The sequence below is a fragment of the Xanthomonas sp. WHRI 7064 genome (genome assembly GCF_040202355.2).
GTDB lineage: Bacteria > Pseudomonadota > Gammaproteobacteria > Xanthomonadales > Xanthomonadaceae > Xanthomonas > Xanthomonas arboricola.
The window spans coordinates 3,090,598-3,320,131 of record NZ_CP167821.1; the positions used below are offsets into that span (position 1 = coordinate 3,090,598).

Annotated in this window: 200 protein-coding genes, 4 other RNA genes and 3 pseudogenes (2 of these 207 running past the window's edge); 107 read left to right on the plus strand and 100 right to left on the minus strand. The window is 66.5% G+C overall.

From position 1 onward, the window contains the following. Positions 1 to 909: the start of a leucine--tRNA ligase gene (gene leuS / locus ABQY74_RS13280; protein WP_349791775.1), read on the minus strand. The gene continues 1,734 nt to the left of window position 1, outside the view; the window shows 909 of its 2,643 coding nt (coding positions 1-909); it begins with the start codon at positions 907 to 909; its stop codon lies beyond the left edge, outside the window. A 72-nt stretch (positions 910 to 981) separates the two neighbouring features. Further along, positions 982 to 1,593 carry a DUF998 domain-containing protein gene (locus ABQY74_RS13285; protein WP_102251685.1) on the minus strand — a complete coding sequence of 204 codons (612 nt, stop codon included), beginning with the start codon at positions 1,591 to 1,593 and terminating at the stop codon, positions 982 to 984. Between the two features lie 189 nt (positions 1,594 to 1,782). Here ABQY74_RS13285 and trxA point away from each other — a divergent pair, with 189 nt between their 5' ends. The 4 genes from trxA (at position 1,783) to ABQY74_RS13305 (ending at position 4,681) form a co-directional block, all read left to right on the plus strand. Then, positions 1,783 to 2,640, plus strand: a complete 858-nt coding sequence (gene trxA / locus ABQY74_RS13290; protein ID WP_349791778.1) for a thioredoxin — start codon at positions 1,783 to 1,785, stop codon at positions 2,638 to 2,640. A 120-nt stretch (positions 2,641 to 2,760) separates the two neighbouring features. Beyond that, positions 2,761 to 3,210, plus strand: a complete 450-nt coding sequence (locus tag ABQY74_RS13295; protein ID WP_349791780.1) for a DUF4442 domain-containing protein — start codon at positions 2,761 to 2,763, stop codon at positions 3,208 to 3,210. Positions 3,211 to 3,381: 171 nt separating this feature from the next. Then, on the plus strand, positions 3,382 to 3,624 hold the full coding sequence (locus ABQY74_RS13300) for a DUF378 domain-containing protein (protein ID WP_024939739.1): 243 nt from the start codon (positions 3,382 to 3,384) through the stop codon (positions 3,622 to 3,624). A 151-nt stretch (positions 3,625 to 3,775) separates the two neighbouring features. Then, positions 3,776 to 4,681: a peptidylprolyl isomerase gene (locus tag ABQY74_RS13305; protein ID WP_349791782.1), complete on the plus strand. Its 906-nt coding sequence runs from the start codon at positions 3,776 to 3,778 to the stop codon at positions 4,679 to 4,681. 45 nt (positions 4,682 to 4,726) lie between these two features. On the opposite strand, the gene ABQY74_RS13310 is transcribed toward ABQY74_RS13305, so the two are convergent. Beyond that, complete coding sequence (locus tag ABQY74_RS13310) at positions 4,727 to 5,614, minus strand: DMT family transporter (protein WP_039522286.1); 888 nt, start codon at positions 5,612 to 5,614, stop codon at positions 4,727 to 4,729. Positions 5,615 to 5,784: 170 nt separating this feature from the next. Here ABQY74_RS13310 and ABQY74_RS13315 point away from each other — a divergent pair, with 170 nt between their 5' ends. Beyond that, positions 5,785 to 6,777, plus strand: a complete 993-nt coding sequence (locus ABQY74_RS13315; RefSeq protein WP_039526364.1) for a LysR substrate-binding domain-containing protein — start codon at positions 5,785 to 5,787, stop codon at positions 6,775 to 6,777. Positions 6,778 to 7,227: 450 nt separating this feature from the next. Continuing rightward, positions 7,228 to 7,521, plus strand: a complete 294-nt coding sequence (locus ABQY74_RS13320) for a hypothetical protein (RefSeq protein ID WP_046964921.1) — start codon at positions 7,228 to 7,230, stop codon at positions 7,519 to 7,521. Between the two features lie 205 nt (positions 7,522 to 7,726). Here ABQY74_RS13320 and ABQY74_RS13325 read toward each other — a convergent pair whose 3' ends face one another. Together ABQY74_RS13325 and ABQY74_RS13330 are read right to left on the minus strand one after the other, a co-directional pair. After that, positions 7,727 to 8,530: a DUF4349 domain-containing protein gene (locus tag ABQY74_RS13325; RefSeq protein WP_104569789.1), complete on the minus strand. Its 804-nt coding sequence runs from the start codon at positions 8,528 to 8,530 to the stop codon at positions 7,727 to 7,729. Beyond that, entirely contained in the window at positions 8,527 to 8,883 is a 357-nt protein-coding gene (locus ABQY74_RS13330; protein WP_104554013.1) for an aldehyde-activating protein, read from the minus strand. Before ABQY74_RS13330 ends, ABQY74_RS13325 begins: the two co-directional genes overlap by 4 nt. A gap of 97 nt (positions 8,884 to 8,980) precedes the next feature. On the opposite strand from ABQY74_RS13330, the gene ABQY74_RS13335 reads away from it, so the two are divergent. After that, positions 8,981 to 10,786 (plus strand): DUF885 domain-containing protein, encoded by a 1,806-nt coding sequence (locus tag ABQY74_RS13335; RefSeq protein ID WP_349791785.1) that lies wholly within the window; start codon positions 8,981 to 8,983, stop codon positions 10,784 to 10,786. A 284-nt stretch (positions 10,787 to 11,070) separates the two neighbouring features. Here the strand turns inward: ABQY74_RS13335 and ABQY74_RS13340 are convergent, their stop codons facing one another. The 6 genes from ABQY74_RS13340 to ABQY74_RS13365 form a co-directional block, all read right to left on the minus strand. Then, the gene (locus tag ABQY74_RS13340; RefSeq protein WP_349792254.1) at positions 11,071 to 12,903 is read right to left on the minus strand and encodes an ABC transporter ATP-binding protein; all 1,833 of its coding nucleotides are present in this window, start codon (positions 12,901 to 12,903) and stop codon (positions 11,071 to 11,073) included. Positions 12,904 to 13,081: 178 nt separating this feature from the next. Continuing rightward, positions 13,082 to 13,678, minus strand: coding sequence for a plasmid pRiA4b ORF-3 family protein (locus ABQY74_RS13345; protein WP_349791787.1), 597 nt, complete (start codon positions 13,676 to 13,678; stop codon positions 13,082 to 13,084). 181 nt (positions 13,679 to 13,859) lie between these two features. Beyond that, a complete protein-coding gene (locus tag ABQY74_RS13350) occupies positions 13,860 to 16,931 on the minus strand; it encodes an efflux RND transporter permease subunit (protein ID WP_349791789.1) in 3,072 nt (1,023 codons plus the stop codon). Then, positions 16,928 to 18,043, minus strand: a complete 1,116-nt coding sequence (locus ABQY74_RS13355; RefSeq protein WP_372469881.1) for an efflux RND transporter periplasmic adaptor subunit — start codon at positions 18,041 to 18,043, stop codon at positions 16,928 to 16,930. The genes ABQY74_RS13350 and ABQY74_RS13355 overlap by 4 nt, the downstream gene beginning before the upstream one ends. 25 nt (positions 18,044 to 18,068) lie before the next feature. Further along, the gene (locus tag ABQY74_RS13360; RefSeq protein ID WP_349792255.1) at positions 18,069 to 18,887 is read right to left on the minus strand and encodes a MipA/OmpV family protein; all 819 of its coding nucleotides are present in this window, start codon (positions 18,885 to 18,887) and stop codon (positions 18,069 to 18,071) included. A 36-nt stretch (positions 18,888 to 18,923) separates the two neighbouring features. Further along, a complete protein-coding gene (locus tag ABQY74_RS13365; protein ID WP_372469883.1) occupies positions 18,924 to 20,378 on the minus strand; it encodes an efflux transporter outer membrane subunit in 1,455 nt (484 codons plus the stop codon). A gap of 106 nt (positions 20,379 to 20,484) precedes the next feature. Here ABQY74_RS13365 and ABQY74_RS13370 point away from each other — a divergent pair, with 106 nt between their 5' ends. Next, on the plus strand, positions 20,485 to 21,174 hold the full coding sequence (locus ABQY74_RS13370) for a response regulator (RefSeq protein WP_047128993.1): 690 nt from the start codon (positions 20,485 to 20,487) through the stop codon (positions 21,172 to 21,174). Then, complete coding sequence (locus ABQY74_RS13375; RefSeq protein ID WP_102584945.1) at positions 21,171 to 22,364, plus strand: cell wall metabolism sensor histidine kinase WalK; 1,194 nt, start codon at positions 21,171 to 21,173, stop codon at positions 22,362 to 22,364. The genes ABQY74_RS13370 and ABQY74_RS13375 overlap by 4 nt, the downstream gene beginning before the upstream one ends. Before the next feature lie 62 nt (positions 22,365 to 22,426). Here ABQY74_RS13375 and ABQY74_RS13380 read toward each other — a convergent pair whose 3' ends face one another. The 3 genes from ABQY74_RS13380 to rraA form a co-directional block, all read right to left on the minus strand. Next, positions 22,427 to 23,692, minus strand: coding sequence for a cation:proton antiporter (locus ABQY74_RS13380; protein WP_065049823.1), 1,266 nt, complete (start codon positions 23,690 to 23,692; stop codon positions 22,427 to 22,429). A 331-nt stretch (positions 23,693 to 24,023) separates the two neighbouring features. Next, positions 24,024 to 25,637, minus strand: coding sequence for a serine hydrolase (locus tag ABQY74_RS13385; protein WP_349791795.1), 1,614 nt, complete (start codon positions 25,635 to 25,637; stop codon positions 24,024 to 24,026). A 4-nt stretch (positions 25,638 to 25,641) separates the two neighbouring features. Next, complete coding sequence (gene rraA, locus ABQY74_RS13390) at positions 25,642 to 26,142, minus strand: ribonuclease E activity regulator RraA (protein WP_166769727.1); 501 nt, start codon at positions 26,140 to 26,142, stop codon at positions 25,642 to 25,644. Positions 26,143 to 26,421: 279 nt separating this feature from the next. On the opposite strand from rraA, the gene ABQY74_RS13395 reads away from it, so the two are divergent. Both ABQY74_RS13395 and ABQY74_RS13400 read left to right on the plus strand, forming a co-directional pair. After that, positions 26,422 to 27,255: a DUF72 domain-containing protein gene (locus ABQY74_RS13395; RefSeq protein ID WP_166769726.1), complete on the plus strand. Its 834-nt coding sequence runs from the start codon at positions 26,422 to 26,424 to the stop codon at positions 27,253 to 27,255. A gap of 37 nt (positions 27,256 to 27,292) precedes the next feature. Then, a complete protein-coding gene (locus tag ABQY74_RS13400; protein WP_349791798.1) occupies positions 27,293 to 28,240 on the plus strand; it encodes a DMT family transporter in 948 nt (315 codons plus the stop codon). 87 nt (positions 28,241 to 28,327) lie between these two features. Here the strand turns inward: ABQY74_RS13400 and ABQY74_RS13405 are convergent, their stop codons facing one another. The 4 genes from ABQY74_RS13405 to ABQY74_RS13420 form a co-directional block, all read right to left on the minus strand. Then, on the minus strand, positions 28,328 to 29,452 hold the full coding sequence (locus ABQY74_RS13405; RefSeq protein ID WP_372469884.1) for a diguanylate cyclase: 1,125 nt from the start codon (positions 29,450 to 29,452) through the stop codon (positions 28,328 to 28,330). A 74-nt stretch (positions 29,453 to 29,526) separates the two neighbouring features. Then, positions 29,527 to 30,249, minus strand: coding sequence for a pseudouridine synthase (locus ABQY74_RS13410; protein WP_016903964.1), 723 nt, complete (start codon positions 30,247 to 30,249; stop codon positions 29,527 to 29,529). A 48-nt stretch (positions 30,250 to 30,297) separates the two neighbouring features. Then, positions 30,298 to 32,703, minus strand: a complete 2,406-nt coding sequence (locus ABQY74_RS13415; protein ID WP_349791802.1) for an EAL domain-containing protein — start codon at positions 32,701 to 32,703, stop codon at positions 30,298 to 30,300. A gap of 272 nt (positions 32,704 to 32,975) precedes the next feature. Next, positions 32,976 to 34,910 (minus strand): DEAD/DEAH box helicase, encoded by a 1,935-nt coding sequence (locus tag ABQY74_RS13420; protein WP_349791804.1) that lies wholly within the window; start codon positions 34,908 to 34,910, stop codon positions 32,976 to 32,978. Between the two features lie 172 nt (positions 34,911 to 35,082). Between ABQY74_RS13420 and ABQY74_RS13425 the strand changes: the two genes are divergently transcribed. From ABQY74_RS13425 to ABQY74_RS13440, 4 genes are all read left to right on the plus strand, one after another. Beyond that, on the plus strand, positions 35,083 to 35,583 hold the full coding sequence (locus tag ABQY74_RS13425) for a sigma-70 family RNA polymerase sigma factor (RefSeq protein WP_349791806.1): 501 nt from the start codon (positions 35,083 to 35,085) through the stop codon (positions 35,581 to 35,583). A gap of 27 nt (positions 35,584 to 35,610) precedes the next feature. Next, positions 35,611 to 36,258, plus strand: a complete 648-nt coding sequence (locus tag ABQY74_RS13430) for a hypothetical protein (protein ID WP_349791808.1) — start codon at positions 35,611 to 35,613, stop codon at positions 36,256 to 36,258. 160 nt (positions 36,259 to 36,418) lie between these two features. Then, a complete protein-coding gene (locus ABQY74_RS13435; protein ID WP_042598248.1) occupies positions 36,419 to 36,661 on the plus strand; it encodes an RNA-binding S4 domain-containing protein in 243 nt (80 codons plus the stop codon). Beyond that, the gene (locus ABQY74_RS13440) at positions 36,658 to 36,978 is read left to right on the plus strand and encodes a hypothetical protein (RefSeq protein ID WP_349791810.1); all 321 of its coding nucleotides are present in this window, start codon (positions 36,658 to 36,660) and stop codon (positions 36,976 to 36,978) included. The genes ABQY74_RS13435 and ABQY74_RS13440 overlap by 4 nt, the downstream gene beginning before the upstream one ends. Before the next feature lie 211 nt (positions 36,979 to 37,189). Here ABQY74_RS13440 and ubiM read toward each other — a convergent pair whose 3' ends face one another. The 6 genes from ubiM to ABQY74_RS13470 form a co-directional block, all read right to left on the minus strand. Continuing rightward, complete coding sequence (gene ubiM / locus ABQY74_RS13445; RefSeq protein ID WP_349791812.1) at positions 37,190 to 38,368, minus strand: 5-demethoxyubiquinol-8 5-hydroxylase UbiM; 1,179 nt, start codon at positions 38,366 to 38,368, stop codon at positions 37,190 to 37,192. A gap of 31 nt (positions 38,369 to 38,399) precedes the next feature. Continuing rightward, a non-coding RNA gene (locus ABQY74_RS13450) (sX9 sRNA) lies at positions 38,400 to 38,475 on the minus strand. Between the two features lie 198 nt (positions 38,476 to 38,673). Beyond that, positions 38,674 to 39,075 carry an MAPEG family protein gene (locus ABQY74_RS13455; protein WP_039522329.1) on the minus strand — a complete coding sequence of 134 codons (402 nt, stop codon included), beginning with the start codon at positions 39,073 to 39,075 and terminating at the stop codon, positions 38,674 to 38,676. A 25-nt stretch (positions 39,076 to 39,100) separates the two neighbouring features. Then, entirely contained in the window at positions 39,101 to 39,610 is a 510-nt protein-coding gene (locus tag ABQY74_RS13460; RefSeq protein WP_047126840.1) for a DUF4019 domain-containing protein, read from the minus strand. A gap of 150 nt (positions 39,611 to 39,760) precedes the next feature. Then, the gene (locus ABQY74_RS13465; RefSeq protein ID WP_039526321.1) at positions 39,761 to 40,009 is read right to left on the minus strand and encodes a hypothetical protein; all 249 of its coding nucleotides are present in this window, start codon (positions 40,007 to 40,009) and stop codon (positions 39,761 to 39,763) included. A 64-nt stretch (positions 40,010 to 40,073) separates the two neighbouring features. Next, a complete protein-coding gene (locus tag ABQY74_RS13470; protein ID WP_372469888.1) occupies positions 40,074 to 41,258 on the minus strand; it encodes a hypothetical protein in 1,185 nt (394 codons plus the stop codon). 148 nt (positions 41,259 to 41,406) lie between these two features. Between ABQY74_RS13470 and ABQY74_RS13475 the strand changes: the two genes are divergently transcribed. The 4 genes from ABQY74_RS13475 to ABQY74_RS13490 are packed head-to-tail and all read left to right on the plus strand — an operon-like array spanning position 41,407 to position 46,107. Beyond that, positions 41,407 to 42,870 (plus strand): AlkA N-terminal domain-containing protein, encoded by a 1,464-nt coding sequence (locus ABQY74_RS13475; protein WP_349791814.1) that lies wholly within the window; start codon positions 41,407 to 41,409, stop codon positions 42,868 to 42,870. Further along, on the plus strand, positions 42,867 to 43,409 hold the full coding sequence (locus tag ABQY74_RS13480) for a methylated-DNA--[protein]-cysteine S-methyltransferase (protein ID WP_349791816.1): 543 nt from the start codon (positions 42,867 to 42,869) through the stop codon (positions 43,407 to 43,409). The genes ABQY74_RS13475 and ABQY74_RS13480 overlap by 4 nt, the downstream gene beginning before the upstream one ends. A gap of 36 nt (positions 43,410 to 43,445) precedes the next feature. Then, positions 43,446 to 44,726, plus strand: a complete 1,281-nt coding sequence (locus tag ABQY74_RS13485) for an ectonucleotide pyrophosphatase/phosphodiesterase (protein WP_349791818.1) — start codon at positions 43,446 to 43,448, stop codon at positions 44,724 to 44,726. 43 nt (positions 44,727 to 44,769) lie between these two features. After that, positions 44,770 to 46,107 (plus strand): chloride channel protein, encoded by a 1,338-nt coding sequence (locus ABQY74_RS13490; RefSeq protein ID WP_349791820.1) that lies wholly within the window; start codon positions 44,770 to 44,772, stop codon positions 46,105 to 46,107. Between the two features lie 256 nt (positions 46,108 to 46,363). Here the strand turns inward: ABQY74_RS13490 and ABQY74_RS13495 are convergent, their stop codons facing one another. Continuing rightward, entirely contained in the window at positions 46,364 to 46,546 is a 183-nt protein-coding gene (locus ABQY74_RS13495; RefSeq protein WP_016904806.1) for a 30S ribosomal protein THX, read from the minus strand. Between the two features lie 135 nt (positions 46,547 to 46,681). Next, the gene (locus tag ABQY74_RS13500; RefSeq protein ID WP_039522354.1) at positions 46,682 to 47,098 is read right to left on the minus strand and encodes a MerC domain-containing protein; all 417 of its coding nucleotides are present in this window, start codon (positions 47,096 to 47,098) and stop codon (positions 46,682 to 46,684) included. A 163-nt stretch (positions 47,099 to 47,261) separates the two neighbouring features. Between ABQY74_RS13500 and ABQY74_RS13505 the strand changes: the two genes are divergently transcribed. From ABQY74_RS13505 to ABQY74_RS13545, 9 genes are all read left to right on the plus strand, one after another. Continuing rightward, the gene (locus ABQY74_RS13505; protein ID WP_016904808.1) at positions 47,262 to 49,328 is read left to right on the plus strand and encodes a TonB-dependent receptor; all 2,067 of its coding nucleotides are present in this window, start codon (positions 47,262 to 47,264) and stop codon (positions 49,326 to 49,328) included. A gap of 410 nt (positions 49,329 to 49,738) precedes the next feature. Continuing rightward, entirely contained in the window at positions 49,739 to 50,167 is a 429-nt protein-coding gene (locus ABQY74_RS13510) for a MarR family winged helix-turn-helix transcriptional regulator (protein WP_039522359.1), read from the plus strand. Further along, on the plus strand, positions 50,164 to 51,387 hold the full coding sequence (locus ABQY74_RS13515; protein WP_349791823.1) for an MFS transporter: 1,224 nt from the start codon (positions 50,164 to 50,166) through the stop codon (positions 51,385 to 51,387). Before ABQY74_RS13510 ends, ABQY74_RS13515 begins: the two co-directional genes overlap by 4 nt. Before the next feature lie 412 nt (positions 51,388 to 51,799). Continuing rightward, positions 51,800 to 54,175: a TonB-dependent receptor domain-containing protein gene (locus tag ABQY74_RS13520; RefSeq protein WP_349791825.1), complete on the plus strand. Its 2,376-nt coding sequence runs from the start codon at positions 51,800 to 51,802 to the stop codon at positions 54,173 to 54,175. Between the two features lie 917 nt (positions 54,176 to 55,092). Beyond that, on the plus strand, positions 55,093 to 56,862 hold the full coding sequence (locus ABQY74_RS13525; RefSeq protein WP_349791827.1) for a S8 family peptidase: 1,770 nt from the start codon (positions 55,093 to 55,095) through the stop codon (positions 56,860 to 56,862). A 1-nt stretch (position 56,863) separates the two neighbouring features. Beyond that, entirely contained in the window at positions 56,864 to 57,490 is a 627-nt protein-coding gene (locus ABQY74_RS13530; RefSeq protein WP_349791829.1) for a hypothetical protein, read from the plus strand. A 177-nt stretch (positions 57,491 to 57,667) separates the two neighbouring features. Further along, on the plus strand, positions 57,668 to 59,416 hold the full coding sequence (locus tag ABQY74_RS13535; protein WP_349792257.1) for a S8 family peptidase: 1,749 nt from the start codon (positions 57,668 to 57,670) through the stop codon (positions 59,414 to 59,416). Position 59,417: 1 nt separating this feature from the next. Beyond that, positions 59,418 to 61,229 (plus strand): S8 family serine peptidase, encoded by a 1,812-nt coding sequence (locus tag ABQY74_RS13540; RefSeq protein ID WP_323808558.1) that lies wholly within the window; start codon positions 59,418 to 59,420, stop codon positions 61,227 to 61,229. Between the two features lies 1 nt (position 61,230). Next, the gene (locus ABQY74_RS13545; RefSeq protein WP_349791831.1) at positions 61,231 to 61,824 is read left to right on the plus strand and encodes a hypothetical protein; all 594 of its coding nucleotides are present in this window, start codon (positions 61,231 to 61,233) and stop codon (positions 61,822 to 61,824) included. Between the two features lie 69 nt (positions 61,825 to 61,893). Here the strand turns inward: ABQY74_RS13545 and ABQY74_RS13550 are convergent, their stop codons facing one another. Together ABQY74_RS13550 and ABQY74_RS13555 are read right to left on the minus strand one after the other, a co-directional pair. Continuing rightward, entirely contained in the window at positions 61,894 to 62,925 is a 1,032-nt protein-coding gene (locus ABQY74_RS13550) for an aldo/keto reductase (RefSeq protein WP_349791833.1), read from the minus strand. A 153-nt stretch (positions 62,926 to 63,078) separates the two neighbouring features. After that, positions 63,079 to 64,290 (minus strand): MFS transporter, encoded by a 1,212-nt coding sequence (locus ABQY74_RS13555; RefSeq protein WP_211914070.1) that lies wholly within the window; start codon positions 64,288 to 64,290, stop codon positions 63,079 to 63,081. A gap of 100 nt (positions 64,291 to 64,390) precedes the next feature. Here ABQY74_RS13555 and ABQY74_RS13560 point away from each other — a divergent pair, with 100 nt between their 5' ends. After that, entirely contained in the window at positions 64,391 to 65,305 is a 915-nt protein-coding gene (locus ABQY74_RS13560) for a LysR family transcriptional regulator (protein WP_349791836.1), read from the plus strand. Positions 65,306 to 66,108: 803 nt separating this feature from the next. Here the strand turns inward: ABQY74_RS13560 and ABQY74_RS13565 are convergent. Next, positions 66,109 to 66,312: a hypothetical protein gene (locus ABQY74_RS13565; RefSeq protein WP_039522385.1), complete on the minus strand. Its 204-nt coding sequence runs from the start codon at positions 66,310 to 66,312 to the stop codon at positions 66,109 to 66,111. A 234-nt stretch (positions 66,313 to 66,546) separates the two neighbouring features. Here ABQY74_RS13565 and ABQY74_RS13570 point away from each other — a divergent pair, with 234 nt between their 5' ends. After that, the gene (locus ABQY74_RS13570; RefSeq protein WP_126967339.1) at positions 66,547 to 67,455 is read left to right on the plus strand and encodes an AraC family transcriptional regulator; all 909 of its coding nucleotides are present in this window, start codon (positions 66,547 to 66,549) and stop codon (positions 67,453 to 67,455) included. A 113-nt stretch (positions 67,456 to 67,568) separates the two neighbouring features. Here the strand turns inward: ABQY74_RS13570 and ABQY74_RS13575 are convergent, their stop codons facing one another. Beyond that, complete coding sequence (locus ABQY74_RS13575) at positions 67,569 to 68,042, minus strand: cupin domain-containing protein (RefSeq protein ID WP_349791839.1); 474 nt, start codon at positions 68,040 to 68,042, stop codon at positions 67,569 to 67,571. Positions 68,043 to 68,234: 192 nt separating this feature from the next. On the opposite strand from ABQY74_RS13575, the gene ABQY74_RS13580 reads away from it, so the two are divergent. Beyond that, positions 68,235 to 69,134, plus strand: coding sequence for a LysR family transcriptional regulator (locus tag ABQY74_RS13580; RefSeq protein WP_349791841.1), 900 nt, complete (start codon positions 68,235 to 68,237; stop codon positions 69,132 to 69,134). Between the two features lie 362 nt (positions 69,135 to 69,496). Here the strand turns inward: ABQY74_RS13580 and ABQY74_RS13585 are convergent, their stop codons facing one another. Genes ABQY74_RS13585 through ABQY74_RS13600 form a run of 4 tightly spaced genes read right to left on the minus strand, consistent with a single transcriptional unit; the run spans position 69,497 to position 76,057 of the window. Next, positions 69,497 to 70,180 (minus strand): TetR/AcrR family transcriptional regulator, encoded by a 684-nt coding sequence (locus ABQY74_RS13585; protein ID WP_349791843.1) that lies wholly within the window; start codon positions 70,178 to 70,180, stop codon positions 69,497 to 69,499. After that, positions 70,173 to 71,669, minus strand: coding sequence for an efflux transporter outer membrane subunit (locus tag ABQY74_RS13590; RefSeq protein ID WP_349791845.1), 1,497 nt, complete (start codon positions 71,667 to 71,669; stop codon positions 70,173 to 70,175). The genes ABQY74_RS13585 and ABQY74_RS13590 overlap by 8 nt, the downstream gene beginning before the upstream one ends. 1 nt (position 71,670) lies before the next feature. Then, complete coding sequence (locus ABQY74_RS13595) at positions 71,671 to 74,814, minus strand: efflux RND transporter permease subunit (RefSeq protein WP_104553986.1); 3,144 nt, start codon at positions 74,812 to 74,814, stop codon at positions 71,671 to 71,673. A 16-nt stretch (positions 74,815 to 74,830) separates the two neighbouring features. Next, positions 74,831 to 76,057, minus strand: a complete 1,227-nt coding sequence (locus ABQY74_RS13600) for an efflux RND transporter periplasmic adaptor subunit (RefSeq protein ID WP_104553985.1) — start codon at positions 76,055 to 76,057, stop codon at positions 74,831 to 74,833. Between the two features lie 130 nt (positions 76,058 to 76,187). Between ABQY74_RS13600 and ABQY74_RS13605 the strand changes: the two genes are divergently transcribed. Further along, entirely contained in the window at positions 76,188 to 76,808 is a 621-nt protein-coding gene (locus tag ABQY74_RS13605; protein ID WP_104553984.1) for a TetR/AcrR family transcriptional regulator, read from the plus strand. A gap of 360 nt (positions 76,809 to 77,168) precedes the next feature. Here the strand turns inward: ABQY74_RS13605 and ABQY74_RS13610 are convergent, their stop codons facing one another. The 7 genes from ABQY74_RS13610 to creD all read right to left on the minus strand — a co-directional run bounded on the left by ABQY74_RS13610 (position 77,169) and on the right by creD (position 83,701). Further along, positions 77,169 to 77,663, minus strand: a complete 495-nt coding sequence (locus tag ABQY74_RS13610; protein WP_024939899.1) for a transcriptional repressor — start codon at positions 77,661 to 77,663, stop codon at positions 77,169 to 77,171. Between the two features lie 15 nt (positions 77,664 to 77,678). Continuing rightward, positions 77,679 to 79,082 (minus strand): glutamate--tRNA ligase, encoded by a 1,404-nt coding sequence (gene gltX / locus ABQY74_RS13615; RefSeq protein ID WP_349791848.1) that lies wholly within the window; start codon positions 79,080 to 79,082, stop codon positions 77,679 to 77,681. A 67-nt stretch (positions 79,083 to 79,149) separates the two neighbouring features. Then, complete coding sequence (locus ABQY74_RS13620; RefSeq protein WP_104553983.1) at positions 79,150 to 80,241, minus strand: DUF3616 domain-containing protein; 1,092 nt, start codon at positions 80,239 to 80,241, stop codon at positions 79,150 to 79,152. 132 nt (positions 80,242 to 80,373) lie between these two features. After that, the gene (locus ABQY74_RS13625; protein ID WP_104553982.1) at positions 80,374 to 81,258 is read right to left on the minus strand and encodes a carbon-nitrogen hydrolase family protein; all 885 of its coding nucleotides are present in this window, start codon (positions 81,256 to 81,258) and stop codon (positions 80,374 to 80,376) included. Between the two features lie 46 nt (positions 81,259 to 81,304). Continuing rightward, positions 81,305 to 81,955 carry a GNAT family N-acetyltransferase gene (locus tag ABQY74_RS13630; RefSeq protein WP_349792259.1) on the minus strand — a complete coding sequence of 217 codons (651 nt, stop codon included), beginning with the start codon at positions 81,953 to 81,955 and terminating at the stop codon, positions 81,305 to 81,307. Continuing rightward, entirely contained in the window at positions 81,952 to 82,374 is a 423-nt protein-coding gene (locus ABQY74_RS13635; protein ID WP_349791851.1) for a hypothetical protein, read from the minus strand. Before ABQY74_RS13635 ends, ABQY74_RS13630 begins: the two co-directional genes overlap by 4 nt. Positions 82,375 to 82,381: 7 nt before the next feature. Continuing rightward, a complete protein-coding gene (creD, locus tag ABQY74_RS13640; RefSeq protein ID WP_349791852.1) occupies positions 82,382 to 83,701 on the minus strand; it encodes a cell envelope integrity protein CreD in 1,320 nt (439 codons plus the stop codon). Positions 83,702 to 84,133: 432 nt separating this feature from the next. On the opposite strand from creD, the pseudogene ABQY74_RS13645 reads away from it, so the two are divergent. Next, positions 84,134 to 84,944 (plus strand): annotated as a pseudogene (locus tag ABQY74_RS13645) (C1 family peptidase). 196 nt (positions 84,945 to 85,140) lie between these two features. Then, a non-coding RNA gene (locus ABQY74_RS13650) (sX9 sRNA) lies at positions 85,141 to 85,216 on the plus strand. A gap of 4 nt (positions 85,217 to 85,220) precedes the next feature. Here ABQY74_RS13650 and creC read toward each other — a convergent pair. Beyond that, entirely contained in the window at positions 85,221 to 86,669 is a 1,449-nt protein-coding gene (creC, locus tag ABQY74_RS13655; protein WP_349791854.1) for a two-component system sensor histidine kinase CreC, read from the minus strand. Positions 86,670 to 86,717: 48 nt separating this feature from the next. Then, complete coding sequence (creB, locus tag ABQY74_RS13660) at positions 86,718 to 87,422, minus strand: two-component system response regulator CreB (protein WP_349791856.1); 705 nt, start codon at positions 87,420 to 87,422, stop codon at positions 86,718 to 86,720. 34 nt (positions 87,423 to 87,456) lie between these two features. Here creB and ABQY74_RS13665 point away from each other — a divergent pair, with 34 nt between their 5' ends. The 10 genes from ABQY74_RS13665 to ABQY74_RS13710 all read left to right on the plus strand — a co-directional run bounded on the left by ABQY74_RS13665 (position 87,457) and on the right by ABQY74_RS13710 (position 102,404). Continuing rightward, positions 87,457 to 88,365 (plus strand): 23S rRNA (adenine(2030)-N(6))-methyltransferase RlmJ, encoded by a 909-nt coding sequence (locus tag ABQY74_RS13665; RefSeq protein WP_349792260.1) that lies wholly within the window; start codon positions 87,457 to 87,459, stop codon positions 88,363 to 88,365. Between the two features lie 191 nt (positions 88,366 to 88,556). Beyond that, positions 88,557 to 89,099, plus strand: a complete 543-nt coding sequence (locus ABQY74_RS13670; RefSeq protein ID WP_024939889.1) for a GNAT family N-acetyltransferase — start codon at positions 88,557 to 88,559, stop codon at positions 89,097 to 89,099. Between the two features lie 969 nt (positions 89,100 to 90,068). Further along, positions 90,069 to 93,539 (plus strand): transcription-repair coupling factor, encoded by a 3,471-nt coding sequence (mfd, locus tag ABQY74_RS13675; protein WP_349791858.1) that lies wholly within the window; start codon positions 90,069 to 90,071, stop codon positions 93,537 to 93,539. A 505-nt stretch (positions 93,540 to 94,044) separates the two neighbouring features. Beyond that, positions 94,045 to 94,374: a lipid asymmetry maintenance protein MlaB gene (locus tag ABQY74_RS13680; RefSeq protein ID WP_016905011.1), complete on the plus strand. Its 330-nt coding sequence runs from the start codon at positions 94,045 to 94,047 to the stop codon at positions 94,372 to 94,374. Between the two features lie 16 nt (positions 94,375 to 94,390). Beyond that, on the plus strand, positions 94,391 to 96,397 hold the full coding sequence (locus ABQY74_RS13685) for a chemotaxis protein CheA (protein WP_104553976.1): 2,007 nt from the start codon (positions 94,391 to 94,393) through the stop codon (positions 96,395 to 96,397). Positions 96,398 to 96,465: 68 nt separating this feature from the next. After that, complete coding sequence (locus ABQY74_RS13690; RefSeq protein WP_104553975.1) at positions 96,466 to 98,622, plus strand: methyl-accepting chemotaxis protein; 2,157 nt, start codon at positions 96,466 to 96,468, stop codon at positions 98,620 to 98,622. A gap of 10 nt (positions 98,623 to 98,632) precedes the next feature. Next, the gene (locus ABQY74_RS13695; RefSeq protein WP_047124811.1) at positions 98,633 to 99,160 is read left to right on the plus strand and encodes a chemotaxis protein CheW; all 528 of its coding nucleotides are present in this window, start codon (positions 98,633 to 98,635) and stop codon (positions 99,158 to 99,160) included. A gap of 28 nt (positions 99,161 to 99,188) precedes the next feature. Further along, positions 99,189 to 100,472 (plus strand): EAL domain-containing protein, encoded by a 1,284-nt coding sequence (locus ABQY74_RS13700; RefSeq protein WP_039519918.1) that lies wholly within the window; start codon positions 99,189 to 99,191, stop codon positions 100,470 to 100,472. Between the two features lies 1 nt (position 100,473). Next, positions 100,474 to 101,280, plus strand: a complete 807-nt coding sequence (locus ABQY74_RS13705) for a protein-glutamate O-methyltransferase CheR (protein WP_024939356.1) — start codon at positions 100,474 to 100,476, stop codon at positions 101,278 to 101,280. Then, the gene (locus tag ABQY74_RS13710; RefSeq protein WP_026064711.1) at positions 101,277 to 102,404 is read left to right on the plus strand and encodes a chemotaxis response regulator protein-glutamate methylesterase; all 1,128 of its coding nucleotides are present in this window, start codon (positions 101,277 to 101,279) and stop codon (positions 102,402 to 102,404) included. Before ABQY74_RS13705 ends, ABQY74_RS13710 begins: the two co-directional genes overlap by 4 nt. Positions 102,405 to 102,429: 25 nt before the next feature. Here the strand turns inward: ABQY74_RS13710 and ABQY74_RS13715 are convergent, their stop codons facing one another. The 4 genes from ABQY74_RS13715 to gpmA form a co-directional block, all read right to left on the minus strand. Next, entirely contained in the window at positions 102,430 to 103,992 is a 1,563-nt protein-coding gene (locus ABQY74_RS13715) for a phospholipase D family protein (protein ID WP_349791861.1), read from the minus strand. 152 nt (positions 103,993 to 104,144) lie between these two features. Continuing rightward, positions 104,145 to 106,244, minus strand: coding sequence for a M13-type metalloendopeptidase (locus ABQY74_RS13720; RefSeq protein ID WP_349791862.1), 2,100 nt, complete (start codon positions 106,242 to 106,244; stop codon positions 104,145 to 104,147). Positions 106,245 to 106,493: 249 nt separating this feature from the next. Then, positions 106,494 to 106,811, minus strand: coding sequence for a hypothetical protein (locus ABQY74_RS13725; protein WP_167705662.1), 318 nt, complete (start codon positions 106,809 to 106,811; stop codon positions 106,494 to 106,496). Between the two features lie 165 nt (positions 106,812 to 106,976). Continuing rightward, positions 106,977 to 107,726 (minus strand): 2,3-diphosphoglycerate-dependent phosphoglycerate mutase, encoded by a 750-nt coding sequence (gpmA, locus tag ABQY74_RS13730; RefSeq protein ID WP_016904068.1) that lies wholly within the window; start codon positions 107,724 to 107,726, stop codon positions 106,977 to 106,979. A 103-nt stretch (positions 107,727 to 107,829) separates the two neighbouring features. Here gpmA and nfi point away from each other — a divergent pair, with 103 nt between their 5' ends. The 3 genes from nfi (at position 107,830) to ABQY74_RS13745 (ending at position 110,573) form a co-directional block, all read left to right on the plus strand. Beyond that, on the plus strand, positions 107,830 to 108,543 hold the full coding sequence (nfi, locus tag ABQY74_RS13735) for a deoxyribonuclease V (RefSeq protein WP_211914088.1): 714 nt from the start codon (positions 107,830 to 107,832) through the stop codon (positions 108,541 to 108,543). A gap of 424 nt (positions 108,544 to 108,967) precedes the next feature. Continuing rightward, entirely contained in the window at positions 108,968 to 109,858 is an 891-nt protein-coding gene (locus tag ABQY74_RS13740; protein WP_349791864.1) for a pirin family protein, read from the plus strand. A 253-nt stretch (positions 109,859 to 110,111) separates the two neighbouring features. Further along, positions 110,112 to 110,573, plus strand: a complete 462-nt coding sequence (locus ABQY74_RS13745; RefSeq protein WP_047129036.1) for a hypothetical protein — start codon at positions 110,112 to 110,114, stop codon at positions 110,571 to 110,573. 91 nt (positions 110,574 to 110,664) lie between these two features. Here the strand turns inward: ABQY74_RS13745 and ABQY74_RS13750 are convergent, their stop codons facing one another. Together ABQY74_RS13750 and ABQY74_RS13755 are read right to left on the minus strand one after the other, a co-directional pair. After that, entirely contained in the window at positions 110,665 to 111,096 is a 432-nt protein-coding gene (locus tag ABQY74_RS13750) for an OsmC family protein (protein ID WP_349791866.1), read from the minus strand. 34 nt (positions 111,097 to 111,130) lie between these two features. After that, positions 111,131 to 111,988: a pirin family protein gene (locus ABQY74_RS13755; protein WP_016905027.1), complete on the minus strand. Its 858-nt coding sequence runs from the start codon at positions 111,986 to 111,988 to the stop codon at positions 111,131 to 111,133. Between the two features lie 229 nt (positions 111,989 to 112,217). Here ABQY74_RS13755 and ABQY74_RS13760 point away from each other — a divergent pair, with 229 nt between their 5' ends. Together ABQY74_RS13760 and ABQY74_RS13765 are read left to right on the plus strand one after the other, a co-directional pair. Next, positions 112,218 to 114,290, plus strand: coding sequence for a carbon starvation CstA family protein (locus ABQY74_RS13760; RefSeq protein ID WP_349791868.1), 2,073 nt, complete (start codon positions 112,218 to 112,220; stop codon positions 114,288 to 114,290). Then, positions 114,290 to 114,514, plus strand: a complete 225-nt coding sequence (locus ABQY74_RS13765; protein ID WP_016904074.1) for a YbdD/YjiX family protein — start codon at positions 114,290 to 114,292, stop codon at positions 114,512 to 114,514. Before ABQY74_RS13760 ends, ABQY74_RS13765 begins: the two co-directional genes overlap by 1 nt. Positions 114,515 to 115,388: 874 nt before the next feature. Here ABQY74_RS13765 and ABQY74_RS13770 read toward each other — a convergent pair. After that, complete coding sequence (locus ABQY74_RS13770) at positions 115,389 to 116,093, minus strand: HAD family hydrolase (RefSeq protein WP_349792262.1); 705 nt, start codon at positions 116,091 to 116,093, stop codon at positions 115,389 to 115,391. A gap of 241 nt (positions 116,094 to 116,334) precedes the next feature. On the opposite strand from ABQY74_RS13770, the gene ABQY74_RS13775 reads away from it, so the two are divergent. After that, complete coding sequence (locus ABQY74_RS13775; RefSeq protein WP_349791870.1) at positions 116,335 to 117,099, plus strand: ankyrin repeat domain-containing protein; 765 nt, start codon at positions 116,335 to 116,337, stop codon at positions 117,097 to 117,099. A 36-nt stretch (positions 117,100 to 117,135) separates the two neighbouring features. After that, positions 117,136 to 118,296 (plus strand): XVIPCD domain-containing protein, encoded by a 1,161-nt coding sequence (locus ABQY74_RS13780; protein WP_349791872.1) that lies wholly within the window; start codon positions 117,136 to 117,138, stop codon positions 118,294 to 118,296. A gap of 185 nt (positions 118,297 to 118,481) precedes the next feature. Here the strand turns inward: ABQY74_RS13780 and ABQY74_RS13785 are convergent, their stop codons facing one another. The 9 genes from ABQY74_RS13785 to ABQY74_RS13825 form a co-directional block, all read right to left on the minus strand. Next, positions 118,482 to 119,732: a DUF819 family protein gene (locus ABQY74_RS13785; protein WP_349792264.1), complete on the minus strand. Its 1,251-nt coding sequence runs from the start codon at positions 119,730 to 119,732 to the stop codon at positions 118,482 to 118,484. Between the two features lie 220 nt (positions 119,733 to 119,952). After that, the gene (locus ABQY74_RS13790) at positions 119,953 to 120,168 is read right to left on the minus strand and encodes a hypothetical protein (protein WP_039813188.1); all 216 of its coding nucleotides are present in this window, start codon (positions 120,166 to 120,168) and stop codon (positions 119,953 to 119,955) included. A gap of 512 nt (positions 120,169 to 120,680) precedes the next feature. Further along, complete coding sequence (locus tag ABQY74_RS13795) at positions 120,681 to 121,289, minus strand: nucleotidyltransferase family protein (RefSeq protein ID WP_349791874.1); 609 nt, start codon at positions 121,287 to 121,289, stop codon at positions 120,681 to 120,683. A 607-nt stretch (positions 121,290 to 121,896) separates the two neighbouring features. Beyond that, positions 121,897 to 121,972, minus strand: a non-coding RNA gene (locus tag ABQY74_RS13800) — sX9 sRNA. Between the two features lie 55 nt (positions 121,973 to 122,027). Beyond that, complete coding sequence (locus ABQY74_RS13805) at positions 122,028 to 123,044, minus strand: XdhC family protein (RefSeq protein ID WP_349791875.1); 1,017 nt, start codon at positions 123,042 to 123,044, stop codon at positions 122,028 to 122,030. Continuing rightward, complete coding sequence (paoC, locus tag ABQY74_RS13810; protein ID WP_349791876.1) at positions 123,041 to 125,248, minus strand: aldehyde oxidoreductase molybdenum-binding subunit PaoC; 2,208 nt, start codon at positions 125,246 to 125,248, stop codon at positions 123,041 to 123,043. Before paoC ends, ABQY74_RS13805 begins: the two co-directional genes overlap by 4 nt. Before the next feature lies 1 nt (position 125,249). Further along, positions 125,250 to 126,200 (minus strand): xanthine dehydrogenase family protein subunit M, encoded by a 951-nt coding sequence (locus ABQY74_RS13815; RefSeq protein WP_349791878.1) that lies wholly within the window; start codon positions 126,198 to 126,200, stop codon positions 125,250 to 125,252. After that, complete coding sequence (gene paoA / locus ABQY74_RS13820; protein ID WP_167705666.1) at positions 126,197 to 126,847, minus strand: aldehyde dehydrogenase iron-sulfur subunit PaoA; 651 nt, start codon at positions 126,845 to 126,847, stop codon at positions 126,197 to 126,199. Before paoA ends, ABQY74_RS13815 begins: the two co-directional genes overlap by 4 nt. Before the next feature lie 550 nt (positions 126,848 to 127,397). Continuing rightward, positions 127,398 to 128,405: an NAD(P)-dependent alcohol dehydrogenase gene (locus tag ABQY74_RS13825; RefSeq protein WP_102596839.1), complete on the minus strand. Its 1,008-nt coding sequence runs from the start codon at positions 128,403 to 128,405 to the stop codon at positions 127,398 to 127,400. Positions 128,406 to 128,677: 272 nt separating this feature from the next. Here ABQY74_RS13825 and ABQY74_RS13830 point away from each other — a divergent pair, with 272 nt between their 5' ends. Beyond that, a complete protein-coding gene (locus ABQY74_RS13830) occupies positions 128,678 to 130,183 on the plus strand; it encodes a sensor domain-containing diguanylate cyclase (protein WP_349791881.1) in 1,506 nt (501 codons plus the stop codon). Between the two features lie 297 nt (positions 130,184 to 130,480). Here ABQY74_RS13830 and ABQY74_RS13835 read toward each other — a convergent pair whose 3' ends face one another. Further along, positions 130,481 to 131,002, minus strand: coding sequence for a single-stranded DNA-binding protein (locus tag ABQY74_RS13835; protein ID WP_024939378.1), 522 nt, complete (start codon positions 131,000 to 131,002; stop codon positions 130,481 to 130,483). A gap of 273 nt (positions 131,003 to 131,275) precedes the next feature. On the opposite strand from ABQY74_RS13835, the gene ABQY74_RS13840 reads away from it, so the two are divergent. Then, positions 131,276 to 132,274, plus strand: coding sequence for a polyprenyl synthetase family protein (locus ABQY74_RS13840; RefSeq protein ID WP_016902370.1), 999 nt, complete (start codon positions 131,276 to 131,278; stop codon positions 132,272 to 132,274). A gap of 267 nt (positions 132,275 to 132,541) precedes the next feature. On the opposite strand, the gene ABQY74_RS13845 is transcribed toward ABQY74_RS13840, so the two are convergent. From ABQY74_RS13845 to ABQY74_RS13865, 5 genes are all read right to left on the minus strand, one after another. Then, a complete protein-coding gene (locus ABQY74_RS13845; protein ID WP_047129048.1) occupies positions 132,542 to 133,342 on the minus strand; it encodes a dienelactone hydrolase family protein in 801 nt (266 codons plus the stop codon). Positions 133,343 to 133,501: 159 nt separating this feature from the next. Next, the gene (gene murD / locus ABQY74_RS13850; protein ID WP_349791884.1) at positions 133,502 to 134,911 is read right to left on the minus strand and encodes a UDP-N-acetylmuramoyl-L-alanine--D-glutamate ligase; all 1,410 of its coding nucleotides are present in this window, start codon (positions 134,909 to 134,911) and stop codon (positions 133,502 to 133,504) included. Continuing rightward, a complete protein-coding gene (gene murL, locus ABQY74_RS13855) occupies positions 134,892 to 136,247 on the minus strand; it encodes a UDP-N-acetyl-alpha-D-muramoyl-L-alanyl-L-glutamate epimerase (protein WP_047129050.1) in 1,356 nt (451 codons plus the stop codon). The genes murD and murL overlap by 20 nt, the downstream gene beginning before the upstream one ends. Further along, positions 136,244 to 136,702 carry a hypothetical protein gene (locus ABQY74_RS13860; RefSeq protein ID WP_102584986.1) on the minus strand — a complete coding sequence of 153 codons (459 nt, stop codon included), beginning with the start codon at positions 136,700 to 136,702 and terminating at the stop codon, positions 136,244 to 136,246. Before ABQY74_RS13860 ends, murL begins: the two co-directional genes overlap by 4 nt. Next, the gene (locus ABQY74_RS13865) at positions 136,686 to 139,295 is read right to left on the minus strand and encodes a bifunctional aspartate kinase/diaminopimelate decarboxylase (RefSeq protein ID WP_016902365.1); all 2,610 of its coding nucleotides are present in this window, start codon (positions 139,293 to 139,295) and stop codon (positions 136,686 to 136,688) included. Before ABQY74_RS13865 ends, ABQY74_RS13860 begins: the two co-directional genes overlap by 17 nt. 184 nt (positions 139,296 to 139,479) lie before the next feature. Here ABQY74_RS13865 and ABQY74_RS13870 point away from each other — a divergent pair, with 184 nt between their 5' ends. Beyond that, positions 139,480 to 140,358, plus strand: coding sequence for a PhzF family phenazine biosynthesis protein (locus ABQY74_RS13870; RefSeq protein ID WP_104573637.1), 879 nt, complete (start codon positions 139,480 to 139,482; stop codon positions 140,356 to 140,358). A 31-nt stretch (positions 140,359 to 140,389) separates the two neighbouring features. Further along, positions 140,390 to 141,271, plus strand: coding sequence for a PhzF family phenazine biosynthesis protein (locus ABQY74_RS13875; RefSeq protein WP_039513838.1), 882 nt, complete (start codon positions 140,390 to 140,392; stop codon positions 141,269 to 141,271). 128 nt (positions 141,272 to 141,399) lie between these two features. Here the strand turns inward: ABQY74_RS13875 and ABQY74_RS13880 are convergent, their stop codons facing one another. The 5 genes from ABQY74_RS13880 to ABQY74_RS13900 form a co-directional block, all read right to left on the minus strand. Then, on the minus strand, positions 141,400 to 141,996 hold the full coding sequence (locus ABQY74_RS13880) for a glycine zipper 2TM domain-containing protein (RefSeq protein WP_026064289.1): 597 nt from the start codon (positions 141,994 to 141,996) through the stop codon (positions 141,400 to 141,402). Positions 141,997 to 142,141: 145 nt separating this feature from the next. Further along, a complete protein-coding gene (locus ABQY74_RS13885; protein ID WP_016902361.1) occupies positions 142,142 to 142,582 on the minus strand; it encodes an OsmC family protein in 441 nt (146 codons plus the stop codon). Between the two features lie 273 nt (positions 142,583 to 142,855). Further along, a complete protein-coding gene (locus tag ABQY74_RS13890; protein WP_039526216.1) occupies positions 142,856 to 143,803 on the minus strand; it encodes an aspartate carbamoyltransferase catalytic subunit in 948 nt (315 codons plus the stop codon). Positions 143,804 to 143,818: 15 nt separating this feature from the next. Beyond that, complete coding sequence (gene ruvX, locus ABQY74_RS13895; protein ID WP_349791888.1) at positions 143,819 to 144,286, minus strand: Holliday junction resolvase RuvX; 468 nt, start codon at positions 144,284 to 144,286, stop codon at positions 143,819 to 143,821. Then, a complete protein-coding gene (locus tag ABQY74_RS13900; RefSeq protein ID WP_011051924.1) occupies positions 144,279 to 144,845 on the minus strand; it encodes a YqgE/AlgH family protein in 567 nt (188 codons plus the stop codon). The genes ruvX and ABQY74_RS13900 overlap by 8 nt, the downstream gene beginning before the upstream one ends. Positions 144,846 to 145,179: 334 nt before the next feature. Here ABQY74_RS13900 and ABQY74_RS13905 point away from each other — a divergent pair, with 334 nt between their 5' ends. Next, entirely contained in the window at positions 145,180 to 145,725 is a 546-nt protein-coding gene (locus ABQY74_RS13905) for a DNA-3-methyladenine glycosylase I (protein ID WP_104553954.1), read from the plus strand. Positions 145,726 to 145,851: 126 nt separating this feature from the next. Here ABQY74_RS13905 and ABQY74_RS13910 read toward each other — a convergent pair whose 3' ends face one another. The 3 genes from ABQY74_RS13910 to ABQY74_RS13920 form a co-directional block, all read right to left on the minus strand. Continuing rightward, positions 145,852 to 146,526: a YitT family protein gene (locus ABQY74_RS13910; RefSeq protein WP_164741848.1), complete on the minus strand. Its 675-nt coding sequence runs from the start codon at positions 146,524 to 146,526 to the stop codon at positions 145,852 to 145,854. A gap of 281 nt (positions 146,527 to 146,807) precedes the next feature. Further along, a complete protein-coding gene (locus ABQY74_RS13915; protein ID WP_016902355.1) occupies positions 146,808 to 147,938 on the minus strand; it encodes a PilT/PilU family type 4a pilus ATPase in 1,131 nt (376 codons plus the stop codon). A gap of 122 nt (positions 147,939 to 148,060) precedes the next feature. After that, positions 148,061 to 149,098 (minus strand): type IV pilus twitching motility protein PilT, encoded by a 1,038-nt coding sequence (locus ABQY74_RS13920; protein WP_003489919.1) that lies wholly within the window; start codon positions 149,096 to 149,098, stop codon positions 148,061 to 148,063. 322 nt (positions 149,099 to 149,420) lie between these two features. Here ABQY74_RS13920 and ABQY74_RS13925 point away from each other — a divergent pair, with 322 nt between their 5' ends. The 7 genes from ABQY74_RS13925 (at position 149,421) to ABQY74_RS13955 (ending at position 154,456) form a co-directional block, all read left to right on the plus strand. Then, the gene (locus ABQY74_RS13925) at positions 149,421 to 150,113 is read left to right on the plus strand and encodes a YggS family pyridoxal phosphate-dependent enzyme (protein WP_016902354.1); all 693 of its coding nucleotides are present in this window, start codon (positions 149,421 to 149,423) and stop codon (positions 150,111 to 150,113) included. Positions 150,114 to 150,174: 61 nt separating this feature from the next. Continuing rightward, positions 150,175 to 151,020, plus strand: a complete 846-nt coding sequence (gene proC, locus ABQY74_RS13930; protein WP_104553953.1) for a pyrroline-5-carboxylate reductase — start codon at positions 150,175 to 150,177, stop codon at positions 151,018 to 151,020. 600 nt (positions 151,021 to 151,620) lie between these two features. Next, positions 151,621 to 152,046 carry an HU family DNA-binding protein gene (locus ABQY74_RS13935; RefSeq protein ID WP_026064288.1) on the plus strand — a complete coding sequence of 142 codons (426 nt, stop codon included), beginning with the start codon at positions 151,621 to 151,623 and terminating at the stop codon, positions 152,044 to 152,046. Between the two features lie 135 nt (positions 152,047 to 152,181). Continuing rightward, positions 152,182 to 152,802: a M23 family metallopeptidase gene (locus tag ABQY74_RS13940; RefSeq protein ID WP_127159715.1), complete on the plus strand. Its 621-nt coding sequence runs from the start codon at positions 152,182 to 152,184 to the stop codon at positions 152,800 to 152,802. 93 nt (positions 152,803 to 152,895) lie between these two features. Then, the gene (locus tag ABQY74_RS13945; RefSeq protein WP_024940752.1) at positions 152,896 to 153,204 is read left to right on the plus strand and encodes a DUF3861 family protein; all 309 of its coding nucleotides are present in this window, start codon (positions 152,896 to 152,898) and stop codon (positions 153,202 to 153,204) included. Positions 153,205 to 153,258: 54 nt separating this feature from the next. Next, positions 153,259 to 153,804 (plus strand): hypothetical protein, encoded by a 546-nt coding sequence (locus ABQY74_RS13950; RefSeq protein ID WP_164741839.1) that lies wholly within the window; start codon positions 153,259 to 153,261, stop codon positions 153,802 to 153,804. A gap of 55 nt (positions 153,805 to 153,859) precedes the next feature. Then, positions 153,860 to 154,456, plus strand: a complete 597-nt coding sequence (locus ABQY74_RS13955; RefSeq protein WP_016902348.1) for a DUF1439 domain-containing protein — start codon at positions 153,860 to 153,862, stop codon at positions 154,454 to 154,456. 143 nt (positions 154,457 to 154,599) lie between these two features. On the opposite strand, the gene ABQY74_RS13960 is transcribed toward ABQY74_RS13955, so the two are convergent. Next, positions 154,600 to 155,142, minus strand: coding sequence for a type 1 glutamine amidotransferase domain-containing protein (locus ABQY74_RS13960; RefSeq protein WP_046343621.1), 543 nt, complete (start codon positions 155,140 to 155,142; stop codon positions 154,600 to 154,602). A 106-nt stretch (positions 155,143 to 155,248) separates the two neighbouring features. Then, the gene (locus ABQY74_RS13965; protein WP_016902346.1) at positions 155,249 to 155,716 is read right to left on the minus strand and encodes an SET domain-containing protein; all 468 of its coding nucleotides are present in this window, start codon (positions 155,714 to 155,716) and stop codon (positions 155,249 to 155,251) included. A 187-nt stretch (positions 155,717 to 155,903) separates the two neighbouring features. Here ABQY74_RS13965 and ABQY74_RS13970 point away from each other — a divergent pair, with 187 nt between their 5' ends. The 15 genes from ABQY74_RS13970 to ABQY74_RS14040 all read left to right on the plus strand — a co-directional run bounded on the left by ABQY74_RS13970 (position 155,904) and on the right by ABQY74_RS14040 (position 171,642). After that, complete coding sequence (locus tag ABQY74_RS13970; protein ID WP_016902345.1) at positions 155,904 to 156,362, plus strand: SUF system Fe-S cluster assembly regulator; 459 nt, start codon at positions 155,904 to 155,906, stop codon at positions 156,360 to 156,362. Positions 156,363 to 156,378: 16 nt separating this feature from the next. Beyond that, complete coding sequence (gene sufB, locus ABQY74_RS13975; protein ID WP_349791892.1) at positions 156,379 to 157,836, plus strand: Fe-S cluster assembly protein SufB; 1,458 nt, start codon at positions 156,379 to 156,381, stop codon at positions 157,834 to 157,836. A 119-nt stretch (positions 157,837 to 157,955) separates the two neighbouring features. Continuing rightward, the gene (gene sufC, locus ABQY74_RS13980; protein WP_039519836.1) at positions 157,956 to 158,720 is read left to right on the plus strand and encodes a Fe-S cluster assembly ATPase SufC; all 765 of its coding nucleotides are present in this window, start codon (positions 157,956 to 157,958) and stop codon (positions 158,718 to 158,720) included. After that, positions 158,720 to 159,982, plus strand: coding sequence for a Fe-S cluster assembly protein SufD (sufD, locus tag ABQY74_RS13985; RefSeq protein ID WP_102584995.1), 1,263 nt, complete (start codon positions 158,720 to 158,722; stop codon positions 159,980 to 159,982). The genes sufC and sufD overlap by 1 nt, the downstream gene beginning before the upstream one ends. Then, entirely contained in the window at positions 159,979 to 161,223 is a 1,245-nt protein-coding gene (locus tag ABQY74_RS13990; protein WP_024938768.1) for a cysteine desulfurase, read from the plus strand. The genes sufD and ABQY74_RS13990 overlap by 4 nt, the downstream gene beginning before the upstream one ends. 232 nt (positions 161,224 to 161,455) lie before the next feature. Further along, positions 161,456 to 161,995 (plus strand): GNAT family N-acetyltransferase, encoded by a 540-nt coding sequence (locus ABQY74_RS13995; RefSeq protein WP_126962988.1) that lies wholly within the window; start codon positions 161,456 to 161,458, stop codon positions 161,993 to 161,995. Then, positions 161,992 to 162,321, plus strand: coding sequence for a non-heme iron oxygenase ferredoxin subunit (locus ABQY74_RS14000; protein ID WP_126962990.1), 330 nt, complete (start codon positions 161,992 to 161,994; stop codon positions 162,319 to 162,321). The genes ABQY74_RS13995 and ABQY74_RS14000 overlap by 4 nt, the downstream gene beginning before the upstream one ends. A 569-nt stretch (positions 162,322 to 162,890) precedes the next feature. After that, positions 162,891 to 165,209 carry a TonB-dependent siderophore receptor gene (locus ABQY74_RS14005; RefSeq protein ID WP_065049132.1) on the plus strand — a complete coding sequence of 773 codons (2,319 nt, stop codon included), beginning with the start codon at positions 162,891 to 162,893 and terminating at the stop codon, positions 165,207 to 165,209. Positions 165,210 to 165,257: 48 nt separating this feature from the next. Beyond that, positions 165,258 to 165,944 carry a Fe2+-dependent dioxygenase gene (locus ABQY74_RS14010; protein WP_104559349.1) on the plus strand — a complete coding sequence of 229 codons (687 nt, stop codon included), beginning with the start codon at positions 165,258 to 165,260 and terminating at the stop codon, positions 165,942 to 165,944. Then, the gene (locus tag ABQY74_RS14015; protein ID WP_349791895.1) at positions 165,937 to 166,695 is read left to right on the plus strand and encodes a tetratricopeptide repeat protein; all 759 of its coding nucleotides are present in this window, start codon (positions 165,937 to 165,939) and stop codon (positions 166,693 to 166,695) included. Before ABQY74_RS14010 ends, ABQY74_RS14015 begins: the two co-directional genes overlap by 8 nt. 7 nt (positions 166,696 to 166,702) lie before the next feature. After that, positions 166,703 to 167,341: a PepSY-associated TM helix domain-containing protein gene (locus tag ABQY74_RS14020; RefSeq protein ID WP_349791897.1), complete on the plus strand. Its 639-nt coding sequence runs from the start codon at positions 166,703 to 166,705 to the stop codon at positions 167,339 to 167,341. A 22-nt stretch (positions 167,342 to 167,363) separates the two neighbouring features. Further along, positions 167,364 to 167,879, plus strand: coding sequence for a DUF2271 domain-containing protein (locus tag ABQY74_RS14025; protein WP_039519819.1), 516 nt, complete (start codon positions 167,364 to 167,366; stop codon positions 167,877 to 167,879). A 172-nt stretch (positions 167,880 to 168,051) separates the two neighbouring features. Then, positions 168,052 to 168,855: a DUF4198 domain-containing protein gene (locus ABQY74_RS14030; protein ID WP_349791899.1), complete on the plus strand. Its 804-nt coding sequence runs from the start codon at positions 168,052 to 168,054 to the stop codon at positions 168,853 to 168,855. A gap of 67 nt (positions 168,856 to 168,922) precedes the next feature. Next, the gene (locus ABQY74_RS14035; protein WP_349791900.1) at positions 168,923 to 169,897 is read left to right on the plus strand and encodes an FAD:protein FMN transferase; all 975 of its coding nucleotides are present in this window, start codon (positions 168,923 to 168,925) and stop codon (positions 169,895 to 169,897) included. Then, positions 169,894 to 171,642: a flavodoxin domain-containing protein gene (locus ABQY74_RS14040; protein ID WP_349791901.1), complete on the plus strand. Its 1,749-nt coding sequence runs from the start codon at positions 169,894 to 169,896 to the stop codon at positions 171,640 to 171,642. The genes ABQY74_RS14035 and ABQY74_RS14040 overlap by 4 nt, the downstream gene beginning before the upstream one ends. 492 nt (positions 171,643 to 172,134) lie before the next feature. On the opposite strand, the gene xopAW is transcribed toward ABQY74_RS14040, so the two are convergent. From xopAW to ABQY74_RS14055, 3 genes are all read right to left on the minus strand, one after another. Then, on the minus strand, positions 172,135 to 172,800 hold the full coding sequence (gene xopAW / locus ABQY74_RS14045; protein ID WP_104553939.1) for an EF-hand domain-containing protein: 666 nt from the start codon (positions 172,798 to 172,800) through the stop codon (positions 172,135 to 172,137). A gap of 153 nt (positions 172,801 to 172,953) precedes the next feature. Continuing rightward, a complete protein-coding gene (locus ABQY74_RS14050; RefSeq protein ID WP_349791902.1) occupies positions 172,954 to 173,802 on the minus strand; it encodes a HutD family protein in 849 nt (282 codons plus the stop codon). A 358-nt stretch (positions 173,803 to 174,160) separates the two neighbouring features. Continuing rightward, complete coding sequence (locus ABQY74_RS14055; protein WP_349792267.1) at positions 174,161 to 174,535, minus strand: helix-hairpin-helix domain-containing protein; 375 nt, start codon at positions 174,533 to 174,535, stop codon at positions 174,161 to 174,163. Positions 174,536 to 174,692: 157 nt separating this feature from the next. Here ABQY74_RS14055 and ABQY74_RS14060 point away from each other — a divergent pair, with 157 nt between their 5' ends. The 4 genes from ABQY74_RS14060 to murU all read left to right on the plus strand — a co-directional run bounded on the left by ABQY74_RS14060 (position 174,693) and on the right by murU (position 178,416). Beyond that, the gene (locus tag ABQY74_RS14060; protein WP_349791903.1) at positions 174,693 to 176,186 is read left to right on the plus strand and encodes a M20 family metallopeptidase; all 1,494 of its coding nucleotides are present in this window, start codon (positions 174,693 to 174,695) and stop codon (positions 176,184 to 176,186) included. 169 nt (positions 176,187 to 176,355) lie between these two features. Beyond that, the gene (locus tag ABQY74_RS14065) at positions 176,356 to 176,628 is read left to right on the plus strand and encodes a GlsB/YeaQ/YmgE family stress response membrane protein (protein ID WP_006452367.1); all 273 of its coding nucleotides are present in this window, start codon (positions 176,356 to 176,358) and stop codon (positions 176,626 to 176,628) included. A gap of 58 nt (positions 176,629 to 176,686) precedes the next feature. Beyond that, positions 176,687 to 177,709 (plus strand): aminoglycoside phosphotransferase family protein, encoded by a 1,023-nt coding sequence (locus ABQY74_RS14070; protein ID WP_104573645.1) that lies wholly within the window; start codon positions 176,687 to 176,689, stop codon positions 177,707 to 177,709. Then, positions 177,706 to 178,416 carry an N-acetylmuramate alpha-1-phosphate uridylyltransferase MurU gene (gene murU / locus ABQY74_RS14075; RefSeq protein WP_104553934.1) on the plus strand — a complete coding sequence of 237 codons (711 nt, stop codon included), beginning with the start codon at positions 177,706 to 177,708 and terminating at the stop codon, positions 178,414 to 178,416. The genes ABQY74_RS14070 and murU overlap by 4 nt, the downstream gene beginning before the upstream one ends. Before the next feature lie 371 nt (positions 178,417 to 178,787). Here the strand turns inward: murU and hda are convergent, their stop codons facing one another. From hda to ABQY74_RS14090, 3 genes are read right to left on the minus strand one after another with little or no spacing between them, the layout of a single operon-like run. Continuing rightward, complete coding sequence (gene hda, locus ABQY74_RS14080) at positions 178,788 to 179,498, minus strand: DnaA regulatory inactivator Hda (RefSeq protein WP_039515168.1); 711 nt, start codon at positions 179,496 to 179,498, stop codon at positions 178,788 to 178,790. Beyond that, a complete protein-coding gene (locus ABQY74_RS14085; protein ID WP_016904627.1) occupies positions 179,495 to 180,661 on the minus strand; it encodes an AI-2E family transporter in 1,167 nt (388 codons plus the stop codon). Before ABQY74_RS14085 ends, hda begins: the two co-directional genes overlap by 4 nt. After that, the gene (locus ABQY74_RS14090; RefSeq protein ID WP_181098275.1) at positions 180,658 to 181,770 is read right to left on the minus strand and encodes a DUF2066 domain-containing protein; all 1,113 of its coding nucleotides are present in this window, start codon (positions 181,768 to 181,770) and stop codon (positions 180,658 to 180,660) included. Before ABQY74_RS14090 ends, ABQY74_RS14085 begins: the two co-directional genes overlap by 4 nt. 22 nt (positions 181,771 to 181,792) lie before the next feature. On the opposite strand from ABQY74_RS14090, the gene purM reads away from it, so the two are divergent. The 5 genes from purM (at position 181,793) to ABQY74_RS14115 (ending at position 185,669) form a co-directional block, all read left to right on the plus strand. Continuing rightward, positions 181,793 to 182,926, plus strand: a complete 1,134-nt coding sequence (gene purM / locus ABQY74_RS14095) for a phosphoribosylformylglycinamidine cyclo-ligase (protein ID WP_181098276.1) — start codon at positions 181,793 to 181,795, stop codon at positions 182,924 to 182,926. Between the two features lie 14 nt (positions 182,927 to 182,940). Continuing rightward, complete coding sequence (locus ABQY74_RS14100; RefSeq protein ID WP_046346014.1) at positions 182,941 to 183,399, plus strand: hypothetical protein; 459 nt, start codon at positions 182,941 to 182,943, stop codon at positions 183,397 to 183,399. A 36-nt stretch (positions 183,400 to 183,435) separates the two neighbouring features. Next, complete coding sequence (gene purN, locus ABQY74_RS14105; RefSeq protein ID WP_104553931.1) at positions 183,436 to 184,089, plus strand: phosphoribosylglycinamide formyltransferase; 654 nt, start codon at positions 183,436 to 183,438, stop codon at positions 184,087 to 184,089. A gap of 65 nt (positions 184,090 to 184,154) precedes the next feature. Continuing rightward, a complete protein-coding gene (locus ABQY74_RS14110) occupies positions 184,155 to 184,982 on the plus strand; it encodes a DUF3108 domain-containing protein (RefSeq protein WP_104553930.1) in 828 nt (275 codons plus the stop codon). A gap of 3 nt (positions 184,983 to 184,985) precedes the next feature. Beyond that, entirely contained in the window at positions 184,986 to 185,669 is a 684-nt protein-coding gene (locus ABQY74_RS14115) for a DUF3108 domain-containing protein (protein WP_016904621.1), read from the plus strand. 212 nt (positions 185,670 to 185,881) lie between these two features. On the opposite strand, the gene ABQY74_RS14120 is transcribed toward ABQY74_RS14115, so the two are convergent. The 3 genes from ABQY74_RS14120 to ABQY74_RS14130 all read right to left on the minus strand — a co-directional run bounded on the left by ABQY74_RS14120 (position 185,882) and on the right by ABQY74_RS14130 (position 187,823). After that, positions 185,882 to 186,205, minus strand: a complete 324-nt coding sequence (locus ABQY74_RS14120) for an EF-hand domain-containing protein (RefSeq protein ID WP_349791905.1) — start codon at positions 186,203 to 186,205, stop codon at positions 185,882 to 185,884. Beyond that, a complete protein-coding gene (murA, locus tag ABQY74_RS14125; protein ID WP_039526178.1) occupies positions 186,202 to 187,476 on the minus strand; it encodes a UDP-N-acetylglucosamine 1-carboxyvinyltransferase in 1,275 nt (424 codons plus the stop codon). Before murA ends, ABQY74_RS14120 begins: the two co-directional genes overlap by 4 nt. A gap of 119 nt (positions 187,477 to 187,595) precedes the next feature. Continuing rightward, positions 187,596 to 187,823, minus strand: a complete 228-nt coding sequence (locus ABQY74_RS14130; RefSeq protein WP_016905061.1) for a BolA family protein — start codon at positions 187,821 to 187,823, stop codon at positions 187,596 to 187,598. Positions 187,824 to 187,876: 53 nt separating this feature from the next. On the opposite strand from ABQY74_RS14130, the gene ABQY74_RS14135 reads away from it, so the two are divergent. The 10 genes from ABQY74_RS14135 (at position 187,877) to rapZ (ending at position 195,486) form a co-directional block, all read left to right on the plus strand. Further along, the gene (locus ABQY74_RS14135) at positions 187,877 to 188,878 is read left to right on the plus strand and encodes a KpsF/GutQ family sugar-phosphate isomerase (protein ID WP_349791907.1); all 1,002 of its coding nucleotides are present in this window, start codon (positions 187,877 to 187,879) and stop codon (positions 188,876 to 188,878) included. 49 nt (positions 188,879 to 188,927) lie between these two features. Further along, positions 188,928 to 189,476, plus strand: a complete 549-nt coding sequence (locus ABQY74_RS14140) for an HAD family hydrolase (protein WP_104569713.1) — start codon at positions 188,928 to 188,930, stop codon at positions 189,474 to 189,476. Then, a complete protein-coding gene (gene lptC / locus ABQY74_RS14145) occupies positions 189,473 to 190,048 on the plus strand; it encodes an LPS export ABC transporter periplasmic protein LptC (RefSeq protein WP_039526175.1) in 576 nt (191 codons plus the stop codon). Before ABQY74_RS14140 ends, lptC begins: the two co-directional genes overlap by 4 nt. Next, positions 190,026 to 190,586, plus strand: a complete 561-nt coding sequence (gene lptA / locus ABQY74_RS14150; RefSeq protein ID WP_102251576.1) for a lipopolysaccharide transport periplasmic protein LptA — start codon at positions 190,026 to 190,028, stop codon at positions 190,584 to 190,586. Before lptC ends, lptA begins: the two co-directional genes overlap by 23 nt. Beyond that, on the plus strand, positions 190,586 to 191,305 hold the full coding sequence (gene lptB / locus ABQY74_RS14155) for an LPS export ABC transporter ATP-binding protein (protein WP_016904606.1): 720 nt from the start codon (positions 190,586 to 190,588) through the stop codon (positions 191,303 to 191,305). The genes lptA and lptB overlap by 1 nt, the downstream gene beginning before the upstream one ends. Before the next feature lie 82 nt (positions 191,306 to 191,387). Beyond that, on the plus strand, positions 191,388 to 192,785 hold the full coding sequence (locus ABQY74_RS14160; RefSeq protein ID WP_024938738.1) for an RNA polymerase factor sigma-54: 1,398 nt from the start codon (positions 191,388 to 191,390) through the stop codon (positions 192,783 to 192,785). 87 nt (positions 192,786 to 192,872) lie between these two features. Then, entirely contained in the window at positions 192,873 to 193,190 is a 318-nt protein-coding gene (gene hpf / locus ABQY74_RS14165; RefSeq protein WP_016904608.1) for a ribosome hibernation-promoting factor, HPF/YfiA family, read from the plus strand. Positions 193,191 to 193,211: 21 nt separating this feature from the next. After that, the gene (locus ABQY74_RS14170) at positions 193,212 to 193,670 is read left to right on the plus strand and encodes a PTS sugar transporter subunit IIA (protein ID WP_026064839.1); all 459 of its coding nucleotides are present in this window, start codon (positions 193,212 to 193,214) and stop codon (positions 193,668 to 193,670) included. Next, positions 193,667 to 194,617 carry an HPr(Ser) kinase/phosphatase gene (gene hprK, locus ABQY74_RS14175; protein ID WP_127159722.1) on the plus strand — a complete coding sequence of 317 codons (951 nt, stop codon included), beginning with the start codon at positions 193,667 to 193,669 and terminating at the stop codon, positions 194,615 to 194,617. Before ABQY74_RS14170 ends, hprK begins: the two co-directional genes overlap by 4 nt. Then, positions 194,614 to 195,486: an RNase adapter RapZ gene (gene rapZ, locus ABQY74_RS14180; protein WP_039526172.1), complete on the plus strand. Its 873-nt coding sequence runs from the start codon at positions 194,614 to 194,616 to the stop codon at positions 195,484 to 195,486. The genes hprK and rapZ overlap by 4 nt, the downstream gene beginning before the upstream one ends. A 473-nt stretch (positions 195,487 to 195,959) precedes the next feature. On the opposite strand, the pseudogene ABQY74_RS14185 reads toward rapZ, so the two are convergent. Continuing rightward, positions 195,960 to 196,211: pseudogene (locus tag ABQY74_RS14185) on the minus strand (GNAT family N-acetyltransferase); the annotation flags it as partial. On the opposite strand from ABQY74_RS14185, the gene ABQY74_RS14190 reads away from it, so the two are divergent. From ABQY74_RS14190 to ABQY74_RS14210, 5 genes are all read left to right on the plus strand, one after another. After that, complete coding sequence (locus ABQY74_RS14190) at positions 196,101 to 196,424, plus strand: PTS sugar transporter subunit IIA (protein WP_369920304.1); 324 nt, start codon at positions 196,101 to 196,103, stop codon at positions 196,422 to 196,424. The pseudogene ABQY74_RS14185 and the gene ABQY74_RS14190 overlap by 111 nt on opposite strands. Next, on the plus strand, positions 196,417 to 196,686 hold the full coding sequence (locus tag ABQY74_RS14195; protein ID WP_016904613.1) for an HPr family phosphocarrier protein: 270 nt from the start codon (positions 196,417 to 196,419) through the stop codon (positions 196,684 to 196,686). The genes ABQY74_RS14190 and ABQY74_RS14195 overlap by 8 nt, the downstream gene beginning before the upstream one ends. 58 nt (positions 196,687 to 196,744) lie before the next feature. Further along, a complete protein-coding gene (gene ptsP, locus ABQY74_RS14200) occupies positions 196,745 to 198,475 on the plus strand; it encodes a phosphoenolpyruvate--protein phosphotransferase (RefSeq protein WP_039519774.1) in 1,731 nt (576 codons plus the stop codon). A 143-nt stretch (positions 198,476 to 198,618) separates the two neighbouring features. Next, a complete protein-coding gene (gene mgtE / locus ABQY74_RS14205; RefSeq protein WP_016904202.1) occupies positions 198,619 to 199,980 on the plus strand; it encodes a magnesium transporter in 1,362 nt (453 codons plus the stop codon). A gap of 107 nt (positions 199,981 to 200,087) precedes the next feature. Then, positions 200,088 to 200,927 (plus strand): prolyl oligopeptidase family serine peptidase, encoded by an 840-nt coding sequence (locus ABQY74_RS14210; RefSeq protein ID WP_051747449.1) that lies wholly within the window; start codon positions 200,088 to 200,090, stop codon positions 200,925 to 200,927. Between the two features lie 37 nt (positions 200,928 to 200,964). On the opposite strand, the gene cydB is transcribed toward ABQY74_RS14210, so the two are convergent. The 8 genes from cydB to ABQY74_RS14250 form a co-directional block, all read right to left on the minus strand. Next, positions 200,965 to 201,981, minus strand: coding sequence for a cytochrome d ubiquinol oxidase subunit II (cydB, locus tag ABQY74_RS14215; RefSeq protein WP_039515200.1), 1,017 nt, complete (start codon positions 201,979 to 201,981; stop codon positions 200,965 to 200,967). Beyond that, a complete protein-coding gene (locus ABQY74_RS14220) occupies positions 201,981 to 203,378 on the minus strand; it encodes a cytochrome ubiquinol oxidase subunit I (RefSeq protein WP_039813363.1) in 1,398 nt (465 codons plus the stop codon). The genes cydB and ABQY74_RS14220 overlap by 1 nt, the downstream gene beginning before the upstream one ends. Positions 203,379 to 203,563: 185 nt before the next feature. Further along, a non-coding RNA gene (locus ABQY74_RS14225) (sX9 sRNA) lies at positions 203,564 to 203,640 on the minus strand. Between the two features lie 223 nt (positions 203,641 to 203,863). After that, positions 203,864 to 205,093, minus strand: coding sequence for a dipeptidase (locus ABQY74_RS14230; protein ID WP_104553923.1), 1,230 nt, complete (start codon positions 205,091 to 205,093; stop codon positions 203,864 to 203,866). A gap of 285 nt (positions 205,094 to 205,378) precedes the next feature. Then, positions 205,379 to 206,767, minus strand: coding sequence for an amino acid permease (locus ABQY74_RS14235; protein ID WP_104553922.1), 1,389 nt, complete (start codon positions 206,765 to 206,767; stop codon positions 205,379 to 205,381). Positions 206,768 to 207,025: 258 nt separating this feature from the next. Continuing rightward, the gene (locus tag ABQY74_RS14240; RefSeq protein ID WP_039526156.1) at positions 207,026 to 208,087 is read right to left on the minus strand and encodes a polysaccharide lyase family 1 protein; all 1,062 of its coding nucleotides are present in this window, start codon (positions 208,085 to 208,087) and stop codon (positions 207,026 to 207,028) included. 821 nt (positions 208,088 to 208,908) lie between these two features. Further along, positions 208,909 to 209,850: a proline iminopeptidase-family hydrolase gene (locus ABQY74_RS14245; RefSeq protein ID WP_104594498.1), complete on the minus strand. Its 942-nt coding sequence runs from the start codon at positions 209,848 to 209,850 to the stop codon at positions 208,909 to 208,911. Between the two features lie 249 nt (positions 209,851 to 210,099). Next, positions 210,100 to 210,864, minus strand: coding sequence for a LuxR family transcriptional regulator (locus ABQY74_RS14250; protein ID WP_039515206.1), 765 nt, complete (start codon positions 210,862 to 210,864; stop codon positions 210,100 to 210,102). A 195-nt stretch (positions 210,865 to 211,059) separates the two neighbouring features. On the opposite strand from ABQY74_RS14250, the gene ABQY74_RS14255 reads away from it, so the two are divergent. The 4 genes from ABQY74_RS14255 to ABQY74_RS14270 all read left to right on the plus strand — a co-directional run bounded on the left by ABQY74_RS14255 (position 211,060) and on the right by ABQY74_RS14270 (position 216,197). Further along, complete coding sequence (locus tag ABQY74_RS14255) at positions 211,060 to 212,445, plus strand: APC family permease (RefSeq protein ID WP_349791913.1); 1,386 nt, start codon at positions 211,060 to 211,062, stop codon at positions 212,443 to 212,445. A 466-nt stretch (positions 212,446 to 212,911) separates the two neighbouring features. Next, positions 212,912 to 214,309 carry a serine protease gene (locus tag ABQY74_RS14260; RefSeq protein ID WP_102585022.1) on the plus strand — a complete coding sequence of 466 codons (1,398 nt, stop codon included), beginning with the start codon at positions 212,912 to 212,914 and terminating at the stop codon, positions 214,307 to 214,309. 227 nt (positions 214,310 to 214,536) lie between these two features. Continuing rightward, positions 214,537 to 214,941, plus strand: a complete 405-nt coding sequence (locus ABQY74_RS14265; RefSeq protein WP_349791915.1) for a hypothetical protein — start codon at positions 214,537 to 214,539, stop codon at positions 214,939 to 214,941. A gap of 248 nt (positions 214,942 to 215,189) precedes the next feature. Next, entirely contained in the window at positions 215,190 to 216,197 is a 1,008-nt protein-coding gene (locus ABQY74_RS14270) for an MBL fold metallo-hydrolase (RefSeq protein WP_349791917.1), read from the plus strand. A 472-nt stretch (positions 216,198 to 216,669) separates the two neighbouring features. Here ABQY74_RS14270 and ABQY74_RS14275 read toward each other — a convergent pair whose 3' ends face one another. From ABQY74_RS14275 to soxR, 6 genes and pseudogenes are all read right to left on the minus strand, one after another. Beyond that, positions 216,670 to 218,187: a tryptophan halogenase family protein gene (locus ABQY74_RS14275; protein WP_349791919.1), complete on the minus strand. Its 1,518-nt coding sequence runs from the start codon at positions 218,185 to 218,187 to the stop codon at positions 216,670 to 216,672. A gap of 175 nt (positions 218,188 to 218,362) precedes the next feature. Then, positions 218,363 to 219,400 carry a cupin-like domain-containing protein gene (locus tag ABQY74_RS14280; protein ID WP_104559797.1) on the minus strand — a complete coding sequence of 346 codons (1,038 nt, stop codon included), beginning with the start codon at positions 219,398 to 219,400 and terminating at the stop codon, positions 218,363 to 218,365. A 4-nt stretch (positions 219,401 to 219,404) separates the two neighbouring features. Further along, positions 219,405 to 220,166: pseudogene (locus ABQY74_RS14285) on the minus strand (SapC family protein). A gap of 455 nt (positions 220,167 to 220,621) precedes the next feature. Next, positions 220,622 to 223,780: a TonB-dependent receptor gene (locus ABQY74_RS14290; RefSeq protein ID WP_164736967.1), complete on the minus strand. Its 3,159-nt coding sequence runs from the start codon at positions 223,778 to 223,780 to the stop codon at positions 220,622 to 220,624. A gap of 794 nt (positions 223,781 to 224,574) precedes the next feature. Beyond that, positions 224,575 to 226,566 carry a M1 family metallopeptidase gene (locus ABQY74_RS14295; protein WP_164736968.1) on the minus strand — a complete coding sequence of 664 codons (1,992 nt, stop codon included), beginning with the start codon at positions 226,564 to 226,566 and terminating at the stop codon, positions 224,575 to 224,577. 204 nt (positions 226,567 to 226,770) lie between these two features. Next, entirely contained in the window at positions 226,771 to 227,217 is a 447-nt protein-coding gene (soxR, locus tag ABQY74_RS14300) for a redox-sensitive transcriptional activator SoxR (protein WP_054591491.1), read from the minus strand. Between the two features lie 100 nt (positions 227,218 to 227,317). On the opposite strand from soxR, the gene ABQY74_RS14305 reads away from it, so the two are divergent. Then, positions 227,318 to 228,688: an MFS transporter gene (locus tag ABQY74_RS14305; protein ID WP_039526130.1), complete on the plus strand. Its 1,371-nt coding sequence runs from the start codon at positions 227,318 to 227,320 to the stop codon at positions 228,686 to 228,688. Positions 228,689 to 229,241: 553 nt separating this feature from the next. On the opposite strand, the gene ABQY74_RS14310 is transcribed toward ABQY74_RS14305, so the two are convergent. Beyond that, positions 229,242 to 229,534 carry the 3' end of a glutathionylspermidine synthase family protein gene (locus ABQY74_RS14310; RefSeq protein WP_349791923.1) on the minus strand. 874 nt of this gene lie beyond the right edge of the window, so 293 of the gene's 1,167 nt are visible here — the last part of the coding sequence; its start codon lies beyond the right edge, outside the window; it ends in the stop codon at positions 229,242 to 229,244.

The following is a 229,534-nucleotide window of genomic DNA, read 5'->3' on the forward strand; positions in this document are numbered from 1 at the left end:
CAGCTCGGCTTCGGAGACGCCGCCGTGCTTGAGCGTTTCCAGCAGCGCGGCCAGCTCCGGATTGGATTTGGCCGCATGCAGCGCCAGCGGATGCTCGGCGGCGATCGACACGAAGGTCACACCCATCAGCGTGTCCGGGCGGGTGGTGAACACGCGCAGCGGGTCCAGCGGTGCACCGTCGGTGTCGCGCACGTCGAACTGGATCTCCAGCCCTTCCGAGCGGCCGATCCAGTTGCGCTGCATGGTCTTGACCGAATCCGGCCAGCCGTCCAGCTGGTCCAGGCCGTCGAGCAGTTCCTGCGCGTAGTCGGTGATGCGCAGGAACCACTGCGGGATCTCGCGTTTTTCCACCAGCGCGCCGGAGCGCCAGCCGCGGCCGTCGATGACCTGCTCGTTGGCCAGCACGGTCTGATCGATCGGGTCCCAGTTCACCACCGCGTTGCGGCGATAGGCCAGGCCCTTGCGCATCAGCCGGGTGAACATGCGCTGCTCGTGCACGTAGTACTCGGGCGTGCAGGTGGCGAACTCACGCGACCAGTCGATCGCATAGCCCAGCGATTTGAGCTGGCCGCGCATGTGGTCGATGTTGGCGTAGGTCCACTTGGCCGGCGCGGTCTTGTTCTTGATCGCCGCGTTTTCCGCAGGCAATCCGAACGCGTCCCAGCCCATCGGCTGCATCACGTTGTGGCCGGTCATGCGCTTGTAGCGGCTGACCACATCGGAGATGGTGTAGTTGCGCACATGGCCCATGTGCAGCGCACCGGACGGGTACGGCAGCATCGACAGGCAATAGAACTTCGGCTTGTCCGAAGTTTCGTCGACCTGGAAGGCGTGGGTGGCATCCCAGAACTGCTGGGCGGAGGTTTCGACCTGCTGCGGGTCGTAGGCGTTCGGTTCGACGGTGGACATTGGGAGCGGATGCTCGGGCGGTGCAAAGCGGCACAGGGTACCGCAGTGCAGCAGGTGCTCCAAACGCTTGCCTCAGGTGGCAGGTCTGGCCGGCCAGCGCCAGGCCGCCACCGCGAGCCAGCCGACCCAGGCCAGGAACGCCAGGCGCTGGGCGATCGCCTGCCGCAGCAGGCCCGGCGGGCCGAACGCCAGCACCGCCACCAGCAGCCCCGCGCCCAGGCTCAGCCATGCCAGTGCGCGGGTGCCGGGCTGGTTGAGCAGCGCGGCGGCGAGCAGCAACATGCCCGGTACGAACGCCACCGCCCACAGCAGCCAGGCGGTGGCATGGGCCTGGCTGGCGCGCCCGTCCAGATCGGTGGGGTCCAGGGGCAAGGCGCCCATGCCGAGAAAGGCCAGCCCGGCCAGCACGATCAACTGCCCGCCCACGCGCAGGCTCCAGCTGGATCTGGCCGGCATGCGCGCCAGCAGGCTGACTCCGGTGGCCATGCCGAGCGCACCGACCAGCACGAACGCCAGCAGGTTGAAGCCCAGCGCATGCGGCACCCCGTTGGCACCGAGCAGCGCAACCGGGTGGCTGGCCTGCAGGTAACCGGGCAGCGCCACGCCGAAGCCGGCCACCGCCAGCACGAATACGGTTGCGGCGATCAGGCCCAGGTAGCGCTGGGTGCCATCGATGCGTGTCATTGCCTTGCTCCAACGCGGGGCGCAGGCTGCGCCACCAGGACGCGGCATTGTCGTGCCGGGCGCGCGTGGCGTGAACCCCTGCCGGCGTGACGGCCGGCCACGCGCCATGCACCCGGGCCGGCCAGCCTTGTGTCGGCCCGGTTTGCCACCATTACCTCCCACTGTTGCCGCAATCACTTCTGGAAGCCCATGTCCGACAAGCCGCACGTATTCGATGCCACCACCGACACCTTCGAGACCGAGGTCCTGCAGAAATCGTTGACGACACCGGTGCTGGTGGACTTCTGGGCCACCTGGTGCGGCCCCTGCAAGTCGTTGACGCCGATCCTGGAAAAGCTCGCCGCCGACTACAACGGTGCCTTCGAGCTGGCCAAGGTCGATGTGGACAAGGAGCAGCAGATCGCCGCCGCGTTCCAGATCCGCTCGGTGCCGACGGTGTTCCTGGTCAAGGGCGGCGAGCTGGTCGACGGCTTCCCGGGCGCGATGCCGGAAGGCCAGGTGCGCGAATTCCTGACCCAGCACGGCGTGCTGCCGGCCGAGCCGCAGGTCGCCGAAGCACTGCCGCCGGCCCCGCTCGATCCGCAGGATCAGATCGCCGCGCTGCGTGAGGCGATCGCCGCCGAGCCGGACAAGGACGAACTCAAGCTGGACCTGGCGCTGGCGCTGCTCAAGACCGGCGACACCGCCGAGGCCGAGCAGTTGATCGACGCCCTGCCCGCCAACCTGGCCACCGACGACCGTGCGGTGCGCGCCAAGGCCCGGCTGAGCTTTGCCAATGTGCTCAAGGACGCGCCGGACGCCGACGCGCTGCAGGCCGCCGTTGCCGCCAACGGCGCCGACCTGCGCGCGCGCCATCTGCTTGGCGTGCGCCACCTGCTCGACGGCCACGACGAGGCCGCGCTGGAGCAGTTCCTGGAAATGCTGCGGCAGGACCGCGCCTTCGACGACAACCTGCCGCGGCGTAGCCTGATCGATGCGTTCCGGGTGATCGAGGACGAAGACCTGGTCGGCCGCTACCGCCGCAAGATGTCGTCGCTGGTGTTCTAAGCACCGCCGGCACCACGGCGCCCGGTCTGCAAGCCGGCCGGGCGCTGCCGTCACCGCCACAGCTTCCATACGCATGCGAATGGTATGCTACGGGCCCGCCCCGCCATGGACCCTGGCCGCATGCGTGCTTCACTGTTCAAGCTCGGTATCAACCTGTGGCCGCCGTACCTGTTCGCCGGGATCCATGTCACCGCGTTGTCAGCCGACTACTGCTACGCACGCGTGGAACTGCGCCAGCGGCCGTGGAATCGCAATTACGTTGGCACCCATTTCGGCGGCAGCCTGTTCGCGATGACCGACCCGTTCTGGATGCTGCTGACCATGCAGAACCTGGGGCGCGACTACTACGTGTGGGACAAGGCCGGCAGCATCGAGTTCGTCAAACCCGGGCGCGGCACGGTGAGCGCGGAGTTCGTCATCGACGACAGCGTGCTGGCCGAGTTGCGCGCCGCCACCGCCAGTGGCGAAAAACATCTGCGCTGGTTCGAAAACGTGGTGCACAACCGCCAGGGCGAGGTGGTGGCACGGGTGCGCAAGCAGTTGTACGTCAGGCGCAAACCGGCACGCTGACACTGGGCGTTCGGCGTGCTGCCGGATGTTCAACACGCTGCATGGGTTTCACGCGCGTCGGCTGGACGTGATCGTGGCGTGCGCAAGCCCGTCATGCCCTCGCGTACGCTCACGAGGTGTTGCGCGCGGCATGCGGACTCTGGGGTCTCCCAACCCACACGGTCTGTCTTCATGAAAACGCTCAACGTCATCACCCTGGTGCTTCTTATCGTCGGCGGCTTGAACTGGGGCCTGGTCGGCCTGTTCCAGTTCGATCTGGTCGCCACGCTGTTCGGCGGCCAGGATGCCCTGCTGTCGCGTGTGGTCTACACGCTGGTCGGCATCTCTGCGTTGTGGCAGCTGGTCCCGCTGTTCCGCAACGACCATGGCGCCAACGTTCACCACACTAGCCCGCACGTGCGCAACAACCCGTAAGCGCACAGCTGCAGCAGGCATGCGCGTGACAGCACGACGCCGGCGCATTCCGCCGGCGTCGTGCTATGCGTACATGCACTTTGCGTCCAGACGCTTTGCGTCCGGGCGCGCGGTCGGCAAGAATCGGGCATCCCTCCCGCTGGCTGCCTTCATGCTTCTGCGCACTGTTGCTTCCGCCTGCCTGCTTGCCCTGGTATTACCCGCTGCCGCCAACGCGGCCTATCGCAGCCCGCAGCAGATCCTGGATGCCTCGCCGGCCAGCGCGTGGCGCGTGCTCGACCCCGAGCGCACGCTGTACCTGGAACTGGATGGCGGACGGGTGATCATCGAGCTGGCGCCGCAGTTTGCGCCCGCGCACGTGGGCAACATCCGCACCCTGGCGCACGAGCGCTTCTGGGACGGGCTCAGCATCTATCGTTCGCAGGACAACTTTGTGGTGCAGTTCGGCGACCCGAATGGCGAGACGCCGGCCAAGGCCAAGTCGCTGGGCTCGGCGAAGACGCACCTGCCGGCCGAATTCGAACGCCCGTCGCAGGGCCTGGATTTCCAGCGCCTGCCCGACAGCGATGGCTGGGCGGCGCAGGTGGGCTTTGTCGACGGCTTCCCGGTCGGGCGCGACAGCGCCAGCGGCAAGACCTGGCTGGCGCATTGCTACGGCACCCTGGGCGCCGGCCGCAACAACGACGAAGACAGCAGCATCGGCGCCGAGCTGTATGTGGTCACCGGGCAATCGCCGCGCCAGCTGGACCGCAACATCACCGTGGTCGGCCGCGTGGTCAAGGGCATGGAGTTGCTCAGCGTGATCCCGCGCGGCCCGGACCCGATGGGTTTCTACGAAGACCCCGCGCAGCGCTCGCCGATCCGCGCCATTCGCCTGGCCAGCGAGGTGCCCATGCCCGAACGCACGCAACTGCAATTGCTGCGCACCGACAGCCAGACCTTCCGCGATGTGGCCGAGGCGCGCCGCAATCGCAAGGACGATTTCTACAAGCGCCCGGCCGGGCATATCGATCTGTGCAATGTGCCGTTGCCGGTGCGGACGCCGCCGGCTGGCTGAGTCGGGAATCGGGAATCGGGAATCGTAAAAGCGGGGCGCGCGTGCTTAGCGGGCGCGCTGGCTGAAAGCGACGCTGCCCAGGATCAGCACTGCGGCCACCAGCATGGTCCAGGTCAGCGGCTCGCCCAGCAGCGACCATGCCAGCAGGGCGCCGAACACCGGCACCAGATAGGTCACCGTGGAGGCGCGTGCCGGGCCGATGCGCTGGATCAGGCGGTAATACATCAGGAACGCCAACCCGGTGCACACCACGCCCAGCGCGGTGGCGCAGGCCCACGCCACTGCCGGCACCGGCGTGGTTGGCCACTGCAACCAGGCCAGCGGTGCCAGCAGCAACGCGCTGCAACCCAGCGTGGACGCCGCCGATGCAGCCGGCGGCAAATCGCCCATGTGGCGCTTCACCAAGTTGTAGCCGATGCCGTACAGCAGCGACGCGGTGGCGCCCGCCAGTGCCGCCGGCCCCACGCTCAACCCGGCCGACTTGCCAGTTGCCAGCACCAGCACGCCGATAAAACCGATCAGCAAGGCCAGCGCGCGACGCGTGCCGATCTTCTCGCCGAAAAACAGGAAGGCGATCAATGCGGTGAACAACACCGTCATCGCATTGCAGATCGCACCGATCGCGGCCGGCGCGTGTTGCGCGCCCCAGGCGAACAGCAGGAACGGCAACGCGGAGTTGAGCACGCCGATCGCCGCCAGCATCGGCCAGCGACGCAGCGGGAAGCGTTCGCGCGCCAGCCACAGGAACGGCAACAGCACCAATGCACCGAGCGCCAGCCGGATTTCCACCAGCGCCACGGTGCCGAACCTGGGTGCGGCCACACGCATGAACAGGAACGAGCAGCCCCAGACGATGCCGAGAAACCCCAGCTCCAGCGGGGTGCGCCATTCGCGTGCCGCAACCGCCGGCTGCGTCGCCGGCTGCGCGCTCATGGCCGCACCTGCGCACGCTGCCGTGATGTGCTGAAACCGCAAGAGACAACATCAGGCAGGCAGACGGGCATGGCACGATCATCGCGATGGGGTACTGCAGCATCGGTTGCAACCGCAGGCGCGACAAGCGCGTAGTATCGAGGCGAGCCACAAATCTCACTCATGCCTCGATGAACCTGCGCCCCACCCTGCTGCCCGCGCTGGGCGTGTTCGCCGCCGCCGCGCGCCACCAGAACTTCGCGCATGCCGCCGAAGAACTGCATCTGACCGCCAGTGCGGTCAGCCACCATGTGCGCAAGCTCGAAGCGCTGCTTGGCGTGACCCTGTTCCAGCGCTTGCCGCGCGGGGTCAAGCTCACCGCCGAGGGCCGCCAGCTGGCCGACGCCGCCACCGCTGCGTTGGCCGAGATCGCCTCGGTGGCCGGCAACCTGCATCCGCGCGAAGACGCCATCCCGCTGCGCGTGACCACCTTGCGCTCGCTTTCGTACTGCTGGCTATTGCCGCGGCTGCCGCGCTTCTGTCGCGCGCATCCGCATATCCGCATGGATCTGCAATCGGACGCGGCGTTTTCTCGCTTCGAAGAAGGCGGCCCGGATCTCGGCATCCGCTATGGCCAGGGCGCCTGGCCCGGATTGACCTCGCATCATCTGATGGACGACGAACTGTTTCCGGTGGCCTCGCCGTCACTGCCGGAGGTCGCTGCGCTACGCACGCCGGCGCAGATCGCGCAATTGCCGCTGCTCACCGACATGTCGCCGCAGGGCTGGCGCGACTGGTTCCGTGCCGCCCAGGTGCGCGGCACCACGCTGCCGCCGATGCACACTTTCAACGACAGCACCGACGCGATGCGCGCTGCGGTCTATGGCCTGGGCGCGGTGCTGGCGCGCAAACACATCGCGCAACCGTACCTGCAGCGTTACGAGCTGGTGCGCCTGCCCGGCCCCACCCTCAAGGCACGCTACGCCTACTACATCGTGCACCCCAGCCACCGCGTCCCCGGCCCTGCGGCAATGGCGTTTATCGATTGGCTCAAGCGTGAGGCACTGGACGAGCGCACACCGATGCCGGCACTGCCGGCGGAGCTGGTGGCGTTGCCGGCAAGCGAGACGTCGAGTACGCCGCGCACGCAGCGACGACCGCGCAAAACGTCGGCAACTGAATGAGGTTGCGCAGCAATCGTCCTTGCCCGCCTACGCGCGCATTACCTCTGCGTTTCTGCCTCCGGGACATCGCCCATTCGCGGAGAGACGAAGAGGTAGCAGCGAAGCCTGGTGCGGCTGTTGTTGCTTCCTCCGGGAGAAGTGCCCCGATGCGGCGAATGAGGGTACGAGCGAAGCCTGGCGCAGTTTGAGTGCAAGTGGCTTCGCCTCGTACCCTCACCCCAATCCCTCTCCCGCAGGAGAGGGGTTTTTGGGGGCGCCGGGGGATTTTGAAGACGCGCGCGTCAGTGGCGCGCAAGCGTTGCCTTAGTCACCCCACAGGAAAGGGGTTTATCGCGGGCGGCAAGAGCGCTCGACGGCTTACCTACGCGATGGAGCAGCCAACGCGCACCATCACCTCGTTTTGTCCTATCGGTGCCTAGGCTTTAACTCCCCAATCCCCAGGACACACCCATGCCTACCCTTCGCATGCGTATCACCGGCACCGACGACGACGCGCGTGCCATCGCCAACCTGCTGCAGAGCATCGAAGGCATCGAGCACGTGGAAGAAGTCGACGACCTGATGCCGCACCTTGACGACGACGATTCCAGCTCGGCCGGCCTGTCCGACGACGAAGGTCCGGGCAGCCACGAGTTCGAAGTGGAAGCCGGCAATGAAGCCACTGCGCAAAAGGTGCGCGACGCCGTGCAGGAACTGGCCCTGCAGCTGGACGTGTTTGTCGAGTACGAATTCGACGAAGGCTGAGCCGGCTGCGTACCGACTGCGCTGCGCTTGCGCGCAGTCGGTGTCTGGAGATATTGCACACCACGCGCTGTACCGCGATCGCGTGCAAGCAGCGCAACCAGGATCGACGTGTTACCACGCAACGCGTCGAGTAACTGCCTGACATAAGCGCCCTTTCTAAAACATGCGCAGCTAATACGGCATCGCCGACCAGCTACGCAGTGGATCAGGACATCCGGCGCCGCCGCGCACGCCAGCGCCATGCCTTCAGCAGCAGCCAGGCGACGCCCCCCCCCAGCACAACCACCGGCAGCAACGCTGCCACTGCGCGGATCACGAAGGCCACGCTGGATGCGAAGACCTGGCCGAACTCGGCTGCCGCCTCGGCAATCTCGCCCCTGCCCTGCTCGCCACCGGTGCCGCGGAAATTGAGCGTCAGCAACTGCGTGCGCACGCGCCGTTGCTGCTGCGCGGCGTCCTGCTGGGTCTGCTGCGCTTCGGCCTCGATCTCGGCAAGCCGCTTGGACAGGGCCAGCAGATCGGTCACGGCCAAGTCGCGGCGCTGCTGCAGTTCGAGCAGGCGCGCATGTTCTTTCTGCAGGCGCGCCTGTGCCAGCCCGGTATCGGCGATCTGCTGCGCCAGATCCTCGGCACGCGTGCTGCGCGCGGCGACATCGCCATGCTGGCCGGCCAGTTGCACCATCGGCTCGATGCCGTCCGGAGCTAACCGCACGCTGACGCTGCCGCTGGGGTCGCGCCCACCGGTTTGTTCCACCGCCAGCAGCGCGCAGTCGCCGAACTGCGCCGACTGGCAGGCAGTGCGTACCGCGGCGATACGTTGATCGATCTGATCGGCCGGCAGTTCGATGCGTACATCGTGCTCATACGCCAGCGCATTGCCTTGCGCGGCGGACGGTGCCGGCGCCGGCGCGCCGCCGTCTGCCGCCATCTCGCCCGACGGCCTCGCACACCCGCTCAGCGCCCAGCCCAGCAACAGGCCGACCGCGTACCACTGCATCCGGCGCCTCATCGGCTGGCTCCATCGGCCGCGTGCATGCTCTGCACGGCCAGACCCGGCGCGGACACGCCGCGCAGCTTGACCGCCACACCGGGCTCGCCGGCCCTGCAACGCACGCCCGCGCTGAAGCGCGCACCGCCGCGCTGGGGGCCGCGGTGGTGATCGACATGCTGCCGGTTGAAGCGATGGCTTCCCGGCGCATCGGGCGCCGCCTGCAGGCGCAATGGCGCGCGCATGCCGGGCCGCAGCAGGCCGCCATGGCGACGGCATGACGCACAACTGCGCTCGTACGCCTCGGTGATCGGCGCATCGGTGTGCGGGTCGAACGCGATGCGTCCGCAATGACAGCTGTCGGCGTCGTGCATGGTGATCCTCCTTGAAAGCGGCCACTCTAAACCAATGGCGGATGCGGACAAGCGCGCACATGCCTATGCTGGCGGATTGCTTCCATCGGAATCCACCATGCGTCAACGTCTGCTTGTCCTCGCCCTGCTCGCCGGCCTCAGCGCCTGCCAGCAGCAGCCCGAATCGCCGCGCGCCGGCACCCCCGATGCCGCGACGCAGGCTGCGCAGACGCCGGATGCGCGCTTTACAGCGCTGTCCAAGCGCGCGCTCGACACCTGGATGCAGCTGTCGCCGGTCACCGCCACTCAGACCGGCGATCACCGTTTCGATACGCAGATCGACGATCTGAGCAGCGCCGGCCGCCAGCGCAGCCTGGATGCGGGCAAGGCCTTGCTGGCCGAACTGGATGCCATCGAGGTGGCCAAGCTGTCGCGCGAGAACCAGGTCGATGCGGCCATTTTGCGCAACCAGCTGCAATCGGAAATCTGGAACACCGAGGTGCTGCAGAGCTGGGCCTGGGACCCGCAGGTCTACAACGGCCTGGCCGGCAGCGCACTGTATGGCCTGATGGCGCGCGACTTCGCGCCGCTGTCCGAGCGCCTGAGCTCCGCCACGCAGCGCATGGAGAAGATTCCCGGCATCTTTGCGCAGGCGCGCGAAAACCTGGACCCGGCCCGCGTGCCGAAGATCCATGCCGAAACGGTGGCCAAGCAGAACAAGGGCATCCTCAGCATCGTCGATACCTTCATCGCGCCCAACATCGGCCAGCTCGGCCCGATCGAAGCAGCCCGCGCGCAGGCCGCCATCGACGATCTGCGCAAGGCCGTGGCCGAGCAGCAGACCTGGCTGGATACCGTGCTAGTGCCCAATGCCAAGGGCGATTTCCGCGTCGGTGCGCAGATCTACGACCAGAAGCTGAAATTCGCGCTGCTGTCGTCGTTGTCGCGCGCCGAGATCAAGCAGCGCGCCGAGTCCGAGCTCAAGCGCGTCCGTAGCGAGATGTACGGCATTGCCCGCACGGTGCTCAAGGACAAGCCCGGCGCACCCAAACTGCCCGAGACGCCCAACGACGACCAGCAGCAGGCCGCGATCGAGGCGGCGCTGGAACTGGCCTATGCCGACAAGCCGGCACGCGACAAGGTGGTGGACGATGCCAAGGCCGCACTGGCGCAGTCCACCGAGTTCGTGCGCCAGAAGGATTTGATGACGCTGCCTGATTCGCCGGTGGACATCATCCTGATGCCGGAATTCCAGCGCGGCGTGGCGGTGGCGTATTGCGATTCGCCCGGCCCGCTCGACAAGAACCTCAAGACCTTCTATGCGGTCTCGCCGATTCCCGACGACTGGAACGACCAGCAGGTCGATTCGTTCCTGCGCGAATACAACAGCCGCATGATCCACCTGCTCAGCATCCACGAAGGCACCCCGGGCCATTACCTGGAAGGCTGGCATTCGGCCAAGTTCCCCTCCACGCTGCGCGCGGTGCTGCGCTCGGGCATGTTCGCCGAAGGCTGGGCGGTGTACACCGAACGCATGATGCAGGAACAGGGCTATCTGGATAACGACCCGCTGTTCCACCTGGTGCAGCTCAAGTTCTACCTGCGCACCATTGCCAACGCCATCCTCGATCAAGGCGTGCATGTGGATGGCTGGGAACGCGACAAGGCGATGCACCTGATGACCCACGACACCTTCCAGCAGGAAAGCGAAGCGGCGGGCAAGTGGGTGCGTGCGCAGCTGTCGTCCGCGCAGCTGCCGACCTACTTCGTCGGCGTGCAGGAACATCTGGACACGCGCAAGGCCGTGCAGGACAAGCTGGGCAAGGACTTCAACCTGAAGGCGTACCACGACCAGATGCTGTCCTACGGCGCTCCACCGGTGCGCTTTGTACGCGAGTTGATGCTGGACCAGCCGATCGAGTGATTGATCCTTCTCCTGTCGGGAGAACAAGCACTCTTCGCCCCTCGGGAGAAGGTGCCCCGCAGGGGCGGATGAGGGGGCGGGCGAAGCCTGATGTGGCCGGAACTAGCAAGAGGCTTCGCCCCGTACCCTCACCACAACCCCCGCTCCGCGCCCCGGCCCGCGCTTGCGGCGCGGGCGCTCCAAGGCACGCGCGCCAGTGGCGCGCAAGCCGCGCCTTGCCGCCCCGGCAGGAGAGGGGCGTGTTGCTGCGGTGGTTGCACGTGTGCGCAACCCGCGAAAGCCTCTCACCCATCCGCCGCAACAAACCCGCCGGTCTGCCGCGCCCACAGGCGTGCATACAGCCCGCCCTGCGCGATCAGTTGCGCGTGCGTGCCGGTCTCGACGATGCGTCCGGCATCCATCACCACCAGCCGGTCCATGCGCGCGATGGTGGAGAGGCGGTGCGCAATCGCGATGACGGTCTTGTTGCCCATCAACGCGTCCAGGCTGTCCTGGATCGCCGCTTCCACTTCCGAGTCCAACGCCGAGGTGGCCTCGTCCAGGATTAGGATCGGCGCATCCTTCAGCAGCACGCGCGCAATGGCGATGCGCTGCCGCTGACCGCCCGACAGCTTGACCCCGCGTTCGCCCACATAGGCATCGAATCCGCGCCGGCCTTCGCCATCGACCAGGGTGTCGATGAAGCCTTCCGCGCGCGCCTTGCGCACCGCTTCCAGCATCTGCGCGTCGCTGGCCTGCGGCCTGCCATACAGCAGGTTGTCGCGGATCGAACGATGCAGGAGCGAGGTGTCCTGGGTGACCAGGCCGATCTGCCCGCGCAGGCTTTCCTGGGTGACCTGGGCAATGTCCTGCCCGTCGATGAGGATGCGCCCCTGTTCCAGGTCGTACAGCCGCAGCAGCACGTTGACCAGGGTCGACTTGCCCGCGCCCGACGGCCCGACCAGGCCGATCTTCTCGCCGGCACGCACCTGCAGGTCCAGCCCGGCGATCACACCGCCGCGCTTGCCGTAATGGAAATGGATGTGCTCGAACTGTACCTGGCCGTGCGTCACCTGCAGCGGCGTGGCGTCTGGCGCGTCCTGCACCAGCACCGGCTGCGAGATGGTCTGCATGCCGTCCTGCACGCTGCCGATGTCTTCGAAGATGCCGTTGACCGTCCACATGATCCAGCCGGACATGTTGTGGATGCGGATCACCAGGCCGGTGGCCAGCGTGATCGCGCCCACGCTGATCTGGCCGCGGCTCCACAGCCACAACGCCAGCGCGCAGGTACCCACGATCAGGAAGCCGTTGGCTACCGCGATGGCGGTATCCATCGTGGTGGTCACGCGCGTCTGCCCGCGATGCTTCACCGCCAGCTCGTCGATCGCATCGCGCACATAGGCCTGTTCGCGGCCGGCATGGGCGAACAGCTTGAGCGTGGAGATATTGGTGTAGCCGTCGACGATGCGCCCAGTGGCCTTGGAGCGTGCATCCGACGCGATCCACGCGCGCGCCTTCATGCGCGGCACGAAGAACGCCAGCAGCGCGACATACACCACCAGCCAGATCAGCAGCGGCAGCATCAGCCAGGGGTCGGCCTGCGCAAACAGCCACAGCGCGCTGCCGGTATAGACCACGATGTACCAGAGCGCATCGACCATCTGCACCGCCGATTCGCGCAGCGAGGTCCCGGTCTGCATCACCCGGTTGGCGATCCGGCCGGCGAAATCGTTGTTGAAGAAGCCCAGGCTCTGCCGTACCACGTAGTTGTGCATCAGCCAGCGCGAGCGGTTGCTCAGGCCCGGAACGATCGCCTGGTTGACCAGCAGATTGTGCAGCCCGGTGAACAGCGGGCGCGCCACCAGTGTGATCGCCGCCATCCAGAGCAATTCGCCGGCATGCCGGCGGAAGAAGTCCGCTCCCGGCCGCTCGGCCAGCATGTCGACGATGCGCCCGAGGAAGTCGAACATCGCCACTTCCACCAGGGCCAGCAGCAGACCGGCGATCAGCGTGGCCAACAGGATCGGCCACAACGGCCGCAGATAATGCAGATAGAACCGCCACACGCTGCGCGGCGGCATTTCCCGCTCGATTGGCGGGAAGACATCGATCAGGGATTCGAACCAGCGAAACATCGCAGACACTTTCGGGAAAAACCGGGAGCTCAGGCTAGCTGATCGCGCGTCAAGCTGCAGTGGCGCTGACGTCGGGTTGCTGCAGCATCACCCGCACGGCAGGCTGCGATGCGCACGACAGGCAACCGGGCCCGTCGCATCAGTTCCGATGGCCCAGGTCATGCGGCGTCGGTCGCGCTTACTCGCGGACACGTGCGAGCAGGCGGTTGACCTCGGCCAGATCGAAATGGCCCGGATCGAAGCGCCCGCCCAGGGTGGCCAGCTTCTGCACATGTTGCGCATGCTCCGGGTCGGCGATGATCCGCAGCAAGGCCTGGTAGCTGTCGATTCTTTCGCTGCTCTCCGGCGGGCAGGCATTGGCGCCGTCCACGCAACGAGCCGCGCGCAGGCTCGCGTCCGGTGGCAGGATCGCCTCGACCTGCACGCGGTGCTGCCAACCCGCGCCGGCACCGTAGAAATAGTCGAACCGCTCCAGCTCGCCCACCGCGCTTTCGATGCTGACCCGGGCGGCATGCTTGAGCCGTGGCCGCTCCGGCATATCCAGCCCGGACTCGCCGTAGCGGCCGCCGCCCAGGTCGAATTCGTACGGATGCGCACCGCTCCAGCCCATCACCGGTTGCAGCACACGATGCAGCGTGGCCAGGCGCAGCGCTCCGGCCACCAGCACGCGGCGCCAGATCAACGGCGCGCTATCCACCAGCGAAACATGCAGCTGATACACCGGCTCAGGCGCGGGCGCCACCTGCTGTGCAGCTTTCTTCTTGGCCTTGGTCATCGGGTCTTGGTCGTGTGTCTCAGTCGCCAGTATGGCGGCAGCGGCCTGCGCCTGCATGGCCCGCCCCGTCAGCGCTGCACCATGCAGTGTGCGATGTGCGGCATGTCGCGCGATCACGCCTCGACGATGCCGCCCACCGTTACGCCAGCATCATTCCGCCGCCGCCCTCGCGCGCCAGGATTTACGCCACATCCGCTGCACGCGCCGGCAGGCGCAGGCCGAACAACAGGTCATACAGGATCGGGATCAAGCCCAGCGTTACCAGCGTGCCCAGCGCCAGGCCACCGATCATGGTGATGGCCATTCCGGTCCACAGCGGCCCGGCAAACAGCATCAGCGGAATCAAGCCGACGATGCAGGTGAGCTTGGTCATCACGATCGGGCGCAGGCGCTTGACCGCCGCGGCGATCACCGCCTCGCGGCGTGGCAGGCCATCGGCAAGCTCGGCATCGATGCGTTCCAGCAGCAGCACCGCGTTGTTGACGATGATGCCGGCCAGCGCCAGCAGGCCGAAGGTCGCCATGAAACCGAACGGATAGCCGGTGATCACCAGGGCCAATGCCGCACCGATCAGCACGAACGGGACTGCCGACATCACGATCAGCAGCTTGCGGAACGAGTTGAACTGCCACACGAACAGCAGCAGGATCGCGCCCAGTGCGTGCGGCATGTATTGGAGCAGGGCCTGGTTGGCCTCGGCAGAATCCTCTAGCTCGCCACCGATCTCCAGCCGATAACCGGGTGGCAGCTTGAGCGCGGCCATCGGCACCGACAGGCGCTCGACGATCTCGGTCGCGGTCAACCGCGGGTTGCGTGCGGTCACGGTGATCGCACGGCTCAGGTTGCGCCGCTGGATCGCCGACGGCTCGCTGTCGTGCAGCACCGTGGCGACCGCCGCCAGCGGCACTGGCGCGCCGCCGGCTTGCGGGTACACCAGGGTGTCGCCAGGTGTGCCGTCGGCGGCGCGTTCCTGCGCACTGCCACGCCACACCACGGCCACCGAGCTGCCATCGTCGCGCAACAACGAGGCATCCACGCCGCTGTAGCGCGCCTGTAGCGCCTGCGCAATGTCCTCGCTGCTCACCCTGGCACGCCGCGCCCTGAGCTGGTCCACCTGCACCACGTAGCGCGGAATGCGCGCCTGCCAATCGTCCTGCACATCCACGGTGCCCGGCAACGCGCGCAGCGCCTTTGCAATCGCAGCGGCGGCGCTGCGCAGTACTGTCTCGTCGGGGCCGACCACGCGATACACCGCCATGCCGGCTTCGGTCGCGCCCAGCGAGAACCGCTTCGGTTCGGCGCGCACGGTGGGGAAGTGGCTGCGGACATGCGCACGTGCCCGCGCTATTACTGCATCGAGATCGGTGCCCGGGCGCACGCTCACGGTGAAGTACGCCATATTGGCCGCCGGCAGCGGGGGATTGAGGCCCAGCACGATGCGCGGGCCGCCATCGGCGACATAGCCGATGCTGTCCACCACCTCCGGGTTGGCGCGCCGATCGGCCAACCAGCGGCTCAGCGCGCGCACCGTGCGCAGGGTTTCACGCGCATCACTGCCTGCCTGCAAGGTCACCGGCATCTGGAACTGCAGACGATCGGACTTGGGCAGAAAGTCGTAGGGGATCGACACCAGCACCGCGACCGCCACCGCCAGCATCGCCACCATGCCGGCGATAAACAGCGCCTTGTGCATCAGCACGCGCTCGATGAGGCGGCGGTAGCCACGATAAAAGCGCGACAGTTCCTGTTCGCTGCCGTGTGCGACATGTGCCTTGGCGAAATACATGCACAACAGCGGCGTCACCGTGATGCTGAGCAGCCACGAGCCCAGCAAGGTCACCCCGAGCACGGTAGCCAGCGAGCGCAGATATTCGTTGGTGCTGTTCTGGCCGAAAAAGAACGGCGAGAACGCCAGCACGATCACCAACGATGAGGTCAGCAACGGGGTGGCCAGGGAGCGGCCGGCGTCGATGCAGGCCTGGCGGCGCTGTTCTCCGGCAACCAGGCGGCGCTCGATGTCTTCGGCAATGACAATGCCGTTGTCCACCAGCAGGCCGAGCGCCAGGATGATCGCCGCGATCGACACCGTCTGCAGCTCCACGCTCAGCACGCGCATGACGATCAGCGAGGCGAAGATGGTCAACGGCACGATCGCGCCGACGATCAGGCCGGTGCGCCAGCCCAGGAACAGCATCACCACCGCCATGACGATGACGATGGTCTCGCCCATGACGTGGTGCATCTTGCCCATCTCGCGCTCGACCACGTCGGCCTGGAAGGTGACCACGTGCTGCGCAAAACCTGCGGGCAATTCCTGCGCGGTCTGGTCCAGCTTGGCGCGCAGCGTTTTGCCGAAATCGGCGATATTGCTGCCAGGCTTCATCGAGACCGACACCACCACCGCCGGCTGGCCCTGGTAGACGGCAGCGCTTTCCGGCGGATCGGCAGGCGTCACCTGTACCTGCGCCAGCTCGCCCAACGCCACTTCACGCACGCCATTGGCATTGGGTGTCGGCAAGGTCAGCAACAGGTTCCGCAACTGCGCAGGCGAGCGTATCTCCCCGGAAGTCGCAACCGTCATCGCCAGCCCGGACACCGTCGCCAGCCCGCCGGAGGCCACCACATTCTGCGAGCGCAACTGCGCCATTACGCTGGCAGGGCTCAGTCCGGTCGCCAGCAGCCGCGCGCGATCGAATGCCACATACACGCGCTCGTCCTGCAGCCCGTACAACGCCACCTGCTCCACGCCAGGCAGGGTATACAGCTGCTCGCGCAGGCGCCGCAGCGGCCCGCGCATCTCGCTCATCGAATAGCCCGGTGCGGTGACTGCGATCGAGGCCACCGACACCCGTCCGAAGTCATCGTCGACCAACGGTCCCTGCGTGCCCGCAGGCAGTTGCGCACCCGCCTCGGCCGCCCTGGCGCGCACGCGCTGCCATAACGCCGGCAGATCCTGCACATCGTCGTAAGCGGTCAGCTGCACGATCGCGCTGCCTGGCCGCACCGTGCTCACGATGCGCTTGATGCCGGCCAGTTCGCGCAGGCGCTCCTCAAGGGGGCGCGCCAACAGGGTTTCCACCTGCTCGCTGGGCATGCCCGGAAACGCCACCGACACAATGGTGTCGCGCACGGTGACCGAGGGTTCTTCCTGCGAGGGAAAACCGACGAACGCCACGATGCCGCCGAGCAGGATCATCACTGCCGCGAACAAGGTCAGCCGGCTCGATCTCATCGCCATCCGGGTCAGCATCATGGCGCCTGCCCTCCGCTCAGCTGCGTCTGCATCTGCATCTGCATCTGCAACGGTGCCACCGGCTGGCCATCGATCAAGAAGCCCACACCTGCGCTGACCACCTGATCGCCGGCCTGCAGCCCGCGCCGGACCTGAATGCGGCCGCCGACGATCGACCCGAGCTCGACTGCGCGCTCGCGCACGATCCGCTGTGCCGGCTGATACACGAACACGCTGGCCCGTTGGCGATTGAGCCTGGGCAGTACCGCAGACAGCGGCACGCTGGGCGTGCTCGCAGCCTGCGCGGGCAACTGCAGCAGCACACTGTCGCCACTGCGCATCGCGTGCGGCGCGCGCACCACCTCCAGAATCGCCAGCGCAGCGGCACCGTTATCCAGCCGGCTGGACAGGCTGCGCAGGCGCAATGTCAGCGGCACCGCAGGCTCGTCGGCCAGCGTGGCCTGCACAGTCTGCCCAGGCGTCAGCCCTGCGGCAGCAACAGGCGGCAGATTGGCGAGCAATTGCAGATGCGCCTGCCCTTCCAGCTGCAACACTCCCTGCCCCGCCCCCACATCGGCCTGCGGTTGCTGCAGGCGTGCGACCACGGCGCCATCGAAGGGTGCGCGCAGCTCGCCAAGACGCGATGCACGCCGCGCCAGCGCCAGGTCGGCCTTTGCCACCTGCAGTTGCGCGGTTGCCGCATCCGCCGCCGCGCGGGCGGCGGTCAGCGTCGCCGCCGAACTGGCACCATCGTCGAACATGGCGTGCTGCTGGTGCAGTTGCAGCTGCCGCTCGCCGGACTGCGCCATCGCCGCGCGCAGGTTGGCGTCGGCCTGCTGCTGACGCAATTGCAGCGGCTCGGCATCCAGGCGTGCCAGCACCTGCCCTTTCTGTACGCGGTCGCCCACATCCACCAGCACGGCGGCGATGCGTCCGCCGCTCTCGAACGCCAACTCGGCCCGTTGTTGCTGACGCGCCATTGCCGGCACCTGCAGCCACCCATCGCGGCCGGAGCCGAAGCGCTCCAGCTTGACCGCCCGCGGGGTCTCGGCCGCCGGTGCATCCGGCCGGCTGCAGCCGGCCAGCACCAGCAACAGACCGCAACACACCATGGTGCGAAGAACATCCATCATCACGCTATCCCCTGCCATGTGCCGCTCAGCGGCTGTAGGTCACTGCAACCGTGCCGCCGACAAAACTGCGGCGTGCGACCAGCGGGCTGTCCGTGGCGTTGTCCGCATAGCGGGTGCCGGTCACGCTCACGGTGGTGGCCCAGTGATCGCCCAGCGCATGCGTCCAGCTGCTGCCTACCGCAGCGGCGTACAAGCCGGAACCGGTATGGAAGGCCTGCCAGCGCGTCCGCGCCGCCTGCGCGGCGGTGACCCCGAAATAGGCCTGATTGAAGCGACGATCGCCGGCATGCACATCCAGATCCAGCGTCACCGTGTCGCTGGCGCCATGCAGCAGGGTGAACTCCACGCCGGCGCGATAGCGGTTGCGCCGCGCGTCCTGCTTGAGCGCGAATTCGGCTTCCGCGTTGACGTTCATGTACGGCGTGATCGGCTGCATCACCAATGTGCGTGCGGTGACCGACCCCGGTACATCGCCCATGCCGGCCAGCACGCGCGAACCCGGACGCCAGTCGCTGTCGCGTTGCAGGCGGCCCAGGTCGTAATACAGCGACTGCGACAGATAGAAGCCGGAATCGCTCTGGAACTGCAGACCCGCGCCACGCGCGGTGTCGAAGAACAGCATGCCGCGCTGGACCACCAGCACCGGGTTGGCCTGCACGCGCGCGCGCTCGGCGCCGGCATACCGCGGTGCCGCAACCGCTGCCGCGCCCACGGTGAGATCGGTGTGGTCGCCCAACAGCCGCGAGCTGCCGGTCAGATCGGTCTGCGCGTGCGCAAGGCATGGCAGCAGCAGGCTGGCAACGAACGGCCAGGCGCGCAGTGTGGTGTCACGAGGCAGCTGCATGGAAAACAGGATGGCCATGAAAATCTCCGTCAGCGATCAGGAAAGGGATGGCAGGCAAACACCGTAGAACGCCTGAAACAGTGCAATCCGGCTCAACAGGCGTTGGCGTGCGGTGGTCAGGTAATCCAGTTGCACCTGCGTGGCGCGCAGGTGCTCGGTCAGCAGCGTGGTGCGATCTTCCAGGCCTGCCTCCACGCGCCTGCTGAGCCGTGTCATGCGCGATTGCTCACGCTCGGCCTGCGCACGTGCACGCGGTTCGGAGTCGGCCAGGGTGGCGTGCGCGTCGAGCGCATCGGCGACCTCGCGGAAGGCGGACTGGATCGCCTGTTCGTAGGCCGCGACATCGGCGCGCTGGCGCAGCTGCGCCAGCGCGAGATTGGCGCGGTTACGGCCGCCGTCGAACAACGGCAGGTTCAATTGCGGGCTGAAGCTCCACATACCGTGGCCGGCGGAAAACAGCCCGTTCAAGCCATCGCTGGCGGTGCCCACGCTGCTGCTCAGGGTGATCGATGGAAAGAACGCGGCGCGTGCGGCGCCGATGTCGGCGTTTGCCGCGCGCAATTCCAGCTCAGCCTGCTGGATGTCCGGGCGTTGCAGCAACAACGAGGAATCCAGCGCACGCCACGCCGTGCTGGGTGTATCTGCGGCAATCATGCGCTGCAGGTCGCCTGGCACCGGCAAGCTGTCGTAGCCAACCAGCAGTTGCAGCGCGCGCAATGCCGCAGCGTGGTCGTCGGCGCCCTGCAAGGCCGCGGCATGGGCCTGATCGGCCTGATGCTGCTGGCCATCGCGTTGGTCGCGCGCGATCAGCCCGATCCGGTACTGCCGCTGTGCGATGGCCAGCAGCGCAGCACTGTCGGCATCGGCTGCTTGCAGCTGCTGCAGCGCCTGGCTGCTTGCGCGTTCGGTGGTGTAAGCGCGCAGCACCTCGGCAACCAGCGCGCCCCGTGCCGCATCGCGCACATGGGTGCTGGCCAGATAGCGCTGCCGCGCCGCCTCGGACATGGCCTGCAGCTTGCCGAAGAAGTCCAGCTCGAGATTGCCGATGCCGACGTTGGCAACGACCAGATCCTGCGCGTAGCGCGCGTCCAGCGCCGGATCGTCGAAGCGCTGCCGCACCTGTTGTGCACCCACGCCGATGCTTGGCACGCGCGCGGCGCGCTCGATACGGTACTGCGCCCGTGCCTGCTCCACCTGCAAGGCGGCGCGACGGAAGTCGCTGTTGTGCGCAAGTGCGCGTTGCAGCAACGGCCGCAGATCGCGATCCGGTGCGAACGCCTGCACAAACGCGCGTTCCTGCAGATTCAGCTCGATCCCCACCGGATCGCTCGATCCCACAGTGGCCACCGCCTGCTGGCTGCCGAAGGTGCCCGGCACGGTCACCGCCGGTCGCTGGTAAGTCGGCGTCAATGAACAGCCGCCCAGCAACATGGCGATTGCCGCATTACGCAGGGCGCGGAAACAACGAGGCGCGGTCATTTGTGGAATCATGATGTCGGAGCACACGAGCCAATCTCGACCGACATCCTCGCCCTGCAGCGTCCAGGTTGTTTTCGGGAATTATCCAGATTTGATCGAGACGACAGGGCAACACGCCATGACAGGCAAAAAGGTTCTGCTGGTGGAAGACGACGCAGACAGCGCCAGCATCCTGGACGCCTATCTGCGTCGCGACGGCTTCGACGTTGCCATCGCCGGAGACGGCGAGCGGGCGATTCACCTGCATCGTCAGTGGGCGCCGGATTTGGTGCTGCTGGATGTGATGCTGCCCAGGCTCAGCGGTATCGAAGTGCTGTCGGCGATCCGCCGCGCCAGCGATACGCCGGTCATCATGGTCACCGCCATCGGCGACGAGCCGGAGAAGCTGGGCGCACTGCGCTATGGCGCCGACGACTACGTGGTCAAGCCGTACAGCCCCAAGGAAGTGGTGGCGCGCGTCCATGCAGTCCTGCGCCGAAGCGTGGCGGTGCGTGCGCCGGGCGAGCCGCTGCGGCATGGCCGCCTGAGTGTGGACCTGGCTGCAGTGGTGGCCACCGTGCAGGACCCGGCCGGGGCTCAGCTGGCACTGGACCTGACCCCGACCGAATTCAACCTGCTCGCCATCCTGCTCAAGACGCCGTTCAAGGCATTCACTCGCAGCGAACTGCTCGACGCCTGCCTGCCCGACAGCGATGCACTGGAACGGGTGGTGGATTCGCACATCCACAACCTGCGCCGCAAGCTGGAGGTGCACGGCATCACCGGCGTACTGGTCACCGTGCGCGCGGTGGGATACCGCTTCCAATGAATGCCCTGCGGCGCTTCAACGCCTGGCGCCGGCAAGCGCCGCTGTGGATGTGGGTGGGCGTGCGGATGAGCGCGCTGGCAGTGGTGACCGTGGTGGTGATCGCCTTCGGCATGTGGTGCTACTTCAACCTGCGCGACAGCCTGATCCTGGGCAAGCTGCCGGCGGCGGCCCGCACCGAAATCGAACAACTGCGCGAACAGCCGGTCGCCAACGAGGCACGCCTGTGGCAACTGCTGCAGCAGTACTACGATGTGGAAAATTTTCTGCCCGGGCTGGCCAACCCCGACTGGTGGACGCTGTGGGCCATGGTCGCCCTCTCCATCCCGGTGATCCTGGTCTGCGGGCTGCTTGCATCGCGTCCGTTGTCGCGGCAATTTTCCCAGGTGGCCAGGGCCGCGCATCGGGTCAGCGATGGCGACTTCGGCGCACGCGCGCAGGTGGTGGCAGGCGCACCGGACGAGCTTACGGCGCTGGCGGACGACTTCAACGCCATGAGCGGCAAACTGCAGCAGTACGAACGCGAACTGCGCGAGTCCAGCGCAATGCTGGCGCACGAACTGCGCACCCCGCTCAACGCAGCGATGGGCCGCGTACAGGGCATGCTGGACGAGGTCTTCCCGCGCGATCCCGAACAGCTGCGCCTGGTCCATCGCCAGCTGGAACAGATCAACCGGCTGATCGGCGACCTGCATCTGGTGTCGCTGGCGCGTGCCGGCCAGCTGGTGCTGGAGCCGGACAGTTTCGATCTGCATGAGCTGATTGCCGAGCGGGTGGAATGGGCAGGCCCGACAATCCGCGCGTTGCAGACGACGGTCACCGCGCCGGCACCTTCCGGGCTACGCGTCTGCGCCGACCGCCATCGCCTGGGCCAGGTGTTTTCCATCCTGATCGACAACGCACTGCGCTACGCCGCCGCAGGCAAGGTGCTGGATATCGAGCTGCGCCGCGATGGTGCGCATGTGCTGGTCACGCTCGGCGACCGCGGCCCCGGCGTGGAGCCGGCGCAGCTGCCGCACCTGCTGGACCGCTTCTGGCGCGCGGACAGTTCACGCGCGCGCCATTCCGGTGGCAGCGGCCTGGGCCTGGCAATCGCCTCGGCCATCTGCCAGGCGCACGATGGCCGCTTGATCCTGGGCAATCGCGCCGGCGGCGGGTTGTTGGCCAGCGTGCAACTGCCGTTGTCGCGCTGAGGCGTTCGCGCGGTTACGCCGCCGCGCTTGCGTCGGCCTGGCATGCCAGGCCGCTGCGAGCATCAACGCTGCTGCAGGCTCGGCACCGCAGCGGTCACGTCGGCATGGCGACGCATGATCCAGTTGAACAGCGGCGTAGCCATCAGCGTGGAGAGAATTGCCATCAGCACCAGCACCGAGAACAGGCCTTGTTCGATCACGCCGGCCTGCAACCCGATGTTGATGATGATCAGTTCCATCAAACCGCGTGCATTCATCAGCGAGCCGATCGCCATCGCATCGCGGTTGTTCTCGCCGGTGATGCGTGCGGCGGCCCAGCAGGCCAGTCCCTTGCCGATGAACGATGCGGCCAGAATCGCCACGCCGGCCAGCATGATCTGCGGCTGCAGCAACACGCTCAGTTGCGTCTTCAAGCCGGAATAGGTGAAGAACATCGGCAGCAGGAACACCACCACGAACGGCTGCATCATCTCGCGCAATTTTTCGGTCAACGCGCCCCTGGGCAGGCAGACGCCGAGCAGGAAGCCGCCGAAGACTGCATGGATGCCGATCGCATCCATCGCCCAGGCGCTGAGGCAGAACAGCATCAGGATGACCGCCAACACGCCATTGCTCAGCGGTTGGTCCTGCACCACGTAACGCTCGAGACGACGCAGCAGATGCCGGCCGACAAAGATCATGAACGCCGCATACGCAACGCCGCCGCCGATGGCCAGATAGGCGCTGCCCCAGCTGCCGCCGAAGCTGGCCAGCACCACGGCAAGAATGCACCACGCCGCCGCATCGTCGAACGCACCTGCAGTGAGTGCCAGCGTGCCCAACGGGCTATTGGTCAGCCCGCGCTCGTGGATGATGCGCGCCAACATCGGGAAGGCGGTGATCGCAATGGCCGCGCCCAGGAACAGCGATGCCTCCATCAACTTGGCTTTTTCCGAGAACAAGCCCTCCACGTTGATCAGCCACGGACACATCGCGAAGGCCAATGCGAACGGCACCGCGATCCCGGCCAGCGACACGCTCATCGCGCTGCGATAGCGTGCGCGGAAATGATCGCTGCGGAAGTCGGTGCCGACCAGGAACATGTACAGGCCCACGCCGAACTGGGCCAGCACATACAGCACGTCCAGCGTCTGCTTGGGAAACAGCGCCGCCTGCACATCCGGCAGCACCATGCCGAACAGCGACGGCCCCAACGCCACGCCGGCAATCATCTCGCCGACTACCTGCGGCTGCCCCACCCGCTTGGCCAGCAATCCCACCAGACGACAGATCAGCAGGATCACCGCAGCCTGCAAGAAGAAATACACCGACATCTGCGGAGTGGTCATGCGTTGGGCAACATCCCTGAGAAGTGCGCGGATCATAACGAGCCATGCCGGCCGGCGATAGCTATCGTGCAGCTGGCGCCAAGGCACCGGCGGGCGTCGGCACGCCATCCTGCACCGGCAGGCCCGACCGCGTGACGCCTGCGCGCCGAGCCCGGTTGCCGGCACGCGCCACGATCAATTTCTCCTGCAGCCCACATCGCGGCGCAGATGGCACGCCAAAGCCCCGCAATCGGTTGGGGATAGCGTGGACGTCACACCGATACTGCACTGGTCGCCGGCCACTACACGCTCCGTGCAGTGACCGTGCCCCGCTTGCAGGACGAGTGATGTGTCACTTGTGCCCCGCTTGCTCCGCTGCCACCGGCGTCAACACCAGGTCCTGGAAATCGAAGCTGAAATCGGTCAGCGGCGAGATCGCCTCCATCCGCATCTCGCGCACCGCGCCATCCGGGGTCAGCGCGAAATTGACGAAGGCATCGGCATTCAGGCTGCGATCGTCCCAGCGCACGATGAAGCTGTCGTGCTGCCAATGCTCCAGCGTTCCAACGAGCTGCGCGGTCTTGGAAAACTGCAGACGCAGGCGCTTGCCGTCCTGGCGGATCACCACATCGCCGTACCACGGGTCGCGATAGGTCGACGCATAGCTGCGCAACGGCAACGACGGCGTGGAGCGCGCTGCGCGTGCGTCCTGATGCTTCTTCCAGCTGGTGTCCGCATCGCCGTCGGCCTTGGCCACTGCCTTGGCATAGGCGGCGGTCCAATCGGTGGCCGGCACCTGCAGGAACGCATCCAGCACCTGCAGGGTCACCGCATTGAAGGCCGCACCGATCTCCTGATTGGTCAGCACCACCACGCCCAGCTGCTGCTCGGGCACCAGCGTCAGCCGCGACACCATGCCCGGCCAGCCGCCGGTGTGCCATACCAGCCGATGGCCGCGGTAATCGCTCAGGCTCCAGCCCTCACCGTAGCCGGCAAAATTGGGGCGTGCCGCCGCCAGCTCCGGCACGGCCGGGTCGGCAATCGCAATCGGCGTGATCATCGACCACATCTCCTGCTGCCGTTTGGCACTGAACAGCGGCGTGCCATCGGGCAGGACGCCGCCGGCCAGTTGCACCTTCATCCACAACGCCATGTCGTGCGCGCTGGAATAGATGCCGCCGGCACCGGAGTTGTTGGACCAGGTCAGCGGCGCGACCGTGCGCAGCTCGGTGAAGTCGTACTTGGCATGGCCCACGGCCGCGTTGTCGCCCGGCTGCAGATGGTCGGCATTGAAGCGCGTGCCACGCATGCCCACCGGGGCGAAGATGCGTTGCTGCAGAAACGCCGCATAGGTCTGCCCGGAGACCTGCTCGATCACCTTCTGCGCCACCGCGTACAGGATGTTGTCGTAGGCGTAGCGATCGCGGAAACCGCCCTTCAGCGGCACCTTGGACAGGCGCTGCACCACTTCGTCGGTGCTGTAGCTGGTGGTCGGCCAGAACAACAGATCGCCCGCGCCCAGGCTCAAACCGCTGCGGTGCGCGAGCAGATCGCGCACACGCATCTCGCCGCTGACGTACGGGTCGGACATGCGGAACCACGGCAGGTGGTCGATGACCTTGTCGTCGAGCGAGAGCTTGCCCTCGTCGGCCAGGATCGACAGCGATGCGGCAGTGAAGGCCTTGGTGTTCGAGGCGATCGCAAACAGCGTGTCGGCCTGCACCGGCGCAGTCTTGCCGATCTCGCGCACGCCGTAGCCACGCTCCAGCACCACCTGCCCGTCCTTGACGATGGCCACCGCAATGCCGGGCACATCGAACTGCTTGCGCACGCGTTCCATCTGCGCGTCGAACTGCTGCATGCCGGCGGGAAGCTCGGCCGCCTGCGTCGTCGTCACCAAGCTTGCCAACATCAGCACGCCTCCACTCAGCCATCGGTTCACGGTCACTGTCGCACGTCCTCTCATTCGCTCAGGTCGATCCGCCGGCACTGTCCAGCGACAGCGGCAGCGGTGCCACCAACACGCCGTTGCCATCGGCATACAGCCAATGGCCCGGCACGAAGGCCACGCCGGCAAAATTCACCGGCACATCCACATCACCCAGATCGCGGCGCTCGGTGCGGCGCGGGCAGGCGCCCAACGCCAGCACGCCCAGCGGCAGCGTGGCCAGTATCTCCACATCGCGCACGCAGCCGTGGATCAACACGCCGGCCCAGCCGTTGGCGACCGCCTGCATCGCGATCTGGTCGCCCAGCAGCGCGTGCTTCAACGAGCCCTGCCCGTCCACCACCAGCACACGGCCGTCGCCAGGCATGGAGGCCAGCTCGCGCACCCGCGAGTTGTCCTCGAAACAGCGCACGGTGACGATCGGCCCGGAGAATGCCGCACGTCCGCCATAGGAGCGGAATAACGGTTCGGCGATGCTCACCTCGGGAAAGCGGTCACACAGATCGGGCGTGGTCCAGGTCATCGCTGCGGTCCGAAAGTGGCGATCTGCGATGGTAGCGGCATGGCCGCGTCCGCGTAAGCGCCGATCGCCCAACCGGCTGGCCGGACTGTGCCTGCATCGAGTGCACAACGCCTGCATGCCGCCCCGCGCCAACGGCCGCGCCTGCCTGGCAGTGCGCGCAAGCGTTTGGGGCAGCGCTGCTTCGCCGCGGAGCCGGCGGGGCTATCATCTGGGCGGCTTGCCACATCTGTGCGTCTGCGAACATGCCAGGCGCGCGCTCACGCCAACGTGGAATCTGTCATGACCGATCTGTTCGCCGCCACCCCGCCCGCGCTCGATGGCATCCACGTCGGTATCGGCGGCTGGGTGTATGCGCCATGGCGGGCGGGGATGTTCTATCCGCAAGGGCTGGTGCAGCGCCGCGAGCTGGAATACGCAAGCCGCCACGTCACCGCCATCGAGATCAACGGCACGTATTACGGGACGCAGAAACCGGCCACCTACGCGAAGTGGCGCGACCAGGTGCCGCCCGGGTTCGTCTTCTCGGCCAAGGCACCGCGCCGCATCACCCAGTCGCGCAAACTGGCCGGCACCCAGGCGCAGGTGGACGACTTCATCGGCGGTATCGTCGAGCTCGGCGATACGCTGGGGCCGCTGGTGTGGCAGTTCGAACAAGGGCATCGGCTGCAGGCCGACGACCTGGACGCCTTCCTGTCGTTGCTGCCCAAACGTGCCGGCAAGCGCGTGCTGCGCCATGTGCTGGAAATCCGTGACCACGACGCGGTGGATGCCGCGCTGCTGGCATTGGTGCGCCGGCATGGGGTGGCCACGGTGTTCACCGATTCGGACGAGCACCCGTCCTTTGCCGATCTGTCCACCGACTTTGTCTATGCGCGGCTGATGCGCAGCCAGGCGCGCCTGCATGCCGGCTACCCGGCGCCGGCACTGGCGCGCTGGGCCGAGCGCATCCAGGCCTGGCGGCGCGGCGACGATGTGGCGGACCTGCCGCATATCGACGCATCGACGCACCCCGCAGCCACCCCGCGCGAGGTATTCGTGTTTTTCATCAGTGCCGCCAAGGAGCGCAATCCGGCCGCGGCGATGGCGTTGCTGCAGGCGTTGGGCTCGCGCTAGCAGGGGCGTTGCGTCGCGTCTTCGGCGACAATGGCGCATGCCCACGACCGACCTGCGCAAGGCGCAACTGCAAATCCATTTCTGCGTCCTGCTCTGGGGCATCACCGCGATCCTGGGCAAGCTGATCACGCTGCCCGCGTTGCCACTGGTGTGGTGGCGCATGTTGATCGTGGTGGTGGCGCTGGCGCTGTTGCCGCGGGTGTGGCGCGGACTGCGCGGGCTGTCCGGCCACGTGGTGCTGGGCTACTGCGGCATCGGCGCCTTGGTGGCCCTGCACTGGCTGACCTTCTACGGCGCGATCAAGCTGGCCAATGCCTCGGTGGCGGCGACCTGCATTGCACTGGCGCCGGTGTTCACCGCCGTGATCGAGCCATGGGTGACGCAGCGCCCCTTCCGCCCGCGCGAATTGCTGTTCGGCCTGGCGGTGTTGCCTGGGGTGGCGCTGGTGGTCGGCGGGGTGCCGGATGGCATGCGCGCCGGCGTGGTGGTCGGCGCGATTTCGGCGGTATTCGTCGGCCTGTTCGGCTCGCTCAACAAGCGCATGGTCGCGCATGCCGACCCGCTCACCGTCACCGCACTGGAGCTCGGCGCCGGCACGCTGACCCTGACCGTGCTGGCGCCGGCAATGCCGTTGTTGCTGCCGTCGCTGCATGGCGACCTGATGATCATCCCCAGCCTGCACGATGGCGTCCTGCTGCTGGTGCTGTCGCTGGCCTGCACGCTGCTGCCGTTTGCGCTGGCACTGGTGGCGCTGCGCCATCTCAGCGCCTACTCGGTGCAGCTGGTGACCAACCTGGAACCGGTTTACGCCATCGTGCTGGCGATCGCCCTGCTCGGCGAGCAACGCGAGCTGACCGTGCAGTTCTATCTCGGCGTGGCGATCATTCTCGGCGCGGTGTTCCTGCATCCGGTGCTGGAACGCCGGCGCAAGATCGTGCATCCGGAACTGCTCGGCACTGCCGAGGCGAAGAACATCGTCGACTGAGTGCACGGCGCAACCAACAAACGCCACCGTCGCAGCGGCCCAGGCGCGACCGGCCTTGTCGATGACGCACCCGCGTGCGCACGCCCCCTACCCCAACGCCACCACCTGGTCGCGCCCGCCCCGCTTGGCCGCATACAGGGCCTGGTCGGCGCGCTTGATCACCGCGTCCACGCTTTCTTGCGGATGCAGCGTGGCCACGCCGATACTCACCGTCACCGGCAGCGCGATCGTCATCACCGCCACGCTCTGGCGCAGGTATTCGCACTGCACGCGCGCCTGCAGCAGATCCACGTTGGGCAGCAGCAGCACGAACTCTTCGCCACCATAACGCGCAATGGTGCAGGCACCGGCCACATGCGCGCGCAGCAACGCCGACAGTTCGCGCAGCACCACATCGCCCTGGTCGTGCCCATGCACGTCGTTGACGGTCTTGAAGTGGTCCACGTCCAGCAACGCCACCGACAACGGCTGGCCTGCCGCACGCGTCTGTTCCATGGCCGCGGCCAAGGCCACCGCAAACGCGCGTCGATTGGGCAAGCCGGTCAGCGGATCGGTGCGGGTCTGCTCGACCAGATCGGCATTCAGCGCATCCATTTGCGCGTAATAGCCGGCCAGCTGCTGCTCGTACCATTCGCGCTCGTGCAGTTGCTGGCGCAGGCGCTTGCCGGCCAGGCGCAGTTCCAGCAGATGCGCGGCCTGCCGCGACAATGCCTGCAGGGCGGCACGCTGCTCTTCGCGCAGATGCGCCGGGGTCTGGTCGAAGACGCAGAGCGAGCCCAGCGCCATGCCCTCGCTGGTCACCAACGGCGCGCCAGCATAGAAGCGCACCGCAGAGCTGCCGGTCACCATCGGATTGTCGTGGAAGCGCGGGTCGAGCAAGGTGTCGTCGACCATCATCACTTCGTCCGGGCGCAGGATCGCATGCGCGCAGAACGAGATGTCGCGCGATGCTTCGCTGCGCGGCGCGCCATGCGCGGACTTGAACCATTGCCGCTGTTCGTCCACCAGCACCACGGCCGCCATCTGCGTCTCGCATAGCGTGGACGCAATCATGGTGAGGTCGTCGAAGGCACGCTCGGGCGGCGAGTCCAGCACCTCGTACTGACGCAGCGCTGCAAGCCGCTCGGCTTCGTTGTCCGGCAATGTCGGTTTGATCACTCTGCCCGCTCCCCAGCTGGCTGTCGGCGGCGGAAGTATGACCGAGCCGGTCATGCGCGGCCATCGGGTTGCGCCCGCGCAGCCGATGCACCGCGCTGTCGCGGTTCAGTCCAACGCGCGAAAAAAGCTCACCAGTCGGTGCGTTGCGGCAGCAGTCCGCGCAACTCCGCATCGCTGAGATTGCGCCACTGCCCGGGCTTGAGCGCGGCCAGCTTGATGTTGTCGATGCGCACCCGGCGCAGCTGGGTCACGCGGTAGCCGAATTCGGCGGACATCAGGCGGATCTGCCGGTTCAAGCCCTGCTCCAGCACGATGCGGAAGCCGAACTTGGCGATGCGCGCGGTGCGGCACGGCAACGTGGTCTCGTTGTGGATGCGCACGCCGCGCGCCATGCCGCGCAGGAATTCGTCGGTGACCGGCTTGTTGACCGCCACCAGATATTCCTTCTGGTGGCGATTTTCCGCGCGCAGGATCTCGTTGACGATGTTGCCGTTGCTGGTCATCAGGATCAGCCCTTCTGACTCCTTGTCGAGCCGGCCGACCGGGAAGATGCGCTGCTCGTGGCCGACGAATTCGACGATGTTGCCCTTGACCGAACTTTCGGTGGTGCAGGTGATGCCCACCGGCTTGTTGAGCGCGATATAGACATGCTTGCGGCCACCGGGCTTGCTGGCGGCGCGCGTGCGCAGCGGTTGGCCGTCCACCAGCACGGTGTCGTCCTCACCCACCACCGCACCGGTGCCGGCAGCCACGCCATTGACGGTGACCCGGCGTTCGCCGATCAGGCGATCGGCCTCGCGGCGGGAGCAGAAGCCGGTTTCGGCGATGTATTTGTTGAGTCGGGTCGTCATCGGCCGATTATCGGCGATTTGGAGCGGCGCGCGTGCACCAATCTGCGATCAGGACAGCGCCAGCAGCGGCTGCCCGGCATGCAGCAGCTCGTCCAGCGGGCATGGACGATGCAGGCTGAAACCCTGCACCTGACCGACACCGGCCTCGCGCAGGCCGGGAATGTCCGCCTCCGACTCCACGCCCTCGGCCACCACTTCGATCCCCAGCGCCAGGCCCACCTGCGCGATCGAGTGCACTGCCGCGCGGTCCACCGCGTCGTGCGCGTAGTTGCGCACGAAGCCGCAATCGATCTTGAGGACATCCACGGTGAACTGCTTGAGATAGCCAAACGAGGCCAGGCCGTTGCCGAAATCGTCCAGCGCCACATGGCAGCCGCGCGCACGCACGCTCTGCACGAAGCGCTGCGCATGCTCCAGATCGCCGATGACGGCGGTCTCGGTGATCTCCATGCACAGCTTGGGCACCAGGCTCGGGTAGCGCTCGAACAAGGACCACACGAAATCGAGAAAATCCGGCTGCGCGATCGACTGCGCAGACAGGTTGACGTGGCACAGATCCAGCGTGGCCACATGCATCGGATTGGCCGCCAGCTGCGCGCACAGCGTTTCCAGCACATGCACGTCGACCATGCGCCCCAGGCCGTAGCGCTCCACCGCAGGCAGGAATTCGCCCGGACTCAGCACCCGCCCGTCGCGCGCGCGCATGCGCACCAGCACCTCGTACTGCAGGCGTTCCGGATCGCTCAACACCTGGATCTTCTGCGCATACAGCAGCAGCCGGTCCTCGGCGATCGCCTGCTGCACTGCGCTGATCCAGCCGCCGTCGTGGCGCCGCCGCGCCAGCGCCAGATCGTTTTCGCCGAAGCAGCGAATGCGGTTGCGGCCCTCTTCCTTGGCCGCATGGCAGGCCAGATCGGCGGCGGTCATCAAGGCATTGACGTCGCTGGCGCCCTGGCGGATTTCCACCACGCCGAAGCTGCAGCTCGGCGTCAGCGGCCGTCCGCCCTGATGGCTCCACGGCTGACCCAGCACCGCATGCATGCGCTCCAGCAAGGACTGCGCCTGCGCCAGATCGGTATTGGCCAGCAGGATCGCGAACTCGTCGCCACCCAGCCGCCCCAGCCAGTCGCCGGGGCGCAACTGCATGGTGATCACGTCGGCGAAGTGGCACAGGAACTTGTCGCCCACCGCATGCCCGAAGGTGTCGTTGACCAGCTTGAAGTGATCCAGGTCGACAAAGCACAGCGCGTGGCAGAGCTGCGGCGATTGCGGCGGCTCGATCAGGCGCAGCAGCCGGCGTTCGATCTCGCGGCGGTTGATCAGGCCGGTCAAGGCATCGTGGCGCGCATGGAAGGCGACTTCGTCGGCCAGCTCGTGCGCATGCGAGACGTCTTCGATCACTGCTAGCACCAGGGTCGGCTCCTCCGGGCCGGGCTCCACCAGCGACGCGCTCCAGCGCCCCCACATCACCCCGCCGTCGGCGCGCAGCAAGCGCCGCTCGCCCGACTGCAGCAGTGTCGGCCAGTCGATCAGGCCGCGGCTGTCCAGCGCGATATGGTCCGGATGCAGCACCTCGGCCAGCGTGCAGGCCTGCAGTTCCTCCGGCCGGTAGCGCAGGATGTTGGCCATCGCGGCATTGGCATCGAGCACGCGGCCGCGCAGGTCGAACTTGACCATGCCCAGCGCCGCCTGCTGAAACGCGGTGCGGAAGCGGCCTTCGTGCGAGAGCAGATAATTGCGGATGCGGCGCATCGCCAGCACGCAGGTGATCAGCACCAGCAACAGGGTCGCCAGGCTGCAGACCACCATCACATCGTGCAGCAGCCGCGCGCAGCGGACTAGCAGCGCCTGGAACTGCGCGGTATCGCCGCGCATGCGGCCGTCGAGCAGGTGCAGCTCGTCACGCAGGGCCTGCAGCGCGCGCGGATCCGGCCGGCTGGCGGCCTGCACGGAGGCGGCCCGGTCGGCCAGGGCGCTCAGCTGCAGCAGGTCGGCGTCGGTGTGTTTCCACATCGCGATGGCGTCGCCCAGATACGGAAAGACATGGCCGTAGCGATACAGCCGCACCATTTGCGGCATGTCCTCACGGGCATTGCGGCCGGCGGCCAGCCCGGCATGGACCGCAGCCCAGTCGATCACCGGCTGCTCGACCGCCTCGCGTGCCGCGCGGTCGCCGAGCGGCACTTCCAGTGCGCGGCAGGCGGCCTGCAGGTCGGCCGGATCGCCGCTGCCCAGATAGCGCTCCAGCCAGTACACCGACTCCTGCTGGGCATTGGACCAGTGGCTCTGGCCGACGATCCAGGCCATTGCCCCGGACTGGATCTCGATCACCAGCGCCGAGAGCACCGCCATGCTGACGGCCATGCCGATCAACAAGGCCAAGGGAAGCGTCAGCCAGCCGCGCATCAGGTGCATGGTCCGCCCACCGCTCTTGCCGCCCGCCATCTGCGCCATTGTCATCCTCGCCCCCACTGCCGCTGCCCAATGCGATTCAGGCGCCCAGTGGGCGCCTGAAGGCAGTAGCGGCCGCAACGGCGCAGTCTGTATGGCTGCGCCCGCCCGGCCACGGTCGGCGCGGAACTTAGCATGGCTAACAGGGTGCCGCCGGTAATCTCCGCGGTATCGGCGCAGGACGCCCGCACACCAATATGCATCAACCAACATAGCGACTGAGGCGACCAGCCGGGCGGGCCGGGCAGCCGCAGCCGCCGCGTTGTCAGCGGTGCTTACTCGCCGCGGGGCTTGGGCGGGCCCTTGCGATGCGGCGCGCCGGCGCGGTCCATCGGACGGTTCGGGCCATTCGGGCGACCGGACGGCTTGCCGCCGCGCGGGAAGCGCGGCTTGGACGGCGACGCGGCCGCCTCGCCTTCTTCCAGCTTGCGCATGTTGAGCTGCTGGCCGGACACCCAGACCTTCTTCAGGTGCGTCAGCAGTTCGCGCGGCATGTCGGCCGGCAGGTCCAGGATCGAATAGTCGTCCTGGATGTCGATACGGCCGATGTAGCGGCTTTCCAGGCCGGCTTCGTTGGCGATCGCGCCGACGATGTTGGCCGGCTTCACGCCGTGGGTGTGGCCCACTTCGATGCGGTAGCTCTCCATGCCGAACTCCGGCTCGCCACGCGGCGCAACCGGATCGCGACGCGGACGTTCGGCGCCCGCGCCATCACTGGCGAATGCCGGACGTTCCGTACGCGGCGGGCGTGTCGCGCGCTCGCCATCGGCACGCGGGCCGCGCTCGAACTTCGGCTCGAAGCGCGGACGCTCGCCGCGATCACTGCGGTCGCCGCGATCGTTGCGCTCGCGCGGTGCAAATTCCTCGCGCGCGCCACGCACCGGCGGGGTCAGCAGGAACGGTGCATCGCCTTGCAGCAATTTGGCCATCGCCGCGGCGATATCGATCGCCGGCACGTTGTTCTCGCTCTCGTAGCGCTGCAGCAGATCGCGGTACATATCGATCTGGCCACCGGCCAGGGTCTCGGTGATGCGGGTCATAAAACGTGCCACGCGGGTGTCGTTGACCGCATCCACGCTCGGCAGCTGCATTTCTTCGATCGGCTGGCGGGTGGCGCGCTCGATCGCGCGCAGCATGCCCTTCTCGCGCGGGGTGACGAACAGGATCGCGTCGCCGTTGCGGCCGGCACGGCCGGTGCGGCCGATGCGGTGCACGTAGCTCTCGGTGTCGTACGGGATGTCGTAGTTCAGCACATGGCTGACGCGCTCCACGTCCAGGCCGCGCGCGGCCACGTCGGTGGCGACCAGGATGTCGAGCTTGCCGTCCTTGAGCTGGGCAATGGTCTTCTCGCGGGCGGCCTGCTGCATGTCGCCGTTGATGGCCGCCGCGGCCATGCCGCGTGCCTGCAGCTTCTGCGCCAGCTCTTCGGTGGCAGCCTTGGTGCGGGCGAAGATGATCATGCCGTCGAACGGCTCGACCTCCAGGATGCGGGTCAGCGCGTCCAGCTTGTGCAGGCCGCTCACCCACCAGTAGCGCTGGCGGATATTGGCCGAGGTGGTGGTCTTGGCCGCGATGGTGACTTCGGCCGGGTCCTTCAGATAGGTCTGCGCGATGCGGCGGATCGCCGGCGGCATGGTCGCCGAGAACAGCGCCACCTGGCGCTTCTCCGGCAACTTCTTCAGCACCGCTTCGACGTCGTCGATAAAGCCCATGCGCAGCATTTCGTCGGCTTCGTCCAGCACCAGCGTCTTGAGCTGGGACAGGTCCAGCGTGCCGCGGTCCAGGTGATCGATCACGCGGCCAGGGGTGCCGACCACCACATGCACGCCGCGCTTGAGCGCGCTCAGCTGCTGCGCGTAGGGCTGGCCGCCGTAGACCGGCAGCACGCGGAAGCCGGGAATGGCTTCGGCATATTTCTGGAACGCCTCGGCAACCTGGATGGCCAGCTCGCGGGTTGGGGCCAGCACCAGCGCCTGCGGCTTGAGCTGGTTGAGGTCGGCATTGGACAGCACCGGCAGCGCGAACGCGGCGGTCTTGCCGGTGCCGGTCTGCGCCTGGCCGAGCACGTCGCGGCCGGCCAGCAGCGCGGGGATGGTGGCAGCCTGGATCGGCGACGGCGACTCGTAGCCGACGGCGGCAACCGCCTTCATCACAGCGTCTGAGAGGCCGAGGTCTGCAAACAGCAGCGGCGCGGGAGATTCTTGGGTCATTGGGTAACTCCGGAGGCGCCGCACGGAGCCGGCAGGCGCAAAGCAGCATAGTGTGCGCCCTCAGGCCCCCTGCTGTCGAAATTTCCGTGACAGTCCGTTCAGCTTGTGAGGATTCGCCCGCTGCGGCGAATCATCTCCTCGACCCTCGTCATCCACCCACCCGGCCGGAGCCATGTCCCTGGAAACAGACCTGCACACCCGCTTCAACGCCTTGCTGCAGCAGCACCGCGGCATCGTCCTGAAGGTCGCGGCCAGCTATTGCTGGAACCCGGACGACCGCGCCGAGCTGGCGCAAGACATCACTGTGCAGTTATGGCGCGCATTCCCCGGCTACGACGCCGGCCGGCGCTTTTCCACCTGGATGTATCGCATTGCCTTGAACGTGGCGATCAGCGATCTGCGCGGCCGCAGCCGCGCGCCGCAGGACCCGCTCCCGCTGGAGGCGGTGGCCGACAGCATCGCCGACCCGCTGGCGCGCGACCCGGCACACGCGCAACTGGTCGCCGCACTCCACGGCTTCATCGCCCAGCTGCCGCCGCTGGAACGCGCCTTGATGCTGCTGTACCTGGACGCGCACAGCTACCGCGAGATCGGCGAGGTGCTCGGCATCAGCGAAACCAATGTCGCCACGAAACTCAGCCGCCTCAAGGCGCGCATCCGCGCCGAACTCTGACCACCCACTTCGCCCAAGGAACATTCGATGGAACTCGACGACATGCAACGCGCCTGGCACGCGATGGAACACCGCCTGGATCAGCACAGCACGCAGATCGGCCACATCGTGAGCCAGGTGCGTGGCCACGCGGCGCGCACCAGCCTGCGCCCGCTGTGGCTGAGCCAAGCCGTGCAATTGCTGTGCGCCGTGGCGCTGCACATCGTGATCGCGCGCAGCTGGCTTGGCCACACCGATCAGGCTGCAGCCATCATCGGCGGCGTGCTGCTGCAGCTGTGGAGCATTGCACTGGCGATCTCCGCACTACGGCAGCTGCAGCTGCTGGCGCAACTGGACTTTGCCGGACCGCTGCTGCCGACGCAGCGCGCGCTCGCGCAGCTGCGGCGCTGGCGCACGCGGGTGGCCCCGTGGCTGGGCGTGGCGTTCTGGGTGCTGTGGGTGGCCGTGGCCGACGCCGGCTGGCGCGGGCTGACCGGCCTGACCCTGCCGCACGACTGGCTGCTGCTCAATCTGTTGGTGGGCGTGCTCGGCGGCATCGGCACCTGGCTCGGCTATCGACGGCTGCAGCGCAAACGCCATCCCTGGCTGGAGCGCATCGACAACGCGCATGCCGGGCCCGGCGTCGTGCGCGCCGAAAGCATGCTGGACGAGATTGCACGCTTTCGACGCGAATAAGCTTGCCCACGCCGCACCGCGACGTCGGCGTCGCGGATGCCGCTGGTACGCCTGCGTCGCGCTGCCATCACGACTGCACCTGCCGGCGCTGCGTTCGGCACGGTGGTGTTGTCGGCTGCGACGGGCGGATAATCGCCGTCTTCCTGTCACCGAGCGCACCATGCAATTTCTGGAATTCGACCTGGACGGCGAGTACATCGAACTCAACCAGTTGCTCAAGCTGGCGGGTATTGCCGACAGCGGCGGCCAGGGCAAGGCGATCGTCGCCAGCGGCGCGGTCAGCGTCGATGGCGTGCAGGAACTGCGCAAGACCGCCAAGATCCGCCCCGGCCAGCTCGTGCAACTGGACGATGTGGAAATCCGCGTGCTGGCGTTGGACCCCGATGCGGAGCCGGCAGAATGAGCGTGGTGCAGGTCAGCTGGCGCAACAACGCGCCCTCGGCTGAAGACCCGGACCACGATGTCTATATTTTCTCGATCGACGTCGATTCACCCACGCCGTTCTGGTTCGAGCAGTCGATCCGCGGCGGCCACGCCGAGCGCGGTGGGTGCAGCATGCTGGCCTTGCACGAGCTGGAAGGCTGGCGCGGCGATTGGCGCGCAGACGTGACCAAGGCCGGCTGCGCCTGGGTGATTCCACTGCTGGAACAGGCCTTGCGCAGTGGCGATGCGCGCAGCGCGATCGATGCGATTCTTGCGCGGGTCAACACGCCGGCCTGATGGCTGCTGCCCGACTGCGGCGCGCCTGACGAAAGCCGACCTCATGCAAATCCGGCCTGATCGAGCCCATCCGATTGCCGCAAGAGCACCTGCGAGCGAGCCGCTGACCGCATTGCCCGCCCGCGCGTCGAACACGGCTGCAAGCCGCTGCGCATGAGGACCACAACGCAGCGCTGCACGCACTGCGCCTCCCTGCTCCCACTTCGATACGTCAGACGCTGCGCTGGGTCAAATGCGCCGCAATCGCCTGTTTGAACGGTGTCACCGCATGCGCCGCACGCAAGGCACCACGTCGCAGCAGGCGGGCCGGCGCACGGTCGTCGGTGTACAGCGCGGCCAATGCATTGGTCGCTTCATACAGCGGCCGCGTCGCCAGCCGGTGCGCCCGCTCGTACCCCTGCAGCAAGGCCGCATCCCCGATGTCGCGCCCAGCAGCGGCAGCGGCGCACACACGCTCCGCCAGGCGCGCCTGGCTCTGCAATCCGAAATTAAAGCCGTGCGCGGTGACCGGGTGCATGCCCACCGCCGCATCGCCGATCAGCGCGGCACGCTCGGCGCTAAAGCGTTGCGCATAGGCCGCCACCAGCGGATAGGCATGCCGGCTGCCGTCCTGCTGCATCGGCCCGAGCCGATGCTCGAACGCCTCGGTCACCGCCGCACTGAAGTCCGCCGCCTCCATCGCCAGCAAGGCCTCCACCTGTCGCGGCGGCAGGGTCAGCACCGCACCGGCGCAATTGCCCTGCAGCGGCAACAACGCCAGCGTCTTGCCGTAGCCAAACCACTCCCAGGCGGCATGCCGGTGCGGCAGCGCATGCCGCATCCGGCACACCAGCATGGTCTTGCCGAAATCACGCAGCTGCGCACCGATGCCGAGCAGGCGCCGGGTGCTGGAAAAGCGACTATCGGCCGCCACCAGCAGGCGCGCCGATACCGTTTCCCCATCGGATAACTGCAGCACCACGCGGTCGCGCTGCTGCTGCACGGCCTGCAGCGTGCAAGAGCAGCGCATCTCCAACGCAGCTTGTGCCTGCAGCGCCTGCCAGGCCGCGCGACGGATCAGATGATTGGGCACCAGCCAGCCCAGATCGCCGGCACCACGCGCGGAGGCGGCGAAGGTCAATGCGAAGTGCGAATGTCCGTCCATGACGCGGGCGTCGCGCAGCGGCGAGATCGCATCGGCGGGAAACTGCGGCCAGATGCCCAGCTGCTCCAGCAATGCACGCGAGGCATGGGTCAGCGCGATTTCGCGTCCGTCGAAGGCCGGCTCGGCCAGCTGCGCGCGCGGCTGCTGGTCGACCACCAGCACCGACAGGCCACTGCCGGCCAACGACCGCGCAAAACTCAGGCCGACCGGCCCGGCACCAATGACTGCGATATCCACCGATTGCATGCCGCGCTCCTTCACCACCAAGACCCAGAGGAGCTAACAAGACCTCGCGTGCAATGGTCAGCTGGATGCGGTCGGCGCAGAGCAACCGGCATGTCCGCGTGGCACCTGCCGCACCGGGCACGCCCGCCTGGCGGTGAGCGCAGCCGTCTTGGTAGCGGCTTTCAGTTTAACGGCAGTGGTGCTGGCTGGCCTTGATCAGGATCAAGCAGTGACCGGAACAGGCGACCTACCGCAGTCGCAGGCGCGCGATCTGTCGCTGCGTTTTCTCAGCCACTCACCACAGGCTGCGCGCACGCAGCCTGGCGTCACCAGCCCAGCAACGCCCGCACCAGCTTGACGATGCCCCAGAACGACACCACCCAGATTGCGCTGCGCAAATAAGGAATGCCTGCCGCATACGCCGGTACGTAAGCCACGCGCGCCCACAGGTACAGCTGCACGCCCAGTGCGGTGTCTGCATTGGTACGGCCGGCAACGCTCACCGCCAGTACCGCAGCAGCGAAGATCGGGAACGTCTCCTGATAATTGCGGAAGGCGCGATCCAGCCGCGCCGCAACGCCGGTCAAGGGCTTGGCGTCGCCATCGCGGGCGCTGGCATTCCACTTGGTCCCGCGCTGGGCGGTCATGCTGGCCGAGGCGGCCAGCAGTTGCACCAGGCCGAGCACCATGGCCCAGCCCAGCATCTGCAGTTCGATGGTCAATTCCACGCGGGTCTCCCGATGAGCTGCAAGATCACTTGATCGACGCGCGCAGGCTGTAGCCGGCGAGCCGCCAGGTCTTGTCCTCGTCCAGGCGGAACGACACCAGCTCGCGCACCGGCTGCTGGGCCTTGGCAAACCGGGTCGGGAAGCTGACGTTGACGTACAGGCCTTCGGGCACCTGCGCGCCGGCAGCGTATTTGACCCGTGTCACCGAGCCCTGCCCGCGTCCGACCACCGCCCCCAGGCGCGCACGTTCGGCGCCGATCTGGCTCACGAAGACATCGCGCTTGACCGCGGTCTTGGCGACGCTGGAGGCGCCATCCCACAGCGAGGCCACCTGGTTGGCATCGACCATCTGCGCCACCCGCAGTGCCGCCTGGGTCATCTCGGTGTTCTGTTTGGTCAGCTGCGCCTGCTGCGCCGGGCTGGCCGTGGGCGCCGCCTGGGGAGCGGCGGCCGGACGTGCAGCGGTCTGCGGCTGTTGTGCCAGGACCAGCGAGGGGGCCAACAGCAGCGCGGCAAGCAGGCGAGGACGGAACATGGGGCAGATGACCTTGTGCGTATCAAACGGATGGGAACCGCCGCAGGGTTCGCGACGGGTGCGGCAGTTTAAGACCTGCGCTGCATGGTGAGGTGAGTGTGCAAGCGACGCGCGAACCGGGTGCGGGGAACGCACGCCTTGACTCAAAAATCAGATGTCGCCGCCGGGCGGAACCGCTGCGACACCGCGCGGCCGCCATAGTCGCCAGCTGACCCACAGTGCACGCGCGATGGCCGCGATCAGGGCCGCCAGGCTCAGCCACACCGCCAGCGTCGCCGGCCACTGCACCTGGCTGGCCGCAGCGATCACCTGCAGCAGTTCGGCCACGCCAAATCCGGCCAGCACCAGCAGCGCCGATGGCAGGTATGCCAGTGCAACGCCTTTCGTCTTTCCAAGCATGTCGCCCCCCGGCTCCGTGGTATGCCGCGACCATAGGCAGCCGGCAGTGCGGTGGGTGTGAAGCTCAGCCCTCGCCCTTGACGGGGTCCGGCGTGGGCTCGGCAGCCGACTCTGCGGCCGGTGTCGCGGTTGGCGCTGCAGTGGACATTCCCGGCTCTACGTCGGCCGCCGGCGCAGCCTGCGCTGCGGCGGTGGCCGGCAGCGCGGCGGCGTCGGTTTCGGCCAGCGGGCTTTCTTCCGGGCAGGCCGCATCCGGGAAGCCGAAGCGCTGCTTCAAGGCCAGGCCGCAGGCGTTGACCGCCTCCAGATCGGCGCCCTCGCCCTTGCACTTCTGGTCGAAGGCAACCAGAAACGCGTCCTTGCGGCGCACGAAGGCGTCGCCGCACTTGCGCATCTGGCGGATGCGCTCCAGGTCGTCCTGCACCGCGTTGGTGCCATCCAGCCCGTACTCGCGCAACTCGTCCATCGTCAGCAGGCGCAGGCTGCGGTTGGGCACGGTCATCATCAGGTCGGCCACCGCCACCGCCACGCCGTTGCGCTCCAGATAATCCTTGACGTTGCCGTAGACCTCGCGCAATTCGCGATTGAGTTCCGCGCGCGAGGTGGCCTTGGAACTGATCCGCATCATGCGGTGGATACCGACCTTGCCCGCCACCAGCCGGTTGTCGCCGGCGGCCAGCACGAACACGCAGGCGCTGTGGCAGATCGAGCCTTCGCGCACCCAGATGGTCCAGTTGGATTCGCCGATGACATCGCCGGCGCGAATCGCCGCCTCCACCTGCCCGCCGCTGGAATCCAGGTCCAGGATGCGATGCGGCAGCCGCAGTTGCTCGGCTACCGCGGCCAGCCGCCACACCAACGCAGCGAAGCCGGCGTTGATCTTGCCGGCATAGCGCACCCGCAGCAGGCCAGTGTCGCGACACGGCGCCAGTGCCGCCTCCACGCTGGCGCGGTCCAGCGCCGGCAGCAGCGTGCCGTCGCCGGCTTCGCTGCTGTAATCGGTGGCGCAACTGATCCAGGCCTTGCCTGCGTCCAGCTCCGCCTGCGGCCAGCCGGCTTCGCCGGCCTGTGCACGCGGCCGCGGCGGCGGCGCCACCGGCTCGGGCGTATCCACCGACACCATATGGTCGCCATCGCCCTGCCCCGCGCCGCTCTGCTGCGTCGCGGCGGCATCGGCCGAGGTGCTGGTGCGGTCGCAGGCCGCCAGCGCCAGCACGCATGAAAGGGACAGGCAGAGCAGTTTCAGCATGATGTCAGGCAACGGACCGCGACGAAGATCACCCTCAGTCTATGGCTGAATGGGCGAAGCGTTTGACCCTGCCATGAACGCGGCGGCCCGCTGCAACCCTGTCCGAAAACGGCCAGCCGGGGCCGGGGCGAGCGCATAGACTGGCGCCATGCAGACCGCCACGCCCGACCGACTCCAATGCGACCGCGCCCGGCTGGCGCGCGATGCACGCTTCGACGGCTTGTTCTTCACCGCGGTGCGCAGCACCGGCATCTACTGCCGGCCGGTCTGTCCGGCGCCGCCGCCCAAGCCGGGCAACATCAGCTATTACCCCAGCGCGGCGGCAGCCAGTGCCGCCGGCTACCGGCCCTGCCTGCGCTGCCGCCCCGAGCTGTCGCCGCAGGCGCAGCAGCATCTGGGCGAAGAGAGCGTGCAACGTGCACTGGCGATGATTGCCGACGGTGCCCTGCAGGAGCAGCCGGTGCAGACCCTGGCCGACGCGGTGGGCCTGAGCGCACGCCAGCTGCAGCGGCAGTTCGTGCAGCAGCTCGGTGCCACCCCGATCCAGGTGCATGGCACGCGCCGGCTGCTGCTGGCCAAGCAACTGCTGACCGAGACCGCATTGCCGGTCACCGAGGTCGCGCTGGCGGCCGGCTTCAACAGCCTGCGTCGCTTCAATGCTGCGTTCCTGGAAGGCTGCGGGATGCCGCCGTCGGCGCTGCGCAAGCAGCGTGCCGAGGTGCCCGGTGGCGAGTTGACCCTGCGCCTGGGCTATCGCCCGCCGCTGGATCTGCCGGCGATGCTGGCATTCCTGCAACGCCGCGCGATTCCCGGCATCGAGCAGGTCGACGCCAGCGGCTACCGGCGCGTGATCGGCACACCGGGCAACGCAACCCTGATCGAGGTCAGCGCGGCGCCGCAGCGTGCGGAGTTGTTGCTGCGCATCGGCGCGACCGACCCGCGGCAGATTCCGCAGATCGTGCGCCGGGTGCGCCGCCTGTTCGATCTGGATGCGGACCTGCAGGCGGTGCACGCCACGCTGGCGACCGAGCCGCTGCTGGCCGAGGCGATCGCGCGCCGCCCCGGCCTGCGCGTGCCGGGCGGCTGGGACGGCTTTGAAGTGGCCGTGCGCGCCGTGCTGGGCCAGCAGATCAGCGTGGCCGGCGCGGCGACGCTGGCGGCGCGGCTGGTCGACCGGCATGGTGGCCATCATATGGAGATGCCGCCCGGCCTGGACCGCATCTTTCCGACCCCGGCACAGCTGGCCGAGGCGCCGCTGGAACAACTCGGCCTGCCGCGGGCGCGCGCCGCCACGCTGCGTGCGCTAGCCTCGGCCTGCGCGCAAGGGCAGCTGCATTTCGGCGCCGGCCAGCGCCTGTCCGAGTTCGTCGCCGCCTGCACCGCGTTGCCCGGCATCGGGCCGTGGACCGCGCATTACGTCGCCATGCGTGCGCTGTCGCATCCGGACGCGTTTCCGGCCGGCGACCTGATCCTGCAGCAGGTGCTCGGCACGCCCGAGCGCCTGAGCGAGCGTGCCACCGAAGCGCGCTCGCAGGCCTGGCGGCCGTGGCGCGCCTACGCCGTATTGCACCTGTGGCATCTCGCTGTCGATCGCAAGGACACCCGCCCATGAGCACGTTGTATTACGACACCTTTCCCTCGCCGATCGGCGCGCTCAGCGTGGCCGCCGATGCTGCCGGCGTGCACCACATCCTGTTCGCGCAGAACCGCTACGACGCGGTCGGCCGCGCGCGTTGGCAGCACGCCCCCGATGCGCCGCTGGTGCGCGAGGCGCGCGAGCAATTGCTCGACTATCTGTATGGCGGGCGGCGCAGCTTCGATTTGCCATTGGCCCCGACCGGCACGCCGTTCCAGCTGCAGGTCTGGCATACGCTGGCGCAGATTCCGTTCGGGCAGACCTGGAGCTATGCGCAGCTCGCGCATGCGGTGGGACGCCCCGCCGCCAGCCGCGCGGTCGGCGCTGCCAATGGGCGCAATCCATTGCCGATCGTGCTGCCCTGCCACCGCGTGATCGGCGCCAATGGTGCGCTGACCGGCTTCGGCGGCGGCCTGCCGACCAAACAGGCCTTGTTGCAGCTGGAAGGCTGGTCGCCGCGCCAGGGCGCAGCGGCCGACGATCTATTCGCCGCATCCGCCACCGGCACGCGCTGACTTCGCGACGTCATTGCCAGGCCGTAAACTGGCGCGATGATCGATCGACGTTTTGTGTTTGCCGCGCTCGCACTGCTCGCGGCCTGCAGTTCTCACGCTCCTTTGCGCAGTATGCCAGCGCCCGCGCCGGCAGGCGCACCGCACAGCGATTCAGCGCACAGCGTGCTGCTGATCTCCATCGACGGGCTGCGCGCGGACATGCTCGATCGCGGCATCACCCCGACGCTGTCGCAGCTGGCACACGACGGCGTCCGTGCGCGCTGGATGACGCCGTCGTACCCGTCGCTGACCTTTCCCAATCACTACACGCTGGTCACCGGCCTGCGCCCGGACCACCACGGCATCGTGCACAACAGCATGCGCGATGCGACGCTGGGAGGCTTCTGGCTGAGCAAGCAGGATGCGGTCGGCGATGCGCGCTGGTGGGGCGGCGAGCCGCTGTGGGTGGGCGCGGAAACGCACGGCCTGCATGCCGCAACCTGGTCGTGGCCGGGCAGCGAGGCGGCGATCGGCGGCGTGCGCCCCACCCGTTGGCGCCATTACGAAGAAGGCACCAGCCTGGACGCGCGCGTGGACGAAGTGCGGGGCTGGCTGGCCGCCTCCGGGGCCGACCGCAACCGCCTGGTCACGCTGTATTTCGAACACGTGGACGAAGCCGGCCACGACCACGGCCCGGAGTCGCGCGAATATGTCGACAACGTGCGTGCGGTGGATGGCGCGATCGGCCGGCTGCTGGCCGGCATGCAGCGCGACGGCACGCGCGAGCGCACCAATATCGTCGTGGTCTCCGACCACGGCATGGCCGAGGTGGCGCCCGGGCATGCGATCAGCGTGGAAGACATGGCGCGCCCGGACATCGCCACTGCCGTGACCGACGGGCAGGTGATCGGCTTTGCGCCATTGCCGGGACAGCAGGCCCGCGCCGAAGCCGGCCTGCTCGGTGCGCATGCGCAGTACGACTGCTGGCGCAAGACGGAGCTGCCGGAACGCTGGCACTACGGCACGCATCCGCGCATTCCGCCGATCGTGTGTCAGATGCACGAAGGCTGGGATGCACTGTTCCCGGACAAGCTGGCCAAGCGCCCGCGCGATCAGATGCGCGGCTCGCACGGTTTCGATCCGGCGCTGCCGTCGATGCGCGCGGTGTTCCTGGCGCAGGGCCCGGATCTGGCGCAGGGCAAGCGCTTGCCGGGCTTCGACAACGTCGATGTGTATGCGCTGATGACCCGGCTGCTGGGCATTCCCGCCGCGCCCAATGATGGAAATCCCACCACGCTGCTGCCGGCCCTGCGCGTGCCGCCGGCCGCCGGCCGCTGAGTGACGCGTCGCGGCCGCGCTGTGCGGATGCGACAATGGCGCCATGTCTGCTCCTGATCCCTCGCCGCGCCGGCTTCGGCTGCGGCCGTTGTTGTCCAGCCAAGGCTGGCGTCGCCGCGCTGCACTGTGGGGTGGCGCAATTGCAGTAGCACTGGTGGCGATCGTGTTCGCCAAGGCCAGCGACGCCGCCTTCCAGTTGTTCCAGCGCATCACCGCGCATTCGATCTGGTGGGCACTGCTGCTGACGCCGGGCATCTTCGCCCTGCTGGCCTGGCTCACCTCCGGCGCGATGCGGCCGACGCGTGGCAGCGGCATCCCGCAGGTCATCGCGGCGCTGGAACATGACGACGCGGCATTCCGCCAGACCAATCTGTCGCTGCGCGTGTCGATCGGCAAGCTTGCCCTGACCACCCTGTCGCTGCTCGGTGGCGCCTCGGTCGGACGCGAAGGCCCCACCGTGCATGTCGGCGCCAGCCTGATGCATGTGTTCGGGCGCTGGTTCGGGTTTCGCGATCCGCGCGAGCTCTCGCATTTCCTGCTTGCCGGCGGCGCGGCCGGTATCGCCGCGGCGTTCAACACGCCGCTGGCCGGGGTGGTGTTTGCGATCGAGGAATTGAGCGGGCGCTTCGAGCACCGCTTCTCCGGCACCTTGCTGACCGCGGTGATCGTCGGTGGCGTGGTGTCGCTGGGCCTGTTGGGCAACTACACCTACTTCGGCAAGGTGGCGGTGGCCCTGCCGCTGGGCCAGGCCTGGCTGGCGATCGCGCTATGCGGCAGCGTGGCCGGCCTGCTCGGCGGCATCTTCGCGCGCCTGGTGCTGGCCAGCGTCGGCGGCAAACCGCGCTGGCTGGCAACGCTGCGCCAGCGCCATCCGGTGCTGCTGGCCGCGCTGTGCGGGGTGGCGCTGGTCGGCCTGGCACTGGTGTTCGGGCAAGGCGCGTTCGGCACCGGCTACGAGCAGGCGCGCAGCCTGGTGCAGGGCCATGCGGTGGTCGGCCACGAATTCGGGCTGATGAAGCTGCTGGCCAACCTGGTCTCCTACCTGGCCGGCATTCCGGGCGGGCTGTTCTCGCCGGCGCTGGCGGTGGGCGCCGGCATCGGCCACAACCTGTCGGTGCTGATGCCGGGCGTGGACCCGCGCACCTTCGTGCTGCTGGGCATGTGCGCGTATCTGACCGGCGTGACCCAGGCGCCGTTGACCTCGGCGGTGATCTCGCTGGAACTGACCGACACCAGCCAGATGCTGCTGCCGATCCTGGCCACCGTGCTGATCGCGCGCGCGATGTCCGGGCTGGTGTGCAAGACGCCGATCTATCGCGGCCTGGCCGAACAGTTGCTGGCGCCGTCCCGCACCTCGCCGGCTACGGCAACGACGCACTGAACACCGCACGCGGGAGAGCGGCGCAGGGCCGACCGACCGCAGTGTGCAGATGCCGGCCATGACCGCCGCGCACTGCGGCCGGCGCTGTCGTGCCATGCGCGAACCGACGCCAGCGGCGCGCACGTCGCCGCTTCGACGCAGGCCGGTAGCGGAATGGCTGCTCGGGCGAGCGCTGCAGCGCGCGTCTGCGCCGATGCCGGACATAAAAAAACGCGGCGCAAGCGCCGCGTTCTGGTGTCGCGAAGCGGGCTAAGGATCAGCCGGCCTTGGCAACGGTCTTCTTGGCAACAGCCTTCTTGGCCGGAGCCTTGACCACGCCCTTCTTGGCAACCGGGGCAGCTGCACCCACGACAACCTTGCTCACCGCGTGCGAACGCGAATTGCCGTAGCTGGAATTGTAGCGCTTGCCCTTGGCGGTCTTGCGGTCACCCTTACCCATGTTCGTCGACTCCTGAATGTGAATACTGAATACAAAATCCCCGCGCTGAACACGGGTCTGGCGAGGTTTACGCCGGCGGCGCCCTCGCGCAAGGCCGGCAAGCCTACCACGTAGGCCCTGCCCGCGCAGCCCGGGCTAGTGCGCGCAGCTGGCGTCGTGGACGTGGGCATGCCCGTGGTTCAGACGCAGATTGACCAGGTGGGCGATGCCGACCAGCGCGCCACCAAGCGTCATCACCACCGCATGCGGCACCACCGCGTGGTGCAAGGGGTCGTAGAGCAGGCCGGCCCACAGCAGCAACAAGCCCGGCAGCAACAGTGCCAGTGCGTGCAGCGCCCTGTGGCGGCGATAGCCCAGCACCAGGCTGAACAGCCCCAGCAGCGTCACAAACACCACGATGGCCAGTTCGACCCCATCGCCCAGCCAGAACGACAGGCCCAACGACGGGGCCAGGGCCAGCACCAGCGGCAGCACCGCGCAATGCACGGCGCATAGCAGCGAACCGGTCGCACCGAAGCGGTCGAGCACATGGCGAAGGGACGGTAGAGGCATGACTTCCAGCAGGGGCTCGCGGCGACGTGGAATAATATAACATCTTCCTTGTTCCAGACCCGCACCGCTGCATCGCGCAGGTGAGCGGGTCCTGCCGTCGGCACAGCAGCCAAGCTGCGCCTTATCATTGATATACAGTAACAATCACAGAGTCCGGCCCGCCATGCACCCTCGCCTCGCTTCCTCGTTCCGCCGCTCCACGCTCTCGCTGGCGCTGACCAGCCTGCTGACGCCCGCCCTGGCCCTGGCCGAGGACGCACCGGCAGCTGCCGACCCGCAGACCCCGCCAAGCTCGGACACGCGCCACGACGCCACCGCTTCCAGTGGCCGCCATATCAAGGACCTGGACAAGGTCGTGGTCACCGCCAGCCCGCTGCGCGATGCGGCCGGCGAGTTGAGCCGCCCGGTCGAGGTGCTGGCCGGCGAGCGTCTGGACGAGGTGCGCAGCTCCAGCCTGGGCGAGACCGTGGCCAGCCTGCCCGGCGTGCAGAGTTCCAACTTCGGCCCCGGCGTCGGCCGGCCGATCATCCGTGGCCTGGACGGCCCGCGCGTGGCGGTGCTGCGCGATGGCCTGTCGACCCAGGACGTGTCCACGGTCAGCCAGGACCACTCGCCGGCGATCGAGCCGTTCCTGGCCAACCAGATCGAGGTGCTCAAGGGCCCGTCCACGCTGCTGTACGGCTCCGGCGCGATCGGCGGTGTGGTCAACGTGGTCGACGGGCGCATTGCCGAAACCCCGGTGGACGGTTTCAGCGGCCGCGCCGAAGTGCGCTTCGACGGCGGCGACAAGGACGGCAACACCGACATGTTCCGCGTCGATGCCGGCAATGGCAGCGGCCTGTCGATCCACGCCGACGGCGTGTACCGCAACCAGAACGATTACGACACCCCGCAGGGGCGCCAGCTCAACAGCTGGATCGACTCCAAGGTCGGCTCGGTTGGCGCCTCGCTGTCCGGCGACTGGGGTTTCGTCGGCCTGTCGGCCTCGCGCTTCCGTGACAACTACGGCAACCCCGGCGAGCCGGGCGACCCGACGATCGGCGAGCGCGGGGTGTCCTTGAAGCTGCAGCAGGACCGCTACGACCTCAAGGGCGGGCTGACCGATCCCTGGGGCGAAGGCAGCGCACTGCGCTACAGCTTCGGCCACACCGATTACGCGCACACCGAGTTCGAAGGCGCCGAAGTCGGCACCGTGTTCACCAAGCGTGCCAACGAAGGCCGTGTGGAAGCGTCCTTCACCTTCGGCGGCGGCTGGCAGACCGCATTCGGCCTGCAGGGCAGCGACACCACCTTTCAGGCGATTGGCGAGGAATCCTTCGTGCCCAAGACCGACACCCGCTCGCTCGGCGTGTTCGGCGTTGCCCGCAACAGCTGGGAGCGCGTCACCGCCGAAGTCGGCGCGCGCGTGGACAAGGTCAAGTACCGCACCGACATCGGCGTGGACCGCGACTTCACCCCAACCAGCTTCTCGGCCAGCGGCGGCTTCCGTTTCAACGAACAGTGGCGCCTGACCGCCAACCTCGACCACGCCGAACGCGCACCGGCCGAGGAAGAGCTGTTCGCCAACGGCCCGCATATCGCCACCCTCGCCTACGAGATCGGCGATGCGGATCTGAAGACCGAAAAGGCCAATCAGGCCGAGCTGGGCCTGAACTTCCAGAACACATGGGTGGATGCCAAGATCGCCGCGTACTACAACCGCTACAACGACTTCGTCTACATCGTCGATACCGGCGGCCAGTGGTTCAACGAAGAAGACAACGACTTCCTGCCGATCCGCCAGTGGACGCAGAACGATGCGGTCTTCCACGGCTTCGAGGGCGAGGCCACCTTCCATCTGGCCGACAACGACACCGGCGCGTGGGATCTGCGCGTGTTCGGCGACACCGTGCGTGCGCGCCTGAAGGATGGCGGCAACCTGCCGCGCATCGCACCGGGCCGCGTCGGCGCGCAGATGCGCTGGAACGCCGATGCATGGCGCGCCTCGCTCGGCGCCACCCGCACCATGAAGCAGGACAAGGTGGCGGTGAACGAAACCCCGACCGATGGCTATACCTTCGTCGATGCGCATCTGGCTTACCACGTGGACCGTGGCAGCAACGCGTGGGAAGTGTTCCTGGACGGCAACAACCTGACCAACCAGGACGCACGTGTGCACACCTCCTTCCTCAAGGACGATGTGATGCTTCCCGGCCGCAGCGCCTCGTTCGGCGTGCGCCTGTTCTTCTGACGGTACCTCTCTCCCGCCGTCATAAGCGAGGCCGCCTCCGGGCGGCCTCGTCATGTCCGGCGGCGGGACTGCCGGCCTCGGGGCGCTGCAATGCTGCGCGCACCGGCGCGGCGATGGCAGCCCTGCCCTGCAATGCCGCTCGCAGCGAAGAGCCGATGCGTTGCATTGCACGTGCTGGCTCGACGCCCCGCTGACCGATCACACCGAGGCCGCTTGCCGGCGTTGGCCGATAGCAAGGCTGCCGGTGCGCACCAGCGTATGTACCCGTGCCGTCATTGGCGCGGGTCGGGCGGTCTTGCCGCGCGGATTCAATCGATCCTGCTTCGACGAACAGGCGACCCACATTCGCCACGCGCTTGCCAATAGGTGCATATGCACGCAAAGTGCGAGCATCCTCGTGGAGCATCGCCATGTCCGGGACCGGCCCCTGCACCTGCTTCCAGCTGCGCCGCGCCGCACGGCGCACCTCGCAGCTGTACGACCATGCCCTGGCGCAGGTGGGCCTGAGCCTCAACGAATACTCGATCCTGCGCCGGCTGGTCAGCGCACAGCCGTTGGGCGCGTTGGCGCACTCGCTGGGCATGGATCGCACCACGCTGACCCGCAATCTCAAGCCGCTGCTGGCGGCGGGCTGGGTGCAGGCACGTCGCGGCGAGGATGCGCGCCAGAAAGTGGTGGTACTGAGCCGCAGTGGGCGCGGGCTGCTGGTGCGCGCCTTGCCGCATTGGCAACGCGCACAGACGCAGCTGGAAACGCTGTTCGGCAGCGCTTCCACCGCGCAGTTGCACGCCACCCTGATGCAACTGGATGCGGCCCTGGACGCGGAGGCAGCGGCATGAGCACCTCGGCGAGCGCCCGCACCAGCGCGCAGTGGGGATTGCTGCTCACCGCCTCGGCCATGCTGATGCTGACGATGGGCGCGCGCCAGACCACCGGCCTGTTCGTGGAGCCGATCCATCGCCAGACCGGGATCGGCATCGCGTCGATCAGCTTCGCGCTGGCGGTGGGGCAACTGGTCTGGGGCGCGGTGCAGCCGGTATTCGGCGCGATCGCCGATGCGCGCGGGCCACTGCCGGTGCTGCTGTTTGGCGGCGTGCTGTTGTCGCTGGGCCTGGGACTGAGCCCGTGGCTGGCCAGCGAGTGGGGCCTGATCGTCTCGCTGGGCATCCTGGCCGCCGCCGGTGCGGGCGCCGGCAGTTTCTCGGTGCTGATCGGCGCCACTGCCGGCCGTCTGGCGCCGGAGCGGCGTTCGTTCGCAGCCGGGCTGATCAATGCCGGCGGCTCGCTCGGCCAGTTCGTGTTTGCGCCACTGGTGCAGCTGATGATCGGCGCCGCCGGCTGGGCCAGGGCGATGACCGGCCTCGCGATGATCTCCCTGCTGACCTTGCCGCTGGCCTGGCCGCTGCGACGCAGATCGACGCCGCCGGGCACGCACACGCCGATCGCAAACGACGACATCGGCTTGCGTGCGCAACTGCAGGTTGCCATGCGCGACCGCAGTTACTGGTGCCTGCATCTGGGCTTTTTCACTTGCGGGGTGCATATCGCGTTTCTGGTCACGCACCTGCCCGGCGAGATCGCGCTGTGCGGCCTGCCCGCCAGCGTGTCGGCGGTGTCGATCGCGTTGATCGGCCTGTTCAACGTGGCCGGCAGCCTGGTCGCCGGCAAGCTCGGCGAACGCATCCGCATGAAGTGGCTGCTGTGCGTCTTGTATGCCAGCCGTGCGGTGCTGATCGGCTTGTACCTGATCGCGCCGCCGACGCCACTGACCTTCTACCTGTTCGCCGCGGCACTGGGCTTTACCTGGCTGGGCACGGTGCCGCCGACGGCGGGCTTGATCGGCAAACTGTTCGGCCCGCGCTACCTGGGCACCTTGTTCGGCCTGACCTTGTTGTCGCACCAGATCGGCGGCTTTTTCGGGGCGTGGCTGGGCGGGCTGGCGCTGGAGCGCTTCGGCGATTACAGCTGGATGTGGTACGCCGACATGCTGCTGGCAGTCATCGCCGCACTGATCAACCTGCCGATCCGCGAAGCCGCGCCAGTACGCGCAACAGCGTAAAACAGGCGCAAGCGCGCGCCTGCCTATCGGCTTGCGTGCAGCGACATCGCTGTGCCATTGCATGGTGCCTGGCAGCACATGCGCAAAGGCCATCGTGCCGCGACGATGGATCGCATCGGCTGCCGCTGTGGTGCGCGTTGAACGGCCCCACACGTAGCCCGATAGCGACACACGTGCACTGCGCACGCGCTGTCTGGCGCCTTGCCGCATTGATCGATGGCGAGCATATCGCCTGGGCCGAGTGCCGCAGCGCACAACAGCTTTTGCCGGCAACTCCGTTAGAACAACAGCGCGACGTGTGTCGCTGCGTTGCGCGACCGGCCACTGTGACGTGCTGCCGGTCACCCTTTGGCGGCGCGTGCACGCGTACGCGCATTGCCGCCAGCTGCGACGTCATCCCAGGAGAGCTTTCATGACCGCATCGATGCCCCGCTATGCCCTGTCCCTTGCCATCGGCGCCCTGCTTGCGCCTGGCGCGCATGCGCAGATGTCCACCGCCGAGCCGCGCAGCGAGGCCACCACGCTGGATGCGGTGATCGTCAGCGGCACCGCGCGCTTCAAGGGCCTGGCCAAGCGCGATGCCAGCTTCTCGATCACCACCGCCAGCCCGGAGCAGATCCAGCAGGCCGTGCCGCAGAGCACTGCGGACCTGCTGAAGATCGTACCCGGCGTATGGGCCGAGCCCAGCGGCGGCGGCACCGGCGCCAATATCTTCGTGCGCGGCATGCCATCCGAAGGCGATGCGCCGTTCGTGACCATGCAACTGGATGGCTCGCCGCTGTTTCCGCCGCCGACCCTGTCGTTCCTGGAAAATTCCACGCTGTTCCGCGTCGACGACACGGTCGAGCGCATGGAGGTGTTGCGTGGCGGCTCCAGCCCGATCTTCTCCAACGGCCAGCCGGGTCTAACGGTCAACTTCATCCAGAAAAAAGGCCAGGACGAGCCCGAAGGCAGCGTACGCCTGACCGGCGGCAACAACGCGCTGCGCCGCATCGATGTCTTCAACAGCGGGCCGATGGGCAACGGCTGGTACTACAGCGTGGGCGGTTTCTTTCGCGAAACCGACGGTGTGCGCGACCCGCAGTTTTCCGCCGACAAGGGTGGCCAGTTCAGCGCCACCTTGAGCAAGCGCTGGGACAGCGGCGAGCTGTCGTTCTACGCGCGGCATACCGACGACAACAATGCCTTCTATACCGCCATTCCGCTGCTGTCGCGCAACAACGGCAACGACCTGTCCAGCTTCCCCGGTTTGAATGCGCAGACCGGCACCCTGCTCGGCCGCGACTTCCGCAATGTCGACCTGCTGGTCGGGCCGGATGGACAGACCATCCGCCGCGATCTGGCCGACGGCCGCGGCGTCAACATCGATGTATTCGGCGGCGAACTGAACTGGGAGACCGGCGACTGGACCATTGCCGACCGCTTCAACGTGATGAGCGGCAGCGCGCCGACCTATGCGTTGTTTACTGGCGATGCACCGGTGCGATTGAGCGATTTCATCGCCAGTTACGGCACTACCGGCAGCGGTAGCTTCACCAATGGCGGCGGCGTCGTCGATCCGAATCAGCAGGTGCTGGAAGCCGGCTGGTGGTCGGTGGACAAGCGCCTGAATTCGGTCACCAACGATTTGCGCCTGAGCCGCGAATTGTTTAAGGGCAACACGCTCACCGTGGGCGCGTACTACGCCAAATATTCCTCGGCAGACACCTGGTACCTGGGCAACACCATGCTGCTCACCGCGCAGAACAACGCGCGCCGGATCGATCTGGCGCTGGACAACGGCCAGCAGGCCACGCGCCAGGGTTTCACCAGTACCGCGTTCTTCAACCTGCGCGCCAACTACGATGGCGAGAACATCGCCGCCTTCGTGGCCGACGAATGGGAGCTCAACGCGCGGCTGCGCCTGGACCTGGGCGCCCGCTACGAACGCCAGAGCGTCACCGGCGATGTGCACGACACCGCCACCGTCGATCTGGACGGCAACCCGGCCACGCTGTACGACAACGCCACCTCGCTGGCACTGGCCAGCACGCGCCGCATCGACCAGGACGATGAGGCGTTCTCCTGGACGGCGGGCCTGAACTTCACGCTCGATACGCATAACAGCCTGTTCGCGCGGGTCAACTCGGGGGTGAAGTTCCCCGGCTTCGACAATCTGCGCGATGGCCAGAATCGCGTGCAGGAAGTGGATCAGTACGAACTCGGGCTCAAGTCCGGTGCCAGTAGCTACGACCTGTACCTGACCGCGTTCTACAACACCTTCAAGAACTCGCCGTTCCAGGCGTTCCTGGCCAATGGTGAGAACTTCACCACCGTGGGCGACTCGCGTGCGCGCGGGCTGGAAGTGGAAGGCGCCATCCGCCCGTTCGGCGGCTTCGAGCTGGCCGGCACCGGGGTGTGGCTGGATGCCAAGTACCGCAACTACCGCGAGTTCACCGGCAACCAGGTGATGCGCCAGCCCAAGCGCCAGTTCCGCATCACGCCCAGCTATTACTGGATGCTGCCGTTCGGCGACCTCAAGGTGTTTGCCACCTATTCCTACATCGGCGACCGCTTTGCGGACCTGGCCAACAGCCAGCGGCTGCCGTCCTACGACATGCTCGACATCGGCGCCAACCTGCATGTGGGCGAGCACTGGGAAGTGACCGCCAGCGGCAGCAACGTCACCGACACGCTGGGCCTGACCGAAGGCAATGTGCGTGTGCCGGGTGCAGCGACCGGTGGCGTGTTCATGGGTCGGCCGATCGCCGGACGGCAGTACCAGATGTCGGTGGCGTATCGCTGGTAGGTGGCAGGATCAAGACAGCGAGGCATCACGGCGTCGATCCTGGACACACATGGGATCGGCGCCTTTTTGTTGCCACAGCACATGTGTGCACCGGGAACAGCTGTGCCACTGTGCATTCAACGATGCGGGTTATTGGCGCGGCACAGGCGATGCCGCCCGCACGCCCGCATACAGCGTCTCAGTGCTGAATCGTGGGGCATCGCATGACTGCGCCCCCGGCGCAGCACCGCCGCAATTCGCGTGCTGCCCCGCGCCGGATGCGAAGCAAATCCGCGCATCGTGATGCTTTCTGTCAATGAAAAATTGATAGCTCGCAACAGATCGCGGCCAATCCTGTGCGAAAAACGTCGCATCGCGCGCGTGAATCGGCATGTCTTGCATGAAGTGCGCAACGGATCACGCGCCGGTCATCTGGCGCTCGGGTTGCGAGCGCGGATTGCGCCATCTCTAATCGGATCGCTGGCAGTGCGTTCGCATTGCCAGCGTCGGCTGCGCGGACGCGCACGGGGGAGCCGACTGATGACCCGGCCGCATTCGTCCAGCGTGTGGGACCGATGCGTATCACTGGCTCTTTCGGGATACACGGACATGCACCCTGTTGCTGCCTCTTCGCGTGGTTCTCCTGCACGCACGATTCAATTCCACCTGAGGTTGACAGCGTGCTGGCACGGCCAAGCGCATCTGCTCGGCGCTGCCTGATCGATTTTGCTCGCCGCGGCCGCTGCCGCATGGATTCACTTTCTACGCTTGCTGACGCATCTGATTTGGGCTCGATAGGCACGGCCTGACTCTGTTGAAGCAGTTGCGCTGGCCGATCGCCTGATCGGCCGGACGGGGAACTGCGTCGTATCGATCGTGCCTACCCTTGACTGGACTCAAACGGAATGAACACTTATCGCAGGTGCCCTCTCGCGCTGTTGATCGCTGCACTACTGATCACAAGCGTGCCACTCTCGGCACTGGCCGACACGCCAGTGACCGCTCCCACCGCCACCGCCGGCTCAAAGGCCAGCGCACAGGGCAGCGATCCATTGCTGCGCTACCAATGGCACCTTTCCAACCAGGGACAGGCCGTGATCGGCGACAGCCGTCCGCTGCCCGGGGTCGATATGGATGTGGATCTGCTGCATGCATTGGGCATTCGCGGCCGTGGCGTCCGCGTCGGCGTGGTGGACGACGGCCTGGAGATCGGCCACGAAGATCTGCGCGACAACATTCTCCCGAATGGCTCGCACAATTTCGGCAACGGGTCGCACGATCCCACTCCGACCGACCCGGATTTCGGTCACGGCACCTCGGTGGCGGGCATCATCGCTGCGGTTGGGTGGAATGGCCGTGGCGGTCGCGGCGTTGCGCCCGAAGCCTTGCTTGCCGGCTTCGATTTTCTGGGGAGCGACGCGGCCGGCAGCGGCGCAGAAGTCAGTTATTCCTGGGGCAATGGTCCCGAAGCACGCACCATCGATATCTTCAACAACAGCTGGGGTTCGACCCAGGCCAGCTACCCCGACTTTCCGCTGGAAGAGCGTCAGTCCTGGGAAGCGTTGATGCGTTCGACACGCGGCGGGCTGGGTGGCATCTACATCAAGTCAGCCGGCAACAGCTTCAGGCGTTTTCGCATCCGCGATGCAGAGGGCAACATCGTCAATGCTTGCAGCGAACTGTCGCGCACCTTGAATGTCGGATGCGTGCTCGCCAATGTCGATCCACTCAACAATGTTCCCGCTACCATCGTGGTCGCCAGCGTGGACGCCACCGGCAAGCGCGCCTCCTACTCGTCGTCCGGTTCGGCGTTGTGGATCTCCGGCCTGGGCGGAGAGTTTGGATACCAGCGCAGGTTCTCTCCCAACACGGCACAGACCGCCTCCCCCGAGACCGCACCGTTCGTCTACGATCCGGCCATCGTCACCACCGATCTCAGCGGCTGCAGCGCTGGCGACAATGTGGATGGCGCGACGGTCGAAAACGCGCTTGCCGGCAGCACCTCCAGGATCGACGCATCCTGCAACTACAGCGCGTTGATGAACGGCACATCTGCCGCTGCGCCCACCGTCTCAGGTGTCGCAGCGCTGATTCTAAGCTCCAACCCCGGCCTGACCGCGCGCGATGTCAAGTACATCCTGGCCAAGACCGCGCGCCAGATCGATCCGTGGCAGCCGCGCGCGGTCTACCAGGGCAGCGTGATCGACCCGGGTTGGATCACCAATGCCGCCGGCCATCGTTTCAGCAACTGGTATGGCTTCGGCCTGGCCGACGGCGCCGCAGCCGTCTACGAGGCGACCTATTTCAAGCCCCTGCCTCCGGTCCGCGACACGCAGTGGGTGGCATCCACCGCTGCTGCAAGTCAGATCGGTGGACCTGCACGACCAGCCAAACAACGCATTCGCATCACCCAGGCAATGAAGGTGGAAGGCGTGCAGCTGTCATTGGCCACCTCGCACCGCAATCCGGCCAATCTGCGCGTGGTGCTGGAGTCGCCCAGCGGAACGCGTAGCTACGTCGTCACCCCGTTTTCGGTACTGGATCCGGCCGAATACGCGAAGACCGGGTTCTATATCGATCTCACCTCCACCAACGCTTTTCTCGATGAGCGGGCGCAAGGCGTGTGGACGCTGGAAGTCACCGACATGACCGAGACGCGAACCACCGCGGCGCTGCAGAATTTCAAACTTCGCATCCTGGGGCACTGACATGAAAAGCATCCTCCTTACTTCGGTCCTTGTTGCTTTCTTGGCCGCGTGCGGGTTGGCGCATGCCGGCCAGTACCTGGACGCCCAGGCGCTCAGCGCAGCGGCCACCGGCGAGCGATTCAAATCCGGAAACGATACCTATCGCATGCTGCCCGGCGTCGTGGTCTCCGACCCACTGCCGAACGACCGCTTGAACGCCGCTCCCGCATCTGCCGCCAAGGTGCGCGCAAGCAGCGCAGCAGCAATCGATGGCAAGGTTGCCGCACGGATCGGCCCCTATGCCATCGTCCTTCCGTCAACCAGCGCTGCACGTGGCGCGTCCAGGCTTGCGTCCACATCCACGGGCTCGGCAGAACGCGCCATCGCCGCAGCGGTGAACGAACGCAATGGACGCGTCGTACTGGTCCAGCCGCAGCTGAAGCTGACCGACACCACGCCAAGCGCTGTCAGTGCACTGGCACGCAGCTCCGGCGGGCGCGTCGTCTACGCGTCGACGATCGACAACAGCGCAGTGATCGCCTATCCGTCGATCGAACAGACACAGCAGGCCTTGACCCGTCTGCGCGCCAGCACGCCTGGCACGCAGGCGTCGCTGGTGGTGCAACAGTCGGTCATGCAGCCGATGTAGCAGACCTCCGGGCGACCGTCGAGCGCGCGCGCGACGGGCCGCTCCGCGGACGCATCCATCGACAACGCGGCAATCGAGCGAAGGCGTACTTGCCATCGCTGCCTTGCTCGCTCCCACGCATTCGACCATCGATCGGAGAACAGCATGAGCTGTGTTCGCAAGCATCACCGCAGCGCCATGGTTGGCGCGCTGCTGATCGGCGCCCCACTGTACACGGCGGTGGCCGCCGCTCCGGCCACCGCGTTGCGTACGGCCGCCGACGACCCGCTGGTGCGGTATCAGTGGCACATCTCCAATCAGGGACAGCAGGTCATCGGCGACATCCGCCCGGTTGCGGGCGTGGATATGGATGTGGATGTCCTGCATTCCCTCGGGATTCGTGGCAAAGGCATCCGCGTCGGTGTGGTGGATGACGGATTGGAACTGGGTCATGAAGATCTGGCTGACAACATCATTCCGAACGGCTCGTACAACTTCGAGACCGGCTCCCATGACGTGACGCCCATCGACACTTTCCTGTCTCATGGCACTGCGGTCGCGGGCATTGTCGCGGCCGTTGGCTGGAACGGGCGTGGTGGCCGCGGCGTGGCGCCCGAAGCCAGGCTTGCGGGGTTCGATTTCGACGCCCGCGACTCGTCCAGGAACCTGGCCAGCGTGCGCTATGCCTGGGGCGATGGGCCGGAAGGTCGAAACATCGATATCTTCAACAACAGCTGGGGCCAGCCGGCCTCGTTCTACCTGGATTTTCCGCAACAGGAGCAAGCGTCATGGGCGGCATTGATGCGCTCGACCCGCGGTGGACTGGGAGCGGTTTACGTCAAGATCGGGGGTAACGATTTCCTCAGTCTGCAGATGCCGGATCAGGACGGGAACATGCGCGATCTGTGTGGCCCGCGCGCCCGCGCGGCAGGGGTCGGCTGCGGACTGGCCAATCTGGACCCACTCAACAACCTGTTTGACACCATCACCGTCGCAAGCGTCGATGCCAGCGGCAAACGCGCAGCGTATTCTTCACCCGGTTCCGCGCTATGGGTGTCTGGTCTTGGCGGGCTGATAGGAATGCAACGCGCCTTCGTCCCTGACCCGGGCGAACGCCTGCCCCCTGATGCAGTGCCCTTTGCGTATGGCCCCGCGCTGGTGACGACCGACCTGAGCAGTTGTTCGGCAGGCTACAACCAGGATCGCGGTCTTGATCCGGCCAATGCGCTGGATACCAGCAGTTCGAAGATCGACCCCCGCTGCAACTACACGGCCCGCTTCAACGGCACCTCAGCCGCCGCGCCAACCGTGTCCGGCGTCGCCGCCCTCATGCTGGGCGTCAATCCCGGCCTCAGTGCCCGGGACGTGAAGTACATCCTGGCCACCACCGCGCGCCAGGTCGACCCACAACAACCGCGCGCCACATATCAGGGCAGCGTGATCGATCCGGGCTGGATCACCAATGCAGCCGGACATCGCTTCAGCAACTGGTATGGATTCGGCCTGGTCGATGGTGCCGAGGCGGTCTACAAAGCTAGCGACTTCACGCCGCTTCCTCCAGTGCGAGACTCTCGCTGGATTGCGTCCACTGCCGCCCCAAGCCAGATTGGCGGACCGGCGCGGCCGGCCAAGCAGCGCATTCGCATCACGCAAGCAATGAAGGTGGAAGGCGTGCAACTGTCGCTTGCCACATCGCATCGCAACCCGACCGATCTGCGCGTGGTCCTGGAATCTCCCAGCGGCACACGCAGCTATGTGCTCACGCCCTTTTCAGCGCTCGATGCTTCGGCGTACGCGAATACCGGCTTCTATATCGACCTGACGTCCAGCAATGCCTTCCTGGACGAAAAGGCGCAAGGCGTGTGGACGCTGGAAGTGACCGACATGACCGAGCCGGCGATTACTGCGGCGCTGCAAGACTTCAAGCTTCGCATCCTGGGGCACTGACATGAAATACATGATGCTTACTTCGGCGTCACTTGCCTGCTTCGCCGCATGCGGCCTGGCGGATGCCAGCCAGCACGGGGATGCCCAGGTGTTCAGCGCAGCGGCCAACGCCGCAACACAGCAAGGCGACGACCCACTGTTCCGCTACCAATGGCATCTGCTCAATCAGGGCCAGCCAGTGTTCGGCGATGGACGCCCGCTGCCCGGCGTGGACCTGGACGTGGATATCCTGCACGCGCTGGGCATCCGCGGCGCGGGCGTCAAGGTTGCGGTGATCGATGACGGCCTGGAGATCGCACACCCGGACCTGGTCGACAATGTCGTCGCCAACGGCTCGCGCAATTTCCTGACCGGCTCCAACGACCCGACGCCACCGGCGAGCGAGATCGATAGCGACCACGGCACCGCAGTTGCGGGCATCATTGCCGAGCGCGGATGGAACGGGATCGGCGGACGTGGCGTTGCACCGGAGGCCAGGCTGGCTGGCTTCAATGCAATTGCAGAGCCGGATGGCAGCAAGCAGTACGTCGACATTCGCTACGCCTGGGGCGACGGGCCGGAAGGGCGCGCCATGGAGGTGTTCAACAACAGTTGGGGTGGTTCGTCGCGCGTGTATCCCTACACCGAAGTTGACGAACAACAGTCGCTCGAAAGACTGATGCAGGCGCAGCGCGGCGGGAAAGGCGGGGTGTATGTCAAAGCTGCCGGCAATGACTTCTTTGCCCTTATCGAGAACGATGCACAGGGCAATCCGGTGGATCGCTGCGCAGACCAGACCCGCAAGCTCGGTGTCGGCTGCGCACTGGCCAACACCGACCAGTTCAACAACCTGATCACCACGATCGTGGCCGGTGCCGTCAACGCCGATGGCGTGCGGGCGTCGTACTCATCTCCAGGCTCTGCACTGTGGGTCTCCGGGCTGGGGGGCGAGTATGGGTTTCAGCGCGCCTTCGATCCGCACCCGGAAACGGCCCGGCCCTCTTATGGGCTCACCAACCTTCTGCCGCTGCGGCGCTTCTATAAGGCCGCAATCGTCACCACCGACCTCAGCGGCTGTGCAGCGGGCAACAACCGTGATCGCACCCGCCAGATGCAGAACGCGCTCGACAGCAGCCGCTCCAGGATCGATGCATCGTGCAACTACACCGCGCGCATGAACGGCACCTCGGCGGCATCGCCTACCGTGGCGGGCGTGGCGGCCTTGATGTTGGGCGCCAATCCGCAGCTGACCCTGCGAGATGTCAAATACATCCTGGCAACCACCGCGACCCAGGTCGACCCAACTCAACCCAAGGCCCTCTACAACGGCACCGTGATCGACCCGGGTTGGGTCACCAATGCGGCGGGCCATCGTTTCAGCAACTGGTATGGCTTCGGGCTGGTCGACGCCGCCGCGGCTGTGGAACGTGCAATGCACTTCACCTCGCTGCCCGCCCTGCAGGACACGAGCTGGAAAGTGTATGAAGGCAACAGCAGCACCATCGGGGGTGTCGCGGCACCGGCCAGGTTGTCATTGAACATCACCCAATCCTTCAAGGTGGAAGGCGTGCAACTGTATTTCTCGGCCACCCATAAGGACCCAAGTCACCTGCGGGTGGTGCTGGTGTCGCCCAGCGGCACGCGCAGCACGGTGATGACGCCGTTTTCCACACTCGATCAGGCCCCCGACGGCACCGTGGTCTGGCTGACATCGAGCAACGCCTTCCTGGACGAACCCTCGGCCGGGCGCTGGACGCTGGAGGTCGACGACATGCTCGCCGACCAGGGCAAGGAACAACTGGAGGAATTCGAAATGCGCGTGGTGGGTCACTGACATGAAGACATCCTTACTGACGCTGCTCGTTGTCGTTGCAGCCGGTGTCTGCGCTCCCGCGTCGGCGCAGCTGGTCGACAGCAAACGCCTGCACGCTGCGGCGACCGGGCAGACCATCGCGGCAGGACGTAGCAGCTTCCGGCTGATTCCCGGCGCAGTGGTCAGGCTGGCCGACGGCGCGCCTGCAACGACCGCCGCACGCGCGGCGCAGGCGCCGCAAACCACCACAGCCGCTCCAGTTGCACGCTTCGACCGCTACGCGATCTATCTCGATGCCGGCACGGCCGCACGCACGGCCGCCGTGGTTCCTGCCGGGCAAGCCCCGCGTGTGGCCGCAGCGCTCGAAACGCGCAGCGGTCAACTGATCCTGCTGGGCTCCTCGATCAAACTGTTCAATACCACCCCAGCCATCGCCGGTGGATTGGCCTCACGTACCGGCGGCACACTGATCTATGCCTCGGCCATCGATGGCAGCGCGATGATCGGCTACGACTCGGTGGCCACCGCACTGGATAACTGCAAACAGCTGCAAGGCAGCAAGGGCGTGGGAGCGATCATGCCCGAGGTGATTCCGCGCGCGGCACGGCCGTTGTGAGGCGACAACGGTGAGGGATGCCACGCTGCTGCCAACCGGCGGCAGCGTGGCGCGATGGCGCAGCCCGTGTCACACCGGCAGCGGGCTGCGTTCGGCAAAGTGCCCGCGCCAGTACGGGTAATACGGATACGGCGGCTCCACCGCGCTCACCGCATCCAGGCGCGCGCGTTGCGCGTCCGTCAGCGACAAGCCCACCGCACCCAGGTTCTGGCGCAACTGCGCTTCGTCGCGTGCGCCGATCAAGACCGTGCTCACGGTGGGCCGCTGCAGCAGCCAGTTGATGGCGATCTGCGGCACGCTGCGGCCGGTCTCGTCGGCAACCGCGTCGAGCACATCGACGATGTCGAACAGGCGCTCGTCACTGATCGCCGGCCCGGCGGCCGCAGTGGCATGCAGGCGACTGTGTTCGGGCAACGCCTGGCCGCGGCGCAGCTTGCCGGTCAGGCGCCCCCAGCCCAGCGGACTCCACACCACCGCGCCCACGCCCTGGTCGATGCCCAACGGCATCAGCTCCCATTCGTAATCGCGCCCGGCCAGCGAGTAATAGGTCTGGTTGGCGACAAAGCGGCTCCAGCCCTGCGCATCGGCCACTGCCAACGACTTCATCAGCTGCCAGCCGGCGTAATTGGACGCGCCCAGGTAGCGCACCTTGCCGGCGCGGACCAGCCCATCGAGCGTGGACAGGGTTTCTTCCACCGGCGTCATCGCGTCGAAGGCATGCAGCTGCAGCAGATCGATATAGTCGGTGCGCAGGCGTCGCAACGAGGCATCCACCGCACGCAACAGACGGAAGCGCGAGGCACCGGCATCGTTGGGGCCATCGCCCAGGCGCAGGCCGGTCTTGGTCGAGAGGATCACCTGATCGCGGCGGCCCTGCAGCGCCTGGCCGAGGATCTCTTCAGAGGCGCCGTCCGAATACACATCGGCGGTGTCGAACAGGTTCAGGCCCGCCTCCAGGCACAGGTCGATCATGCGCTGCGCCTGCGCCACATCGGTATCGCCCCATGCAGAAAACAGCGGCCCCTTGCCGCCAAAGGTACCGGCACCCAGACCGAGCACCGGCACCTTGAAACCGGAACGGCCGAGAAAACGTGTCTCCATCGCAATGCTCCTTGAAACCGAAAGAAAATCCGCGCGCTGCCGGTCGATCCGGCCATGCGCGATGCCAGGCGCCACGCTCCGCTTGCCGATCACCCGCGCGAGCGCGCAGGGCTGCCGGTTGCGCGGTCACTGCGCTCGTGCCTAAAAAACGAATCAACCCGCCTGCGCACACACGCCCGGCGCGGCGGCACGCCGGCGTTGCAGTTGCACGCTCCACAACGCGATGCCCAGGCCGAGCGCGCTCAACAGCGCGGCGACCCACGGGGTGGCGACCAGGCCGGCATGGGTGGCGATCACCACGCCGCCCAGCCAGGCGCCCAGCGCATTGCCCAGATTGAACGCGGCGATATTGAGACTGGAAGCCAGGTTCTGGCCGGCACCGCGTGCATGCTCGAGCACGCGCAATTGCAGCGGCGCCACGGTCGCGAAGGCGGCCACGCCCAGCAACCCGACGAACACCACCATCGCGGTTTTGTTGTGCAGGACCAGGCCCATCGCGGCGAGCACCACCACCAATGCCGCCAGGCTGCCCAGCAACGCAGTGGTGGGACGCCGGTCGGCCAGACGCCCGCCCAGCAGATTGCCCACGATCATGCCGACGCCGAAGACCAGCAACACCGGCGACACCGCCGTCTGCGCAAAACCGCTCACGTCCACCAGCAACGGCTGGATATAGGTGAACACCGCGAACACGCCGGCATAGCCCACCACCGTGATCGCCAGGGCCAGCAGCACCTGCCCGCGCCCCAGCACCGCCACTTCCTGGCGCCACGACACCGGCGCGGCTGCGCCTGCGTTCGCCGGCACCCACAGCGCCACCGCGGCCGTGGCCAGCACGCCGACGACCGCAACCGCCCAGAACGTCGCCCGCCAGCCCAGCTGCAGACCCAGCCAGGCGCCGGCCGGCACGCCCAGCAGGGTGGCCACTGTCAGCCCGGCAAACATCAGCGAGATCGCCGACGCACGGCGCTCGGCCGGGACCAGCGAGGTGGCCACCACCGCGCCCACGCCGAAGAAGGTGCCGTGCGCCAGCGAGGTCAGCACACGCGCAACCATCAGACTGGTGTAATCCGGCGCCAGCGCGCAGGCCACGTTGCCCAGGGTGAAGATCGCCATCAAGCCGACCAGCACCGCCTTGCGCGGCAGCCGCGCACTCGCCAAGGTCAGCACCGGCGCCCCGACGAACACGCCCAGCGCATAGCCGCTGATCAGCAGGCCGGCAGCGCTGAGCGACACGCCCAGGTCGGTGGCCACCTGCTGGAGCAGGCCCATGATCACGAACTCGGTGGTGCCGATGCCGAAGGCACCGATGGTCAGCGCCAGCAGCGCTGGCGGAAAACGGGAAGAACGCGCGGAAGCGGACATGGGCATGGACCAGGGAAGACAACCCACAGCCTGCGCTCCGGCGTCCTAAGCAAAAACCCCTGCTATCCTGATTCACTATCAAGCAATCATTGAGAATCGCATGGACCGCCTCGGCGATATCGCGCTGTTCCTGCGCGTGCTCGACTCCAGCTCGATCACCGCCGGTGCGCGCAGCCTGGACCTGTCGGTAGCGGTCGCCAGCCAGCGCCTGAAGCGGCTGGAGCGCGACCTGGGCGTGCGTCTGTTGCACCGGACCACGCGCCGGCTGCACCCGACTCCCGAAGGCCAGCGCCTGGCCGAGCGCGGCCGCGTGCTGGTGCAGGATCTGGACGCGCTGGCCGACGATCTGCGCGAGAGCGCACACGCGGTCGGCGGCATCCTGCGCATGACCATGTCGGCCTCGTTCGGGCGGCAGTACGTCTCGCCGCTGCTCCCGGAATTCCAGGCCCGTCATCCGCGCGTGCACATCAGTGCACACCTGAGCGACGACCTGGTGGACCTGGTCAAGCAAGGCTTCGATCTGGCGATCCGCATCGGCCCGCTGGACGACTCCGGGCTGGTGGCGCGGCGCATCGCCGACAACCGCCGCACCCTCGCCGCCTCGCCCGATTACCTGCAGCGCCATGGCACCCCGCGCACGCCGGACGACCTGGCCGGGCATGCCGGCGTACTGCTGATGGGCCGCGACGGCCGCCAGGATGTCTGGCAGTTGCAAACGCCGGAGGGCGGCCTGGTACGCGTGCGCATGCAGAGCCGCTTCGAAAGCAATTTCGGTGAGTTGATCCGCGATGCGGCCGTCGCCGGCCAAGGCATTGCGCTGCATTCGTACTGGCATATCGCAGAAGAACTGCGCAACGGCCGGTTGGTCGAGGTACTCGCCGATTACCCGCCGCCAACCTCGCAGATCAACGCGGTGATGCCGGCGCGCCAGCTGCAGCCACCACGTGTGCGTGCATTCGTGGATTTTCTGCAGGAACGCCTGGGCGAAGTGCCGCCGTGGGAGCTTGGCGGTTGAACGCGAGCACGTTGCTTGCGTTTGCCGGTCCTTGCTGGACGTGGATCGATGCGTGGCTGCTAATCAACATCTTGGTTGGTTAGTGGCTGGATTCGGTCGAGTCGCGCTGTTGGATCACTGGTGGCGGCGATCTGCGAGTTTGCTGCAGGGCCCTTGCACGCCCACCATCGCAGCACATGCCGCAAGGCAGAGCGGGCGATCTACGCCTTTGCGGACAGATCGGCTGTAAAGCAGGCGATCTGCCGCTTGGCTGCAGGGCCCTTGCCCGCCCACCATCGCAGGACACGCCGCAAGTACGTCCGTGTAGGCTCTTACGCGGCATCCAAGCCGCGTAAGGTCCCGCGACGGTGAGCGGGCAAGGACCTGTCGGGATGGTCGGTGTGCACAATTACGAACATTGCCTGCTGCGCGTTGTTTGATGCCGATGCGCCAGCTCAATGCCTGATGCATCTCCAGCGACAACCAGTCGGATGGTCGGTGCGCATGGGCAAAAGCAGTGCGTCATGTGCATTTGGATAGCGATGTACCTGCGCGGCCCAACAATCAACGACCAATGCACATCGCGCGACAAGCAGCTCTTATGCGAGCGCCGACCACCTTTCTGGTGCGGTGTCCTCGCCGCTTGCGGGACCCGTGACGGCATGGATGCCGCCAAGGAGCCTCCACGGACGGATTCACGGCGTGTCCCGCAAGTGGTGAGGGCACCGCACACTCGACTCACCAATCAATAAAGCGCGTGCGGCCGGCACGTTGACACCGTCGCTCTAGCGTCAAGGATGTCGCTGGCGCCCTAGCGCCCTCTTTTAGCGCCCCGCACGCAGCAAGCGCCGGTGCAATCCACGCCGCTGCGCTTCGCTGAGCAGATGCCCATGCGTGTTCAACAATCCCAGGATCTGCTGATGCGCTTGCGCCGTGCGGCGCGCAAGTTCGGCCGTAGCGGCGGCCTCGAGCGCCTTCCAGTCGGCCGGGCTTGCCGGTGCGGCGATGGTCGAACGTTTTGCGGGCATGGGACTGGGCGGTCACGGAAACAGACACCCATGATACGGCGCGTATGTGAGCGCCAGATCGTGGCTGGCCTGCCGTTTTGAGGCACCGGGCGCGTGGGCATGACCGTCTGTGCCGGCGCCAATCGGCGCTACCCTTGCCCGCTTCTGCTACAGGCATGCCGGCTCCATGACAGTGGGTCTTGTAGGATCGACGGCATCGCGGCCACGCCGCCTGGTGCCATTGCCGAGTCCTGCATGTCCGCCTTGACCGAGATGATCGAGATCCTGCTGCGCCACGCTCCTGGCGACGGCATGCACACCACCCGGATTGCCGGGTTGCAGATCATGCGCAGCGCCTCGCCCACCGTGTCGGTGCCCACGGTCTATACGCCGATGCTGTGCCTGGTGGCGCAAGGCCGCAAGCAGGCGATGCTGGGCGCGGCGGCGTATCTCTATCACCCGCAGATGTATCTGGTGGCCTCGGTGGATCTGCCGATCGTCGGTTCGGTGATCGAGGCAAGCGCCGCGCAACCGTATCTGTGTTTCTGCCTGGATCTGGACACCGCGGTGCTGAGCGATCTGGCCGTCAGCCACCCGGAGCTGGTGGAGCCGCAACGCGATGCGGCGCAGGCCGGCTTGTTGCTCAACCACAGCATGCCGCCATTGCAGGACGCTGCAGTGCGGCTGGCGCGTCTGCTCGATCAACCGCAGGAGATCGCCGCACTGGCGCCGCTGATCCTGCGCGAAGTGCTTTATCGCCTGATGGCCGATCCGGCCAATGCGGTGGTGCGCCAGATGGCCATCGCCGACAGTCGGCTCAACCAGATTTCCAAAGCCATTGTCTGGCTGCGCGAGCATTACGCACAGCGCTTTAGCATCGAGCAGATTGCCGATCTGTCGGCAATGAGCCGCTCCACCTTTCATGCGCATTTCAAGGCGGTCACCTCGATGACGCCGCTGGAATATCGCTCGCATCTGCGCGTGCACGAAGCGCGCCGGCTGATGCTGGCCGAAGCGCTGAATGCTGCCGATGCCGGCTTCCGCGTCGGCTACGAGAGCGCCTCGCAATTCAGTCGTGACTACGCACGCATTCTCGGCGCGCCGCCCGCACGTGACGCCCAACGGCTGCGTGCCGGGGCACAGGCTGCGACACAAGCGGCATAAGCCAATTCGTGCGCTGTTACGCAGTGGAGTGCAGTCACGCGCACTCGCACTGAACGACATGCATCACAAACGATGAGGCGGCAGACCGCACCACGTCATCGTTGAGCGCCGTGTCACTCGTCCGCGTACTGCGCCTCGCTGACCTGCTCCAGCCAGGTCACCGGCGAGCCGTCCTGCGCTTCGGCGATGGCGATATGCGACATCGCCACCGTGGCGTTGGCGCCGTGCCAGTGCTTGACGCCCGGCGGAATCCACACGATGTCGCCCGGACGGATCTGCTGCGCCGGCTTGCCCCATTCCTGCACGCGCCCGGCACCGGCGGTGACGATCAGCGTCTGCCCCAACGGGTGGGTGTGCCAGGCGGTGCGTGCGCCCGGCTCGAAGGTCACCGTGGCGCCGCCCACCCGCGCCGGCGCATCGGCCTGGAAGGGCGCATCGATGCGCACCTTGCCGGTGAAATAGTCGGCCGGGCCGGCTGCAGATGCGGCGCCACCGGCCTTGCTCACCCTGATCGCCTGTTGCTCTTCACCACCGGGCGTGACGGCGGCCATCATCGACAGCGACATCGCGGTTGCGAACAGATTCATGGCAGTGCTCCTCGATCCAAGTGCCTGCACTGTAGCGCGCATGCGCGCTGGCACTACCCGGGCAGCAGCGCATGCACCTAGAAACACAGCGCATCAATGCGGCAGTGACACCTCGGATTTGAAGCCATCACGCAGCATCGCGCATGATGCAGCGGCATGAATGGCATGCGCTGGAGTCGGCCGTCGCAAGCAATGGCGCGGGAAAATCTCAACGATCTGCAGGTCTTCGTCACCGTGGCGCGCGAGGGCAGCTTCACCCGTGCCGCCGCGCAGCTGGGCGTCTCGCAATCGGCGCTGAGCCACACCGTGCGCGCACTGGAAACACGCCTGGGCATCCGTCTGTTGACCCGCACCACGCGCAGCGTGTCGATGACCGAAGCCGGCGCACGCCTGTTCGACACCGTGGCACCGCGCCTGGAAGAGATCGACGACGAGCTGTCCGCGCTCACCGACTTCCGCGACAAGCCGGCCGGCACCATCCGTATCACCACCGCCGGCCACGCCGCCGATGCCTACATCTGGCCGACGTTGTCGAACGTGCTGCCCAACTATCCCGACCTCAAGATCGAGGTGACCGTCGATTACGGGCTGGCCGACATTGTTGCCGAGCGCTATGACATCGGCATCCGGCTGGGCGACCAGGTCGCCAAGGACATGATCGCGGTGCCGATCAGTCCGATGCAGCGCATGGCGGTGGTGGCGGTGCCGGGCTACTTCGTGCACCACACCATCCCCGCCGTACCGGCCGAGCTGGCCCGGCACAACTGCATCGGCTTGCGCCTGCCCACCCATGGCGGCCTGCTGCCCTGGGATTTCGAAAAGGATGGCCGCGAGGTCAAGGTGCGCGTGGACGGGCAATGGACCTTCAACGGCAGCAGCGCCATCCTGCGTGCCGCGTTGGCCGGCGGCGGACTCGCGTTCTTGCCGGAAACCATGGTGCTGGAGCACATCGCCGCCGGCCGGCTACGCCGCGTGCTGGAGGACTGGTGCGAGCCGTTCGACGGCTATTACGCCTACTACCCCAGCCGCCGCCAATCCTCGCGCGCACTCAAGGTAGTGATCGACGCGTTGCGGCACGACCTGGTGCGCTGACACACCCGTGTAGGAGCGTGCCTGCGCGCGACCAGGCGTTATCGATAACGCCCATCGCGCGCGAGCGCGCTCCTACAACAGCGTCGGCTTGCGGCCGGTTGGAAGGGGTGATCGACGCATTGCGACACGATCCGGCGCGCTGACACGCTTGTGTAGGAGCGTGCCTGCGCGCGACGAGGCCTTCTCGATAACGCCCCATCGCGCGCGGGCACGCTCCTACAACGACCTCGTTTTGCGTCGGGTTTGAAGGGGTGATCGATGCGTTGCGGCACGCTCCGGCGCGCTGACACGCCCGTGTAGGAGCGTGCCTGCGCGCGACCAGGCTTGTCGGTAATGCCCATCGCGCTGCCCTGCTGCCGCCGCTAGAACCCGCTCGGCACCTCGCGCTTGCCTCCCGCTGTCACCACCGGCGGTTGCGGCCGATACGCGCGCAGGAACAGCGCCACCGCACTGGCGACATACGTGTGCTGCGTGGCGGCCGGTGCCTGCCACGTGTCGCCACGCAGCGCTGCATTGGCCGGCATCCCGGTCATCAATCCGAAGAAATGCACCGAGGCATCCGGCAGATTGTCGATGACCAGGCTGCCCTGCTCCACTTCGCGCGCCAACACCGCACGCATCGTGGTGTCGTAGCGTTCGAAGCCCAGCGTCCACATCTCCTCGCGTATCTGGCTGGGCAGTGCCGGCGGCCGCACCAGGCCATAGGCGGCATCGCCCAGTGCACTGCTGGCCGCCATGCGTACGACCGCGTCGGCGATGGCGAGCAGGCGCACGGGCAACGGCCCGCGCATGTTCAACAACGCTTCCCAGGGATTGGGCGACTGGTGCGCCAGCGCCTCCAGGGTGGTGCGGAACAGCACCTCCTTGGACGCGAAGTGCGCATACACCGTGGCCTTGGACACCACTGCGCGCTCGGCGATGCTGTCCATGCTGGTCTTGTCGAAGCCCTGGCGTGGAAACAGCTCGGCTGCCGCGCGCAGGATCGCGCCACGCTTGTCGTGCGGTGCGCGCCTGGGCGCCGGGGCCTCGGCAGCGGCGTCATCCATGTGGCTGCCCCGTCGCCGTCGTGGCCACCGCCGGGTCGGCCGATTGCAGCCAACCGCCGCCCATCGCCTTGTAGAACGTCGCCAGATTGGTGAAGCGTGACAGCTGCGTGGTGATCAAGTTCTGCTGCGCGCTGTACAGCGCGCGCTGCGCATCCAGCGCCTGCAGGTAGCTGTCCACGCCACGTTCGAAGCGCGCCTGCGAGAGCCGGTAGCTGTCGGCGGTGGCATCGACCAGGGCCTGTTGCGCCTGCAACTGCCGGCCTAGGGTCTCGCGTTGCGCGAGCGCATCGGAGACCTCGCGGAACGCGCTCTGGATCGCCTTTTCGTACTGCGCCACCTCGATATCGCGGTTGGCCTTGGCCATGTCCAGGTTGGCGCGGTTACGCCCGGCGTTGAAGATCGGCAGCGTCAGCGTGGGCACGAAGCTCCAGGCGCGGGTGCCGGAATCGAACAGGTGGGACAGGCTGCTGCTGGACGAGCCGGTCGATGCGGTCAGGCTGATGCTCGGGAAGAACGCCGCGCGCGCCGCACCGATGTTGGCATTGGCCGCACGCAGGTTGCGCTCGGCCTCCAGGATGTCCGGGCGACGCTGCAGCAACTGCGACGGCAACCCGGCCGGCACGCTGGCCAGCACGTTGCCGTCCACGCTGGCGCCGTCGGGCAAGGCCTGCGGCAACAGCTCCGCCGGCACCTGCGTGCCGACCAGCAGCACCAATGCATTGCGGTCCTGCGCCACCTGCGCGGTATAGCGCTCCACATCCACGCGCGCGGATTCCACCGTGGTCTGCGCCTGGCGCAAGCTGAGCTGCGAGGCCACACCCAGCTCGAAGCTGCGTTGCTGCAGGCGATAACTGTCGCCCTGGCTGCTCAAGGTGGACTGCGCCAGCTGCAGCAACTGCTGATCGGCCGCCAGCGTCAGATAGGCGGTGGCCACTTCGGCCACCAGGCTGATATGGGTGCTGCGGCGTGCCTCGGCGGTGGACAGGAACTGCTGCAGCGCCTGTTCCTTGAGGCTGCGCACACGCCCGAACAGATCCAGCTCGTACGCACTGATGCCGATATTGGCGCTGTAGGTCCGGAACACCTGCGGCTGGCCTGGAATGGCCAGCTCCGACGGCGTACGCGCGTTGTTGGCGGTGCCGGTGCCCTGCACGGCAGGCAGCAGCGCAGCGCGCTCCACCCGGTACTGCGCACGTGCCACCTCGATGTTGAGCGCGGCCACGCGCAGGTCGCGATTGTTCTCCAATGCCAGCGCGATCACCTGCTGTAGCGCCGGGTCGGTGAACACCTGCCGCCAGCCGATGTTGGCGATATCGATCGCCTGCTCGGGGCTGGCCGCATCGGCGGTAGTGGATGCCGTCGAGAGCTCGGTGCCGGCAAAGCGTTCGGGCACCGGTGCGTCGGGCCGTGCATAGCGCGGCATCAGCGTGCATCCGGACAGCACGCTCGCCACCGCGATCGCGGTCAATGTCATGCGGATCGGTGTCATCTCAGTGTCCTGCCGGTTGCGGTGCGGGCGAAGTGGGCTGTGCGCGGCGCTTGAACAAGCCGCTGATCAGCACGAAGAACAACGGCACGAAGAAGATCGCCAGGATCGTGCCGGACAACATGCCGCCGATCACCGCAGTACCCAACGCATGCTGCGCGCCTGCACCGGCACCACTGCCGAGCACCAGCGGCACCACGCCCAGGATGAAGGCCAGCGATGTCATCAGGATCGGCCGCAAGCGCATGCGCGCCGCTTCCAATGCGGACTCGATCAGGCTCTTGCCGCTTTCATGCAGTTCCTTGGCAAATTCCACGATCAGGATCGCGTTTTTCGATGCAAGACCAATCGTGGTGAGCAGGCCCACCTGGAAATACACATCGTTCATTTTCCATGTCAGCATTGCGCCCAGCAGCGTGCCGAACACGCCCAGCGGCACCACCAGGATCACCGAGAACGGAATCGCCCAGCTTTCGTACAACGCGGCCAGACATAGGAACACGATCAGGATCGACAACCCGTACAACAGGCCGGTCTGGCCGGTCGAGGATTTCTCCTGCCGCGACAACCCGGTCCACTCGTAGCCGATGCCCGGCGGCAACTTGGCCGCCGCCGCTTCGACGATCTGCATCGCCTCGCCACTGGACGCAGCACCCGGCATCGCCATGCCCAGGATCTCCACCGACGGCACGCTGTTGTAGCGCTCCAGACGCGGCGAGCCGGAACTCCAGCTGGCAGTGGCGAAGGCGTTGAACGGCACCATCGTGCCGGCGCTGTTGCGCACGAACCAGCGGTCGATGTCCTGCGGATTCATGCGGTACACCGCATCGGCCTGCAGCATCACCTTCTTGACGCGGCCCTTGTCGATGAAGTCGTTGACGTAGGTACTGCCCCAGGCGCTGGAGAAGGTGTTGTTGATATCGGCGATCGACACGCCCATGGCCTGCGCCTTGTGCGAATCGATTTCCAGCTTGAACTCGGGCGTGTCTTCCTGCCCGTTCGGGCGCACCGCCACCAGCCGCTTGTCCTGCGACAGTTCGGCCAGCAGCTGGTTACGCGCCTGCATCAAGGCCTCGTGGCCGAGGTTGGCGCGGTCCTGCAGCATCAGGTCGAAGCCGGTCGCATTGCCCAGCTCCGACACCGCCGGCGGTGCGAATGCAAACACCTTGGCATCGCGGATGGTGCTGAAGAACGCACCGGCCTTGCCCGCCACGTCGGTGACGCTCTGGCCCTTGCCGGTGCGCTCGTCCCACGGCCGCAACTTGACGAAGGCAAAGCCCACGTTCTGGCCGGTACCGGCAAAGCTGAAACCGGAGACCGCAAAGATGCCGGCAACCGAGTCCTTCTGATCGACCAGGAAGTGATGCTCCACCTGCTTGAGCACCTCGCCGGTGCGCGCATCGGTGGCACCGGGCGGCAACTGCACCAGCACGAACAGCGTGCCCTGGTCCTCGTCCGGCAGGAAGCCCACCGGCAACTTCATGAAGCCGAACACCACCAACGCCAGCAACACCGCGTAGGCCAGCATGTAGCGCCAGCCCTTGCCCAGCATGTGCCGCACCACGCCCTGATAGCCGTTGTTGCCGCGATCGAACACGCGGTTGAACCAGCCGAAAAACCCTGTGGTCGCCAGACCATGGCCCTTCTCCACCGGCTTGAGCAAGGTGGCGCACAGGGCCGGGGTCAGGATCATCGCCACCAGCACCGACAAGGTCATGGCCGAGACGATCGTGATCGAGAACTGCCGGTAGATCACGCCGGTGGAACCGCCGAAGAACGCCATCGGCACGAACACCGCGGCCAGCACCAGGGCCACGCCGACCAGCGCGCCGGAGATCTGGTCCATCGACTTGCGCGTGGCGTCCTTGGGCGACAACTGCTCCTCGCCCATCACGCGTTCGACGTTTTCCACCACCACGATGGCATCGTCCACCAGAAGGCCGATCGCCAGCACCATCGCGAACATGGTCAGCGTGTTGATGGTGAAACCGAACGCCGCCAGCACGCCGAAGGTGCCCAGCAACACCACCGGCACCGCGATGGTCGGGATCAAGGTCGCGCGGAAATTCTGCAGGAACAGGTACATCACCAGAAACACCAGCACCACCGCTTCGATCAGCGTATGCACCACCTGCTCGATGGAGATGCGCACGAACGGCGTGGTGTCGTACGGCTTTTGCACCTTCATGCCGGGCGGGAAGAATTTCTCCTGCTCCTCCAGGCTCTTGTCGATCGCGCGCACCGTATCCAGCGCATTGGCGCCGGTGGCCAGCTTGATCGCCAGACCGGCGGCCGGCTTGCCGTTATAGCGGCCCACCGTGTTGTAGCTCTCGCTGCCCAGTTCGATGCGTGCCACATCGCGCAGGCGCACCTGCGAGCCATCGGACTGCGTGCGCAGCAAAATATTCTCGAACTCCTCGGCGGTCTTCAGCCGGGTCTGCGCGGTGATGGTGGCATTGAGTTGCTGGTTGGGCACCGCCGGCAACGCGCCGAGCTGGCCGGCGGAAACCTGCGCGTTCTGCGCCTGGATCGCGGTGCGCACATCCACCGGGGTCAGGCTGAAGTTGTTCAACTTGTTCGGGTCCATCCATACCCGCATCGCGTACTGCGAGCCGAACAAGGTGGTGTCGCCCACGCCTTCGACGCGACTGATGGTTTCCTGCACGTTGGCAGCCACGTAATCGGACAGGTCCGAATCGCTCATGCTGCCGTCCTCGGAAGTGAAGGCCAGCACGTTGAGGAAGTTGGTGGCCGACTTGGTCACCGTCACGCCCTGCTGCTGCACTTCCTGCGGCAACAACGGCGTGGCCAGCGACAACTTGTTCTGCACCTGCACCTGCGCGGTGTCCGGGTCGGTGCCGTTGTCGAAGGTCAGCGTGATGGTCACCGCACCGCTGGATTCGCTGGTGGAGGCCATGTAGCTGAGGTGGTCCAGCCCCTTCATCTTCTGCTCGATGACCTGGGTGACGGTGTCTTCCAGGGTCTGCGCCGAGGCGCCCGGATAGTTGGCGGTGATGGCGACGGCCGGCGGCGCGATGCTGGGGTATTGCGCAATCGGCAAGGTGGCGATGGACAGGATGCCGGCCAGCATCACGATGATGGCCAACACCCAGGCGAAGATCGGACGATCGATAAAGAAGCGTGCCATGACGTGTGATCCCGCCTCAGTTGGCCGCACGCGGTGCGGTCGGGGCGGAAGGAGCGCCGGCGGCTGCATTGCCGGCACCGGCAGCCGGCCTGCGCTTGGGCTGCCACGGCACGGTCTTGACCTCGATGCCGTCGCGGGCGCGCGAGACGCCTTCGACCACCAACTGCTCGCCGGCCTTCAGGCCGCTGCGCACCAGCCACTGGTCGCCGACTTCGCGGTCGGTTTCCAGCACGCGCAGGTGCAGCTTGTGATCGGCGCCGACAACGAAGGCGGTGGGCTTGCCGGCGCCATTGCGCGAGACCGCCTGCTGCGGCACCAGCACGCCCTGCTCCTTGATGCCCTCCTGCAGCACCGCGCGCACATACATGCCCGGCAACAACTCCGCATTCGGGTTCGGGAACACCGCGCGCAAGGTGATCGAGCCGGTGTTCTGGTCGACGGTGACATCGGAGAACGCCAGGTGGCCCTGCAGCGGATAGGTGCTGCCGTCTTCCAGCAGCAGCGACACCTTGGCCGCGTCGCCGCCGGCCTTCTCCAGCTCGCCGCGCGCCATCGCCTGCTTCAGGCGGAGCAAGGCCGCGCTGGGCTGGGTGACGTCGATGTAGATCGGATCCAGTTGCTGGATGGTGGTCAGTGCGGTGGCCTGGTTGGCGGTCACCAAAGCGCCCGGGGTGACGCTGGAGCGGCCAATGCGGCCGGAGATCGGCGCGTCCAGGCGCGCGAAGGCCAGGTTGATGCGCGCGGTTTCCACGCTGGCCTTGCCGGCGGCCACATCGGCCTCGGCCTGGCCCAGCGCGGCGGCGGTGTCGTCGCCGTCCTGCTGGCTGATGGCCTTGATTTGCACCAGTTCGGTGTAGCGCTCGGCCTTGAGCCTGGCGGTGCGCAGGTTGGCCTGCGCCTTGGCCAGGGTGGCCTGGGCGCTGGCATAGCTGGCGCGGTAGGTCGCCGGATCGATCTGGTACAGCGTCTGCCCGGCCTTGACGTCGCCGCCCTCGGTGAACTGGCGCGACTGCACGATGCCGCCCACCTGCGGGCGAACTTCGGCGATCAGGTAGGGAACCGTGCGCCCGGGCAGCTCGTTGGTCAGGGTCACCGGCTGCGGCTTGACGGTCAGTACACCCATCTCGGGCATGCCCTCCTCCGGCGGCGGGCCGCCCGGCGGGCTGCCGCAGGCACTGAGCAGGACGGTGGCAGCAACGGCAGCAGCGAGCAGGGGCAGGCGAAACGAAGCATGAGGACGCACGAGGAGGTCTCCGACGGGACGCAGGATGGTTAAATCTAAACGGTACGGTTCGGTATCCTAATAAGAGCATCCGCGGCCGTCAAGCATTCCTGCCCAGTCGGTATACTTAAGTGCCCAAGGGAGTCAGTGGATGCGGGTCAGAACCGAAGAAAAACGCGACGCCATCGTGCAGGCGGCCAGCGAGGTGTTTCTCGAACTGGGCTTCGAAGGCGCCTCGATGTCGCAGATCGCCGCCCGCGTCGGCGGCTCAAAGCGCACGCTTTACGGCTATTTCCCGTCTAAGGAGGAGTTGTTCGTGGCGTTTGCCAAGGACATGTCCGACCGCTACATCGACCCGCTGCTGGACGCGCTTTCGCAAAGCAGCGGCCCGGTCGCCGAGACGCTGCAGCGCTTCGGCGAGGACATCCTCGGCTTCCTGTGCCAGCCCAGCTCGATCACCATCTGGCAGACCATCATCGGCGTGTCGGGGCGGTCGGACGTGGGCGCGCTGTTCTTCAATGCAGGCCCCGAAGAAGGCATGCAACGCATGGCCGATTACCTGCAGACGCAGATGGATCGCGGCGTGATCCGCTGCGCCGACGTCCTGATCGCGTCGAGGCAGTTCGGCGGGCTGCTGGAGGCGGAAACCCTGATGCCCTGCCTGTTCGGCGCGCTGAAGAACCCCTCGCCCGAGTATCTGCGCGAAGCGACGCAGCGCGCAGTCGCCCTGTTTCTGGCGGGCTATGGATGCAAGACCGACGCCGCGGCGTGATGTGCGGTGGTGTCTGATAGCTTGGATAAGCGATGAGTCGCTGGCGACCCCGCTGATGCGCGTGCATGGCACTCGTGCAAGCGCGTACTGCTCGAAGCTTGGTTGGTGTGACAACAACAGCGCATTTGTCTGCAGCAGATGGCTGGGTCTGCGCACTGCCGGCAACTTATAGAGCGGCTAACCAAACTACGTCACGCCAGCTGATCTGCTGCCTGGCTGCAGGGCCCTTGCCCGCCTAAAGTCGCGGCACACGCTGCAAGTACGTCCCTGCAAGCGCTTGCGCGGCATCCATGCCGCGTAGGTGCCGCGACGGTTTGTTAGCCGCTCCAAGTGAACCGCCCTGGGTTTGCCTGGCGATGCTTACTCGGCCACCGCGCACTTGGCGCACAGGCCGTGCACTTCCAGCGTCTGCGCCTGCGGCTGGAAGCCCAGCGCCTTGGCGCGCGCTTCCAGTTGCGCCACCACCTCGCGGTCTTCCAGTTCCACCGCGCTGTGGCAGCGATCGCAGATCAAGAACGGCACCGAGTGCTGGGCGCTGTTGGGGTGGTGGCAGGCGACGAAGGCGTTGACCGACTCGAGCTTGTGCACGAAGCCATTGGCCATCAGGAAATCCAGCGCGCGGTACACCGTGGGCGGGGCGTCGGCGCCAACGCCCTTGCCTTCGCGCACCCAGTCCAGCAGTTCGTAGGCCTTGACCGGCTTGCCGGCGTCGGCGATCAGCCGCAGCACGTTGGCGCGGATCGGCGTCAGCCGCAGGCCGCGCTCGCTGCAGGCGCGCTCCACCGCGCGCACGAAGCCGTTGGCGTCGTCGACATGGTGATGCGGTGCAGTGCAGGCGTGTTCGTTGGTTTTCATCACAGGCTCCGGCGGTCAGCCCGCCCCTATCTTGATGAGTGCCGCATCGATGCGTTTCAAGGCGCCCTCGCGTCCGGCCAGGTACACCGTCTGCGAAATGTCCGGGCTGACCTGGGTGCCGGTAATGGCCACGCGCAGCGGCTGGGCCACCTTGCCCATGCCCAGCTCCAGCGCGGCGGCCGCGTCGTGCAACGCGGCCGAGACGGTCTCCACGCTCCATTCGCTCTGTGCCGCCAGCAGTTCGCGCGCCTTGCCCAGCGGCACTTCTGCGCCCAGCTTGAGGTGCTTCATCACCGCCGCCTCGTCGTAGGTTTCCAGCGGCTGGTACCAGACCACGGCTTTTTCGGCCATTTCCTTCAAGGTCTGCACGCGTTCGCGCAGCGCCACCACCACATCGGCGGCGGCCGGGCCGGCGGCGACATCAATGCCCAGCCTGGCGAGCTGGTATTCCAGCTGCGGGGCGATGCTGGCCGGGTCGTCGGTCTTGAGGTAGTGCTGGTTGACCCAGCCCAGCTTGGCCATGTCCAGCCGCGCGGCCTTGGAATTGACGTTCTTCACGTCGAACAGGTCGAGCAGTTCCTGCCGACTGAACAACTCCTGGTCGCCGTGCGACCAGCCCAGACGGGCCAGGTAGTTGATCAGCGCATGCGGCAGATAGCCGGCGTCCTTGTACTGCATCACGTCGGCCGCGCCAGTGCGCTTGGACAGCTTGGCGCCCTGCTCGTCCAGGATCATCGGCATGTGCGCGAACTTGGGCACCGGGGCGCCCAGCGCCTCATAGATATTGATCTGGCGCGGCGTGTTGTTGATGTGGTCGTCGCCGCGGATTACCTCGGTGATGCCCATGTCCCAGTCGTCCACCACCACCGCGAAGTTGTAGGTGGGGAAGCCGTCCGGGCGGAAGATCACCATGTCGTCGAGCTCGCTGTTGGCGATCTCGATGACGCCCTTGATCAGGTCGTCGAACACCACCGTGCCGCCGACCGGATTCTTGAAGCGGATGACCCGGTTGGGGTCGTCGCGGTACGGCAGGTTCTGCTCGCGGGCGGCGCCGTTGTAGCGCGGCTTTTCCTGCCTGGCCATCGCGGCCTCGCGCATGGCGTCGAGCTCCTCGCGGGTTTCGTAGGCGTAATAGGCGTTGCCCTGGGCCAGCAGCTGCTCGGCGACCTCCTGGTAGCGGGCGACGCGCTGGGTCTGGTAGATCGGGCCTTCGTCATAGCCCAGGCCCAGCCATTCCATCGCCTCCAGGATGGCGTCGATCGCGGCCTGGGTGCTGCGCTCACGGTCGGTGTCTTCGATGCGCAGCACGAACTGCCCGCCGCGGCGGCGCGCCTCCAGCCAGCAATACAGGGCGGTGCGGGCGCCGCCGATGTGCAGGTAACCGGTGGGGCTGGGGGCAAAACGGGTGCGGCAGGTCATGGAGCGCTCGGCAAAACGGGAGTCGGCCGATTTTACCTTGACCAGCGCAGACCTGCCCGCGCGCGGCTCAGCGGTTGCGCAACAGGTCGCCGTAGACCACGTCATCGCCGCCGCTGCGCGCCGGGCCGGGCGCGTCGTACAGCACCAGCCAGCTGGGCGTGCCGCCGGCCAGGTGACTGGGAAGATTGCAGATCGCCTCGGCGCGGTCGCTGTCGGTGCCGTGCGGCAACACCGCCGATTCCAGCAGCGCGTGCTGAAAGCGCACCGGCGCCTGGTTGGCGGCCAGCACCGCACGCGCGCCCGGCCATTTGAACAGGCGGATTTCGCCGTTCAGCACCATGGTCGGGCCGGCCAGCAGGTACAGGTCGTCCCCGGAATAATGCAGGTCGCGGATGCCCAGCCCGCCCAATTGCAGGAAGTGCTTGCGCAGCAGCGTGCCGTCCTCGTACAGCGGCGCCAGGCGCAGGTGGTCGCCATGCGCCTGCACCCGGATCTCCAGCAGCGCCGACCAGCCGCGCAGCACCGGCCCGCGCAGCCCCAGCAGCAGGCGCTCGCCGTCCACCACGATGCCCTCGATATCGAAGCCGTTGTCCTTGCCCGGGATCTTCAGGAACGGGCCGAAGTGCGGGTCATCGGCCAGCAGCTCGGTGAGCTGGTTGTGCTTCGCGTCACCCTTGAGCCTTAGCGCACGACGGCCGTCGGCGGCTTCGCGCACCAGGCGCGGGGTGCCGTCGGTATCGCGCTCGATCGGCAGGCAGGCCAGCAGGCGGCGGTTGGCATCGAGCTTGAGTTTGGTCAGGCGTTTGGCGTTTTCGGCATCGTCGCGACTGCGCTTGGCGTTCTTGCGCTTGAGCCCATGCGAGCCGATCACCCAAAGAAATCCCTCCGACAGCGCCATGCCTTCAAGATCCGCCTCCTCGGCCGCCTCGCCGGGCAGGTCCAGCAACTCGGCCAGCGCAAAGCTCTGCCCCTGGCCGAAGCGCAGCGTCTCGCGCTGCACGGGGTCGAGCCTGCGCAGGCGATCCACCGCGCAGGCCTCGTCACCGGCCACCCACAGCCAGTCGTCGGTGAAGGCCGCACCGGACAGATTGCTGTGCACCAGCGCGCCAGGCGCGAACTCGAGACGGACGCTGTGCGGAATCAGGGTTTTCTTGGCCATGGGAACCTGCTGGATGGTGCTAGGAATGAGAGTGATGGCCGGCGCGGAAGGGTCGGCGTACGCGCGGCGCGATTGGTCGCAGACACCGACTGCGCTCGCCTGATGCTGCGCGCAGTGGCTGGCCGCGCTCTATCAGTCGAACGTGGCCAGCCTGGCACGTGCAACGTGAGCGCCCAATTGACCGACCCAATCGCGATCGTTGGCGACCTGGGCCTGCGCGCGGCTGGCCTCGAAGGCGGCAAAATCCAGCTCCGCATACGCCCACACGGTAGTGCCCTGGGTCTGCGCCAGCACGCCATCTGCCGGGAAGCCGACATCCATCGGCGCGAACACCGCCGCTTCGCCGGTATTGACGTCCAGCGCCGGGCTCCACGGCGCCTGCCCGGCCGTGACCGATTGCGCGACGAACACGCGGTTTTCCAGCGCGCGCGCCAGGCAGCCGACCCGTACCCGCATCGCCCCGGCGGCGGTGTCGGTGCAACTGGGCACGATCAGCAGCCGCGCGCCGGCCTCGTACTGCGCGCGCACCGGCAGCGGGAACTCGCTGTCGTAGCAGATCGCGATCGCCGCACGCACGCCATCCAGGTCGAACACCTTCAGCGCATCGCCCGGCTCGATCAGCCCGGTGGCCTTTTCGAAGCCGGTCAGCTGCAGCTTGTCCTGCCAGCCATGCCGGCCGTCGGGCGTGAACCAGTCGCTGCGATTACGGTAACGGCCCTGGCCCAGGTCCAGCAGAAAGCTGCCGGCCACCAGATGCAGCTGATGCTGGCGCGCCAGGCCGGCAAACAGCTCCAGCCACGGCGCACGCAGCGCCTGGATCGCCGCCAGCGACTCCGGCAAGCCGGCAGAAATCTGCGTACCGAAGGTCGCGCCCAGCTCCAGCGACAGATACTCCGGCAGCACCAGCAGGCGTGCGCCGGCGGCGGCAGCCTCGCCCACCAGCGCCGACTGGCGTGCGGCGAACGCGGCAAAGTCGGCAGGTTTGCCGATCGGATATTTGGCGACGGCAATTTTCATCTACTGGCCTGGTTGCGAGTGATCGATGGCGTAAGAAGTGACTCGGTCACGGCGGCAGTGGCCGCGTCCATACCCGCAGACTGTGGTCGATCTCGCCGTGTTGCAACTCCGCCCACGCCAATTGCACGCGCATGTCTGCTTGCGGTGCATAGCCACGTTTGCGCCAGAACACGTCGTTGGGTCGATAGTCGGCCGGCTTGCGCGGATCGTTTTCTGCGCGTTCTACCGAGCAGAACGCAGTGAGCGCGAAGCGGCCCAGTGCACGCGCATGCGCCTCGCGCCGGTCGAAAAATGCGTGGCCGATTCCCTGCCCGCGATAGTCCGGTAGCAGCACCGATTCGCCGAAATAGAACACGCTGACCGGGTCAATGCCGGCTGCACGGAACGGCGTATGAAAGGCTTCGCTGTCGTCGAGCAGCGGCAGCCCGGTGGAGGCGCCGATCACCGCATCGCCATCGCGTGCCAGCACGAACACGCTGTCCGGCGAGGCCGCGTAGGCGGCCAGATAGCCGCGCTCGTAATCGGCGTCGCCGTCGTACAGGTATGGCCAGGCACGGAACACCGCGATGCGCAGTTGCGCCACCGCAGCCAGATGCGGCAGCACCTGCGTGCCGCGCACCGTTTCAACGATCAGGGAGGAGCCGCTCATGCCGGCCATGGTAAGCCAGCCCGGCGCAGCTGCGCCGCCGTACGTCAGCGCAGCCAGCCGCCATTGCTCGGAGCCGCCGCAGCCGGCTGCTGCCACAGCAACCACACCGCCACCTCCTCGCTGGCCAGCAGCACACCGAGCAGTGCATCGGTGCTGCGTGCCCAGTAGCTGCCGTTGCTCAACCGCTGCCACGGCCCGTAGCGGCGCGGACGCGCGTTGTCTGCCGCCGCGTCCTGCCGCTGCGCCGCCTGCAGGAACCTGCTGCCGCCCAGGCGCAATGCCTGCGCGGTGCCTGCATGCAGGCGCAGGCCGATCACGCCGCGGCGTCCGTCGCGGCGCAAGGGCAAGGCCGACAACGGCGAAGCTTCCCAATACTGCGGCAGCGCTGCGGGAAGCAGCGCCACCGTGTCGATCCCGGCGGGCAGCAAACGCTGCGCCCGCCGGTGCAACTGTGCGTGAGCGCGCATGTCGGCCTCAGCGCAGGCTGTTGCCAAGCTCGTACCAGTCGAGCTTGCGGGTCACCCACATGATGCTGGCCAGGATGCCGAACAGCAGCAACGATCCCATCAGCAGCGAGTTGTCTTCGGAGATCAACAGGCTGTAGAGCACCCCGTACAACGCCGTGAGCATCGCCGAGAACCCGGCTGCGCGCGCCCAGCTGCGCAACACTCCGGACAGATAGAAGAACTGCAGGCCGATACACGCCGCGGCAGAGACCAGATACGCCTGCCAGAACGCGATGTGCTCGGAAAGGCTCAGCAGCAGCAGGAAGAAGATCGCCAGCGCCAGACCCACCAGCAGGTATTGCAGCGGATGGATCGGCAGACGCTTGATCAACTCGAACAACACGAACGCCACAAAGGTCAGCACCACGAACAGGATGCCGTACTTGCTGGCGCGGTCGGCCTGGGTATACACGTCCACCGGATCGACCAGCCGCACCTCCAGCGTATCCAGCGACGACTGGCTGGACTGCAGCTGGCTCTGTGCACCGGTGGCCAGCGACGACAACGACCAGCTCGCATCGAAACCGCGCGCGCCGATCGTCGGCGCATTCGGCAGGAAGCGCCCGCCGAACAGCGGATGCGGCCAGGCCGAGCGCAAGGCGATGTCGTTGTTGTCGGCAATCGGTGCGATCGCCAGGCTGCGGGTGCCATCCAGCACGAACGACATCTCCACCAGGTTGCCATCGCCCAGCGTGCCGGCCAGCGCATCGCCCAGCGGCTGTAGATCGGCATGGATACCGGCCGAGCGCCCCACCAGGCCGCCGGCCCCGCTCTCCAGCGGCAAGCTGCGGCCGTCCACCCGCAGGCTCGGCGTGCCGACCAGGCCGCGCACATCGGAAATGCCCACCGCCAGATGCGGCCGGCCATAGCTGCGACCAGCCACGGCCGGATACTCGAACGGGTCGAACTCGGCCTTGAGCCTGGCCTTCCACGAATACACCTGCACGCGGAACAGGCCGATCTTGCGCTCGGACGGGGTCAGCTCGCCGCTCAGGGCGAGCGTGCGCGGGGTCTGCAGCAACTGGCCGTCGCGCTTGCGCCAGACCTTGCGCGGGTTGCCCTGCTCGTCCGGCTCGGTGACCTGCACGTCCTCGGTAAACGGCAGCACCCGCACCGGCGCGATGAACTGCTGCTCGCCGGCCTTGCTCTGCGCCACCCGCTCCACCGCCTCGTCGCGGTAACGCGCACGGTCCTGCACCGTGCCGCGGATCAACAGCAATGGAATCAGCAGCAACAGGATCAATCCGCCAATGGTGGCGAAGCGCAACAACAGTTTCAGGGATTTCATCGACCTTCCTCAGTCTGGGAGGTCGCCAGGGTGCGATGCGCCGGTGTCGCAGGTTTGAGGCGAATTTGAAGCGAATGTGAAGTGGGCGATCGGCAGGCTCGGCGACCGGCACTGTGATCCCGTTAGGAAATGCAGGTTTTGCCCATCAAAATGCAACAGAGGCCCAGGACATGCTTCCGTTGCATCGCCAAGGTTTCGCATCACCGCCGCGCGCTTCGCCGCCAGGCGCAACGATGCGAGTGCAGTTGCGCATCACGGGGCCATTGCTTTTCTCGAGTCTGCGTTGATCACGGCGTTGCAGTTCCGTGGTTCCGCGGCATCCGCATTCAACGTTACGCGCCGCAGCGGCGGTGTCGCACACGCATGCCCGCCTGCCGGCCATGGTTCCAGAAACGCGCACGACTGCCTCTCTCTCGCCTGGAGTTTGCCTTCATGACCAAGCAACGTTCGCTCACGCTCTGCCTGCTCGCTGCCCTGAGCCTGTCCTCCGCCGCCGCACAGGCGGCAACGCACGGGATGGGCCTGAAACCCTCGTCATTGATGCAGCCGGTCACTCCGTTGTTCGGCATTGCCAGCGCCGACAAACCCCTGCCCGCCACGGTCGACCTGACTGCCTGGGCAATCACCCCGGGCGACCAGGGCCAGGTGGGGTCATGTGCGTCATGGGCAACCGCCCACACCCTGACCGGTTGGTATGCCAACGCCAACAAGCAGGCGCAAACTCGCTTCGCCCCGATGTATCTCTACAGCCAGGTCAGGTGGCGTCGATGAGGGCTCCACGCTGGAAGCGCCGCTGGACGTCGCGCTGGCCCAAGGCATCGACACCGAGCAGCATTACGCGTGGGGCAACTACAACTGGAAGAACCCACCCACCGCAGCCGACCGCGCCAACGCCGCCAGGAACCCCACGCCATACCGCAAGTACACCGTGCTGTATTCGGGCGACGGCAATGGCGGGCGGGCCCTGATCGAACAGATCAAACTCGCGCTGGCTTCGTCCACGCCGGTGGCGATCGGCCTCTATGTCCGCCAGGGGTTCGAAGACCTCACACCGAAAAACCAGGTCGACTACGACACCAAGACGCCGATCCTGGGCGGGCACGCGGTGATCGCGCTGGGCTACGACAGTGAAGGGCTGCTCGTCGAAAACAGCTGGGGCACCGAGTGGGGCAACAAGGGCTTTGGCAAGCTGTCCTGGTCAGTGGTCGCCAAGGACGTCATCGGGGCCGACGTGGTGCACTAACACACAGCGGCTGCGCACGGTGATGCGTGGCTGACACGGATGCGGCGTGTGCCTGGCGCATGCCGCTTGCGTGCCACCGCGATGCCGCCGCCGTTGGCCGCCAGCCTGTGCACGGACGGCATGCAATGCGGTTCAGAGCCGCCGACAAACCTGCTGCGTAGCCGCCGGGTGGGCGCGGCCGATGCGCGGAATCGGCGCGTACCACTCGTCCACTCCGGTTGCTCCTTGCCGTCCTCACCTACCTGACGGCTGCGCACTACGGTTTGTTAGCCGCGCTTAGCCGATGGGCAGGCGCAGGGTCGCGATTGCGCCGCCACCCTCGCGGTTGTCCAGCGTGGCCTCGCCACCATGCAGGCGCGCGACTTCGCGTACGAACGGCAGGCCGAGGCCGGAGCTGCGTTGCCCGGTCTGCGGGCGGGCCAGCGAATAGAAGCGTTCGAACACCCGTTCCAGTGCGTAGTCCGGCACACCGCTGCCGCGGTCTTCTACCACCAGCTGCACCTGTTCCTTCAGCACCTGTGCACGCAGCTGGATGGTGCTGCCCTGCGGTGAAAACGCGATGGCATTTTCCAGCAGGTTGATCAGCGCCTGGCGCAGCAGGAATTCATCGCCCAGCACGTACTGCCCGCGCGCCGTGTCGGAGGCGGCATCGCGTTCCAGCAGCACGCCGGCCGCTGCCGCGCGCGGCAGCACGGCATCCACGGCCGCCTGCAGCAGGCCAGCCACCGCGATACGCTCGCGCGTCTGCAGCCAGCCGTGCTGTTCCACCTCGGCCAGCGCCAGCAGCTTGTCGATGGTTTCGGTCAGGCGCAACTCCTGCGCGCGGATGCTGGCGACAAAGTGCTGGCGATCGGCTTCCGGTAGTGGCTCGCTCAACAGTTCGGACGCACCCCGGATTGCCGCCAGCGGGCTCTTCATCTCGTGCGTCAGCGACTGCACGTACTGCTCCACGTACGCCTTGCCTTCCAGCTTGCGCCGCATGCTTTCCAGCGCCTGGCCCAGGTCGCCGATTTCATCGCCGCGCGGTTCCGGCGGCGGCACCGGCACGCCGGCGCTTACCGCCTGCGCGTAGCGATTGAGCCGGCCGATGCCGCGCATCAGCCACCAGGTCATCCAGATGCCGATCAGCGCGGAAATGCCGATCAGCCAGGCACCGCGCTGCAGGATGTTGCGCTGGCTGGCCTCGATGAACGGGTCGATGCTGCGATTGGGCTGCGCCAGCGTCAGCACGCCGATCAACTTTGCCGGGTCATTCGGCGCGTAGATCGGTGCGGCCACATGCATCACCGTGGCGGTCGGGTCGCCATCGACCTCGGGGCTGGAACGCGCGCCGTATTCGCCGCGCAAGGTGCGATAGACATCGTTCCAGCGCGAGTTGTCACGGCCCACATCGCGGCCCAGCGAGTCGAACACCACCACGCCGCGCGCGTCGGTCACGGTGACGCGGTAGGCCACGTTGTTCTTGCGGAACCGCCACACCCAGGCCTTGGGGTCGCGCCGCTGCGCCTGCGCCACGTTGCGCGCAAAGCTGCCGCTGGCGATGGTGCCGGCAGCCAGCTCGCCGCTGGCCATTTCCGCCAGCACATTGGCCGCGTCCACCAGCGTGGATTCCATCGCCTGGCGCACGCCCGGCTTGACCTCGTTGACGAACACCCGCATCACGAAGAACGCGGCCAGCCCGACGATCAGGAAGAAGCCCAGGAACAGCTTGAGACCGAGCCGCATCTCAGGCCCTGGTCCCGACAACAACGCGATGCCTGCGCGCGGCCATGGCTATAGCTCCAGCGCGTAGCCGAGGCCACGGTGGGTGCGGATCGGGTCGGCAGGCACGCCGGCCTGGCGCAGCTTGCCGCGCAGCGTCTTGATATGGGTGTCCACGGTGCGGTCGGCACTGTCGGCAGTGGCGTCCCAGCCGCGGTCCATCAGCTGCGCGCGGCTCAGGATCGCGCCGGGGCGCTGCAACAGCGCCGACAGCAGCGCGTACTCGTAGCGGGTCAGCGGCAGCAGCGCATCGCCGTAGCGGATGCGGCTGCCCTCGCGATCGATCGCAAACGCGCCATGCGGCTGCCAGCCCGGCTCCGCCACGGCGGCCACATTGCGACGACGCAGCCGCGCGCGCACCCGCGCCACCAGCTCGCGCGGGGAGAACGGCTTGGCCATATAGTCGTCGGCGCCCAGTTCGAAGCCGAGCACACGGTCGATCTCGTCGTTGCGCGCGGTCAGGAAGATCACCGGCACGTCGCTGAACCCGCGCAGCGTGCGGCACACCTCGAAGCCGTTGATATCCGGCAGGCCCACGTCCAGCACCACCACATCGGCCGGGTCGGCACGCAGCCGCGCCAATGCGTCACGGCCCAGCAGGCAATGTTCGGGCGCATAGCCTTCGCTGCGCAGCGCGTACAGCACGGTATCGGCAATGGCGGCTTCGTCTTCGACGACGAGCACGCGGGCGGGGGACTCGGACATGGCGCGCAGCATAGCCGCATGCTGGCGCGGCCCGTACACTGCCGCGATGAACTATCGCCACGCCTTCCATGCCGGCAACCATGCCGACGTGCTCAAGCACATCGCCTTGCTGGCGCTGATCGACACCCTCAAGCGCAAGGACACGCCGTTCTTCGTGCTCGACACCCACGCCGGACGCGGGCGCTACCAGCTCGGCGGCGAGGAAAGCCGCAAGACCAACGAGGCCGATGCCGGGGTGATGCGGCTGATGGCCGAGTCGACCCTGCCCGAGGTGGTCGAACGCTATCTGCGCGCGGTGCAGGCCGACAACCACACCGTCGCCCGCCCGGCCACGCCCGGCCAGAAGCCGGCGCGCCCCACTGCCGGCATCCAGATCAACCATTACCCCGGCTCGCCGTTGCTGGCGGCGCAGGCGCTGCGCGAACAGGACCGCATGGCGTTCTGCGAGTTGCAGCCGGAAGAGGCCGAGGCGCTCAAGCGCCTGTTCGCCAGGGACAGCCGCGTGCGCGTGCATGCCGGCGATGGCTACGAGGCGATTCGCGCCTTCGTGCCGCCGCGTGCGGGCGAGACCAAGATCGGCCGCGGGCTGGTGCTGATCGACCCGCCCTACGAGGCGCAGGAAGCCGAGTACCCGCAGGTCATCCACAGCGTGCGCGAGACGCTGGCGCGCTGGCCGCAGGCGATCTGCATGGTGTGGTATCCGATCAAGCTGCGCCGCAGCCTGCAGCCGTTCATGCGCAAGGCGGCGACGTTACCGGCCAAGTCGGTGCTGGTGGCCGAGCTGCAGGTGCGCCCGGACGACTCGCCGCTGCGCCTGACCGGCAGCGGGCTGCTGGTCGTCAATGCGCCGTGGCAGTTCGACCAGGTGCTGGCGCCCGCGCTGCCGGTGCTGAAGCAGCACCTGGGCGAGGCCGGCGCGTCGACCCGGCTGGAGTGGCTGCGCCAGGACGCCTGAGTCGGCGATGCCAGCGCCTGCTCGCGCTGGCGAACGCGGCTGCATACTCACGACTGGATCACGGTATCGCTCGGTACAGTGATGAGGGAAGCACTGCCACCCCCTGACGGCCCCCAGCGGCGCACCGGATTCATTCACGGTTGTGCGCTGGGCTGGTGCCAGAATCTTCCGATCTTTAAGGAACACCGGTCATGGCCATTCGCAATCGCATGCCTCCCTGGCATGAAAACTTCAGCCTGCCCAATGGCCGCACGCTCCTGCTCCGCCCGATCCGTCCCGAGGACGGTCCGCCGCTGCAGGGCGCTTTCAGCCTGTTGGGACCGGAGGAAATCCGCGCGCGCTTCGTGCGTTCCTCTGCCGAAATCACCCCGGAGATGGTGCAGCGCCTGACCCATCCCAATCCCAAGAGCGAGATCGTACTGGTGGCCGCCGAACAGCTGCCGCCGGGCGAGGCGCTGGTGGGCGCGGTGGCGCGTGCGGCACTGGTGCCGGGCACCCGCCAGGCCGAGTACACCATCCTGGTCAGCAGCTTCGTCGCCGGCCAGGGGCTGGGACGGCAGCTGATGCGCAAGCTGGTCAAGTGGGCACGGCGCAAATACCTGGATTGCCTATTCGGCGACGTGCTGCAAAGCAATGTGCCGATGCTGCAGCTGGCAGAGTCGCTGGGCTTCAAGCCGCAGCCGCATCCGGACTCGCCGGAGCTGGTGCGGATGGTGCTGGAGCTGGATGCCTGAGGGGCTGGGATTCGGGATTCGGGATTGGGGATTCGTGAAGCGGCCTGGGGCGGTTGATCTGCCGCTTGGCTGCAGGGCCCTTGCCCGCCCACCCTCGCAGGACACGCCGCAAGTACGTCCGTGTAGGCTCTTACGCGGCATCCATGCCGCGTAAGGTCCCGCGACGGTGGGCGGACAAGGACCTGTCGGGATGGTCGGTGTGTATGGTTTTCAACAAAACAACCGGCAACTGTCTGGGGCGGTGTCCTCGCCGATTGCGGGACCGTGTGGCGGCATGGATGCCGCCACCGAGCCTCCACGGATGGATTCACGGCGTGTCCCGCGAGCGGTGAGGACGCCGCACCCTCGACTCACCTGGCTTTGATTGTTGATCTGTCGCTTGGCTGCAGGGCCCTTACCCGCCCACCATCGCAGGACACGCCGCAAGTACGTCCCTGTAGGCTCTTACGCGGGGCATCCATGCCGCGTAAGGTCCCGCGACGGTAAGCAGGCAAGGACCTGTTGGGATGGTCGGTCCGCATAGTGCGAGCAGCACGGTGTCAGCAGCGGACCAGCTTTTTAAACAACCGACTACCTGTCTGGGGCGGTGTCCTCGCCGATTGCGGGACCGTGTGGCGGCATGGATGCCGCCACCGAGCCTCCACGGACGGATTCACGGCGTGTCCCGCGAGCGGTGAGGACGCCGCGCCCTCGACTCACCCAGCTTTGATTGTTGATCTGTCGCTTGGCTGCGGGGCCCTTGCCCGCCCACCCTCGCAGGACACGCCGCAAGTACGTCCTTGTAGGCTCTTACGCGGCATCATGCCGCGTAAGGTCCCGCGACGGTGAGCGGGCAAGGACCAGTCGAGCTGGTCGGTATGTAGATGGCGAGAGCGCCGCACATCCGACCAACGCGGCGCAGTGGCCCGACGCCGGCTTTCACGCCGGATGGACCGGCCGCGGTGGGGGCTCTGGTAAAATTGCGGGCTGATGCCGTCGCCAACCACCTTCCCCTCTCCGCCGCTGCCCAAGTCCGGCCAGCTCCGCGCCTATTGGCGCGCTCCGTCTTCGCCGACTGCGCTGGCCTGGTCGATCGCACGCGCCGCCGAGGTGCATGCCGGCCCGCTGCTGGTGATTGCCCGCGACAACCAGAGCGCGCATCAGATCGAGGCGGATCTGCATGCCTTGCTCGGCGAGCATGCGACGCTGCCGGTGGTGCCGTTTCCCGATTGGGAAACCCTGCCCTACGACCAGTTCAGCCCGCACCCGGAGATCATCAGCCAACGCCTGGCCGCGCTGCATCGGTTGCCCGCACTGACCCGTGGCGTGGTGATCGTGCCGGTGCAGACGCTGATGCAGCAGTTGGCACCGCTGAGCTACATCGTCGGCGGTAGTTTCGATCTCAAGGTCGGCCAGCGGCTGGATCTGGATGCAGAAAAACGCCGTCTGGAAAGCGCCGGCTACCGCAACGTGCCGCAGGTGATGGACCCGGGCGATTTCGCGGTGCGCGGCGGCCTGCTCGACGTGTTCCCGATGGGCGAAGCCACGCCATTGCGGATCGAGTTGCTGGACGAGGATATCGACTCGATCCGCGCCTTCGACCCGGAATCGCAGCGCTCGCTGGACAAGGTCGAGGCCGTCAAGCTGCTGCCTGGCCGCGAAGTGCCGATGGACGATGCCAGCGTCGAACGTGTGCTGGCCTGCCTGCGCGAGCGTTTCGACGTGGATACCCGGCGCAGCGCGCTGTATCAGGATCTGAAGTCGGGGCTGGCGCCGTCGGGGGTGGAGTATTACCTGCCGATGTTCTTCAGCAAGACCGCCACCTTGTTCGATTATCTGGACAAGCGCGTGTTGCCGCTGGTCGCCACCGGCGTCTCCAATGCGGCCGACACGTTCTGGGCGCAGGCGCAGGACCGCTACGAGCAACGCCGCCACGATGTGGAGCGCCCGCTGCTGACGCCGGACGAGTTGTATCAGTCGCCGGACGCACTGCGCGAGCGGCTCAACAAGCTGGCGCGCATCGAAGTCTGGGCCAGCGACCATCCGCGCATCGACGAGGCCGCCGCCCTGGGCGACCAGCCGTTGCCGCCGCTGCCGGTGGCGGCAAAAGACGCCCCGGCTGGTCAGGCGCTGGCCTCGTTCCTGGGGCATTACCCCGGCCGCGTGCTGGTGGCCGCCGATACCGCCGGCCGGCGCGAAGCCTTGATGGAAGTGCTGGCCGCCGCGCAATTGAAGCCGGAGGTCGTCGCCGACCTGCCCGCCTTCCTGGCGGCGCCCAAGCTGCGCTTCGGCATCACCGTAGCGCCGCTGGAAGACGGCTTTGCGCTGGACGCCCCGCAGATTGCGGTGCTGACCGAGCGCCAGCTGTTTCCCGAGCGCGCCAACCAGCCGCGCCGCAGCCGCCGGGTCGGACGCGAGCCGGAAGCGATCATCCGCGACCTGGGCGAGCTGTCCGAAGGCGCGCCGATCGTGCACGAGGACCACGGTGTGGGCCGCTACCGCGGCCTGATCGTGCTCGACGCCGGCGGCATGCCCGGCGAGTTCCTGGAAATCGAATACGCCAAGGGCGACCGGCTGTATGTGCCGGTGGCGCAGTTGCATCTGATCAGCCGCTATTCCGGCGCCTCGGCCGAGACCGCGCCGCTGCATTCGCTGGGCGGCGAGCAATGGACCAAGGCCAAGCGCAAGGCGGCCGAAAAGGTCCGCGACGTGGCGGCCGAACTGCTGGAAATCCAGGCCCGCCGACGTGCGCGTGCCGGTCTGGCGCTGCAGGTGGACCGGGCGATGTACGAACCGTTCGCGGCCGGCTTTCCGTTCGAGGAGACCGCCGACCAGCTGGCGGCCATCGATGCGACGCTGCGCGATCTGGGCAGCAGCCAGCCGATGGACCGCGTGGTCTGCGGCGATGTCGGCTTCGGCAAGACCGAGGTGGCCGTGCGCGCCGCATTTGCCGCCGCCAGCGCCGGCAAGCAGGTTGCCGTGCTGGTGCCGACCACACTGCTGGCCGAGCAGCATTACCGCAACTTCCGCGACCGCTTCGCCGATTACCCGATGAAGGTGGAAGTGCTGTCGCGCTTCAAGAGCACCAAGGAGATCAAGGCCGAGCTGGAGAAGGTCGCCAGCGGCGAGATCGACGTGATCATCGGCACGCACCGGCTGCTGCAGCCGGACGTCAAGTTCAAGGACCTGGGCCTGGTCGTGGTCGACGAAGAGCAGCGCTTTGGCGTGCGGCAGAAGGAAGCGCTCAAGGCAATGCGCGCCAACGTGCATCTGCTCACGCTCACCGCGACCCCCATCCCGCGCACGCTCAACATGGCCATGGCCGGGCTGCGCGACCTGTCGATCATCGCCACCCCACCGCCGAACCGGCTGGCGGTGCAGACCTTCATCACTGCCTGGGACAACGCGCTGCTGCGCGAGGCCTTCCAGCGCGAGCTCAGTCGCGGCGGGCAGCTGTACTTCCTGCATAACGATGTGGAAAGCATCGTGCGCATGCAGCGCGAGCTGTCCGAACTGGTGCCGGAAGCGCGCATCGGTATCGCGCATGGGCAGATGCCCGAGCGCGAGCTGGAGCGGGTGATGCTGGACTTCCAGAAGCAGCGCTTCAATGTGCTGCTGTCGACCACGATCATCGAGTCGGGTATCGACATCCCCAATGCCAACACCATCATCATCAACCGCGCCGACCGTTTCGGCCTGGCCCAGCTACACCAGCTGCGCGGCCGCGTCGGCCGCTCGCATCACCGCGCCTACGCGTACCTGGTGGTGCCGGATCGTCGCTCGATGACCTCCGATGCGGAGAAGCGCCTGGAGGCGATCGCCTCCATGGACGAGCTCGGTGCCGGCTTCACCCTGGCCACCCACGACCTGGAGATCCGCGGTGCCGGCGAGCTACTGGGCGAAGACCAGAGCGGGCAGATGGCCGAGGTCGGTTTCAGTCTGTATACCGAGCTGCTGGAACGCGCGGTGCGCAGCATCCGCCAGGGCAAGCTGCCGGATCTGGATGCCGGCGAGGAGGTCCGCGGTGCCGAGGTCGAGCTGCATGTGGCCGCGCTGATTCCCGAGGATTACCTGCCCGACGTGCACACGCGCCTGACGCTGTACAAGCGCATCTCCAGCGCACGCGATGCCGATGCGCTGCGCGAATTGCAGGTGGAGATGATCGACCGCTTCGGCCTGCTGCCGGACCCGGTCAAGCACCTGTTCGCGATTGCCGAGCTCAAGCTGCAGGCCAATGCGCTGGGTGTGCGCAAGCTGGACCTGGGCGAGAACGGCGGCCGGCTGGTCTTCGAGGCAAAACCGGTGATCGACCCGGTCGCGGTGATCCAGATGATCCAGAAGCAGCCCAAGATCTACACCATGGACGGCCCGGACAAACTGCGCATCAAGCTGCCGCTGCCGGAGGGCCCGGACCGCTTCAACGCCGCGCGTGGGCTGCTGACGATGCTGGCGCCGAGATAAGCGCGCTGCCCGGTCGGTTGCGCCTGCTTTGTGCAGCGCTCTCGACCGTGCAGGACGCGAGCAGGCGTCGGGCGCGTTGCGATCGCGGCGCGAGGTCAATCCGGTCCAATGCGGCATTTCCACTAACGCCCTTCGCTACACGCGATGCCGGGCGTGACGCATGCCGCCTGTTTCATGCGTTTTCGCGGCAATGGCCGTGCACAGATCCATCCCGCACGCATTAAAGAAGTCAGCTGAAAGGCGGCTATCTGTCCTGCAGGACTGTCCAGGACATTGGTTTCCTGAGCCTGCTTGCGACAAAGCTGAGCAATTAATGCCCAGGCAGTGATGGATTTCTCAAATCCGTCACTGCACTGAATTTGGCCTAAATATTCCTGTCACGCGCCGATACCTGCATGGACCGGCATGTCCGCGTGTGCAGAGCTGCCCACGCAAGCCACGCCGGAGCGACCTTCTTCCGCGTCATGGCACGCATCCGTGCGCCATCGCATCGCTTGAGGCATCAATGAACACGCCACTGTCCGATCTACCCGCGCCGCTGACGCTCGCCCTGGAAGGCGAGATGACCATCCGTCGCGCTGCCGAACTCAAGCCGCTGCTGCAGCCGGCCTTGCTGCATCCGGGCGGATTGCACCTGGACCTGGGCGCGGTCAGCGAGATCGACACCACCGGCCTGCAGTTGCTGCTGGCGACCAAGCAGGCGATCCAGGCCGACGGCCGGCCATTTTCGCTGACCGATTCCAGCCGCGCGGTGGTCGATGTGATCGAACTGCTCGGCCTGCTCGAAGCGCTGTACCCGCACGCGGTTGCGGGTATCGGCGAACGCATTCACTAACGGACCGGCAACGCGTATGGATATGAACCAGCTGATGCAGACCTTCCTGGCCGAGAGCCGGGACCTGCTCGAAGACATGGAACGTCACCTGCTCGAAGCCGAGCGTGGCGAGTCCTCGCCGGATGCGGTCAACGCGATCTTCCGTGCGGCGCACACCATCAAGGGCTCGGGCGGCCTGTTCGATCTGCCGCAGCTGGTTGGCTTCACCCATGTCGTGGAAAGCGTGCTGGACCTGGTGCGCGACGATGCGCTGACGCTGAGCTCGGAACTGATCGCGCTGCTGCTGGTGTGCTGCGACCACATCCATGCACTGGTGGAAACCGCCGCCGACCCCGCTCACGCCGATGCCGACGCACTGGCGGCAGAGGCCGAACCGCTGCTGGCACAACTGCAGACCTACCTGCAGGCCAGCGCATGCGGTGTCACCGCCTCCGCCCTCCAGCACAGCACCCCGGAAAAACAGAGCGGTTACTGGCGTATCACGCTGAAACTGTTCGCCGACGCGCTGCGTTACGGCAACTCGCCGCTCAAGCTGATCCGCAACCTGCGCGGGCTGGGCTCGGTCGAGTCGATCAGCACCGATGTCAGCCAGCTGCCGAGCTTCGAAGCGCTCGATCCGGAAGCCAATTACCTGGGCTTCCAGATCCTGCTGCGCAGCGATGCCGACCGTGCCGCGATCGAGGACGTGTTCGAGTTCGTGCGCGAAGACTGCGACCTGGAGATCCTCTCGGTGCCGGCACCGATGGACGCCAGCGCCGTGCCTGCAAGCGAGCCGGTCGTGGCTGCCGCGCCGGTCGTCGGCGCGCTGGCTGCCGTGCCGGCCGCAGCGCCGGCACGCGCGCCGCAGGACACCGGCGCACGCAACACCGACGCGCGCTCGATCCGCGTCGATGCCGACAAGCTCGATCGCATGATCGATCTGGTTGGCGAACTCATCATCGCGGTGGCCGGCACCAATGCCAACGCACAGCGCACCGGCGACGCGCAGTTGCTGGAATCGGCCTCGATCCTGGCCGGCCTGGTGGAAGAGGTGCGCGAAAGCGCCCTGCAACTGCGCATGGTCAAGATCGGCGGCACCTTCAGCCGCTTCCAGCGCGTGGTGCACGATGTGGCGCGCGAACTCGGCAAGGACATCGCGCTGGTGGTGGCCGGTGAGGACACCGAGCTGGACAAGTCGGTGGTGGAAAAGATCGGCGACCCGCTCACCCATCTGGTGCGCAATGCCATGGACCACGGCATCGAACCGGCGGACGTGCGCGTGGCGCGCGGCAAGCCCGCACGCGGCACCGTTGGCCTCAACGCGTATCACGACTCCGGCAGCATCGTCATCCAGATCACCGACGACGGCGGCGGCCTGAACCGCGACCGCATCCTCGCCAAGGCACTGGAACGCGGCCTGATCGAGCCGGGCCGCCAGCTCAGCGACCGCGAGGTGTTCGCGATGATCTTCGAGCCGGGGTTCTCCACCGCCGAAAAGGTCACCAACCTGTCCGGGCGCGGCGTCGGCATGGACGTGGTCAAGCGCAACATCACCGCGCTGCGCGGCACCGTGGAGATCGACAGCAGCGCCGGCGTAGGCACCACCATCTCGGTGCGGCTGCCGCTGACGCTGGCCATCATCAACGGCTTCCAGGTCGGCGTCGGCAAGTCGGTGTTCGTGGTGCCGCTGGACGTGGTGGAGGAATGCGTGGAATTCACCCCCGACTACGCCAGCGACTACATCGACCTGCGTGGCAGCGTGCTGCCGTATGTGCGCCTGCGCGAGCTGTTCGCGCTTGGCGGCAGGACGCCGGCGCGCGAAAGCATCGTGGTGATCCGCCAGGGCGCCCAGCGCTTCGGCCTGGTCGTGGACACCTTGCTGGGCGAATGGCAGACCGTGATCAAGCCGTTGTCCAAGGTCTTCGCGCAGGTCAAGGGCATCAGTGGCTCGAGCATCCTGGGCAGCGGCGATGTCGCGCTGATTCTCGATGTGCCCAGCCTGCTGCAGCAATTGCATCCAAACCAGGACGCCCTGGCGGCCTGAGTCACCACACCAGCACTCCCCACATCACCGCGTCATTCGTTGTTCCCTGAGCCCAGGAAGCTGCCGCCATGTCACACCGTCTCCCGATCGCCACGCAGTTGTGGTTCACCGCCGCCCTCGCCCTCGCCTTGCCCGTCGTGGTGGTGGTCGCCGGCTTTGCGCTGACGCTGTCGCACGGCGCACTGCTCGCCGCCAGCGTCCTGGCCGCACTCGTCAGCGGTGCGCTGCTGCTCCATGCGATCCGCAGCGCGACCGGCTCGCTGCAGCTTGCCACCACCACGCTGGATGCCTTTGCGCGCGGCAACTTCGCTGTCGCCCTGCCGCAGTTGCGCGATGAGCAGGCCTGCGAGGTGCTGCGTGCGCTGCGCAAGGTGCAAGGCCACATCGCCCACGTCAACGAGGAGATCAATCGCGTTTCGCAGGAACACGATGCCGGCGAGATCGATGTCCGCATCGACGTGGCGCGTTTCGACGGCGACTTCCGCACCATGGGCGAAGGCATCAACCGCATGGTCGCCAGCCACATCGCGGTCAAGAAGCAGGCCATGGCGTGCGTGGCCGAGTTCGGCCGCGGCAACTTCTCCGCCGAGCTGGAACGCCTGCCGGGCAAGAAGGCCTTCATCAACGAGATCGTTGAGCAGATCCGCGGCAACCTCACCGGCATGGTCGCCGAGGTCAACCGCATGGCGGCCGAGCACGATGCCGGCGATATCGACGTGGTCATCGACAGCCAGCGTTTCAGCGGCGATTTCCGCCGCATGGCCGAAGGCATCAATGCGATGGTGGCCAGCCACATCGCGGTCAAGAAGCAGGCCATCGCCTGCGTGGCCGAATTCGGCCGCGGCAACTTCACCGCGCAGCTGCCGTTGCTGCCGGGCAAGAAGCGCTTCATCAACGAAACCCTGGAACAGGTGCGCGGCAACCTCACCGGCCTGATCGCCGAGATCAACCACATGTCGGCCGAGCACGAGGCCGGCGACATCGACGTGGTGATCGACAGCAGTCGCTTCGACGGCGATTTCCGCAGCATGGCTACCGGCATCAACCAGATGGTGGGCGCGCATATCGCAGTCAAGAAACTGGCGATGGGTGTGGTGGCCGAGTTCGGCCGCGGCAACTTCGAGGCACCGCTGGCGCAGCTGCCGGGCAAGAAGGCCTTCATCAACGACACCGTGGAGCGTGCGCGCGGCAACCTGCGCAGCATTTCCGAGGTGATCCAGGTGATGGGCGCAATGGCCGACGGCGACCTCACCCACACCGTGGAAGGCCGCTACGAAGGCGCGTTCGCCGACATGCAGCGCTACGTCAACACCACCATGAGCCGGCTGACCGAGATCGTCGATGAGGTCAACCGCAACGCCGAGAACCTGGCCAGCGCCTCCGAACAGGTCAGCGCCACCGCGCAGGCGCTGGCCCAGGCCGCCAGCGAACAGGCTGCCGGCGTGGAAGAGACCAGCGCCTCGCTGGAACAGATGACCGCCTCCATCGCGCAGAACACCGAGAACGCGCGCGTCACCGACAGCATGGCCGCCAAGGCCGCCAGCGAAGCGGCCGACGGCGGCGACACCGTGCGCGCCACCGTGGTGGCGATGAAGGACATCGCCAAGAAGATCGGCATCATCGACGACATCGCCTACCAGACCAATCTGCTGGCGCTCAATGCCGCCATCGAGGCCGCGCGTGCCGGCGAACATGGCAAGGGCTTTGCGGTGGTGGCGGCGGAAGTGCGCAAGCTGGCCGAGCGCAGCCAGATCGCCGCGCAGGAGATCGGCGAGGTGGCCGGCTCCAGCGTGGACCTGGCCGAAAGCGCCGGCCGCGTGCTCGGCGAGATGGTGCCCTCGATCCGCCGCACCTCCGACCTGGTGCAGGAAATCGCCGCCGCCTCCGAGGAACAGACTGCCGGCGTCAGCCAGATCAACACCGCCGTCGGCCAGTTGAACCAGACCACGCAATCGGCCGCGGCCAATGCCGAAGAACTGGCCGCAACCTCGGAGGAAATGAGCGCGCAGGCCGAACAGCTGCAGCAGTTGATGGGCTTCTTCCGGCTCGGCAACGGCTCGCGTGCGGCGGCATCGCCCAGCAGCAAGCCTGGCCCGCGCCGGATCGCAACGCATGGCAGCAGCACCGCGGTCAGCGCACCGCCGCGTCGCAGCAACGTGCGCCAGATCAGCGCGGTGGCGACCACCGCCGATGCGATCGACGAATCGCAGTTCGCCAGCTTCTGAGGAAACGACGATGCAACCGCACAGCGCAGCCATCACCACCACACGCACCGTTGCGCCGTCATCGACGGCACCGCAGCAATACCTGACCTTTCTGCTGGGCACGGAAATGTTCGGCCTGGGCATCCTCGGCATCAAGGAAATCATCGAATACCGCGCGCCCACCGACGTGCCGATGATGCCGCCGGCCCTGCGCGGCGTGATCAACCTGCGCGGCGCGGTGGTGCCGGTGGTGGATCTGCAGCAACGCTTCGGCCGCAATGCGAGCGCGATCACCAAGCGCAGTTGCATCGTGATCGTGGAAATCGCCCATGGCCAGACGCATCAGGTGCTCGGCCTGCTGGTGGACGCGGTGAATGAAGTGTTGGAGATCGCGCCCGACGCGATCGCCGGCGCGCCCAGTTTTGGCGCCGGCATCGCACGCGAATGCATCCATGCGATGGCCAGGATCGGCGAACGCTTCGTGATCCTGCTCGACGCCGACGCGGTGCTGGGCAACGACGCACTCGCCCAGCTGCCTGTCGCCGAGCTGGCAGCCTGACATGTCCAGCATGCACGCAAGGACTCCCATGCGCCCCACCCTTCTCTCCTGCAGCTGCGCGCTGGACGGCCCCGTGTTGGTCGTCGACGACAGCGTGGTCCAGCGCGAACACGCGATGGCGCTGTGCCGCCAGCTCGGCGCCGTCGCGGTTGACGGCGCGGTCGACGGCCACGCCGCGCTGGCCTGGCTGGGCAGTGCGATTTCACCATCGCTGCTGCTGATCGATCTGGAAATGCCGGGCATGGACGGCGTGCAGCTGCTCGATGCGCTGGCGCGCGGCAAGTACAGCGTGCCGGTGGTGGTGGTCTCGCAGCGCGGCGGCGCCCTGATCGATGCGGTGATGCAGCTCAGCCGCAGCGCCGGCGTGCGCGTGCTTGGCGGCATCGAAAAGCCGATGCATCTGCAGGACCTGGCCAATGTGCTGGAGTGCGAACCGGGGCTGGCCACGAACGCGCCTGCGTTTGCACAGCCAGCGATATCGCCGCTGATGTCCAGCGGTGGCGCGGCGGCATCGCGGCTGGACCGGGCCATGCGCCGCGGCGAAATCCGCGTGGCCTACCAACCCAAACTCGATCTCAGGGATGGCCGCCTGCGCGGTGTGGAAGCACTCGCGCGCTGGCGCCGCCCGCAAGGCGACATGATCGGGCCGGAGCGCTTCATTCCGCTGGCCGAACGCGAAGGCCTGATCCATGCCTTGACCCAGCAGGTGATCGACCTGGCGGTTGCGCAACTGGTGGACTGGCGCGCAGAAGGCTTCGAGCTGAGCCTGGCCTTGAATCTGTCGCCCAACCTGCTCAGCGAGCAGGGCTTTCTCGAACAACTGTGCGGCAAGCTGAGCGACAACGGCCTGAGCCCTGCCGATCTGGTGCTGGAACTCACCGAAAGCGCCATCGTCGAGCCGGCCAATGCCCTGAGCATGCTGGCGCGCCTGCGCCTGCATGGCTTCGGCCTGTCCATCGACGACTACGGCACGGGGTTTTCCTCGCTGCAGCGCCTGGCCAGCATTCCCTTCACCGAACTCAAGCTCGATCGCAGCTTCGTGCATGCCGCCCATCGCAGCCGCAGCCAGCGCACCGTGCTCGAATCCACGCTGGAACTGGCGCACCGGCTCGATCTCACCGCCGTGGCCGAAGGGGTGGAAACCCCGGACGACTGGCGCCTGCTGCGCGAGCTGGGCTGCGACCTGGCGCAAGGCTATCTGATGGGCTCGCCGATGCCCGGGCCGATGCTGTCGGAATGGTGGCGCGAACACGCCGTGCGCATCGCCCGCCTGTGCGGCAACGCACTGCCCAGCGATGCGGATGTCGCCTGACATGAGCACGTCCACCGCCATCACCGAACAGGAATTCGGCCGCTTCCAGCGCTTCATCTTCGAAGCGGCCGGCATCAGCATTTCCTCGGGCAAGAAGGCCATGTTGTGCGGCCGCCTGGGCAAGCGCCTGCGCGAACACCAGTTCAGCAATTACACGCAGTACCTGCAGTTGCTGGAAAGCCGCCAGGACCGCGCCGAGATCCAGACCGCGATCGATCTGCTGACCACCAACGAGACCTACTTCTTCCGCGAGCCCAAGCACTTCGAGCTGCTGCGCAAGCTGGCCGGCGAACATCGCGGCGGCCTGCCGTTCCGCTGCTGGAGCGCGGCCAGCTCCAGCGGGGAAGAGGCCTACAGCATGGCGATGGTGCTGGACGACGCCTTGCAGGGACGGCCGTTCGAAGTGGTCGGCAGCGACATCAGCACCCGCGTGCTGGCCAAGGCCCGCACCGGGCACTACGCCCTGCAACGCATCGACGGCATTCCGCAGGCGTATCTCAAGCGCTATTGCCTGCGTGGTCAGGGCGAGTACGACGGTACCTTGCTGGTGGAGCGCCGCCTGCGCGACCGGGTCAAGTTCGTGCATGCCAACCTCAACACGGCCCTGCCGATGCTGGGCAGCTTCGATGCGATCTTCCTGCGCAATGTGATGATCTATTTCAATGGCCAGACCAAGCGCGAGGTCATCCTGCGCGTGCTGTCCAACCTCAAGTCGGGCGGATATTTCTGCATCGGTCATTCGGAAAGCCTGAGCGAACTCGACATCGATCTGGTCCAGGTGGCACCCTCGATTTTCCGCAAGGCCTGAGCCAAGGATCCGCCGTGTCGATAGCCCTCAACCGCCCTGCCGCCAGCCCCAGTCCCATCAAGGCCATGGTCGTCGACGACTCGGCGGTGGTGCGCCAGGTGCTGGTGGGCGTGCTCAACGACGCGGCCGACATCGAGGTCATCGCCACCGCGGCCGACCCGTTGCTGGCGATCGAGAAGATGCGCAAGCAATGGCCGGACGTGATCGTGCTGGATGTGGAAATGCCGCGCATGGACGGCATCACCTTCCTGCGCAAGATCATGAGCGAGCGCCCCACCCCGGTGGTGATCTGTTCGACGCTCACCGAAAAAGGCGCGCGCGTCACCATGGACGCCCTGGCCGCCGGTGCGGTGGCCGTGGTGACCAAGCCGCGGCTGGGGCTCAAGCAGTTCCTCACCGACTCGGCCGAGGAACTGGTCAATACGGTGCGCAGCGCCGCACGTGCCAACGTCAAACGGCTGGCCGCGCGGGTTGCCGCAGCGCCGCTGGAAGCGGAGGTCAAGCACACCGCCGATGTGATCCTGCCGGCGCAAAGCGGGCGCGCGCTGGCGCAGACCACCGAGCGCATCGTCGCCATCGGCACCTCCACCGGCGGCACCCAGGCGCTGGAAGAAGTGCTGACCGCCTTGCCGCGCGTCTGCCCCGGCATCGTGATCGTGCAGCACATGCCGGAGAAATTCACCGCCGCCTTCGCCGCGCGCCTCAACGGCCTGTGCCAGATCGCGGTGAAGGAAGCGGCCAACAACGACCGGGTGATGCCGGGCCGCGCATTGATCGCGCCCGGCGGCAAGCATCTGCTGCTGCGCCGCAGTGGCGCGCAATACTTTGTCGAAGTGATGGAAGGCCCGCCGGTCAACCGGCATCGTCCGTCGGTGGATGTGCTGTTCCGCTCGGCCGCACGTGCGGCCGGCAGCAATGCGCTGGGCATCATCATGACCGGCATGGGCGACGACGGCGCCGCCGGGCTGCTGGAAATGCGTCAGGCCGGCGCGCGCACGGTGGCGCAGGACGAGCACACCAGCATCGTATTCGGCATGCCCAAGGAAGCGATCAAACGCGGCGGCGCCGACCGCATCCTGCCGCTGGGCGCGATGGCGCGCGAGATCGTGACACAGCTGCAGTAGCGCACTGCACGCGCGCGCAGCGGAACTACAACTGCGACTCCAGCGGCAACCAGCCCATCACCGTCGCCGCACCACGCCGCCACACGCTGGCTGCCGGCTCCTGCGACCACACCTCGGGCGGTTGCGCCGCATCGTCGTGCCAGCGCAACTTGCCCTGCTCCAGGGTCACGCGGTAACTCACCGGCGCACCGATCTTGCGGTTGTAGACCTGCTCCAGTTGCGCGGCCACTGCGCGATCATTGAACAGCAGGCCCATCTCGGTATTGAGGTTCATCGAGCGCGGATCCAGATTGAACGAGCCGATGAAGCCGCTGCTGTCGTCCACCACGAAAGCCTTGGTGTGCAGGCTGGCCCCGCTGGACCCGAACAGGCTGCCGTCCGGCTTGCCCATCGGCTTGAGCTCGTACAGGCGCACGCCCTGGGTGAGCAAGGGCACGCGGTAATCGGCGTAGCCGCTGTGGACGGCAACCACATCGTTTGCCGCCAGCGAATTGGTCAACACGCTGACGCGCACATTGCGCCGGCGCAACTGGCCGATCCAGCGCATGCCTTCCTCGCCCGGCACGAAGTACGGCGAGATCACCTTCAGCTCGCGCTGCGCACGCGCCATCTCGCCGATCAGGATTGGCGTCATCCAGTCCGCCTGCGGTGGTGCGCCCTCGGCCTTTTCCGGCGGGTCGGAGACGATGCGCGCCTGCTCCAGCCAGTGCACCTGGCGCTGGCCCTGCGTCAAGGCCTGCACGCTCGGCGACTGGCGCAGCCGCTCCACGTAGGGATGCGCGCGTGCCGATGCCAGGCCGGCATCCAGACTGCCCCGCAATGCATCCAGTGCCTGCGGCCGTGCGGTCACCAGCGCGTCCAGCGGCAAGGCATTGGGGCTGTTCCAGTACGCATCGAAGACCTGCTCGGCCTGGCCAACGGCCGGCCCCATCAATGCCGCATCCATGTCCATGAAGTTGGTGTCGCGCGCCGCATCGAAATACTCGTCGCCGACATTGCGGCCACCCACCACCGCCATCCGGCCATCGGCAATCCAGGCCTTGTTGTGCATGCGCCGATTGATGCTGAACATGCGCAGCACCATCTCCACGCCGCGCATCAGCGTGCCTTCGCGCGCACGGGTGGGATTGAACAGCCGGATCTCGATCAGCGGGTGGCTGTCCAGCGCCGCCAGCACCGAATCGCTGCCGTGAATGTTCATGTCGTCCAGCAGCAGGCGCACGCGCACGCCGCGATCGGCCGCATGCAGCAGCTCGTTGTGCAGCAGGTTGCCGGTGAAGTCCGCATGCCAGATGTAGTACTGCAGATCCAGGCTGCGCCCGGCCGCACGCGCGGTGAGCGCGCGCACCGCAAACGCGTCGACATTGTCGGGCAGGATCACCATGCCGGTCTGGCCGGCATGTGCCTGCTGCAACGGCGCGACGACCCGATCGATCGGCGTGGCGATCGCCGTGGCAGGCAGCGCATGGCTCACCGCACCGCGCTGACGATCGGCAAAGCGCCCGTAGCCGTACAACGACAGCACGCTGCCCAGCACCAGGATCAGCACACCGATCCCGATCGCCTTGAAGATCTTTCGCCTTGTCACTACCGCTCCCTGCCATTCGGAGCGCGGCAGTCTAGACGCTGCACCGGCAGCCCGATGTGCAGACGCAGCCACAAGCAGGCTCTACAAAGCCGCTAAAAACGCGGCAACTGCAGCACGTGCGGTCGCAACCGCGCGTGCTGCAGTTGCGCCGATCACCAGATCGCAACGCGCTCCTTGTACCCACGCACCATCGCATCGCCGGGCTTGCACTGGAATGCCTGCGCGAATGCCGGCATGTTCGACGGCGCGCCATTGGCGCGGAAATTGGCCGGCGCATGCGGATCGGTGTTCAGGCGCACGCGCAGTTCGCCGTCGGTGAAGTTGCGGCGCCACACCGTGGCCCAGTTCATGAAGAAGCGCTGGTCCTGGGTGTAACCGTCGATGTCCTTGCCGGCGTCGGGCTGTTCCTGCAACGCCATCTGCAGCGCGTCGTAGGCCACGGTGAGGCCGCCCAGGTCGCCGATGTTCTCGCCCAGGGTCAGCTTGCCTTTGACGTGTACGCCGGGAATCGCCTCATAGCCGTCGAACTGCGCCACCAGCTGATCGGTGCGCTGGGTGAACAGCTTGCGGTCCGCATCGGTCCACCAGGTATCGAAGTTGCCCTTGGCATCGAACTGGCTGCCCGAGTCGTCGTAGCCATGCATCATCTCGTGCCCGATCACCGCGCCGATACCGCCGTAGTTCAACGCCGGGTCGGCCTTGGGATCGAAGAACGGCGGCTGCAGGATCGCCGCTGGAAACACGATTTCGTTGCGCGTGGCGTTGTAGTACGCATTGACCGTCTGCGGGGTCATATGCCACTCGCGCTTGTCGACCGGCTTACCGATCTTGTCCAGCATGTAGCGGTAGTTGAACGCCTGCGCGGCCTGCATGTTGGCCAGGAATCCATCGCCACGGGTTTCCAGGCCCGACCAGTCGCGCCATTGGTCCGGGTAGCCGATCTTGGGCGTGAAGCTGGCCCACTTCTCCAGCGCGCGCTGCTTGGTTTCCGCGCTCATCCAGTCGAGCTTTTCCAGCCGCGCCTTCAGCGCCGCCGAGAGGTTCTGCACCAGCTGCTGCATCTGCTGCTTGGACTCGGCCGGGAACGCGGACTGCACGTACAACTGGCCCAGGGCCTCGCCCATCGCCTCGTTGACCGCGTTCAAGGTGCGCTTCCAGCGCGGCAGCATGTCCTGCTGGCCACGCAGCGTCTTGGCATAGAAATCGAAGTTGGCCTGCTCGAACGGTTTGGCCAGATACGGCGCTGCTTCATCCACGCTGTGGAAACGCAGGTAGGCCTTCCAGGTGTCCACCGGCGTGTCGGCCAGCATCGCATCGAGTTCGGCGAAGTAACCCGGATGGCTCAGCGAGAACGTCCCGGCCGGCACCTTGAGCGCGCTGAAGAACGCCTGCCAGTCGAAATGCGGCGTGACCGCATTGGCACCGGCCACATCGACCGGGTTGTAGCGCTTGGCCGGGTCGCGCAGCTCGATGCGCGACAGCGAGGCATTGGCCAGGCGCGTTTCGAACGCCATCACCGCCTTGGCCTGGGTTGCCGCCTGCGCTGCCGCAACGCCGGACAATTCCAGCACGCGCGCGATGTAGGCCACGTACTGCTCACGGATCTTGGCCTGCGCCGGATCGGTGTAATAGCCCTTCTCTGGCAGCCCCAGACCGCCCTGGCCCGCGTAGGCGATCATCTGCTCGGAATTCTTGTAGTCGGCATTGGCGCCGAACGAGAACACGAAGCCCTGGCCCTTGGCATAGCTGTCGCGCAACCACGCGGCGATGGACGGCGCATCGGTCAGCGCATCGATCGCCCTCAGCTGCGGCTGCAGCGGCGTGATGCCGGCCTTGTCGATCGCCGCTTCGTCCGAGCCGGTGCGCCACAGGTCGGCGATCTTGGCATCCACCGAACCGGCCGACAGGTTGCCGCGCGCCAGTTGCTCCACCAGCGCGTGCTGGATGGTCAGCGAACGCTCGGCTAGCACTTCGAAACTGCCCCAGCTGGTGCGGTCCGATGGCACCGGATTGGCCTTGAGCCACTTGGCATTGACGAAGCCGTTGAGGTCCTGGCATGCGTTGATGGCCGGATCCAGGTCATTGATGCCGAAGGCCACGATCGGTGCATCGAGCTTGGACACATCCACCCTGGTCGGTGCGGCCGGCGTTGCGGCCGGTGCCGGCTTGGCGCTGTCGTCGGAACTGCCACACGCCGAGAGCGTCACCGCGATGGCCACCGCAAGCGACAGTGGCGCGAATTTGCTCAACATCTTTCCATTCTCCAAGGCAGACGACCGCGTCGGACGCAGTCAAAAAAGTAGGCAATCAGCGCAGACACACCAACCACACCATCATCGCAACGGCACCGCAACGCCCTGACGTCCGGTGCCGCGCCTTATCGAAGAACGCACAACGACCAACAAGACACTGCGCGTCAGCTGGGCACGCGCGTGCCAGCGCCATCTACCGCCGCGGAAACCACCCAGCAGTCCGGCGCAGCAGCGCGCCATCGACTGCGGTCATTTGCGTGCGTACATCGGCGCCATCAGCAGATACACCGGATACGCCAGCGCCATCAGCACCAGCGCGACCTCATGCCCGGACGCTGCCTCCGCCCAGGATTCCATCTGCCGCGACGGCCCCAAAAAACCAAACATCAGCAGCGCCACACCCATGACGCAGATCAGCAGCGCCACGCCGATCGCCGAAGTGGACACGCTGCCCCAGGCCAGCACTGCGAACGCAGCGCCGCCACCGGCCAACAGCAGCCCCAACGTCACCAGATACGCGCGGCAGTAGGTGGCACTCATTTGTTGCCTTTTACGCTTGCTGGACATCATGTCTCCCCTGCAAGAACACACGCATGCGGTCATGCGGTGCCTGTTCGATCCGCGAACAGGCACCGCCTGCGTGTCAAACCCGCACGCCTCGTTCGAACGCGCGCTGCGAAACCCACGCCACGCTGCGCGCCATGCACGCAGCGTGGCCAGCGGATGCGGCGATTACTTCGCCTTGCCCTGGTTGGCCACCGCTTCGGCGGCACGCTTGGCCGCTTCCGGGTCGCCCAGATAGCGGAAGCTTTGCACCTGCAGGTTGTCGTCCAGCTCGAACAGCAACGGGATGCCGGTCGGGATGTTGAGCTCCAGGATCTGCTCGTTAGAGACATCGTTGAGGTATTTGTACAGCGCGCGCAGCGAGTTGCCGTGCGCGGTCACCAGCACGGTCTGCCCGGCCTTCAACTGCGGTGCGATCGCGTCGTGCCAGTACGGCAGCACGCGCACCAGCGTGGTCGCCAGCGACTCGGTGCCCGGCAGTGCATTGCGGTCCAGCGTGGCGTAGCGACGGTCGTGACACGGATGCCCCGGATCGTTGACGTCCATCGCCGGCGGCGGAATGTCGTAGGAACGGCGCCAGATCTTGACCTGTTCCTCGCCGTGCTTGGCCGCCGTCTCGGCCTTGTCCAGCCCCTGCAGGCCACCGTAGTGGCGCTCGTTGAGGCGCCAGCTCTTGGACACCGGCAACCAGTCCTGGTCGAGTTCCTTCAACGCGCCCTGCAGCGTGTGGATGGCGCGCTTGAGTACCGAGGTGTGCGCCACATCGAACTGCAGGCCTTCGTCCTTCATCAGCTTGCCGGCCGCAGCGGCTTCCTGGCGGCCTTGCTCGGTGAGTTCCACATCCACCCAGCCGGTGAAACGGTTGTCCAGGTTCCATTGGCTCTGGCCATGGCGCAGCAGTACGAGTTTGCGGGTCACTACGGTTCTCCGATTGGGGGCCGATCAGCCTGCGATTGTAACGGCAGCCAGCGCATCGCAGGCGTGCACGACACCGCCACGCCCGGCGCGCGATGCTGCAGCCATGCAAACGATCGATCCCGTCTTTGCCGGTTGGGATGGCAGCGTCATCCAGGCGCGACAGTTGCAACAGCAACTGGCACACCGCGTGGTGCTGCAGGCCCAGGCCGGCGCAACACCGCAGCTGCTCGCCGGCTTCGACGTCGGCTTCGAAGACGACGGCCAGACCACACGCGCAGCCGCGGTGCTGCTGGATGCAGACACGCTGATGCCGCTGGAAACGCATGTCGCGCGCGTGCCCACCTCGATGCCGTACGTACCGGGGTTGCTCAGCTTTCGCGAGCTGCCGGCCTTGCTGCAGGCGCTGGCACTGCTCTCGCGCCCGCCGGATCTGGTCTTCATCGACGGCCAGGGCATCGCGCATCCGCGCAAGCTCGGCATCGCCGCGCACTTTGGCGTGGTGACCGGCTTGCCCAGCATCGGCGTGGCCAAGCAACGCCTGGCAGGCAGCTTCGTCGAGCCGGGACCCGAGCGCGGCGACCATAGCCCGATCCTGTTGGGCGGCACGCAGATCGGCTGGGCGTTGCGCAGCAAGCTGCGCTGCAATCCGCTGATCGTCTCGCCGGGCCATCGCGTCTCGATGCAGGGCGCGCTCGACTGGACGCTGCGTACCCTGCGCGCCTATCGCCTGCCCGAGCCCACGCGCCTGGCCGATCGGCTGGCCTCGCGGCGTGGCGAGATCGCCCTGGACACCACGGCGCCCGCACAACTGTTCTAGCGCGCGGCAGTCAATCGCGATCGACACGCTGCGTGCCTGCAGCCGTCGTCCATGACGAACGAGCTCGGCGCGCTCGCGCTGGCTGCCAGCGCGCCATGCAACGACGTTCCAACGCGCGGCATTCAGGCCCGGCGCGTATCGGCGCTAGCGACACCGGCGCGAACTCTCTCGCAATCGACCGGTGATGCTTGCTGCGACAACACACGTCATCGTCGCGAAAGATTTCATTCCTCCCATCAATGCAGCACATCGCTGCACGCGGCTCGACTGCCATCGCGCGGCATGCGCCGCTTGCCCTTGAAAACGCGTCGCCCGCCTCGTACGTGACACTGCCTCCGGGACGATCTGTCTTGGTGGAGCGCTCGCCCGGCCGCGTGCACGCATGCAAAGCTGGCGACCACTCCAGCCACCGCGAGCCGCCGCCATGACCACCTTGATCGCTCCCCGCGTGCACGACATCGGCGGGCTGGAAGTTCGCCGCGCCGTGCCCACGCTGCAGGCGCGCAGCGTCGGCCCGTTCGTGTTCGTCGACCATATGGGCCCGGCGGTGCTGGAGCCGGATCACGGCATCGACGTGCGTCCGCATCCGCATATCGGCCTGGCCACGGTCACCTTCCTGTGGTCCGGCGAGATCGGCCACCGCGACACCTTGGGCTCGGACCAGGTGATCCGCCCCGGCGACGTCAACTGGATGACTGCCGGCCGCGGTATCGCCCACTCTGAACGCACGCCAGGCCCCGAGCGCGCCCGCACGCATGCGCTGCACGGCATGCAGACCTGGATCGCACTGCCGCGCTCGGCCGAAGAAACCGCGCCCGCCTTCCATCACCACGCTGCCGCCAGCCTGCCGCAGCAACGCCGCGATGGCGTCTGGCTACGCGTGATCGCCGGTCGTGCGTACGGCGAGGAATCGCCGGTGCAGGTGTTCAGCGGCACGCTCAATGTCGCGCTGGATCTGCAGCCGGATGCGGAGATCGACCTGGACACCAGACACGCCGAACGTGCGCTCTACATCCTGGAAGGCGAGGCGCAGCTGGATGGCGCCGACGTGCCCGCGCGCCACCTGATCGTGCCCTCGCCCGGCAGCCGCGGGCGCCTGCGCGCCAAGACGCCGCTGAAGGCGATGCTGCTCGGCGGCGAGCCGCTGGATGGCCCGCGCCACCTGTGGTGGAACTTCGTCTCCAGCTCCAAGGAGCGCATCGAGCAGGCCAAGGACGATTGGCAGGCCGGTCGCTTCGGCAGCATTCCCGGCGACGACAAGGAATTCATTCCGCTGCCGGAAACCCCGGCGCCCAAGCCGGTCAACTACCCCTGACCACCGGCTGCCGCGCGCAAGCGCCGCGCAACCCACCCAGGTCTCGAAACGGGAGTGCCCGTGCGCACGACCGATTGCAGCCCGGCCTGCGAATTGCGCTTGAGCTTGCAGCCACACCTGTGGTAGTGATGTCCCCATAGGTTGGGGACAGGTTGCGTGCGGGCACAGCCGGGCGGGGAGCGCACAGGCTGATGCGGCGACACGCACGACGACGCTGTCCCTGCGCAGACATCCAACGCCGGGGAACACTTGAATGAAGTCCGCATCCTGCCTTGTCGGCCTGAGCCTGCTGTTGGCCGCCGCCACCGTTCACGCCCAAACCTCACCGGTCTGCCCGCCGCTACCGCCAGCCTCCGGGCTGCAGTGGAGCGAGCTTGCAGGCGCGGACTATCTGGTCTGCAAGGCCATGACCGCCGACGGTCGCCAAGTGGTCGGCGTAATGCTGACCACGCGCGACCCGGCGATGACGCTGGCGCGCGACCGACGCGCGGAGAAAGGCCAGATCCAGCAGGAGGAGTTCTACTGGTACAAGCTCGACCTGGGCGGCCGCGAGCTGCCGGGCATGGAATCGCGCCGGGTCACCGTGGTCGAGCTGGGCAAGAAGCGCTACGCGCAGCTATGGATCGACGGCGCCAATACCGAGGAACTGGCCTCGATGCAGTCGCTGGTGCAGAACATGGATTTGCAGCCGGCCAGCTTGGCACTGCAGCGCTGAGGCGAGCGGTCGTGACGCGCCAGTGCATGCCGACCTAACGCGGTCTTTCAGGCGAGCCGGCGGAGCACCCGCATGCGGCTCGCCTGCGCTCTCAAATGCCCGCCGCCGCACCTGACGCGTCGCCGTTGCCCTGCAATGCCGTCTCGATCCGCACCTCGCCGGTGAGCAGGCGATGGATCGGGCACTTGTCGGCCACCTCCAACAGTCGTGCACGCTGCGCATCATCCAGCGTGCCTTCCAGTTCGATCTGCCCCGTGATCCGCGTGCCTGCAGCGCCGCGCTGGGTGTAATGCAGATGCACATGCACCGCCGTCAACGGCCACTGCTTGCGCGCGGCCACCATCGACACCGTGATCGCGGTGCAGGCACCCAGGGCGCCCAACACCTGCGACTCCGGATCCGGCCCGGCGTCGGCGCCGCCATTGGCCGGCTGGGTGTCGCCGCTCCAGCTGTGCCGACCATCGTGGATGCTCACGGTGTACGGCACCGCGCCGGTGCTGACACTGACGGGCCGGTCACTCATGCCGCTAACCCCGCGGTGGCTGCAGCGCGCCGGCTCAAAACCGGCCTTCCTGAAAATCGACGAAGGCCTGCATCAATTCCTGCTTGGTGTTCATCACGAACGGGCCGTGCCGCATCACCGGCTCGTTGAGCGGGCGGCCCGCCACCAGGATCAGCTGCGCACCGTGCGCACCGGCCCGCAGCGTCAGGCGCTCGCCGCCGCCGAGCACCGCCAGTTCCTGCGCCGGCAGCGCACGCGCGGCATCGCCCTCGCCTACCGTCACTGCGCCTTCGAACGCATAGGCAAACGCGTTGTGGCCGCTGGGCAGCACATAGTCCCAGGCCGCATCCGGTGCCAGTGCGATATCCAGGTACACCGGTTCGGTGGCCGGTTGCACGATCGGGCCACGCACCTCGCCCACCGCGCCGGCGATCACCTTGACCGTGACGCCAGGCGCCGGCTGGGCGACCGGAATGCGTTCCGGGGCGTACTCCTGGTATTTGGGGTCGGTCATCTTGTCGCGCGCCGGCAGGTTCACCCACAGCTGGAATCCGCGCATGCGCCCGGATTCCTGCTCGGGCATTTCCGAATGGATCAACCCGCGCCCGGCCGTCATCCACTGCACGCTGCCCGGGGTCAGCAGACCCTCGTTGCCATGGTTGTCCTTGTGGCGCATGCGCCCGTCGAGCATGTAGGTCACCGTCTCGAAGCCGCGGTGCGGATGGCTGGGAAACCCAGCCAGGTAATCCTCGGCCTTGTCGGTGCCGAACTCGTCCAGCATCAGGAACGGGTCCAGGTCCGGCAGCTGCTGGGTGCCGATCACGCGGGTCAGCTTGACTCCGGCACCGTCGGAGGTGGGCATGCCACGGATGGTGCGCAGCACGTGTGCCGCTGCGGTGGTGGTGGTGCTCATCGACCTCTCCCTGCGTGAATGACTGGCTCGAATAATGGATGCAGCCGGCACGCGGCCCAACCGCGACCGGCGCAACCGATCGTTCCAAAACCCGCCGGCACCGCCGCGCGATCCGGCAGGCGGCGCCAGGACGCTCTACAACTAAAGTTTTACCCCGGCCCGGAACGGCGCCATTGACCCCGGGCGGGCAGAGGGTGACCCTTGGGTGAATCGTTCCTGAGGGGCATGCATGAAAGGGTTCTCGAAGCTGGCCTGGGGCGCGCTGGCGCTGCTGGCCGCGTTCTGTCTGGGCACCGTGGCGCTACGCCGCGGCGAACACATCAACGCGTTGTGGATCGTGGTGGCGGCGGTGTCGATCTATCTGATCGCCTACCGCTTCTACAGCCTGTTCATCGCCGACAAAGTGATGCAACTGGACGTCACCCGCGCCACGCCCGCCGTGGCCAACAACGACGGCCTGGACTACGTGCCCACCAACAAGCACGTGCTGTTCGGCCATCATTTCGCCGCGATTGCCGGTGCCGGGCCCCTGGTCGGCCCGGTGCTTGCCGCACAGATGGGCTACCTGCCCGGCCTGCTGTGGCTGGTGGTCGGCGTGGTGTTCGCCGGCGCGGTGCAGGACTTCGTGGTGCTGTTCCTGTCCAGCCGCCGCAACGGCCGCTCGCTGGGCGATCTGGTGCGCGAGGAAATGGGCCAGGTGCCCGGCACCATCGCCCTGTTCGGTGCCTTCCTGATCATGATCATCATCCTGGCGGTGCTGGCGATGGTGGTGGTCAAGGCGCTGGCGGAAAGCCCGTGGGGCATGTTCACCGTCATCGCCACGATGCCGATCGCGCTGATGATGGGCGTGTACATGCGCTATATCCGGGTCGGCAAAATCGGCGAGATCTCGGTGGTCGGCCTGATCCTGCTGCTGGGCGCGATCTGGCTGGGCGGCAAGGTCGCGGCGGATCCGAGCTGGGGCCCGGCATTCACCTTCACCGCCAAGCAGATCACCTGGATGCTGATCGGCTACGGCTTCGTCGCGTCGGTGTTGCCGGTGTGGCTGCTGCTGGCGCCGCGCGATTACCTGTCCACCTTCCTCAAGATCGGCACGATCCTGGCGCTGGCGATCGGCATCCTGGTGGTCATGCCGGATCTGAAGATGCCGGCACTGACCCAGTTCGCGTCCACCGGCGACGGCCCGGTCTGGAAGGGCGGCATCTTCCCGTTCCTGTTCATCACCATCGCCTGCGGCGCGGTTTCCGGTTTCCATGCGCTGATTGCCTCGGGCACCACCCCAAAGCTGCTCGCCAACGAAGGCCACATGCGCTACATCGGCTACGGCGGCATGTTGATGGAATCGTTCGTGGCGGTGATGGCGCTGGTGGCCGCATCGATCATCGAGCCGGGCATCTACTTCGCCATGAACAGCCCCGCTTCGCTGGTCGGCAGCGACACGGCGGCGGTGGCGGCCAAGGTGTCCGAATGGGGCTTTGCGATCACGCCCGATGTGCTGGAAGCCACGGCACGCGACATCGGCGAGCACAGCATCCTGGCACGCGCCGGTGGTGCGCCCACCCTGGCGGTGGGCATTGCGCAGATCCTGCACCAGTTGCTGCCTGGCGAAGACACCATGGCGTTCTGGTACCACTTCGCGATCCTGTTCGAAGCACTGTTCATCCTGACCGCCGTGGACGCGGGGACGCGTGCGGGCCGTTTCATGTTGCAGGACCTGCTGGGCAACTTCATCCCGGCGCTGAAGAAAACCGAATCGTGGGCCGCCAACATCATCGCCACCGCCGGTTGCGTGGCGTTGTGGGGCTACCTGCTCTACACCGGTGTGATCGATCCGTTCGGCGGCATCCAGACCCTGTGGCCGTTGTTCGGCATCTCCAACCAGATGCTGGCAGGGATCGCGCTGATGCTGGGCACGGTGGTGCTGTTCAAGATGAAGCGCGACCGCTACGCCTGGGTCACCCTGGTGCCGGCGCTGTGGCTGCTGATCTGCACCACTTATGCGGGGCTGATCAAGATCTTCGACAGCAACCCGGCGCAGGGTTTCCTGGCGCAGGCACACAAGTACCAGGACGCCATCGCCAGCAACACCATCACCGCGCCGGCCAAAACGGTGGCGCAGATGCAGCAGATCGTCACCAATGCCTACGTCAATACCGGGCTGACCGTGCTGTTCCTGTTCGTGGTGGGTTCGATCCTGGTCTACGCAATCAAGACCATCGTGATTGCGCGCCGCAATCCGCAGCGTAGCGATCGCGAAACCCCGTACGTGGCCTTGCAGCCACACCAGATGGCGGATCTGTAATGGGCACCCAACTCGTTCTCGCCAGCCAATACCAGGTGCATCGCCGCATCTGGCGGCGCCTGATCCAGACCGCACGCCTGTGCTGCGGCATTCCCGATTACGACAACTACGTGCGCCACATGCTGGAAAAGCACCCCGACAAACCGGTGATGGACTACCCCACCTTCTTCCGCGAGCGCCAGGACGCGCGTTACGGCGGCAAGAGCGGGTTTCGCTGCTGCTGACCGGATGATCGGACAGGTGGCGAGTCGGAACGCAACAGGGCGCGATGCGAATCGCGCCCTGTTGCGTTGATGGCTTGGGGTTGGTGGCAGGATTCTTGCCCGCTCACCATCGCGGGACATGTCGCAAGGTAGAGCGGCTGATATACGGCTTTGCGGATGGATCAGTTGTAGAGCGTGTGTCTGTGGCTTGGCTGCAGGGCCCTTGCTCGCCCACCGTCGCAGGACACGCCGCAAGGCAGAGCGGCTGATCTGCGGCTTTGCGGATGGATCAGTTGTAGAGCATGTGTCTGTGACTTGGCTGCAGGGCCCTTGCCCGCCCACCCTCACGGGACACGCCGCAAGTACGTCCGTGTAGGCTCTTACGCGGCATCCATGCCGCGTAAGGTCCCGCGACGGTGGGCGGGCAAGGACCCGTCGAGATGGCAGGTGTGCATGGTTGCAAGCGGTGCATGAGGTGCGTTGGTCGGATCGGTGTGCGTCGACCAGCGTCTCACCACCGCATCGCGAGCCGAGCGGTGGACTGGCTTTTAACACGCAACCCACAAACGTCTCGTCTGCCATCCCAAGCCGAGCAACAAGCTCTCGAGAAAGCAACCGACCAACTTTTTGGCGGTGCCCGCGCCGCTTGCGGGACCGTGTGGCGGCATGGAGGCCGCCACCGAGCCTACACGGACGTCCTTGCGGCGTGTCCCGCAAGTGGTGAGGGCACCGCACGCTCGATGGACCAAGCCTTTGACGGTCTCCAAGCCACGCTATGACGCAACAGCCCTGTCATTGCAGGTCGATTGCACGGTCTGGCCCGGTCGGTTGCAGAATGAGAGGGCTGCGATTGCGCCACCATCGACACGCGTCCAAGACGTCCTGCCGGCAGCTCTCAGCCAGCGCGTTTTTGTGCCAGCCGCTCGAACAACGCAGGCAACTCGCGCATATCGTCGAACACCGCCAGCACACCGATGCGACGCAGGGTATCGGCATGGCCCTGCGGAATATGGCTGGCGCCGGTAAACCCCAGCACCTGCATGCCGGCCGCCAATGCGGCAGTGGCACCGGTGGGGCTGTCTTCGATCACCAGGCAGCGCTCCGGCGCAACGCCGAGGGTGCGTGCGGCCAACAGATAGACATCCGGCGCCGGCTTGGGCCGCTCCACCATGTCTGCACTGAAGATGTGCCCCGCCGCGCGTGCGGTAAGCCCCACCCGTTCGACCGAGGCGATCACGTTATGACGGCGGCTGTTGGAGGCGACCGCCAGCGGCAACGGAATCTGTTCCAATGCGTCGCGCACACCCGCAATCGGCTGCACCTCGGCCTTGATCAAGGCTTCACTACGCGCCTGGATCTGTGCCAGCAAGGTCTCCGGCAGCTGTACCGCGAAGTGTTCCTGCACGCGCAGCAATACCTCACGCGTGGTCTGCCCGAACGTTGTGCCGAGCAAATGCTCCAACGCTTCGGCCGGCACGAAGGCCGCCAGCGCCTCGCGCATTACCCGGTCGGCCAGTATTTCGCTGTCGACAAGCACGCCATCGCAATCGCTGATCAGTAATTCGTAGACCATTGCACCCATCTGCTCGCAAAGCACCATTATGCCGACCGCGTTGTGACCGTTGGCTGTGGCGGAGTGCATGCGCGCGTGAGACTCATCGTGATGCATCGGCGACATGCCGATACCACGACAACAAACGGCCTCAACCAGTGAAACATGCTGCGCCGGGCATGTCACAAAATCTTACCGCGCGTCGTCCGGGCAGCTGGTAGGATCGGCCCGGCTGCGGAAGGACACACCGCAGTGCCACCAGGAATGCGATCAGGACAAGGAGATTTCGATGCAGACGCGATTCCCCACCCTGCTCGTTCTTGCGACCTCGTTTTTCGCGGTCTCATGCACCGCCTCGCCAGGTGCCAAGGAGCAAACCACCATGTCAGCTACGCTGCAGGACCACACCGTCGCCTTCCGCGACCCCGGCCTGACCGACATCGCCAACGCCATCGCGCACGGTGATGTCGCCCGAATCCGCGCACTCGCACCGACAGTCGATCTCGCCGCACACGGCGACCAGAACGTCACCTTGCTCGAGTGGGCGATCTGGAACGAACAACCCCGCGCCCTGGCCGCATTGCTCGATGCCGGCGCAGATCCGTCGTTGCCGGGCATGGACCAGGAAACGGTCGTGCATATGGCGGCCATGGCGAAGGATGCGGAATACCTGAACATCCTGTTGCAGCACAAGGCGCCGGTCGATGTGGTCAGCGCGCGCGCCGGGTGGACGCCGTTGTTCCGCGCCGTGCAGAGCAAGCGCGATACGCAGATCGCGTTGTTGATCCAAGCAGGCGCCGATCTACAGCGCGTCGACAATACCGGCAACAGCGTGTTGCATCTGGCCGCACAAAGCGGCGCGGCAAGCCCGGCAGTGCTGCAATTGCTCAAGGCCGGGGTGGATCCCACGCTGCGCAACGCGCAACAGAAAACCTTCCAGGCGTATTTCTTCACCACCCCGGACCGCCTGCTCAATCCCGCCGGCCAGCAGGCCAGGTCGGACGTGCGCGCATGGTTGAGCGCCCACAACATTCCCGTGGAAAGCAGCCGCTAAGCGGACTTTTCGCACGACGAACGCAAGGAGCCGCGCATGAGCCCGTCAAATTCCTCGTCCACCCCATTCGCAGAGGCGATGCGTGGACAGCAACCGCAGCCGGAAGACCGCCAGTTCCCGGCGGTGCTGCAAGACCTCTACGCCACTGCCTCGCAGCGACGCGAAGGCAGCGCCGAAATCTTTGCGCCCCTGCCCAACGGCTGGACGCGCATGGACGACAGCACCCTGCAACGGGCGGGCATCGACCCCGGCCTGCTGCACGATGCCAAGAGCGGCTTCGATGCCGCGTTCTACCGCAACGAACAGGGCCAGGTGGTGCTCGGCTTCTGCGGCACCGACGAAGGCAAGGACTGGAAGCACAACCTTGGCCAGGGCCTGGGCTTCGACGACGCGCAATACGCGTCTGCCATCCAGCTCGGTAGCCAGGCCAAGCAGGCGTTCGGCGACCAGGTGGTGATCTCGGGGCATTCGCTCGGCGGCGGCCTGGCGGCCGCTTCGGCGATGGTCAACGACATCCCCGCCGTGACCTACAACGCCGCCGGCGTCAACGACCGCACGCTGGAACGCCAGGGCCTGGATGCCTCGGCAGCCAAGGAGTACGCCAGCAGCGAGTTGATCCGCGGCTACCACGTCAAGAACGAGATCCTCACCCATCTGCAGGAAGACAGCATTCCCCTGAAGTGGGCGATGCCCAATGCGGCCGGCCATCAGATCGAGCTGCCGGAACCGGACCCGTTGTCGTTCGGGCAGCGCCTGGTGCCGGGCAGAATGTTGATGCACCGCATGGACCTGCACGGCATGGACTCGGTGATGAAGGCGCAGGAGATGCAATCGCCCGGGCAGGCGCAAGGTGCAGGCAGCCAGTTGTTCAACGACGCGGTGGTGCGCCTGGATGGCCAGCGCGAACGCCTTGGCCTGCGCGACGACACCGCGTTTCTCAACACCGCCGCCAGCGTGGCCGCGCGTGCAAGCAGCGACGGCCTGCAGCGGATCGACCACCTGGTGCCCAACCGCGACGGCGACAGCCTGATTGCGGTGCAAGGCCGGATGGACGACCCGGCGCATCTGCGCAGCCATGTGCAGACCGCCTCGGCGGCCAACGAGCCGGCGCACGGCAACGTCGATCAACTGCAGCAGCACAATCAGCAGCAGTCGCAGCAAAGCACGCAGCAGGAAGCACAGCGGCGCGGCCTTTAGCAGTAATCATGACCGGGCACTGGCGCTGGCCAGTGCCCGCCTCAAGGCTGACAGCACCTCGCAAGCGCTCGTCGAAGGGATGCAGCCAGTACATCCGGCACTGCGCCAATGCGTGATACCGCCAGGTAACCCCGGCACGTCCTGCCACACCTTCCCGACGACTACACCGACTGTGCGACGGTCCGTCAGCCAGCTCCCGCCATCGCGCGCAAGGTGATGCCGACCAGATAGGCCAGGTAAGTGCCGGTGGCGTAGCCCATCGTGCCCAGCAGCACGCCAACCGGCGCCAGGGCCGGGTGGAACGCGGCGGCCACCACCGGCGCCGAGGCCGGCCCACCGATATTGGATTGCGAGCCGATCGCGAAATAGAAGAACGGCACCCGCAACAGGCGGCCCAGGCCCCACAGCAACCCGATATGCACCGCGATCCAGATCAGCCCGAGCAGGAACAGCCAGGGCCGATCCAGCAACGCCAGCAGATCCATCTGCATGCCGATGCAGGCGATCAGGAAATACAGCAGCAGTGAACCGATCCTGGAGGCCCCGGCCCCTTCCAGCGTGCGCGCGCGGGTGAAGCTCAGCAGCAGGCCGATGCTGGTCGCCAGCACCACCACCCACACAAACGGCGTGTCCAGGCTGAACTGGCTGGACCAGCGCAGCTTGGCCTTGCACCATGCAGCCAGCGGACTGGCCAGCGCGTGCGCCAGCCCGACCCCGCCGAACGCCACCGCCACGATCACCATCAGGTCGGCCAGGCTGGGAATGCGCGCGTGTTCGGCCTGGAACCGCGCCATGCGCTCCTGCAGCGCATCCAGCGCGCGGGTATCGGCGCCGCTGCGCGCATCGATGCTGCGCGCGCGCCCGGCCAGGAAGATCAGCGCCGCCATCCACACATAACCGACGCCCACATCCACCACTGCAAACTGCCCGAAGGTGGTGGCATCCACATCGAACACCTCGCGCATCGCCAGCATATTGGCCCCACCGCCGATCCAGCTGCCCGCCAGCGCGGCCATGCCGGCCCAGGTATCGCCGGCCACCGTGGCCGGATGCACCCAGCCCATCACCCAGAACGCCACCACCGCTCCCAGCATGATGCTCAGTGACGCGCCCAGGTACATGGCGACCAGCTTGGGCCCCAGCCCCAGGATGGCGCGCAGGTCGATGCTCAGCGTGAGCAGGATCAGCGCGGCCGGCAGCAGCACGTCGCGCGCGATCGGGTTGTACAGGCGGGTATTGGCACCGTCGATCAGGCCAACGGTGTTGTAGATGCCTGGCAGCAGGTAACACAGCAGCAGCGCCGGCACCACGGCGTAGAAGCGTCGCCACAGCCCCTGCTCGCGCGAGGAGGTCCAGAACACCGCCCCCAACGTGGCGGCGATCAGGCCGAAGACGACGATATCGTTTTGGATCAAGGCAGAACCGGCGGCATTCACTAGGGGCGACATTCTCGACAGGGGCCGCCAAGGTGCGGATCGCAGCAAGAATGGCCGATCGGTCGTGTCCAGTCGACTGGATCTGCGGGCGAGCCCGGGCGTGACTGCAAGGCCGCCGGCTGGCGCACTGGGCCTGGTTGCCGGGTGCGTGTGGTCAGCCACCCTGCCCGGGCAGGATCGTCAGCGTCTCCCTTGCGCTTCCTGCAAGCGGCCGGCTCGGTCAGCCGTAGCGGCGCACCACGCGCTCGCCATCGGCGGTCTTCAACACCACGCCGCTGGGCTGACCGGTGGTCATGCAATGCAGCTTGGCCATCAATTCGGCATTTTCCAGCGCGCCCTGCTCGCGCAGATAACGCAACGGCGACCACTGCGGCCGGGTCACCCACCAACCGCCCTGCTCGGGATGAATACGCACAACGTAACGGGACTCGTCCATCAGGGCCTCCGGCCGGTAGATGTAGCGATAGAACGACGGAGGTGGGCAGCGCGGAATGGCGCAGCGCACCAGCGATGGGAGTGCGGGGGTCCCGTTCGGGATGCCGGCGTGCCCTTACTCAAGGGGCCGCGGGAGAGTGGCCTGGGGCCCCGCGTCCGGCATAGCCAGCATGTCTTTTCGCTTATGCCAACGCCGTCGGGCGGACACTGGCATGAAGGTAGGAAAATTCTTACGTGACACCGACCGGAGCTGGCGCTAAATTCGCGCTCAAGCGGCGAACACACGTCGCAGCTGGCCGTCAACGGGCGCAGACGGCGCGGGGGAATTCGTCGCTCTTGGAGATGCCTCGGGGGAGGGGTCGCATGCATCTGCTCAGGAAGTTCCAGTTTCCGGTCAAGACCGCGATGGTGGTGGGCTATGTCCTGGTGATCAGGGAAGCGCTCGTGCTGTGGTCCTGAGGCGACCCTGCAACCAGGCTGCCGGATAGCGCGTCAAGCACCCGTCACGGTGTCTCAATCCGCGTCCACCCAGCCACGGTGTTGCGCTGCGACCAGGTCGGCGGGCGTGTCCACGTCCAGCGCGAGCGCCGGGGCGCTGACGCAACCCAAGCTCTGCACGTCCAGGCCGGCGAACAAGCCGCGCAGGCCGCTGTCGCCGTGGAGCGGCACGTCGGCCCAGGCCGCGTGGGTGACCACCGCCGGGATGCCACGCACACCGGCATACCCGCTGGTGGCACATCCGGATGCGGCCCGGTCCGCTTCTTCCAGCAAGGCGCGCAGATGCGGTGTATCCAGCGCGGGCTGGTCGCACCCCAGAATCAGGCTGCGCCTTAGCGACGTATCGTCCTGCACATGCTGGCGCAGCGCCGCCAGGCTGGAGCCCATGCCGGCGGCCCAGTCGGCGTGACGTAGCACTTCCACCTCCAGGCCTTGCAGGACTTCGCTCAATGCGTCGGCATCGGCGCCCAGCACCACCACGCAGCGGCGCGGCGCCGTCTGCAGCGCGACGCGTGCGAAACGCCGCAACAACGGTTCGCCGTCGCGCAGCAGCAATTGTTTGGAACGCCCCAGCCGACGTCCTGCACCCGCGGCGAGCAGCAGCGCAACGTGATCGCTGCTCATGCGTCCAATGCCATCGCGCGCGGCGAACAATGGCGCGATGTGCGCAGCATCGGGCACGCATCAACAAGCGCATCGCGCCGGGTTGCGTTGAGAGGGCCGGCAATGACTGGCGACGGCAATCGAGCTGCGTCGCAGGAGACGTCGTCGTAGTGATCAAGTAATTCGGTCATGGCGACGTGGCGTGCATATTGGGGATGCGCCAGCCTAAAGAGGTAACTGTGCGCGCGGAGTGACTAAATGCAGCGCATTCCCCAATCTAGATAATGACGCTTTCCCACGTCTACCAACCGACCGGCGTGCATTGCACTGCTGCGCCAGCATGACGAAGAAACATGCGGAGCTGCGGTAGCGCTGCGATCAGGATGGCAGCGACTGATTGCCCGCGTTGGATGGCGCAGTTACCGGCAGAAGCGCGGATCACAAGCGCATGCCTTAAAAGGCATATCAAAAATTACTTATTCTCCAGATTGCTACTTTTCAGCACCAGAAACTTCATCGGCAACCATGCATCCACCCTGCTGGCGACTGCATCGAAATTCATATCGAAGTTAATGCAAACGCGCGATTGCAGTGCCCTGCCCGTTCTCACGGCGGTACGGCTTGGAGTGGCTAACGGAATGTAGCGAGCAGTCGCCAAGCGAGTGCAGATGGCGCGGAGCAATCGCAGTGTAAGAGTGGTACATACGACTATTGGCCGCGCCCGCACGGCGGTGCGCGCAGTCGTCTTGATGGCCGTTCTTAGCCAGCCAACGCCGCAGCTGCCTGCCCATCGGCGACCGCCTGGGTGGCTTCGGCAATGATGCCCAGTGCAATCGTGTGCGGGGAGGAGCGCCCCATGCGCCAGCCTGCCGGCAACCGCAATCTGGCCAGCGCGGCATCGTCATGCCCGAGCGCACGCAGCGCCTGCAGGCGTGCTTCCCGCTTCTGGCGACTGCCCAGGATGCCGATGCAGGCGACCCTGGAGGCAAGCCCGCGCGAGGCGACCTGCAGGTCGCTGTCGCCGTCGTGCGCAAGACTGTACAGCGCAGTGTCCGCATCCAGATGCAGGTCCTGTAGCGCTTCGCCCAACGTGCGGCGATCGTAATGGTCAGCGGCCAGGCCGGGCGGTGGTTCGCTGGGACCATGCGGCCGCAGCACACGCACCTCGATACCCATCTGGCTGGCCAGCGACACCAGCACCAGCAGCGCAGGATCGGCACCGACCAGCACCAGCCGCAGCGGTGGCCGATGCGTGCGCAGGAATTCGTCGGGACGCAGATCCTGCGGGCTGACCGGGTAACGGACGGCGCCGGTGCTCCGATCCAGCGCGACATGAAACGGACGCCGATGCTGGCGCGCATTGCGCCAGCGCGCCAGATGCTCGCCCAGGTCCTGCACCGGCCAGACCAGCACGCCGATACGACCGCCGCAGCTGAGCTGGATGTCCAGCACCTGGCTGCCTTCGCCGTAATCCAGCCAGCGCGGCATGCCGTCGCGCAAGGCGGCGATGGCTTCGTGCGCCACTGCCGCCTCCACGCAGCCGCCGGAGACGTAGCCGGCCACCCGGCCGTCGGCACTGATGGCCATCTCGCTCCCCAACGGGCGCGGCGAGGAGCCTTGCACGTCGATCAGCGTGGCAATGGCCACGCGCTGCCCCGTCCGATGCCAGGCGGTCAGCGTCGGCAGCAGGTCATCGTGCAGGGCATAGCTCGGCCATGCCGGCCACGCCGGCTCGGCCGGCGCTGCATGCGTGACCGGGGCCACCACCGCACTCACGCGCGCAGCAACTCGGGCAGATGCGGGAGCAGCTTGTCCAGCGTCACCGGGTAATCGCGGACGCGCACGCCGGTGGCGTTGTAGACCGCATTGGCGATCGCCGCCGCCACCCCGCAGATGCCCAGCTCGCCGACACCCTTGGCCTTCATCGGCGATGACATCGGGTCGCTTTCTTCCAGGAAGACCACTTCCTGATGCGGGATGTCCGCATGCACCGGCACTTCGTAACCGGCCAGGTCGTGATTGACGAAGAAGCCCAGCCGCTTGTCCACCGCCAGCTCTTCCATCAGCGCCGCACCCGCGCCCATGGTCATGCCGCCGATGACCTGGCTGCGCGCAGACTTGGGGTTGAGGATGCGTCCGGCCGCGCACACCGCCAGCATGCGACGGATGCGCACCTCGGCGGTGGCGACGTCCACGCCGACTTCGACAAAGTGCGCGCCGAAGGTGGACAGCTGATGCGTCTTGGAAAGCTCACCGAACTCGATCTTGTCCTCCACCACCAACGCGCCATTGGCCGCGGCATCACCCAGCGCAATGCGCTTGCCGCCGGCACGCACATGGCTGTCGGCGAATTCGGCCTTGGCCGGATCCAGCCCCAGCTGCTTGGCCACGGCTTCGCGCAGTTTCACCGCCGCGGCATACACACCGGCAGTGGAACTGTTCGCACCCCACTGGCCGCCGGAACCGGCCGAGGCGGGAAAGCTGGAATCGCCCAGGCGCACGTCCACCCAATCCAGCGGCACACCCATCATCTCCGCAGCGGTCTGCGCAATGATGGTGTAGGAGCCGGTACCGATATCGGTCATGTCGGTTTCCACCACCACCCGGCCGCCCTGCTCCAGCCGCATGCGTGCGCCGGAGGTCATCACCGGCGCGTTGCGGAACGCGGCCGCCACGCCCATGCCGACCAACCAGCGCCCATCGCGGTTGCTGGCCGGCTTGGCCTTGCGCTTGGACCAATCGAAACGCTTTGCGCCGTCTTCCAGGCATTTGACCAACTGACGCTGCGAGAACGGACGCTGCGGGTTTTCCGGATCCACCTGGGTGTCGTTGACGATACGGAACTTGACCGGATCCATATCCAGTTTCTCGGCCATTTCATCCATGGCCACTTCCAGCGCCATCAGACCCGGCGCTTCGCCCGGCGCACGCATCGCGTTGCCTTCGGGCAGATCGAGCACCGCCAGGCGCGTGGAAATCAGCCGATTGGCACCGGCATACAGCAACTGGGTCTGCGCGGCCGCGATTTCCGGGCCGCCCTCGGGCAGGTCGCCGGACCAGCTCTCGTGCGCGATCGCGGTGATCTTGCCATCGTGCTGTGCACCAATACGGATACGCTGCACGGTGGCCGGGCGGTGCGTGGTGTTATTGAAGATCAGCGGCCGCGGCAGCATCACCTTGACCGGGCGTCCGACCTGTCGCGCGGCCAGCGAGGCGAGCACCGCATCGGCACGCAGGAACAATTTGCCGCCGAAGCCGCCACCAATGTACGGCGACATCAGACGCACGTTTTCGCGTGGGATCCCCAGCGTCTTGGCCAGATCGCCCGCGCTCCAGTCGATCATCTGATTGGAGGTCCACACGCTCAGCTTGTCGCCTTCCCACATCGCGATCGATGCGTGCGGCTCCATCATCGCGTGCGAATGATCGGGCGTGGTGTATTCGGCATCCAGCTGCACCGGCGCTGCCACGAAGGCGCTATCGAAATTGCCGACCGCACTGTTCGGCGCCCCGCCCTCCTTGGTGACCTTGGCGCCATCGCGGGCCTTTTCCAGATCGTAGGCGCCGACGTGGCGACCGTAGTCGACCTTGATCAGCTGGCCTGCAGCACGTGCCTGCTCGAAGGTCTCGGCAACCACCACCGCAATGGCCTGGTGGTAATGCTGGATCTCCGGGCCGCCGAGCAGTTTGGCCGTGTTGTACTTGCCTTTCTGCAACTTGCCTGCATTCTGCGCAGTCACGATGCCGAGCACGCCCGGCGCATTGCGCGCGGCGCTCAGATCGATGCTGCGAATGCTGCCCTTGGAGATACCGGCGCCAACGATATGGCCATAGGCGGCACGGCCAGGCAGATCGTGATGCTCGTACGCATACGGCGCCTGCCCGGTGGTCTTGAGCGGACCATCGATACGATCGACCGGCTTGCCGACCACCTTGAGCTGGTCGATGGGATTGGTACTGGCGGGAGTGTCGAATTTCATATCAGGCCCTCGTGTCGGCCAGGATCGCGGTCAAGGTGCGCTCAACCAGCGGCAGCTTGAAGGCGTTGTGTTCGGTAGGTTGTGCGCCGTCGAGCAGCACGGAGGCAATCGCACGCGCGCCCTGGCGCGACTGTGCTTCGGCCGCCTCGCTGCGCCACGGCTTGTGGGCGACACCGCCGACGCTGACCCGCACGCTGCCATCGCGTTGCACGACCGCCGCAACCGACACCAGGGCGAATGCATAGGAGGCACGATCGCGCACCTTGCGGTAGACATGCGTGCCGCCGAGCGGCTTGGGCAGGCTCACCGCGGTGATCAATTCGCTGCGTTCCAGCACGGTTTCCAGGTGCGGCGTCTTGCCGGGTGCACGGTAGAACTCGGACAACGGCACCGCACGCGTTTGTCCATCCGGACGAACCGTTTCGACCACCGCATCCAGCACGCGCATGGCAATAGCCATGTCGCTGGGATGGGTGGCGATGCACTCCTCGCTCACGCCGATCACCGCCAGCTGCCGGTTGAAGCCACCAATTGCCGCGCAACCGCTGCCGGGCAGGCGCTTGTTGCATGGCTGGTTGGTGTCGTAGAAATACGGGCAACGCGTACGTTGCAACAGATTGCCTGCGGTGGTGGCGCGATTGCGCAACTGCCCCGACGCACCTGCCAGCAATGCGCGCGACAGCACGGCGTAATCGCGACGCACGCGGGCATCGGCTGCCAGATCGGTATTGCGCACCAGGGCGCCGATGCGCAGGCCACCATCCGGTGTCTCTTCGATGGTATCCAGGCTCAGCCCGTTGACATCGATCAGGTGCGAGGGCGTCTCGATCTGCAGTTTCATCAGATCGAGCAGGTTTGTACCGCCAGCGATGAACTTGGCACCCGGCTGGCGCGCCGCCTTGGCTGCAGCGTCGGCGGGCGAAGTCGCACGCTCGTAGCTAAACGCCTTCATGCGCGCTCTCCCGCAACATCATTGATCGCATCGACGATGTTGGAATACGCACCGCAACGGCAGATATTGCCGCTCATGCGCTCCTGCAATTCCGGCGTGGTGAGCCTGGTCTTGGCGGTCAGATCGTCAGTGACATGGCTGGGAATGCCGCGCTTGACTTCGTCCAGCACAGCCACCGCCGAACAGATCTGGCCGGGCGTGCAATAGCCGCACTGATATCCATCGTGCTTGACGAAGGCTGCCTGCATCGGATGTAGCTTGTCCGGCGTGCCCACGCCTTCGATGGTGGTGATCTTGCCGCCCTGATGCATCACCGCCAGCGACAGGCAGGAATTCATCCGCTGCCCATCAACGATCACGGTGCAGGCACCGCATTGGCCATGGTCGCAGCCTTTCTTGGTACCGGTCAGATGCAGATGTTCGCGCAGGGCATCCAGCAAGGTGGTGCGATTGTCCAGGGTCAGCGTCACCGGCTTGCCGTTGACTTCGAATGCGACCTGGCTCGATGCGTTGGCAGGCTCGACTGCCTGCCGCTGCGACATCGCATTGGCTGCAGTAGCGGCCATCGACTGGGTTGCGGCAACGCTGGCTGCCGACGCCGTGCCAGCGATCAGTACCTCGCGACGGGTCATCTTGATATCTCTCATGGCTGGCATCTCCAACAATGCTGGCTTATACAGTTCTTAAATAATGTGCAGCGCGGCCGGTCACAATCGCGTGAGCATGCGGCGAGTGTGTGCGGGCGCGAATCGGCGGTGCGGCCCGATTCTAGAGGCGCTGCAGGCGGGCATTGACGGCATGAACTGCATGCGCCTATGAAACGCGCTCATCATTGTTGGAATGGATTACGTACTCGCTGCACAACGATCGTGTGTGCTGGCAGCTTGCGTTTTGCAGCGCGCCTCAGGTTCCTGAAGTGGCTCGAGACCTTTCCATGTGCTGACAACGACGATGTCATCTGCGTCAGCGCACTTGCTTCGGTCTCCGCCACGCGATGCTTGTCTTCCGAATCCGGATGCGTTGCATCGAGAACATCCGGACGCGAACGACCACTCTTGAGCGGCCGCCAGCGCGTGGCGATCGGCCGTCAGCCGAGTGTGGATAGCGTGGAGTTGCAGCGTGCGCGAGTGACACCTGCCGATCCCGCGCAGCGGCCGCGCCCGCCTCACGGCAAGCGCGGCACCTTTTCAACCGCTTCTAGAATTCCAGCACGATCTTGCCCAGATGGCCGCCTGCCTGCTGCAGCGCGAAGGCCTCGGCGATATCGTCGAGCGCGAAGGCGCGATCGATCACCGGCCGCAGCGGCAAGGCATCCAGTGCACGCACCAGTTGCTGCTGATGCACGCGGCTGCCGACTACCAGCCCCTGCAGGCGCTGCTGCCGGCCCATCATTTCCGCAGTCGGCACCGGGCCTGCGGCACCGGTCAACACGCCGATCAAGGCGATATGCCCGCCCACTCGCGCAGCGCGGATCGATTGCGCCAACGTGCCCGGCCCACCGACCTCGACCACGTGATCCACGCCACGGCCATTGGTGATCTCCAGCACCTGCGCCGACCACTCGGCATGCTGTCGATAATTGATGACATGGTCTGCGCCCAGCGCGCGCGCCTTGGCCAGTTTTTCGTCGGACGACGATGTCGCGATGACGGTGGCACCCATCGCCTTGGCGAACTGCAATGCAAAGATCGATACGCCGCCGGTGCCGAGCACCAGCACGCTGTCGCCGGCCTTGAGTCCGCCGTTGACCACCAGGGCGCGCCATGCGGTAACGCCGGCCGTGGTCAGGGTCGCCGCTTCGGCATGGCTGTAGCCGGCCGGGGCATGCGTGAACGCATGGGCGGCGGCCACCACCGCAGAACGTGCATAGCCATCGACGCCATCGCCGGGCGTGGTGGCAAAGCCGGCATGCAGCGGCTCACCGTCCAGCCACTCGGGGAAGAAGGTGGACACCACATGATCGCCAACGGCGAACTCATCCACCTCAGGCCCGACGGCCTCGACCACGCCGGCACCGTCGGACATGGGGATGCGGCCGTCAGCGGTCGGCATCTGCCCCGACACCACGCCAAGGTCATGGAAATTCAACGAGCTTGCGTGCAGCCGCACCCTGATCTGACCGCGTGCCGGCTGCCCGGGGTCGGGCAAGGCAACACCATGTAATGCATTCAGGCCTGCAGGATGAGCTAGACGAATCGCGCGCATGGGGCGCTCCTTGCTGTGATCGATCTTCGGAATAACACGCCGGGCGTTATCCGCATGCAGTCGAGCTGGCTTTCGGCTCTATTGTGGGCTGGCGATTTCGTCGCAGCATCAAGCGCGTAACGACAGCAGGCGGGACAGCAGCGCAGTCGCACGCCGGGTGAGCTGCCGTACAACGCATGAGGCATCAATCACAGATCGGCATTGCGCCACATGATGCAAACGATTCCACGCGGCGCCCACGGCTAAGCTGGCACGGCGGTTGCAACGTCCTGATGTCCAGACAGGTAACTCACGTGACATCACCCGGCAAGCGGCGACGGCAACGAGCACAACGCATCGCGTTGCACTTTGTGCTGAGCATTTCGTGCCTGCTGCTGCTTGGTTCGGAATACTGGTCCATCCACGACGAGCGCACGAGTGCGCTGCGTGCCGCCGAAGCGCAATCGTTGAACCTCGCCAATTCGCTGGCGCAGCATGCCAGCGACACCCTGACGATCGCCGACGCCGTGCTGTCGGGATTGGTATCACGGGTGGAGCACGACCAGGGCTCGGCCAGCGCGCGACTGGTCATGCATGACTTTCTCGTGCATGAAGCGCGTCGCTCGGACCGGCTGCACGGCATCTTCATCTATGCGGCCGACGGCGACTGGGTGAGTTCGTCACTGGACAGCACGCCCAGGAAGCACAACAACGCCGATCGCGCCTATTTCAAATATCACCGCGACCATCGCGACGCCTTGTCGCTGGTCGGGCCGCCGGTGCAGAGCCGCTCCGATGGCAGTTGGGTGCTCACCTTGAGCCGGCGCCTCAACACCCCCCGCGGCGAATTTGCCGGCGTTGTCCTGGTCACGCTGCAACTGAAGTATTTCCAGAACTACTACAGCACCTTCGAGGTCGGCCCGAACGGTACCATCGGCATGACCAATGACGACGGCATCGTGCTGGTACGCCGGCCCGACAAACCGGGCGTGATCGGCACCTCGATCGCAGGCACCTCGATCTACGTCACCATGCGCGCGCGCAGGCACAGCACTGCCACCTATCGTTCGCCGATCGACGGCGTGGAGCGCATTTCCAGTTTCGCGCCAGCACAGGCCTATCCATTGACCGTATTGACCGGCGTCGCGGTCGATGACGCGTTGGCCAACTGGCGGCAGTCCGTGCGCCAGCGGATCGTGATCGCCACCCTAGGATGCGCTTTGCTGTTGGGCGTCGGCATCTGGCTGGATCTGCAGTTGCGCCGCATGCATCGCAACGAGGACAAGCTCAGCTCCGAAGCCTGGATAGATGCACTCACCGGCATTGCCAACCGCCGTGCGTTCGACCACCGGCTCTCGCGTGCCTTGAAGCAGGCTGTGCATCGACAGGCACCGCTGTCGGTACTGATGATCGATGTCGATCATTTCAAGCTCTACAACGACACCTACGGCCACGTTAACGGTGACGCCTGCCTGCGCCTGGTCGCAGGCGCGATTGCCGGTTGCTCACGGCGCAGCGAAGACGTTGCCGCGCGCTACGGCGGCGAAGAGTTCGGCATGATCCTGCCGCAGACAGATGCCGCCGGCGCACTGCGGCTGGCCGACGCAATCCGCAGCGCCGTCGCCGGGCTCGGGCTCATGCACCTGTCCAGCCCGACCAGCGCGCACGTCACCGTCAGCGTCGGCGTCGCGACGTTCGAACCGGGCGAAACGCCACGCACCCCGGATGCCTTCGTGCACGACGCCGACTCGGCCTTGTATCGCGCCAAGCAGAACGGCCGCGATCGGACTTCGGCGTAGCGCAACTGGCAGTAAGAACTGCGCGCAACGCCAGGTGGGCGCGGCCCATGTCCGGAATCGGCGTGTGTCAGGCAGACACACCATGGGTACGCGGCGTTCTCAGCCACCTGACGATTGCGCGTGAGGTGCTGTTAGCCACGCTTGGTCGAGATTGGTGATTGGCACCGTCGTACCGACCAGGTCTGCGCGTCCAGGGAGCTTCGGAACAGCCCGGCCTGCGTCGATGCAATCAGCGACCGGCAAGCAAAAGGCCCGCACGATGCGGGCCTTCTGAATGACAAACAGGCTGGCTGCCGATCAGAACGGAATGTCGTCGTCGGCAAAATCGTCCATCGGCGGTGCCGACTGCTGCTGGGCCGGCTGCTGACGACGCGGGGCGTAATCCTGACCGCCGCCCTGACCACCACCGCCTCCACCTTGCTGCTGGCGCGGCGCCTGGCTGCGCTGCGGACGATCGCCGCCCATGCCGCCACCGCCACCTTCGCCACGGCCGCCGAGCATCTGCATCTCGTTGGCGACGATGTCGGTGCTGTACTTCTCCACGCCGTCCTGGCCGGTGTACTTGTCGTAACGCAGCTCGCCTTCGACGTACACCTGCGAGCCCTTGCGCAGGTACTCGCCGGCGATCTCGCCCAACTTGCCGAAGAACACCACGCGGTGCCACTCGGTGCGCTCCTGGTTGTTGCCATCGCGGTCCTTGCGCATGCTGGTGGTGGCCAGACTCACACGCGTGATCGCCATGCCGGCCTGGGTGTACTTGGTGTCGGGATCGTTGCCGAGGTTGCCGACGAGGATGACTTTGTTGATGCCGCGGGCCATAGATGCTTCCGAGATGGTGCGCCGGCGCCAGTGGGCGCGGCGGTGAATGTCTTGGTGCCAATGTTACCGCACCTGCCGGCCACGGTCCCGGCGGATCGCCGCAGCGCCGGGCCGGGGAATGCCGCGCCGGCAGGTCGGAATCCGGGCGCTCGCCGACAGGCCCGACGCTGGCGCCGCAAGGGTTTGCGGCCACGCCGGAGGCCTTCGGACACGGCCAGCGGGACGGATCTGGCCCAGACACCTATAATCGGCGCACATCACGAACGCCTGCGCATGACCATCGCCGAAGACCTCCCCACCGTCCTGGGCCTGCCCCAGATCCAGTCACTCGCCGCGCCCGACATGGCCGCGGTCGACGCGCTGATCCGCCGCCGGCTGGCCTCGGATGTCGTGCTGATCAACCAGATCGCCGATCACATCATCTCCGCCGGCGGCAAACGCCTGCGTCCGATGCTGGTGATGCTAGCCGGCCACGCCGCTGGCGGCTCCGGCCCGGAGCACCATCAACTGGCGGCGATCATCGAGTTCATCCACACCTCCACCCTGCTGCACGACGACGTGGTGGACGAATCGGACCTGCGCCGCGGGCGCAGCACCGCCAATGCGCTATGGGGCAATGCGCCCAGCGTGCTGGTCGGCGATTTCCTGTATTCGCGCAGCTTCCAGTTGATGGTGGAGCTGGATCGCATGGAAGTCATGCAGATCCTGGCCGACACCACCAACCGCATCGCCGAAGGCGAGGTACTGCAGCTGCTGCACGTGCACAACCCCGACACCGACGAAGCCGCCTACCTGCGCGTGATCGAGCGCAAGACCGCGGTGCTGTTCGCCGCTGGCACCCGCCTGGGCGCGCTGGCCTCGGGCGCGGATGCGCAGGTGCAGCAGCGCCTGTACGACTACGGCATGCAGTTGGGCTTTGCCTTCCAGATTGCCGATGACGTGCTCGACTACGCTGCCGATGCCGCAGACCTGGGCAAGAACCTGGGCGACGACCTGGCCGAAGGCAAGGCGACCCTGCCGCTGATCCACGCCATGGCGCACTCGGATGCGGGCACCCGGGAGCGCCTGCGCCAGATCGTCGAACAAGGCGATGCGAGCGCAATGCCCGAAGTGCTGGCGGCGATTCATGCCACCGGCGGCCTGGATTACAGCCGCCAGCGTGCCGCCGAATATGCCGCCGCTGCCGAACAGGCGCTGGACACGTTGCCGCCCAGCCCCGCAGTTGCCGCATTGCGCGGCCTGGCGCGGTATGCCGTGCAACGCACGCATTGATCCGGACGGCAGGTTTCCCCTGCCGCGCTCACTGAACGGGCTGACAGCCGACGGGCACCCTCGCCTTTCCGGCGGAAACGCTGCCGCAACCCATGCCACAGGGTTGCGGCGCCTTGTCACACGGCCTCTGAGCGCATCACACACCGATGCTGCGTGCGCCGTGCGATCCATGTTCGGGATCGGCACCTCGCTCCCGCACCGCATGTCCACGCGCCGTCCGCCACATCCGACGGCCGCCAGTGCGGCGGTCAGCCGCGCCTGGCAACCTCAATCGCCAAAGCGTTCGTCGAAGAAATCGCCGAGCATGCGGTAGGCACGTTTCGCCGCACGCGGGTTGTACAGGCAGCCTGGCGGGCTGTTGGCATCGGCTTCGGCAAAGCAATGCACCGCACCGCTGAAATTGACGAACTGCCAGTCCGCGCCGGCCGCATTCATCTCGGTTTCGAAGGCGGCGATGTCCGCCTTGCTCACGCTCTTGTCGTCGGCGCCATTGAGTACCAGCAGCGGCGTCCTGGCCGAGCCGGCCGCCGCCGGGCTGGGCGTGGCAATGCCACCGTGCAGGCTGACCACACCGGCCAGTTGCGCACCGGCGCGCACCAGCTCCAGCACCGTGGTGCCGCCGAAGCAGAACCCCACCGCACCGATGCGCGATGCATCCAGCGGCGCCTTGCCGGCCTGCGCCTTGAGCACATCCACTGCTTTCAGCGCGCGGGCGCGCAGCGTCGGCGGGTCCTTCTTCAGCGCACCGGCAAACTGCCCGGCCTCACTGTCGTTGGCCGGACGCTTGCCCTTGCCGTAGACGTCGGCAACCAGCACCACGTAGTCGTCGCCGGCCAGTTGCTTGGCCTTGGTGACCGCCGAATCGTTGACGCCGCGCCAGTTCGGCACCATCACCAGCCCTGGGCGCTTGGCGGCACCGGCGTCGTCGTAGACCAGCACGCCGCTGAAGGTGTCCTTGCCGACCGTCCATTCCAGCGGTTTGGCCTGCATCGCTGCGGCGGCGGGCAACGCCAGCGACGCCAAGACACCGAACAACCCAACGCCACGCCATCTCCATTGCTTGTGCATGTGCCTGCTCCCGGGAAGGTCCGGCGAGTGTAGGCGCTGCCGCCGTGCAGGCCGGGTCAGGGTGGTCGCCGACGGACGGATCGCGTCGGCGTTCTGCCAAGGCCGTCGAAAAAACCCGGGCCGGATGGCGCCGTCGCTCCGCGTGCGCGCAACGCAGCGCTACTGCACGCCCAAGCCGGGAATCGCGCTGATCGCCGCCGGATCGAACCCGGCCAGCTGGGCGAAATGGCGGCCGCGCGCAACGTAATCGCTATAGGCGCCGAAGCTGGGCGCACCCGGCGACAGCAGCACCACACCGCCCTGCTCGCCCAGCGCCTGGCGCGCCAGCCGCATCGCGTGTTCCAGGTCGGCGGCGGCATGCAGGCCGAAACGACCGCTCGCGGCCAGCGGAGCCAGCAACGCATGGATCCGCGGCCCGTTCGCGCCCATGGTGACGATTTCCAGCGGCGCCTGCTGCGCCATCTGCGCGGCAAAATCCTGCCAGTCCAGCCCGCGATCGTGGCCACCGACCAGCAAGGCCACGCGGCGTTGCGCAAAGCAGGCCAGCGCCGCCAGTGAGGCATGCGGGGTGGTGCTGATGGAGTCGTTGACGTAGCTGATGCCGTCCACGCTGCCGAGCAGCTGCAGGCGGTTCGGCAACGGGCGGAAGCTCGCTGCGGCCGGCGCCAGCGCCGCCGCGTCCAGCCCCAGGGCTTCCAGCGCTGCCAGCACCGCGCACAGGTTCCGCCGATTGTGTTCGCCGGGCAGCGGCACGTTGGCGGTGTCGAACACCGGCTGCTCGCCGCGATACACCACATCGCCGCGCAGATGCCAGCCATCGGGATGGTTAAACCAGCGCACCTCGCTGTCGGGCAACTGCAGTTGGGTCAGATGCGGATCGGCAGCATTGAGCAAGGCAATGCTCGGGCGGCCTTCGGTGACCAGCGCCAGTTTGTCGCGCACGTAGCGCGCCTCGTCGCCATGCCAGTCCAGATGCTCGGGAAACAGGTTCAGCACCAGCGCCAATTCCGGACGCGCGCCGCTGCGCCCCACTTCGCCGGTCTGATAGCTGGACAACTCGATCGCCCAATAGCCCGGCGGCGGTTGCGGCGCCAGCACTTCCAGCAAGGGTTGGCCGATATTGCCGACCAGGGCGGTGCGATGGCCGGCCGCGCGCAGCAGATGCGCCAGCAGCGCGGTGGTGGTGCTCTTGCCCTTGGTGCCGGTGACGCAGATGGCGCCAGGCACATAGCCGTCAGGCTGCGCATGCTCGGCAAACCACAACGCGGTGCCGCCGATGAATTGCGTGCCGTGCTCGGTTGCGGCGGTGTGCGCCTCGGGGCGATACGGGCTGATGCCGGGCGATTTCACCACCACCTCGAACCGGCCCAGCGCCTGCGCGCTGGCGTCGGTTTCCACGTGCAACGCAGCATCGGCCAGCGTCTCGAGCTCGCGCGCTTCGTCGGCGTTGCAGAACACCGTCAGCGTTTGCGTCGGCAACGCGGCGCGCAGTGCGCGGTACGCGGCGCGTCCTTCGCGCCCCCAGCCCCATAACGCAACCGCCTTGCCCTCAAGCTGCGAAATTCGCACGCACGCGCTCCCACAGCGCCGACGGAATCCGGTGCTCGCCGTCGATGGCCAGCAACGGCTCCAGCTGCAGCGCCTGCTGGTCCAGCTGTGGCTGGATCTCGCGGATGAAACGCAGCACCAGCGCGTCTTCCTTCCATTCGGCACGGCTGGCCAGCACCGCCATCGCCGCGCGCGATTCGCGCCCTTCACCGACGCATTCGAACGGCTTGTGGTCCTGGAATTCCAGCAGCGCATCGTAGCCGCCGGCCTGGGTTGCATCGTCGAGCAGATTGCGCCCGAAGATCTTGACCAGCCGCGTCTTGGGCATGAAGGGTGCCAATGCCAGGAACACGAAATGGCACTTTGGGCAAACCCCGCACCAGCGATGCACCGGGCGCTCGCCCATGATGTGGAAGTTGCGGTTGCAGCTGGAAAAATGCGCGTCGTAGTGATCGGTCTTGGCGAACTGGCGCGCCACCGCCAGCTCCGACAACGGCCGCAGCAGCGAGTAATAGCGCAGGTCGGCCGCCACATGCCGCTGCACGTAATCGCCGAACGCCTGCTCGAACGCCCAGCCCTTGGACCACTGGTGATTGACCTCGCCGGTGCCGGGAATCTGGCTGCCGTAACTGGCCGAACGCTCGTTGGAAAACACCACCTGGTCCACGCCATTGAGCAAGGCCGACAACACCAGGATGGCCGAGTTCACCGCAGTGACCGGGATATGCCCGTTCCAGGCGCCCTGGCGATTGAGCTCGAACAATTCCGGCGCCAGCACGCGGCCGATATTGAGCACCGGCAGACCGGTGCGCTCTGCGCAGGCCCGGATCAGCTGCGAACCGCCGATCCAGCTGACGGTCTGGTCGATACCGGCATGCCGCAGCGCTTCGATGCTGACCAGCGAATCCTTGCCGCCACCGATCGCGACCAGGGCGTGCTCGCGCAGGCCCAACGCCGGCGCATCGCCGGCAGCCGGTGCAGCCACCGGCAAGTGGATCTTGCCGTGCAGGTTCAAGCCATTGCGATAGGCGAACTCGCCCAGGCCGTGCAGGTAGACGCTTTCCACCAGCGCAGCGGTATCGGCATCGATGCTGTAGCTGTCGATGGCAATGGTCGGCGGCACTGCGGCCTTGTAGTAACTCACGCCCGCGATGAGGTGCAGCAACTGCAAGGCCTGTTGCACGGCGGCGGCACGCGCGCCGTCCAGCACGAATGGCGCGCCGGGCACGGCAACGGTTTCCACAAGTTCCGGCCCCTGATCGAAGGCATACACCAGCGTCGCCACGCCGGTCTGCGCGTCCAGTGCGCAACGCACGAAACGGAAGGTGGAAATCTGGTGTTTGTCGAAAGCGCTCATGGACTACCTGCAGGAACACGTACGCGACGCAGATAACGCCGGCACAGGACATATTCAATCATGGAAAACGGCACCGCAGCCCACAGCAGCGGCAGGCAACCGAACAGCACCGCCAGCAACAGCACATCCGGACGTGCAGCCGTGGCATCGCCGGACACCGCGAAGGCGATGGCGAGATACAGCGCCACCACCGGCACATAACTCAGCGCGCTCAACAGCACCGTGCGCACCGCCATCCCGCCACTGCGACGCGTGGGACCCCGCGCGTCGCTCCGACGTTGCCAACGCCCGGCCAACCATGCGCCGATACCGGCGGCGACCAGCGCGGGCAGCGCCCATTTGAAGGTGTCGCTCCACGGCATGCCCAGGCTCAGTTGCTGCAGCGCGGTGGCGAACACGATCGCAGCGCCACCGGCCAGCGTACTGAGTGCAATGAACTCAGCCTGCGGGCGCATCGATCACCTCTTCGCGCGGCAATTCGCGCTGGTTGTAAGTGCTGGCCATCGAGTAACCGTAGGCACCGGCATCGGCCAGCAGCATCACATCACCCGGCGCGGTGGCGGCAGGCAGACGACGGCGCTTGCCGAAGACATCGGAGGATTCGCAGATCGGCCCGACGATATCGAAGCTGCCATCGGCCGGCGCGTCGAGCTGGCTGAGGTTTTCGATGTCGTGCCAGGCGTCGTACAACGCGGGGCGGATCAGCGTGTTCATGCCCGCATCCAGGCCCACGCGCTGCACGCCGTCCTTCTCGATCACCTGGGTCACCTGCGCCAGCAGCACGCCGGCTTCGGCCACCAGGTAACGGCCCGGCTCGATCGCCAGCCGGTAGCCCGGATGCACCGCCTTGACCTCGGCCAGGCCCTTGGCCCACAGCTCCAGATCGAACGGTTCGTCTTCGGCGCTGTACGGAATCGGCAGGCCGCCACCGATATCGATGGTCTCCACCGTGCCGATGCGGCGCGCGAAGCCGGCCAGTTCGTCGTACATCATCCGCCAGTGTTCGCCGGTCTCCACGCCACTGCCCAGGTGCGCATGCACGCCGGTGATGGTGACCTCCAGCGTGCGCGCCACTTCCACGAATTCATCCACCCGCGTGGACGACAAGCCGAACTTGGACGCCTTGCCGCCGGTGTTGACCTTCTCGTGATGGCCGTCGCCATGCCCCAGGTCGATGCGCAGCCACACGTTGCGGCCACGGAACACCTCCGGCCAGCGCCGCAATGCTTCGACGTTGTCCACGGTGACGGTCACGCCCAGCGCAAATCCGGCTTCGTATTCGGCCTTGGGCGCGAAACTCGGGGTGAACAGCACGCGCCGCGGCGACAGCTCGGGCAAGGTATCGAACACGCGGCGCAGCTCGCCGTGCGAAACGCATTCCAGCCCGAACCCGGCCTGTTCCAGCGCCATCAGGATCGCCGGATGCGCATTGGCCTTGATCGCGTAATAGCGCTGATCCACCGCCGCAATCTGCGCCAGCGCCTGCGCACGCGCACGCACCGTGGGCAGGTGATAGACGTAACGCGGCGTGCCGGCCTTGGACAGTGTCAGCAGATGCGCGCGCTCGGCATGCCACCACGGCGTGGGCCGCGGGCGCACCGAGCCGATGATCTCGCGCCAGCGCGGCCCGAACACCTCGCCTTCGCTCACCGGCATCGCGCCACTGTCGATCAATTCCGCATGCAGGATCGGCAGCAGGCCATCGGCATCGGCTTCGTCGATGACGAAGGTCAGATTCAGGTCGTTGGACGACTGCGAGATCATGTGCACACGCTCCTGGCCGAACGTGGCCCACACGTCGGAGAGCTTGTGCAGCAGCGAACGCATGCCGCGCCCGACCAGGGTGATCGCCGCACACGGCACGATGATCTTGACCTTGCAGATCTGCGACAGATCGGCCGACAACGCCGCCAGCACATCGGTGTTGACCAGGTTCTCGGACGGGTCCAGCGACACGGTGACATTGGTCTCGGCCGAACCGATCAGGTCCACCGACAGGCCATGCTTCTTGAACAGCGTAAACACATCGGCCAGGAAGCCCACCTGCTGCCACATGCCGATGCCTTCCATCGACACCAGCACGATGCCGTTGCGCCGGCTGATCGCCTTGACGCCCGGCACCGGCTCGGCATTGCCGTCGATGCTGGTGCCCGGCAGATCGGGGCGCTCGGTGTCCAAGATCGCCATCGGCACGCCGGAATCACGGCATGGCTTGATCGACCGCGGATGCAGCACCTTGGCACCGGTGGTGGCGATTTCCTGCGCCTCGTAATAGTCCAGGCGGGTCAGCAGCCGCGCGTCCGGCACGTCCTTGGGATTGGCGCTGAACATGCCGGGCACATCGGTCCAGATTTCCACCCGGCTGGCGCCGAGCAGCGCACCGAAGTACGCCGCCGAGGTATCCGAACCGCCACGCCCCAGGATCGCGGTGCCGCCATCGGCGTGCCGCGAAATGAAGCCCTGGGTGATCAACAGGCGCGTGGGCTGCGCATCGAAACGTGCGCGCCAGTCGGCGTCGGACTGCCACTGGCAGGACACCGACAGGCGCTTGGACCATTCGCTTTGATTGGGCTGCGGCGGCAGCGCCGACAGCCACTGGCGCGCATCCAGCCAGCCCATGTCCAGGCCGCTGGCATGCAGATACGCCGCACCGATGGTGGAAGACAGCAACTCGCCCTGCCCCAGCACCTCGGCCTGCCAGTCCAGCGTGCGGGTTGCCGCGCGCGCGTCGCCGATCAATGCATGCAGGGCGGCAAGGCGCTCTCCCAGCACTGCATCGGCATCCAGCTCCAGCTCGGCCAGGAACTCGCGATGACGCTGCTCCAGCGCTGCAACGCGCTGCGCGCTGTCGGCAGCGCCATCGGCAATCGCGGTGAGTTCGTTGGTCACGCCCGAGAGCGCGGACACCACCACCAGCACGCGGCCGCCGGTCTCGTTGGCCCGTTTGCTCGCCAGTTTCCCAATCGTGTCCCAGCGATGACGACGCGACACCGAGGTGCCGCCGAACTTGAGGACGATCCAACGATCGGTAGAGTGGGGAGCTGACATGGAGATAGGCGTTTAGGATGAGGGGGAAGACGCCCGGTACGCCGGGCGGAACCTCCGATTCTACTGCCAATGTCGCCCGCATGACCCCGTGTACGGTCACAGCCTGCCGGCGGCCACGGCCATCACCGCAACGGTTTGCGCTGCAACCATCGACGCGCCTTCCATCGACCGAGATCCATGCCCCATGAGCAAGCACCGCTACCTGCAACTGGATGTGTTCGGCGGCCAGGACGGCCACGGCAATCCGTTGGGCGTGGTCCTCAACGCGCAGACGTTGTCGTCGGAGCAGATGCAGCAGATGGCCGCCTGGCTGAACCTGTCGGAGACGATCTTTTTCCTGCCGGTCAGCGCGCCCGATGCGGACTACCACATCCGTATCTTCACGCCACGCGCCGAGCTGCCGTTCGCCGGCCACCCCAGCGTCGGCGCTGCGTGGGCGGCGGCAACGCACGGGCTGGTGGCGTTCAAGCCGGACGGCCGGATGCGCCAACAATGCGCTGCCGGCGTGCTGCCCGTAGAGGTGATCGACCGGCATGGCGCCCTGCTGGTGCGGCTGCGGGCACCGCGTGCGCAAGCAGTCGAAACCGGCGATGCGCATGTTGCGGCATTGCACGAGGCCTGCGCCGGCCTGCGCATGGCCGAACGCCCGGCCGCACTGTGGAACAACGGCCCCGGCTGGTGGCTGCTGGAACTGGCCGACGCGCAGGCGGTACGCCAGGCGATGCCCGATCTGGCGGCGATCAGCCGCCTGACCCAGGCCAGCGCAGCCACCGGCCTGGCCATCTACGCGCCGCAGGCCGGGAGCGATGCGGACCTGGTGGTACGCGCCTTCTGCCCCGGCGACGGCATCCCGGAAGATCCGGTCACCGGCAGCGCCAACGCCTGCATTGCCGCGCGCCTGCACGGCGAAGGCCGCGTGCCCGGCCAGGCGTCGCGCTATGTCGCCAGCCAGGGGCGCGAAGTCGGCCGCGACGGCCGTGTGCACGTGGAGGTGGATCACGAAGGCGAAGTCTGGATCGGCGGAACGACCAGGCAAGTGATCGAAGGCCGCATCGATTGGTAAGCTGCCGCGCCCTGTTCGCCGAGCCACCACCATGACCACCCGCCGTTTCCTGCAACTGGATGTGTTCTCCGCCCGCCCCGGCAGCGGCAACCCGCTGGCGGTGGTGCTGGATGCCCAAGGCCTGGACGATGCCGCGATGCAGGCCATCGCACGCTGGACCAAGCTGCCGGAAACCACCTTCGTGTTTGCGGCGCCGGATGCGCACAGCAGCTATCGGCTGCGGATGTTTTCCCCGCAAAAGGAAGTGCCGTTTGCCGGACACCCCAGCGTCGGCACCGCCCACGCGGTGCTGGAAGCCGGCCTGGCCGCACCCGACGACGGCGTGCTGATCCAGGATGGCATCGCCGGCCAGTTGCCGCTGCGCGTGGAGCAGATCGCGGGCCATCGCAGCATCGCCATCCGCACCCCGCGTGCGCGCGTGGCCGAGCAGGTGGAGGCCGACGACCCGCGCCTGCGCGATGCGGTGCGCGGCTGGCCACTCGGCAGCCTGCCGCCCGCCTTGATGGATGGCGGCCGCACCTGGTGGGTGGTGGAACTGGCCAGCGAAGCGGCGCTGCGCGGCCTGCAGCCGGATTGGGACGCGATCGCCGCGCTGGCCGAATCCACCGGCAGCATGGGCGTGTTCGCCTATGCCCGCGCCGCAGCGCCCGGTGCCTACGATCTGGCGGTGCGCGCCTTTGTCGGCAATGGTCGGCGGTTCGAAGATGCCGCCTCCGGCGCGGCCAATGCAGTGCTCGCCGCCTGGCTGGACAGTCGCCAGGCATTGCCGGGCAAGGAACGTCGCTACGTGGTCAGCCAGGGCCGCGAGATCGGCTTCGACGCCTTGCTGGAATTGCGCATCGACGCCAATGGCGATGTGTGGTCTGGCGGCCAGGTGCAGACGGTGATCCGCGGCACGCTGGATTGGGCGTGATCGCGCCTGATCCCGCGGGTTGAAGAGTGCTTGCATCGAAACAAAAAACGCTGCGGTGGCCCGCAGCGTTTTCGTCATTCCACCGGCCGATCTCGATCGCCTGACCGCAGCGTGCGGCAGCGCGGCGGTCAGTCCGGGCGCACGTCCACGCGCACACGAATGCGGTCGCCCGGGTTGTAGTCGCTGCGCGTGTGATAGGTGCGGCCGGCGTATTCGTAGGTCACGTCGTAGCCATCGACACGATCGCGTTCGCGCCGGTAGGACACCGGCTCGCAGACGCTGACGTTTCCCTGATAGTTGCGATTATTGGCTTCGTAGATCGAGCGGCCCGCTGCGACGCCGGCCATGGTGCCGACGGCGGTGCCGACCAGGCGGCCATTGCCACCACCGACCTGGCTACCAAGCACCGCACCGGCGATACCGCCGATCACGCTGGCCACGCCACGGTTGGATACACCGGCCTGGCCATAGCTGCCGCCATCGCGGTAGTAGCCGTCGTTGCTGGTGTAGTAGCCATCGGCCGGGCGGTTGTAGCAGCGTTCGCTGCTGCGCTCGTTATACGAATCGGTCACGATGATCGGGTCCACGCGCACTACCCGCGCATATTCGTAACGACCATCCTCATAGCTGCCACGTCCGTTGTAGCCGCTGTCATAGCGCTGCGCCGTTGCATTGCCTGCAACTGCCAGACCCATCACCAGAGCACCAAGCACAAGAGTTTTCATTGCAGCAGCTTCACAGGGAGGACACGCTGCCGATGCTCGGCCTGCGCCAGTGAAACCGCCCTGAACCAAACCGCCCTTGCAAAGCCCTATTCAGGTCGCCGCCAGCTGCGTGCGCCGGCAGCCATCGCCGGCGCACGCAAGGGGATCACGCCTGGTTGGAAAATTCGCTTTCCAGACTGATCGGCACCGCGCTCAGCGCCTTGGACACCGGGCAGTTCTTCTTTGCGGTGTCGGCCAGTTCGCGGAACTTGGCTTCGTCGATCCCCGGCACCACGGCCTTGAGCTTGAGGCGGATCTGCGACAGCTGCGGGCCGCCTTCCATCGACAGATCCACGTCTGCGCGCGTATCCAGCGAGGTCGGCGGAAAACCCGCTTCGCTCAGCTGTGCCGACAGCGCCATGGTGAAGCAGCCGGCGTGCGCGGCGGCGATCAGCTCTTCCGGATTGGTGCCCTTCTCGTCGCCGAAGCGGCTGCTGAAGGCGTAGCGGGTCTTGTCCATCAGCCCGCTTTGCGGCGTGCTGAGCTGGCCCTTGCCGGTCTTGAGGTCGCCTTCCCAGTGAGCGGTGGCGTGACGCGAAATACCCATTGCGATCTCCTGCGATGAAAGGAGCGGCCACGATAGGCGAGTGGATGTTATGGCGTGGTGCCTGGATTCGGGATTCGGGATTCGGGATTCGGGGATCGGGGATCGGGGATCGGGGATCGGGAATCGGGAATCGGGAATCGGGAATCGGGAATCGTAAGAGCAGGCCGTGCGCGCGTTCTGATGGCAAGGGTTTTGCGAGCGTCTGCGCGAAGACGCTCGGCCGGCGGCGACCGCGACCGCAGTGTGGGTGCGCGGTCGCGTCGCCGGGCTCGCTCAACCCAGCAGGGTTTCCAGTACGGCCATGCGCACCGCCACGCCGTTGGCGACCTGGCGCAGCACGCACGATTGCGCGCCGTCGGCGACTTCGTCGGTGATTTCCACGCCGCGGTTGATCGGGCCCGGATGCAGCACGGCAGCGTCGCGGCCGGCGCGTGCCAGGCGCTCGCGGGTGAGCCCGTAGTCGGCGTGGTATTGCTCCAGCGACGGCACCAGGCCTTCTTCCATGCGCTCGCGCTGCAGCCGCAGCATCATCAAGGCGTCGGCACCTTCCAGCATGGCGTCGAAGTCCTGGCCGACCACGCAACCATCCAGCATGTCGTCGTCGGGCAGCAGGCTGGCCGGACCGCAGACGCGGATCTCGCCGGCGCCCAGCGTGCGCAGCGCATGCAGGTCCGAGCGCGCAACGCGTGAGTGCTTCACATCACCGACAATCACCACCTTGAGCTTGGAAAAATCGGTGCCCTTGGCCTGGCGCAAGGTGAGCATGTCGAGCAGGCCCTGGGTGGGATGCGAACTGCGTCCGTCACCGGCGTTGATCAAGGCAGTGCCCTCGCCTGCGGCCGCGGCCAGCGCTTCCACCGCACCGTCGTCGGGATGGCGCACCACAAAGCCGCGTACGCCCATCGCCTCGAGGTTCTTCAGCGTGTCGCGCGCGGTCTCGCCCTTGCGGGTGGACGAGGTGGAGGCATCGAAGTTGAGCACGTCCGCGCCGAGTCGCTGCGCAGCCAGATGAAACGAGCTGCGCGTGCGCGTGGACGGTTCAAAGAACAGCGTGCACACCGCGGTGCCAGCGAGCACGCTGCGCTTGCCCACGCGCCCTACCGCCGCATCGCGGATCTGGCCGGCACGATCAAGCAGCTGCAGCAGCGTGGTGCGCGGCAGTCCTTCCAGGGTGAGCAGGTGGCGCAGGCGTCCGTCCGAATCGAGTTGCATGGTGGTCATCGCAGGTCGGGAGTGTCAGGGAAGAAGAGTGGCTTGGTCGGGCGCAGCCAACCAGCGTTCGACGATCACCGCGGCCGCCATCGCGTCCAGCGCCTCGGCATCGCGGCGGCGCTTGCGCCCGTCGGCGCGCTCGCGCGCGAAGCGCTGCGCGGCTTCGACCGAACTGGAGCGCTCGTCGATCAGCACCACCGGCAGCGCATAGCGCTCGCGCAGTTGGCGGGCGAAGGCATACGCGCGCTTGCGTGCGGGCTGGTCCTTGTCATCCAGGGTCAGCGGGTCACCGACCACCAGGCCGTCGGGACGCCATTGCTTGTGCACGCGGTCCAGCGCGACCCAGTCCGGGCCATTGGCATGCACATTGATGACGGCGACTGCACGCGCACCGGCACCGAGCGCAGTGCCGATGGCCACGCCGATGCGGCGCGATCCCACGTCGAAGCCCAGCACCGTGCCATCCGGGCGGATCGCGCCCGCCTCAGGCATGCCCGGAATAATCCGTCAGCCGGAACAGGTCCACGCCGATGCGCCCGGCAGCGGTCTGCCAGCGATCTTCCAGCGCGGTGGCGAATAGCACATTGGCGTCCGACGGCGCGGTCAGCCAGCTGTTCTCGCCCAGTTCGAATTCCAGTTGCCCCGCGCCCCAGCCGGCACAGCCCAGCGCCACCAGCGCATTGCGCGGGCCTTCGCCGGCCGCCATGGCTTCGAGAATGTCGCGCGAGGTGGTCAGGTAGACGCCCTGCCCCACTTCCAGGCTGGAATCCCAGTCGCGCGCATCGTCGTGGATGACGAAACCGCGCTCCGGGTGCACCGGCCCGCCGCTGAGCACGATCTGCTCGCGCAGGTGCTCGTCGACGGTGTCGATGCCCATTTGCGATAGGACCTCGCCCAGCGTGTATTCGGAGGGCCGGTTGACCAGCACGCCCATGGCGCCGTTCTCGTCGTGCTGGCAGATCAGCGCGACGCTGCGCGAAAAGGTGGGATCGGACAGCGCCGGAAGCGCGATCAGCAGTTGGTTGGCCAGAGGCGTGGGCAAAACAGACATGGCCGCATTCTAGCCGTTCGCTTCGTCGCGCGCAGAGCCGCTGCCATACTTGCTGCATGCGCGCGGCACCGGACTGCCGGTGCTGCCGATGGACAGCGGCCCCGCAGACGCCGCCGGTGGCACCCGGCAGGCAAGGCCGGCCCGTTCAGATTGCTGGTGGCTGCGCGGCGCGGACCTCGAGCTGCGCCGTGCTGCGATCGATCTGCTACGGCACCGCAGTCGATGCGTGCACCCACGCGTCGCTGTTCGGTCGCTATCGTGGCGGGCCGGACTCCCGGCCGTTGCGCCGGCCGCTGGTCCACCTACACCTGCTCCACCTATCAACAGGCATCTCATGAGCGGCTACTGCAGCATCGCCCCGGGCCATCCGGTCCACGGGCCCTATCACGACCACGAATACGGCTTTCCGCAGCGCGAGGAGCGCGAGCTGTTCGAGCGCCTAGTGCTGGAGATCAATCAGGCCGGGCTGAGTTGGGAAACCATCCTGCGCAAGCGCAGCAACTTCCAGCGCGCCTACGACGGCTTCGACGTGGACACGGTGGCCGCCTATGGCGAGAGCGACATTGCGCGGCTGCTCGGCGATGCCGGCATCATCCGCAACCGGTTGAAGGTGCTGGCGGCCATCCACAATGCGCAGGTCATCCAGCAGTTACGCGCCTCGCACGGCAGTTTCGCGCAATGGCTGGATGCACAGCATCCGCTCGACAAAGCCGCCTGGGTCAAGCTGTTCAAGAAGATCTTCCGCTTCACCGGCGGCGAGATCACCGGCGAGTTCCTGATGAGCCTGGGCTACCTGCCCGGCGCGCACCATGCCGATTGCCCGGTGTTTAAACGCATCCAGGCGCTATCGCCGCCGTGGCTGCGGCACGGCAAGGCCTAACCGCGACATCAGCGCGCAGACGCCGGCAGGCAGTTGCCCTGCCGCAGCTGCCGCGAAAATGCGCACATGCCGCCCCGGCATGATGAGTTCCGCTGCCGATCGCAGCGGAACCAACGGCGCGCTGGATCACACGCCCATATAACGATGCGGGCGGTGATTGAACATCAGCACCAGGCTCAGCATCAACGCGCCCAGCGCCGAATACAGCACCTTGTCCGGGGTGAGGACGCTGAAGGCGACCAGCATCAGCATCGCATCGAAACTCATCTGCACCTTGCCGGCACTCCAGCCGCGCTCGCGTTGCAGGTACACCGCCAGAATGCCGATGCCGCCCAGGCTACCGCGATGGCGGATGAAGAACAGGATGCCCAGGCCCGCCAGCGCGCCGCCGACGATCGCCGAAAACAGCGTGTTGATGTGCGCGTAATCGGCCCAGCGCGGCAGCAGGTCGGTGAGCGCACCGCAGGCGCCTACCGCGGCGAAGGTCTTCAGGGTGAATTCCCAGCCCATGCGACGCACGCTCAGCCAATAGAACGGCAGGTTGACCAGCACGAACACCAGGCCGAAGTTCCAGTGCAGCGCGTAATGCAGCAGGAAGGCCACGCCGGCCATGCCGCCGATCATCAGGCCGCCCTTGGCGAAGATCGCCAGGCCCAGCGAAGCCACCAGCGTCGCCAGCACCATGCCCTGCACGTCCTCGGCCACCGAGTGATGAAACGCGTGGTCGTCGGCCGAGGTGCCGGCCGAATCCGGTGGCGGAGTCAACGGACCGGAAGTCATCACTGTGCCGTCGTCGGGCAACGGCTGTTGCTCCGGACGGAGATCGGAATCGGGAAGGCTCACGGGCTGGGCACTGCGGTGGGGTGCGGATATTAGACACTATCGGCCCGCCTGGTTACATCTGAAACATCACCCCGCTGGTGTGTTGCAACGCTGCACGGTCATCGGCCGCGGCGGCGTCCGTCGCTGGCATCGCGCGCGGAACAGCTGCAAGCAGGACGCTGCAGCGAAGCCGGCACAGGCCATCCCTCTCCCATGCACGCCTGGCCATCCGCCACGGCGTGCAGCACTCCTGCAGGCGCTCAGCGAACCTCGGCGATCTCCACGCCATCCAGGCCCTGCGCAAGGGTCTTGGCGTCGCCGCCCTGCGACAGCTTGATGCGCAGGCGCACCTCGTTCTGCGAGTCGGCGTAGCGCAGCGCGTCTTCGTAGCTGATCTCACCGGCCTGGTACAGCTCGAACAGGCTCTGGTCGAAGGTGCGCATGCCCAGGTTGGTGGACTCCTTCATGATCTCCTTGAGCTTGTGGATCTCGCCGTCGCGGATGTAGTCCTGCACCAGCGGCGTGCCCAGCATGATCTCCATCGCCACGCGGCGGCCGCGGCCATCCGGGGTCGGAATCAACTGCTGCGCGACCACGCCCTTGAGATTGAGCGACAGGTCCATCAACAGCTGGTTGCGCCGATCTTCCGGGAAGAAGTTGATGATGCGGTCCATCGCCTGGTTGGCATTGTTGGCGTGCAGGGTGCACAGCACCAGATGGCCGGTTTCGGCGAAGGCCACGGCATGATCCATGCCTTCGCGGGTGCGCACCTCGCCGATCATGATCACGTCCGGCGCTTGGCGCAGGGTGTTTTTCAGCGCGTTTTCCCAGCTGTCGGTATCGATGCCGACTTCGCGCTGGGTGATGATGCAGCCCTCGTGCTTGTGCACGAATTCGATCGGGTCCTCGATGGTGATGATGTGCCCGGTGGAATTCTGGTTGCGGTAACCGATCATCGCCGCCAGCGAGGTGGACTTGCCGGTGCCGGTGGCGCCGACGAAGATGATGATGCCGCGCTTGGTCATCGCCAGCGTCTTGATCACCGGCGGCAGGCTCAACTCTTCCACCGTGGGGATGCGCGTTTCGATCCGGCGCAGCACCATGCCAACCTGGTTGCGCTGGTAGAAGCAGCTCACGCGAAAGCGCCCGACCCCGGACACGCCGATGGCGAAATTGCACTCGTGGGTCTTTTCGAATTCTTCGCGCTGCGACGGCGTCATCACGTTCAACACCAGATCGCGACTCTGTTGCGCGGTCAACGGGGTCTGGGTGATCGGACTGATCTTGCCGTGCACCTTGATCGCCGGCGGCATCCCCGAGGTGATGAACAGATCCGACGCCTTCTGGTGCGCCATCAGCTTGAGGAAGGAGGTGAAGTCGATGGTGCTCATGGCGTGCTCCTTCGGAGCCGGAAATGGGGAATCGAGAATCGGGAATTGGAAAAGCCGGGAGCCGGGACCGGTCAGGGATGCGTGCTTTCGCGATTCCCCTTTCCCGATTCCCTATTCCCGAATCACTCGAATATCCGCTTGTCCTTGGCGTACTCGCGTGCCTGGTTGCGCGTGATCAGGCTGCGCTTGACTAGGTCCTGCAGATGCTGGTCCAGCGTCTGCATGCCGTATTGCTGGCCGGTCTGGATCGAGGAATACATCTGCGCCACCTTGTCCTCGCGGATCAGGTTACGGATGGCCGGGGTGCCGACCATGATTTCCCAGGCCGCGGTGCGTCCGCCGCCGACCTTCTTCAGCAGCGCCTGCGAAATCACCGCACGCAGCGACTCGGACAGCATCGAGCGCACCATCGGCTTTTCGCCGGCCGGGAACACGTCGATGATGCGGTCGATGGTCTTGGCCGCCGAGCTGGTGTGCAGGGTGCCGAACACCAGGTGGCCGGTTTCGGCGGCAGTCAACGCCAGGCGGATGGTTTCCAGGTCGCGCAATTCGCCGACCAGGATGATGTCCGGATCTTCGCGCAGCGCCGAGCGCAGCGCCTCGTTGAAGCCATGCGTATCGCGGTGCACTTCGCGCTGGTTGATCAGGCACTTCTGCGAGGTATGCACGAATTCGATCGGATCCTCGACCGTGAGGATGTGGCCGTATTCGTTCTTGTTGATGTAGTCGATCATGCCGGCGAGCGTGGTCGACTTGCCCGAACCGGTCGGGCCGGTGACCAGGATCAAACCCTGCGGCTGGTCGATCAACTGGCGGAAGATCGGCGGGCAGCCCAGGTCTTCCAGCGTCAGCACTTCGGAAGGAATGGTACGGAACACCGCACCGGCGCCGCGGTTCTGGTTGAACGCATTGACGCGGAAGCGCGCCAGCGACGGAATCTCGAACGAGAAGTCGACCTCGAGGAATTCCTCGTAATCGCGACGCTGCTTGTCCGACATGATGTCGTAGACCAGCGCGTGCACCTGCTTGTGGTCCAGGGCCGGAATATTGATGCGACGGACATCGCCATCGACACGGATCATCGGCGGCAAGCCGGCCGACAGATGCAGGTCCGATGCCTTGTTTTTGACGGAAAACGCCAATAGTTCAGCGATATCCATGCGCTGCTTTTCCCCTAGGCTGCGATTGGAAGGTACTCCCCGAGCGGCAGTATAGCGTTCTGGCTGCTGGCGGGAAGCGGCGCGCGGCCGGTTCAGGCCGGCACCGTCGGCCGCGCCTGAAGGCGTTGGTTTGGAGGTGCGCCGCGGCACGGTCCTTGCCTGGGCCAGCGCCGCGCCGATCGCCAGCTCGTCCCGTCTGTGGGCAGGCTCGGCGCGGGCTGGCGCCATTGCAGCGTCATCGGCCGGCCCGATTCGGCGCGCCGGCTGGAAGGACGCAGCCGGGGGCGGCACTATAGCGTTCCTTTCCCCCCTGGATTGCCACGTGCCGGCTTCGTCGCTGCAGCAGATTCTCGATGCCATCCACGCCGCCGCGGCTCGGCACGCGCGCGCCGATGTGCGCCTGCTGGCGGTGTCCAAGACCCGGCCGGCAGATGCGGTTGCCGCGCTGGCGGCGCAGGGCCAGCGCGCATTCGGCGAAAACTACGTGCAGGAAGCGCAAACCAAGATTGCCCAACTGCAGACGCTGGGACTGGAGTGGCATCTGATCGGCCACCTGCAATCCAACAAGGCGGAACTGGCCAGCCAGTGGTTCGACTGGGTGCAGACCCTGGACCGCGCCAAGCTGATCGCGCCGCTGGCCAACCACCGCCCGGCCGGTCGCGCACCCTTGAATGTGCTGATCCAGGTCAACATCGACGACGAGGACAGCAAGCATGGTTGCGCGCCGGAGGCGGTCGACGGTCTGGCCGCGGCCATCGCGCTGCAGCCGCGGCTGCAATTGCGCGGCCTGATGGCGATTCCCGCGCCATTCCCCGAGCAGGCGCGCCGCATGGCGGCGTTTACCCGCATGCAGGTACTGTTCGAAGAACTCAAGCGCCGCTACCCGCAGGTGGATACCTTGTCGATGGGCATGAGCTCGGATTTTGCCGAAGCGATCGCGGCCGGCGCGACCATGGTGCGGGTCGGGACTGCGTTGTTCGGCGAACGCGGCTCGTCGGCTGCCGCGGCGTCCTGACCCCCGGTCCCGATCGGCCTCGCGTAGCACATCGCCGTTTCCTCTTACTTAAGGTGTCGCAATGACTCTGCCCTCTTCGCCCGCGCCTTCCACTGCAATCACCGCATTCGTCGGCGGCGGCAACATGGCGCGCAGCCTGATTGCCGGGCTGATCCGGCAAGGCGTGCCCGCGGCCAGCATCCGCGTCGCCGAGCCGGTGGCCGAACTGCGCGATGCGCTGTCGCGCGACTTCGGCGTGCATGCGGTGGAGCAGGCGCGCAGCTCCGTGGACGGCGCAGCCATCTGGGTGCTGGCGGTCAAGCCGCAGGTGCTGCCAGCGGTATGCGCGCAGCTGGCCGATCTTGCGCAGGCGCAGCAGCCGCTGCTGCTGTCCATCGCCGCCGGCATCACCGCTCCGCAGCTGGAGCGCTGGTCCGGCGGCGAGCTTGCGGTGGTGCGCGCAATGCCCAACACACCCGCCCTGCTCGGTGCCGGCGTCACCGGCTTGTATGCCAATCCACGCGTCTCCGACGCGCAACGCGCGCAGGCAACCGGCCTGCTGGAAAGCGCCGGTGTCACCGTCTGGATCGACGACGAGGCGCAGATGGATGCGGTGACCGCGGTCTCCGGCAGCGGGCCGGCCTATGTGTTTCTGCTGGCCGAAGCAATGGAAGCCGCCGCGCAGGCGCAAGGCCTGCCAGCCGACACCGCACGCACGCTGGTGCTGCAGACCCTGCTCGGTGCCTCGCGCATGCTGACCGAATCGGGCGAAGCACCGGAGCTGCTCCGCCGCCGGGTGACCTCGCCCAACGGCACCACGCAGGCGGCAATCGAGACATTTCAGGCCGGCCAGTTCGAAGCGCTCACCGCCAAGGCGATTGCCGCAGCGACCGAGCGCGGCCGTAGCCTGTCGGCGGCCAATGATTAGTCGACCGGTGACGGGACATCGTCCGAAGTAGGAATGTCTCGCAGCGCCGGCCGTGCCGCGCGCGGGAGTACAGCTGCAATTGCGCAGTTAAGCCGTCACCACATACAGCGCGTCGGCGCCTGTCAGGCGCGTAAAAACCCGGCGCACGCGACGGGCGCACACGGCAGCAGCAGCGCAAACGCAGCGGCTCGTCGGATCAAAACAAGGCCTCAGGAACACGCACCAACAGCCGGCGACGTCGGACGTCTCCTGCAAGGCGTAGCTATGCGGCGATACTTGATCGCGGCAGCGAACGCCACCGCCAGCTGCACGCCGTAGCCAATTCTCAGCGGCGAGCTCGATGCAAAACGCACACATGGCTTCGCGCAAACGATCTGCTGCTATGCGTCAGACACCGCATCGCCCTGCGCATTGCAGCCGTGTCGACAGCGCTTTCGCGGAGGTTTTCTGCCGCCGGTGAACGAATCCCCGTCAAAAGACGCTTTTTTTCGGTTGTTTCATCGTTTCCCTATTGGCGGCGCGCAGCAGTTGCCCTACATTTCGCGTTGCCGACTGGGTCGGCAGACCCAACACCACCAACGATCACGGAACACATAACTCATGGCAAAAACCGCCGCTAAGAAGGCTGCCCCCAAGAAGGCAGTGAAAAAGGTCGCCGCGACCAAGACCGCAAAGCCGGCCAAGGCCGCTGCTGCCAAGTCCGCTGCGCCGAAGCCGATCAAGGAAGCGCTGAGCAAGACCGGCCTGGTCGCGCACATTGCCGAATCCACCCAGCTGGCTCCGAAGGACGTCCGCGCTGTTCTGGCGACGCTGGAATCGGCCGCTCATTCGTCGCTGAGCAAGAAGGGCGCCGGCTCGTTCACCCTGCCGGGCATGCTGAAGCTGACCAGCGTCCATGTGCCGGCCAAGCCGAAGCGCAAGGGCATCAACCCGTTCACCAAGGAAGAGCAGACCTTTGCAGCGAAGCCGGCCAGCTTCAAGGTCAAGGCTCGCCTGCTGAAGAAGTTGAAGGACGCCGCGCTCTAATCGAGCACGCCTGCGTTGTCACGAAGGCGGCCTGCGGGCCGTCTTTTTTTTGCGCGCGTGCGACCGCCCGCATCACTCCCCACATACCGCTCATCGCCGCTTGCCTACCCTGCACGCTGATTTGCAACGCAGCAGGTGCATGTGACCGATCCGTCGTCTCCTCGCCCATCCACACCGCCGTCATCGGCAACCCGCAGCCCCGCGCGCCGGGTGCGCCGGCTGCTAGTGTCGATCGCGCTGCTGTGCGCCCTGGGTGTGACCGCGCGCTGGGCATGGCAGTTGCCGGTTGCCGAACAATTGCGTACCAGTTGGGAGCTGTCGCGCATGCCGCCACCCGTGCAGTTGTCGGTTCCGGTCGAAGGCGTGCAGGCGCGCCGCATCGCCGACACCTTCGGCGCACCGCGCGGTCGCGACCGACGCCATGCCGGCGTGGATATCTTCGCGCCGCGCGGCACGCCGGTGCTGTCCGCAACACGCGGGGTGGTCAGCGCCATCCGCGATCAAGGCCTGGGCGGCAAGCAGGTCTGGGTGCTCGGGCCGGCGATGGAGCGCCATTACTACGCGCACCTGGACGATTGGGCCGCCGGGCTGGCCGTTGGCGATGTCGTCGAGCCCGGCACACCGCTCGGCATGGTCGGCACCACCGGCAATGCGCGCGGCACGCCGCCGCATCTGCACTATGGTGTCTATGGGCGCAACGGTGCGTACGATCCACTGCCGCTGCTGCGCAAACCCGTGCCACAGCCGGCACAGTGAGCATGCTGGAACACTGCGTCATGGCCTGAGCTATCGAGGCCGTTGCTGGCTACGCCTATGGTGGAGTCAGCCCAAGGAACGACGCCCCACTCCATGTCCCGAAAACGCTATCGCATTACGGTCACGCCCATCGAGAGCGATGGCCGCCCCTGCAGCGATCGCTGCACCATCGAATTCGAACAGCGCTCGCGGGCCGACTGGATGCGGCTGCTCGAGGAGCTGCACCTGCGACGCGATCTGAGCAGCGACGAATGTGCGGCGCTGACAGTCGGTTCGCAACTGCTGGAAGACCTGGCCGCCCGCCCGCGCGCGCAGCCAAGCGATGCACTGGAGGCCTTGCGGCCAAAACTGCAGTTGCTGCTGGAGCGCCTGCAACGCGTGCAACCGGCCGCCGGCACCTGAGACCGGCGTCGCGGCGACCGCTACACTGCGCGCATCGGGGACGGGAGATGCGCCATGCGTGGGTTGGGGATCGTCATGCTGGCAACGGCAATTGCCGGTTGCAGTTGCCATCGCAGCGCTGACAAAGAAACGGGCAACGCGGCAGCGTCCTCGCACATTGCCGCGGCGACGCAAAGGCCGACTACCGCCACCGCGGGCAACACGCCCGCACGACCCGCAAGCGATGCCACCCCTGACGATGCGGTTGCGCGCGCCAACTTCGCTAAAGCAAGCGCGACCGTTCAGCGATACCTGGGCGCATTGCCAGGTGCGGCACGCGGCGATGCCGATGCACTGTGGAGCGGCGGTCGCCCTGCGCCGGTGCCGGACGATGCGGCGCTGCGCGGTATCGGCAATATCCAGTCGATGCGTATCAATAACGACGCGCCCATCGCACTGGATCAGGAACAGCCCCCGCGCCGGATCGAAGTGCCGGTGCAACTGATCGTGCGCACCGACACCGGCACCCAACGCCTGGTCGGCGCCTACCGGCTGCAGCCGCGCAGCGGCAGCGACGACTGGGAGATCTACTCGGCCACCCTGCACCCGGTATTGCGCTAACCCACGGTTCACCGGCAACGACTAATGTGATCGCACCTGTTGCCGGAGTCACCCGATGAAACTGCGTTCGCTTGCCGGATCCATGCTTGCCCTCGCTCTGGCGCTACCCACGACCAGCGCGTGGGCGACGCCGCAGATCCAGGGACACCAGATCAGCGTACAGGGCAGCGACCTGCAGCAATTCCTCGGTGGCCGCTTCCCGCAGACGCACGACGCGCTGGGCGGCTTGGTCGAGATGACGGTCAGCAATCCGGCACTGTCACTTCCGCCGGGCGACCGGCTCAAGATGGCCTTCGACCTGGCGCTCGCCACTGCCGGCGGCGCGCCTGCACCGGTCGGCAATGTGACCCTGACCAGCGCACTGCGCTACGACACGGCCAAGCAGGGCTTTTATCTCGATCAGCCCACCATCGATGATTTCCGCCCAGCCAACGCCGGCGCAAAACTCGACCACAGCACCCGCCAGCTGCTCAATGCCTGGCTGGCCGATTACGCGCGCAAGGAGCCGATCTATCGTATCGACCCGGCCATCGCGGCGGTGATGGGCAATGTGCAGGTGGAGTCGGTCGGCATCCAGAACGGCCGCGTCGCGGTGAATTTCAACCAGAACATCGAGCAGCTGGTGCCGGCCGCTGCATTGTCCGGGAAATAGGCTGACGCGCCAGTTGCGACGCAGGACCGAAGCGCGCCGTCATGCTGTCGCGCCGATCTGCGCAAACGGCCATCGGACCAAGACAAAGGCCCGGCGTCACCACGCCGGGCCTTTGTTTTCATCTCAACGTTGCAAGGGAGCGATCAAGCCACCAGGGCTTTGGCCACTGCAGCGGTGAAGGCCGGGATATCGTCGGGCTTGCGGCTGGTGATCAGCGACCCGTCGACAACTACCTCCGCATCCTGCCAGCGTGCGCCGGCATTGCGCAGGTCGGTCTTGACCGACGACCACGAGGTGACGTCACGGTCGCGAACCAGATCGCTTTCCACCAGCAGCCACGGGCCGTGGCAGATCGCGGCGACCGGCTTGTCGGCACTGGCAAAGGCCTGGATGAATGCGATCGCCTTGGCGTCGCCGCGCAAGGTGTCGGGGTTAAGCACCCCGCCGGGCAGCACCAGCGCGTCGTAGCTGTCGACCTTGGCCTGATCCAGCCGCTGGTCCACCGGCACCGAATCGCCCCAGTCGGTCTTGTTCCAGGCGCGGATCTGCGCAGCGTCGCCGGGCGCAATTACATCGACCTTGGCGCCCCAGGATTCCAGCAGGCGCTTGGGCTCAATGAGTTCGGATTGTTCGAAGCCATCGGTGGCCAGCACTGCGATGGTCTTGCCGGAGAGCGAATACGACATGCGGGGACTCCTTACTGAAAAGAAGCCCGCACGCTAGGCGTGCGCCTGTTGCGCATGAGTGAATCGATGTGTGCGCCGCGTCAGTGCGACGCCGGCAAACCGGTGCTCAGCGTTTGGGCTGCAGCATCGTGCCGGTGCAGTTCTTCGACCCGCAGCGGCATGCCCAGATCTTCTTCAAACGCGGCGTATGCCGCTCGGCCAGGGTGATGCCGTAGTTGTAGGTGAGCTCTTCGCCGGCCTTGATCGCGCGCTTGGCCTCGATGAAGATCTTGTCCTTGCTGCGGTCGTCGCCCTCGGCTTCTTCGATCACCGCTTCGCAATTGGGGTTGCAGCTGTGGTTGATCCAGCGCGCGACATTGCCCTCGTAATTGGCATCCAGCACATAGTCGTCGCTGAGCGTGAACAGGAAGGTGTGGCCACTCTCTACATCGCCGGTGTCATCGGCATCCACTTCCGCATGCGTGCGCAGGCGCCCCTTGTACTGGATGATGCGCTCGCCCTTGCGGAGCGCGGCGAGGGCGAACATGCCATTGCCGTGGATACGTGACTTGCGGGCGGCAACTTTGCGCGACATGAAGGGGTCCAGTGATGGGGCCGCTCATTGTGACTGCAGTGCGACGATGCGCCAAGCACAAGCGCAGCAGTACCCGCAACGGCTGCTGCTTGCCGGCTGCTGCTTGCCGGCGGCTGAACCAGGCAGGTGGCCCTGCCCCGGCTAAAAGCGTACAATTTCGGTCCGCTTTCGGATTTATCGCCTTCCCATGTTGCGCGTCACCAAACTCACCGATTACGCCACCGTAGTGTTGACCGTCCTGGCAGCGCGCTGCGGCCAGGTGCTCAGCGCCAGCGAACTTGCCGAGCAGGCCGGCCTGGAAGCGCCGACCGTGAGCAAGATCCTCAAGCCGCTGTCGCAGGCGGGCCTGGTCGAAGGGCTGCGCGGCGTGCACGGCGGCTACCGGCTGGCGCGCGCGGCCAGCGAGATCACGCTGGTGGAAATCGTCGAGGCGATGGAAGGCCCGCTGGCGATCACCGAATGCAGCCAGGACCACAGCCAGTGCGGCATCGCGCAGACATGCGGGGTGCGTTCCAACTGGCGCCTGATCAACGACGTGGTCGGCGATGCATTGCGTCGCGTCACGCTCGCACAGATGTTGCAGCCCCTCTCTCTCCCTGGCGACAGCCGTCGGCGTTCCATCGCCGCACGCGTCGCGACCACCTGACCCTGTAGGCAGCCCGATGGCCACCGAACTTGCACCCCCGCAGAATGCCGAAATTATCGAACGGCTGGGCCGACGCTACGACGCCGGCTTCATCACCGAGATCGAATCGGACTCGCTCCCGCCCGGCCTGGACGAGGTCGTCATCCGTGCCTTGTCGGCCAAGAAGGACGAGCCGCAATGGATGACCGACTGGCGTCTTGAGGCGTATCGGCACTGGCTGAAGATGCCGATGCCGGAATGGGCGAAGCTGAAGGTCTCGCCGATCGACTTTCAGGCGCTGAGCTACTACTCCGCGCCCAAGGGCCCGAAGTACGCCTCGCTGGACGACGTGCCCAAGGAACTGCTCGACACCTACGATAAGCTCGGCGTGCCGTTGCACGAGCGCGCCCGGCTGGCCGGCGTGGCGGTGGATGCGGTGTTCGACTCGGTCTCGGTCGGCACCACCTTCCGCAAGGAACTGGCCGAAAAGGGCGTGATCTTCTGCTCGATGTCCGAGGCGATCAAGGAACATCCGGAGATCGTCAAACAGTATCTGGGCAGCGTGGTGCCGGTCGGCGACAACTATTTCGCCGCGCTCAACTCGGCGGTGTTCTCCGACGGCAGCTTCGTGTTCATTCCTGCGGGCGTGCGTTGCCCGATGGAACTGAGCACCTATTTCCGCATCAATGCCGGCCACACCGGGCAGTTCGAGCGCACCCTGATCGTGTGCGAGGACAAGGCCTACGTGTCGTATCTGGAAGGCTGCACCGCACCAATGCGCGACGAAAACCAGCTGCACGCGGCGGTGGTCGAGCTGGTGACGCTGGAAGATGCCGAGATCAAGTATTCGACCGTGCAGAACTGGTACCCGGGCGACGAGGAAGGCCGTGGCGGCATCTACAACTTCGTCACCAAGCGTGCCGAATGCCGTGGCGCGCGCAGCAAGGTCACCTGGACCCAGGTCGAAACCGGCTCGGCGATCACCTGGAAGTACCCGTCCTGCGTGCTGCTCGGCGACGACTCGGTCGGCGAGTTCCACTCGGTGGCGCTGACCCATCACCGTCAGCAGGCCGACACCGGCACCAAGATGATCCACATCGGCAAGCGCACCAAGAGCAAGATCGTCAGCAAGGGCATCAGTGCAGGCCGCGGGCAGAACACCTATCGCGGTCTGGTCAAGGTGGACCGCAATGCCGACGGCGCACGCAACTACACCCAGTGCGACTCGTTGTTGATCGGCAAGCAGTGCGGCGCGCACACCTTCCCCTATATCGAGGTGAAGAATCCCGGCGCCACCGTCGAGCACGAGGCCACTACCTCCAAGATCAGCGACGACCAGCTGTTCTATTGCCGCGCGCGCGGCATCAGCCAGGAAGACGCGGTGTCGCTGATCGTCGACGGCTTCTGCAAGCAGGTGTTCCGCGAGCTGCCGATGGAGTTCGCGGTGGAAGCCAAGAAGCTGCTGGAAGTCTCGCTGGAAGGCAGCGTCGGCTGACGCCAACGGAATCGGGAGTGGGGAATGGAGAATCGGTATTGGTTCTCTTTCCTGCTCCTTGCCGCGCCAACGTCTCGCATTACCCATTCCCTATTCTCGATTCCCTATTCCCTATTCCCATGCTTACGATCAACAACCTCCACGCCAGCATCGCCGGCAAAGACATCCTCAAGGGCCTGTCGCTGGACATCCAGCCGGGCCAGGTGCACGCCATCATGGGGCCCAACGGCGCCGGCAAATCCACGCTGGGCAACGTGCTGGCCGGGCGCGACGGCTATGAGGTCAGCGCCGGCACCGTGCAGTTCGAAGGCAAGGACCTGCTTGAGCTGCCGCCGGAAGAACGCGCCGCTGCCGGCCTGTTCCTGGCCTTCCAGTACCCGGTGGAAATCCCCGGCGTCAACAACACCTATTTCCTGCGCGCCGCACTCAATGCGCAGCGCAAGGCGCGTGGTGAGGACGAGCTGGATTCGATGCAGTTCCTCAAGCTGGTGCGGCAGAAGCTGGCCGTGCTGCATCTGAAGGACGAGCTGCTGCATCGCGGCGTCAACGAAGGCTTCTCCGGTGGCGAAAAGAAGCGCAACGAGATCTTCCAGTTGGCCGTGCTTGAGCCCAAGCTCGCCATCCTGGACGAGACCGATTCGGGCCTGGACATCGATGCGCTCAAGAGCGTGGCCGACGGCGTCAACGCGCTGCGCTCGCCGGAGCGTTCGTTCTTGGTGATCACCCACTATCAGCGCCTGCTCGACTACATCACCCCGGACGTGGTGCATGTGCTGGCAGAAGGCCGCATCGTGCAGAGCGGCGGCCCGGAACTGGCGCTGGAGCTGGAAAAGCACGGCTACCACTTCCTGAAGGACCGCGTGGTGCCCGAGGCGGCTGCCTGATGAGCGCCCTGCTGGAATCCCTCGCCCGCGGCTTCTGCGGCAACGATGCGCGCCGGGTCGAACTCGATGCCGCGCTGCAGGCCGGCCTGCCCGGCCCGCGCGCCGAAGCCTGGAAGTACACCTCGCTGCGGCAGCTGGAGCGGCGCAGCTTCCAGCCCGCGCCGCTGGTGCCGACGCTGATCGACGCCGCGCTGCTGGACGAGATCCCGTCGCCGCGGCTGGTGTTCGTCAACGGCCGCCCGTCCGACGCATTGAGCGACCTGTCGACGCTGCCGGACGGCGTGCAGCTGGACACCTTGTCTGCGTCGCTGGCCGCCGGCGACGAGGCGCAGCAGTTGCTCGGCCGCCGTTTCGAAGGCAGCGATGAAATCTTTGCACGCCTCAACGCCGCACTTGCCGACGAAGGCGTGCTGGTGCGCGTGCAGGACGGCGCGCAGATCGAGGCGCCGCTGCATCTGGTCTTCATCGGCGTGGCCGGCGAGCACGACCTGTCCTGGCACCACCGCCACCTGATCGAACTGCGCGCCGGCGCGGCGCTGAACGTGGTCGAGCACCACCTGCATGTCGGCGATGCCGCGCATCTGCACAACAGCCTGATGCATGTGCATCTGGCCCAGGATGCGGTGCTGTCGCATGCCCGCGTGCAGGCCGACAGCGCGCACGCAACGTCGCTGCTGCGCACCGATGCGGTGCTGGCACGCAATGCGCGCTATCAGCGCGTGGATCTGGAACTGGGTGCCAACCTGTCGCGCCATGAGCTCAACGTGCGCCTGGAGGGCAACAATGCCCAGCTCACCGCCAATGGTGTGTTGCTCGGCAACGGCCGCCGCCATGTCGATACACGGCTGGGCATCGCGCACATCGCACGCGACACCACCTGCGAGCTGGTCTGGCGCGGCGTGGGCGCCGATCGCAGCCGGGTGGTCTTCCACGGCGGCATCAACATCCGTCCGGGCGCCGATGGCACCGACGCGCGGCTGTCGAACAAGAACCTGCTGCTGTCGGCCAATGCCGAGATCGACACCCAGCCGGTGCTGGTGATCGATGCCGAGGAAGTGCAGGCCGCGCATGGCGCCACCGTCGGCCAGCTCGACGACAATGCCTTGTTCTACCTGCGCTCGCGCGGTCTGCCGCAGGCCGAGGCGCAGCGTTTGTTGAGCGCGGCGTTCTGCCACGAGCCGCTGCGCGTGCTCCCCGCCGCGCTGAGTGCGGTGCTGGCGCTGCAGCTGGACCGCGCACTGGCCTCGGCAGGCGTGGCATGAACGCGCCCGCCGCCACGCAACTGGCCGCGCCGGACTGGGAGCGCGTGCGCTCGGATTTCCCGTTGTTGATGCGACAGGTGCATGGCAAGCCGCTGATCTATTTCGACAACGCCAACACCGGGCAGAAGCCGCTGCAGGTCATCGCCGCGACCGACGAGTTCTATCGTCGCCAGAACGCCAATGTGAGCCGCGCGGTGCATGCGCTGGGCACCGAGGCCACCGACGCCTTCGAAGGCGCGCGCAGCAAGCTCGCCCGCTTTCTCAACGTGCGTGCCGACGAACTGGTGCTGTGCAGCGGCACGACCTTTGCAATCAATCTGGTGGCCTATTCCTGGGCGCTGCCGCGCCTGGGCGCTGGCGATGTGATCCTGATTTCGCGCATGGAGCACCACGCCAACATCGTGCCGTGGCAGCTTGTGGCGCAACGCACCGGCGCGACCATCCGCGTGGCCGAGATCACCCCGGACGGCGCGCTGGATCTGGACGCCTTGCGCAAGGCGATGACGCCGGAGGTCAAGCTGCTGGCGATCACGCATGTGTCCAATGTGCTGGGCACGGTCAATCCGGTACGCGAGATCTGCCGCGAGGCGCGCAAGCGCGGCATCGTCACCGTGGTGGACGGCTCGCAGGCGGCGCCGCATCGGCGTATCGACGTGGCCGGCATCGGCTGCGATTTCTACGCCATCACCGGCCACAAGATGTGCGGGCCCACCGGCACCGGCGCGCTGTGGGCACGGCGCGAACACCTGCAGGCGATGCCGCCTTTCCTGGGTGGCGGCGAGATGATCAAGGAGGTCAGTTTCGAGGGCACGGTGTTCAACGATGCCCCGCACAAGTTCGAAGCCGGCACCCCCAACATCGCCGGTTTCATCGGCCTGGGCGCGGCAGTCGATTACCTGGAGTCGGTCGGGCTAGCGCACGTGGAAGCGCGCGAGGCCGAGCTGCTGGCGCATTTCACCGAAGAACTGCAGCGCATCGACGGCCTGCGCATCTTCGGCACCACGCCGGACAAGGCCGCTGTTGTGTCGTTCCTGATCGAGGGCGCGCATGCGCACGACCTGGCCACCCTGCTCGACCTGGAAGGCGTCGCGGTCCGCTCGGGCCAGCACTGCGCGCACCCGCTGCTGCAGTACTACGGCGTCGCCGCCACCTGCCGCGCCTCGCTGGCGTTCTACAACACGCATGACGAGATCGAGCGCTTCGTTGCTGCGTTGGTGAAGGTGCGTCGCCTGCTGGGTTGATTGGAATCGGGAATCGGGAATGGAGAATCGGAAAAGCGGCTCTCCCGCATACTGATGCAGTTCGACACGTTGGAAGTAGCTCATCGAGCGGCGCAACGCTTTTCCCGATTCCCGATTCCCGATTCCCGATTCCCGATTCCCGATTCCCGATTCCCGATTCCCGATTCCCGATTCCCGATTCCCGATTCCCGATTCCCGATTCTCCAATCCCGACTCCCGCTAAACTGCTCCCATGCAGACCACCACCTTCCGTACCGCCACCGTCGACGACATCGACGCCCTTGTGTCGCTGGTGACCTCGGCCTATCGCGGTGATGTCAGCCGCGTTGGCTGGACCACCGAGGCCGATTTTCTCGACGGCGCGCGGATCGATCCTGCGGTGCTGCGCGAGGACCTGTTGCGCGACCGCAGCCTGGTGCTGCTGGTTGAACAGGACGGGCGTCTGCGGGCCTGCGCGCATATCGCCGACGACCACGGCGCCGGCTACTTCGGCATGTTTGCGGTGGACCCCGCGCTACAGGGCAGCGGGCTGGGCAAGACGCTGCTGGCCGAGGCCGAGCGTATCGCCTACACCGAGTGGCAGCTGCCGGTGATGCGCATGACCGTGATCGACATCCGCGACGAGTTGATCGCGTTCTACGAGCGACGCGGTTACCGCCGCACCGGCGTCTTCAAGCCGTTCCCGTATGGCGACGAGCGTTTCGGCGTGCCGCTGCGCCAGGACCTGCGCTTCGAGGTGCTGGAAAAACCGCTTGGCGGCGCAGCGCCGTGAGTGACACCTGGACCTTCGTCTGCGCCAGCGAGGCGCTGCTGCCCGGCGAACTGCAGACCGTCTGGGATGAGGTGACCGACACCCCGATCGTCATCTTCAACCTCGACGGCGAGCTGTACGCGCTGGAAGACCGCTGCAGCCACGAAGACTACGAATTGTCGCCGGGCACGTTCGACCCGGCAGAAGGCAGCATCGAGTGCCTGCTGCACAGCGCCCGCTTCGACATCCGCGGCGGCCGCCCGCTGTGCGCACCGGCCTACACCGCGGTGCCCAAGTTCCCGGTCAAGCGCGAACACGGCGGCATCTGGACCCGCGACGACCGCTGACACCAGCCGGACCCGTGCGTGACACGGTCGCCATGAGCGCAGACCGCTCAGGACGCTGATCCGCAGTCTCGGCCCCGTCCGGCGCGTGCCCGGGCGTACGCAGATCCGCGCCCCGCAGGAAAAGGACGCGCTGCCACGCCAGCGAGCGCGACCATTTGTGCAAGCGACACCTCGGCCCGCCAGCCGACACAAACCCGCGCGGCTCCCTATGCAACCCCGCATCGATCGCCGCAATGGCCTGACGCCTCGGCCAGCGCGATTGCCCGGAGCATGTCGCCAGCCGACAAAGATTGCAAAGAAGAATGATTTGCATTTAAGATCGCAGCCCTTCAGGCCTTCTTAACAACTGGCCTGCCCTGCGATCCCATGCGCCCAGCTCTGTTCGACACTTTTTTTCCGATCCTGCCCCGCATGCGCCCTGCTGCGCAGCGCCTGTGCGTGTCCGGAGACTGGTCGGGCCGCCCGGCCGCCTGGGGCTAGCCGGCGCGCATTCCCCGATCCGCCTTCCCATCCCGCATCCGCCGAGCCATCGCCAGGCCGGAGCCTCGCTTTCCTCTTCGAGACGCCTCATGACTCCCAGGATTTCCCCGCTCACCTCGGCCGTGCTGCTGACGCTGTCCGCTCCTGCCTTCGCCCAGCCTGGCGATGCGCCGGCGCCTCCGGGCGCGGTCGATCTGGACGCCATCCGGGTGCAGCAGGAACGCGCGCAGAAGCCGTCCTCGCCCAAGTACACCGAAGTGCTGCGTGACACGCCGCAGACGATCACCGTGGTCACCAAGCAGACCATGGACCAGCAGAACCTGCTGTCGCTGCGCGATGTGCTGAGCACCTTGCCCGGTATCACCTTCGGCGCCGGCGAAGGCGGCGGTGGCTATGGCGACAGCATCAACCTGCGCGGCTTCACCGCCAGCAGCGACATCACCACCGATGGCGTGCGCGACAGCGCGCAGTACAGCCGCAGCGACACCTTCAACCTGGAAGCGGTGGAGCTGATCAACGGCGCCAACTCGGCCATGTCCGGCGCCGGCTCGGTTGGCGGCAACATCAATCTGGTCACCAAGACCGCCGGCCAGGGCGACTTCACCAATGTCGTGGTCGGTGGCGGCAGCGACCGCTATGGCCGGCTGACTGCCGACAGCAATTACGATTTCGAAAACGGCACCGCCGTGCGCCTGAACGCGATGGGCCACACCCAGGACGTGCCGGGGCGCGACGAGGAGTTCCGCCATCGCTGGGGCTTTGCGCCGTCGGTGGCGTTCGGCCTGGGCTCGGATACCCGCTTCACCCTGAGCTACCTGCACCAGCACGACAACAACCTGCCGCAGTACGGCGTGCCGTTCGCACTCAGCCCGTTCAACGACGGCCCGCTGCCGGGCGTGGACCCGGAAACCTTCTTCGGTTACCGCAATACCTCGCGTCAGGAAATCGACGTGGACATGCTGACCGGCGTGCTGGAAATGGATTTCGACGACAACGTCAAACTGCGCAGCCTGGCGCGCGTGCAGCGCGTCGACCAGACCACCAATGCCACCGCACCGCAGGGCACCTGGTGCCTGCCCAACGGCACCGACCCGTACACCGGCCGCGCCTGCGTCGGCCAGCCGGCGGCCAGCTGGAACCCCAACAGCGGCCCGCGTGGCCTGGTCCGCGAGACGGAAAACTTCATCGCACACAGCCAGACCGACCTGACCGCCACCCTGCACACCGGCGCCATCGAGCACCGCGTGGTCGCAGGCGTGGCCTTCAGCAAGGAAGACTTTGAACTCAATAGCGGCACCACCTTCCGCAATGCCGATGGCTCCACCACCGGCATCACCTACCCGGTGCAGTCCTTCGACAATCCCTACAACATCTGGACCGGCCCGCAGAATTATTTCCGCACCGGGCGCAGCAAGGGCAGCCTGACCAATCAGGCGGTCTACCTGTTCGACACGCTGCAGTTCAACGAACAGTGGATGCTCAACCTGGGCGGCCGCTACGAGCACAACGAAGGCGACAGCACCACCTATACCGTCAACGCCGCCGGCAACGTCACCGGTGTGAGCGCGGGCTTCCCGGCCGGCAGCGAAGAGGACCTGTTCTCGTATCGTGCCGGCCTGGTGTTCAAGCCGGCCGAGAACGCCAGCCTGTATCTGTCCTACGCCAACAGCAAGACGCCGTCCAAGGCCTCGGTCAACGGCTCGTGCACGCCGATCGCCACGGCCACCGCCGGCGCCAACTGCAATGTCGAGCCGGAGACGGCGGTCAACATCGAACTGGGCGGCAAGTGGGACGTGCTGGACCAGCGTCTGGCACTGACCGCTGCGCTGTTCCGCAACGAGCGCGAAAACTACAAGGTCAACAGCGGCGATCCGCTGATCCCCGAGCAGGTGCTGGACGGCAAGGCACGCGTGGACGGCATCGCGCTCGGCGCCGCCGGTTATTTGACCGACCGCTGGTCGATCTTCGCCAACTACACCTTCCTGGACAGCGAAGTGCTGCAGAGCGTGTCCAACCGCACCGAGAGCCTCACCGGCGACCCGGTGGCCGGACGCGACCTGGTGCAGACCCCGCGCAATGCCGGCAACATCTGGACCACCTATACGCTCAACCAGTGGACCTTCGGCTACGGCGTCACCTACCAGGGCGGTTTCTATCCCAACAACGCCTCGGCCGCGGCCTATCGCAAGACCGACGACTACTGGGTGCACCGCGCGATGGTCGGCCTGCGCGTCAACGACTGGCTCAGCCTGCAGTTGAACGTCAACAACCTGTTCGACGAGGAGTACTACACCAGCGTGCGCAACAACCTCACCGTCAATGCGGCCGGCACCGTCACCGCCGGCAGTGGCTGGGCGCTTCCGGGCGAAGGCCGCTCGGCGGTGTTGAGCGCCACCTTCAGTTTCTGACCCACTGGCACGCCGCCCGCACAACGCGGGCGGCGTGGAGACCACCGCATGTTGCTGCCCATTCCCGATGTTCTCAGCCCCGCCCAGCTCACCGAGCTGCGCGCGCGGCTGGACGCGGCCGACTGGGCGGACGGCCGCATCACCGCCGGCCATCAGTCGGCGCAGGCCAAGGACAACGCACAACTGCCCGAAGACAGCGCCATTGCACGCGAGGCCAGCGCGCTGGTACTGGACGCGCTCTCGCGCAGCAGCACGTTTTTTTCGGCGGTATTGCCGCGGCGCATCTATCCGCCGCTGTTCAATCGCTACAGCGGCGGGCAATCGTTCGGCTACCACGTCGACAACGCGATCCGCTACGACCGCAGTCGCGGCGGCGCGGATCCAGTGCGCACCGATGTTTCGGCCACCTTGTTTCTCAGCGACCCGGACAGCTACGACGGCGGCGAGCTGGTGATCGAAGACACCTACGGCACGCAGTCGGTGAAGCTGCCGGCCGGGCACCTGGTGATCTATCCCGGCACCAGCCTGCATCGGGTAATGCCGGTGACCCGCGGCGCGCGTGTCGCCTGTTTCTTCTGGACGCAAAGCATGCTGCGCGACGATGCGCAGCGTCGCCTGCTGTTCGAACTGGACGTGTCGATCCGGCGGCTCACCCAGGACACCCCCGGCCATCCGTCGCTGATCCAGCTCACCGGCGTGTATCACAACCTGCTGCGGCAATGGGCCGATGTCTGAGCCCGCACTGGACCCGGCGCAGCTGATCGAGCTGCTGCACACGCAACCCGATCGCGCGGTCGCGCTGCTGCGTAAGGCCGCCGAGCGCCAGGATCTGGCCGCGCAACTGCTGCTCGCCCAGCTCTACGCCGAAGGCCGCGGTATCCCCGCCGATCCGGCCATGGCGATGCTGTGGTACGAAGTCGCCGCCAATGCCGGGCATGCGGAAGCGATGAACCAGTTGGGGCGCTGCCACGAACTGGGCTTCGGCACCTCGTGCAACGAGGTACTGGCGGCGCTGTGGTACCGCCGCGCCGCCGAGCATGGGCTGGATTGGGGCATGTACAACCTCGCCCATCTGTATGGCTCCGGCCGCGGCGTGGCGCAGGACCACGCGCAGGCGTTGACGCTGTATCGCACCGCCGCCGAGCGCGGGCATGCCAAGTCGATGAACTTCGTGGCGCGCTATCTCGACCAGGGCCTGGCCTGCGCTGCCGATCCGGTCGCCGCGCGCCACTGGTATCGCCGCTCCGCCGAAGCAGGCGATTTCCGCGGCCAGGCCGGTTACGCCACCTTGCTCGCAGACGCCGGCGACATCGACCAGGCCGAACGATGGATGCGCCGTGCGATCGCCGGCGGGCATGCCGGCTTTCTGCAACAGCTCACGCCGTTGCTGGCGGGTGCAACGCAGCCACGTCTGCGCGCGTTGCTGGGCGAAGTGGCCGCGCGGCAATCGCACCTGCAGCCGTCGCTCGCAGTGGATGTGGCCTGAGCGCGCCATGGCGACCTCCAACGACACGCTTGCCACCTCCCAGCAACGCCGCGGTTTCTGGCTGCGCATGCTGCATCAATGGCACTGGATCAGTTCGGCGCTGTGCCTGATCGGCATGCTGCTGTTCGCCATCACCGGGCTGACCTTGAACCATGCCGCGCGCATCGAAGCCAGCCCTTCGACCGAACACCGCACGCTCACGCTGCCGCCGGCCCTGCTGAAGTCCCTGGGCAGCCGCGAAGAAGGCGATGCCCCGCTGCCGCCACGCGTGGCGCAGTGGCTGGGGCGTGAGCTGGATATCAGCATCGGTAACCGTGCCGGCGAATGGTCGGCCGACGAGGTGTATCTGGCGCTGCCGCGTCCTGGTGGCGATGCCTGGCTGAGCCTGGACCGCAGCACCGGCGCGATCGAATACGAGCGTACCGGGCGCGGTGCCATCGCCTATCTCAACGATCTGCACAAGGGACGCAATGCCGGGCCGGCCTGGGGCTGGTTCATCGACGTGTTCGCCATCGCCTGCCTGGTGTTCTGCATCACCGGGCTGTTCCTGCTGCATCTGCATGCGCGCCAGCGCCGCATGACCTGGCCATTGGTCGGCCTGGGTCTGCTGATTCCGTTGCTGCTCGCCCTGCTGTTGATCCACTGACTTTTTCCTACCGGAGACGATCATGCGCGCCACCCTGACCATCGCCCTGAGCGGCCTGCTCGCCATGCCGGCATACGCCGCCACGCTCGACATCAACGTCGAGATCCCCAAGCTCAACGTCGCCGAATATCACCGCCCATACGTGGCGATCTGGCTGGAAGGTGCGGACCAGAAGGTCGCCGCCAATCTGGCGGTCTGGTATCAATCCAAGGACACCGCCGAAGGCCACGGCACCAAGTGGCTGCCGGACCTGCGCCAGTGGTGGCGCAAGAGCGGGCGCACCCTCGAGGTGCCGGTCGACGGCGTCACCGGCCCCACCCGTCCGGCCGGCGCGCATGCGCTGTCGTTCTCCGACACCAAGGGCGCGTTGAAGTCGCTGCCGCCCGGCCAGTACACGCTGGTGGTGGAAGCCGCGCGCGAGGTCGGCGGCCGCGAGCTGGTCAAGGTGCCCTTCACCTGGCCGGCGAAGTCTGCGCAGACCGCCAAGGCCAGCGGCAGCAGCGAGCTCGGCGCAATCAGCCTGGTCGCCAAACCCTGAGCATTGCCTGCTGGTGGCGGCCGCGCGCAGCACACGCGGCCGGCCACGGCGCAGCTGCGCAGTGCATCGCGTTGCCAGACACATATCGCTTCCCACGCATCCACGCAGCGCCATACCTGCGCGCTGATCAGACACGTGACCCACCGTCCTCATCATCCTTCAAGGAGTTGTCATGAAACGTTCGCTCGTCCTGATCGCCATGCTCGCCGCACTGCCGCTCAGCGCACTCGCCCACAAGGCCTGGTTGCTGCCGTCGCAGACCGTCATCGCCGGTGAGGCGCCGTGGATCACCGTGGATGCAGCGGTGTCCAACGACCTGTTCTACTTCAACCACGTGCCGCTGCGCCTGGACAACCTGAGCATCACCGCGCCCGATGGCAGCGCGCTCAAGCCGGAAAATCCGGCCACCGGCAAGTACCGCAGCGTGTTCGACCTGCAGCTCACCCAGCCCGGCACCTACAAGCTGAGCATCGTCAACGCCGGCCTGTTCGCCAGCTGGAAGGAAGACGGCAAGCCCAAGCGCTGGCGTGGCGACGAAACCCGCTTCGCCACCGAGGTGCCGAAGAACGCGCAGGATCTGCAGGTCTCGCAGTCCTTCAACCGGGTGGAAACCTTCGTCACCCGCGGTGCGCCGACCACAACGGTCTTCAAGCCCGCCGGCAAGGGCATCGAGTTGGTTCCGGTGACCCATCCCAACGATCTGGTCGCCGGCGAAGCGGCGCAATTCACGCTGCAGCTGGATGGCAAACCGGCGGCCGGGCTGGAGATCGAGATCGTGCGCGGCGGCACCCGCTATCGCGATGCGCAGAACGAGATCAAACTCAAAACCGATGCCAAGGGCGGCTTCAGCGTGACCTGGCCGGAGTCGGGCATGTACTGGCTGGAAACCACCACCGAAGACACCAAGACCTCGCTGCCGCAGGCCAAGCAGCGCCGCCTGGGCTATGTCGCCACCCTGGAAGTGTTGCCGCAGTAATCTGCCGGCACGCGGCAGGAGCGCACGCAGCGTGCATCCTGCCGCCCCATCTTCATAAGACCCATCCATGCCCGCATCGTCTTCCGCCGACCACGCCATTGCCACGCTCGGCGGCCGCAGCATGGGCACCACCTGGAGCGTCAAGCTGGTAGCGCCGCGCGGACGCGATCTGCACCCCTTGCATGCGTGCATTCAGGCCGCGCTGGATCGCGTGGTCGCGCAGATGAGTACCTGGGAGGCCGATTCGGATATCAGCCGTTACAACCGCGCACCGGCGGGCAGCTGGCACCACCTGCCGGACGAATTCCACGCAGTGCTGAGCGCAGCATTGGAGATCGCACAGGCCAGCGAGGGTGCCTTCGATCCCACGGTTGGCCCGATGGTCGAGCTATGGGGCTTCGGCGCCGCGGGCACGCGCCAGCGCGTGCCGGAAGCGCAGGCGATCGCATTGGCAAGCCTGCGTTGCGGCTGGCAACGCCTGCAGCTGGATGGCAGGCGTGTGCTGCAGCCGGGCGCAGCGGCACTGGATCTGTCCGGCATCGCCAAGGGCTTCGGTGTGGACTGCGTGCATCGCGCATTGCTGCGATCGGGTATCGACAGTGCATTGATCGAGGCCGGCGGCGAATTGTTCGGCTACGGACGCAAGCCCGACGGCAGCGCGTGGCGCGTGCTGGTGGAATCCGCCCCCGACGAAGATGCAGGCAGCGCGCTGCCACCACGCGTGCTGGCGCTGGACGGCCTGGCGGTCGCCACCTCCGGCGATCGCTGGCACCGCTTCGATGCCGACGGCGCACGCTATACGCACACCTTCGACCCACGCACCGGCGCGCCCGTTCCGCATGCCCCTGCGGCGGTCACCGTACTCGCGCCCGATGCGATGCAGGCCGATGCCTGGGCCACCGCGATGACCGTGCTTGGCGTTGATGCCGGTCTTGCCCATGCACGCAAGGCGGAACTGGCCGTGCGATTCCTGGCACGCAAGGACGGCATCCTGCTCGAATCCATGAGCCCGGCATTCGAACGCCACCTGTCCGCGTCATGAGCAGCGCCACCTCACGGGTGTGGCTGGGCAACGGGCTGGTTCTGCTGGCGCTTGCCGTCATCGTCGGCTGGCTGGCCGGCCTGCATGAGGGCGCATGGTGGAGCGCACCCACCCCTCATCGCTGGCAACTGGCAACACTCGGCCTGGCGCTGTATCTGGGCCTGTGCGCGGTCGTGCTGCTGCGTGCACGCAAGCGCGTCGGCGCACAACGCGCAGACGCCAGCGGCGTCTTGATCGTCTGGGCAAGCCAGACCGGATTTGCGCGTGAGCTGGCGCAACGCAGCGTTGCCGCGCTGCAATCGGCCGGTGTCGGCGCGTATGCGTTGCCGATCGAAGCCGTCGACAGCGATCAACTCGCATGCGTGCCGCGGCTGCTGTGCATCGTCAGCACCACCGGTGAGGGCGATGCGCCCGACCATGCGCAGGCCGCCGAGCGCGCCTGGCTTGCCGACCACGCGCAGGATCTGACCGCCGTGCAGTACGCGGTGCTGGCGCTTGGCGACCGTGGTTACGCGCACTACTGCGCGTTCGGCCGGCGCCTCGACGATCGCCTGCAGGCGCGCGGCGCCACTCGCCTGTTCGAACGCATCGAGGTCGATAACGCTGACCCGAACGCCCTGCAGCACTGGCAACGCTGTCTGGCGGAACTGGCGCCCGCACTCGCGACGCAACCCGACTGGAGCCTGCCCACCTACACCACCTGGCAGCTACGCGAACGTGTCAACGTCAATCCCGGCAGTGCGGGTGCGCCGATTTACCGACTGCGCCTGACGCCATGCGATGGCGCGTTGCCGCAGTGGAGCGCAGGCGATATCGCGGAGATCGCACCGCGTCACGCCCCGGATGCGGTGGAGTCCTGGCTGCGGCGTAACCACTACGATGGCGCGCAGCAGATCGACGGCTGCCCCCTGCGCGACTGGCTCGGCGGCGCGCAACTTCCCGTCGATACCGATGTCGGTATCGACGTGGGTGCAAGTCCCATTCTCAGCGCTAGTGCCGATGCCGATGCCGATGCCGATGCCGAAGTCAGAATCGACCCAACTACGGACATAGGTAAAGGCACTGATACAGCTACGGGGACAACCGCAGGCACAACTTCACCACTGGACGCAGATGCGTTGGTGCGCAGTTTGGCCACCCTGCCCCATCGCGACTATTCGCTCGCATCCATTCCCGAGGAAGGCCATGCCGAACTGCTGGTCCGCGAGCATCGGCACGCCGACGGCAGCCTGGGGCTGGGTAGCGGCTGGCTCTGCGCCCATGCACCGATCGGCGCAGCCATCGCGCTGCGCCTGCGCAGCAACCCCGGCTTCCACCCGCCCGCACCCGACCAGCCGATGCTGCTGATCGGCAACGGCACCGGCATCGCCGGTCTGCGCGCGCATCTACGTGCACGCATCGCAGCCGGCGCGCGGCGCAACTGGCTGCTGTTCGGCGAACGTAATGCCGCGCACGACGCGCTGTATGCCGACGAGTTGCAGCAGTGGCATCAGGACGGCTGGATCGAACGCCTGGAGCTTGTCTACTCGCGCGATCAGCAGCCGCCGCCGCATTACGTCCAACACGCACTGGCGGCCGCCGCCGACCGCCTGCGTCATTGGATCGATCAAGATGCCTGCATCTACGTCTGCGGCAGCCTGCGTGGTATGGCGCCCGAACTCGACCGCACGCTGGATTGCATCCTCGGAGCCGATGTCAGACAGCAACTGCTACGCAACGGTCGCTATCGCCGCGACGTGTACTGAACCATCGCGTGCGGCACTGCCACGCGCCCCCGACGTAGTGATTACGCAGACACCAAGCGCGCACCTGATGTTCAACTCCGCATCATCCAAGCATCCGGCCGCTGCGCGCTAACCGCGCCAGCTCATCTACTGCTGCAAGCCGTTACTGCAGCCATCTGCCCTTCCCTATGCTCCCGACCGTTATCGGCCGCCGACAACTGCTTGTGGCATTTGTCAGGCGGCCAATGGCGAAGAAGAAAGCAATCGCATTGCCCAGAGTTCACAGCCGGATTGCCCCAAGAAAAAAGCAGTAGTTCACAGCCCAAACTTCACAGAGGGCGCATCCAGTGATGCATCCGCGGCGCGAGAAGCAGTCTTTGGTCCGACGCCTCCCGCGACGAAATTCCCCGCTGACGCAGTGCTGCATCGACAGGGCACGCAGCACCATCGCTGCACCGCGCGCTGGATACACCGCTACCGCTCCGGCGTCACCGTTATGGCTCGATCACCGCATTACGCTGCCAGATCGACCAGATTGTTCGTTGTCGCGCTGCCGCCAATGCTGCGGTACTGCCCCACGGCCATCTGCACCAACGCTGCATAGGCCTGCTGCGTGCCGTCGCTGCCGGATGCATCGGCCGATAACGGCGGTCGCGGTGGCGGATCGCGCGGCTGCATCGCCTCCTGCAGCTCCTGCAGACTCAGCGCCCCGCTCTTGTCGCTGTCGAGCAGGTCCAGCAGCTGCGTGCTCGACGCACTGTCGCCATTGACCAGCGTGCTCAATTCACCGCTGCTGACACTGTCGTCGCCATCGCTGTCCAGATCGGCAAACAACGACTGCACATCCTGTCCTTGCTCACCCGGCGGCGGCGGAGGAGGCGGCAAGGCCTGCGCCAGTTCGCTCTCGCTGACGGTGCCGCCACTATCCTGATCGAGCATGCTCAGCAGCCCATCGATGTCGATCTTGCTGTCGCCATCGCTATTGGAGGACAGCGCGGTCGACAGCTCGGACGCGGTCAGGCTGCCATCGCTGTCGCTATCGATGGATTTGAACAACTGTGTCAGTGGATTGGTTTTTTCCGCCTGCGCGGCGGATGCGCTGTTGGCGGCGGCCGCGCTTCGGCTTGCATAGGACGGGTAGGCGGCGTAGCCGGCTCCGACCGAGCTGATGGTACTCATTGATTCCCCCCTGGAATTGCCGGAACCACTCCCGGCGCATGCACTGTTCCCTAGCCAGGTGGCATAGCAATGCCGTCGCTTGTCTGCGTTGACACGAACGCATCCGGGCGCGTGCCGCGGGGGCGCGATCTGCTTGCGGATACGTGAAACGCCCTAGACCGGGCTCGCCCGGATCGCCAGCAGCTCGCCGCCGCCATCGAGCACATGGCGGCTGCGCGTGGAGGAACTCAGCCACGCGGTATCGCCGGCAGCCAACGGTGGCAGGCCACTCTCGCGCCCAAAGCTGGCCTGGCCTGCCAGCAGATGGATCGCCCAGGCGCTGCCCGGTTCGGCGAAAAACAGCATGGTGCCGACCAGCGGCCGGTGCAGCAGTTCGGTCTGCACCAGATCGCGCCGCCACATCAGGTTGAAATCCTGGGTCGGCCCGTCGAGCAGCGTCGCATGTACCGTTTCCTCGCCTGCGAATCGGACGCGCTGGTGTGGCGGCAGCAATTCGCAACTGCGATGACTGCTGCCAGGGGCGCCGGTATCGCCATTGGTGCCGGCGTCATGGCCGCCATGATCAGAGCCATTGCCCTCATTGCCACTGCCGCTATCGCTTTTGCTGACACCGCCGCTAGTAGCCGTGCCGATGCCAATGCCTGCACCGGTGCCTGTGCCTGTGCCTGTGCCTGTGCGGGTGTCGGTGCCGGTGCGGGTGTCGTTGTCGTTGTCGTTGTCGTTGTCGGTGCTGATGCTGGCGTCGCTGCCCATACCGCTGGCAGCATCGCCAAACTGCAGCCGCATGCCATTGCCGTGCAACAGCACCAGCTCGCGATCGATGCCCGGGAATGCAGAAAACGCCGCGTCCTGCTCGATCTCGGCAATCGACAGGCGTAGCGACCATGCATCGGCTTCGCCGAGGCGCAGGATCTCTCGCGTCCAGCCCAATTGATTGCGCCACCGCTCACGGCGGTACTCGGTGGCCGGAATCACCCGGCTGCTCAGGTCTGTCAGCTGCATGGGCGCATTGTGCCGCAAGCGCGGCGCCAAGCCGTCATGCAGTGCTTCAGGGCTGCTGATGTGCCTTAGCGTCAATGCCAAGCCAACTCGAGGGTGTGGCCGAGACCCACGAAGCGGCTGGTGCCTCACGAAGTGAGTAGCGCTTTATGCGGCGTGCGCTGGTTTCCCGCAGTCACCGATGCTTGCGGGCGCTCGCCACCCACGCGGGCCCAAAACGAAAAACGCCCGGCTGCACATCCAAGTGCAACACCGGGCGATTCCACGTCCTTGTCGGCATCCAGCCATCCCCCGGACATCCTGTCCAGTTAGGTTGCGGCCACGCATCCTCGCGTCGAACCGTATCTCGGATCCTTTCCCATTAACGCCGTCCCACCGGTTTCATCGCCGCCCCCTTGGCAGCCTTCTTGGCGGGAGCCATCGTGGCTCCTACTTCGATCAGGTCTCGATTCCGTTCGACCGTCTTGAGTCCGATGCCCTTGACCAGTGCCAGTTCCTCGGCACTTTTGAAGGGACCGTTTGCCTGACGGTGCTCGACGATTGCCTCGGCTTTTGATCGCCCGACGTTCGTCAGCACCTTGTCCAATTCCTCAGCAGACGCGGTGTTGATATCGACCTTGTCGAGTGCATACGCATTCGAGGACAACAGCAACGCCAGTAGCAGGGACTTCAGGGCTACGGTAAATGACTTCATTGCAACGCTCCTTGTGGCTTGGGTGATGGTCCTAGCCAGCATTCCTGCCGGCGGAGCCAGTGTCCCGCGCCACATGCAGCAATCCTATCGCCAACGAACTTTTCACACAGCCGGTGAACTGCGCGCCGCCTTGTAGGGAAATACCTACCCCCAGACACGGGCGTAGAATGTGCCGTTACGTCACGTATTCGGAGTCTCCATGGACAGCGCCAAGATCGACCAATTCATCAGCGACACCTGGGACCGCGAGATCGTCCCGCAATTGGTCGATTACATCCGCATCCCCAATAAATCGCCGATGTTCGACGCCGACTGGGTTGCGCACGGCTATATGGAGCAGGCGGTCACCCTGATGGAAACCTGGGCGCGCGCGCAGGCCATCGAGGGCATGCAGGTCGAGGTGGTGCGCCTGGAAGGCCGCACGCCGTTGATCTTCATCGAGATTCCGGCAACCGGTGCCGAGTCGGGCGACGACACCGTGCTGCTGTACGGGCACCTGGACAAGCAGCCGGAAATGACCGGCTGGGATGCCGACCTCGGCCCATGGGAGCCGGTGCTGCGCGACGACAAGTTGTACGGGCGCGGTGGCGCCGACGATGGCTATGCGATCTTCGGTTCGCTGGCGGCGGTACTGGCGCTGCGCACCCAGGACCTGCCGCATGCGCGCTGCGTGGTGCTGATCGAGGCCTGCGAGGAATCCGGCAGCTACGACCTGCCGGCCTATGTCGACCATCTGGCCGCACGCATCGGCAAGCCATCGCTGGTGGTGTGTCTGGATTCGGGCTGCGGCAACTATGAGCAGCTGTGGTGCACCACCTCGCTGCGCGGGCTGACCGGCGGCAACCTGAGCGTGAAGGTACTGGAGGAAGGCGTGCATTCGGGCGATGCCTCCGGCGTCGTGCCGTCCAGCTTCCGCTTGCTGCGCCAGTTGCTGTCGCGGATCGAGGACGAAGCCAGCGGCCGCATCCTGCTGGACGGACTGCATGTGCAGGTACCGGCCGAACGGCTGGCACAGGCCAAGGCTGCGGCGGCGACGCTGGATACCGCCATCTTCGACAAGTTTCCGATGGTCGATGGCCTGGTGCCGATGCATGACGACCTCACCGAGCTGGTGTTGAACCGCACCTGGCGCCCGGCGCTGTCAATCACAGGTGTGGATGGCATGCCGCCGCTGGCGTCGGCCGGCAACGTGCTGCGTCCGCAGACCGCGGTGAAGCTGTCGCTGCGCCTGCCGCCGACCGCCGACGGCAAGGCCTGTGGCGAACTGCTGAAAGAGGCCTTGCTGCGCGACCCACCCAACGGCGCACAGGTGACCCTGGAACTGGAAAAGGCCTCATCGGGCTGGAATGCGCCCGAGATGGCGCCATGGCTGGCAAAAGCCATCGACGACGCCAGCCTGGCGTTCTTCGACAAGCCGGCGATGTATATGGGCGAAGGCGGCTCGATCCCGTTCATGGGCATGCTGGGCGAGAAGTTCCCCGGCGCGCAGTTCATGATCACAGGCGTGCTCGGCCCGCATTCCAATGCGCATGGCCCCAACGAGTTCCTGCACATCCCGATGGGCAAGCGGGTCACGGCCTGCGTGTCCAAGGTGCTCGCAGAGCATCACGCCGCTTGCCTGCGCGGCGAGACCAGCGGCTCGCCGGTGGCGGCCGACAGCGGCACCCGTCATGGCGGGCATGGCTGCTGCTGATTGTCCCCTGGACCGCCCCGCGTATGCCGGGGCGGCCCAGTGGCATTGCCGTGCGCTGCGGCACGCGCATGGACATAACCCCAACGCCTTCGTCGCAGTCGGCGCTGCACATGTGGTTGCCACGGCGGCGAATGCTAGTCTGCCGATCCCACTTCCCTCAGTGCCTGCGATGAACAATCTCTTCGGTAGCGACAGCTGGCTTTACATCATTCTGGTCGGCTTCGTGGTCGGGCTGCTTGCCCGTTTCATCACGCCCGGCACGCAGCGACTGGGTTGCCTGCTGACCATCGTGCTGGGCATCGCCGGTGCAGTGGTGGCCAGCTGGTTCGGCCGCTACATGGGCTGGTACCACGCTGGCGAACCGGCCGGTTTCCTCGGCGCGTTGCTGGGTGCGATCGCGATCCTGGCGCTGCTGCGCCTGTTCAGCGGCAGCAAGCGTTGATCGACCCGGCGTTGCTGCCGACCTGGCTGCGCCTCACTTCACGACACAGCATTTACCCATGACGTCATCGTTGACTCCCGATACCGCGCGCGCTGCGCTCCGCCTGCAATGGGCGCGGCAGGCGTTGAACGACCCTGAGGTCACGCTGCAACGTGCCTCGGTCGATGCGGGATTCCGCAGTTACTGGCGTTCCCAAGGACGCGGCGTGGACCGCATCTTGATGGATGCGCCACCTGCACTGGAAAACGTGGCGCCCTGGTTGCGCATGCACGCCCTGCTCGGCACTCACGGCGTGCGCGTGCCGCAGGTGCTTGCGCAGGATCTTGAAACCGGCTTCCTGCTGCTGGAAGACCTGGGTGTGCCGACCTTGGCGCAGGTGCTGACCGACGCCAATGCCGACGCGTTGCTGGATGCTGCGATCAGCCAGTTGCTGCTGCTGCAGCGCATTGCGCCGCCTGCCGACAGCGGCGTGTTCGGCGAGGCGCTGCTGCAACGCGATGCCGGCCTGTTCGAAGACTGGTTTCTTGGCCGCCACCTCGGCCTGCAGCTGGATTGCGGCCAGGCCGAGCAGCTGCAGTTGGTGCAGCGCCGCTTGATGGACAACGCACTGGCGCAGCCGCGCGTCTTTACCCATCGCGATTTCATGCCGCGCAATCTGATGCCGGTCGGCGACGGGCCGGCGGTACTGGATTTCCAGGATTGCGTGATCGGGCCGATCGCCTACGACCCGATCAGTCTGTTCAAGGACACCTCGGTGAGTTGGCCGCTGGCGCGCGTGGATGGCTGGCTGGAGCGCTACCACGCGCGTGCCGCAGCGGACGGACTGCCGGTGCCGCCGCTGGCGCAATTCCTGCGCGATGCGGACTGGATGGGCGTGCAGCGGCACCTGAAGAATCTCGGCATCTTCTCGCGCCTGAGCCATCGCGACGGCAAGCACTGGTATCTGGATAACGTGCCGCGTTTCATTGTCTATCTGGACGAGGTGTTGCCGCGTCATCCGGAACTTGCGCCGCTGATCGGCCTGCTGGAAGACCTGGTCAAACCTGCACTGGCGGCACACTCCGCGCAGGCCGGCGCATGAAGGCACTGATCTTCGCCGCCGGTTTCGGCGAGCGCATGCGTCCGTTGACCGAGCGCACGCCCAAGCCGCTGCTGTCGGTCGGCGGCACGCCGCTGATCGTCTGGCATCTGCGCAAGCTGGCCGCGCTGGGCGTGAACGAGGTGGTGATCAATACCTCGTGGCTGGCCGAGCAGTTTCCGCAGAGACTGGGCGATGGCAGCGCGTTCGGGCTGCGGCTGACGTACTCCTTCGAGGGCGACACCCCGCTGGAAACCGGCGGCGGCATGTTGCACGCGTTGCCGTTGCTGGGCGAGGCCCCGTTCCTGCTGGTCAACGGCGATATCTGGACCGATTTCGATTTCGCGCGGTTGTCGAGTGCGCCGACAGGTTTGGCCCAGCTGGTGCTGGTCGATCAACCCGCCTATGCGGCGCGCGCAGACTTTGCGCTGGATGCCGATGGCAAGGTGCGCGCAGATCTACCCGCAACGCTGACCTACGCCGGCATCGGCATGTATCGACCGGCGTTGCTGCGCGATTGGCAGTCGGTCATCGGCCAGCTCCCGGAGCACACCGGCACCGCGCCGCGCTTCGCGCTGGCGCCGATCCTGCGCGCGCAGATGGCGGCAGGCCTGATCGATGGCATCCACCACGCCGGGCGCTGGACCGATGTCGGCACGCCGCAGCGACTGGCGGAGCTGGATGCCCGGTTGCTGCGCGACGGCGGCTGATCGCAGCCACGCCGCTGCAAACGCCCGGCCGCGCGTCGTGCATTGCTCAATCGCCCATCTCGATGGGCTTGCAGCCAATGCGCCGGCGCCGCTCCTGCTCTTGTCCATGCGCACCGACCATCCCGACAGGTCCTTGCCCGCCTACCGTCGCGGGACCTTACGCGGCATGGATGCCGCGTAAGAGCCTACAAGGACGTACTTGCGGCGTGTCCCGCGATGGTAGGCGGGCAAGGGCCCTGCAGCCAGGCCGCAGATCAGCTGCTCTACAAGCTTCAGGCGATGTGCCTCGAATGCACCGACACTGCGATAGATGTGCAGATGGCAAGCGCTAAGCAACCTGCGCCTACCTAGCGCTGAGCGCAGTAATTCCGTCAGCTGCTCGAAGAGCCGCGATCCTCCAGCACCCGCCGCAGGAACGGCACGGTAATGCGGCGCTTGGCAGCCAGCGATTCGCGATCCAGCCGGTCCAGCAATGCCACCAGTCCGGCCAGTTCGCGTTCGCTATGGGTCAGCAGCCAGTCGATTGCTGCCTCGTCCAGTGCCAGTCCGCGCCGTTGCGCACGATCGCGCAACACCGCCGCGCGCCCTGCGTCGTCGAGCACCGGCAAGCTGATGCGGATGCACTGAGACAGCCGCGAGCGCAGATCCGGCAATACCAAGGCCAGGCCGTCGGGCATGTGCCGCGCGGTGTACAGCAAGGTGGTGCCGGCAGCGCGCGCGCGGTTGTGGAAATCGAACAGCGCCACTTCGTCGTCGCGCTGCCCGGCAATGCTTTCCACGCCGTCCAGTGCGACCAGGCTGCGCCCTTCCAGCGCTTCCAGCGCATCGCGCAACCGGCCAGTGGCGGCGTGCAGAGGCAGGTACGCCGGGGCGCGCCCGGCCTGCTCGGCGGCGGCGCACAACGACAACGCCAGATGCGTCTTGCCGGTGCCGGCGGGGCCGGCCAGATACAGCCAGTCGCTCACCTGCCCGACTGCCAACGCCTGCAGCTGCGACAGCAGGCCGTCGGGCGCGGCGATGTAACTGTCGAATCGCTGATCGGGCGGCGCGCGTAGCGCCAGTGGCAACTGCGGAACGCTCACAGCCGATCCGTGTCCTTGCCTGGGTCGATGATCACGCTGCGCTCGTTGGTGGACTGCAGCACGATGCCGGCACGTTCGCCCGCATACAGATCGCTGCGCGTGTACTGCTCATGCGCATAGCGCAGCAGCACATTGGCCACCGCCGCCACCGGCAGCGCCAGCAGCATGCCGAGGAAGCCGAACAACTGGCCGCCCGCCATCACCGCGAAGATCACCGCCACCGGATGCAGGCCGATCTTGTCGCCGACGATGCGCGGCGTCAGCACATAGCTTTCCAGCAACTGGCCGACGGTGAACACCACGCCGACGCCGATCAGCAGCTTCAGGTCGAAGCCCTGCGCCTGCACCACCGCCGCCAGCAGGGCCAGCACAATGCCGGTGGTGGCGCCCAGATACGGAATGAAGCTGATCAGGCCGGCGATGATGCCGATCAACAGGCCCAGATTGAGCCCGATGATGGACAGGCCGGCGGCGTAGATCGCCCCCAGCGCCAGCATCACCAGGAACTGGCCGCGGATGAAGCCACCCAGCACGTCGTTGGATTCCTGCGCCAGCCGGCTCACGGTGCCGATGTAGGCGCGCGGAATGACCGCGGCCACACGCTCGACCAGGCGGTCCCAGTCGCGCAGGAAGTAGAACGCCAGGATCGGCAGCAACGCCAGGTTGATCACCCAGGTCACCATCGCAAAGCCCGACCGCTGCACGTAGCCGAAGAAGGTCTTGGCGGCGCCGCCGGCCTGCTCCCAGTGGCTGCGGATCCAGTCGATCAGGCGCTCCGGGTCCAGCCAGCCCATCAGCTCCACGCCGGTCTTGGCTTCCAGCCACGGGATCGCGGTACTGATCGCCCAGGCACGCATCTGCGGCAGCGCGTCGATCAGGGTCATGATCTGGCGCTCGATCATCGGCACCAGGATCATCAGCGCCAGCACGAACAGCAGCAGCGCCAGCACGAATACCAGCACCACCGCGATGTTACGGGAGCGGCCGGCGCGCTCGATGCGGTCCACCAGCGGGTCGCCCAGCCAGGCCAGCAGCAGCGCCAGCACGAACGGCGTCAGGATCGGCGACAGCAGCGATACCACCCACAGCACGCCGACAGTCACCGCCACCCATTTCAGGCGACGCAGAAACAGGGCGATTTCGGCTTCGGGAGTCAAAGTCATTTCAAGCGGTACTCGGCGTGCTCGTTTTCGAGAATGATCGGGCCCTCGGTCGGCACCGACACGGGCACCAACGGGCTGTTGTCGCCGAGCATACGGTTGAGGCCGGAAATGCCCGTGAGCAATTCCAGATCCACTTCCATGCGGTCGCCATTGGCGCTGACCGGGCGGATGCTACGCACCACCGAGACGCCCTGCAGCGCGGCAGAGACGCGCAGGTAATCGTCGGCGCTGCCGATCCCGGTGATCACCGCGCGGTAGACCCCGGGCACCCCCGAATCCACCCGCTTGGCGTAGCGCTTGACCAGCGCATCGGCGGCGCCGTCGGCACCGGCAGCCATCGCGCGACGCGCGTCGGCGTCGCCGCTGGTCCAGCTGGACAGCACGTTGCCGTTGTCGACGAAGACCCAATCGGCGGTCCAGCCGGCGTCATTGCGGTAGAGCTTGCCGATCAACTGCATCGGCGGGCTGTACTTGGCCGAGGCGCGTGCCACTGCGGCGGTGTCCTTGCGCCAGATCGCGCCGGCCAGCACCTGCTCGGCGGCGGCACCGCCGGGCAGGCCGAGCCGGTAGCCGCGCTCGATCGCCCGGTCCAGCACGCTGCGCGCGGCATTGGCCTGCGCCACGCCGACCAGGCGCGGGCCGCTGCCGTCGTCGATGGCCAGCCACAGCACCGGCTTGGGCCGCGGCAGCGGCCACACCGGCAGACCCAGCGCGGCGATCAGGCCATCCACGTCCGATTGCCGGAAGCGCGCCACCAGCACGGTGCGGAAAGTCGGCGCGCCGGTGCGCGAGGTGCCCTGGTCCTGACGGTAATCGTAGTTTTCGACATAGCCCGGCGCGCCGCGCAATGCCTGCGAGACGCCGGGGCGGCTCATCACGCCGCGGTCGCCGGAGACCTTGCCCAGCACCGCACCGAGCGCGCGCGCCAGCGCACCGGGGCGATCGGACTCGCTCTGGCTGTTGACCGGCACTTCGGCCTCGTAGGCACTTTGCGCCTTGGCGACGTCGCCTTCGGTGCGTAGATCGGCCTGCGCAAAGGCTGGCGCGAGGGGCATGGCGACCACCAGGGCGAGAAAGAAAGCGAGACTGCGGCGCATCGACGGTTCCATGACGTAAGCGTATCCGGGTGAATTGTTGCCCGAATGGGACGCCAGCGCCAACGTGGCTGCTAAAATCGCCGCCTTTACAGCCGAGCCCTCCCCGCCCGTGACCAGCCCAACGCCTTCCAATCCCTCGCCCATGACCTACCGTGAGGCAGGTGTCGACATCGATGCCGGCAATGCATTGGTCGAACGTATCAAGCCGCTGGTCAAGCGCAGCTTCCGGCCAGAGGTGATGGGCGGCCTGGGTGGTTTTGGCGCCTTGTTCGACCTGTCCGGCAAGTACCGGGAGCCGGTGCTGGTGTCCGGCACCGACGGCGTCGGCACCAAGCTCAAGCTGGCGCAGCAGCTGGGCCGACACGACACCATCGGCATCGACCTGGTCGGCATGTGCGTCAACGACGTGCTGGTGCAGGGCGCCGAGCCGTTGTTCTTCCTGGATTATTTCGCCACCGGCAAGCTGGACGTGGACACCGCCGCGGCGGTGGTCGGCGGCATTGCGCGCGGCTGCGAGCTGTCCGGCTGCGCCCTGATCGGCGGCGAAACCGCCGAGATGCCCGACATGTATCCGCCGGGCGAGTACGACCTGGCCGGCTTCACCGTCGGCGCGGTGGAAAAATCGCAGCTGCTGGACGGCGCACAGGTGCGCGCGGGCGACGTGCTGATCGGCATCGCCTCGTCCGGCCCGCATTCCAATGGCTACTCGCTGATCCGCAAGATCTACGAACGTGCCGGCTCACCCGCCGAGTTGGTGCTGGACGACGGCGTCAAGCTGATCGATGCGCTGATGGCGCCGACCGCGCTGTACGTCAAGCCGATCCTGGCGCTGCTCAAGTCGCACGGCGAGACGATCCACGCCATGGCGCACGTCACCGGCGGCGGGCTGACCGAAAACATCATCCGGGTGATCCCCGACGGCCTGGGTCTGGACATCGACGCCAAGGCCTGGACGCTGCCGCCGGTATTCGCCTGGCTGCAGCGCGAAGGCGCGGTGGCCGATGCCGAAATGTGGCGCACCTTCAACTGCGGCATCGGCTTCGTGCTGATCGCCGCACCCGAGCAGGCTGCCGCGCTGGAACAGGCGCTGGATGCGCAGTCGCTGGCGCACTGGCGCGTCGGCCAGGTGGTCCCGGCGCAGGGCGACGAGCGCGTGCGGATCGGTTGATCGAGGAGAGCTGCATGGACGCTTCCCCACGCGCACTGCCGGCATCGGCAAGCGCTGACGATCTCCAGCATCTGAAACTGCTGTCGATCTTTCACTATGTGCTGGCCGCCATCACTGCGCTGTTTTCGCTTTTCCCGTTGATCCATTTGTTCATGGGCATTGCAATCATCACCGGGCACCTGCCCATGACAAATGCCAATGCGGACGCACCATCGATGGATCCGCGATTGTTCGGCTGGTTCTTCGTGGTGTTCGCGGCTGTGTTCATTGGCTGCGGCCTGACGCTGGCGGCGTTCATGGCCTACGCGGGCCGCTGCATCGCCCAGCGCAGACGGCATCTGCTGTGCCTGATCGTGGCCGGCATTTCCTGCTCCTTCATGCCGTTCGGTACCGTCGTCGGCGTGTTTACGCTGGTGGTGCTGCTGCGCCCGCAGGTCAAGGCCTTGTTCGCGCCGACCGCCACCGCCGCGTGACGCGCACTGCCCCATGACTTCAGCGAATCCAACCCCATGAGCCTGCGTCTGGCGGTCCTGGCCTCCGGCCGTGGCAGCAACCTGCAGGCCATTCTCGATGCCATCGCCAGCGGCCAGCTGCCGGCCGAGGTCGTCGGCGTGTTTTCCGATCGCCCGCAGGCGCCGGCACTGCACAAGGTCGATGAGGCATTGCGTTGGAGCGCCAGTCCGCGCGACTTCGCCGACCGCGCGGCCTTCGACGCTGCGCTGGGCGATGCGATCGCCGCCGCGCAGCCGGACTGGGTAATCTGCGCCGGCTACATGCGCATCCTCGGCGAGCCGCTGGTGCGTCGCTTTGCCGGGCGCATGCTCAACATCCACCCCTCGCTACTGCCCAAATACCGCGGCCTGCATACCCATGCCCGCGCACTGGAAGCCGGCGATACCGAACATGGCGCCAGCGTGCACCTGGTAGTGCCGGAACTGGACGCCGGCACGGTGATCGCGCAGGCGCGCGTGCCGGTGCTGCCCGGCGACAGCCCCGAGCAGCTGGCCGCGCGCGTGCTGGCGCGCGAACACCCGCTACTGCTGGCCACGCTGGACCTGCTCGCCAGCGGGCGTGTGGAGGTGCGTGGCGATGGCGTCCATATCGACGGTCAGTGCCTGTTTACGCCACTGCGACTAGAGTCCGCTGACACCGCACTCGCCTGAATGCGGATACGCCCTCCTCATCCTGTCTCGGACATCCTGGCGGCCCCGTGCCTCCCTCCCAGCGTATGAAACTCCTCCCGATCGCGACCGCGCTGTTGACCACTGCCCTGCTCGCCCCGGCCGGTGCCGGCCGTGCGCAACAGGCGCCTGCCGTGCCTGCGCCAGCAGCCCCTGCTCCAGGTGCGGCGCCGCCAGCGGCGCCGGCCTCTGCAGCGGCCCTGCCTGCCAGCACCTGGACGCCGCCGCCACTGCAACCCTTCGTGGCCACCTACCAGGCGTTCTACCGTGGCAAGGAAGCCGGCGATGCCACCATGCAGGTCAGCAACGGCGAAGGCAGCCAGTGGCGTATCGACATGTCGGTGCGCGGCCGCAAGGGTTTTGCCAGCATCCTGGGGTTGAACCTTGAACAGAGCACGGTGTTCCGCGTCGATGGCGACACCTATGTGCCGTTGAGCCAGAGCACGGTGCGCAAGGCGATGTTCTTCGGCAAGAAGGTCACCGGCGTTTACAACTGGCAGACCACCAGCGCCCAGTGGGACGGCGATCTGAAGAAGGAGCGCCAGCAGGCGATTCCATTGCAGCGCGGCGACCAGAGCGCGCTGTCGCTGAACCTGTCGCTGATGCGCGATGCGCAACCCGGACGCAGCCTGAGCTATCGCTACGTCGATGTCGGCCGGGTGCGCAAGTACGACTACAAGGTCGCCGATGCCACCGAAGTGGTGCAGGTCGGCGACCTGAGCTACGACGCGTTGCGCGTGTATCGCGTCAACAGCGGCGACAACGAAACCATCCTCTGGATCGCCAACGGCGTTCCCACGCCGGTGCGCATCCTGCAACGTGACAAAGGTGAGGATCAGGTCGATCTACGCCTGGTCGAATATCAAGGAGCCTGACCCATGCACACCGTTTCCCGCACCTGTTCGCTGATTGCCGCTGCCGCACTGGCCGTGGCCAGCCTGCCCGCGTTCGCCATGCAGCCGTTCCAGGCCGATTATTCGGCCAACTACATGGGCATGCAGGCCAACGGCACCATGACCCTGGCCGCCGCCGGCGCCAATCAGTGGCGCTATACGCTCACCATCCAGAACCAGCTGGCCAACCTGACCCAGAGCACGGTGTTCGAAGAGAGCAACGGCCAACTGCGTCCGGTCAGCAGCAACGACACCTCGTCGATGATGGTCAAGCGCCGCAACGTCACCGCCAACTACGACTGGAAAACCAGCCAGGCGACCTGGGGCGGCGACATCAAGCCGGACCGCCGTGGCCCGGTGAAATTGCAACCCGGTGACATGGATGCGCTGCTGATCAACCTGGCCATTACCCGCGACCTGGCCGCCGGCAAGCCGCTGAACTACCGCATGGTGGACGAAGGCCGCATCAAGCCGATGAGCTACAAGGTGGTCGGCAAGGAAACCATCACCGTCAACGGCAAGCAGGAACAGGCGACCAAGGTGTCGCGCGTGGACGGCGACAAGGAACTGATCGCGTGGGTGGTCAAGGATCTGCCGGTGCCGGCACGCCTGCTGCAGAAGGAAAAAGGCCAGGACGCGCTGGATCTGACCATCAAGGGCCTGCGCTAAGCGCCAGGCGCGCCTGGTAGGAGCGTGCCCGCGCGCGACGGGGCTTTATCGGTAACGCCCCGTCGCGCGCAGGCACGCTCCTACCAGAGCATGGGACCTGCTCGACAGGCAACCGGCCTCCGACAGCGATGAAAAGCCCGGCTGCGAGCCGGGTTTCTTCCTTCCGATCGGCGTGCGGCGGACGCTGCGCAGCACGCAGAAACGCTCGACTTTCAGGGCTTGGCCGCCGCCTTGTCACCGCCGCTGGAGAACACCGTGCGGCAGTCCACGCGGATCTGCTCGCCGGTGCTGCGCCAGTAGAACAGGTCGCAATGGCGCTTGCCTTCGACGGTCTTCTTGACCGCCACCGCATAGAACGACTGCGCGATCTCGTCGCGGCTGGCGGTGCCGTCGCTGTTCCAGTCCATGTCCTTGAACTCGACGCCCTGGGTGATCGCCATGCCCACCGACCAGGCATAGGCCAGCCACGCCAGGATCAGCACGATCACGCCGAGCAGGATCTTGCGCCGGGTGGTGAAGCGCCCGCGCAGGATCATGCGATGCGCCGGATGGTCGCGCCCAGCGCCCCCAGCTTCTCCTCGATGTTTTCGTAGCCACGGTCCAGGTGGTAGATGCGATCGATGGTGGTGTCGCCGTCGGCGACCAGGCCGGCCAGGATCAACGATGCCGACGCGCGCAGGTCGGTCGCCATCACCGGCGCGCCGCTGAGGCGCTCGGTGCCGCGCACGATCGCGGTATGGCCTTCGACCTGGATGTCCGCACCCAGGCGCAGCAGTTCGTTGACGTGCATGAAGCGGTTTTCGAAGATGGTTTCGTTGATCACGCCCACCCCGTCGGCCACGCAGTTGAGCGCCATGAATTGCGCCTGCATGTCGGTGGGGAACGCCGGATACGGCGCGGTGGTCAGGTTGACCGCACGCGGGCGCTTGCCGTGCATGTCCAGCGTGATGCTGTCGGCAGTGGTGGTGATGCTGGCGCCGGCTTCGGTGAGCTTGTCCAGCACCGCGTCCAGGGTGTCCGGACGGGCGCGGCGCACGGTGACGCTGCCGCCGGTCATCGCCGCGGCGACCAGGAAGGTGCCGGTCTCGATGCGATCCGGCAGCACCGCATGGTGCCCGCCGCCCAGGCGCTCCACGCCCTGCACCACGATGCGCGGCGTGCCGGCACCTTCGATCTGCGCACCGAGTGCGATCAGGCAGTCGGCCAGGTCGGTGACTTCCGGCTCCATCGCCGCGTTCTCCAGCACGGTGGTGCCTTCGGCCAGCACGGCGGCCATCAGCACGTTCTCGGTACCGGTGACGCTGACCATGTCGAACACGTAGCGGCCGCCCTTCAGGCGCCCGTTGCTGGTGGCCTTGATGTAGCCGTTCTCCACGCTGATCTCCGCACCCAGCGCCTGCAGGCCCTTGATGTGCTGGTCGACCGGGCGTGAGCCGATCGCGCAGCCGCCGGGCAGCGACACTTCGGCGGTGCCGTAGCGGGCCAGCAGCGGGCCGAGCACCAGGATCGAGGCGCGCATGGTCTTGACCAGTTCATAGGGCGCGACCTGGTGGGTGACCGAGCGCGGGTCGACCAGGATCGAGCGGCCCTTGGCCAGCGTGCCTTCGTCGATGGTGACCTCGGCGCCCAGTTCGCTGAGCAGTTTCACCGTGGTGATCACATCGTGCAGATGCGGCACGTTGCTGATTTCCACCGGCGCATCGGCCAGCAGGGTCGCGCACAGGATCGGCAGCACCGCGTTCTTGGCGCCGGAAATATTGACCTCACCGTGCAGCGCTTGGCCGCCGGTCACTACGATTTTTGCCATGGGAGCTTGGGGAATCCGAAAAGGGATGTCGGGGGAATGGGAAGCGTCGCCAGGAGCCTGCCGGGTCGCTGGCAGTCGGGGCGCAGGCGCAGCCCGACCGGCCAGGACCCGGCTGACGCTCAGCCTTCGTCGGGCGTCAGCGTCTTGAGCTGCAGCGCGTGGATCGCGCCGCCCATCAGTTCGCCCAGGGTCGCGTAGACCATGCGATGGCGCGCCAACGGGGCCTTGCCGGCGAATGCGGGGCTGATCACGGTCGCCTCGAAGTGCACGCCGTCGTCGCCGTGCACGTCGACGCGGGCTTCGGGCAAGCCGGATTCGATGAGTTTACGGATGGTTTCGGCGTCCAAAGGGCGTTTCCTCATAAAATGAGCGCACATTCTACTCTTCACCCGAGTCCCGCATGGCCGTCTCGCACCTGCCCTCCGCCACCGTCAGCGACGCCAGCCTGGTCGCCAGCGGCCAGCGCGTGCTGGAGATCGAGCGCGAGGCGCTGGCCAGCGTGGGCGCGCGGATCGGCAGCGACTTCGCCGCCGCCTGCCGGCTGGTACTGGCCTCGCGCGGGCGCGTGGTGGCCACCGGCATGGGCAAGTCCGGGCATATCGCGCGCAAGATCGCCGCCACCCTGGCCTCCACCGGCACGCCGGCGTTCTTCGTGCATCCGGGCGAGGCCGGGCACGGCGACCTGGGCATGATCACCGAGACCGACATCGTGCTGGCGCTGTCCTACTCCGGCGAATCGGACGAGGTGCGCATGCTGCTGCCGGTGCTCAAGCGCCAGGGCAACCCGATCATCGCCATGACCGGGCGCCCGCGCTCCTCGCTGGCGCAGGCCGCCGACGTGCACCTGGACGTGAGCGTGTCGGCCGAAGCCTGCCCGCTGCATCTGGCGCCCACCTCCAGCACCACCGCCTCGCTGGCGATGGGCGACGCGCTGGCCGTGGCGCTGCTGGACGCGCGCGGCTTCACCGCCGACGATTTTGCGCGCTCGCACCCGGCCGGCAGCCTAGGCCGGCGCCTGCTGCTGCACATCACCGACGTGATGCACAGCGGCGATGACCTGCCGCGCGTGCGCGAGGACGCCAGCCTGAGCGAGGCGCTGATGGAAATGAGCCGCAAGCGGCTGGGCATGACTGCCGTGGTGGACGCGGACGGGCGGCTGATCGGCCTGTTCACCGACGGCGACCTGCGCCGTGCGCTGGACAGCGACATCGACGTGCGCAGCGCCGGCATTGCCCAGGTGATGACGCGCAACCCGCGCACCATCGGCGCCGACCAGCTGGCCGCCGAAGCCGCACGGCTGATGGAGGATTACAAGATCAATGGCTTGATCGTGGTCGACGCGCAGCAGCGCGCGGTGGGCGCATTGAACATTCACGACCTGTTGCGCGCCAAAGTGGTTTAACAGGTTCAGTTTTCTACCGTTGGAACCCCGTTCTCACCGATTCGTGCCGATGCCCTATTCCCCTCTGCAACACCTGCCCGCCGACATTACCGACCGCGCCGCGCGTATCCGCCTGGCCTGTTTCGACGTCGACGGCACCCTGACCGACGGCCGCTTGTATTACGACCATGCCGGTAACGAGAGCAAGTCGTTCAATGTGCTCGACGGCCAGGGGCTCAAGCAGCTCGACCATGCCGGCATCCATGTCGCGCTGATCACCGCACGCGCCAGCCTGTCGGCGGAAAAACGCGGCCAGGATCTGGGCCTGCACGTGCAGATTGGGGTCAAGAACAAGCGCCTGGCAGTGCTGGCCCTGTGCCAGGAGCACGGCCTGTCGCTGGACCAGGTGTTGTTCATGGGCGACGACCTGCCGGACCTGCCGGCCCTGCTGGCGGTCGGCCTGCCGGTGGCACCGGCCAATGCGCACCCGTGGATCGCCGAGCGCGTGCAGTGGCATACCCAGGCACGCGGCGGCGAAGGCGCCGCGCGCGAGGTCTGCGATGTGGTGCTGGCCGCGCAGGGCCAGGTCGAGGGCATCATCGAAAGGTTCTCGGCATGAGCTGGAACTGGCGCACCACCCTGGGCGTGGCGCTGTTCGCCGCTGCGGTGATTTCCGGCTGGTCGGCGTGGCAGCAGCGCGCGCGTCCGGTCGCCGCGGCGACAGACGATGCGCGCGCCGACTACGTGCTGCGCGACTTCGAACTGATTGCGCTGGACAAGGAAACCGGCAAGGAATCGATGACGCTGCGCGCGCCGGAGATGCATCGCAACCGCGCCGATCGCACTTCCGAGGTCACCACCCCGGTGTTCCTGCTGCCGGACAACACCAATCAACCGTGGACGCTGCGCTCCAAGACCGGCTGGATCAGCCCCACGGGCGACGAGCTGCGCCTGCGCGGCGATGTCGAGGGCGACAGCCCCACCGGCGGCGCGACCCCGCCGACCACGTTCCGCACCCAGAGCCTGGACGTGTTCCCGAAGCAGAACCTCGCCAAGACCGCGGCCCCGGTGAGCATGAGCCGGCCGGGTATCATGCAGAGCGGGGTCGGCTTCGAGGCCGATCTCAAATCACGCCAGTACAAGCTCCTTTCCCAGGTCAAGACCCGCTATGAACCGAATGCTGCCCGCTAAACTGGCGTTTGCCGCGCTGCTGCTGCCCGCCCTTGCGATGGCCAAGACCAGCGACCGCAATCAGCCGATGGCGATCGACTCCAATGCCAACGATTGCAACATGCTCGACGACAGCGGCAAGTGCCGCTTCAGCGGCAATGTGGTGATCACCCAGGGCACGCTGGAAATCCACGCCGACACCGCCGACATCTTCCAGAAGAACGGCCAGACCGACCGCGTCGTGCTGACCGGCAAGCAGGCCACGCTGAAGCAACAGATGGACGACGGCGCGATGATGAACGGCCAGGCCGACAACATCGAGTACCAGGTCGCCAACGAAGTCATCGTGCTGACCGGCAACTACAAGGTCGACTCGCCCAAGGGCACCAACGCCGGCCAGCGCATGGTCTACAACACCAAGACCGGCAACATGCAGAGCGGCGGCGACGGCAGCCGCGTGCGCACGATCATCCAGCCCAAGACCGCAGCGCCGGCGGCAGCAGCGCCTGCGGCGACGCCGGCCGCCAAGCCCGCGGCCAAGCCGCAGGGGAAGAAGTAATGCTGGTCGCCACCGGTCTGCGCAAGAAGTACAAGCAACGCGAAGTGGTCAAGGAATTCGGTCTCACGCTCGAGGCCGGTGAGGTGGTCGGCCTGCTCGGTCCCAACGGTGCCGGCAAGACCACTTGCTTCTACATGATCGTCGGCCTGGTCGAGGCCGATGCCGGGCGTATCGAGCTGGACGGCCGCGACCTCACCGCCGAACCGATGTACGCCCGCGCCAAGCTCGGTGTCGGCTATCTGCCGCAGGAGCCGTCGATCTTCCGCAAGCTCACCGTGGCCGACAACATCCGCCTGGTGCTGGAGCTGCGCGAAGAGCTGGATGGTGCCGGCCGCGAGAAGGAACTGGTCTCGCTGCTGGAAGAACTGCAGATTACCCATGTGGCCGACCAGCTCGGCGCCAGCCTGTCCGGCGGCGAGCGGCGGCGCTGCGAGATTGCGCGGGCGCTGGCGGCCAAGCCGCGCATGATGCTGCTCGACGAACCCTTTGCCGGTGTCGATCCGATTTCGGTCGGCGAGATCCAGCGCATCATCATCCACCTCAAGGAACGCGGCATCGGCGTGCTGATCACCGATCACAACGTGCGCGAAACCTTGGGAATCTGCGATCGCGCGTATATTCTCGCCGAGGGGGGCGTGCTGGCGCAGGGGGCACCAGATGCGCTGCTAGCCAACCCCGACGTCCGTCGCGTGTATCTGGGGGAAACTTTCCGCCTTTGAGCGCGTCGCCGCGCCATCGATTTTTCCAGTCAGTGCCCGCATGAAAGCCCGGCTCCAGACATCGCTAGGACAGCAGTTGGTCATGACGCCGCAGTTGCGTCAGGCGATCAAGCTATTGCAGATGTCCACCACCGAGCTGGAACTGGAAATCGCCGAAGCGGTGGAGACCAATCCGCTGCTGGAATGGGCCGACGAGGCCGCGCATGCGGCCAACGAGCTGCCGGTGGACGCGTCGTCGGCCGCCTCCACCGACGACACCCCGCGTGAGGAACCGGCACCGGCCGAGCGCGATGACGACTGGTCGCAGGACGAACTGCAGTGGACCGGGTCGGGCAGCGGCGGCAGCTTCGACGACGACGAGTCCGGCGATGCGGCCGAGCGCGTGGCCGAATCCGAGACCCTGGCCGACCATCTGTTGTGGCAGCTGCACCTGTCGCCGCTGTCGCCGCGCGACCGCCAGATCGGCGCGCTGCTGATCGATGCGTTGGATGAGGACGGCTACCTGCGCGAGCCGCTGTCGGCGATCCTGGAAACGCTGGCGCTCGGTGCGGCGGTGGACGAGGCAGAAGTCCTGACCGTGCTGCACCAGATCCAGCGCTTCGACCCGGTCGGCGTGGGTGCGCGCACTCTGGGCGAATGCTTGGCACTGCAGCTGGCGGTGCTCGACCCGGCCACTCCGGGGCGCGAGCTGGCGCTGCAGATCGTCGCCGGCCCGCTCGAGCGCCTGCCGCGCAGCGGCGTGGCCGGCCTGGCGCACGAACTCAAGCGCTCCACCGCCGATGTCGAGCAGGCGGTCCAGCTGGTGCGCTCGCTGGACCCGCGCCCGGGCAAGCAGATCGGCGACCTGTCGCAGGACACCTACGTGGTGCCGGACTGCGTGATCTGGCGCCAGCGCGGCGTGTGGCGGGCCTCGCTGGCCGGCCGCGCGCAGCCCAAGGTCACCATCCACCGCGGCTACGAGAACCTGATCCGCAGTTGCGGCGAGTCCGACGCCGGCTACCTGCGCGGCCAGCTGCAGGAGGCGCGCTGGCTACTCAAGAGCCTGGAGGCGCGCGGCGAGACCCTGCTGCGGGTGGTGCGCTGCCTGCTGCAGCACCAGGCCGGGTTCCTGGAATTCGGCGCGCAGGCCTTGCGCCCGCTGACCCTGCGCGAGATCGCCGGCGAGCTCGGCCTGCACGAATCCACCATTTCCCGCGCGATCGCGCGCAAATACGTGCGCACCCCGCGCGGCACCATCGCGCTGCGCTCGTTCTTCGCCTCCGGCATCGACACCGACAGCGGCGGCGAGGCTTCCAGCACCGCCATCCAGGCCATGATCCGGCGCCTGATCGAGGCGGAAAACCCGCGCAAACCGCTGTCCGACGCCAAGTTGGCCGATCTGCTGAAAACTTCCGGCGTACCAGTGGCGCGGCGCACCGTTGCGAAGTATCGTGAGGCCATGAACATTTCCGCCTCCCACGAACGCGTGCGTATCGCCTGACGTTGCACCCACCGCAACGCCGGCCTGCGCCGGGTGAGTCGGAGCACCGGAAAGGTTCATTGGCCCACCGACCAATGGAGGTATCCGATGCGTATCGAGACGTATGGCCACCAGCTTGAAGTGACCCCCGCGCTGCGGGAGTACGTGGCAAGCAAGCTGCAGCGACTGCAGCGCCATTTCGACCAGCACTGTGAAGTCCGAACCCAGCTGGCCGTTCGCAAGCCAGACCATCACGTGGTCGCCACCGTCAACCTCCCCGGTCGCACCCTGCACGCAGATGCCAGCGGCTCCAGCATGTATGCGGCCATCGACCTGCTGGTCGACAAGCTCGACCGCCTGGTGCTCAAGCACAAGGAAAAGAAATGTAACCACCATGCACGCGAGGTGCGCGACAATCCCGCATGACGCTTCCCGCTTGATGCCCTCATGCCTTTAACCGATCTGATGGCGGCCGTGCGCACCGTGGTGTCGCCGGCCGCCGATCGCGACACCGTCCTGCATGCCGCCGCCGACCTGCTGTCCTGCCGCCAGGCCGGCGCCGACGAGCTCTACGCCAACCTGTGCGAACGCGAGGCCCTGGGCAGTACCGCCATCGGCCATGGCATTGCCATCCCGCACGGGCGCTGCCCCAACCTCACCGAGCCGCGTGGCGCATTGCTGCGCTTGGACACCCCGGTGGCCTTCGGTGGCGACGAGCCGGTGGACCTGATCTTTGCAATGGCGGTGCCTGCGCACTACACCCACCAACATCTGATGCTGCTGTCGGAACTGGCCGAGCGGTTTTCCGACGCGGACTTCCGTCAGCAGTTGCGCGCCGCCCCCAATGCCGACGCCTTGATGGCGCTGCTCACCGACGCACCGCCAGCACAGGCCAGCGCCGCATGAATACCAGCATCACCGCACGCGAACTGTTCGACCAGCAACGCGACAAGCTGGCACTGCGCTGGGTGGCGGGCCAGAAAGGCGAGCACCGCGAGATCGAGGCCGGCAGCAACAACGCACGCCGCCCGTCGCTGGCCGGCTATCTCAATGTGATCTATCCCAACAAGGTGCAGATCCTGGGCACCGAAGAGCTGGCCTGGCTGGACTCGCTGGATGCGCGGCAACGCTGGGAAACCATCGAGAAGATCATCCAGGTGCAGCCGCTGGCACTGGCGATCAGCAAGAACCAGTCCTGCCCGGAAGACCTGCGCGAGGCCGCTGACGAATCCAACACGCCGCTGTGGATCTCGCCCAAGCGCGGCCACGAGTTGCTCAATCACCTCTCCTACCACCTGGCGCGCACGCTGGCGCCGCGGGTGACGCTGCATGGCGTGTTCATGGAGATCTATTCGATCGGCGTGCTGATCACCGGCGAGGCGGGCTCGGGCAAGAGCGAGCTGGCGCTGGAGCTGCTCAGCCGCGGTCACCGGCTGGTGGCCGACGACGCGCCCGAGTTCACCCAGATCGCCCCCGACGTACTCGACGGTACCTGCCCGGAACTGCTGCAGGACCTGCTGGAAGTGCGCGGCCTGGGCGTATTGAACGTGCGCGACATGTTCGGCGACACCGCGGTGAAGAAGAACAAGTACCTGCGCCTGATCGTGCACCTGACCCGCCCGATGACCGAGCCCACCCCGTCCGGCTACGAACGCCTGACCGGCGATTCCGGCAGCCGGCACGTGCTGGATCTGGACGTGCCGCTGATCACCCTGCCGGTGATGCCCGGCCGCAACCTGGCCGTGCTGACCGAAGCCGCCACGCGTCTGCATATCCTGCGCACCAAGGGCATCGACCCGGCGGCGATGTTTATCGCCCGCCACAGCAACTTGCTGGAGCGACGCACGCCATGAGTATTGCGCCCTCCACGTTGATGATCGTGAGCGGGCTGTCCGGCTCGGGCAAATCGGTTGCGTTGAAGACCTTCGAGGATCTGGACTACTACTGTTCGGACAACCTGCCGGTGGAACTGCTGCCGGATTTCGTGCGCAGCCGCCTGCGCGGCAATCCGCTCGGCGACCAGCGCCTGGCGGTGGGCATCGATGTACGCAGCCGCAGCGATCTGACCCAGCTGGCGCAATGGCGCCAGGCCGCGCAGGAATACGGCATCGAGGCGCGGCTGCTGTTTTTCGAGGCCAGCGACGAGGCGCTGATCAAGCGCTACGCCGATACCCGCCGCCGCCACCCGCTTAGCCATCTCGGCCTGGCCTTGCCGGAAGCGATCACCCGCGAGCGGCAGTTGACCGAACCGCTGCGCACGCAGGCCGATGCCATCATCGACACCAGCGCGCTCAACGTGCACCAGCTGCGTCGCCGCGTGGTCACCGAATTCGCGCTCGGCAGCAGCGACCGGCTGTCGCTGCTGTTCGAATCGTTCGCCTACAAACGCGGCGTGCCGGCGGAGGCGGACTTCGTGTTCGATGCGCGCGTCCTGCCCAATCCGCACTGGGACCCGGAACTGCGCCCGCTGACCGGCCGCGATGCCGGCGTGCGCGAGTATCTGGACAAGGAACCGGACGTGGTGCGCTACAGCGCGCAGATCGTGGACCTGCTCGACACCTGGCTGCCGCGGCTGCGCAACGACACCCGCAGCTATGTGACCATCGCCTTCGGCTGCACCGGCGGCAAGCACCGCTCAGTGTATCTGGCCGAACGCATGGCGCGGCATGCGCGCGAGCAGGGCTGGCCGGAGGTGGCGACGTTTCATCGTGAGCAGGACTGAGGGGCTGGGATTGGGGAATCGGGATTGGGGAATCGGGAATCGGGAATCGGGAATCGTCAAAGCGGTGTCATGCGGCTTGGAATGTGCGTACGGTCGGTGACATCTGTGCTTTGAAGCTTGGCCTTGCGGGTTGGCCTCGGCATCGGGTCCCCGCCCCGCACTTGCTGTCGAGGCTTTGATCTTGGTGGCTCATTTGGAGCTGCAGGCCGTCCTTGTCACTGCTGCTTCCTTAGTTTTGCTGCGGGCGCAGATTGTTCGGCTTGGCGCAGGCATTGGGTCTGCGGGAAAAACTTTTGATCGGTGCATTTCGTCTGCACGTTCTGATCGGGGACTGCCTGCCAGGTGCGCGCTGCAGCGTTCGCTTGTGATGCGGTTCGCATTGGCAGACTCCGGGCGTCGCGATCATTGCCATGCGGGCAGCGGCGCGCTTGCTGCATGCGCTGCACGCGACACGCTGCAGCGGTCCTAAACGGCTATTCATTTCGCAACACATCGGTGTCGGCAAACGCTATCGCGCGGTCATGCCGACCTGTTAACGTTTCGGCATGGCCTGTGGCATTCTCCTCATTACTCATCCCGGCATCGGCGCGGCGTTGTTGAACGTGGCGACGGGGCTGTTGCGGCAGTTGCCGCTGAAGACCGAAGCGTTCGATGTGCCGCTCGATGCAGACCTGGACGCCTTGTTGCCCCAGGCCTCGTCGGCGATGCGACGGGTCGACAGCGGCGACGGCGTGCTGGTCATGACCGACCTGTACGGCGCCAGCCCCAGCAATCTCGCCAGCCGGTTGGCAAAGCTCGGCACGCCGGTTCGCCGGGTGTCCGCGCTCAGCCTGCCGATGCTGCTGCGGGTGATGAACTACCCCGAACAAGGATTGCAGGAGCTGCCCGCCACCGCGGCGGCAGGCACCCGCAACGGAGCGATCATCGACGATGCTTGAACGCGAACTCATAGTTTCCAACCGACTCGGACTGCATGCGCGGGCAACCGCCAAGCTGGTGCAGACGCTGTCGTCCTATCGCAGCAACGCCACCCTGGCGGCCAAGGGCCGCGAGGTGAATGCCAAGAGCATCATGGGCGTGATGCTGCTGGCCGCCGGCCAGGGCACCAGCGTGGTGGTGCGGCTGGATGGCGAAGACGAGGCGCAAGCCCTGCAGGCGCTGGTGGACCTGTTCGAGCGTCGTTTCGACGAGGATAGCTGAGCATGCGCCGCGTCGGTGCGGGGCTGACCGACAGGGCGTGTCCGCGCCAGGGCCGCATATGAGCCTGCGTTTGCGTGGACACGCCGCCTCGCGCGGTAACGCACTCGGACGCGCGCGCGTGCGCCAGAGCCACACGCTGGAAGTGGCCGAACAACGCGTGCCCGCCAGCCAGGTGGAAACCCAGCTGCAGCGTCTGCACCTGGCGATCGAGGCGGCACGCACCGAGATGCAGCAGCTGCGCGACCGCCTGCATGGCGCGCTTGCGCGCGAGGTCGGCGAGTTTCTCGAACTGCATGCGCTGCTGCTCGACGACCCGGAGCTGCTGCAAGGCCTGGACGAGTTGATCCGCACCCACCGCTACAGCGCCGACTACGCCTTGCGCGTGCAACGCGACCGGTTGGCGGCGGTGTTCGACGGCATGGAGGACGCCTACCTCAAGAGCCGCATGGACGACCTGGATCACGTCATCGGCCGCATCCATGCGTTCTTGCACAAGCGCGCGCCCGACCTCAAGGGCGTGGCCGGCGAGATCCTGGTCTGCGACAACGTGGCGCCGTCGGAGCTGGCGCAGCTGCAGGCGCAAGGGGTGGTCGGCATCGTCACCACCGCCGGCAGCGCGCTGTCGCATAGCGCGATCCTGGCGCGCAGCCTGCACCTGCCGCTGGTGGTGGGGGTAAGCGATGCGGTCCAGCGGATCGACGATGGCGACGTATTGATTGTCGATGCCGGCTCCGGCCAGGTCATCGTCGACCCCAAGCCCGAGCATCTGCGCGACTACCGCGAGCGCCTGCGCGCGCTGGCCAAGGAGCAGCGCGAACTCGGACGGCTGCGCTCCAAACCCACGCGCACGCGCGACAACGTCGATATCACGCTGCTGGCCAATGCCGAATCGCTGGAGGACGTGGCCAAGGCGCACGCGCTCGGCGCCAGCGGCCTTGGCCTGTATCGCACCGAATTCCTGTTCCTGCAGCGCAACGAGCTGCCGGACGAAGAAGAACAGTTCCACACCTATCGCGACACCGTGCTGGGCATGAGCGGGCGACCGGTCACCATCCGCACCCTGGATCTGGGCGCCGACAAGGCCGACCGCACCGGCCTGACCTTGAGCGATGAGGACAACCCGGCGCTGGGCTTGCGCGGGGTGCGGTTGTCGCTGGCCCGGCCTGCGGTGGCGCAGGCGCAGTTGCGCGCAATCCTGCGCGCCTCCGGCTACGGGCCGGTGCGCATCCTGGTGCCGATGGTCAGCGGCCGCGAGGAAGTCCAGCTGCTGCGCCGGCAGATCAAGAAGCTGGCCGCGCAATTGCGCGAACAAGGCCACGAGATCGCCGAGCACATTCCGCTGGGCGCGATGATCGAAGTGCCGGCTGCGGCCCTGGCGCTGGACTGCTTTATCGACGACATCGATTTCCTGTCGATCGGTACCAACGATCTGGTGCAGTACCTGCTGGCGGTGGATCGCAACAACGAGGCATTGGGCGAGCTGTATTCGCCGTTGCATCCGGCGGTGCTGCGCCTGATCGCGCAGGTGATCGCCACCGGGCGCGCGTACGCCAAGCCGGTGGCGGTGTGCGGCGAGATCGCGGGCGACCCGCGTTTCGTGCCGATGTTGCTGGCGCTGGGGCTCACCGAGTTCAGCCTGCATCCGGCCACGCTGCTGGAAGTGCGCCGTGCGGTGCGCGACATCCACCTGGGCGAGTTGCGCGTGCAGGGCGACAAGCTGCTGCGCGCGCGCGACCGCAAGGGCATCGAGAAGTGGCTGGCCACCGTCGCGCAGGGCCTGGCGCGCTGAGCGGTCGCGTCATCGCGCAGGCGATGTTCTAACGCGTTGCGAGCGGCACTGTATGTTTCGTCACCGTGCGCAAGCGATAATACCGTGCTGACTCAGCAGCGCGTCTTCCATCGGGACGTGTCCACTCTTCCAGGGAGCCGCGCATGGCCGAAGCCGTCCGCCACGACAAGACCGCGCGCCAGCTGCGACTGCTGTCCGATGCGCTCGATAGCGGACGCCTGGGCCCGGTACGCCGGCTGGTCAATACGCTGGCGCCGGCGGAGATCGGCAACCTGCTGGAGTCGCTGCCGCCCGGCAAGCGCGAAGTGGTGTGGGGGCTGGTCGACCCGGAAGACGACGGCGAAGTGCTGCTGCATGTCGGCGATGAAGTACGCGAAAGCCTGCTGGCCGACATGGACACCGACGAGATCGTCGCCGCGGTCGAAGACCTCGACATCGACGATCTGGCCAATCTGGTCGAAGACCTGCCCGACACCGTCATCGACGAAGTGCTCAAGTCGATGGACCGCGAGAACCGCGAGCGGCTCGAGCAGGTGCTGTCGTACCCGGAGGACACTGCCGGCCGCCTGATGAATCCGGACGTGGTGACGGTGCGCGCCGACGTCAATGTCGATGTAGTGCTGCGCTATCTGCGCCTGCGCGGCGAGCTGCCAGACCACACCGATCACCTGTACGTGGTGAGCCGGCGCCACCAGTACCTGGGCCGGGTGTCGCTGGCCGCGCTGGTCACCCACGAGGACAGCACGCCGGTCAATCGCCTGATCGACGACGAACAACCGGCGATCGATGTCGGCGATGGCTCCGACGAGGTCGCACGGCGCTTCTCGGACCACGACTGGATTTCCGCGCCGGTGGTGGACGACAACAACATCCTGCTCGGCCGCATCACCATCGACGACGTGGTCGACATCATCCGTGAACAGGCCGAACACCAGGCCATGAGCGCGGCCGGTCTGGACGAGGACGAGGACATGTTCAGTCCGGCGCGGCGCGCCTTTCGCCGCCGCCTGATCTGGTTGGGCATCAACCTGTGCACCGCGTTCCTCGCGTCCAGCGTGGTCAGCCGCTTCGAAGGCACGATCGAGAAGCTGGTGGCGCTGGCGGCGTTGATGCCGATCGTGGCCGGCATGGGCGGCAACGCCGGCACCCAGGTGCTGGCCCTGATGGTGCGCGGCCTGGCGCTGGGCCAGATCGGCTCTTCCAACGTGATGACCCTGCTTAAGAAGGAACTCACTGTCGCGCTGATCAACGGCCTGGTGCTGGGCGTGGGCCTGGGTCTGATCGTGCTGGCCTGGTTCCAGCAGCCGATGCTGTCGCTGGTGATCGGCACCGCGCTGACCTTGAACATGCTCACCGCCGCATTCGGCGGGGTGCTGGTGCCGGTGACGCTGAAACGGCTGGGCTTCGATCCGGCATTGGCCGGTGGCGTGATCCTGACCACGCTGACCGACGTGATGGGGTTCCTGAGCTTCCTCGGCCTGGCGACGCTGATCCTGCTGCCGTAGTCGCCGTGTCGGGCCATGGCGATCAACGTTGCGCCGAGCACACCGCGGCGACAATCAGATGAATATTCGACAGAAATCGCCGCAATGCGACATGCCAGCACAGCTGCATGCGGCGATACTGCGGGTATGTCATCGGTCAGGGGGTGTGCGTGATCCGACGTTGTCTTGTTCTTGCGATTCTTGCGCTGCTGCTGGCTGGCTGTTCCAGCATGGCTGAGCGCCACCACGACGGGCGCCGCGGCCATTTCGTCACCCGCACGCTGGAGCTGGAAGGACGGCTCTACCGCTATCAGGTGTTTGTGCCGACCTCCAAGGCGCCGCAACCGCGCCCCATCGTGCTGTTCCTGCATGGCTCGGGCGAACGCGGCGACAACGGGCGCGATCAGGCCGAAGTGGGCGTCGGCCCTTACCTGAGCGAACACACTGCCGAGTTCCCGGCGCTGGTGGTGCTGCCGCAGGTGCCCGACGACGAGGAGTGGCTGGGAATCAATGCACGCATGGCAATCGCGGCGCTGGATGCGGCCAGTGCCGAATTCGGTGCCGACCCGCAGCGCACCTATCTCACCGGCATCTCGATGGGCGGCTATGGCGCCTGGGAAATCGGCCTGATGCAGCCGCAGCGCTTTGCCGCGATCGTGCCGATCTGCGGCGCGCTCAAGGCCCCGCGCGATGAGCGTCGCACGCTCTACGTCAGCCTGGTGGCCAAGGAAGCCGACCCGTATACCGCTGCGGTCACCCAGCTCAGGCACGTGCCGATCTGGATGTTCCATGGCGCCAAGGACGACTCGGTGCCACCGCACGACGACCGTGCGCTGTACCGCGCCGCCAAGGGCATCGGCGCCAATGTGCGCTACAGCGAATATCCGGACGGCAACCACAACGCCTGGGACGCAACCTACGCAGACCCGGCGATGTGGGAGTGGATGTTCAAGCAACGCCTGCGCTGAGCGGGCGGCGCACCGCGCCGATGCGGTCTGCGCCCGGTCAGTGGTGATAGCCGGTATCGGCGGTGATCTTGCCGCGGAACACGCGGTACGACCACACCGTGTAGCCCAGGATCAGCGGCAGCAGCACCACCAGGCCGATCAGTGCGAACAGCTGCGACGACGGCGGCGCGGCGGCCTGCCAGATGGTGTAGACCGGCGGCACCAGATACGGCCACATGCCCAGCACCAGGCCGAGGAAGCCGAGCACGAACAGGCCCATCGCCAGCAGGAACGGCGGCGTATCCGGCCGCCCCGCTTCGGTGCAGCGCCAGAGCGCGAAGCCGACGATGGCGACCAGCACCGGCACCGGCATCAGCCACAGGTAATGCGCGCCGCTGAACCAGCGGTCCATCACATGCGATTGCAGCGACGGCAACCACGCACTGACCAGGCCGATGAAGATCAGCACGCTGATGGTCAGCGGCCGGCTCAACTGCCGCGCGAGCTGTTGCACATGACCTTCGGTCTTGAGGATCAGCCAGGTGCTGCCGAGCAGCGCGTAGCCGAACACCAGCGCCGCGCCGGTCAGCATCGCGAACGGACTGAACCAGCCCCAGATGCCGCCGACATAGCGGTCGTTTTCGATCGGCAGGCCCTGCACCAGCGCGCCCAGGATCACGCCCTGCGCAAACGTGGCCAGGATCGAGCCGGCAGCGAAGGCATTGCTCCACAGCCGCCGCGAGCGATGCGCCTTGAAGCGGAACTCGAACGCCACGCCGCGGAACACCAGCGCCATCACCATCAACAGCACCGGCAGATACAGCGCCGACAGGATCACCGCGTACGCCTTGGGAAACGCCGCCAGCAGCCCTGCCCCGCCCAGCACCAGCCAGGTCTCGTTGCCGTCCCAGATCGGCGCGGCGGTATTCATCATCAGATCCAGCTGCGCCTCGTCCTTGCGGAAAGGCGCCAGGATGCCGATGCCGAGCACGAAGCCGTCCAGCACCACGTACATCAGCACCCCGAAGCCGATCACCGCGAACCACGCCACCGGCAATACGCTGCTCATGTCCATCATGCGGCTCCGTCGATCGGTTCGTCGGCCGCCGACAGCGGCCGTGCCGGGGTGTGTTCACCGTGGTCCAGCTGCGGCGCGTCATGCGGGGTCGGGCCGATCTTGCCGATCTTGACCAGGTACCAGATGCCCCAGCCGAACACGAACGCATAGCCGACCACGTACACCGCCAGCGAGATTGCGGTCATCAGCGTCGATTGCGGGCCCACGGCATCGGCGGTGCGCAACAGGCCATAGACCACATACGGCTGCCGACCCATCTCGGTGACGAACCAGCCCGACACCAGCGCGATGAAGCCGCTCGGCAACATCCAGCGCCAGGTCGCCAGCAACCAGCGCCACTGCAGCAACTTGCCGCGCCACCAGGCGAACGCCGAGACCCAGGCCACCAGCAGCATCAACGAGCCCAGCCCGACCATGATGCGGAAGGCGAAGAACACCGGCGTCACCGGCGGGCGATCGGCCGCCGGCACCGAGGTCAGCGGCGCAATGCTGCCTTCCGCACTGTGGGTCAGGATCAGGCTGCCCAGGCGCGGGATTGCCACCTCGTAATCGTTGCGCTCGGCCTGCGCATTGGGCAGGGCGAACAGCACCAGCGGAAACCCCTTGCCCTGGCCTTCGTCATGCCAGTGCGCTTCCATCGCCGCGATCTTCATCGGCTGGTGCTTGAGCGTGTTCAAGCCATGCATGTCGCCAACGAAGATCTGCAGCGGCACGGTGATCGCCGCGAAGGCCACCGCCAGCTTGAGCATGCGCAGCCCGGCCTCGCGGTGCACGCCGCGATGCAGATACCACGCCCCCACCGCACCGACCACAAAGCAGGTGGTGATGAACGAGCCCAGCGCCATATGCGCAAGCCGATACGGGAACGAGGGGTTGAAGATGATCTTCAGCCACGCCACCGGATGCACGATGCCGTCCACCACCTCATAGCCGGCCGGGGTCTGCAGCCAGCTGTTGGACGAAAGGATCCAGAACGTGGAAAACAGCGTGCCCAGCGCCACCATGCAGGTCGCCAGGAAATGCAGGCGCTCGGAAATGCGCCCCCAGCCGAACATCATCACGCCCAGGAAACTGGCTTCGAGGAAGAACGCGGTCAACACTTCGTAGCTCAGCAACGGGCCGATCACGCTGCCGGCGATCCGGCTCAGCTCCGGCCAGTTGGCCCCGAACTGGAAGGCCATCACGATGCCGCTGACCACGCCCATGCCGAACGACACCGCGAAGATCTTCTGCCAGAAGAAATACAGCTCGCGCCACACCGGCAGCCGGGTGCGCAGCCAGCGCCACTCGAGAAATGCCAGCAGGCTGGACAGCCCGATGGTGAATGCGGGAAACAGCACGTGGAATGCGATGACGAATCCGAACTGGATCCGCGATAACAGCAAGGCATCCATGGAGAATCCTCCAGGAAAAAGATGGGGCAGCATCAGCGCATAGGTTGCAGGTCGATTGCCGAACACCAGTGCCGGTCGATCGCGACCTCTGCGCTACGGGATCATCATAAGGACGGTCGTGCTCGTTCCCGATGCGACACGGCGTCGCATCTGCGGCAAATTGCCGCGCTTGTGCAGCCAGCAGCGACCCACAACACGCAGCGAGTGGCCGTCAGGTGGGTGCGGACGGCGCGCCCGGAACCGCAGCGCAGGCGTGGCTCATGCCGATTCGTAGCACCGGCCGCACCTGCCTGACGTTGTCGCTTTGTTGGCCCTCTCGGCGATGCTACACCCGGTGTGCAATGCAGCGCGCATTCCTTGCACGCAGACGCGTTGCACACAGGCCGGTCACCGTGATGCACCCGGCTCTCGCAGGTGCACACCGGCACGCGATGGAAGCTCGCCGCGCTGCCCCACCGCATCCGCACGCAGGTCACCGGAAAACGCTACGGCCGCACCCGCTCCCAGACCCGCAGGAAATTGCCGCTGTACACATCGACAATGCGTTGCGTGGGCCAGCCGGCATCCATCATCGCCTGCGTGAGTCTGGGCAGATCCGCGCCGCTGCGCAGACCGGTCGGCAAGCTGGAAATGCCACCATCGAAATCGCTGCCGAAACTCAGGTGCTTCCACGGATCCTCGACGATCCCCATGGCGGCGATCTGTCGGGCAAAGGCTTCGTAGTAGCCCACGACAAAGGCGAGATCGGCATCCATGTTCGGCTTGCCGTCGGCCAGATAGGCATGTTGCAGAAAGTACGGCGCCAGAATGACACTGATGCAGCCACCGGTCTGGACGATGGCGCGGATCGCCGCGTCGTCGAGCCCGCGGTCGAGATGACGCGACGGCCGCGTCTCGGCGCCACGAGTGACGCTGCGCGATGCGGCATGCGAGGCGAAGGAAGGCACGTTGCGACGGATGCAGATGGCGCAGGCATCGAGGACGCCCTGGCTGGAGGTATGCGAAAGATCCACCAGCAGTCCGACATCGATGCAGCGCTCCACGACCTTGCGGCCGAATTCCGACAGCCCCGCCCCTTCGATCCCGCGCCACGGATTGAGCGGCGCATAGCCGGCCTGGGAGATGTCGGTATGGCTGAAATGGTTGAGCGTCACATAGGCGGCGCCGGCCCTGGCAGCGATGTCCAGACGCTCCAGCCGCAGCGCCTGGCTGCGGACTCCGCGTGGGCCGAGCATATGCGCACCCTCCAGCGACAGGATGGCGCAGCAAAGACCTTCGGCCCGAACCGCGCGCAGCTCGGCGGCGCTGCGTGCCAGCCGCATCCGACCGTTGCTCGCGGCCACCATCTCCTCGACATAGCGCTGATGCTCCACCCAGTTGTTCCAGGGGTCGAGAAACGGCGCGCCGAAGAGGTTCTCCCACAACGCGTGGGCGCTGAAGCAGGCAGCGCCGTAGCCGCCGGCCAGAAAGTCCGGGCCGCTGACGTGGTACATCAGCGGTTGGTTGCGACCTCTTGGCGAGGTCTTGGACATCAGCCAGAGGATCAGCGAGCGTCGATGCGCTTTCCAGTCGCCCTTCCAGTAATCGAAGCCACCCAGGCGCGACAGATACAGGGAGTCCAGATGCGTATCGACCGGATAGGCCAGCGCATGCACCGCCTCCAGTGTGCGGGCGGCAGGCAAGGCAGCAGAATTCTCGGACGAAACGGCATGCATGCACGAACCCCGGCGATGACTGCTGAAACAATCAAGGAATGAAGCGATGCATTTTCATCGTCGCGCGCTGGCGCGCCGATGTTTTCCAGCCAACCGATGCAACAAACAGAATCGGCCGAATGACAGTAGCCGAGCTGGATCAGCAGATCCAGCCACTCGCCTGTCTGGTGGAAAGGAAACCGCAAGACTGCTTGCGTGTTCTCGCTTCGACAGTGTGCAACAGCGCACTGCCGCCGTGTTTGCGCCGCTGGACGATCAGGCACTCAGCAACGTTGACCTATACGCTCATGTCCGCGCACGCACGCGTCGCGCCACTTCGCTGACCACGGCGATAAAGATAGTCAGACCGACCATCGACAGGAACTGCGCACGGGTGTCCGCCGAGGACGCCAGCAGCACGAAGATCACCGCCAGGATCCCCAGGGCCAGCAAGGTCAGAAACGGATAACCCCGCATGCGGAACGGCAGCGCGATGCCGGCGCGGTCGGCGCGTGCGCGCAGGATCAGCTGCGACAGCAGCGAGATCGTCCACACCAGCAGGCAGGTGGCGCCGACGATGTTGAGCAGCATCGGCAACACCTTGTTGGGGTACAGCAGTTCCAGCGCGGCTGCGGCAAACCCGAACAGCACGCTGGCGATCACCGCCACCAGCGGCACCTGCTCACCACTGGTCCTGCCAAGCAAGCGCGGCGCTTCGCCGCGTTGCGCCAATGAGAAGATCATCCGCGAGGCGCCATACAGATTGGCGTTGAGCGCAGACAGCAAGGCCACCACGGCGACAAGGGTGATGGCGGTGGCCGCGCCGGGAATGCGCGCCACCTCCAGCACGGCGGCGAACGGCGAGCTGAGCGCCGCGCTGGTCCACGGCACCACCGCCACGATCACGCTGATCGAGCCGATGTAGAACACCAGGATGCGCCAGGCCACGGTGCGAATCGTGCGTGCCAGGCTGCGGCCCGGGTCGGCGGTTTCCGCGGCGGCCACTGCCACGATTTCGGTGCCGCCGAAGGCGAACACCACCACCAGCAACGCCGAGCCGATGCCGGCCAGCCCCTTGGGCGCGAATCCGCCGTTCTGGGTGAAGTTGGACAGCCCCGGCGACACCACGCCGGGCAACCAGCCGGCCAGCAAGGCCACACCGATCAGCAGGAACACCACGATCGCAACGACCTTGAGGATGGCGAACCAGAACTCGAACTCGCCGAAATTGCGCACGCCAAGCAAATTGATCGCGGTGAAGGTGGCCATGAACACCACCGCCAGCAATGGCACCGACAACGCCGGCCATACCGAGGCGAGCAGGCCCGCCGCGCCGACCGCTTCGGCGGCGATCACCACCACGATCTGCAGCCACCACAACCAGCCCACCGTCGCACCGGCGGTCGGCCCCATCGCGTCGGCTGCATACACCGAAAACGCGCCGCTGGCCGGTTTGGACGCGGCCATTTCGCCCAGCGCGTTCATTACGATGATCACCAGCGCTCCAGCGATCAGGTACGACACCAGCACTGCCGGCCCCGCCGCGTGGATCCCCACGCCCGAACCCAGGAACAGCCCGGCGCCGATCGCCGTGCCCAGGCCCATCATCATCAATTGCCGAGGTTTCAGCGCGTGGCGCAAGGTGGGCGCGGCGGACGGAGCGTGCTCAGCAACGGGATCGGTTGGAAGCGGCATGGAAGGGTTTGCATGGATGGAATCGCGACACGATACCGCGTCGCGGCGCCTGCCGCGCCTCTTGACGCCGGCGCCGGAGCGAGGTCGATCAAGCCGGGCGGGCGCTTGCCTGCATCCACCGCCATGGATTCACCGCACGTACGCAACCACCGGTGCCGCCATGCCTGGCTGCGAACCGGCGATGCACGAACCAGCTGCACCCACAGACAAGAATCCCCGGCCAGGCCGGGGATCCATGTGACCGCACCCTGTTGCCGCTTACTCGGCCAGGTTGGTGCCCGCACCGGCGGTGGCGATCACCTTGGCCTTGACCTGTGCGGCCGGGGTGATGCTATAGGTGTAGCCCAGCGGTTCCGGGAACACCTTGGTGGTGATCCAGTTGGTGGCGTTGGCGTACGGCTTGCTGCCATCCGGGGTGCCCCAGGTGATGCCGCTACCGACGTAGTTGTTGATCAGGTCCCAGTAGCCGATCTCGCTGCTGTCGCGCGAGGTCACCGGGTTCTTGATGTTCTCGAAGTAGTTGGACTCGATCTTGGCCACCCCGCCCATGCGCACGTTGATGCCCGAGGTGGTGACGTTGTTGAAATAGTTGTTGTAGATATGGCTCAGCCCACGCCGTTGCAACGGCACGCGCGATTCGACGTTCTCGAAGCGGTTGTGGTGATAGGTGGTGCGCGCGGCCGAATTCTTGGTGTCGCTGTCGCTGTATCCGTTGAGCGCGACCTTCTGGTAGTTGTAGACGTGGTTGTAGGACACGGTGACGTGATGGGTGCCCTTCTTCATGTCGATGCCGCCATCGAAAGACGCATCGCCGGCGCCCGAGCACTTGGTCAAGGAGGCGAACACGGTGTTGTGGTCGACCCAGATCTTGGAGGGCGAGCCGCTGGAATTGCCTTCCAGCGAAATCGAGTCGGCATCTTCACCGCCCTGCAGCAGGCCGATGGTCATGTTCTGGATGATGACGTTGCTGGAGTTGCCTACCACCCAAAGCCCGAAGTTGGCCGATGAGCCGTTGGCCCCCTTGATGGTGATGTTGCTCTTGTTCTTGATCTGCACGGTCTTGGCCGGCAACTTCCACTGTGCGCAGACGTCCTTGATGCTGCTGAAGTCGAACTTGCCGGTGTAGTTGAGCACCAACCCGCCGCTGCCGGAATAACTGTCGATCGCAGCCTGCATCGCCTCGAAGGTGGTCACAGTGACCGGTGTCTTGTTGCCGCCGCCGGTGGTGCCGGCACCGTACCCGACCGGGCCGGCGATGGCGCCCGCAGCACAGGCGGACAGGGCAAGCGCAACTGCGCCCTGGAATGTCTTGATGATCATGCAGCCTCTCCCAAAGTGTGGAAAAGCGATGCGTGCTGCCTGCGCCGGAGCGATGACAACAGCAAAGCGGTGCGTGGGGGCCGCATTCTTCGCGCGATTTAAAACATAAAACAATTATCCATCACTGAAACTTTGACGCACCACGGTGTTCTCCGTGCAGGACATGCGAAAGAGACAGCAAGAGACACCCGGGACAGGACACCGTTGCGGCGTGCGCAGTATTTTTGTGCTTATGCAGATGTATTTTTCATGCATGCAAACGCAGGCGAATGCTGGTTTACTCACGCGCGCTTTCGACCGCAGTTGCTAGTGGCAGCTGCGTTTTTTAAGCATTGAAGTGCAACACGAAATGCTGCGCAGTGGTCACTGCACACGAACGTGTGTTGTGAGCTTCATTGGTGCGTAGCAGCAGCGCCATCGCAGACACGCGGTTTGCATGGCTTGTGCGGTTTACACGGCATTTGATGCCGCATTGCAGAAGACGATGCGTGATTGCGCCTTTGGATCAATCGCGACAGTGGGCGAGCACTGGCGCTACGACCAGCCTCTTTCGACATTGTCAGGCCGCTTCGGTCCGACCACGTGGTGCGTCAGGTGGTGTTCGACCGTAGCCTGGCAATCCGCATTGGATGTGTCGGCTCAGCGACACGCGGTTAAGGCATAGCTGCGTGTATCGACAGGAGGACTCTTCAATCATTGCTCACGCTGACGCATCGATGCGCAAGCAAGGCAGCGCATGCTCAATCGCGACGCGTCGCAGCTGCGCACCGCAGCCGGGCACGCTCTGCTTCACGTGCACTCATACACCCCACCCCATCCGCTCAAACAGCGCGACTAGCTGCCGCCGACGCATGCACCAGCTGCTCGCCGGGCCACGGCGTCTGGTCGTCGAGGAAGTTGCCGACCAGGCGCATGCACGCCGGGCGTTCTTCCACATGCGGCATATGGCTGGAATTGGCGAACACATGCCACCGCGCGTCCGGGATCAGGCGTGCATACGGCTCCACCGTTTCCGGTGTGGCCTCGTCGTACTTGCCCGACAGCACCAGCGTGGGCGCATTGATGCGGTGCAGGCGCTCGATGATGCTCCAGTTGCGCAGGCTGCCGATCACGTGGAATTCGGTCGGGCCATTCATGGCGTGATACACGGTCGGGTCGGCATCGATGGCGGCGAAGGTGCGCGCCACTTCCGCAGGCCAGGGCAACACGCGGCAGACGTGCTGGGCGTAGAACACCTGGCTTGCGGCGCGATAGGCCGGGTCGTCCAAGGTGCCGGCCGCTTCGTGCGCGTCCAGCGCCGCCTGGATGTCCTCGGGCAGGCGCGCACGCAGCCGCAGCGCCGCAGCGCGCCACAAGCCCATCGATGCCGGGGAGTTGGCAATCACCAGCGCACGCAGGCCGGCCGGCCGCCGCACCGCATGCTCGGCCGCCAGCATCCCGCCCCAGGACTGCCCGAGCAGCGCGTATTGCGACAGCCCCAACTGCGTGATCAGGGCCTGCAACTCGTCCAGAAACAGCCCCACCGTCCAGAAACCGGGGTCCGCATCGGGAAGATGGGTGGACTTGCCGTTGCCGAGCTGGTCGTAATGGATCACCGCGCGTCCATTGGCCGCCAGGTCCTTGAAGCTGTCCACATAATCGTGGGTGCAGCCGGGGCCGCCGTGCAGCACGATCAGCGGGCAGGCGTCGCTGCGCAGGTCGCCGGTGATGCGGTACCAGGTCCGGTACCCACGAAATTCGACGTAACCCTCGGTGGACTGCATGACCTGCGCCTGCTAACGGCAAGAATGAGCGCCGAGCCTAGCGAGGCAACCGCCGCGCGTTAACTGGCAAAACTCCCAGGTTCGTGGCGCTTTCGAAGCTCGGAGCCGGCTTCGCGCGCGGCCGGGCGCATCATCGGTCGCCAGGACGGGCACCAACCCGTGCAGCGATTGCGCCTGCCGATCGCAAACTTTCGCTGCAGGGAAATCGCCTATCGCGGCGTGCCGTCGCAGGCGCTGAACCCGCCGCGCTTACGGCTCCAGCAATCGATAATGCATGCCGCGCACGACGGCCTCGACGCGATTGCGCGCACCCAGCTTGCGCGCTGCCGAGTTCAGATGCAGGTTTACCGTGGCGGTGGAACGGTTGAGCGCAGCGGCGATGCTCTTGGCTGTCAGCCCCTTGGCCGAGTACTGCAGGCACTCGCGCTCGCGGCGGGTCAGCACGATGTGGTGGCAGCGGCGTTCCTGCGGATCGAGCAACTCCTGTGCGCGTGCCTGGAAGGTATGCGCCAGCAGCAGGAATGGCGACAGCTGCGCTTCGGCCAGCCGTGGCGCCTCGGCGGCCACCGCATCGACCGCAGCGCTGAACGTCGCGAACGCGCCACCCGGCAGGTGCAGGGGCACGGTGACACCGGTTCCCATACCGCTATCGCACAGATAACGCGTGACCTGCCGATGCTGGCTGCCGACGTATTCCACGCCCTCCATCTCCCCGTCGCTGCGGTAGGACCACACGAATGGCGTGGTGCGGCGCGTCGCACGCTGCTGCACCGGGTCGTGCTGGTAATAGCCGTGCTCGCACCAGATGTGCTGCATGTCGCCCGGCGCATTGCGCTGCATGAACACCGACGGGGTGATCAATGCCCCTTCCAGGCTCAGCGGGACCGGCGCGTAGTCGTAGACCAGTGACTGGAAGCCCAGCCCGCAGACGTCGGAAAACACCCGGTCCAGGCAGGCATTGAGCGTGTGCAGCGCCTGCAGGTCGCGGCCCAGGCTGGCCAGAGTGTCGAACATGGTGGGTCCTTCGGTGTCGACGTATGCCGCTGGATGACATCCAGCAGGGAAAACCTAGCACTTTTACCAATGGATGGGCTTGGCGGCCACATTATCGTCACAATGCCGGTCGGATGGCTGCACTGCAGCATCGACCTGCAGACGCTCCCACGGCGCCTGCGTCGCGACCCGGCATTCCTTTCAGCGGACACCTGCATGACCGATACCTCCCGCCGCAACGATGCGGCCGCGCTGGAACGCTTTGGCTACACCCAGGAGCTCAAGCGGCAGCTGACGCTCAAGGACCTGCTGATCTACGGGCTGGTGTCCATGGTGCCAACCGCGCCGTTCTCCATTTTCGGCGGCGTGTTCGACATCAGTGCCGGGATGGTGCCGCTGACCTACCTGCTCGGCTTCGTGGCGATGCTGTTCACCGCGTTGAGCTACCAGCAGATGTCGCAGGCGTTTCCGGTCGCTGGCTCGGTGTATGCGTATGTGGGACGCGGCCTGAGCAGCGGCATGGGCTTTCTGGCCGGCTGGGCGATCCTGCTGGATTATCTGCTGGTGCCCACCCTGCTCTACGTGGTCGGCGCCAACGCCATGCACAACGTGTTGCCGGCGGTGCCGCAGCCGGCGTGGATCGCCTTCTTCGTGGTGCTCAACACGCTGGTCAACCTGCGCGGCATCGAAACCACCGCGCGTGCCAATCGCTTCTTCCTCTACGCGCAGCTGGTGGTGCTGGCGGTGTTCGTGGTGCTAGCCAGCCTGGCGATCCAGCGTGGCGTCAATGGTGCGCACTGGAACCTGCGTCCGTTCTACAACCCGCAGGCCTTTTCGCCGCAGCTGATCTTCAGCGCCTTGTCGGTGGCGGTGGTGTCGTTCCTGGGCTTCGATGCGATCTCCACGTTGTCCGAAGAAACCCGTGGCGGCAACCGCGTGGTCGGGCGCGCGACCCTGCTGGCGCTGTTGCTGGTGGCCGGCTTGTTCGTGCTGCAGACCTGGCTGGCCGCGCTGCTGCAGCCCACCCTGCAACGCTATCCCAGCGCGCAGGCCTCCAACGATGCGTTCTTCGAGATCGGGCGCCTGATCGCCGGGCCGTGGTTGCAGATCGTCATTGCACTCACGGTCGCGATCAGTGCGGCGATCGCCAATTCGTTGGTGGCGCAGGCCGCCACCTCGCGCCTGTTGTTCGCCATGGCGCGCGACCGCCAGCTACCGGCCTTTCTGCGCTACATCCATCCACGCACCGGCGTGCCGCAGCGCGCCATCCTGCTGGTGGCGGGCTTGAGCATGGTGCTGGGCGAAGTCTTCGTCGGCCAGATCGCGCTGCTGTCCTCGTTGTGCAATGTCGGCGCACTGACCGCCTTCATCCTGTTGCACGTGGCGGTGCTGTGGCATTTCCGCGGACAGGGCCGCAGCGTGCTGTTGCATGTTGCCACGCCGTTGATCGGCATCTTGATCCTGGCTTATGTGCTGATCAATGCCGACCAGCATGCGCAACTCGGCGGCACGGCCTGGATGGTGGTCGGGCTCGCAGTGTTGGGGTTTCTCAAAGCCAGTGGTCGCTCGACCGACTTCCGCGCCAGCGACGCGTTGGAGTAATCCGTCGCGAGCCGATATGCAGCCTTGCTGCTGGCTGCCGGAGTCGTCGACATGCCTGCTTGCAGGGGCGTAGAGCGCGCCTTGTTAAAGCCCGCAAAGGTTATGCGCGCTCGCCATCCAGCATGCAGCGTATCTACCTGCATCGCCTGACAGGTTGATCAAGGCGGCGCTGCCGGTGCACTGCGCGATCGCACTTGCCGCAGGTAGAGCGGCGTACGTGTTGCAGATGATTCCTGGAATGCGGCGCCATGCGCATGCGCATGCGCAAGGCCACTGGCAAGTCGTGCGCACGTCGACTGCTGCGTGCAAAACACGATGATCTTTTTATCGACTGCCAATCTCTGAACGAGATTTTCAGCACATATTCAGCTTTGAACATTCGCTAGTCTCGTTCGGCGCCAACGATGGCGCCCGCAGGCTGTGGCCCCCGCCGCAGCCTGTCGTTCCCTGACGAGAAGGACTATCCATGAATCGCAAGAATGCCTTGTACCTGGCGCTGTTTTCCGCCGTTTCCGGCTCTGCACTGGCAACGCCGCCGACCGAAATGGATGCGGCACCGGTGAGTACCGCGCCGCAGGCGGCCAAGCTCGGCGCAGCGACGTTGCAGTCGGCAAGTCTGCGTGGCGGCATCCTGCCCACGCGTGTGGTGCAACTCACTGCGCCCACCAGCACCGAGATCGGTCGGGTGCGTGAGCGTCGCATCGCACAGGTCAAACATGGGCAGCCTTTGCAGATCGGGTTTTCGCGCGCAGTTGCCAAGCCCCTGGTGAATCTGGCCACGCTCGATTGGCAGATGACCAAAGACGGCTCACGCGTGGCGACCTTGAAGGTCGGCTCCGCGCAGGCGGCCTCGCTGCGTGCGTCGCTGATCCTGCGTGGTGCCGGCGCCACGCCGGGCGATCCGTCCAAGGTGACGCTGCGCTTTGCCGGCGACGATGGCCGGGTATTCGAGCAATCCGGTGCCAGCTTCGCCGCCAGCGGCGACGCCATCGGCTGGTCGCCGACCGTCAGCGGTGAGAATCTGTTGGTGGAACTGTCGCTGCCGGCCGGCCAGTATCCGGAGAACTTCAGCCTGAGTATCCCGCAGCTGTCGCACCTGGACATCAGCCCCACCGCCAGCGCGCGCGACATGATGACCATCGCCATCGGCGAGAGCGATTCCTGCCAGAACGATATCGTCTGCCGCGCCAATCCCACCGCCGGCTTCACCAATGCCGCAAAGGCGGTGGCGCGCATGGTGTTCACCACCAGCCAGGGCTCGTTCCTGTGCACCGGCACGCTGCTCAACAACACCAACTCGCCCAAGCGCAACCTGTTCTGGACTGCAGCGCATTGCATCAGTACGCAGACGGTCGCCAACACACTGCAGACCTACTGGTTCTACGACGCGGCCACCTGCAACGGCAATACCGCAAGCTCGCAGGCCACCACCTTGACCGGCGGTGCATTCCTGCGCCACGCCAATACCACGCGCGATACCGCGTTGCTGGAGCTGAAGACCGCACCGCCAAGCGGCGCGTTCTATGCGGCATGGAACAGCGCGGCGATCGGCGCGACCGGCACCTCGATCGTCGGCATCCACCACCCGTCCGGCGACGTCAAGAAGTATTCGCTGGGCACCGTCAATGGGCTGAGCACCAGCATCGACGGCAAGAGCCCGCTGTACCGTGTGGTCTGGAACGATGGCGTCACCGAGGGCGGCTCGTCCGGCTCGGGCCTGTTCACCGTCGCCAGCGGTGGCGCCTACCAGCTGCGCGGCGGCCTGTATGGCGGCTACTCGTTCTGCACCGCGCAGACCGATCCGGATTACTACTCGCGCTTCTCGGACGTGTATTCCAGCATTTCCACCTACTTCGGCCCGTAAGCGGGTGATATGCGTGGCAGGCGGGTAGCGCCTGCCACGTGCGACTGCGTCTGGCCTGTACAGAGTGTGGTCGATTGTTTGATGTGCTGTGTGGATCGATCTGTGCGGGTTGATGTTTTTTGCACTGACCCTTGGACCTTATCGGTCACGCGCGTCAGTCGTCATGCACTTCATCTGCAGCGCCCGGATGATGCAGACTTGGCAGCTCGTCCTTCACCTGGATCGGCATGCCCGTTCAACGCACTCCTTGTGTCATCGCCGTAGCTGCACTCCTGGCCTTGTCGCTACAGGTCACCGCCCATGCAGCCGGCAAGCCCGCCAATCGCGACGACGTCAAGGCCTACGCGCTGCAGCTGTGCCTGGACAACAACTATGAGCGTAGCGGCAAATACACCCCAGACCAGCTGCGCGATCGCTCGTATCTGCTGACGACCTACGCGCTCGACAATGCCAAGACCGGTGCCACCGACCGCCTGCACCGTTTCGTGGCCGAGCAGACGGCAGATTTCCATCGCGCCGAAGTGCCGATGAAGGACGAAGCCCGCCGCGGCCCGTTCAACAGAATCTTCGCGCAATGCATGGCGTTTTATCGTTCGCCTGCGTTGAACGCGTTCATTGCACAGGAACTCTGAAGGCAATCGATGCAAGCCCCCCGTTGGAAGGCAACGGATGGATCGGCGTGACCGATTCGGGGCGGGCCATAGGACCGCGCAGTGCACGCACCGCGTGCACCGCAGGTGCAGCTCTTCTGCATCGGGCGCGGGCATGCCAGTGCCGAGGTTTACGTGAGCCATTCGCAAACCCGGCAGCCCCACGATAGTCTGGCGCAGTGCCACGCCCCGCCTGGCACATCCTCTTCCCCGTTTTGACAGGAGCCGTCATGTCCGCCGCTTCGCCACGCCCTTCCCGTCGCCAGGTGCTGCGCATCGCGCTGGCAGCGGCCACGCTGAGCGTGACGAGCCAGCTCGGTGCCGCACTGCGGCGCGCACCGAAGGAAGACCCTGCGCCGTCCGATCCGGCGTCACCGGCGCCCTTCCCGGCCAACGGCAGCGTGCTGGTGCTGCTCGGCACCAAGGGCGGCCCCACGCCATCACCGCTGCGCGCCGCGGCCGCCAATGCGCTGGTCATCGACGGGCAGCCCTACCTGATCGACTGCGGCAATGGCGTTGCACAGCAACTGGCCAAGGCCGGCATCCGCCTGCCTGCGCTGCGCGACATCTTCCTGACCCATCATCACTCTGACCACAACGCCGACCTGCTCAACGTGGTCTGGCTGGCGTGGGCCAGCGGGCTGCAGACGCCGGTGCATTTGTACGGCCCGCCCGGTATCGCCAGGATGGTGGATGCGTTCGTCGAGATGAATGCCATCGACATCGATGCGCGCATCCGCGAAGAAGGCCGCCCGCCGTTCAAGCAGCTGATCCATGTGCACGAGTTCGACCAGCCCGGCACGGTGCTGCAGAACGACCAGGTCACCGTCACCGCGACGCTGGTGGATCACTACACGCTCAAGCCGGCGTTCGCCTACCGTTTTGCCGCGCGCGACCGCACGGTGGTGTTCTCCGGCGATACGCGCTACCTGCCTGCACTGGCCGAATTCGCGAAGGACACCGACATCCTGGTGCACGAGGTGATGTACCTGCCCGCGCTGGAAAAGATGCTCAAGACCAACGACAACGCACCGACCTTGCTCGACCATCTGCTCAAGAGCCACTCCACCAGCGAAGAAGTGGGCAAGATCGCTTCAGCAGCCGGCGCAAAGATGCTGGTGCTCAATCACTTTGTGCCTGGCGGCGACCCGACGATCACCGATGCGATGTGGAGCGAGGGCGCGCGCAAGCACTACGCCGGGCCGATTGTGGTCGGCAAGGATCTGATGCGGTTGTAGCGGAGCAGCCGGGCACTGCAGCGATGGATCCGGCTGCGCACTGTCGTCAGCGCATTTGACCTGTATCCGGTGGTGAGATCGCCAACAGCTATCAAGCGGCGCGCAGTCACCAGACATTGTGCAGAGCGGGCACGACACAGCAGGCGATACTGCATCTCTGGTCCGTGTGTCCAAGAGCGGCTAACCCGTAGCAAGCAGTCGTCAGGTGCGCGTGGAAGGCGCGCTCGGAACCGGGGGTGGAAGGGCGCGACGAGCGTTTCCGGTTACGCTCAATCGAATCGCGCGCAAGCGCGCTCCTACATTGGTCTGGCCCGTGCTGACTGCCCGTACCGGCCTTCCTTGCCTACTGCGCGGAGCACGCCGCCCGTCCCGTATCGCGTTGCCGAGCCGGGCCAGGACGTGCTGGCGCCGTGCCGGTTGTGGGCAGCGGCTGCGCCTGCCTGCCGGCGGTGCCCCAGCGTTGCCAGCCGCTCTACGTCACCACCGGACTGCGCAGGCCCCACACGCCCGCACCTGCCTTGCAATACGCGTCGATAAACGCCTGCTGTGACGGCATCTGCTCCACCGCGTGCCGAATCGGCTGGGCGATGCCGTCGAGCAGGCGGCGCAGGTCGCGATCGGACAGCGCGCGCGCCAGCGGATGATGCTGCTCGGGCACGATGCCCTGCCCCATCAGCACATGGGTCCAGGAGTCGACGCGGAACAGTTCATCGGCCGCTTGCCAGGCGTGTGCGCGTTCGCGCCAGGCGCGCAGGCGCAGCGCCAGCGAGTCGGGCAACTCCATCGCGCGGCATTGGCGCCATAGCGGTTCGTCGCGCTGGGTGGCGTGGTAATGCAGGATGATGAAGTCGCGCACATGTTCCATTTCGGCGCGGCTGATGTCGTTGAACAGCTCCACCTGCGAGGGCGCAATGCCATCGGCCGGGAACAAGCTGATCAGGCGCACCACGGCGGCGATAGTGAGATGGATGCTGGTGGATTCCAGCGGCTCGATAAAGCCGCTGGCCAGGCCCAGCGACACCACGTTCTTGTTCCAGGCCTTGAGGCGGCGGCCGGTGCGGAACGGCACCAGCCAGGGGTCTTTCAGCGCAGGCGCGGCCACATCGCGTAGCAACTTGGCATGCGCCTCGTCGTCGGACAGGTGTTTGCTGGAAAACACCAGACCATTGCCAACGCGATGCTGCAGCGGGATATGCCAGCGCCATCCGGCTTCGTGCGCAATGGCGCGGGTGTACGGCACCGGCGGGCCAAGCGCTTCGGTCTGCACCGCAACGGCGCGATCGCACGGCAACCAATGGCTCCAGTCTTCGTAACCGGTGTGCAACGCCTGCTCGATCAGCAGGCCGCGAAAACCGCTGCAATCGATGAACAGGTCGCCCTCGACCACCTGCCCGTCTTCCAGCAGCAAGCTGGCGACATCGCCACTGTCCTGCTGCAAGGTCACCTGCTGGATCCTGCCCTCGATACGCCTGACGCCACAGGCTTCGCTGCGCGTGCGCAGGAACCTGGCATACAGCGCGGCATCCAGGTGATAGGCGTAGTTGACCGCAGGCTCGCGCAGCAAGGCGAAACGATCCACACGCGAGGCCACGGTTTCCAGGCAGTAATCGCCAAAGCTGCCCGGCATGCCGCGGCGCTGGCTCTCCAGCCACAGATGATGGAAGGCGCACACCAGCGTGCTTTGCCCGGTGATGCCGAACGGATGAATATAGCGCTCGCCCTGGTGGCGCCAATGCTCGAAGGAGATCGACAACTTGAAGGTGCCGGCCACCGCGCGCAGGAACTCCTGCTCGTCGATCTGCAGGAAGCGATGGAAGCTGCGGATCGGCGGCACCGTGGATTCGCCCACACCCACGGTACCGATCTGCTCGGACTCGACCAGCGTGATCTCCAGCAGCTCGCGGAATTGATGCGACAGTGCGCAGGCGGCGATCCAGCCAGCGGTGCCGCCGCCGGCGATGACGACCTTGCGAATCGGGGCCTGGCTCACTGCGCGCTCCTGGGTGATGGATCCGGGGTGAGGTCTTGATCGATCGTCTGGACAACGCGGGTGGCCCGCAGGGAGCGGAACGCGCGCGTGGCGCCTGCCAATGCCGCACATGGGCCCTGCCCGCCCGGTCGCTGCGCAGTTGTCCCGCCCGTGGCCTGGAAGCCGATCGCGCGCATCAGCGGTTGAGCCTGCCGAGCAACAGCGCGCGCAGCTGTCGCGCCAGCGTGGGGTCGATTGGGCCCAGCGCATGCCGTGCCTGCTCGGGCAGGTGCTCGCCCGCGCGCTCGGCAGGGCCGAACACGTAGTAGTCGAACAGGGCGCGCCAGGCCTCCTTTTCCGCTGCCGGGCGGTCGCGGATGGCCCACAGCGCGTGATACAACGCGGGCATCGGCGCCGGCAGATGCGCGGGCGCGCTGCTCCACCAGTAGTTGACCAGCACGTTGAATGGCTGCAGCGATTGCACGTGATGCCACCACATGCCGGGAATGAACACCGCATCGCCCGGCTCCAGCACGGCGGTGCGCGCCTGCGTGAGCGCTTCAGCGAAGCGTGGATACCGCAGCAGATCCGGATTGGCGATATCCACCATGCTCACGACCTGCCCACCCGGCGTGGGATCCAAGGGGCCGGGATACAGGTTGGCCACCTGCTCGGGCGGAAACAGCGTGAAGCGACGTTGCCCCACCGCGCAGCAGGCCAGGTTGTTGGGCGCATCGTAATGGCAGGAAGCAGTGACGCGATTACCGATCCAGATACTCGGCTGCACCCCGATGCCGCTGGCGGCGAAATCCAGATCGTTGCCTGCGCGCAAGCCCGGGAGATTGTCGTCAATAGGCAACGACGCCAGATAATATGTGGGTGGCTGCGGATCGTCGCGATGCGTCACGATGGCTTCCAGCAAGCTGCTCAAGCTGCCGCGCTGCACCTCGAAATTCAGCGCACTGCAATCGTCGGTATAGAACGGCCGGCCGGCGATCTCCGGGCTGCCACAGGAATACTGCAGGGGGCGTCCACTGTCGTGCGCGCGCAGCAGCGCCATCGCCTCCTCGGGGCTGCGCAGCCCGGCCTGCACCAGCGACCAGTCGCGTGCAATGCCACGCAGCACCACCGGCTCGGCGGCATCGCACAGCGCGGCAAGCGGCAGCGCGTCGGGGTGGCAATCGCTGCGCTCGGCGACGGCCGCGAGGGAGGAGAAGGCTGCGCCGGTCGTCATGCGCTCAGGCGAACGCAGCAGTCGCAGACGCAGTGTGCGCCTGCTGCAGGCGGCGCTGCTTCTCGGCCATCAGCCGACGCACGTTGTGCAGCGAGGCCAGCATCAGGAACGCAGCCTCCAGATAGCCGGCCCGATGCAGTTGCTGCAACTAGGACGCATCAAGTGCGGCAAGCCGCTCGCGGTCGATGGCGAACAGACCTTCCAGCTTGGTGGCGTGGGTGGCATCCAGCGTGACATCCAGCTGCACCGGCTGGATCAGCCCCAACGCATCCAGCGCGGCCGCCATCGCCTGGCCGGCATCCACACCGTCGCGGATACCGCGCAATACACCGATGATGTGCTCCAGGTACGGGCTATGGCCGCCCTGCGGCAGAAACACCGCCTCGCCTTCGTGACGGCTGATGCGTGGGTGCTCCAGATCGACGTGGATCACCGGCTCCTGCACCAAGGCGCCATCGATGCGCTGCTCCTGGAAGCCGATCAGAAACGGACCCTTGGCGACGATGCCCGGCAGATAGCTGGCAGTCCAACGGCCGTCCTGCAGGAACAGATTCTCGTCCTGTGCAAAGCCCAGCAGCGCCACCGACTGGTAGCCGCCGGTGGCCGGATCCTTGCGAAAGAACAGCGGGTACTCGCGCTGCAGCTCGGCGTATTCGGTGACGAACGCCGGCACCAGGCCGAGCGCATCGCCGAACTCGGCACCGAAGCGCAGCACGACGCGCAGATCGTGATGCGCCACATTGTTGAGCACTGCGTATCGCGTCATCTGAAACTCCAACGGTGCTCCGCCACGGAGTACCGCATTGCGTGGAATGCGTCGATCGCGCGGCCGGGTGGCGCGCCCGCTGTTGGCGAGCATTGCCAAAAAGCGCCAGGCCGGCAAGCGGCACAGCAGCATGGGAACAAGCCTGCTGCACTCGGCGTCGCTGCGCTGCCATAGCGGCCACCAGCAGGCGGGCGTTTGCTTGCAAGCAACCGCAATGCGTGCCGGCCGCATCCACGAATGCGTCGCGGCATCGAGGTCGAGCCTGCAGTTGCGGTCGCCAGACCAGCGCCACGCAGGCTGACGACGCGACCCGGCCACTCCGCGCAACCAGCGAACGATTGCCCGGGTGCCTTCAGAAGAAGCGCACCACGGGCCCACACCAGCCTGCACGTCGGCATCTGCCCCAACAGGCACCGGCTGCGCTCACCGGGAGGGAAGTGAGCGCAGCCGGTGGGTCAGAACGCGTAACGCACACCCAGCGTGTAGCGCGGCTGCTGGTCGATCAGGCGGATGATCTGCTTGTCCGAGCGCCCATGCCAACGCACGTCTTCGCCGGTGAGGTTGATCGCCTCAAAGCCCACGGAAAGTTGCTTGCTGAAGCTGTAGCTGACGCTGAGGTCCCACTGCTGATACGCCTCGACGTAGTACGGATTGCGGTTGGCATTGTCCTGGTTGGCGGCGATCAGATACTCGTCGCGCCAGTTCCAGGCCAGGCGCGCGCTCCAGCCGTATTTTTCGTACATCAGCATCACGTTGGCGGTGTCGCTGAGGCCGAGCAGCGCGAACTGGTCGCGATCGATCACCGTGTTGTCGAAGCCCACATCGCCTTCGACGATGGTGTAGTTGGCATAGATGCCGAAGCCGGTGCTGTCGAAGAAGTACTGCCCGCCCAACTCCCAGCCGTGGATGTTGGCCTTGTTCTGGTTGACCGGGCGCGACACGTCGAACTGATACAGCGGATCGGAGGCATTGCCGACGATGTCGTAGGCGTTCTCCAGTGCCAGACTCTGCGCGGAGCTGCCGTTGTAGGCGGCCAGCCCACCGGTGGCCGCGGCATTGCGCAGCAGCGCCATCGCCGCAAACAGCGAGGTGTCGTTGGCCGAGCACGCCGCCGCGACGTCGTTGCCGGAGGCGCCCACCTGCGCCGCGCAGGCGCCGCTCTGCAGGAACGCCAGCGCGGCCTGCGCGTCAGGACCGGAGGTGGGATCGCTCAGCCCGTACAAGGATTCGCGCGAGACTGTGTTGCCGATGAAGTTGCTGACGCGCTTGTTCCAGAACGTGGCCGACACGTAGCTGGCATCGGCGAAGTACCACTCCAGCGCCAGATCGAGGTTGTCCGATTCCAGCGGGTCCAGTTGCGGGTTCTGCGAGCTGCCGCCGGCACGGTTGGAGGGATTGATCAGGATCGAGCCATTGGGCGTATTCGGCGTCGGGCCGGCAATCAGGTTGTTGTAGGGCGCGCGTGCGATGGTCTGGCCGAACGAGGCGCGCCCCTTCAGCTGATCGGAGATGTCGATGCTGAAGTCCAGATTGGGCAGGATGTAGTTGTAGCTGGTCTTCTCGCTGAAGGGCTGCTGCTCGGTGGAGCGCAACAGCTGGAAGTCGTTGTTGGCCTGCCACAACAACGCCGTGGGCGTGGCCACCTGCGAGGTGGATTCCACATCGGTGCGCTCGTAGCGCAAGCCCAGCCGCGTATTGGTGGTCATGCCGGAGATGTCGCCCTTCAGTTCCAGCTGCACGTAAGCGGCGCGGGTCTTCTCTTCCACCTGGTTGTCGGCGCTGTATTGCGGGTTGTAGCGAGTGGTGGCGCCGTACTGGCTGCCACCCCACAGCGCCAGCTGATCGGCATCGCCGCGCCATGCATTGGGCGCGGCGCCATTGGCGTTGAAGTCCTTGAACATGCCGGTGATGCTCACCGGCCGCAGCAGCGCCTGCATGCCGGGCTCGTTGCCGGCGTTGGCCACACCCCAGTCGCCCAGCGTGGAATTGGTGTCGCTGGTGAGCCGGTTCATGGTGGTATTGGCGGTACTCACGCCGAACTGGAAGCGTCCGTCCTCGAAATCGAAGGTGCCGTCCATGCGGCCTTCCTTGATCTCGGTGACCTGCGATTGATAGAAGATGCGCAGGACCTGCGAGCCAAGCTCGGCGGGGGTGAAATCCGGGTTGAGCACGCCGTTGGTGCCGGCCAGGGAATCGGCCGCGGTGGGATACCAGGTGCGTGCGCCGATCGGCAGGCCATTGTTGAAGCGCAGCTCCTGCCCCCATTGACCGCCGCAGGACGGGCCGTTGCTGCAGTTGTTGGTGCCGGCGAAACTGAAATACGTGGCGCTGCCGCCGGTGACCGGGTCGTTGGGCAGGCTCTTGGTCTTGGAGTTGTGCGCATCGAAGGACAGCTGGAAGCGGTCGCTCACCTGCCAGTCGGCATTGAAGCCGAGCGAGCCGAGCGTGTATTTCTGCTCGTTGCGCTGCTGCTCCATGCCGAAGTCCTTGGCGCCGTTGGGCACGTCGCGCAGATACACCGGGGTGGCCACCGCCTGGCCGGTGTCGAAGGTCAGATCGGTGAAGCTGTTGGCGCGCTGCAGCCAGATGCCCTGCTCGCCGCGCTCTTCGCGGATCTCGTTGGACGAATAGGTGTAATCCAGGGTCAGGGTCAGGCTGTCGCTGGGCGCGAACTGCATCACCGCCTGGCCATTGGTGCGCTCGCGCTGGAAGTCGGCAAAGGCATAGCGCAAATCGTTTGGCATGCCGTACAGCTGGCCGATCGCCGGCGCGTTGGTCACCACCGCATCCGGGCGCAGGGCCGGGTCGGTGCCGGTCCAGCGCTGGATATTCCAGGTGTTTTCGGTGGCCTGCACCGAGCCGCCATGGCGCTTCTGGTAACTACCGCTCAGGCCGATGCCGAAGGTCTTGTCGGGATTGGTATAGCTGAAGATGCCCGAGACTTCAGGAGTGAGCGAATCGCCGAACGGCTGCGAACGATCCGACACCATCTTGGCGCCAGCATTGGCCACCACGCCTTCGTGATTGAACGGCTTGTCGGTCTGGATGTTGATGGTGGCGCCGATGCCGCCGCTGGGCGCGGTGGCACGGCTGGTCTTGAACACCTCGATGCCGGTGATGGCTTCGGAGGCGAGCTGGGCGAAGTTGAACGCGCGCGTGCCCACATCCACGCCACCGATCGGGGTCTGGCCCGGCGCGCCGAACGCATCGGCACCGGGAATCAGGCGGCCGTTGAGGGTGACGGTATTGAACTGCGGGCCGAAGCCGCGCGCGGTGACCTGCGCGCCTTCGCCATCGCGGCGCTCAATCGAGATGCCGGTGATGCGTTGCAGCGACTCGGCCAGATTGGTATCGGGGAATTTGCCGATGTCTTCGGCGCTGATCGCATCCACCACGCCGGCAGCATCGCGCTTGATGCCCATCGACTGATCCAGGCTGCTGCGGATGCCGGTGACATTGACCGCATCCAGGGTGGTGGCGGTTTGTGCGCCGGACTGCGGCGGCGACACCTGCTGCGCGGCAATGTCCTGCGCAAAGGCGGGGTTGATCACCAGGATGCCACCGACGAAGGTAAACATGGCCTTCGACTTGAACTTGCTCAACGTACGACGCATCGATCTATCCTCGGGTCTGGAGTCCAACACCCACGGCCGTGATCGCGGAATGCGACGCGGCGCTTGCCTGGCCACGCGCCTGGACGGCACGCGACATACATCCCTGCACAGCACTTGCTCTGATCCGCCGCCTCGACTGCCGGCGTATCCCCCTGATGCCAGCCGTGCGCGCGCCACGTCCCTGACGGACGCGGCCTGCTGCTCGACCTGTACAGCACCTGCGACTGCCTTCCCAACCAGTACGCCTGCAAGACGTGCACTGCCGCGCGCCTCTGCACTCAACCCCGTGTCAGCAGGCGATGCAAAACCTGATAGCGCTAACACGCGGCGCAGCCTAGTCATGCGTGCCTGGGCTTGTCACCGTGCGTTGCAGCAAACACACCAGGCCACACGTAGGCATAAAACACCGCGTGCGCTTGAGTCCGCAGCACGAATGCAGGCGCAGCGTGGCTGTAAGCGTTACCAGCTTGTGACCTCTGCAAATGCGTTGCAGTGGCGCAGTCGCGCGTCATCGCGTAGCAGCGAGAACGCCACATGGAGTAGTTGCGCAAGGCATCGCGAGGATCGCAACGCGGCAGCTCTCAGTGGCCACGTGCTGAGCGGCGCATCCACGTGGCAGTTGACGCCGATGCGAGCACACCGTTGCGCGTCTATCTTCGACATCGGACTGCACCGCGCAACGAAAAACGGCGCAATCGCTGCAATCGATTGCGCCGCTGGCGACGGTAAGTCGCGTGTACTGAAGGCCCGCAGCATCTACGCCATTGCAGCGCAGATGCCTGCATCGGCAGCCGCTAGCCGATCGTATTGACCTGGTTGTCGCCACGCTGAGCATCGGGCAACACATGGTCCGGATCCAGCGTCACATGCAGCACTTTCTGCGTGGTCGGCAGCGTCAGCTTGGGCGCGGTGTTCTGCAGCCAGGTTTCCACCGGCACGCGGCGGTCCAGATGGCTGCCGTCGGCCAGGTCCACCCGCACGGTGACCGGCATCACCAGTTTCTGGCTGCTGCGCAGCGTGAGTTGCAGGCCCTTGGCGGGATCGTGATCGACGTAATGGGCCTCGCTGATGCCCATATCCAGCTGCCAGTTGTTGAGATACCAGCCGCGCCACCACCAGGCCAGATTCTCGCCGCTCTCGCTTTCCATCAGCCGGAAGAAATCCGATGGCGTGGGGTGCTTGTAGGCCCAGGTCGCGATGTACTTGCGGAAGGCCGGATCGAAACGCTCCGGCCCCAGGATCTGCTCGCGCAACAACACCAGCCCCAACGCGCCCTTGAAATAGGTCAGCGAATGCCGGTAGGTCTCGCTGGTGGAATCGGCGTTGTCCATCAATGTCGGCGCGCCGGCATCGGCCAGCAGCGGCAGGATTTCGTCGACCGGGTTGCCGCCCTTGGGCGCATATTCCGAATCGCGCTTGGGCGCGTACTCGCCCTTGTTGAAGGCATCGGATGCATAGACGTCGATGAAGGTGTTGAAGCCTTCGTCCATGAACGCGTGGCGGCGCTCGTTGGAGCCGACGATCATCGGGAACCAGGTGTGTCCGATCTCGTGCGCGGTGATCCAGAACAACTCCTTGCCGCTGTCTTCGAAACCGTCGAAGACGATGCCCGGATACTCCATGCCCGCACCGTACCCGCCCAGGTTGATCGCAGCCGGCCACGGATACGGGTACCACTGCGAGAAATGTTCGATCGCGCCCTTGACGTATTCGGTGGAGCGGTTCCACTTGTCGGCGCCCACGCCCTCCAGCGGATACACCGACATCGCCAGCGACTGCTTGCCGCCTGGCAGCTTGATGCGCGCGGCATCCCACACGAACGCAGGCGAGGCGGCAAACGCCACATCGCGGGTGTTGTCCATATGGAAGCGCCAGGTACGCGTGGTGTTTCCCGCAGGTTTGGCAGCGCGCGCGCTCACTTCCTCGGGCGTGCGGATCAGCACCGTGCGATCGCTGCTGCGCGCCTGTTGCAGGCGTTGCTGCTCGCTGCGGCTGAGCACCTCGGCCGGATTGGTCAGCGCACCGGAACCAGCGACCAGGAAGCCCTCCGGCACGGTCACCGCGTAGTCGAAGTCGCCGTACTCCAGATAGAACTCCGAGCCCAGATACGGCTGCGTGTCCCAGCCGCGCAGATCGTCGTAGACGGCCATGCGCGGATACCACTGGGCAATCTCGTAGATCTCGCCCTGCTTACTGGCACTGACCGCGGTGCGCCCGCCCCAGGTGCCCGGAATCGTGTAGCGGTAGCGGACATGCACGGTCAGCGCCTTGCCCTGCCCGGCCAACGGCTGCGGCAGGTCCACTCGCATGCGGGTGTCGTCGACGACGAAATGCGCAGGCTGGCGGCGCCCTCCATCGTCGATCTCGACACTGGCGATCTGCATGCCGTCGGTGAACTGGGTGCGGCGCGAAGGCCGGCTGGCGGCAGCGCGCGCATCGGCGCGGTAGATGTTCTGGTCCAGCTGCAGCCACAGCACGTCCAGCGTGTCTGGGCTACGGTTGGTGTAGTGGATCGCCGCTTCGCCGGTGAGCGTGTGGGTCGCCGGGTCGATGCTGGCATTGAGGGTGTAGTCGGCACGGTTCTGCCAGAACAACGGGCCGGGGACGCCGCTGCCGCTGCGGTAGGCATTGGGTGCATCGGGCAGTTGCAGCGGCGCGAACAAGGCCAGCGGATCGAAGGCGCTTGCCGGCGCGGCGGCGCTGGTGGCGGTCGCGGCATGCGCGGACGAGGTGATGCATGCCAGCGACAGCGCAACGGCGAGCGAACGGCGCAAGGTGGGGAACATGCGTGAAGTCCTGCGGCGGTGGGGGGATCCCCATCCTACGGTCGTCTTCGCCAGGCACGGCACTGCCATTGGTCCCGGTTGCGGCATCGAACTTCTCGACGGTGACAGGCTACCCGGGGCGCAGCAGCCGCGGCCCGCGCGCGATCTGCAGATGCCGATCACGCCATCCCTGCCCTGGCGGCAGCACAGCCCGCGCTTGCCACCTCAGTCGGCAGCAAGCCGCGACAAGCGCAACGCGCCATCCCCACCCTCGGCCAGCGTATCGCCCGGATTACTCAACCGGCAGCGGCGCAGCGACAGACAGCCGCAACCGATGCAGTCGGTGAGCTGGTCGCGCAGGGCCTGCAGCTCGGCGATGCGCGCATCCAGTTGCCCGCGCCAACGTGCCGACATGCGTGCCCATTCCGCACGCGTGGGCGTGCGCTGGTCCGGCAGCACCGAGAACGCATCCAGCACCTGCTGCAACGGCACGCCGAGCCGTTGCGCCACGCGAATCACGGCGATGCGCCGCAGCACGTCGCGCGCATAGCGGCGTTGATTTCCGGCAGTGCGCAGGCTGCGGATCAGGCCCTTGCGCTCGTAAAAATGCAATGCCGACACCGCCACGCCACTGCGCTTGGCCACTTCGCCCACGGACAACTCACGCTGCATTGCCTTGACCTCAACCTTGGTTGAGGCAGGATGCTGCGCGGCCATGACCGGTGCAAGCCCCGTGGTCATGGCTCTACACACTTCAGTTTCTGGATGCTCGATGCCCGCCGATACCGCCCTGCCTGCCACGCCACTCAATGAGGCCCAACCCACTTCCATCCTGGCTGCGCCGTATCGCGCCGCAACGCTGGGCATGGTGGCACTGGTATCGCTCAATGCCTTCGAATCGCTGGCGGTGGCCGCCGCCATGCCGACCGTCGCGCGCGAATTGAATGGCTTGCCGCTGTATGCGCTGGCGTTCGGCGGCACCCTGGCGACCAGCGTGGTCGGCATGACCGCCGCCGGGCGCTGGAGCGACCGACGTGGCCCCGGCGGGGCGCTGGCCTACGGCCTGCTGTGCTTCGTAATCGGCCTGCTGGTGGCAGGGCTGGCGCCGAGCATGCCGGTACTGATTGCCGGCCGCCTGCTGCAAGGCCTGGGGGCCGGCGCGTATTCGGTGGCGCTATACGTGATCGTCGGGCGCCTGTATCCGGAAGCCCTGCGGCCCCGCGTGTTTGCTGCGTTTTCGGCCGGCTGGGTGGTGCCTTCGTTGATCGGGCCGGGCATCAGCGGATTGATCGTGCAGCACGTCGGCTGGCGCTGGGTGTTCCTGTCGGTGCCGCTGCTGGCGATACCGGCCGGGCTGATGCTGTGGCCGGCGATCCGCGGGCGCACCTGGTCCAGCGACACAGCCGGCGCGTCGGATTCCGCATTGCGCTGGGCGGTGGGTGCGGCCTTGGGTGTGCTCGGCGTGTATCTGGGCGGGCAGCTGCATGGCACCAGCGCGTTGCTAGCGATGCTGCCGGCATTGCTGCTTACCGTGTGCTGCGCCTGGCAGCTGTTGCCGGCCGGCACGCTGCGGCTTGCGCGCGGGCTGCCCAGCGTGATCGCGCTGCGTGGCATCGCGGCGGCGGCCTTCTTCGGCTTCGAGGCGTTCCTGCCGTTGCTGCTGTCGCGCGAACGCGGCCTGTCGCCACTGCTGGCCGGCGTGGCGCTGAGCGTCGGCGCGCTGGGCTGGTTCAGTGGCTCCTGGTACCAGGGCCATAGCCGCGCCGGCTGGTCGCGCCCACGCCTGCTCAAGACCGGTGCGTGCTTCATGTCGCTGGGCATCGTGATCAGCGCGGGGGCGGTGTGGCCGGTCATCCCGGTGCCGGTGGCGATTGCCGGCTGGGCGCTGACCGGCCTGGGCATGGGCCTGCTGTATCCGAGCCTGTCGGTGTTGACGTTGTCGCTGTCGCCGCCGGCGCAGCAAGGCGCCAACAGTTCGGCGCTGCAGTTGAGCGAGGCGATTGCGGTGGCCGGCATGCTGGCGCTGGCCGGCGCCTTGTTCGCCGCGCTGCTGGCCTCGGCGACTGCGGCCGCCTACCTGAGCGTGTTCGCCCTGGCATGGCTGCTGGCGGTGGCGGGCCTGTTAGTGGCGCGGCGGGTGTGATGGGTTTGCGGTGCGCGCAAATGAGAGAACACTGATCGCGAGTGCCGGTGCGTGGCGCTCAGTCGTTGTGGATCGCCCGCATCGCAGGCAGCGTGCGCGGTGGCACGACTCGCTGGATCCGCATGCTCTGCACGTCGTCGGCATGACGCAAACCCGGCACATCTCATCGCCGATAGCGCAACCGACTTTGCCGATCCTGTCGAGATCGCTGCGATCCGGACCGGAAAAATGCATCTACGAGCCGCTGGTCATTTTTTCGCCACCCATCTTGACAGCGTTGCAGGCCGGGGCCTGCACCCACTTGTCCACAGCCTTGTGCAAGTTCCATCCACAGGGGGTGTGGAAAACCTGCGCTGCGCGGCAGGCAGCGCAGGGCTTGCGCGCCACTGCAGCGTGTGTCAGGCGATACGGGACGACAGCTGCCTCATGCAGCGCGGCCGTTGTGTACAAGCCGGCCATGCGGAAGCAGCGCCTTACTCACGACCACATGCAAGGGAGATCGCGCCACACGGCAGCGCCGCGTCGCAGCGGCACTGCCTCACCCACTGCTGCATCAGTTCACGATCACATGCGGCACGAAGCGCGAGGTGTCGCGGGTGATCGGGCCATCGTCGTCGCGCATGCCCAGCCCGGCCGGACGATCGGCCACCACCCAACTGCCGACCAGCGCGTGCCGGCCATCGAACACCGGCAATGGATGATGCGCCTGCAGGATCGCCGGCCCGTCCACATACGGGCCATCGGTCTGCGCAGCGTCGCCCTGTGCACTGACCAGGGAAATATTGGCACCCTCGCGCGACAGCAGTGGCTTGCGTACCCAGCCTGCCGTCGGTGCTTCGCCGGTTT

Bases quoted from the DNA above. Each gene is read 5' to 3' on its own strand.
- paoA (WP_167705666.1), bottom strand. From the start codon at position 126,847: ATGAGAGATATCAAGATGACCCGTCGCGAGGTACTGATCGCTGGCACG.
- ABQY74_RS13665 (WP_349792260.1), top strand. From the start codon at position 87,457: ATGAACTATCGCCACGCCTTCCATGCCGGCAACCATGCCGACGTGCTC.
- ABQY74_RS13880 (WP_026064289.1), bottom strand. From the start codon at position 141,996: ATGAAAACTCTTGTGCTTGGTGCTCTGGTGATGGGTCTGGCAGTTGCA.
- ABQY74_RS14055 (WP_349792267.1), bottom strand. From the start codon at position 174,535: ATGCTGGCTAGGACCATCACCCAAGCCACAAGGAGCGTTGCAATGAAG.
- ABQY74_RS13720 (WP_349791862.1), bottom strand. From the start codon at position 106,244: ATGTTGAGCAAATTCGCGCCACTGTCGCTTGCGGTGGCCATCGCGGTG.
- ABQY74_RS14060 (WP_349791903.1), top strand. From the start codon at position 174,693: ATGGACAGCGCCAAGATCGACCAATTCATCAGCGACACCTGGGACCGC.
- ABQY74_RS14240 (WP_039526156.1), bottom strand. From the start codon at position 208,087: ATGATCATCAAGACATTCCAGGGCGCAGTTGCGCTTGCCCTGTCCGCC.
- ABQY74_RS13340 (WP_349792254.1), bottom strand. From the start codon at position 12,903: ATGTTTCGCTGGTTCGAATCCCTGATCGATGTCTTCCCGCCAATCGAG.
- ABQY74_RS13320 (WP_046964921.1), top strand. From the start codon at position 7,228: ATGCCTACCCTTCGCATGCGTATCACCGGCACCGACGACGACGCGCGT.
- ABQY74_RS13480 (WP_349791816.1), top strand. From the start codon at position 42,867: ATGAGCACGTTGTATTACGACACCTTTCCCTCGCCGATCGGCGCGCTC.
- ABQY74_RS13915 (WP_016902355.1), bottom strand. From the start codon at position 147,938: ATGAGCACCATCGACTTCACCTCCTTCCTCAAGCTGATGGCGCACCAG.
- ABQY74_RS13935 (WP_026064288.1), top strand. From the start codon at position 151,621: ATGGCAAAAACCGCCGCTAAGAAGGCTGCCCCCAAGAAGGCAGTGAAA.
- ABQY74_RS14010 (WP_104559349.1), top strand. From the start codon at position 165,258: ATGTTGCTGCCCATTCCCGATGTTCTCAGCCCCGCCCAGCTCACCGAG.
- ABQY74_RS13860 (WP_102584986.1), bottom strand. From the start codon at position 136,702: ATGCGCCCGCAGGCTGAGTTCATTGCACTCAGTACGCTGGCCGGTGGC.
- ABQY74_RS13890 (WP_039526216.1), bottom strand. From the start codon at position 143,803: ATGACCACCATGCAACTCGATTCGGACGGACGCCTGCGCCACCTGCTC.
- ABQY74_RS13610 (WP_024939899.1), bottom strand. From the start codon at position 77,663: ATGAAAACCAACGAACACGCCTGCACTGCACCGCATCACCATGTCGAC.
- ABQY74_RS14100 (WP_046346014.1), top strand. From the start codon at position 182,941: ATGGACGCTTCCCCACGCGCACTGCCGGCATCGGCAAGCGCTGACGAT.
- ABQY74_RS14110 (WP_104553930.1), top strand. From the start codon at position 184,155: ATGAAACTCCTCCCGATCGCGACCGCGCTGTTGACCACTGCCCTGCTC.
- ABQY74_RS13335 (WP_349791785.1), top strand. From the start codon at position 8,981: ATGCGTCAACGTCTGCTTGTCCTCGCCCTGCTCGCCGGCCTCAGCGCC.
- cydB (WP_039515200.1), bottom strand. From the start codon at position 201,981: ATGGACATGAGCAGCGTATTGCCGGTGGCGTGGTTCGCGGTGATCGGC.
- ABQY74_RS14065 (WP_006452367.1), top strand. From the start codon at position 176,356: ATGAACAATCTCTTCGGTAGCGACAGCTGGCTTTACATCATTCTGGTC.
- ABQY74_RS13405 (WP_372469884.1), bottom strand. From the start codon at position 29,452: ATGACCGGCTCGGTCATACTTCCGCCGCCGACAGCCAGCTGGGGAGCG.
- ABQY74_RS13845 (WP_047129048.1), bottom strand. From the start codon at position 133,342: ATGCACAAGCAATGGAGATGGCGTGGCGTTGGGTTGTTCGGTGTCTTG.
- ABQY74_RS13420 (WP_349791804.1), bottom strand. From the start codon at position 34,910: ATGACCCAAGAATCTCCCGCGCCGCTGCTGTTTGCAGACCTCGGCCTC.
- ABQY74_RS13575 (WP_349791839.1), bottom strand. From the start codon at position 68,042: ATGAATCTGTTCGCAACCGCGATGTCGCTGTCGATGATGGCCGCCGTC.
- ABQY74_RS14115 (WP_016904621.1), top strand. From the start codon at position 184,986: ATGCACACCGTTTCCCGCACCTGTTCGCTGATTGCCGCTGCCGCACTG.
- hprK (WP_127159722.1), top strand. From the start codon at position 193,667: ATGAATACCAGCATCACCGCACGCGAACTGTTCGACCAGCAACGCGAC.
- ABQY74_RS13520 (WP_349791825.1), top strand. From the start codon at position 51,800: ATGACCGCATCGATGCCCCGCTATGCCCTGTCCCTTGCCATCGGCGCC.
- ABQY74_RS13960 (WP_046343621.1), bottom strand. From the start codon at position 155,142: ATGTCGTATTCGCTCTCCGGCAAGACCATCGCAGTGCTGGCCACCGAT.
- ABQY74_RS13680 (WP_016905011.1), top strand. From the start codon at position 94,045: ATGAACACGCCACTGTCCGATCTACCCGCGCCGCTGACGCTCGCCCTG.
- ABQY74_RS13460 (WP_047126840.1), bottom strand. From the start codon at position 39,610: ATGTTCCGTCCTCGCCTGCTTGCCGCGCTGCTGTTGGCCCCCTCGCTG.
- ABQY74_RS13745 (WP_047129036.1), top strand. From the start codon at position 110,112: ATGAAGTCCGCATCCTGCCTTGTCGGCCTGAGCCTGCTGTTGGCCGCC.
- ABQY74_RS13545 (WP_349791831.1), top strand. From the start codon at position 61,231: ATGAAGACATCCTTACTGACGCTGCTCGTTGTCGTTGCAGCCGGTGTC.
- ABQY74_RS14265 (WP_349791915.1), top strand. From the start codon at position 214,537: ATGCCCGTTCAACGCACTCCTTGTGTCATCGCCGTAGCTGCACTCCTG.
- ABQY74_RS13555 (WP_211914070.1), bottom strand. From the start codon at position 64,290: ATGTCCGCTTCCGCGCGTTCTTCCCGTTTTCCGCCAGCGCTGCTGGCG.
- ABQY74_RS13920 (WP_003489919.1), bottom strand. From the start codon at position 149,098: ATGGATATCGCTGAACTATTGGCGTTTTCCGTCAAAAACAAGGCATCG.
- ABQY74_RS13695 (WP_047124811.1), top strand. From the start codon at position 98,633: ATGCAACCGCACAGCGCAGCCATCACCACCACACGCACCGTTGCGCCG.
- ABQY74_RS13550 (WP_349791833.1), bottom strand. From the start codon at position 62,925: ATGGAGACACGTTTTCTCGGCCGTTCCGGTTTCAAGGTGCCGGTGCTC.
- murU (WP_104553934.1), top strand. From the start codon at position 177,706: ATGAAGGCACTGATCTTCGCCGCCGGTTTCGGCGAGCGCATGCGTCCG.
- ABQY74_RS13315 (WP_039526364.1), top strand. From the start codon at position 5,785: ATGAACCTGCGCCCCACCCTGCTGCCCGCGCTGGGCGTGTTCGCCGCC.
- ABQY74_RS13945 (WP_024940752.1), top strand. From the start codon at position 152,896: ATGTCCCGAAAACGCTATCGCATTACGGTCACGCCCATCGAGAGCGAT.
- ABQY74_RS13865 (WP_016902365.1), bottom strand. From the start codon at position 139,295: ATGTCAGCTCCCCACTCTACCGATCGTTGGATCGTCCTCAAGTTCGGC.
- ABQY74_RS13815 (WP_349791878.1), bottom strand. From the start codon at position 126,200: ATGAAGGCGTTTAGCTACGAGCGTGCGACTTCGCCCGCCGACGCTGCA.
- rapZ (WP_039526172.1), top strand. From the start codon at position 194,614: ATGAGTATTGCGCCCTCCACGTTGATGATCGTGAGCGGGCTGTCCGGC.
- ABQY74_RS13400 (WP_349791798.1), top strand. From the start codon at position 27,293: ATGCCCACGACCGACCTGCGCAAGGCGCAACTGCAAATCCATTTCTGC.
- ABQY74_RS13670 (WP_024939889.1), top strand. From the start codon at position 88,557: ATGGCCATTCGCAATCGCATGCCTCCCTGGCATGAAAACTTCAGCCTG.
- ABQY74_RS14040 (WP_349791901.1), top strand. From the start codon at position 169,894: ATGAGCAGCGCCACCTCACGGGTGTGGCTGGGCAACGGGCTGGTTCTG.
- ABQY74_RS14090 (WP_181098275.1), bottom strand. From the start codon at position 181,770: ATGGAACCGTCGATGCGCCGCAGTCTCGCTTTCTTTCTCGCCCTGGTG.
- ABQY74_RS14035 (WP_349791900.1), top strand. From the start codon at position 168,923: ATGCCCGCATCGTCTTCCGCCGACCACGCCATTGCCACGCTCGGCGGC.
- proC (WP_104553953.1), top strand. From the start codon at position 150,175: ATGACTCTGCCCTCTTCGCCCGCGCCTTCCACTGCAATCACCGCATTC.
- ABQY74_RS13305 (WP_349791782.1), top strand. From the start codon at position 3,776: ATGCTTCTGCGCACTGTTGCTTCCGCCTGCCTGCTTGCCCTGGTATTA.
- ABQY74_RS13590 (WP_349791845.1), bottom strand. From the start codon at position 71,669: ATGACACCGATCCGCATGACATTGACCGCGATCGCGGTGGCGAGCGTG.
- ABQY74_RS13540 (WP_323808558.1), top strand. From the start codon at position 59,418: ATGAAATACATGATGCTTACTTCGGCGTCACTTGCCTGCTTCGCCGCA.
- purN (WP_104553931.1), top strand. From the start codon at position 183,436: ATGAGCCTGCGTCTGGCGGTCCTGGCCTCCGGCCGTGGCAGCAACCTG.
- ABQY74_RS13765 (WP_016904074.1), top strand. From the start codon at position 114,290: ATGGGCACCCAACTCGTTCTCGCCAGCCAATACCAGGTGCATCGCCGC.
- ABQY74_RS13365 (WP_372469883.1), bottom strand. From the start codon at position 20,378: ATGATTCCACAAATGACCGCGCCTCGTTGTTTCCGCGCCCTGCGTAAT.
- ABQY74_RS13950 (WP_164741839.1), top strand. From the start codon at position 153,259: ATGCGTGGGTTGGGGATCGTCATGCTGGCAACGGCAATTGCCGGTTGC.
- ABQY74_RS13835 (WP_024939378.1), bottom strand. From the start codon at position 131,002: ATGGCCCGCGGCATCAACAAAGTCATCCTCGTCGGCAACCTCGGCAAC.
- ABQY74_RS13830 (WP_349791881.1), top strand. From the start codon at position 128,678: ATGTCCAGACAGGTAACTCACGTGACATCACCCGGCAAGCGGCGACGG.
- ABQY74_RS14050 (WP_349791902.1), bottom strand. From the start codon at position 173,802: ATGCAGCTGACAGACCTGAGCAGCCGGGTGATTCCGGCCACCGAGTAC.
- ABQY74_RS13690 (WP_104553975.1), top strand. From the start codon at position 96,466: ATGTCACACCGTCTCCCGATCGCCACGCAGTTGTGGTTCACCGCCGCC.
- ABQY74_RS14295 (WP_164736968.1), bottom strand. From the start codon at position 226,566: ATGTTCCCCACCTTGCGCCGTTCGCTCGCCGTTGCGCTGTCGCTGGCA.
- trxA (WP_349791778.1), top strand. From the start codon at position 1,783: ATGTCCGACAAGCCGCACGTATTCGATGCCACCACCGACACCTTCGAG.
- xopAW (WP_104553939.1), bottom strand. From the start codon at position 172,800: ATGAGTACCATCAGCTCGGTCGGAGCCGGCTACGCCGCCTACCCGTCC.
- ABQY74_RS14255 (WP_349791913.1), top strand. From the start codon at position 211,060: ATGACCGATACCTCCCGCCGCAACGATGCGGCCGCGCTGGAACGCTTT.
- ABQY74_RS13790 (WP_039813188.1), bottom strand. From the start codon at position 120,168: ATGGACGAGTCCCGTTACGTTGTGCGTATTCATCCCGAGCAGGGCGGT.
- ABQY74_RS13515 (WP_349791823.1), top strand. From the start codon at position 50,164: ATGAGCACCTCGGCGAGCGCCCGCACCAGCGCGCAGTGGGGATTGCTG.
- ABQY74_RS13560 (WP_349791836.1), top strand. From the start codon at position 64,391: ATGGACCGCCTCGGCGATATCGCGCTGTTCCTGCGCGTGCTCGACTCC.
- ABQY74_RS13395 (WP_166769726.1), top strand. From the start codon at position 26,422: ATGACCGATCTGTTCGCCGCCACCCCGCCCGCGCTCGATGGCATCCAC.
- creD (WP_349791852.1), bottom strand. From the start codon at position 83,701: ATGAAATCCCTGAAACTGTTGTTGCGCTTCGCCACCATTGGCGGATTG.
- ABQY74_RS13360 (WP_349792255.1), bottom strand. From the start codon at position 18,887: ATGCAGCTGCCTCGTGACACCACACTGCGCGCCTGGCCGTTCGTTGCC.
- lptC (WP_039526175.1), top strand. From the start codon at position 189,473: ATGAGCTGGAACTGGCGCACCACCCTGGGCGTGGCGCTGTTCGCCGCT.
- ABQY74_RS13625 (WP_104553982.1), bottom strand. From the start codon at position 81,258: ATGAAAATTGCCGTCGCCAAATATCCGATCGGCAAACCTGCCGACTTT.
- ABQY74_RS13705 (WP_024939356.1), top strand. From the start codon at position 100,474: ATGAGCACGTCCACCGCCATCACCGAACAGGAATTCGGCCGCTTCCAG.
- gltX (WP_349791848.1), bottom strand. From the start codon at position 79,082: ATGACCTGCCGCACCCGTTTTGCCCCCAGCCCCACCGGTTACCTGCAC.
- ABQY74_RS13285 (WP_102251685.1), bottom strand. From the start codon at position 1,593: ATGACACGCATCGATGGCACCCAGCGCTACCTGGGCCTGATCGCCGCA.
- ABQY74_RS13425 (WP_349791806.1), top strand. From the start codon at position 35,083: ATGTCCCTGGAAACAGACCTGCACACCCGCTTCAACGCCTTGCTGCAG.
- ABQY74_RS13565 (WP_039522385.1), bottom strand. From the start codon at position 66,312: ATGCCCGCAAAACGTTCGACCATCGCCGCACCGGCAAGCCCGGCCGAC.
- ABQY74_RS13970 (WP_016902345.1), top strand. From the start codon at position 155,904: ATGTTGCGCGTCACCAAACTCACCGATTACGCCACCGTAGTGTTGACC.
- ABQY74_RS13760 (WP_349791868.1), top strand. From the start codon at position 112,218: ATGAAAGGGTTCTCGAAGCTGGCCTGGGGCGCGCTGGCGCTGCTGGCC.
- ABQY74_RS13500 (WP_039522354.1), bottom strand. From the start codon at position 47,098: ATGCCTCTACCGTCCCTTCGCCATGTGCTCGACCGCTTCGGTGCGACC.
- ABQY74_RS13755 (WP_016905027.1), bottom strand. From the start codon at position 111,988: ATGAGCACCACCACCACCGCAGCGGCACACGTGCTGCGCACCATCCGT.
- ABQY74_RS13750 (WP_349791866.1), bottom strand. From the start codon at position 111,096: ATGAGTGACCGGCCCGTCAGTGTCAGCACCGGCGCGGTGCCGTACACC.
- ABQY74_RS13595 (WP_104553986.1), bottom strand. From the start codon at position 74,814: ATGGCACGCTTCTTTATCGATCGTCCGATCTTCGCCTGGGTGTTGGCC.
- mgtE (WP_016904202.1), top strand. From the start codon at position 198,619: ATGGCCGAAGCCGTCCGCCACGACAAGACCGCGCGCCAGCTGCGACTG.
- ABQY74_RS14025 (WP_039519819.1), top strand. From the start codon at position 167,364: ATGCGCGCCACCCTGACCATCGCCCTGAGCGGCCTGCTCGCCATGCCG.
- ABQY74_RS13510 (WP_039522359.1), top strand. From the start codon at position 49,739: ATGTCCGGGACCGGCCCCTGCACCTGCTTCCAGCTGCGCCGCGCCGCA.
- nfi (WP_211914088.1), top strand. From the start codon at position 107,830: ATGCAAACGATCGATCCCGTCTTTGCCGGTTGGGATGGCAGCGTCATC.
- rraA (WP_166769727.1), bottom strand. From the start codon at position 26,142: ATGACCTGGACCACGCCCGATCTGTGTGACCGCTTTCCCGAGGTGAGC.
- ABQY74_RS13505 (WP_016904808.1), top strand. From the start codon at position 47,262: ATGCACCCTCGCCTCGCTTCCTCGTTCCGCCGCTCCACGCTCTCGCTG.
- ruvX (WP_349791888.1), bottom strand. From the start codon at position 144,286: ATGCCTGAGGCGGGCGCGATCCGCCCGGATGGCACGGTGCTGGGCTTC.
- ABQY74_RS13410 (WP_016903964.1), bottom strand. From the start codon at position 30,249: ATGACGACCCGACTCAACAAATACATCGCCGAAACCGGCTTCTGCTCC.
- ABQY74_RS13870 (WP_104573637.1), top strand. From the start codon at position 139,480: ATGAGCAAGCACCGCTACCTGCAACTGGATGTGTTCGGCGGCCAGGAC.
- ABQY74_RS14280 (WP_104559797.1), bottom strand. From the start codon at position 219,400: ATGACGACCGGCGCAGCCTTCTCCTCCCTCGCGGCCGTCGCCGAGCGC.
- ABQY74_RS14120 (WP_349791905.1), bottom strand. From the start codon at position 186,205: ATGATCCTGCGCGGGCGCTTCACCACCCGGCGCAAGATCCTGCTCGGC.
- ABQY74_RS13370 (WP_047128993.1), top strand. From the start codon at position 20,485: ATGACAGGCAAAAAGGTTCTGCTGGTGGAAGACGACGCAGACAGCGCC.
- ABQY74_RS13685 (WP_104553976.1), top strand. From the start codon at position 94,391: ATGGATATGAACCAGCTGATGCAGACCTTCCTGGCCGAGAGCCGGGAC.
- ABQY74_RS13380 (WP_065049823.1), bottom strand. From the start codon at position 23,692: ATGACCACTCCGCAGATGTCGGTGTATTTCTTCTTGCAGGCTGCGGTG.
- ABQY74_RS13965 (WP_016902346.1), bottom strand. From the start codon at position 155,716: ATGTCGCGCAAAGTTGCCGCCCGCAAGTCACGTATCCACGGCAATGGC.
- ABQY74_RS13570 (WP_126967339.1), top strand. From the start codon at position 66,547: ATGTCCGCCTTGACCGAGATGATCGAGATCCTGCTGCGCCACGCTCCT.
- mfd (WP_349791858.1), top strand. From the start codon at position 90,069: ATGCCGTCGCCAACCACCTTCCCCTCTCCGCCGCTGCCCAAGTCCGGC.
- lptA (WP_102251576.1), top strand. From the start codon at position 190,026: ATGAACCGAATGCTGCCCGCTAAACTGGCGTTTGCCGCGCTGCTGCTG.
- ABQY74_RS13375 (WP_102584945.1), top strand. From the start codon at position 21,171: ATGAATGCCCTGCGGCGCTTCAACGCCTGGCGCCGGCAAGCGCCGCTG.
- lptB (WP_016904606.1), top strand. From the start codon at position 190,586: ATGCTGGTCGCCACCGGTCTGCGCAAGAAGTACAAGCAACGCGAAGTG.
- ABQY74_RS14140 (WP_104569713.1), top strand. From the start codon at position 188,928: ATGCCCTATTCCCCTCTGCAACACCTGCCCGCCGACATTACCGACCGC.
- ABQY74_RS14230 (WP_104553923.1), bottom strand. From the start codon at position 205,093: ATGCATGCCGTTTCGTCCGAGAATTCTGCTGCCTTGCCTGCCGCCCGC.
- ABQY74_RS14260 (WP_102585022.1), top strand. From the start codon at position 212,912: ATGAATCGCAAGAATGCCTTGTACCTGGCGCTGTTTTCCGCCGTTTCC.
- ABQY74_RS13580 (WP_349791841.1), top strand. From the start codon at position 68,235: ATGGCGCGGGAAAATCTCAACGATCTGCAGGTCTTCGTCACCGTGGCG.
- ABQY74_RS13905 (WP_104553954.1), top strand. From the start codon at position 145,180: ATGAGCGGCTACTGCAGCATCGCCCCGGGCCATCCGGTCCACGGGCCC.
- ABQY74_RS13875 (WP_039513838.1), top strand. From the start codon at position 140,390: ATGACCACCCGCCGTTTCCTGCAACTGGATGTGTTCTCCGCCCGCCCC.
- ABQY74_RS13530 (WP_349791829.1), top strand. From the start codon at position 56,864: ATGAAAAGCATCCTCCTTACTTCGGTCCTTGTTGCTTTCTTGGCCGCG.
- ABQY74_RS13725 (WP_167705662.1), bottom strand. From the start codon at position 106,811: ATGTCCAGCAAGCGTAAAAGGCAACAAATGAGTGCCACCTACTGCCGC.
- ABQY74_RS13345 (WP_349791787.1), bottom strand. From the start codon at position 13,678: ATGACCAAGGCCAAGAAGAAAGCTGCACAGCAGGTGGCGCCCGCGCCT.
- ABQY74_RS13955 (WP_016902348.1), top strand. From the start codon at position 153,860: ATGAAACTGCGTTCGCTTGCCGGATCCATGCTTGCCCTCGCTCTGGCG.
- ABQY74_RS13700 (WP_039519918.1), top strand. From the start codon at position 99,189: ATGCGCCCCACCCTTCTCTCCTGCAGCTGCGCGCTGGACGGCCCCGTG.
- ABQY74_RS13535 (WP_349792257.1), top strand. From the start codon at position 57,668: ATGGTTGGCGCGCTGCTGATCGGCGCCCCACTGTACACGGCGGTGGCC.
- ABQY74_RS14160 (WP_024938738.1), top strand. From the start codon at position 191,388: ATGACGCCGCAGTTGCGTCAGGCGATCAAGCTATTGCAGATGTCCACC.
- ABQY74_RS13465 (WP_039526321.1), bottom strand. From the start codon at position 40,009: ATGCTTGGAAAGACGAAAGGCGTTGCACTGGCATACCTGCCATCGGCG.
- ABQY74_RS14135 (WP_349791907.1), top strand. From the start codon at position 187,877: ATGGCCGTCTCGCACCTGCCCTCCGCCACCGTCAGCGACGCCAGCCTG.
- ABQY74_RS14030 (WP_349791899.1), top strand. From the start codon at position 168,052: ATGAAACGTTCGCTCGTCCTGATCGCCATGCTCGCCGCACTGCCGCTC.
- soxR (WP_054591491.1), bottom strand. From the start codon at position 227,217: ATGCAGCGTGAGTTGTCCGTGGGCGAAGTGGCCAAGCGCAGTGGCGTG.
- ABQY74_RS13605 (WP_104553984.1), top strand. From the start codon at position 76,188: ATGCGGGTCAGAACCGAAGAAAAACGCGACGCCATCGTGCAGGCGGCC.
- sufC (WP_039519836.1), top strand. From the start codon at position 157,956: ATGCTTACGATCAACAACCTCCACGCCAGCATCGCCGGCAAAGACATC.
- ABQY74_RS14290 (WP_164736967.1), bottom strand. From the start codon at position 223,780: ATGCGTCGTACGTTGAGCAAGTTCAAGTCGAAGGCCATGTTTACCTTC.
- ABQY74_RS14220 (WP_039813363.1), bottom strand. From the start codon at position 203,378: ATGGATGCCTTGCTGTTATCGCGGATCCAGTTCGGATTCGTCATCGCA.
- ABQY74_RS13470 (WP_372469888.1), bottom strand. From the start codon at position 41,258: ATGCTGAAACTGCTCTGCCTGTCCCTTTCATGCGTGCTGGCGCTGGCG.
- ABQY74_RS13740 (WP_349791864.1), top strand. From the start codon at position 108,968: ATGACCACCTTGATCGCTCCCCGCGTGCACGACATCGGCGGGCTGGAA.
- sufB (WP_349791892.1), top strand. From the start codon at position 156,379: ATGGCCACCGAACTTGCACCCCCGCAGAATGCCGAAATTATCGAACGG.
- ABQY74_RS13475 (WP_349791814.1), top strand. From the start codon at position 41,407: ATGCAGACCGCCACGCCCGACCGACTCCAATGCGACCGCGCCCGGCTG.
- ABQY74_RS13775 (WP_349791870.1), top strand. From the start codon at position 116,335: ATGCAGACGCGATTCCCCACCCTGCTCGTTCTTGCGACCTCGTTTTTC.
- ABQY74_RS13355 (WP_372469881.1), bottom strand. From the start codon at position 18,043: ATGATGGATGTTCTTCGCACCATGGTGTGTTGCGGTCTGTTGCTGGTG.
- ABQY74_RS13885 (WP_016902361.1), bottom strand. From the start codon at position 142,582: ATGGGTATTTCGCGTCACGCCACCGCTCACTGGGAAGGCGACCTCAAG.
- ABQY74_RS14305 (WP_039526130.1), top strand. From the start codon at position 227,318: ATGCCCGCCGATACCGCCCTGCCTGCCACGCCACTCAATGAGGCCCAA.
- ABQY74_RS14270 (WP_349791917.1), top strand. From the start codon at position 215,190: ATGTCCGCCGCTTCGCCACGCCCTTCCCGTCGCCAGGTGCTGCGCATC.
- ABQY74_RS13795 (WP_349791874.1), bottom strand. From the start codon at position 121,289: ATGAGCAGCGATCACGTTGCGCTGCTGCTCGCCGCGGGTGCAGGACGT.
- ABQY74_RS14170 (WP_026064839.1), top strand. From the start codon at position 193,212: ATGCCTTTAACCGATCTGATGGCGGCCGTGCGCACCGTGGTGTCGCCG.
- ABQY74_RS14085 (WP_016904627.1), bottom strand. From the start codon at position 180,661: ATGACTTTGACTCCCGAAGCCGAAATCGCCCTGTTTCTGCGTCGCCTG.
- ABQY74_RS14020 (WP_349791897.1), top strand. From the start codon at position 166,703: ATGGCGACCTCCAACGACACGCTTGCCACCTCCCAGCAACGCCGCGGT.
- hpf (WP_016904608.1), top strand. From the start codon at position 192,873: ATGCGTATCGAGACGTATGGCCACCAGCTTGAAGTGACCCCCGCGCTG.
- sufD (WP_102584995.1), top strand. From the start codon at position 158,720: ATGAGCGCCCTGCTGGAATCCCTCGCCCGCGGCTTCTGCGGCAACGAT.
- ABQY74_RS13990 (WP_024938768.1), top strand. From the start codon at position 159,979: ATGAACGCGCCCGCCGCCACGCAACTGGCCGCGCCGGACTGGGAGCGC.
- ABQY74_RS13635 (WP_349791851.1), bottom strand. From the start codon at position 82,374: ATGCGCGCTCACGCACAGTTGCACCGGCGGGCGCAGCGTTTGCTGCCC.
- ABQY74_RS13780 (WP_349791872.1), top strand. From the start codon at position 117,136: ATGAGCCCGTCAAATTCCTCGTCCACCCCATTCGCAGAGGCGATGCGT.
- ABQY74_RS14195 (WP_016904613.1), top strand. From the start codon at position 196,417: ATGCTTGAACGCGAACTCATAGTTTCCAACCGACTCGGACTGCATGCG.
- ABQY74_RS13310 (WP_039522286.1), bottom strand. From the start codon at position 5,614: ATGAGCGCGCAGCCGGCGACGCAGCCGGCGGTTGCGGCACGCGAATGG.
- ABQY74_RS14245 (WP_104594498.1), bottom strand. From the start codon at position 209,850: ATGCAGTCCACCGAGGGTTACGTCGAATTTCGTGGGTACCGGACCTGG.
- ABQY74_RS13490 (WP_349791820.1), top strand. From the start codon at position 44,770: ATGTCTGCTCCTGATCCCTCGCCGCGCCGGCTTCGGCTGCGGCCGTTG.
- ABQY74_RS13840 (WP_016902370.1), top strand. From the start codon at position 131,276: ATGACCATCGCCGAAGACCTCCCCACCGTCCTGGGCCTGCCCCAGATC.
- ABQY74_RS13585 (WP_349791843.1), bottom strand. From the start codon at position 70,180: ATGGATGACGCCGCTGCCGAGGCCCCGGCGCCCAGGCGCGCACCGCAC.
- ABQY74_RS13770 (WP_349792262.1), bottom strand. From the start codon at position 116,093: ATGGTGCTTTGCGAGCAGATGGGTGCAATGGTCTACGAATTACTGATC.
- ptsP (WP_039519774.1), top strand. From the start codon at position 196,745: ATGAGCCTGCGTTTGCGTGGACACGCCGCCTCGCGCGGTAACGCACTC.
- ABQY74_RS14235 (WP_104553922.1), bottom strand. From the start codon at position 206,767: ATGCCGCTTCCAACCGATCCCGTTGCTGAGCACGCTCCGTCCGCCGCG.
- murA (WP_039526178.1), bottom strand. From the start codon at position 187,476: ATGGCAAAAATCGTAGTGACCGGCGGCCAAGCGCTGCACGGTGAGGTC.
- ABQY74_RS13300 (WP_024939739.1), top strand. From the start codon at position 3,382: ATGAAAACGCTCAACGTCATCACCCTGGTGCTTCTTATCGTCGGCGGC.
- ABQY74_RS14070 (WP_104573645.1), top strand. From the start codon at position 176,687: ATGACGTCATCGTTGACTCCCGATACCGCGCGCGCTGCGCTCCGCCTG.
- ABQY74_RS13495 (WP_016904806.1), bottom strand. From the start codon at position 46,546: ATGGGTAAGGGTGACCGCAAGACCGCCAAGGGCAAGCGCTACAATTCC.
- ABQY74_RS13435 (WP_042598248.1), top strand. From the start codon at position 36,419: ATGCAATTTCTGGAATTCGACCTGGACGGCGAGTACATCGAACTCAAC.
- ABQY74_RS13295 (WP_349791780.1), top strand. From the start codon at position 2,761: ATGCGTGCTTCACTGTTCAAGCTCGGTATCAACCTGTGGCCGCCGTAC.
- murL (WP_047129050.1), bottom strand. From the start codon at position 136,247: ATGAGCGCTTTCGACAAACACCAGATTTCCACCTTCCGTTTCGTGCGT.
- ABQY74_RS13330 (WP_104554013.1), bottom strand. From the start codon at position 8,883: ATGCACGACGCCGACAGCTGTCATTGCGGACGCATCGCGTTCGACCCG.
- ABQY74_RS13430 (WP_349791808.1), top strand. From the start codon at position 35,611: ATGGAACTCGACGACATGCAACGCGCCTGGCACGCGATGGAACACCGC.
- ABQY74_RS14005 (WP_065049132.1), top strand. From the start codon at position 162,891: ATGACTCCCAGGATTTCCCCGCTCACCTCGGCCGTGCTGCTGACGCTG.
- ABQY74_RS13995 (WP_126962988.1), top strand. From the start codon at position 161,456: ATGCAGACCACCACCTTCCGTACCGCCACCGTCGACGACATCGACGCC.
- ABQY74_RS13825 (WP_102596839.1), bottom strand. From the start codon at position 128,405: ATGCGCGCGATTCGTCTAGCTCATCCTGCAGGCCTGAATGCATTACAT.
- creC (WP_349791854.1), bottom strand. From the start codon at position 86,669: ATGCGGCTCGGTCTCAAGCTGTTCCTGGGCTTCTTCCTGATCGTCGGG.
- ABQY74_RS13485 (WP_349791818.1), top strand. From the start codon at position 43,446: ATGATCGATCGACGTTTTGTGTTTGCCGCGCTCGCACTGCTCGCGGCC.
- ABQY74_RS13415 (WP_349791802.1), bottom strand. From the start codon at position 32,703: ATGGCGCAGATGGCGGGCGGCAAGAGCGGTGGGCGGACCATGCACCTG.
- ABQY74_RS13385 (WP_349791795.1), bottom strand. From the start codon at position 25,637: ATGAGAGGACGTGCGACAGTGACCGTGAACCGATGGCTGAGTGGAGGC.
- ABQY74_RS13350 (WP_349791789.1), bottom strand. From the start codon at position 16,931: ATGATGCTGACCCGGATGGCGATGAGATCGAGCCGGCTGACCTTGTTC.
- ABQY74_RS13325 (WP_104569789.1), bottom strand. From the start codon at position 8,530: ATGAGGCGCCGGATGCAGTGGTACGCGGTCGGCCTGTTGCTGGGCTGG.
- ABQY74_RS13620 (WP_104553983.1), bottom strand. From the start codon at position 80,241: ATGGCCAAGAAAACCCTGATTCCGCACAGCGTCCGTCTCGAGTTCGCG.
- ABQY74_RS13900 (WP_011051924.1), bottom strand. From the start codon at position 144,845: ATGTCTGTTTTGCCCACGCCTCTGGCCAACCAACTGCTGATCGCGCTT.
- ABQY74_RS13440 (WP_349791810.1), top strand. From the start codon at position 36,658: ATGAGCGTGGTGCAGGTCAGCTGGCGCAACAACGCGCCCTCGGCTGAA.
- ubiM (WP_349791812.1), bottom strand. From the start codon at position 38,368: ATGCAATCGGTGGATATCGCAGTCATTGGTGCCGGGCCGGTCGGCCTG.
- ABQY74_RS14015 (WP_349791895.1), top strand. From the start codon at position 165,937: ATGTCTGAGCCCGCACTGGACCCGGCGCAGCTGATCGAGCTGCTGCAC.
- ABQY74_RS14210 (WP_051747449.1), top strand. From the start codon at position 200,088: ATGCGGCGATACTGCGGGTATGTCATCGGTCAGGGGGTGTGCGTGATC.
- creB (WP_349791856.1), bottom strand. From the start codon at position 87,422: ATGCTGCGCGCCATGTCCGAGTCCCCCGCCCGCGTGCTCGTCGTCGAA.
- ABQY74_RS14250 (WP_039515206.1), bottom strand. From the start codon at position 210,864: ATGTTCGACACTCTGGCCAGCCTGGGCCGCGACCTGCAGGCGCTGCAC.
- paoC (WP_349791876.1), bottom strand. From the start codon at position 125,248: ATGAAATTCGACACTCCCGCCAGTACCAATCCCATCGACCAGCTCAAG.